This is a genomic window from Sulfurimonas gotlandica GD1 (assembly GCF_000242915.1).
In the GTDB taxonomy this organism is placed as follows: Bacteria; Campylobacterota; Campylobacteria; order Campylobacterales; family Sulfurimonadaceae; genus Sulfurimonas; species Sulfurimonas gotlandica.
Window position 1 is genome coordinate 2,533,589 of sequence record NZ_AFRZ01000001.1, and the last position, 230,686, is coordinate 2,764,274.

The 230,686-nt window shown below is 33.9% G+C and carries 210 protein-coding genes, 6 tRNA genes, 1 other RNA gene and 2 pseudogenes (2 of these 219 cut by a window edge); 136 read left to right on the forward strand and 83 right to left on the reverse strand.

The features are described from left to right. The 8 genes from SMGD1_RS12505 to SMGD1_RS12540 all read right to left on the reverse strand — a co-directional run. Nucleotides 1–804 carry the 5' portion of an aminotransferase class V-fold PLP-dependent enzyme gene (locus tag SMGD1_RS12505; RefSeq protein ID WP_008339871.1) on the reverse strand. The gene continues 528 nt to the left of window position 1, outside the view, so the window shows 804 of its 1,332 coding nt (coding positions 1–804); its start codon is at nt 802–804; its stop codon lies off the left edge, out of view. A 17-nt stretch (nt 805–821) separates the two neighbouring features. Beyond that, nucleotides 822–1,742, reverse strand: coding sequence for a cysteine synthase A (gene cysK, locus SMGD1_RS12510; RefSeq protein ID WP_008339750.1), 921 nt, complete (start codon nt 1,740–1,742; stop codon nt 822–824). A gap of 28 nt (nt 1,743–1,770) precedes the next feature. Beyond that, complete coding sequence (locus tag SMGD1_RS12515; protein WP_008339703.1) at nt 1,771–2,184, reverse strand: RrF2 family transcriptional regulator; 414 nt, start codon at nt 2,182–2,184, stop codon at nt 1,771–1,773. A 91-nt stretch (nt 2,185–2,275) separates the two neighbouring features. Beyond that, the gene (locus tag SMGD1_RS12520; RefSeq protein ID WP_008341478.1) at nt 2,276–3,865 is read right to left on the reverse strand and encodes a nitrite/sulfite reductase; all 1,590 of its coding nucleotides are present in this window, start codon (nt 3,863–3,865) and stop codon (nt 2,276–2,278) included. Between the two features lie 8 nt (nt 3,866–3,873). Next, nucleotides 3,874–5,286 carry a sulfate adenylyltransferase subunit CysN gene (gene cysN, locus SMGD1_RS12525; protein ID WP_008341480.1) on the reverse strand — a complete coding sequence of 471 codons (1,413 nt, stop codon included), beginning with the start codon at nt 5,284–5,286 and terminating at the stop codon, nt 3,874–3,876. Nucleotide 5,287: 1 nt separating this feature from the next. Beyond that, on the reverse strand, nt 5,288–6,199 hold the full coding sequence (cysD, locus tag SMGD1_RS12530) for a sulfate adenylyltransferase subunit CysD (protein WP_008341483.1): 912 nt from the start codon (nt 6,197–6,199) through the stop codon (nt 5,288–5,290). Between the two features lie 9 nt (nt 6,200–6,208). Next, complete coding sequence (locus tag SMGD1_RS12535; protein WP_008339777.1) at nt 6,209–6,916, reverse strand: phosphoadenylyl-sulfate reductase; 708 nt, start codon at nt 6,914–6,916, stop codon at nt 6,209–6,211. Between the two features lie 9 nt (nt 6,917–6,925). Beyond that, nucleotides 6,926–7,150, reverse strand: a complete 225-nt coding sequence (locus tag SMGD1_RS12540) for a DUF2061 domain-containing protein (RefSeq protein ID WP_008339696.1) — start codon at nt 7,148–7,150, stop codon at nt 6,926–6,928. A 312-nt stretch (nt 7,151–7,462) separates the two neighbouring features. On the opposite strand from SMGD1_RS12540, the gene SMGD1_RS12545 reads away from it, so the two are divergent. The 4 genes and pseudogenes from SMGD1_RS12545 to SMGD1_RS14940 all read left to right on the forward strand — a co-directional run bounded on the left by SMGD1_RS12545 (nt 7,463) and on the right by SMGD1_RS14940 (nt 11,121). Further along, a complete protein-coding gene (locus tag SMGD1_RS12545) occupies nt 7,463–9,442 on the forward strand; it encodes a methyl-accepting chemotaxis protein (protein ID WP_008339681.1) in 1,980 nt (659 codons plus the stop codon). Between the two features lie 83 nt (nt 9,443–9,525). Further along, nucleotides 9,526–9,657 carry a hypothetical protein gene (locus SMGD1_RS15075; protein ID WP_008339721.1) on the forward strand — a complete coding sequence of 44 codons (132 nt, stop codon included), beginning with the start codon at nt 9,526–9,528 and terminating at the stop codon, nt 9,655–9,657. Between the two features lie 288 nt (nt 9,658–9,945). Next, nucleotides 9,946–10,387 (forward strand): annotated as a pseudogene (locus SMGD1_RS14935) (flagellin N-terminal helical domain-containing protein); the annotation flags it as partial. A 398-nt stretch (nt 10,388–10,785) separates the two neighbouring features. Next, nucleotides 10,786–11,121: a flagellin gene (locus SMGD1_RS14940; protein WP_241761522.1), complete on the forward strand. Its 336-nt coding sequence runs from the start codon at nt 10,786–10,788 to the stop codon at nt 11,119–11,121. A 148-nt stretch (nt 11,122–11,269) separates the two neighbouring features. Here the strand turns inward: SMGD1_RS14940 and SMGD1_RS12565 are convergent, their stop codons facing one another. Continuing rightward, the gene (locus tag SMGD1_RS12565; RefSeq protein ID WP_008339621.1) at nt 11,270–12,340 is read right to left on the reverse strand and encodes an alkene reductase; all 1,071 of its coding nucleotides are present in this window, start codon (nt 12,338–12,340) and stop codon (nt 11,270–11,272) included. 260 nt (nt 12,341–12,600) lie between these two features. Between SMGD1_RS12565 and adk the strand changes: the two genes are divergently transcribed. Then, nucleotides 12,601–13,248 carry an adenylate kinase gene (gene adk / locus SMGD1_RS12570; RefSeq protein WP_008339615.1) on the forward strand — a complete coding sequence of 216 codons (648 nt, stop codon included), beginning with the start codon at nt 12,601–12,603 and terminating at the stop codon, nt 13,246–13,248. A gap of 44 nt (nt 13,249–13,292) precedes the next feature. Here the strand turns inward: adk and SMGD1_RS12575 are convergent, their stop codons facing one another. Beyond that, nucleotides 13,293–14,591 carry a M16 family metallopeptidase gene (locus SMGD1_RS12575; RefSeq protein WP_171801009.1) on the reverse strand — a complete coding sequence of 433 codons (1,299 nt, stop codon included), beginning with the start codon at nt 14,589–14,591 and terminating at the stop codon, nt 13,293–13,295. Further along, the gene (locus tag SMGD1_RS12580) at nt 14,588–15,646 is read right to left on the reverse strand and encodes a quinone-dependent dihydroorotate dehydrogenase (RefSeq protein ID WP_008339745.1); all 1,059 of its coding nucleotides are present in this window, start codon (nt 15,644–15,646) and stop codon (nt 14,588–14,590) included. Before SMGD1_RS12580 ends, SMGD1_RS12575 begins: the two co-directional genes overlap by 4 nt. Before the next feature lie 73 nt (nt 15,647–15,719). Between SMGD1_RS12580 and SMGD1_RS12585 the strand changes: the two genes are divergently transcribed. Continuing rightward, on the forward strand, nt 15,720–16,289 hold the full coding sequence (locus SMGD1_RS12585; RefSeq protein WP_008339828.1) for a DJ-1 family glyoxalase III: 570 nt from the start codon (nt 15,720–15,722) through the stop codon (nt 16,287–16,289). Next, entirely contained in the window at nt 16,286–16,807 is a 522-nt protein-coding gene (locus tag SMGD1_RS12590) for a DUF4136 domain-containing protein (RefSeq protein ID WP_008339660.1), read from the forward strand. The genes SMGD1_RS12585 and SMGD1_RS12590 overlap by 4 nt, the downstream gene beginning before the upstream one ends. Nucleotide 16,808: 1 nt before the next feature. On the opposite strand, the gene SMGD1_RS12595 is transcribed toward SMGD1_RS12590, so the two are convergent. From SMGD1_RS12595 to SMGD1_RS12610, 4 genes are all read right to left on the reverse strand, one after another. Continuing rightward, nucleotides 16,809–19,091: a putative bifunctional diguanylate cyclase/phosphodiesterase gene (locus SMGD1_RS12595; protein ID WP_008339717.1), complete on the reverse strand. Its 2,283-nt coding sequence runs from the start codon at nt 19,089–19,091 to the stop codon at nt 16,809–16,811. Between the two features lie 37 nt (nt 19,092–19,128). After that, entirely contained in the window at nt 19,129–20,049 is a 921-nt protein-coding gene (locus tag SMGD1_RS12600) for a class I SAM-dependent methyltransferase (RefSeq protein WP_008341489.1), read from the reverse strand. Further along, nucleotides 20,050–21,450, reverse strand: a complete 1,401-nt coding sequence (cysS, locus tag SMGD1_RS12605; protein ID WP_008339635.1) for a cysteine--tRNA ligase — start codon at nt 21,448–21,450, stop codon at nt 20,050–20,052. An 87-nt stretch (nt 21,451–21,537) separates the two neighbouring features. Continuing rightward, on the reverse strand, nt 21,538–22,269 hold the full coding sequence (locus SMGD1_RS12610) for a methyltransferase family protein (protein ID WP_008339862.1): 732 nt from the start codon (nt 22,267–22,269) through the stop codon (nt 21,538–21,540). Nucleotides 22,270–22,444: 175 nt separating this feature from the next. Here SMGD1_RS12610 and SMGD1_RS12615 point away from each other — a divergent pair, with 175 nt between their 5' ends. Further along, nucleotides 22,445–22,720 (forward strand): DUF3144 domain-containing protein, encoded by a 276-nt coding sequence (locus SMGD1_RS12615; RefSeq protein ID WP_008339802.1) that lies wholly within the window; start codon nt 22,445–22,447, stop codon nt 22,718–22,720. A 9-nt stretch (nt 22,721–22,729) separates the two neighbouring features. Here SMGD1_RS12615 and SMGD1_RS12620 read toward each other — a convergent pair whose 3' ends face one another. From SMGD1_RS12620 to SMGD1_RS12640, 5 genes are all read right to left on the reverse strand, one after another. Further along, nucleotides 22,730–23,941 (reverse strand): TIGR03862 family flavoprotein, encoded by a 1,212-nt coding sequence (locus SMGD1_RS12620; protein ID WP_008339783.1) that lies wholly within the window; start codon nt 23,939–23,941, stop codon nt 22,730–22,732. 48 nt (nt 23,942–23,989) lie between these two features. Further along, complete coding sequence (locus SMGD1_RS12625) at nt 23,990–25,483, reverse strand: ATP-binding cassette domain-containing protein (RefSeq protein ID WP_008341492.1); 1,494 nt, start codon at nt 25,481–25,483, stop codon at nt 23,990–23,992. A gap of 51 nt (nt 25,484–25,534) precedes the next feature. Then, on the reverse strand, nt 25,535–26,164 hold the full coding sequence (locus tag SMGD1_RS12630; protein WP_008339742.1) for a tetratricopeptide repeat protein: 630 nt from the start codon (nt 26,162–26,164) through the stop codon (nt 25,535–25,537). A gap of 2 nt (nt 26,165–26,166) precedes the next feature. Continuing rightward, on the reverse strand, nt 26,167–26,325 hold the full coding sequence (locus SMGD1_RS15100) for a YqaE/Pmp3 family membrane protein (protein WP_039920261.1): 159 nt from the start codon (nt 26,323–26,325) through the stop codon (nt 26,167–26,169). 180 nt (nt 26,326–26,505) lie between these two features. Continuing rightward, nucleotides 26,506–26,790, reverse strand: a complete 285-nt coding sequence (locus tag SMGD1_RS12640; protein ID WP_008341496.1) for a hypothetical protein — start codon at nt 26,788–26,790, stop codon at nt 26,506–26,508. Between the two features lie 391 nt (nt 26,791–27,181). Between SMGD1_RS12640 and SMGD1_RS12645 the strand changes: the two genes are divergently transcribed. From SMGD1_RS12645 to SMGD1_RS12700, 11 genes are all read left to right on the forward strand, one after another. Further along, nucleotides 27,182–27,559 carry a hypothetical protein gene (locus SMGD1_RS12645; RefSeq protein ID WP_008339822.1) on the forward strand — a complete coding sequence of 126 codons (378 nt, stop codon included), beginning with the start codon at nt 27,182–27,184 and terminating at the stop codon, nt 27,557–27,559. Between the two features lie 8 nt (nt 27,560–27,567). Next, on the forward strand, nt 27,568–28,362 hold the full coding sequence (locus tag SMGD1_RS12650) for a hypothetical protein (RefSeq protein ID WP_008339848.1): 795 nt from the start codon (nt 27,568–27,570) through the stop codon (nt 28,360–28,362). 23 nt (nt 28,363–28,385) lie between these two features. Next, a complete protein-coding gene (locus SMGD1_RS12655; RefSeq protein ID WP_008339665.1) occupies nt 28,386–28,874 on the forward strand; it encodes a hypothetical protein in 489 nt (162 codons plus the stop codon). Between the two features lie 52 nt (nt 28,875–28,926). Then, on the forward strand, nt 28,927–30,042 hold the full coding sequence (locus tag SMGD1_RS12660) for a hypothetical protein (protein ID WP_008339651.1): 1,116 nt from the start codon (nt 28,927–28,929) through the stop codon (nt 30,040–30,042). A gap of 135 nt (nt 30,043–30,177) precedes the next feature. Next, nucleotides 30,178–30,438, forward strand: coding sequence for a hypothetical protein (locus SMGD1_RS12665; RefSeq protein ID WP_008339743.1), 261 nt, complete (start codon nt 30,178–30,180; stop codon nt 30,436–30,438). 289 nt (nt 30,439–30,727) lie between these two features. Next, on the forward strand, nt 30,728–31,009 hold the full coding sequence (locus tag SMGD1_RS12675) for a hypothetical protein (protein WP_008339692.1): 282 nt from the start codon (nt 30,728–30,730) through the stop codon (nt 31,007–31,009). Nucleotides 31,010–31,152: 143 nt separating this feature from the next. Continuing rightward, entirely contained in the window at nt 31,153–32,694 is a 1,542-nt protein-coding gene (gene istA / locus SMGD1_RS12680; RefSeq protein ID WP_008340375.1) for an IS21 family transposase, read from the forward strand. A 16-nt stretch (nt 32,695–32,710) separates the two neighbouring features. Beyond that, nucleotides 32,711–33,469 carry an IS21-like element helper ATPase IstB gene (gene istB, locus SMGD1_RS12685; RefSeq protein ID WP_008338275.1) on the forward strand — a complete coding sequence of 253 codons (759 nt, stop codon included), beginning with the start codon at nt 32,711–32,713 and terminating at the stop codon, nt 33,467–33,469. A 94-nt stretch (nt 33,470–33,563) separates the two neighbouring features. After that, nucleotides 33,564–34,673, forward strand: coding sequence for a hypothetical protein (locus tag SMGD1_RS12690; protein WP_008339879.1), 1,110 nt, complete (start codon nt 33,564–33,566; stop codon nt 34,671–34,673). Between the two features lie 81 nt (nt 34,674–34,754). After that, a complete protein-coding gene (locus SMGD1_RS12695; RefSeq protein ID WP_008339627.1) occupies nt 34,755–35,075 on the forward strand; it encodes a helix-turn-helix domain-containing protein in 321 nt (106 codons plus the stop codon). Then, nucleotides 35,020–36,090: a tyrosine-type recombinase/integrase gene (locus SMGD1_RS12700; RefSeq protein WP_241761489.1), complete on the forward strand. Its 1,071-nt coding sequence runs from the start codon at nt 35,020–35,022 to the stop codon at nt 36,088–36,090. Before SMGD1_RS12695 ends, SMGD1_RS12700 begins: the two co-directional genes overlap by 56 nt. A gap of 321 nt (nt 36,091–36,411) precedes the next feature. Here the strand turns inward: SMGD1_RS12700 and murJ are convergent, their stop codons facing one another. Next, nucleotides 36,412–37,821: a murein biosynthesis integral membrane protein MurJ gene (gene murJ, locus SMGD1_RS12705; RefSeq protein ID WP_008339727.1), complete on the reverse strand. Its 1,410-nt coding sequence runs from the start codon at nt 37,819–37,821 to the stop codon at nt 36,412–36,414. Nucleotides 37,822–37,989: 168 nt separating this feature from the next. Here murJ and SMGD1_RS12710 point away from each other — a divergent pair, with 168 nt between their 5' ends. The 14 genes from SMGD1_RS12710 to SMGD1_RS12775 all read left to right on the forward strand — a co-directional run bounded on the left by SMGD1_RS12710 (nt 37,990) and on the right by SMGD1_RS12775 (nt 53,773). Further along, nucleotides 37,990–38,607 (forward strand): transglutaminase-like cysteine peptidase, encoded by a 618-nt coding sequence (locus tag SMGD1_RS12710; RefSeq protein ID WP_008339694.1) that lies wholly within the window; start codon nt 37,990–37,992, stop codon nt 38,605–38,607. Then, nucleotides 38,604–40,526: a LapD/MoxY N-terminal periplasmic domain-containing protein gene (locus SMGD1_RS12715; protein WP_008339617.1), complete on the forward strand. Its 1,923-nt coding sequence runs from the start codon at nt 38,604–38,606 to the stop codon at nt 40,524–40,526. Before SMGD1_RS12710 ends, SMGD1_RS12715 begins: the two co-directional genes overlap by 4 nt. Before the next feature lie 112 nt (nt 40,527–40,638). Next, nucleotides 40,639–42,543 (forward strand): flagellar assembly protein A, encoded by a 1,905-nt coding sequence (locus tag SMGD1_RS12720; protein WP_241761490.1) that lies wholly within the window; start codon nt 40,639–40,641, stop codon nt 42,541–42,543. Next, a complete protein-coding gene (gene ruvA / locus SMGD1_RS12725) occupies nt 42,544–43,110 on the forward strand; it encodes a Holliday junction branch migration protein RuvA (protein WP_008341499.1) in 567 nt (188 codons plus the stop codon). A gap of 9 nt (nt 43,111–43,119) precedes the next feature. Then, nucleotides 43,120–45,990 carry a caspase family protein gene (locus tag SMGD1_RS12730; protein WP_008339638.1) on the forward strand — a complete coding sequence of 957 codons (2,871 nt, stop codon included), beginning with the start codon at nt 43,120–43,122 and terminating at the stop codon, nt 45,988–45,990. A gap of 68 nt (nt 45,991–46,058) precedes the next feature. Then, a complete protein-coding gene (locus SMGD1_RS12735; RefSeq protein WP_008339757.1) occupies nt 46,059–46,400 on the forward strand; it encodes an arsenate reductase family protein in 342 nt (113 codons plus the stop codon). A 10-nt stretch (nt 46,401–46,410) separates the two neighbouring features. Next, nucleotides 46,411–47,448, forward strand: a complete 1,038-nt coding sequence (locus SMGD1_RS12740) for a D-alanine--D-alanine ligase (RefSeq protein WP_008339612.1) — start codon at nt 46,411–46,413, stop codon at nt 47,446–47,448. Continuing rightward, nucleotides 47,448–48,185 (forward strand): EstV family lipase, encoded by a 738-nt coding sequence (locus SMGD1_RS12745; RefSeq protein ID WP_008339619.1) that lies wholly within the window; start codon nt 47,448–47,450, stop codon nt 48,183–48,185. Before SMGD1_RS12740 ends, SMGD1_RS12745 begins: the two co-directional genes overlap by 1 nt. Continuing rightward, a complete protein-coding gene (locus SMGD1_RS12750) occupies nt 48,185–49,630 on the forward strand; it encodes a Mur ligase family protein (RefSeq protein ID WP_008339810.1) in 1,446 nt (481 codons plus the stop codon). Before SMGD1_RS12745 ends, SMGD1_RS12750 begins: the two co-directional genes overlap by 1 nt. Nucleotides 49,631–49,632: 2 nt before the next feature. Beyond that, the gene (locus tag SMGD1_RS12755) at nt 49,633–50,112 is read left to right on the forward strand and encodes a TRAP transporter small permease subunit (protein ID WP_008339648.1); all 480 of its coding nucleotides are present in this window, start codon (nt 49,633–49,635) and stop codon (nt 50,110–50,112) included. After that, the gene (locus SMGD1_RS12760; protein WP_008339826.1) at nt 50,109–51,392 is read left to right on the forward strand and encodes a TRAP transporter large permease; all 1,284 of its coding nucleotides are present in this window, start codon (nt 50,109–50,111) and stop codon (nt 51,390–51,392) included. Before SMGD1_RS12755 ends, SMGD1_RS12760 begins: the two co-directional genes overlap by 4 nt. A 44-nt stretch (nt 51,393–51,436) precedes the next feature. Next, on the forward strand, nt 51,437–51,937 hold the full coding sequence (locus SMGD1_RS12765) for an HIT family protein (RefSeq protein ID WP_008339832.1): 501 nt from the start codon (nt 51,437–51,439) through the stop codon (nt 51,935–51,937). After that, on the forward strand, nt 51,927–53,219 hold the full coding sequence (locus tag SMGD1_RS12770; protein WP_277812890.1) for a M23 family metallopeptidase: 1,293 nt from the start codon (nt 51,927–51,929) through the stop codon (nt 53,217–53,219). The genes SMGD1_RS12765 and SMGD1_RS12770 overlap by 11 nt, the downstream gene beginning before the upstream one ends. Nucleotides 53,220–53,338: 119 nt before the next feature. Further along, nucleotides 53,339–53,773: a globin domain-containing protein gene (locus tag SMGD1_RS12775; RefSeq protein WP_008339885.1), complete on the forward strand. Its 435-nt coding sequence runs from the start codon at nt 53,339–53,341 to the stop codon at nt 53,771–53,773. Nucleotides 53,774–53,941: 168 nt separating this feature from the next. Here the strand turns inward: SMGD1_RS12775 and SMGD1_RS12780 are convergent. Next, nucleotides 53,942–54,016 (reverse strand) — tRNA-Gln (locus SMGD1_RS12780). Nucleotides 54,017–54,190: 174 nt separating this feature from the next. Between SMGD1_RS12780 and SMGD1_RS12785 the strand changes: the two genes are divergently transcribed. From SMGD1_RS12785 to SMGD1_RS12795, 3 genes are read left to right on the forward strand one after another with little or no spacing between them, the layout of a single operon-like run. Continuing rightward, nucleotides 54,191–54,799 (forward strand): hypothetical protein, encoded by a 609-nt coding sequence (locus tag SMGD1_RS12785; RefSeq protein WP_008339814.1) that lies wholly within the window; start codon nt 54,191–54,193, stop codon nt 54,797–54,799. Nucleotides 54,800–54,822: 23 nt separating this feature from the next. Then, complete coding sequence (locus SMGD1_RS12790) at nt 54,823–55,485, forward strand: response regulator transcription factor (protein ID WP_008339691.1); 663 nt, start codon at nt 54,823–54,825, stop codon at nt 55,483–55,485. Next, entirely contained in the window at nt 55,482–56,561 is a 1,080-nt protein-coding gene (locus SMGD1_RS12795; protein WP_008339869.1) for an ArsS family sensor histidine kinase, read from the forward strand. The genes SMGD1_RS12790 and SMGD1_RS12795 overlap by 4 nt, the downstream gene beginning before the upstream one ends. Here the strand turns inward: SMGD1_RS12795 and SMGD1_RS12800 are convergent. The 4 genes from SMGD1_RS12800 to SMGD1_RS12815 all read right to left on the reverse strand — a co-directional run bounded on the left by SMGD1_RS12800 (nt 56,548) and on the right by SMGD1_RS12815 (nt 57,803). Next, complete coding sequence (locus SMGD1_RS12800; RefSeq protein ID WP_008339739.1) at nt 56,548–57,450, reverse strand: hypothetical protein; 903 nt, start codon at nt 57,448–57,450, stop codon at nt 56,548–56,550. The two genes, SMGD1_RS12795 and SMGD1_RS12800, sit on opposite strands and share 14 nt — an antisense overlap. Before the next feature lie 96 nt (nt 57,451–57,546). Further along, nucleotides 57,547–57,623, reverse strand: a tRNA-Met gene (locus SMGD1_RS12805). Between the two features lie 12 nt (nt 57,624–57,635). Beyond that, nucleotides 57,636–57,710: transfer RNA gene (locus SMGD1_RS12810), tRNA-Gln, on the reverse strand. A gap of 16 nt (nt 57,711–57,726) precedes the next feature. Continuing rightward, nucleotides 57,727–57,803: transfer RNA gene (locus SMGD1_RS12815), tRNA-Met, on the reverse strand. A 238-nt stretch (nt 57,804–58,041) separates the two neighbouring features. Between SMGD1_RS12815 and SMGD1_RS12820 the strand changes: the two genes are divergently transcribed. The 3 genes from SMGD1_RS12820 to SMGD1_RS12830 all read left to right on the forward strand — a co-directional run bounded on the left by SMGD1_RS12820 (nt 58,042) and on the right by SMGD1_RS12830 (nt 61,794). Further along, on the forward strand, nt 58,042–59,070 hold the full coding sequence (locus tag SMGD1_RS12820) for a bifunctional 3,4-dihydroxy-2-butanone 4-phosphate synthase/GTP cyclohydrolase II (protein ID WP_008339773.1): 1,029 nt from the start codon (nt 58,042–58,044) through the stop codon (nt 59,068–59,070). Between the two features lie 96 nt (nt 59,071–59,166). Further along, nucleotides 59,167–60,837: a response regulator gene (locus SMGD1_RS12825; RefSeq protein ID WP_008339851.1), complete on the forward strand. Its 1,671-nt coding sequence runs from the start codon at nt 59,167–59,169 to the stop codon at nt 60,835–60,837. A gap of 90 nt (nt 60,838–60,927) precedes the next feature. After that, nucleotides 60,928–61,794: an FAD:protein FMN transferase gene (locus tag SMGD1_RS12830; protein ID WP_008339838.1), complete on the forward strand. Its 867-nt coding sequence runs from the start codon at nt 60,928–60,930 to the stop codon at nt 61,792–61,794. Here the strand turns inward: SMGD1_RS12830 and SMGD1_RS12835 are convergent. From SMGD1_RS12835 to SMGD1_RS12850, 4 genes are all read right to left on the reverse strand, one after another. Continuing rightward, nucleotides 61,765–62,211: a hypothetical protein gene (locus SMGD1_RS12835; protein ID WP_008341507.1), complete on the reverse strand. Its 447-nt coding sequence runs from the start codon at nt 62,209–62,211 to the stop codon at nt 61,765–61,767. The two genes, SMGD1_RS12830 and SMGD1_RS12835, sit on opposite strands and share 30 nt — an antisense overlap. Then, nucleotides 62,195–62,668: a hypothetical protein gene (locus SMGD1_RS12840; protein WP_008341509.1), complete on the reverse strand. Its 474-nt coding sequence runs from the start codon at nt 62,666–62,668 to the stop codon at nt 62,195–62,197. The genes SMGD1_RS12835 and SMGD1_RS12840 overlap by 17 nt, the downstream gene beginning before the upstream one ends. Then, the gene (locus tag SMGD1_RS12845; RefSeq protein WP_008341510.1) at nt 62,668–63,195 is read right to left on the reverse strand and encodes an FMN-binding protein; all 528 of its coding nucleotides are present in this window, start codon (nt 63,193–63,195) and stop codon (nt 62,668–62,670) included. The genes SMGD1_RS12840 and SMGD1_RS12845 overlap by 1 nt, the downstream gene beginning before the upstream one ends. Before the next feature lie 135 nt (nt 63,196–63,330). Then, the gene (locus SMGD1_RS12850) at nt 63,331–64,575 is read right to left on the reverse strand and encodes a porin (RefSeq protein ID WP_008341512.1); all 1,245 of its coding nucleotides are present in this window, start codon (nt 64,573–64,575) and stop codon (nt 63,331–63,333) included. A 169-nt stretch (nt 64,576–64,744) separates the two neighbouring features. Here SMGD1_RS12850 and SMGD1_RS12855 point away from each other — a divergent pair, with 169 nt between their 5' ends. The 9 genes from SMGD1_RS12855 to SMGD1_RS12895 are packed head-to-tail and all read left to right on the forward strand — an operon-like array spanning nt 64,745 to nt 75,874. After that, a complete protein-coding gene (locus SMGD1_RS12855; RefSeq protein ID WP_008337217.1) occupies nt 64,745–65,479 on the forward strand; it encodes a DUF695 domain-containing protein in 735 nt (244 codons plus the stop codon). Beyond that, nucleotides 65,476–67,302 (forward strand): MFS transporter, encoded by a 1,827-nt coding sequence (locus SMGD1_RS12860; protein WP_008337477.1) that lies wholly within the window; start codon nt 65,476–65,478, stop codon nt 67,300–67,302. The genes SMGD1_RS12855 and SMGD1_RS12860 overlap by 4 nt, the downstream gene beginning before the upstream one ends. Then, nucleotides 67,283–67,654, forward strand: coding sequence for a diacylglycerol kinase (locus SMGD1_RS12865; RefSeq protein WP_008337518.1), 372 nt, complete (start codon nt 67,283–67,285; stop codon nt 67,652–67,654). Before SMGD1_RS12860 ends, SMGD1_RS12865 begins: the two co-directional genes overlap by 20 nt. Nucleotides 67,655–67,661: 7 nt before the next feature. After that, nucleotides 67,662–69,857, forward strand: a complete 2,196-nt coding sequence (locus SMGD1_RS12870; protein WP_008337589.1) for a patatin-like phospholipase family protein — start codon at nt 67,662–67,664, stop codon at nt 69,855–69,857. Continuing rightward, nucleotides 69,857–71,041, forward strand: a complete 1,185-nt coding sequence (locus SMGD1_RS12875; protein ID WP_008337499.1) for a saccharopine dehydrogenase family protein — start codon at nt 69,857–69,859, stop codon at nt 71,039–71,041. Before SMGD1_RS12870 ends, SMGD1_RS12875 begins: the two co-directional genes overlap by 1 nt. Before the next feature lies 1 nt (nt 71,042). Next, a complete protein-coding gene (locus tag SMGD1_RS12880; RefSeq protein WP_008337345.1) occupies nt 71,043–71,870 on the forward strand; it encodes an HDOD domain-containing protein in 828 nt (275 codons plus the stop codon). Then, nucleotides 71,857–72,990 carry a carboxynorspermidine decarboxylase gene (gene nspC / locus SMGD1_RS12885; protein ID WP_008337490.1) on the forward strand — a complete coding sequence of 378 codons (1,134 nt, stop codon included), beginning with the start codon at nt 71,857–71,859 and terminating at the stop codon, nt 72,988–72,990. Before SMGD1_RS12880 ends, nspC begins: the two co-directional genes overlap by 14 nt. A gap of 50 nt (nt 72,991–73,040) precedes the next feature. After that, on the forward strand, nt 73,041–75,323 hold the full coding sequence (locus tag SMGD1_RS12890) for a bifunctional diguanylate cyclase/phosphodiesterase (RefSeq protein ID WP_008337523.1): 2,283 nt from the start codon (nt 73,041–73,043) through the stop codon (nt 75,321–75,323). After that, nucleotides 75,320–75,874 (forward strand): class I SAM-dependent methyltransferase, encoded by a 555-nt coding sequence (locus SMGD1_RS12895; protein WP_040766603.1) that lies wholly within the window; start codon nt 75,320–75,322, stop codon nt 75,872–75,874. Before SMGD1_RS12890 ends, SMGD1_RS12895 begins: the two co-directional genes overlap by 4 nt. Before the next feature lie 3 nt (nt 75,875–75,877). On the opposite strand, the gene recO is transcribed toward SMGD1_RS12895, so the two are convergent. Next, nucleotides 75,878–76,498, reverse strand: a complete 621-nt coding sequence (gene recO / locus SMGD1_RS12900) for a recombination protein RecO (RefSeq protein ID WP_008337554.1) — start codon at nt 76,496–76,498, stop codon at nt 75,878–75,880. A 178-nt stretch (nt 76,499–76,676) separates the two neighbouring features. On the opposite strand from recO, the pseudogene gltB reads away from it, so the two are divergent. After that, nucleotides 76,677–81,115: pseudogene (gene gltB, locus SMGD1_RS12905) on the forward strand (glutamate synthase large subunit). 2 nt (nt 81,116–81,117) lie between these two features. Beyond that, the gene (locus SMGD1_RS12915) at nt 81,118–82,503 is read left to right on the forward strand and encodes a glutamate synthase subunit beta (protein WP_008337401.1); all 1,386 of its coding nucleotides are present in this window, start codon (nt 81,118–81,120) and stop codon (nt 82,501–82,503) included. Nucleotides 82,504–82,714: 211 nt separating this feature from the next. On the opposite strand, the gene SMGD1_RS12920 is transcribed toward SMGD1_RS12915, so the two are convergent. Together SMGD1_RS12920 and SMGD1_RS12925 are read right to left on the reverse strand one after the other, a co-directional pair. Then, nucleotides 82,715–83,380: a DUF302 domain-containing protein gene (locus SMGD1_RS12920; RefSeq protein WP_008337502.1), complete on the reverse strand. Its 666-nt coding sequence runs from the start codon at nt 83,378–83,380 to the stop codon at nt 82,715–82,717. A gap of 146 nt (nt 83,381–83,526) precedes the next feature. After that, nucleotides 83,527–84,921: a sensor domain-containing diguanylate cyclase gene (locus SMGD1_RS12925; RefSeq protein ID WP_008337331.1), complete on the reverse strand. Its 1,395-nt coding sequence runs from the start codon at nt 84,919–84,921 to the stop codon at nt 83,527–83,529. A 169-nt stretch (nt 84,922–85,090) separates the two neighbouring features. Between SMGD1_RS12925 and SMGD1_RS12930 the strand changes: the two genes are divergently transcribed. From SMGD1_RS12930 to SMGD1_RS12965, 8 genes are read left to right on the forward strand one after another with little or no spacing between them, the layout of a single operon-like run. Continuing rightward, nucleotides 85,091–85,906, forward strand: coding sequence for a hypothetical protein (locus SMGD1_RS12930; RefSeq protein WP_008337411.1), 816 nt, complete (start codon nt 85,091–85,093; stop codon nt 85,904–85,906). A gap of 51 nt (nt 85,907–85,957) precedes the next feature. Continuing rightward, nucleotides 85,958–86,809 (forward strand): acetyl-CoA carboxylase, carboxyltransferase subunit beta, encoded by an 852-nt coding sequence (gene accD / locus SMGD1_RS12935; protein ID WP_008337235.1) that lies wholly within the window; start codon nt 85,958–85,960, stop codon nt 86,807–86,809. After that, a complete protein-coding gene (locus SMGD1_RS12940) occupies nt 86,809–87,372 on the forward strand; it encodes a thiamine phosphate synthase (protein ID WP_008337570.1) in 564 nt (187 codons plus the stop codon). Before accD ends, SMGD1_RS12940 begins: the two co-directional genes overlap by 1 nt. Further along, the gene (locus SMGD1_RS12945; RefSeq protein ID WP_008337524.1) at nt 87,369–87,827 is read left to right on the forward strand and encodes a 23S rRNA (pseudouridine(1915)-N(3))-methyltransferase RlmH; all 459 of its coding nucleotides are present in this window, start codon (nt 87,369–87,371) and stop codon (nt 87,825–87,827) included. Before SMGD1_RS12940 ends, SMGD1_RS12945 begins: the two co-directional genes overlap by 4 nt. Nucleotides 87,828–87,836: 9 nt before the next feature. Next, on the forward strand, nt 87,837–88,187 hold the full coding sequence (gene dksA / locus SMGD1_RS12950) for an RNA polymerase-binding protein DksA (protein ID WP_008337568.1): 351 nt from the start codon (nt 87,837–87,839) through the stop codon (nt 88,185–88,187). Between the two features lie 16 nt (nt 88,188–88,203). Beyond that, nucleotides 88,204–89,220, forward strand: a complete 1,017-nt coding sequence (locus tag SMGD1_RS12955; protein WP_008337503.1) for a hypothetical protein — start codon at nt 88,204–88,206, stop codon at nt 89,218–89,220. Next, nucleotides 89,220–90,173: a tRNA dihydrouridine synthase DusB gene (dusB, locus tag SMGD1_RS12960; RefSeq protein WP_008337528.1), complete on the forward strand. Its 954-nt coding sequence runs from the start codon at nt 89,220–89,222 to the stop codon at nt 90,171–90,173. Before SMGD1_RS12955 ends, dusB begins: the two co-directional genes overlap by 1 nt. 10 nt (nt 90,174–90,183) lie before the next feature. Beyond that, complete coding sequence (locus SMGD1_RS12965) at nt 90,184–91,332, forward strand: hypothetical protein (RefSeq protein ID WP_008337225.1); 1,149 nt, start codon at nt 90,184–90,186, stop codon at nt 91,330–91,332. Here SMGD1_RS12965 and SMGD1_RS12970 read toward each other — a convergent pair. From SMGD1_RS12970 to SMGD1_RS12980, 3 genes are read right to left on the reverse strand one after another with little or no spacing between them, the layout of a single operon-like run. Further along, complete coding sequence (locus tag SMGD1_RS12970) at nt 91,329–92,201, reverse strand: hypothetical protein (RefSeq protein WP_008337400.1); 873 nt, start codon at nt 92,199–92,201, stop codon at nt 91,329–91,331. The genes SMGD1_RS12965 and SMGD1_RS12970 overlap by 4 nt on opposite strands. After that, on the reverse strand, nt 92,198–92,539 hold the full coding sequence (fliN, locus tag SMGD1_RS12975; protein WP_008341524.1) for a flagellar motor switch protein FliN: 342 nt from the start codon (nt 92,537–92,539) through the stop codon (nt 92,198–92,200). Before fliN ends, SMGD1_RS12970 begins: the two co-directional genes overlap by 4 nt. Beyond that, nucleotides 92,540–92,962, reverse strand: a complete 423-nt coding sequence (locus SMGD1_RS12980; RefSeq protein WP_008337116.1) for a chemotaxis protein CheX — start codon at nt 92,960–92,962, stop codon at nt 92,540–92,542. 125 nt (nt 92,963–93,087) lie between these two features. Here SMGD1_RS12980 and SMGD1_RS12985 point away from each other — a divergent pair, with 125 nt between their 5' ends. Genes SMGD1_RS12985 through SMGD1_RS13000 form a run of 4 tightly spaced genes read left to right on the forward strand, consistent with a single transcriptional unit; the run spans nt 93,088 to nt 100,075 of the window. Further along, complete coding sequence (locus tag SMGD1_RS12985; protein ID WP_008337385.1) at nt 93,088–93,819, forward strand: sulfite exporter TauE/SafE family protein; 732 nt, start codon at nt 93,088–93,090, stop codon at nt 93,817–93,819. Between the two features lie 8 nt (nt 93,820–93,827). Next, complete coding sequence (uvrA, locus tag SMGD1_RS12990) at nt 93,828–96,659, forward strand: excinuclease ABC subunit UvrA (protein ID WP_008337236.1); 2,832 nt, start codon at nt 93,828–93,830, stop codon at nt 96,657–96,659. 33 nt (nt 96,660–96,692) lie between these two features. Then, the gene (locus tag SMGD1_RS12995; RefSeq protein WP_008337429.1) at nt 96,693–98,084 is read left to right on the forward strand and encodes a multiheme c-type cytochrome; all 1,392 of its coding nucleotides are present in this window, start codon (nt 96,693–96,695) and stop codon (nt 98,082–98,084) included. Continuing rightward, a complete protein-coding gene (locus SMGD1_RS13000; protein ID WP_008337109.1) occupies nt 98,084–100,075 on the forward strand; it encodes a sensor domain-containing diguanylate cyclase in 1,992 nt (663 codons plus the stop codon). Before SMGD1_RS12995 ends, SMGD1_RS13000 begins: the two co-directional genes overlap by 1 nt. Here the strand turns inward: SMGD1_RS13000 and SMGD1_RS13005 are convergent. Together SMGD1_RS13005 and SMGD1_RS13010 are read right to left on the reverse strand one after the other, a co-directional pair. Further along, a complete protein-coding gene (locus SMGD1_RS13005) occupies nt 100,062–100,964 on the reverse strand; it encodes an AEC family transporter (RefSeq protein ID WP_008337376.1) in 903 nt (300 codons plus the stop codon). The genes SMGD1_RS13000 and SMGD1_RS13005 overlap by 14 nt on opposite strands. Further along, the gene (locus SMGD1_RS13010) at nt 100,964–101,338 is read right to left on the reverse strand and encodes a winged helix-turn-helix transcriptional regulator (protein WP_008337418.1); all 375 of its coding nucleotides are present in this window, start codon (nt 101,336–101,338) and stop codon (nt 100,964–100,966) included. The genes SMGD1_RS13005 and SMGD1_RS13010 overlap by 1 nt, the downstream gene beginning before the upstream one ends. A gap of 131 nt (nt 101,339–101,469) precedes the next feature. On the opposite strand from SMGD1_RS13010, the gene SMGD1_RS13015 reads away from it, so the two are divergent. The 8 genes from SMGD1_RS13015 (at nt 101,470) to SMGD1_RS13050 (ending at nt 110,466) form a co-directional block, all read left to right on the forward strand. Beyond that, entirely contained in the window at nt 101,470–102,615 is a 1,146-nt protein-coding gene (locus tag SMGD1_RS13015; protein WP_008337227.1) for an iron-containing alcohol dehydrogenase, read from the forward strand. Between the two features lie 11 nt (nt 102,616–102,626). Beyond that, nucleotides 102,627–103,226, forward strand: coding sequence for an NAD(P)H-dependent oxidoreductase (locus tag SMGD1_RS13020; protein ID WP_008337454.1), 600 nt, complete (start codon nt 102,627–102,629; stop codon nt 103,224–103,226). 31 nt (nt 103,227–103,257) lie between these two features. Next, nucleotides 103,258–104,130: a radical SAM/SPASM domain-containing protein gene (locus tag SMGD1_RS13025; RefSeq protein WP_008337114.1), complete on the forward strand. Its 873-nt coding sequence runs from the start codon at nt 103,258–103,260 to the stop codon at nt 104,128–104,130. Nucleotides 104,131–104,155: 25 nt separating this feature from the next. After that, nucleotides 104,156–104,785, forward strand: a complete 630-nt coding sequence (locus tag SMGD1_RS13030) for an NAD(P)H-dependent oxidoreductase (protein ID WP_008337525.1) — start codon at nt 104,156–104,158, stop codon at nt 104,783–104,785. 26 nt (nt 104,786–104,811) lie between these two features. Continuing rightward, nucleotides 104,812–105,249, forward strand: a complete 438-nt coding sequence (locus SMGD1_RS13035; RefSeq protein ID WP_008337095.1) for an outer membrane lipoprotein — start codon at nt 104,812–104,814, stop codon at nt 105,247–105,249. A 79-nt stretch (nt 105,250–105,328) separates the two neighbouring features. Next, nucleotides 105,329–106,375, forward strand: a complete 1,047-nt coding sequence (locus tag SMGD1_RS13040; RefSeq protein ID WP_008337577.1) for a response regulator — start codon at nt 105,329–105,331, stop codon at nt 106,373–106,375. Between the two features lies 1 nt (nt 106,376). Further along, a complete protein-coding gene (locus SMGD1_RS13045; RefSeq protein ID WP_008337392.1) occupies nt 106,377–109,499 on the forward strand; it encodes a transporter substrate-binding domain-containing protein in 3,123 nt (1,040 codons plus the stop codon). Between the two features lie 49 nt (nt 109,500–109,548). After that, nucleotides 109,549–110,466 carry a manganese-dependent inorganic pyrophosphatase gene (locus SMGD1_RS13050; protein WP_008337121.1) on the forward strand — a complete coding sequence of 306 codons (918 nt, stop codon included), beginning with the start codon at nt 109,549–109,551 and terminating at the stop codon, nt 110,464–110,466. A 2-nt stretch (nt 110,467–110,468) separates the two neighbouring features. Here the strand turns inward: SMGD1_RS13050 and SMGD1_RS13055 are convergent, their stop codons facing one another. Continuing rightward, nucleotides 110,469–110,999, reverse strand: coding sequence for a flagellar basal body-associated FliL family protein (locus SMGD1_RS13055; RefSeq protein ID WP_008337214.1), 531 nt, complete (start codon nt 110,997–110,999; stop codon nt 110,469–110,471). 9 nt (nt 111,000–111,008) lie between these two features. Then, complete coding sequence (locus SMGD1_RS13060; protein ID WP_008337107.1) at nt 111,009–112,682, reverse strand: AMP-binding protein; 1,674 nt, start codon at nt 112,680–112,682, stop codon at nt 111,009–111,011. 153 nt (nt 112,683–112,835) lie between these two features. On the opposite strand from SMGD1_RS13060, the gene SMGD1_RS13065 reads away from it, so the two are divergent. Beyond that, entirely contained in the window at nt 112,836–114,524 is a 1,689-nt protein-coding gene (locus SMGD1_RS13065) for a YgiQ family radical SAM protein (protein ID WP_008337142.1), read from the forward strand. 6 nt (nt 114,525–114,530) lie between these two features. Here the strand turns inward: SMGD1_RS13065 and SMGD1_RS13070 are convergent, their stop codons facing one another. Beyond that, a complete protein-coding gene (locus SMGD1_RS13070) occupies nt 114,531–115,100 on the reverse strand; it encodes a PAS domain-containing protein (protein WP_008337513.1) in 570 nt (189 codons plus the stop codon). A 216-nt stretch (nt 115,101–115,316) separates the two neighbouring features. Here SMGD1_RS13070 and SMGD1_RS13075 point away from each other — a divergent pair, with 216 nt between their 5' ends. From SMGD1_RS13075 to SMGD1_RS13170, 20 genes are all read left to right on the forward strand, one after another. Beyond that, on the forward strand, nt 115,317–115,562 hold the full coding sequence (locus SMGD1_RS13075; RefSeq protein WP_008337547.1) for a S4 domain-containing protein: 246 nt from the start codon (nt 115,317–115,319) through the stop codon (nt 115,560–115,562). Then, nucleotides 115,562–116,548 carry an anthranilate phosphoribosyltransferase gene (gene trpD / locus SMGD1_RS13080; RefSeq protein WP_008337323.1) on the forward strand — a complete coding sequence of 329 codons (987 nt, stop codon included), beginning with the start codon at nt 115,562–115,564 and terminating at the stop codon, nt 116,546–116,548. Before SMGD1_RS13075 ends, trpD begins: the two co-directional genes overlap by 1 nt. Then, entirely contained in the window at nt 116,545–116,964 is a 420-nt protein-coding gene (gene tsaE, locus SMGD1_RS13085; RefSeq protein WP_008337472.1) for a tRNA (adenosine(37)-N6)-threonylcarbamoyltransferase complex ATPase subunit type 1 TsaE, read from the forward strand. The genes trpD and tsaE overlap by 4 nt, the downstream gene beginning before the upstream one ends. Further along, entirely contained in the window at nt 116,951–117,673 is a 723-nt protein-coding gene (gene lptB / locus SMGD1_RS13090) for an LPS export ABC transporter ATP-binding protein (RefSeq protein WP_008337308.1), read from the forward strand. The genes tsaE and lptB overlap by 14 nt, the downstream gene beginning before the upstream one ends. Nucleotides 117,674–117,688: 15 nt before the next feature. Continuing rightward, nucleotides 117,689–118,957, forward strand: coding sequence for an RNA polymerase factor sigma-54 (locus tag SMGD1_RS13095; protein ID WP_008337257.1), 1,269 nt, complete (start codon nt 117,689–117,691; stop codon nt 118,955–118,957). Then, nucleotides 118,926–119,690 (forward strand): TIGR02757 family protein, encoded by a 765-nt coding sequence (locus SMGD1_RS13100; RefSeq protein WP_008337131.1) that lies wholly within the window; start codon nt 118,926–118,928, stop codon nt 119,688–119,690. Before SMGD1_RS13095 ends, SMGD1_RS13100 begins: the two co-directional genes overlap by 32 nt. Nucleotides 119,691–119,763: 73 nt before the next feature. After that, nucleotides 119,764–120,672, forward strand: coding sequence for a hypothetical protein (locus SMGD1_RS13105; protein WP_008337562.1), 909 nt, complete (start codon nt 119,764–119,766; stop codon nt 120,670–120,672). 1 nt (nt 120,673) lies between these two features. Beyond that, nucleotides 120,674–124,180, forward strand: a complete 3,507-nt coding sequence (locus SMGD1_RS13110) for an ATP-binding protein (RefSeq protein ID WP_008337571.1) — start codon at nt 120,674–120,676, stop codon at nt 124,178–124,180. Further along, nucleotides 124,181–125,851, forward strand: a complete 1,671-nt coding sequence (locus SMGD1_RS14495) for a CheR family methyltransferase (protein WP_008341531.1) — start codon at nt 124,181–124,183, stop codon at nt 125,849–125,851. Continuing rightward, nucleotides 125,851–127,122 carry a diguanylate cyclase domain-containing protein gene (locus tag SMGD1_RS13120; protein ID WP_008337384.1) on the forward strand — a complete coding sequence of 424 codons (1,272 nt, stop codon included), beginning with the start codon at nt 125,851–125,853 and terminating at the stop codon, nt 127,120–127,122. Before SMGD1_RS14495 ends, SMGD1_RS13120 begins: the two co-directional genes overlap by 1 nt. Continuing rightward, a complete protein-coding gene (locus SMGD1_RS13125; protein WP_008337469.1) occupies nt 127,107–128,942 on the forward strand; it encodes an HD domain-containing phosphohydrolase in 1,836 nt (611 codons plus the stop codon). The genes SMGD1_RS13120 and SMGD1_RS13125 overlap by 16 nt, the downstream gene beginning before the upstream one ends. A 19-nt stretch (nt 128,943–128,961) precedes the next feature. Continuing rightward, the gene (locus tag SMGD1_RS13130) at nt 128,962–129,516 is read left to right on the forward strand and encodes a YqiA/YcfP family alpha/beta fold hydrolase (protein ID WP_008337404.1); all 555 of its coding nucleotides are present in this window, start codon (nt 128,962–128,964) and stop codon (nt 129,514–129,516) included. 100 nt (nt 129,517–129,616) lie between these two features. Beyond that, nucleotides 129,617–130,048: a CoA-binding protein gene (locus SMGD1_RS13135; RefSeq protein WP_008337153.1), complete on the forward strand. Its 432-nt coding sequence runs from the start codon at nt 129,617–129,619 to the stop codon at nt 130,046–130,048. A 5-nt stretch (nt 130,049–130,053) separates the two neighbouring features. Then, nucleotides 130,054–131,259 (forward strand): threonine ammonia-lyase, encoded by a 1,206-nt coding sequence (gene ilvA / locus SMGD1_RS13140; protein WP_008337342.1) that lies wholly within the window; start codon nt 130,054–130,056, stop codon nt 131,257–131,259. A 2-nt stretch (nt 131,260–131,261) separates the two neighbouring features. Further along, on the forward strand, nt 131,262–133,388 hold the full coding sequence (locus SMGD1_RS13145) for a WD40 repeat domain-containing protein (protein ID WP_008337173.1): 2,127 nt from the start codon (nt 131,262–131,264) through the stop codon (nt 133,386–133,388). An 89-nt stretch (nt 133,389–133,477) separates the two neighbouring features. After that, nucleotides 133,478–135,175: an acetolactate synthase large subunit gene (locus tag SMGD1_RS13150; protein WP_008337422.1), complete on the forward strand. Its 1,698-nt coding sequence runs from the start codon at nt 133,478–133,480 to the stop codon at nt 135,173–135,175. Continuing rightward, on the forward strand, nt 135,172–135,648 hold the full coding sequence (ilvN, locus tag SMGD1_RS13155) for an acetolactate synthase small subunit (protein WP_008337239.1): 477 nt from the start codon (nt 135,172–135,174) through the stop codon (nt 135,646–135,648). Before SMGD1_RS13150 ends, ilvN begins: the two co-directional genes overlap by 4 nt. 3 nt (nt 135,649–135,651) lie before the next feature. Beyond that, nucleotides 135,652–136,602, forward strand: a complete 951-nt coding sequence (gene lpxD, locus SMGD1_RS13160) for a UDP-3-O-(3-hydroxymyristoyl)glucosamine N-acyltransferase (protein WP_008337312.1) — start codon at nt 135,652–135,654, stop codon at nt 136,600–136,602. A 19-nt stretch (nt 136,603–136,621) separates the two neighbouring features. Continuing rightward, on the forward strand, nt 136,622–136,825 hold the full coding sequence (locus SMGD1_RS13165; RefSeq protein WP_008337362.1) for a hypothetical protein: 204 nt from the start codon (nt 136,622–136,624) through the stop codon (nt 136,823–136,825). 1 nt (nt 136,826) lies between these two features. Then, entirely contained in the window at nt 136,827–137,033 is a 207-nt protein-coding gene (locus SMGD1_RS13170) for a DUF3185 family protein (RefSeq protein WP_008337453.1), read from the forward strand. 33 nt (nt 137,034–137,066) lie between these two features. On the opposite strand, the gene SMGD1_RS13175 is transcribed toward SMGD1_RS13170, so the two are convergent. The 5 genes from SMGD1_RS13175 to hisS all read right to left on the reverse strand — a co-directional run bounded on the left by SMGD1_RS13175 (nt 137,067) and on the right by hisS (nt 143,804). Then, complete coding sequence (locus tag SMGD1_RS13175) at nt 137,067–138,236, reverse strand: pyridoxal phosphate-dependent aminotransferase (protein ID WP_008337612.1); 1,170 nt, start codon at nt 138,234–138,236, stop codon at nt 137,067–137,069. A gap of 80 nt (nt 138,237–138,316) precedes the next feature. Then, on the reverse strand, nt 138,317–139,018 hold the full coding sequence (gene cysE / locus SMGD1_RS13180; RefSeq protein ID WP_008337355.1) for a serine O-acetyltransferase: 702 nt from the start codon (nt 139,016–139,018) through the stop codon (nt 138,317–138,319). Nucleotides 139,019–139,026: 8 nt separating this feature from the next. Then, nucleotides 139,027–140,856, reverse strand: a complete 1,830-nt coding sequence (gene speA, locus SMGD1_RS13185; RefSeq protein ID WP_008337546.1) for a biosynthetic arginine decarboxylase — start codon at nt 140,854–140,856, stop codon at nt 139,027–139,029. Nucleotides 140,857–140,864: 8 nt separating this feature from the next. Next, nucleotides 140,865–142,592 (reverse strand): FMN-binding glutamate synthase family protein, encoded by a 1,728-nt coding sequence (locus SMGD1_RS13190; RefSeq protein ID WP_008337181.1) that lies wholly within the window; start codon nt 142,590–142,592, stop codon nt 140,865–140,867. After that, nucleotides 142,593–143,804 carry a histidine--tRNA ligase gene (gene hisS / locus SMGD1_RS13195; protein WP_008341535.1) on the reverse strand — a complete coding sequence of 404 codons (1,212 nt, stop codon included), beginning with the start codon at nt 143,802–143,804 and terminating at the stop codon, nt 142,593–142,595. A gap of 235 nt (nt 143,805–144,039) precedes the next feature. Here hisS and SMGD1_RS13200 point away from each other — a divergent pair, with 235 nt between their 5' ends. Next, nucleotides 144,040–144,717, forward strand: a complete 678-nt coding sequence (locus SMGD1_RS13200) for a superoxide dismutase (RefSeq protein ID WP_008337237.1) — start codon at nt 144,040–144,042, stop codon at nt 144,715–144,717. A 9-nt stretch (nt 144,718–144,726) separates the two neighbouring features. Here the strand turns inward: SMGD1_RS13200 and tmk are convergent, their stop codons facing one another. The 5 genes from tmk to SMGD1_RS13225 form a co-directional block, all read right to left on the reverse strand. After that, nucleotides 144,727–145,299 carry a dTMP kinase gene (tmk, locus tag SMGD1_RS13205; RefSeq protein ID WP_008337158.1) on the reverse strand — a complete coding sequence of 191 codons (573 nt, stop codon included), beginning with the start codon at nt 145,297–145,299 and terminating at the stop codon, nt 144,727–144,729. After that, nucleotides 145,284–145,775 (reverse strand): pantetheine-phosphate adenylyltransferase, encoded by a 492-nt coding sequence (gene coaD / locus SMGD1_RS13210; protein WP_008337193.1) that lies wholly within the window; start codon nt 145,773–145,775, stop codon nt 145,284–145,286. The genes tmk and coaD overlap by 16 nt, the downstream gene beginning before the upstream one ends. A gap of 2 nt (nt 145,776–145,777) precedes the next feature. Continuing rightward, nucleotides 145,778–146,302 (reverse strand): UbiX family flavin prenyltransferase, encoded by a 525-nt coding sequence (locus tag SMGD1_RS13215; RefSeq protein ID WP_008337143.1) that lies wholly within the window; start codon nt 146,300–146,302, stop codon nt 145,778–145,780. Next, nucleotides 146,299–147,168 carry a flagellar basal body P-ring formation chaperone FlgA gene (gene flgA, locus SMGD1_RS13220; protein ID WP_008337226.1) on the reverse strand — a complete coding sequence of 290 codons (870 nt, stop codon included), beginning with the start codon at nt 147,166–147,168 and terminating at the stop codon, nt 146,299–146,301. Before flgA ends, SMGD1_RS13215 begins: the two co-directional genes overlap by 4 nt. Nucleotides 147,169–147,212: 44 nt before the next feature. Further along, nucleotides 147,213–147,296 (reverse strand) — tRNA-Leu (locus SMGD1_RS13225). 125 nt (nt 147,297–147,421) lie between these two features. Between SMGD1_RS13225 and SMGD1_RS13230 the strand changes: the two genes are divergently transcribed. The 3 genes from SMGD1_RS13230 (at nt 147,422) to SMGD1_RS13240 (ending at nt 152,220) form a co-directional block, all read left to right on the forward strand. Beyond that, nucleotides 147,422–149,512: a flagellin N-terminal helical domain-containing protein gene (locus tag SMGD1_RS13230; protein ID WP_008341537.1), complete on the forward strand. Its 2,091-nt coding sequence runs from the start codon at nt 147,422–147,424 to the stop codon at nt 149,510–149,512. Between the two features lie 111 nt (nt 149,513–149,623). After that, nucleotides 149,624–151,828: a DNA translocase FtsK gene (locus SMGD1_RS13235; RefSeq protein ID WP_008337221.1), complete on the forward strand. Its 2,205-nt coding sequence runs from the start codon at nt 149,624–149,626 to the stop codon at nt 151,826–151,828. Then, nucleotides 151,828–152,220, forward strand: coding sequence for a hypothetical protein (locus SMGD1_RS13240; protein ID WP_039920038.1), 393 nt, complete (start codon nt 151,828–151,830; stop codon nt 152,218–152,220). Before SMGD1_RS13235 ends, SMGD1_RS13240 begins: the two co-directional genes overlap by 1 nt. Here SMGD1_RS13240 and fumC read toward each other — a convergent pair. After that, the gene (gene fumC / locus SMGD1_RS13245; protein ID WP_008337541.1) at nt 152,215–153,612 is read right to left on the reverse strand and encodes a class II fumarate hydratase; all 1,398 of its coding nucleotides are present in this window, start codon (nt 153,610–153,612) and stop codon (nt 152,215–152,217) included. The two genes, SMGD1_RS13240 and fumC, sit on opposite strands and share 6 nt — an antisense overlap. 211 nt (nt 153,613–153,823) lie before the next feature. Between fumC and acnB the strand changes: the two genes are divergently transcribed. Continuing rightward, nucleotides 153,824–156,409, forward strand: coding sequence for a bifunctional aconitate hydratase 2/2-methylisocitrate dehydratase (gene acnB / locus SMGD1_RS13250; protein ID WP_008337218.1), 2,586 nt, complete (start codon nt 153,824–153,826; stop codon nt 156,407–156,409). A 49-nt stretch (nt 156,410–156,458) separates the two neighbouring features. Here the strand turns inward: acnB and lolA are convergent, their stop codons facing one another. Continuing rightward, on the reverse strand, nt 156,459–156,974 hold the full coding sequence (gene lolA, locus SMGD1_RS13255; protein ID WP_008337515.1) for a LolA-like outer membrane lipoprotein chaperone: 516 nt from the start codon (nt 156,972–156,974) through the stop codon (nt 156,459–156,461). A 178-nt stretch (nt 156,975–157,152) separates the two neighbouring features. On the opposite strand from lolA, the gene secA reads away from it, so the two are divergent. Next, complete coding sequence (gene secA, locus SMGD1_RS13260) at nt 157,153–159,726, forward strand: preprotein translocase subunit SecA (protein WP_008337594.1); 2,574 nt, start codon at nt 157,153–157,155, stop codon at nt 159,724–159,726. Beyond that, nucleotides 159,723–160,925: an ABC transporter permease gene (locus SMGD1_RS13265; protein WP_008337452.1), complete on the forward strand. Its 1,203-nt coding sequence runs from the start codon at nt 159,723–159,725 to the stop codon at nt 160,923–160,925. Before secA ends, SMGD1_RS13265 begins: the two co-directional genes overlap by 4 nt. A 14-nt stretch (nt 160,926–160,939) precedes the next feature. Here the strand turns inward: SMGD1_RS13265 and SMGD1_RS13270 are convergent, their stop codons facing one another. Further along, the gene (locus SMGD1_RS13270; protein WP_008337394.1) at nt 160,940–164,098 is read right to left on the reverse strand and encodes a YhdP family protein; all 3,159 of its coding nucleotides are present in this window, start codon (nt 164,096–164,098) and stop codon (nt 160,940–160,942) included. Between SMGD1_RS13270 and mltG the strand changes: the two genes are divergently transcribed. From mltG to SMGD1_RS13340, 14 genes are all read left to right on the forward strand, one after another. Then, nucleotides 164,028–164,972 (forward strand): endolytic transglycosylase MltG, encoded by a 945-nt coding sequence (gene mltG, locus SMGD1_RS13275; RefSeq protein WP_050752156.1) that lies wholly within the window; start codon nt 164,028–164,030, stop codon nt 164,970–164,972. The two genes, SMGD1_RS13270 and mltG, sit on opposite strands and share 71 nt — an antisense overlap. A gap of 132 nt (nt 164,973–165,104) precedes the next feature. Further along, the gene (locus SMGD1_RS13280; RefSeq protein WP_008337496.1) at nt 165,105–167,279 is read left to right on the forward strand and encodes an NADP-dependent isocitrate dehydrogenase; all 2,175 of its coding nucleotides are present in this window, start codon (nt 165,105–165,107) and stop codon (nt 167,277–167,279) included. Between the two features lie 115 nt (nt 167,280–167,394). Beyond that, nucleotides 167,395–168,345 (forward strand): malate dehydrogenase, encoded by a 951-nt coding sequence (locus SMGD1_RS13285; protein ID WP_008337516.1) that lies wholly within the window; start codon nt 167,395–167,397, stop codon nt 168,343–168,345. A gap of 221 nt (nt 168,346–168,566) precedes the next feature. After that, entirely contained in the window at nt 168,567–170,225 is a 1,659-nt protein-coding gene (locus SMGD1_RS13290) for an electron transfer flavoprotein-ubiquinone oxidoreductase (RefSeq protein ID WP_008337275.1), read from the forward strand. 18 nt (nt 170,226–170,243) lie between these two features. After that, the gene (locus tag SMGD1_RS13295) at nt 170,244–172,181 is read left to right on the forward strand and encodes an FAD-binding protein (RefSeq protein ID WP_008337415.1); all 1,938 of its coding nucleotides are present in this window, start codon (nt 170,244–170,246) and stop codon (nt 172,179–172,181) included. 17 nt (nt 172,182–172,198) lie between these two features. Next, on the forward strand, nt 172,199–173,143 hold the full coding sequence (locus SMGD1_RS13300; protein ID WP_008337263.1) for a malate dehydrogenase: 945 nt from the start codon (nt 172,199–172,201) through the stop codon (nt 173,141–173,143). A 165-nt stretch (nt 173,144–173,308) separates the two neighbouring features. Beyond that, nucleotides 173,309–174,160 (forward strand): fumarate hydratase, encoded by an 852-nt coding sequence (locus SMGD1_RS13305; RefSeq protein WP_008337341.1) that lies wholly within the window; start codon nt 173,309–173,311, stop codon nt 174,158–174,160. A gap of 9 nt (nt 174,161–174,169) precedes the next feature. Further along, on the forward strand, nt 174,170–174,727 hold the full coding sequence (locus SMGD1_RS13310) for a Fe-S-containing hydro-lyase (protein WP_008337521.1): 558 nt from the start codon (nt 174,170–174,172) through the stop codon (nt 174,725–174,727). 27 nt (nt 174,728–174,754) lie between these two features. Then, on the forward strand, nt 174,755–175,927 hold the full coding sequence (sucC, locus tag SMGD1_RS13315) for an ADP-forming succinate--CoA ligase subunit beta (RefSeq protein ID WP_008337152.1): 1,173 nt from the start codon (nt 174,755–174,757) through the stop codon (nt 175,925–175,927). Nucleotides 175,928–175,932: 5 nt separating this feature from the next. After that, entirely contained in the window at nt 175,933–176,805 is an 873-nt protein-coding gene (gene sucD, locus SMGD1_RS13320) for a succinate--CoA ligase subunit alpha (protein ID WP_008337356.1), read from the forward strand. Between the two features lie 193 nt (nt 176,806–176,998). After that, on the forward strand, nt 176,999–177,304 hold the full coding sequence (locus SMGD1_RS13325) for a 4Fe-4S dicluster domain-containing protein (protein ID WP_008341548.1): 306 nt from the start codon (nt 176,999–177,001) through the stop codon (nt 177,302–177,304). Then, nucleotides 177,304–178,437, forward strand: a complete 1,134-nt coding sequence (locus SMGD1_RS13330) for a 2-oxoglutarate synthase subunit alpha (RefSeq protein ID WP_008337557.1) — start codon at nt 177,304–177,306, stop codon at nt 178,435–178,437. Before SMGD1_RS13325 ends, SMGD1_RS13330 begins: the two co-directional genes overlap by 1 nt. 1 nt (nt 178,438) lies before the next feature. After that, on the forward strand, nt 178,439–179,296 hold the full coding sequence (locus tag SMGD1_RS13335) for a 2-oxoglutarate ferredoxin oxidoreductase subunit beta (protein WP_008337183.1): 858 nt from the start codon (nt 178,439–178,441) through the stop codon (nt 179,294–179,296). Nucleotides 179,297–179,305: 9 nt separating this feature from the next. Next, on the forward strand, nt 179,306–179,860 hold the full coding sequence (locus SMGD1_RS13340) for a 2-oxoglutarate:acceptor oxidoreductase subunit OorC (RefSeq protein WP_008337347.1): 555 nt from the start codon (nt 179,306–179,308) through the stop codon (nt 179,858–179,860). Nucleotides 179,861–179,930: 70 nt separating this feature from the next. On the opposite strand, the gene SMGD1_RS13345 is transcribed toward SMGD1_RS13340, so the two are convergent. Next, nucleotides 179,931–180,548, reverse strand: coding sequence for a TetR/AcrR family transcriptional regulator (locus SMGD1_RS13345; protein ID WP_008337223.1), 618 nt, complete (start codon nt 180,546–180,548; stop codon nt 179,931–179,933). Nucleotides 180,549–180,723: 175 nt separating this feature from the next. On the opposite strand from SMGD1_RS13345, the gene rnpB reads away from it, so the two are divergent. The 5 genes from rnpB (at nt 180,724) to SMGD1_RS13365 (ending at nt 183,042) form a co-directional block, all read left to right on the forward strand. Next, nucleotides 180,724–181,048, forward strand: an RNA gene (rnpB, locus tag SMGD1_RS14505) — RNase P RNA component class A. Nucleotides 181,049–181,156: 108 nt separating this feature from the next. After that, nucleotides 181,157–181,939: a glucosaminidase domain-containing protein gene (locus SMGD1_RS13350; protein ID WP_008337507.1), complete on the forward strand. Its 783-nt coding sequence runs from the start codon at nt 181,157–181,159 to the stop codon at nt 181,937–181,939. Beyond that, the gene (locus SMGD1_RS13355) at nt 181,936–182,148 is read left to right on the forward strand and encodes a hypothetical protein (protein WP_008341551.1); all 213 of its coding nucleotides are present in this window, start codon (nt 181,936–181,938) and stop codon (nt 182,146–182,148) included. The genes SMGD1_RS13350 and SMGD1_RS13355 overlap by 4 nt, the downstream gene beginning before the upstream one ends. A 180-nt stretch (nt 182,149–182,328) precedes the next feature. After that, nucleotides 182,329–182,874, forward strand: coding sequence for a response regulator transcription factor (locus tag SMGD1_RS13360; RefSeq protein ID WP_008337543.1), 546 nt, complete (start codon nt 182,329–182,331; stop codon nt 182,872–182,874). A 93-nt stretch (nt 182,875–182,967) separates the two neighbouring features. Continuing rightward, nucleotides 182,968–183,042: transfer RNA gene (locus tag SMGD1_RS13365), tRNA-Glu, on the forward strand. A 13-nt stretch (nt 183,043–183,055) separates the two neighbouring features. On the opposite strand, the gene SMGD1_RS13370 is transcribed toward SMGD1_RS13365, so the two are convergent. Continuing rightward, entirely contained in the window at nt 183,056–185,002 is a 1,947-nt protein-coding gene (locus SMGD1_RS13370; RefSeq protein WP_008337470.1) for a diguanylate cyclase, read from the reverse strand. Between the two features lie 165 nt (nt 185,003–185,167). After that, nucleotides 185,168–187,456, reverse strand: a complete 2,289-nt coding sequence (locus tag SMGD1_RS13375) for a glutamine--tRNA ligase/YqeY domain fusion protein (RefSeq protein ID WP_008337144.1) — start codon at nt 187,454–187,456, stop codon at nt 185,168–185,170. A gap of 132 nt (nt 187,457–187,588) precedes the next feature. Between SMGD1_RS13375 and gltX the strand changes: the two genes are divergently transcribed. The 3 genes from gltX to SMGD1_RS13390 are packed head-to-tail and all read left to right on the forward strand — an operon-like array spanning nt 187,589 to nt 190,793. Continuing rightward, nucleotides 187,589–188,887 (forward strand): glutamate--tRNA ligase, encoded by a 1,299-nt coding sequence (gltX, locus tag SMGD1_RS13380; RefSeq protein ID WP_008337339.1) that lies wholly within the window; start codon nt 187,589–187,591, stop codon nt 188,885–188,887. Next, nucleotides 188,884–189,168 carry a YggT family protein gene (locus SMGD1_RS13385; RefSeq protein ID WP_008337258.1) on the forward strand — a complete coding sequence of 95 codons (285 nt, stop codon included), beginning with the start codon at nt 188,884–188,886 and terminating at the stop codon, nt 189,166–189,168. The genes gltX and SMGD1_RS13385 overlap by 4 nt, the downstream gene beginning before the upstream one ends. Before the next feature lie 2 nt (nt 189,169–189,170). Then, nucleotides 189,171–190,793 (forward strand): lytic transglycosylase domain-containing protein, encoded by a 1,623-nt coding sequence (locus SMGD1_RS13390; RefSeq protein ID WP_008337598.1) that lies wholly within the window; start codon nt 189,171–189,173, stop codon nt 190,791–190,793. On the opposite strand, the gene SMGD1_RS13395 is transcribed toward SMGD1_RS13390, so the two are convergent. Next, nucleotides 190,726–191,220 carry a hypothetical protein gene (locus SMGD1_RS13395; RefSeq protein WP_039920042.1) on the reverse strand — a complete coding sequence of 165 codons (495 nt, stop codon included), beginning with the start codon at nt 191,218–191,220 and terminating at the stop codon, nt 190,726–190,728. The genes SMGD1_RS13390 and SMGD1_RS13395 overlap by 68 nt on opposite strands. Before the next feature lie 107 nt (nt 191,221–191,327). Between SMGD1_RS13395 and mobB the strand changes: the two genes are divergently transcribed. The 5 genes from mobB to SMGD1_RS13420 are packed head-to-tail and all read left to right on the forward strand — an operon-like array spanning nt 191,328 to nt 195,828. Continuing rightward, nucleotides 191,328–191,831, forward strand: coding sequence for a molybdopterin-guanine dinucleotide biosynthesis protein B (gene mobB, locus SMGD1_RS13400; protein ID WP_008337159.1), 504 nt, complete (start codon nt 191,328–191,330; stop codon nt 191,829–191,831). A gap of 4 nt (nt 191,832–191,835) precedes the next feature. After that, a complete protein-coding gene (locus tag SMGD1_RS13405; protein ID WP_008337268.1) occupies nt 191,836–192,678 on the forward strand; it encodes a class 1 fructose-bisphosphatase in 843 nt (280 codons plus the stop codon). Then, complete coding sequence (locus SMGD1_RS13410) at nt 192,662–192,868, forward strand: hypothetical protein (RefSeq protein ID WP_008341553.1); 207 nt, start codon at nt 192,662–192,664, stop codon at nt 192,866–192,868. Before SMGD1_RS13405 ends, SMGD1_RS13410 begins: the two co-directional genes overlap by 17 nt. 12 nt (nt 192,869–192,880) lie before the next feature. Then, nucleotides 192,881–194,839 carry a methionine--tRNA ligase gene (metG, locus tag SMGD1_RS13415; protein ID WP_008337145.1) on the forward strand — a complete coding sequence of 653 codons (1,959 nt, stop codon included), beginning with the start codon at nt 192,881–192,883 and terminating at the stop codon, nt 194,837–194,839. Beyond that, a complete protein-coding gene (locus tag SMGD1_RS13420; protein WP_008337097.1) occupies nt 194,836–195,828 on the forward strand; it encodes a hypothetical protein in 993 nt (330 codons plus the stop codon). Before metG ends, SMGD1_RS13420 begins: the two co-directional genes overlap by 4 nt. Before the next feature lie 18 nt (nt 195,829–195,846). Here SMGD1_RS13420 and pgaD read toward each other — a convergent pair whose 3' ends face one another. From pgaD to glmS, 7 genes are all read right to left on the reverse strand, one after another. Then, on the reverse strand, nt 195,847–196,275 hold the full coding sequence (gene pgaD, locus SMGD1_RS14600; RefSeq protein ID WP_081444048.1) for a poly-beta-1,6-N-acetyl-D-glucosamine biosynthesis protein PgaD: 429 nt from the start codon (nt 196,273–196,275) through the stop codon (nt 195,847–195,849). 7 nt (nt 196,276–196,282) lie between these two features. Next, a complete protein-coding gene (gene pgaC, locus SMGD1_RS13430) occupies nt 196,283–197,572 on the reverse strand; it encodes a poly-beta-1,6-N-acetyl-D-glucosamine synthase (protein WP_008337184.1) in 1,290 nt (429 codons plus the stop codon). 5 nt (nt 197,573–197,577) lie between these two features. Next, on the reverse strand, nt 197,578–199,545 hold the full coding sequence (pgaB, locus tag SMGD1_RS13435) for a poly-beta-1,6-N-acetyl-D-glucosamine N-deacetylase PgaB (protein ID WP_241761492.1): 1,968 nt from the start codon (nt 199,543–199,545) through the stop codon (nt 197,578–197,580). Between the two features lie 284 nt (nt 199,546–199,829). Next, complete coding sequence (locus SMGD1_RS13440) at nt 199,830–201,401, reverse strand: AMP-binding protein (RefSeq protein ID WP_008337089.1); 1,572 nt, start codon at nt 201,399–201,401, stop codon at nt 199,830–199,832. Nucleotide 201,402: 1 nt separating this feature from the next. Then, nucleotides 201,403–202,593 carry a glutamate mutase L gene (locus tag SMGD1_RS13445; RefSeq protein ID WP_008337357.1) on the reverse strand — a complete coding sequence of 397 codons (1,191 nt, stop codon included), beginning with the start codon at nt 202,591–202,593 and terminating at the stop codon, nt 201,403–201,405. Then, on the reverse strand, nt 202,590–203,954 hold the full coding sequence (locus SMGD1_RS13450; RefSeq protein WP_008341567.1) for a methylaspartate mutase: 1,365 nt from the start codon (nt 203,952–203,954) through the stop codon (nt 202,590–202,592). The genes SMGD1_RS13445 and SMGD1_RS13450 overlap by 4 nt, the downstream gene beginning before the upstream one ends. Next, on the reverse strand, nt 203,954–204,364 hold the full coding sequence (gene glmS / locus SMGD1_RS13455) for a methylaspartate mutase subunit S (protein ID WP_008337597.1): 411 nt from the start codon (nt 204,362–204,364) through the stop codon (nt 203,954–203,956). Before glmS ends, SMGD1_RS13450 begins: the two co-directional genes overlap by 1 nt. A gap of 109 nt (nt 204,365–204,473) precedes the next feature. On the opposite strand from glmS, the gene rraA reads away from it, so the two are divergent. The 4 genes from rraA to SMGD1_RS13475 all read left to right on the forward strand — a co-directional run bounded on the left by rraA (nt 204,474) and on the right by SMGD1_RS13475 (nt 207,752). Beyond that, nucleotides 204,474–204,953, forward strand: a complete 480-nt coding sequence (rraA, locus tag SMGD1_RS13460; protein WP_008337542.1) for a ribonuclease E activity regulator RraA — start codon at nt 204,474–204,476, stop codon at nt 204,951–204,953. Between the two features lie 17 nt (nt 204,954–204,970). Then, nucleotides 204,971–205,315 (forward strand): hypothetical protein, encoded by a 345-nt coding sequence (locus SMGD1_RS13465; RefSeq protein WP_008337414.1) that lies wholly within the window; start codon nt 204,971–204,973, stop codon nt 205,313–205,315. A gap of 2 nt (nt 205,316–205,317) precedes the next feature. Continuing rightward, nucleotides 205,318–206,451 carry a TRAP transporter substrate-binding protein gene (locus SMGD1_RS13470; RefSeq protein ID WP_008337474.1) on the forward strand — a complete coding sequence of 378 codons (1,134 nt, stop codon included), beginning with the start codon at nt 205,318–205,320 and terminating at the stop codon, nt 206,449–206,451. A gap of 71 nt (nt 206,452–206,522) precedes the next feature. After that, on the forward strand, nt 206,523–207,752 hold the full coding sequence (locus SMGD1_RS13475) for a putative glycoside hydrolase (RefSeq protein WP_008341570.1): 1,230 nt from the start codon (nt 206,523–206,525) through the stop codon (nt 207,750–207,752). Here SMGD1_RS13475 and SMGD1_RS13480 read toward each other — a convergent pair. Together SMGD1_RS13480 and queC are read right to left on the reverse strand one after the other, a co-directional pair. Beyond that, the gene (locus SMGD1_RS13480; protein ID WP_262823912.1) at nt 207,742–208,419 is read right to left on the reverse strand and encodes a M48 family metallopeptidase; all 678 of its coding nucleotides are present in this window, start codon (nt 208,417–208,419) and stop codon (nt 207,742–207,744) included. The two genes, SMGD1_RS13475 and SMGD1_RS13480, sit on opposite strands and share 11 nt — an antisense overlap. After that, complete coding sequence (gene queC, locus SMGD1_RS13485) at nt 208,397–209,071, reverse strand: 7-cyano-7-deazaguanine synthase QueC (protein ID WP_008337297.1); 675 nt, start codon at nt 209,069–209,071, stop codon at nt 208,397–208,399. The genes SMGD1_RS13480 and queC overlap by 23 nt, the downstream gene beginning before the upstream one ends. An 83-nt stretch (nt 209,072–209,154) precedes the next feature. On the opposite strand from queC, the gene SMGD1_RS13490 reads away from it, so the two are divergent. The 3 genes from SMGD1_RS13490 (at nt 209,155) to SMGD1_RS13500 (ending at nt 210,765) form a co-directional block, all read left to right on the forward strand. Further along, nucleotides 209,155–209,334 carry a hypothetical protein gene (locus tag SMGD1_RS13490; protein ID WP_008337494.1) on the forward strand — a complete coding sequence of 60 codons (180 nt, stop codon included), beginning with the start codon at nt 209,155–209,157 and terminating at the stop codon, nt 209,332–209,334. A 79-nt stretch (nt 209,335–209,413) separates the two neighbouring features. Next, complete coding sequence (ybeY, locus tag SMGD1_RS13495; protein ID WP_008337475.1) at nt 209,414–209,833, forward strand: rRNA maturation RNase YbeY; 420 nt, start codon at nt 209,414–209,416, stop codon at nt 209,831–209,833. Between the two features lie 2 nt (nt 209,834–209,835). Then, nucleotides 209,836–210,765: a calcium/sodium antiporter gene (locus SMGD1_RS13500; RefSeq protein WP_008337329.1), complete on the forward strand. Its 930-nt coding sequence runs from the start codon at nt 209,836–209,838 to the stop codon at nt 210,763–210,765. A gap of 59 nt (nt 210,766–210,824) precedes the next feature. Here the strand turns inward: SMGD1_RS13500 and mrdA are convergent, their stop codons facing one another. The 12 genes from mrdA to SMGD1_RS13565 all read right to left on the reverse strand — a co-directional run bounded on the left by mrdA (nt 210,825) and on the right by SMGD1_RS13565 (nt 221,428). After that, nucleotides 210,825–212,606 carry a penicillin-binding protein 2 gene (gene mrdA / locus SMGD1_RS13505; RefSeq protein WP_008337488.1) on the reverse strand — a complete coding sequence of 594 codons (1,782 nt, stop codon included), beginning with the start codon at nt 212,604–212,606 and terminating at the stop codon, nt 210,825–210,827. A 415-nt stretch (nt 212,607–213,021) separates the two neighbouring features. Continuing rightward, nucleotides 213,022–213,480 (reverse strand): N-acetyltransferase, encoded by a 459-nt coding sequence (locus SMGD1_RS13515; RefSeq protein WP_008337449.1) that lies wholly within the window; start codon nt 213,478–213,480, stop codon nt 213,022–213,024. Next, nucleotides 213,473–214,105, reverse strand: a complete 633-nt coding sequence (gene yihA / locus SMGD1_RS13520; protein ID WP_008337491.1) for a ribosome biogenesis GTP-binding protein YihA/YsxC — start codon at nt 214,103–214,105, stop codon at nt 213,473–213,475. Before yihA ends, SMGD1_RS13515 begins: the two co-directional genes overlap by 8 nt. Nucleotide 214,106: 1 nt before the next feature. After that, a complete protein-coding gene (lptA, locus tag SMGD1_RS13525) occupies nt 214,107–214,574 on the reverse strand; it encodes a lipopolysaccharide transport periplasmic protein LptA (protein ID WP_008337389.1) in 468 nt (155 codons plus the stop codon). A gap of 2 nt (nt 214,575–214,576) precedes the next feature. Next, the gene (gene lptC, locus SMGD1_RS13530) at nt 214,577–215,143 is read right to left on the reverse strand and encodes an LPS export ABC transporter periplasmic protein LptC (protein ID WP_262823913.1); all 567 of its coding nucleotides are present in this window, start codon (nt 215,141–215,143) and stop codon (nt 214,577–214,579) included. Next, nucleotides 215,100–215,594: a KdsC family phosphatase gene (locus SMGD1_RS13535; RefSeq protein WP_008337322.1), complete on the reverse strand. Its 495-nt coding sequence runs from the start codon at nt 215,592–215,594 to the stop codon at nt 215,100–215,102. Before SMGD1_RS13535 ends, lptC begins: the two co-directional genes overlap by 44 nt. Beyond that, nucleotides 215,591–216,163, reverse strand: a complete 573-nt coding sequence (hisB, locus tag SMGD1_RS13540; protein ID WP_008337505.1) for an imidazoleglycerol-phosphate dehydratase HisB — start codon at nt 216,161–216,163, stop codon at nt 215,591–215,593. Before hisB ends, SMGD1_RS13535 begins: the two co-directional genes overlap by 4 nt. Before the next feature lie 2 nt (nt 216,164–216,165). Beyond that, a complete protein-coding gene (locus SMGD1_RS13545) occupies nt 216,166–216,984 on the reverse strand; it encodes a septal ring lytic transglycosylase RlpA family protein (RefSeq protein WP_241761493.1) in 819 nt (272 codons plus the stop codon). Further along, a complete protein-coding gene (locus tag SMGD1_RS13550; RefSeq protein WP_241761494.1) occupies nt 216,977–218,206 on the reverse strand; it encodes a lytic transglycosylase domain-containing protein in 1,230 nt (409 codons plus the stop codon). The genes SMGD1_RS13545 and SMGD1_RS13550 overlap by 8 nt, the downstream gene beginning before the upstream one ends. Nucleotides 218,207–218,262: 56 nt before the next feature. Continuing rightward, complete coding sequence (locus SMGD1_RS13555) at nt 218,263–219,039, reverse strand: TatD family hydrolase (RefSeq protein WP_008337445.1); 777 nt, start codon at nt 219,037–219,039, stop codon at nt 218,263–218,265. Continuing rightward, a complete protein-coding gene (locus SMGD1_RS13560; protein ID WP_008337093.1) occupies nt 219,036–220,571 on the reverse strand; it encodes an AAA family ATPase in 1,536 nt (511 codons plus the stop codon). The genes SMGD1_RS13555 and SMGD1_RS13560 overlap by 4 nt, the downstream gene beginning before the upstream one ends. A gap of 2 nt (nt 220,572–220,573) precedes the next feature. Beyond that, nucleotides 220,574–221,428: an NAD(+)/NADH kinase gene (locus tag SMGD1_RS13565; protein WP_008337085.1), complete on the reverse strand. Its 855-nt coding sequence runs from the start codon at nt 221,426–221,428 to the stop codon at nt 220,574–220,576. A gap of 165 nt (nt 221,429–221,593) precedes the next feature. Between SMGD1_RS13565 and aspS the strand changes: the two genes are divergently transcribed. Then, entirely contained in the window at nt 221,594–223,351 is a 1,758-nt protein-coding gene (gene aspS / locus SMGD1_RS13570) for an aspartate--tRNA ligase (protein ID WP_008337129.1), read from the forward strand. An 8-nt stretch (nt 223,352–223,359) separates the two neighbouring features. Further along, on the forward strand, nt 223,360–223,932 hold the full coding sequence (locus tag SMGD1_RS13575; RefSeq protein WP_008337336.1) for an adenylate kinase: 573 nt from the start codon (nt 223,360–223,362) through the stop codon (nt 223,930–223,932). A 65-nt stretch (nt 223,933–223,997) separates the two neighbouring features. Here the strand turns inward: SMGD1_RS13575 and SMGD1_RS13580 are convergent, their stop codons facing one another. Beyond that, on the reverse strand, nt 223,998–226,574 hold the full coding sequence (locus SMGD1_RS13580) for a PAS domain-containing hybrid sensor histidine kinase/response regulator (protein WP_241761496.1): 2,577 nt from the start codon (nt 226,572–226,574) through the stop codon (nt 223,998–224,000). Nucleotides 226,575–226,729: 155 nt separating this feature from the next. Between SMGD1_RS13580 and SMGD1_RS13585 the strand changes: the two genes are divergently transcribed. Both SMGD1_RS13585 and SMGD1_RS13590 read left to right on the forward strand, forming a co-directional pair. After that, nucleotides 226,730–227,383 (forward strand): response regulator transcription factor, encoded by a 654-nt coding sequence (locus SMGD1_RS13585; protein WP_008337338.1) that lies wholly within the window; start codon nt 226,730–226,732, stop codon nt 227,381–227,383. Continuing rightward, on the forward strand, nt 227,370–228,437 hold the full coding sequence (locus tag SMGD1_RS13590; protein WP_008337224.1) for a sensor histidine kinase: 1,068 nt from the start codon (nt 227,370–227,372) through the stop codon (nt 228,435–228,437). The genes SMGD1_RS13585 and SMGD1_RS13590 overlap by 14 nt, the downstream gene beginning before the upstream one ends. Here SMGD1_RS13590 and SMGD1_RS13595 read toward each other — a convergent pair. The 3 genes in view from SMGD1_RS13595 to SMGD1_RS13605 are tightly spaced (at most 3 nt apart) and all read right to left on the reverse strand, a layout consistent with a single transcriptional unit that may run on beyond the window. Next, on the reverse strand, nt 228,434–229,876 hold the full coding sequence (locus tag SMGD1_RS13595; protein WP_008337573.1) for a DUF1302 family protein: 1,443 nt from the start codon (nt 229,874–229,876) through the stop codon (nt 228,434–228,436). The two genes, SMGD1_RS13590 and SMGD1_RS13595, sit on opposite strands and share 4 nt — an antisense overlap. A gap of 3 nt (nt 229,877–229,879) precedes the next feature. Beyond that, nucleotides 229,880–230,662, reverse strand: coding sequence for an outer membrane lipoprotein-sorting protein (locus SMGD1_RS13600; RefSeq protein ID WP_008337409.1), 783 nt, complete (start codon nt 230,660–230,662; stop codon nt 229,880–229,882). Further along, nucleotides 230,659–230,686 carry the 3' portion of an efflux RND transporter permease subunit gene (locus tag SMGD1_RS13605; RefSeq protein WP_008337450.1) on the reverse strand. 2,357 nt of this gene lie beyond the right edge of the window, so the window shows 28 of its 2,385 coding nt (coding positions 2,358–2,385); its start codon lies off the right edge, out of view; the stop codon is at nt 230,659–230,661. The genes SMGD1_RS13600 and SMGD1_RS13605 overlap by 4 nt, the downstream gene beginning before the upstream one ends.

The window sequence follows — 230,686 nt, forward strand, 5'->3', positions numbered from 1 at the left end:
AGTAGGGGACTCTTTTTCATTTATGAGACTCTTTCTTATTGCCAACAATCCACAAGTTCCTGGACCGCCCAGAAGTTTGTGAGGTGAAAGAAATAGAGCATCAAACAACTTAGAGTCAACGTTCAAACACGGTGATGAAGCAGCACTGTCAAATGCTATAACAGCCTTATACTTTCTCAGTAGTTTTGAAATCTTCACATACGGAGGGATGATTCCAGTAACATTTGAAGCAGTTGAAAATGCTCCGATAATCTGACGAGACTTATTTTTTTCTAGTACTTCTTCTAAAAACTCTACGTCAACATTACCACTCTTATCCAGAGGAATTCTCTGTGTGTCACAGATAGCTTCTCTATAGCTTATCTCATTTGAGTGATGCTCAAAAGGTCCTATGACTATAAGAGGTTTTTGTAGACTTTCAAAGTCGATGTTAAATCTGGCTTTTGTAGCTGGAGGAATGTATAGACCAAGAAGTTCTTGAAACTTTTTTATAGCACCTGTAGCACCTGTTCCACAAGGAAGAAGAACAAAATCTTTTTCCAGCTCTAGATGCTCTTTTAGATTTTCTCTTGCTATATCGTAGTAAAAAGATGTAGTTCTTGCGTCACTTGCAAACTCTGAGTGAGTGTTTGCATATGTTGTGAGTACTTCTTGTATCCTTTGCTCTATAGGCTCGTAAGCCAATCCAGATGCTGTGTAGTCAAAGTAGTTCTCTTTGTTTACACCGATAATACCATCAGATATCTGTTTAAAAGTGACCTCTTCTTCAATAAAAGGTCTAAAAATATCTTTTCTATTTAGCATAACTTACCTTTAAATTTTTATGAATAAAGGCTAGTACTTAGATATCTCTCCCCTGTATCACACAGGATTGTAACTATTGTCTTACCTTTATTTTCAGGCCTTGCGGCTATCTGTCTTGCTATAAAAACGTTTGCACCTGATGAGATGCCAACCAGTAGACCTTCTGTTTTTGCCAACTCTTTAGATGTTGCAAAAGCATCTTCGTCAGTTACTTTGATTACTTCATCGAAGATCTTAGTGTTTAGCACTCCAGGGATTATTCCTGCACCGATACCTTGTATCTTGTGTGGACCTGGTTTACCTCCAGAAATTACTGGAGAGTTTGAAGGCTCAACTGCAATTACTTTGATGTTAGGATTTACCTCTTTTAGAACTTCTCCGATTCCTGTCAGTGAACCGCCTGTTCCAACTGCAGCAACTAAAAAATCTATCTTACCGTCTGTATCTCTTAAAATCTCAAGAGCTGTCGTTTTTCGGTGCATCCTTGGATTTGCCGGGTTATTAAACTGTTGGGGCATAAAACTGTTTGGCATCTCTGCATCTAGTTCAGCCGCTCTGTCAATCGCACCCTTCATCCCTGTTGCAGCGGGAGTCAGTACTATGTTTGCACCTAGTGCTGTTAGTAGCTGTCTTCGTTCCATACTCATTGACTCTGGCATAGTAAGAGTTAGGTTAAGCCCTTTTGCCGCACAAACCATCGCTAGGCCGATTCCAGTGTTTCCACTTGTAGGCTCAACGATTATAGTTCCTTCATTTATTTTCCCATCTTCAAGAGCTGCATCTATCATCGCTAGAGCAATTCTGTCTTTAACAGAACTAGAAGGATTCATAAATTCACATTTGCCTAAAATAGTAGTCTTTGTCTCGTTAGAGAATTTATTTATTCTCACCAATGGAGTATTCCCGATTAACTCAGTTACATCTTTTGCAATGTTCATCTTATATTCCTTAATTTTATTTCATAATTTATATATGATATGTTATGTTCTTAGAGTCTTTTTCTAAAAACTCTTCCAGTTCCTTTATTGAGAGTTGGAAGATCTCTTTTACTTTTTCTTGAGTATCTTCCCAAAACGCTTGTAACATGTTGTCGTTACTTTTGTTGTCAGTTTGTGCCATACAACACTCCAAAGAGTTTAGTACTTCATATACACTTATATTGTTTTTATCTCTTGATAGTTTGTATCCACCATTTGCACCCCTAACACTCTCAACCAGACCACTTTTCTTTAAAAGAACAAGTATCTGCTCAAGATAGTTTTGAGGAATATCACCTTTTGCCGCGATATCTTTAATCTGTAACAACTTTGCATTGTCTTCTTTTGCCAATATAATTATGGCTGTTAAGCCGTAAGCACCTTTAGTTGATATAATTGCCATTGTTTAATACCTTTATCTTAAATACTGTACAATGATAACGAGTTTTATAGATAATGTCAAGTAAATCTATTGATTTACTAGGGAATGAATTTTATTTCAAATCATAGATAGTAAACTCATCACCATCTATCAAATCTTTTAAAAACAAACCAATGTACTTCTTAGAACTTTTTATATATGAAGCAATTATTTTTTCAACTGTGTTATTAACTTCATCTGCTTTAATATTGAGTTTCATTTTTTCTCCAAATCTTGATTTATCACCCTCTAGGGTTCCGCCTAAGACTAACTCAAAACCAGAGACTGTCTCACCATTTTCATCTTTAAACTTCTTTCCAAGCAGACCAATATCTACTATATGCGGATGCGCACATGAGTTTGGACATCCATTTAAAGAGATGCTAACAGTCTCTTTAAAGTCTGGAAATTTCGCATGCAGATGCTCTGCCAAATCAATAGCTGCATCTTTAGTCTCACTTATTGCGAACTTACAAAACTTGATTCCAGTACAAGATATTGTTCTTGCTTTAAATGGATTAGGATTGGCATCTATGCCTATCGCGTCCAAATCTTCAACCAAGTTATTAACAGCATCTGAAGGAACATCAATAGCAACAAAGTTTTGCGTTGTTGTCGCTTTTATAGTTGTTGCTCCATGTTTTTCTAATATATCTGCTAAGTCTTCTAAACCTTTTGCCCCAATATTTCCGCCATTAACCGCACAGCCAACAAATGATTTGCCATTACTTTTAGACTTATGGATGCCAAAATGCTCTCTTTTTGCATAAGGAGTGTATTCCTGTGCTGCACCTTTTTCAAAAATAAAACCAAGACTTGCTTCAACTTCTTCTTTGAACTTTTTAAGACCCCATGCATCAATTAGATGACCTAATCTGGCTTTTTTTCTGTTATCTCTGAGACCATAAATTCTATATATAATAGATACGGCTTTTACAACTTCTAAAATCTTATAAGCCTCAACAAATCCCAGATGTAAAGCAAACTGTTTGTTAGATGCTAGACCGCCACCGGCACTGACATCAAATAGAACTCTGCCATCTTCAAACTCAACTGCAGAAAATGAGAGATCTTGTATCTCATGTCCCATACAGTGTTTAGAACATCCAGAGATTCCTACTTTGTATTTTCTAGGTAGATTTGCTAAGTCTTTGTTTCCATCAAAGTAGTCATTTACCTGAGCTACTACTTTAGTTACATCATATATTTCATGTTCATCGACACCAGCTACAGGACATGTGACTATATTTCTTGGAACATCACCCGCTGCAAAAACAGTGCTTAGTCCTACACTCTTTAGTCTATAGAAAATCTCTGGCAAATCACGCACTCTAATAAAGTGAAACTGTATAGCCTGTCTTGTTGTAAAGTTTGCAGTTCCTCTTGCAAACTCTTTAGAGATGCTAGATAAAACTCTCAATTGCTCTAAGTTTATAGCGCCTTGAACCAACTTTACTCTTAACATGAAGTATAGAGTCTCATCGCTAGATGCCTGCAGGTTTGTGTTTTGAGTATACAAACCGTACCATTTAAATCTGTCTATATCTTCAGGATGCGGTTCTTCATCATGAATAGCATAATGATGTATATCTCTTAACACATCTAAGCCGCTTTTTTCGGTCTTGATACGTTCAACCCTCTGCGCTGCTGTTTCCTTTGGCATAATATTTCCTATAAAATTTCTTTAGCTTCCCAATGAGGAAAGTGTTTTCTAACAAGAGCGTTAAACTCAACCTCAAACTCTGAGTGTTCGTTTATCACCTTTTTTGATGTTTGCTCGGACTTCTTTACAATCATTCCTGCACCAACCGTGTTGTTTGTAATTCTATCTATGATGATAAAACTTCCCATCGCTTTAATGTGATCGTATGGATCAAATGCAATGCTTTGATTTAATGATAATCTTGCAAATCCAATCTCATTTAAGTCGAGTTTACTAACACTTTGCTCTTCTAAAGTGTTTACATCAGTTTTATGATAAAAACTATCAATAGAACCAGTTACTACTGTTGAAGCACGTTTAAAAAAGTACTGTTTGCCTTTTGTAAGAGGCTCTTCATCCATCCAAACGATATTTACATCTAAATCACTTGCTTGGTCTGGCTGTTCATCACTCTTAACTAAGATATCTCCACGTGAAATATCTATCTCATCATTTAGAGTGAGAGTAATGGCTTGCTGTGCATAAGCACTTTGCAAATTGCCATCATAAGTAACAATCTCTTTGACTGTTGAGCTTTTACCCGATGGTAAAACAGTTACTGAATCGCCGACATTAATAATTCCAGATGAAATAGTCCCACAAAAACCTCTAAAGTCTAAGTTGGGTCTATTTACATACTGCACAGGCAGTCTAAAGTGAGTCAAATCTCTATCAGATGAAATCTCAATCGTCTCCAATGTATCCATTAGTGTTTTGCCCTTGTACCAAGGAGACTTCTCACTAATATTTACAACGTTGTCACCCTTTAAAGCAGACATAGGAATAAGCGTTAAGTCAGATGTTAATCCCAACTCCTTAGCAAATTCCAAATAATCTTTTTTAATCTCTTCATATCTCTCCTCTCTAAAGTCAACCAAGTCCATTTTATTTATCGCAATAACTAGATGCTTAATACCTAGTAGTTTTGTAATGAACGAGTGACGTCTAGTTTGAGTTTGAACACCATATCTTGCATCTATTAAGATGATTGCTAAGTCTGCTGTTGAAGCACCTGTCGCCATGTTTCTAGTGTACTGCTCATGACCTGGAGTATCTGCAATTATAAACTTTCTCTTATCAGTTGCGAAATATCTATAGGCAACATCGATAGTAATACCTTGTTCTCTCTCACTTGCAAGCCCATCAACTAAAAGTGCCAAGTCAAACTCTTCACCAGTAGTTCCAGACTTTTTAGTGTCGTTTTTTATAGCAGCTAACTGATCTTCAAAAATCATTTTAGAGTCATGTAACAGTCTGCCTATTAGCGTACTTTTACCGTCATCAACACTACCACAAGTAATGAATCTCAACAGTTGTTTGTTTTCATGTTCTCTTAAATAACTCTCAATATCGTTAGCTATTTTTGTTTCTTGTTTTGACATCTTAAAAGTACCCCTCTATTTTCTTTTTCTCCATTGATCCCGCACTGTCGTTATCAATAACTCGACCCTGTCTCTCACTTGTTTTAGTAAGTAGCATCTCCTGAATAATCTCAGGAAGTGTCGTTGCAGTTGACTCAACTGCTCCCGTTAGAGGGTAACATCCAAGTGTTCTAAATCTAACACTCTCCAGACTTGGAACTTCACCAACTTCTAGAGGTAATCTGTCATCATCAACTAATATCTTCACTCCGTCTCTTACAACAACAGGTCTTTTCTGTGCTAGGTAAAGAGGAACAATAGGAATACCCTCAAGGTAAATGTATTGCCAAATATCAAGCTCAGTCCAGTTTGAAAGAGGGAATACTCTGATTGATTCACCTTTCTTTACTTTAGAGTTATATACATTCCAAAGCTCAGGTCTCTGATTTTTAGGATCCCATCTGTGCTTCTCATCTCTAAAAGAGTAGATTCTCTCTTTTGCACGAGTCTTCTCTTCATCACGTCTCGCACCGCCAAAAACAGCGTCGAACTTATAATGATTAAGGGCCTGCTTTAGACCTTGGGTTTTCATAATATCTGTATGAACAGCTGAACCATGAGAAAACGGTCCAATATCTTGAGCTATTCCATCTGGGTTTGTATGAACTAAAAGCTCAAATCCTAGATTTTTAGCCATTTCATCACGAAACTCAATCATCTCTTTAAACTTCCATCTCGTATCTACATGAAGTAGGGGAAATGGTAACTTCGCAGGGAAAAAAGCTTTCTGCGCTAGATGCAACATAACAGCAGAGTCTTTACCTACAGAGTAAAGCATAGCAGGGTTCTCAAACTCAGATATAACTTCTCTCATTATGTGAATTGACTCGGCTTCTAGTTGTTTTAAATGTGTTAATTTTTCTTTATCAATCATCTTTGTCTCCTACGCAGATCTTAAGTGCAGTCCACACTCTTTATGTTCTGGGTTTTCCCACCACCATCTACCGCTTCTTATATCTCCGCCTTCTCTTACCGGTCTCGTACATGGCGCACAGCCTATACTTGGGTAACCTAGTTTGTGAAGTTTGTTATATGGAACTCTGTAGCTTTTTATATATGCCCATACATCTTCCTCAGACCAATCTTTTAAAGGAGAGACTTTGATAACATTGTTTGTCTCATCAAACTCGAATAGTTTCATATCTTCTCTTGTCACACTTTGAGCAGATCTAAGACCTGTTACCCAGAAGTCAACATTTTTCAGTGCTCTTTTTAGAGGAGCTATCTTTCTGGCAAAACAACAGCTCTTTCTATTTTCTATAGATTCATAAAAACCGTTTGCTCCTTGCTTTTGATATAAATCTTCTATATCTTTAGCTTTTGGAAAAAAGACTTTTATCTTGATTTGATACCTTAAATTTGTCTCATTCATTACAGCATATGTCTCATCAGGAAGTCTTCCTGTGTCAAGTGTGAAAATATTTGCTCTTTCATCAATTCTTAACATCATGTCTGTAAGTACCTGATCTTCTGCTCCAAAACTAGAAGATAGAGATATATTTTTATCTCTAAGTTTTAATAGATATTCCAACACTTCTAATGTAGAAGAGTTTTTGAATGCTTCGTTTAATTGGTTAACTATATCTTTCATCTTTATTTCCTATATATGATAATCTGGGCTTTGAACTTTCCCTAGTTGTACTCTATTCCATCCTCTTTCATGAAAATAGTAGAGAATCATTTTTGTTACAACCTCAATGGATCCAATAGATGCAGCCATTGCTAAATTGCCGGTAATAAAATATGAAATTACAATAGTGTCTATCGTTCCAACTGTTCTCCAAGAGATCGTTTTAACAACTGAGCGATAAGCCTTTTCTTTCATTTTATTTCCTCTTAATTGATATCTAATATCAAGTGCATGGAGAAATTGTAACCGAATAATTATTCATTGTCAAGTAAGTCTATAAGTTTACTAGGGTATTGCCAAGTAATGTAGTAGGGTATGTTTGAGAAAAATGTCTTTTAAGCCATATATTTAGGGCTTTGTTCAATCTATGTATTATTGTGTGAAATTTGCAAAAATATATAAAATTTAAAAAAGGTAAAAAATATCTTACCATTATATGGTATAATTTCTTAAATACTCTAGTAAATCTATAGAATTACTGTTGTTATAAAAATATCAGGAGCTTACATGTTTAATTCTATTGCAAAAAAAGTTACGTATATACAGGTTGTTGTAATTGTTGTCTCAATGGTTGCCTTTATAGGCTATATAAATGACTATTTAAACAGTTATATAAATAAAGAAACTCATCTAAAATTAGATTCGAGTGTTGAGCGAATGGTTCAAACTATGGATACTTATAATGGAGCATTGGAAGAGAGTGCAACTAAGTTATATAATGTATTTAAAAGTAACTTCAGTGATTTTTCTATTACTCCAAATGAAAGAGTGGATGTGTATGGTGTCTCTACTCCAGTCTTAGTAAGTGATGGTGCAGTTATAAATAATAACTTTGCAAAAATTGAAGAATTTACAAAACTTACAGGTGCAGTAGCTACAGTTTTTGCTAAAGATGGGGATGATTTTGTGCGTGTATCTACATCTTTGTTAAAGATAGATGGAAAAAGAGCAATGGGTACATACCTTGGAGGATCAAAAAGTCCGGCATTTAAACCCATAATGGACAAACAAACATACATAGGTAATGCAAGACTATTTGGAAAAGATTATGTAACTGTCTACTCTCCAATATTGAGTATAAGTGGAGATGTGATTGGTATTTTATTTATAGGTTACGATTTTACAGATGGACTCAAATCTCTCTCTCAAAAGATCAACCAAATGAAGATAGGTGAAAATGGTCATTTCTATGCGATAAACTTAAAAACAAAAAAATATGATATTCATAATACATCAATAGGTACTGACGCAAACTCAGATGTGGCAAAACAGATAATAGAAAAAAAAGATGGCTATATCGCTTATAATGAAGATGAGTTAAGTAAAGCTGTAAGATTTAAAGCTTTTACAAAATGGAACTGGATAGTTGTAGGAGAAGTTAACTTAGCAGATTTTGAAAAAACAAATACAGAGCTAAGAGAGAACTTGATTATAGCTGCTACTATTATGACTTTTATAATTACGCTTATCACGTGGTTAGTAGTAAAAAGAGTAGTCTCTAGTCCTCTAAATAATCTTATATTTTGTACAAAAAACCTTTCAAGTGGAGATGGTGACCTTACCAGAAAACTAGATATTAAGGGACGTGATGAAGTTGCAGAAGCTAGTAAAGGGATAAATGATTTTATAGAAAAAGTAAGAATTCTTATTGCAGATGCTAAGAATCTATCAACTGAAAACTCATCAATATCTCATCAACTCTCAACAACATCAAATGAGGTTGGTAAACTATTAGAAGAATCAACAACAGTAGTAAAGAATACAACCGAGCAGGCAGTTACTATCAAAGATGAGATGGGGAATAGTATAGAAGAGGCAAAAATATCTAAAGATGATTTGGAAAAAGCGAATGGATTTTTAACACAAGCAAATCAAGCAATTTTAGAACTTACAAAAGATATAAAAATAAGTGCCTCAGTTGAAATAGAATTAGCTCATAGTATAAAACAACTAAGCGAAGATGCTAAACAGGTAAAAGATGTACTTTTAGTTATAGGTGATATAGCCGATCAAACAAACTTACTCGCATTAAATGCAGCAATTGAAGCGGCTCGTGCAGGTGAACATGGCCGTGGATTTGCTGTTGTTGCTGATGAAGTTAGAAAACTAGCTGAGAGAACACAAAAAAGCTTAATAGAAATAAATGCCACTATTGGTGTAATTGTTCAATCTATTATGGATTCCAGTGAGCAGATGACACAAAATTCTATGAAAGTAGAAAAATTGAGTGAAACCGCTATAGGAGTTGAAAATAAGATAAATGATCTTTCAGAGGTGATGGGTGAAGCGATTATAATGGCAGATAAAACAGTAGAAAGTTATATTCAAACAGGAAAAGACACTGAGAATATAATTAACAGCATTAGTAAAATAAATGAGCTCTCTGGCAAAAATGCAAGAAGCATTGAAGAGATTGCAAGTGCAGCCGAACATATGAATGCAATGACTGAAACACTTAACACTAAACTATCTGAATTTAAAACTTAATAATATATTTGAGAAAGGCTATCCGGAAGTGTTCAAAACTTTGTGTCAGACCGATAGAATATTAAATTCTAAAGGAATGACTTATGAAACAACAGTTCAATATGGACGAGGCATTTGAACTCATAAAACAAGGTGCCAGAATTGATGGTAAAGATGGAGTACTCGCTCCACTGATTAAACAACTTACTGAATTGGATGAAGCTTTAAATATATGATTTAAAAGCTCACTTTTTTATGTTCCATAATCACTTAGGGTTTGTGAAACTTTGCAGTTTTTACTTTTTGAACACTTTGTGGAACACGGAAAACTAATATGAGTGCTTCGTGTTCCAAAAATAAGGAAAACTGGAACACTTTTTTTACACCAACACAACCTAATACCCACCAAAATCTAACAACTATAGAAATATATAGGTTATCTTTAAAGATTATATAAAAAGATGTCGATTTAGTAGGCGTGAATAAATAGCAAGGACGCTGTTTAGTAATTAAAAGGATTTATTATGGGATTTATAATAAACACAAACATAGGTGCAATGAACGCACACAGAAACGCTACAATGAACAACGTTGGACTTGAAAAAAGTCTTAACTCGTTGAGTTCAGGTTTACGTATCAATAAATCAGCAGATGATTCAGCAGGCATGGCAATATCAAGTAAACTTACAGCACAATCTCAAGCGCTTGGTCAAGCAATAAGAAATGCAAATGATTGAATTGGTCTAGTTCAAACAGCTGATGGAGCCCTGGAAGAGTATACAAATATTTTAAAAAGAGTAAGAGTGCTTTCAGTTCAATCAGCAAATGACACACAAGATGCAACTTCTCGATCATATATACAAAAAGAAGTTACTGCGCTTTTAGCAGAAGCTAATGATATTGCTACTACTACAAAATTTAATGGGCAAGTACTTTTGGATGGGACAGTAGGTGGCACACCAAATACCCTTACTGCGACACAAATAGCTCAAGGTGAAGCAGTTGATTATATGACATCTCAACTACCTTCATACTTTGTTGCAAATGATGTAACTTTAACGTATATGAGCGTAGGTCAGAACTTTGACGGTATAGTAGGAGGAACAGTCACTAATCAAGCTATAGCAAATTATCCAGCAGCAGAAGCTACTATTCGGGCTTTCGGAGACGCACTTGCAAGTAGTGTTTGGTCTTCATGGATTAACGGAGATACTTATGCTCAACAAATTGCTGATGTAAATGCTATTACGACCACTTATAATAATAACTTTCCGGCAACAAATGCAGTAGGTGGGGGTGGAAGTAGTTTCACTCTCCACACTGGTGCATATGCAGGCAACACACAATCTATTAGTATAGGCAATATGAAAGTTGCAAATGCAGTGGGAACTATAGATGTAACCAGTCAAGCAGCAGCTGAAAATTCGATAGGAACAATAGATACAGCATTAAAAACAGTAGTAGAACAAAGAGCAACATTAGGTGCTGCACAAAATAAACTAGAATCTACTATAAGAAATATATCTGTAACACAGGTGAACGTTGAGAGTGCAAAAAGTCAGATAGAAGATGTAGACTTTGCAGCAGAAAGTGCTAAGTTTGCTAAGTTTAATATCATCGCTCAGTCTGGTTCATATAGCATGAGCCAAGCAAATGCACAGCCACAAAGTGTAATGAGACTACTTGATTCTGCGGGGTAAAGATAGTAGCTAATATTTACGGCAAAATAATTTAAGTTAATCATACTGTAGTTTTTGGAACTTTTTTTAAGTTTCAAACTAAATTGTTTAACTATAATATAATTTTAATGACTATCGGTTACTGACACAAAACTCTGAGTGGTCTCGGCTATCCTAGAGTAGGGTAGTCTGTGTAACCTTTTTCATCTTGAGTATAAAAAGTATCTGTGTCTGCATCTACTAACTTGGCATTTGTTTTAAAAGATTCAGGTAGATTAGGATTTGAGATATATAGTGCTCCAAAAGCTACAGCATCTGCTAGAGAGTTTTGTATAGTCTGATTTCCTCTCTCTTTATCGTAAGCCCCATTTGTAATAAGAATACCTTTATATGCTTCTCTTAAAGTAGATAGCTCTACGACATTAGCACCATGACGTATATCACCTTCTAGTGCATCTATTATATGAAGATAGGCAAGTTTGTATTTATTTAGTTCATTGCATATATAAGTAAAGTGCTCTTTAGGGTTAGAGTCTGTCATATCATTAAAAGTTCCACTTGGAGATAGTCTAAGTCCGACTTTGTCTGCTCCAATCTCTTTAATAATATCTTCTATAATATCAAATAAAAAACGACTTCTGTTCTCTATGCTTGAGCCATACTCATCTTCTCTTTTGTTAGTTGAATCTCTTAAGAACTGATCTATTAAGTATCCGTTTGCTCCATGAATCTCAACTCCGTCAAATCCTGCTTCTATTGCATTTTTTGCTCCGATTACATACTTTGTGACAAGCTCTTTTATCTCATCAACACTAAGTTCTCGTGGTGTCTCATACTCTTTCATACCCTCAAGAGTATAGACTTCACCGGTTGGCTTTATAGCTGATGGTGCTACAGGAAGTTCCCCATCATGATATGCAGAGTGAGAGATTCTGCCTACATGCCATAGCTGCAAAAATATTTTACCGCCCTTATCATGTACAGCCTCTGTTGTTTTTTTCCACCCCTGTATCTGTTTTAATGTATGGATGCCTGGAGTACATGGATATCCAATACCTTGAGTTGAAATCTGAGTAGCTTCACTAATGATGAGTCCAGCAGAAGCTCTCTGAGCATAATATGTAGCCATAAGATCGTTTGGTATATGATCCTCTACACTTCTGCATCTTGTCATAGGTGCCATGAAGATTCTGTTTTTTAAAGTATGGTTTCCGATTAGAATAGGTGAGAAGAGATTCATAATAAACTCCTTAAAATAATTAATACTATTATCTCATAGTATAAATTTTATTTATATAAAGAAAACTTATTAATAGGTTTTATATTATGAAATAAGAAGATGATAATTATTGATAAATATTAATAAGATGAAATAAGAAATAGAAAATAATTGGAGATTCTCTTTAAAATTTGAAATAAAATAAACTTTTTGTCTAAAACAGAGCTTATTTTAAACTCATTATTATATAGTTTCATTAACAAAATATATAGGAAGACACAATGAGAATTATATTATTAGGAGCACCGGGTGCTGGTAAAGGTACTCAAGCTCAATTTTTAACAAAGAAGTTTAACATTCCTCAGATCTCAACTGGTGATATGTTAAGAGCAGCTATCAAAGCTGGTACAGATATGGGTAAAATGGCTAAAGCAGCTATGGATGCCGGTCAACTTGTTACTGATGAGATTATTATTGGTCTTGTAAAAGATCGTATTGCAGAAGATGATTGTAAAAATGGTTACTTACTAGATGGTTTTCCTCGTACACTTCCTCAAGCAGACGCTGTAACTCAAGCTGGAATCGTTATTGATGCAGTTATCGAGATTGATGTTCCAGATTCAGAGATTGTAAATCGTATGTCAGGTCGCCGTGCTCACTTAGCATCTGGACGTACTTATCATGTTACTTTTAATCCTCCAAAAGTTGAAGGTAAAGATGATGAGACTGGTGAAGATTTAGTTCAACGTGATGATGATAAAGCAGAAGTAGTTGCTGACCGTCTTAAAGTTTACCACGAACTTACTCAGCCACTTATCGGTTACTATAAAGATCAATCAACTACGATTGATACACTGACTTATATTACAGTTGATGGAACAGCTCATATTTCTGAAGTTGAAGCTGCGATTACTGCCGAGCTAGGTTAATCTAAAACGTAGGTTTTAAAACCTACGTTCCTCTTCATAACTTTTTACTCAGCTTTTTTCAGAATAAGAGTAGTTGACTTGTTGAAGTTAAAATACTTTTTAGCAGCATCTTGAACTTTCTTAGCAGTCACTTTTTTTACATCTTCTTCATAGGTTAAAAGTGGGGTTAAATCACCTCTTACCAAGTAGCTTCCAAATAGGTTTGCAACAGATGTTGAACTCTCAAGTGAGTAGATGAAATCGGCTTTTGTATTAATTTTTACTTTGTCAAGTTCAGCTTTAGTAACTTGAGTAGTCTTCATAAGTTCTATCTGCTCTATAAGCTCTTTTTCTACATCTTCAGCTTTTACACCAGGGTTACAAGATGCCAGAAATATGAAAAGACCGGGATCAATATTTTCCATGTTGTAAGCATAAACTTGGTTCACAAGACGTTTTTTGTCTATTAGCTCTTTATATAGTCTTGAACTTTTTCCAGAGTATAAAATTTCAGACATTACACTAAGTGTAACTTGATCTTTGCTTTTAAAGTCAGGGATATGAAAAGTGATAGCCAGCATCTCTACTTCACTTTCTTTATGGATAGTTACTCTTTTAGCTCCATCTTGCTCAGGTTCTACAAATTTAAACTCAGGAATTTTAGCAGTGTTCTTAATGTCGCCAAACTCTTTTTTAGCCTTTTTAAACACTTCTTTAGGGTCTACGTCACCTGTTACCATCAAGATGGCATTGTTTGGCTGATAGTAAGTCTTATGAAAGTCTTTTATATCTTTGATAGTCCAAGTTTGGATATCATTCATAAAACCAATCGGAGTCCAGTGATACGGATGGTATACATAAGCGTTGTTAAACATTGCAAAGTAAAGGTAACCTAGTGGAGAGTTCTCTGTTCTCCAACGTCTCTCTTCTGCTACAACATCACGCTCAGGTTGGAACTCTTTATCTTTTAGGTTTAGGTTTTGCATAAGTTCTGCATAAAGACTAAGTGATTTAGAAAGATTATTAGTGCTTGACTTGATGTAGTAGTGAGTATAGTCAAAACTTGTTGATGCGTTGTTTACTCCACCTATGCTTTTGACTTCTTTGTCAAACTCTCCAGCTGGAAGGTTCTTTGTAGACTTGAAGTTCATATGCTCTAGCATGTGAGCTATACCAGTCTTACCCATAACTTCGTTTCTACTACCAACCTTGTAAAAGATATCAGTAGAGATTACATTTGTAGAATTTTCAAGTGGGATTACAACGATTTGTAATCCATTTTTTAGTGTTTTAGTCTCATATTTCGGTAATGAAGATGCCATTAGTGTCCCTAAGATTAGTATGAGTGCTAAGAAATGTTTCATTTTCTGTCTGCACCGATAGCCTCTGTGATATTTGTATATCCATCAGCTTTGATAAGCTTTATAAGCTCTTTGTTTATATTCATAACCATGTCAGGACCATGAAATACGATTCCGCTTAGTATCTGCACTAGTGAAGCTCCTGCTTTAATTCTTCTGTATGCTTCTTCGGCCGAGTCGATTCCACCCACAGATATTAGTGTAGTTTTACCGTAAAGCTCTTTTGCTACAGCTTCAAAAATTTTAAAACTTTTTTCTTTTAAGACTGCGCCGCTAAGTCCACCTACATCATGAGGCTTTTTTACAAGCGAATAGTCTATCGTAGTATTTGTAGCGATAATACCGTCTGCACCTTTTTCAACTGCCATCTTAGTAAGTGCTACTGCATCTTCTTCTGTCATGTCAGGTGCTATTTTTAAAAGGATAGGCATGTCTGTCAGTGCCTTAGCTTCACTAAAAAGTTTGCTGATAAACTCTTCATTTTGTAAGTCTCTAAGCCCTGGAGTGTTTGGAGAAGAGATGTTAATAACAAAGTAATCGCCAAGACCGTTAAACGCTTTTATAAGATGCGTATAGTCATTGATAGCTTCACTATCTGGAGTTAATTTGTTCTTACCGATATTTACACCAATAGGAGTTGTATATGGAAATATCTTTTTAAGCCTTCCCTGAACTTTTAGTGCTCCATCGTTGTTAAAGCCCATAGCGTTTTGAACAGACTTTTCTTCTACGTGACGCCACATTCTAGGTTTTGGGTTTCCGGCTTGTGGTTTAGGCGTAACAGTCCCGATTTCAGTGAAACCAAAACCTAAGATTTGCATACCGCGAATCATCGTAGCATTTTTATCAAATCCTGCACCAAGTCCTACAGGGTTTAAAAACTCTCTACCAAATAGTTCTTGTTTTAAAACATCATCAGTGATGAAGTGAGACTCTAAAAAAGAGTTAAATGGGATTTGGCATATATTTGCAGTTCTAATCGCTGTTTCAGCTAAGTGGTGTGCATTCTCTGGCTGTAGTTTAAATAGCCAAGGTTTTATACTTTCATAATTAATCATATTCGCAAATTTACCTTTTAATATTTTAGAGATTATACTAAAATAAAGGTAACGTTTTGATAAAGGATATATTATGAGTAGAGTTTTAGTACCTATAGCAGGTGGGTTTGAAGAGATAGAAGCTGTGTCGATAATAGATGTTTTAAGAAGAGCAGATGTAGAAGTATTGGTAGCTTCTTTAGATGATAAAAGTGCTGTAAAAGGTGCAAACGGTATCACAATAGTGTGTGATATGGATATAAAAGATGTAGATGCAGAGACTCTTGACATGATAATCCTTCCTGGTGGTTGGGATGGCACATATGCTCTTGCAGATGATGAAAATGTTCAAAGAATTTTAAAAGACATGGACGCAAAGGGCAAAAACATTGCCGCTATTTGTGCAGCACCTTTTGCACTACACAAAGCTGGTGTACTGAAACAAAACTATACTTGTTACCCCTCGGTAGAGGAACAGATAAGACTTGATGGATATCAGGGTGATAAAGCAATGGTCGTAGAAGATTCAAATGTTATGACATCTCGCGGGCCTGGTACTGCTATATGTTTTGCTTTAGCAATTGTTAAAAAGCTAAAAGGTGAAGAGACATATAAAATGATTCGTGCCGGAGTCTTAGCAAATTTTTGTGAGGAGGTAGTATGAAATATTTTTCATTCTTAATCACTACACTACTACTATTCGTAGGCTGTTCTACTCTACAAGTCACAACAGACTATGATGATACTTTTAACTTTTCTAAACAGAAAAGTTTTGCTGTTAAACATGAAAACAAAGAGGGTGAAGACACTCTTTCAAATGATAGAATCATAGACTCTTTAGAAGCAGACTTAAAACTTAAGGGTTATAAAAAAGTATCTCAAGAAGAAGCTGATCTGATTTTTGTTTTTCATGTAGATGTTGAGAAAAGAAGTGACATACAAACAGATTATCAAATGATGGGCTACGGTAGATATAGATATGGTGGGGCAATGGTTGCAACAACTAGCACATATAACTATACAGAGGGAACTTTAATAGTAGATGCATTAAATCCAAAAAATGAGAAGATAGTTTGGAGAGCGATTGGTGTAGCTGAACTTAAAGAGCAAAAGACTCCTCAAAAGAGAAAAGAATATATAGAGGGTATCATCAAAAAAATGATGAGTAGTTTTCCTAAGTAGATTAGGAAGCTTGCTCGTTATTTAAGAATTTTTCAAACTCGTTAACAGGAAGTGCTTTTGATACTACAAATCCTTGGTAGTACTCACAATCCAAATCCTTTAAAAACTCAACATGTTCTTTTTCCTCAACACCTTCTGCAATGACTTCAAATTTAAACTGTTTAGAAATCGTTAAAATAGTTTTTACTAAAGAAGCATCATCTTCATTGTCGAGAACATGCTGTATAAAACTACGGTCGATTTTTAGAAAATCAAACGGCAGGTTTTTAAGGTATGAAAGCGAAGAATAACCAGTACCAAAATCATCCATAGCAATAGTAAAACCGTGAGATTTCAAGAGGTTCATTTTATCTGTAGTTGCTAGAAGATTGTCAAGTGCTACTGACTCTGTAAGTTCAAGTTTTAAAGCACTTGGGTTTACGCTGTACTCTTGTGTAGCCTTTAAAATCTTAGTGACAAAATCATCCTGATTAAACTGTTTAGAGCTTATGTTAATAGATATATTTTTTATTTTATGATTGATTTTTTTATAGTCTATACATGCTCTTTGAATTACCCAATCACCAATAGAGATAATCAATCCACTCTCTTCAGCATAAGGAATGAAATCATCTGGATAGATAAGACCGCGTGTAGGATGATTCCATCTAATGAGTGCTTCACAAGAGGTTATGATTGAGCTTTTAGTCTCAACTATAGGCTGATAGTATAGTTCAAACTGATTGTGTTTTAATGCTTCTCGTAGTTCACTTCCGAGTATGAGTTGATCTTCTATCTTTTTGCTCATCCCTTGTTCAAAAAAGCATGTAGTATTTCTGCCTTGTTGTTTTGCTTTATACATGGCAATATCAGCATGTTTTAAAATTACATTGATATCTTCTTCTTCCTCAGATATAGTAGTAATACCTATACTTAGTGTTACATACAGACTATGTTCTTCAACTTCAATAGGTTCTTTCATAAGTTTATGTAGTTTTCTTGCTACATTGTGTGAGTACTCTAGCGCGTGGTTTTTATTATCACTCAGGTCTGATAAGAGTATGACAAACTCATCACCGCCTAATCTTGCTACAGTATCTTCTTTTCTCATGATACTAGAGGCTCTCTGCGCAAAAGTTTTAAGAAGTGTATCTCCGATATGATGACCAAGTGAATCATTGATAGTCTTAAAGTTGTCAATATCTATAAAAAGTATAGCTCCAAAACGATTATGTCTTGCAAGTCTTGCTATTTGCTGCTCAAGACGATCATTAAGAGTTAAGCGGTTTGCTAAACCTGTAAGATGGTCATAAAAAGCCTGTTGACGAATCTTTTTATCTGCCTGAATACGACCTGTGATATCCTCAACAATCCCAAGACCGCCTTTAATTTGGTTGTCAATATCATACATCGGAACGGCTTGCATCTTTATCCAGATCTCCTCATCCGATATCAGATTGTGATATTCTCCTTCATAGTAGCCTCTTTCTCCACTTAGTGTAGCATCAAGCTGTGGTCTGATGGACTGATCCCTAAGCAGTTTCATGTCCATATTTACGAGCTTATGTATAGGGGCGTTTAGTAATTCAGAGATTGATCTGTTTGCTTCTGTAATTATAAGGTTTTTGTCGTATGTAAATACACCGATAGGAACCTCTTTAAAAATAGAACTGAAATTACTCTCTGATAGTTTTAGTTCTTTTTCTGAGTCTTGCACTAGCATGTTTGATGTTATAAGCTCTATGATTTTTTCATGATGTTTTTTTGAGAATGTTATCAGCAGCATTAAAAATAGGGTGATTAGAAGAGACATCAGTATATGCATCTCAGTGCCAAATTTGTACATGGCAATTGCAAATGGTGCTAAGAGTATTATGAGGTAGTTTCTAGCCAGGTCTTTATATATTGACAGACTCATTACTGTTCCTGCTGAGAGGCCAGCCACTATCATAGTTAAAAATGCTTGATAAAATGGTTTGTTCTCTGGTAGTAGAACAAAGATACCAACACTGATGATGAGAGAAGTAGCAAGAGCATGGAGTTTAAAGCTTTTCTCAAGAGAATGAAGAGAAGCTTTTTGATTATGATTTAAAAATGATTTTGCTTTTATATGGCGTATAAGAAGAATAGTAGTAAGTGAAAGTAGCCAGATAGATAAAAATATTTTATCAGCAATATTCCAGAATACTATAGTAACTATAATAGAATTGACAATGACAGCAAGAGACGACGTGAGTAGATTTGAAGAAGCTAAGTGAAGAAGCTCATTTCTGATATTTATATTATTTTCAGTAATCTTAATCATTGTTCATACTTAACGGATCCTGTTTATTTGTGGAGTATTATACTATAATTTTCGACCTTTGGAAGACAAGATTTTTTAAACTTCTTTCTTCATCTTCACTTTGAAATTCTTCTACGTTTTCTAAACGCTTTATAAACATGAAACTTGGAGCCAACTCTTTTATAAGCTCTTTTATAAACTCAGCTTCTAAGTCAGGTGAGTTCAAACAAGCTAAAAGTGTACAATCCTCAGATGCTATCTGTTCTAGCTTATTGATTAATTTTCTATAGTCCTTAGTCGCTTCAAAACTTCCTTTTTGAAAGGTAGGCGGGTCGATAATAATCAAATCATACGGACCTTTTCTCTTTATGCTTGAGAATGATTTTAAGATGTTGTAAGAGAAAAAACTAACACTTTTTGTATCAATGTCGTTTAGATGATGATTTGTGCGTCCTGTGCTTAGAGCACTTTTGCTCATGTCGATATTAAAAACTTTATATGCACCGCCAAGCATAGCCGCCACACTAAAAGCACAAGTATAAGAGAAAAGATTTAAAACGCTTTTGTCTTTTGAGTTTGCTTTTACGAACTCTCTTCCATTTTTCATGTCAGGAAAGTATCCGCTGTTAAGGTTAGAGAGTAAGTTTAGCTTTATCTTCATGCCGTTTTCAACTACAAACAGATCATCTGCCAACTCACCGACTATAAGTTCACTCGGAGAACCTTTGATGTAACGGCGTTGTAAAACTATGGTCTTGTGCCTGCTAGATGCTACAAACGACTTTAGCATCTCTATCAGTTCAACTTCATTTTCTTCTTCAAAGTAAAGAGCAACGCTTAAGATGTCATCTATAGAGTCAACGCTCAGATGCTTCCAACCTTTGTAAAGCTCACCACGACCATGAAAAAGTCTCTTAAACTCTGTAGATAAATCTTTTGAGTTTTCTTCTAGGTGTTTTTGTATATCTGAGATGGTCATTTAAACCTTTTCCCAAAAAGTACCTTGTGGCGTGTCCATGATGTTTACGCCAAAGGCTAATATCTCATCACGAAGTTTGTCTGACTCTTGGAAGTTTTTCTCTTTTTTAGCTTCGTCACGTTTTACGATTAGGTCAAATATTTGCAGTTTTGTATGAGCATCTACACCGAATTGAAAGTACTCATAGGCATTTTTACTGCCAAAGCCTAAAATCTTTTCTATGTAAGCTAAGTTTGAAATAGTCTCTCTCTTTAACTCTTTATGTTTTCCTGCCGTGTCTAAAACTTCGTTCGTGCTTGAAATAAACGCTTCTATTAATGCAAGAGCAGAAGATACATTCATATCATCACTAAGAGCTTTTAAAAGTGATTCTTTAAACGGTGTAGCATCTGTACAATCAGCCAGTCCAAAAAGTCTCTTTTTAAGTCTGTATATCTTGTCAAGTCTCTTTTTAGAAGTCGCCAAGTCTTGGGTGTTAAAGTTGAAGTTACTTCTGTAGTGTGTGCTTAAAAGGTAGAAACGCAGAACCTCTCCATCATACTCTTTTAGTGCATCTTTTAAGAAGAAACTGTTTCCTAAACTCTTAGACATTTTCTCGCCGTCAATGTTTACAAAACCATTATGCATCCAGTAGTTTGCCAGTGCATGGTTAGTTGCACATCTAGTCTGTGCAGCTTCATTTTCATGGTGAGGAAAAAGTAGGTCAGCCCCACCACCGTGGATATCTACTGCAAACTCTGCACCCTCGTGAGCAAGATGTTTTTCTATCATCGCAGAACACTCTAGATGCCAACCGGGACGACCTTCACCAAACGGAGAATTAAAAGTGATGGTGTTATCTTTTACGCTCTTCCACAGAGCAAAGTCGGCAGGATTTCTTTTTTGCAAAGAGTTTTCAACTCTTTGCAGTTTGTCATCTTCATCTTGGACTCTTGAAGAGAGAGATAGATACTCGCCATCACTCGAAGTATCAAAGTAAATATCACCCTCAGAAGTTTTATAAGCATGTCCTGAGTCTATAAGTTTTTGGATAAGTTCGTACATTGCATCAAGAGATTCTGTAGCTTTTGGCTCGATATCTGGGCGAGATACACCGATGGCATCCATCTCTTTGTGAAATGCATCTGTATAGAAGTCTGTAATCTCTTTGATGTCTTTACCTGATTCTGCTGCTTTTTTGATGATTTTATCATCGATGTCTGTAATGTTTCTAGCATAAGTCACATCGTAGCCGTTTGCTTTAAGCACACGTGAAAGCAGGTCAAATACTAAAGCACTCTTAGCATGACCTAGATGCGAGTCATCATAAACAGTAGGACCGCATACATACAGAGAAGCTTTTCCCTCTACAAGTGGAGTAAACTCACGTTTTGTTTTTTGCACTGAATCGTATATATACATATATTGATTTCCTATGATTGTAATTATTTGTTGAAGTTTTTATATTTGTTATATTTATGAATTATATACGTGATTATAGCATATCAACTATCTCTCTCCAAATGGAATCAACATTGGAGTGGTTTTAATATAATCTTTGTACTCTTTACCGAAAGTCTTTATTAAGCTTTTTTCTTCATAATAAAGACCTACTAAAACATAAATTGTCATACCAACACTTAAAAGTAGATGAGTATAGCTCATAGATGGTGTTGCCCATAATCCAATAAGTGTTCCTGCCTGAATAGGATGTCTTATATATTTATAAAAATACCTTACCTGAAACTTCACTTCTGGTTCAGGGATGTTTTTTAGGGCTCTATAGCCTTGATGTAAGCCAAAAAGCTCAAAATGATCTATAATAAAAGTGGCAACAAATGCACTAAGCCATCCAATAATATATATGAGGGTAATGCTTAAAAACAGTATGTCATTTTGGATATTCCAGATATAACCTTCTATGGGTTGCCAAAAATAAAATATCAATATCAAACAGATTGATGAAGCAAAAGAGTAAGTAGCAGATTTTACTGAACTTGAAACATCTTTTAGCAAGCCATCTTTAAAAAAACTCCTTGCCATAAGGGAGTGTTGCAAGCCAAAAAACAACAATAAACCTGTGTTTATTAAAATAGGATTTATATCTAAACTAATAATAGAATTATCAATATTAAATTTCATAAACTCCCATGGATAAACCCATAAAATCAAAAAACTCAAAGTGATAATAGAAAGTATGTAACCAACTAAAGAGTATAAAAATATTAAATATTTTTTCATTGTTTATTTTCCTGTAGATTGTTGTAACTTTTAATTATTTATTAAAATACATTATATGTAAAATAATCTTAATAAACATAAACTACTGAGTTTGAAATGGTAAAAATAAATTTACTATTTCAGTTCATATTAATATAGTTTAAGTTAAACTTTTTTCATAATAGAGGAAATAACAATGGATACAAAAAATAATGGTTTTTTAAAAAGAGCAGATGCACTTATAGCTATTGCAAATGAACAGCTAGGCGAAGAAGTAACTCAAGGAGAGGTAAGTGCTTCATTTATGTATGGAGCTGCTAGATTTAATGCATGGATGGCTGCTTCTTCATTTGAATCAGCGAAAGATTTAGATGATGAAAAAGAAAAAATTGTAGAGTATTTTATGGGCGAATATAAATTAGCACTAGAAGAGCATCTAAAAAATCATATAGAAAATTTTAATTTTAGCTAAAGTGGAGATTTATTCACGTTGTAACAATTTCAAAAGACCTTGTGCTGCCTGTTTACCTTGTCCCATCACACCCGTTAACAGATAGCCTCCTGTTGGTGCTTCCCAGTTTAGCATCTCTCCAACACAGAATACTCTAGGAAAATCTTTTAGCATCAGATGCTCGTCTAAATTTTCAAATGCTAAACCACCAGCTGTACTAATCGCCTCTTCAATCGGTCGATAAGATTCTAATGATAAAGGAAACTTTTTAAGCGTCTTTGCTACTAACTCAGGCTCACTTAACAACTCCTTTGCTAATACCTCTCTTAACAAAGAAGCCTTTACGCCATCCAATCCTAAGCGCTTCCAAAAGGCACTCAAACTCTGCTTACCTTGTTTTGCACTCAACTGTTGCTTTAACTGACTTTCACTACGATGTGGAAAGAGGTCTAAATAGACTCTAAACGGAGATTTCTGCTCTATTTGCTCTCTTAGATATTTAGAATGAGTATAGATTAAACTGCCCTCAACCCCATACTCATTGACTAAGAGCTCACCGAGTTTGGATTGAAGATTTTCGTTAATATCTCTGAAGCTTAGTTCTACATTTTTTAGCGGTGTGCCTGAAAACTTCTCTTTAAATACCTTCGACCAGTTGACATTAAAACCCATATTTGCAGGTTTAAGTGGGGCGATTTCTAGCCCTTTATCTTTGAGAATTGTTGTCCAAGCGCCTGTTGAACCTAAGTGTGGCAAAGATGCACCACCTAAAGCCAAAATAACTGCATCAAATGAATAATCTTTTAGCCCATCAGGAGTTTCAAACTGCCAAACATCATTAGACCAACCCACCCAACGATGTTTCATTTTGAACTGAGTACCGTTTGCTTTGAGTTTATGTATCCAAGTGCGTAGCAATGGTGCGGCTTTTTTATCCAAGGGATAGACTTTGCCAGAGGAGCCAACAAAAGTTTCAAACCCAAGGCTCTCTGCCCACAAGCGCATGTCATTTGGGCTAAAGGTTTCTAAAGCAGGTTGTAAAAAAGCTTGGGCTTCAAAATAGCGACTCGCAAAGAGGTCAAAGTCTTCAGCATGTGTTAGGTTTAAACCACCTCGTCCTGCTATTAAAAACTTACGTGCCGCAGATGGCATCGCGTCAAACACTGTTGGTGCATAACCCGCTTCAGATAAAACTTGTGCCGCCATCAGACCAGCAGGGCCAGCCCCAATAATAGCAATCATAAATCTAATCCTTTGAGAGTTGAAATAATTTCTGAATTATATCTAAAATCACAAAATCTCTTGAACCGTATAAGCTCTATCTTGACTCTTGTCAAACACCCATCGCTTCGTACTTAAGTTCTCTAAAAAAGTCTCGTCATGAGTAATGAACAACAGCACCCCTTCATACTCTTTTAAAGAAGCTTCCAAAGATTCTATAGAATCAAGATCCATATGGTTTGTCGGCTCATCTAGGATAATCAAAGAAGGTCGCTTTAACAAGCCTTGAGCGATTAGCAGTTTTCTTACTTCACCCGGACTTGGTATGCTACTATTTAGCAGTGCTTTGGCATCAGAGCCTAGTCTTTGAACTAGGGTGAAAAGTTCACCTTTTTCATCACTGTTTAAGTTGCTGATATCAGTAAAGAGTTGCTCTGCTTCTTTGTCTGTAATCTCTTGAGGTATGTAAAGATAGTCATGTTGAAAATCAATCTTTTCTATAAAATAGCTTATAAATGTGCTCTTACCAGCACCATTCTCACCACTGACACCTACTTTGTCTCCAATATCTACGGACAATCTTGGAAAACAGAGTTGTGTTGACTCAAAAAGAGTAATACAGTTTTTCTCAAGTGCTATGGGAAAATTGTGTCTGGCAATTTCTCCTTCAAAGCTGATGCCTGTTGCATATTCTTTTGAGAGTTTATTCATATTTTCACTTAAGTGACGTTGTTTAGTAACGGTACGCTGTAGCATCTGCCCATCATGTTTATCTTTACCAGTCAAAATAGCGCCGTTTATTTTCTCTTTCATAGAGCTGTCAGATTTACCAACACCTTTTTTAGAGAACCGCTTTTTAGAAAGGGAGACTTTTTCTCTTTGAACCTGAACAACTCTGTTGATTTTTTTTAGCTCATTTTCCTGCTCAGTGATTACTTTTTTCTTGTGAGAGAGTGTCTGTCCATAGGCAAGGTGAGCCAAAGAAAATTTTGATCTGTATTTTAAGACTTCTCCTGCTTTTATCATGATAGTCTGTTGCGTTAATGCATCTAGTAGTGTTCTATCATGACTCACCAAGATGCCGATTCCTTTGTAGCTTCTAAGTGCCTCAATAACTATTGCCTGAGAACGAGAGTCAAGATGGTTGGTCGGCTCATCGACCATTAGTACATCACTCTCACTAGAAAGCGCAACTGCGAGTTGTAGTCGTTTACGTTCACCATGACTCAGAGTTTTCCAAGTGCCTAACCATTCGTCCTTGACCTGCAAAAGGTCTCTGAGCTTATACGCCTCTTTTGTATAAGTCATCATAAACTTTTCAAGCTGTTGCGGGGGAAACTCTGTACTTTGTGCGCAATAAACTACAAGATCATTACCAAGAATCATCCCTTTTTCGGTTTTGAGCTCTTTTGATATTAGTTTTAAAAGTGTACTTTTACCAGAACCGTTAATCCCAGCCACAGCACTCCATCCCTCTTCAAAGTCTAAATTTAGGGCACTAAAAATGGGTTCTGCTGCGCTGGGATATTTGTACGATAAGTCTCTGATTTTTAAACTATTCATAACTTCCTGTCTGTTTTCTTTGAGTGGATTTATCTTAAGATGTTTAGGAAATTACTTTTTACCCTCATCAACTAATCTTCTATAGCGACTACAGGCGGTGCTACTTCCCATATTGCAAGCTCTTTTATAAAGCCTTTTTGCCTTATCTTGACTTCCTGGTAGATCATCAGCATCTCTATAGAGTTCAGCTAGGTAAAAACACCCGGCAACAAGTCCCTTTTCGCATGTGTCAGCATAAAGTTCACTAGCTATTTTGTAACTTCTATTAACGCCTCGTCCTTTCTCATAAGCAACTCCAAGATTGTAACATCCTTCGATGTTTCCAGCATTACAAGATTTTGCATAGAGTCGACTAGATTTGAAAAAATCTTGTCTTACTTTACCAACACCATTTTCATATAAATTTCCTAAGTTGGAACATCCTGCACTATCTCCTGCATCACAAGTTATAGTATAAAGCTCAACAGCTTTTAGTTCATTATATCTTGTGCCTCTTCCATTCGCATACATATATGCCAGATTGTAACAACCATCAATATTTCCACTGTTACATGATTGAGTCCAAAGTTTAATGGACTCTTTGTAGTTACCATTTTTATATTCTGCTGAACCTTGAGCTACTAAATCAGCGTACAGGTTCAGACTAAAGATTAAACAAAGCCCTAATATTAATCTATTCATTATTACTTTGTAACACGCCAAACTGCATGAACTACGCCGGGAATGAAAAATATTAAACATAATACGATGTTGATAAGAAGATCCTTTCCAATGCCATTTTTAAAAAATACTGCAACTGGTGGTAAGAATATTGCCAAGACTATTAATATTATTTTATTCATTATAAATTTTCTCCATTATTATGGTTATTTAGCATAGATTATATATAAATCTTTTTGATATGTCAAAGTGGGTATTCAAGCCCTGAGATGTAAGTTTATTTAATGTCTAACGGTTGTCGTGAGCAATAATTTTCCCGTTAGTGTAAATTATTGGTCTCCTCGTATTTGTTAGACTTGTTACTACTTAAAAAATTGAATTGCTTCAATTATATTATTTATTTTTTCTTCATCTTGATTAATTGTAGCTTGATGTAATAACCCAGATAACATAGAATTTCTTGTATCTTTTGGAATTACACAAGGACTTAAAATACCTCGTGATTGTGGGTAGTCTCCCCAATGTACACCTAACGCTTTTTCTCCACCATTATATTCATTTTTATGGTCGTAATTTCCAATAATTAAAACTAAGCCATTATCATTATAAAACTCTTTTGGATTTTTCCAATATGAAATCATTTGCATTTTTACTCCTGTAGTCTAACTATTTATTACAGTAATATAGCAATAAATAACTAAAGATACCCATAGAATCATACTTTTGCAACTCTTATCAAATTTAATATTTAATATTTCTAGTTATATATAGGCACATTATGGACACAAATCTTATAAAACGTATACTGATTTAATGGCTCCGAATACTGAAAAATCTAAAATACACTGAAATGCCATGAAATAGCCACTTTAAACTCTCTCTCTTCTATCAAAGAAAGTCACTTAAAGATATTACTTTAGCTATCAAGCAGCTATAAATATCAATCATATTCTAACTGTAATAATTATAAAACATTATTATGGTATAGTACTTGTAAAATAAATAATTATACAAAAAAAGCAAAGGGTTTTCTAAATAATGAGTTTCAAAATAATCACAGAATCTCCTGCATGGAAAACATTCTTCTCATCTGTTTTACCAATAATCACGGGTATATTGTCTGGAATATTTGTTATAGAGATTACAATTGACGGTGTCATAGCGTGGAGTTCATTTTTTAAAGCAACTAGCTTTTATGTACTAGTTTTTGTTGCTATATGCATGTACTTTTACAATAAGGCTATTTACTTATTTGAAAATGAAATTTCAAAATTTTCCGATGATGAATATTGTACTGCTTATATAAGAAGTAAATGTCTTCCTGAAGCAGCAGAAAAATATAAAACTTTGATACGTAATGGAAATGGTGGAGAGTTAAAACAAGCTATGGATGAAATGAAGAAGGTACTAAAATGAAAACGTTAATGAGTCCAGAATTTAAAAACAAGTTAGCTATATTGGATCAGGCTACTGTTATTAATATAGTTTCTTTTATAACTAAGGTAGTAGACCTTGATAAAAATGACTTGTTATCGACTGAAAATTTGAATGTTTCTGCTTTAGAGGGTGGCATATATAGCACAACTTTACCATCAGGTAGACTATTCTTTACATTAGGTGATGAAAATGATGAAGATTACATCATACTTATGGATGTTACATCTATTCAAAATAATGTAGCTGATATGAAAAATAACTATTATACTTCTAATAATCCACGTACAAATAATACGCTAAATCCAACTTTCAATAGAACAATAAATCCAACTTTCAATAGAACAATAAATCCAATTTTCAATAGAACAATAAATCCAACTTTCAATAGAACAATAAATCCAACTTTCAATAGAACAATAAATCCAATTTTCAATAGAACAATAAATCCAACTTTCAATAGAACAATAAATCCAACTTTCAATAGAACAATAAATCCAATTTTCAATAGAACGCTCAACCCTAAATTAAATAGAAGTTATGATGGACCATTTCTATATGATATAAGTTTGGAACAGCAATCATTTATAGTAAGAGCAAATGAGCAAGTTGAACTTATTTTTACATTAAATCTAGAATTAATTGGACTTATAGTTGATGTAAATAATCAAACCAAAGTTGAGTTTGATATAAATAATCAGTTGATAGGTTATTTTGTAAAAGCAAATGAACAGGTATGGTTAAGATATTCTAAAGATAACAATTGGATAGGTTTATTAATATAAAATAGTTTTTATAAGGTGAATGCATGATAGATGGTATTTGGGATGATGGTGAGTGGATAAGTTGGGATATTATTAATCATCAACTGTATGAAATTGAATTAAGACAACTGTATCCTAATGCGGATATCATGTTAATTAAAGTATTTGAAGAATTAGTTGAAGTCGCTAGACAGTATCATGATATCACAGGAAGATATCTTCCTGTATTTGGGGAACTTGGAGAGATATTCGCTGAAATTACATTTGGAATAGATAGGCATAAACCAAGGGCACAAGGCTCTGATGGTCGTTTAGGGAATGATTTTATAGAAATAAAAACAATATCTCCAGAAAAAAATTCTACAAAAGTTGAAGTAAAAAGACAAGGTAATTTTAATAAGTTACTTGTAGTAAAAATTAGTGAACACTTTGAATTTGAAGCAAAAATAATAGATAGAAAAGACATGTCAAAAGGTATTGGAAAATATGCTACTGTCTCATGGTCATCTATGAAACATGTAACAAAAAATTAGAGCACACTAAAGTATGAAACTATTTTTAAGTTTCAAGATATAGGAATAATATTTGAATAAAATCTTAAAAATAATTATTAAACTTTTTAATGTATCACTTAGATTTATAGTTTTTCTTCCAATAATTATAATAATTTCTATTATATCTACTTCCCTGTTTAATATTTTCTTCCAAAACAAACACTATAAACTAAAAGAAGATATAAATGAAGAAGATACCAAAGAAATAAAAGATAAATGGCTATCTTCTGCGAATAAATATAATGTTATTGAAGAATATAAAAACACATACTTAGAAACACTAGAATACTTTAGTAGATTTGAAAAAGAAGTTATTTTTGATAAAGAAAAGAATAATCCGCAATACAAAAACATTCAATACATATTTCACATAATATCTCTTGCAAAAGAAGCAATCAAACACTTAGAAGAAGTCACAGCAGATGATAAAAAAGTTGCTTATTTTGAATCAAATAAAAATTCCTCAATAGATGATTTAATACAACATTATATAAATAAACTAGAAGCTAAAAATGAAGATAAAATTTCAACTAAAGCAGCTAGAAATGAGATACGATTACGAAAATTTATTATTAAACTAAAAAAACACAACACCTTGTTTATGAATTTTTATCTAATGCTTTTTACAATTTATCCTATCTCTAATTTAAATATTAAAAAAGAAGATAAAGATTATATAGAAGCACTAGAAGATATATATGAATTTGTTCGTATTGGACATGCTACAAGAAGTCAAATCCATAAAAGTGTTGCAATACAAATATATAAATTATATGAAGATAATATATCAAAAATAAACCTACCTGAATATACAACAGATACAGAATTAAAAAATCAAATTGGTAAGCTTATTGATTTCATATTTCAAACAGAAAAACCTTACAAAAATTTCAATAATATAGAGCAAGAAGGATATGTAAAAAACATTGTTTATACCTTCCCTGTATTTGAATGTGATAATTATTTATCTAAGAGGCAAGTAAGACGATTTAAGTTTTACTTTAGTACTAAAAATAGCCTTGTTCCAAAGTATATACCAAAATTTATTCGTAAAGTTGCTTTAGATAAAACATTAAAAGAACCCCTCTCCTTTTACCAGAAAAGCGTGTTTGTAACTTTATTCGGTTTATTTCGGAAAAAAATATAAACTTCTTTTTTAACCCGTAAAATAACTCTTCACTTCTCTTTCCAACTTATGTCAATCTTCCAATATCAAATTTGAAATTCGTTAATTCGAAACGTACTTAACTAGTTGAGTTTAACTCAATATAAAGGCTTTATTATGGCAACATATAAAAAAGCAAAACTACTGCATATATTTACAAGTGCAGACTATACAAATAAAGAGACACAAGAAGTGACTCTAGGTAAGGTAAAACTACAACTATTGGAAGTAATAACTTTACGCAATGGTGAGATTAAAAACGAGTTGATAGATATCTCTATCCCAAAAGAAAAACTCAGTCTATACAAAGACAAGATTGGTTCAACGGTAGAAGTTGAAGTAGGTGTAATCGGAAAGTGTAGTTACTACGGTATCTAAATAAATAACTCGTAGTGAGAGGAACTTATCATCTATTTGTGAGGCACGAACAAAAGATGAAAAGTGACTCGAACCACGAGCTAAATTTCCGAGTTCTTGGTAACACTCGGTTCTTAACATATTTAATACTAAAAATTACTATGTTAACAATTGAAAAAACACTAAAAGATTCTCTCGGAGATGAGGACGGAAAGGAAGAACGCCTGAGTGATGACTCCCCGCCCGCAATCGTAGTGGGAGGTTACTTAGTAGCCTCCCTTTTAACAACTAACATTTAAAGGTATAAAAAATGGAAAATGAAAACAACATATCCTCTAACTTACCAAATGTAATTAGTGGGATAGATACACTCTACTACTTTTATGAGTCTAACGATTTATATGATGATTTTTTCTTAGAGATATTAGACCAGTTAGAAGATAGCAAAGGAAGATTTGATAAGCGTGAAATATCTTATTCAAATAAAGATTTAAAAGTATCTATAAACAATCAAGTTTTTGAGTTCAACTGCAAAAAACGGAGCAAATCGGACACCAATGCCGATTCAGTTCGGACACTAATGCCGTTTTAAATCGGACAGTGATGCCGGAAATGATTCGGACACTTTAGGTTAAAAAACGGCATCTAAATAATATTTAAGAAAGAGATATTTTCTAAATTTAAATACACTAATTGTAAATTACTTTACAAGGGTGTTGAATGAGGATTATATCGATGAAACAAGTTCGTGATGTACTGCAACTTCATAGTGTTATGAATTTGTCGCTGCGGAGAATACAAGGTGCTACTAATGTAGCTAAAAGTACAATATCTGATTACATCAAACGATTTAAACATTCTGGTCTAAAGATTGAGCAAATCAATATTTTAGATGATGACTCACTAAGACTAAAATTATTTCCTGAACACTCCTCTGTTGTAGTCTCTCGTAGAGCAATGCCCGACATGAACTATCTCCATAAAGAGATGAAACTCCGCAAAAAAACTAAGGTGACACTCCAACTTCTCTGGGAAGAGTATAAAAGAGACAATCCAGATGGATATGAATATACACAGTTTCGTTTATACTACAGCAGATTTAAACAAGCGCTCAATCCCTCCATGCGTCAAACACATCTCGCAGGAGAAAAGGTCTTTGTAGATTACAGTGGTCTTACTATGCCAATTTATAATCAAAGAACTGGTGAAGTTGAAAAAGCTCAGATATTTGTAGCAGTGTTAGGTGCTAGTGGATATACATTTGTACATGCAACTCCAAGTCAAACACAAGAGGATTTTATTTATTCTCATGTAATGTGTTATAGCTTTTTTGCTGGAGTACCAAGGGTTGTTGTACCAGACAACCTCAAATCAGCCATCATCTCCAACAATAAAAATGGAATTGTTGTAAATGAAAGTTATGCAGACTTAAATAGACACTATTCAATTGCAGTAGAACCAGCAAGACCAAGGAAACCTAAAGACAAGCCTAAAGCAGAACAAGGTGTTCAAGCGATACAGCGGTATATATTAGCAAGATTTCGTCATCACAAATTCTTTAGTGTAGATGAATTAAATGATGCTATTGCTTCCCTCTTGGATAGATACAACACTAAAATTATAAAACATCTGCAAAAAAGCCGTACTGAGCTGTTTGAAGAGATTGATAAGCCATACCTTAACCCACTACCAATGAATAGCTATGTTTATAAGCAATTTAAAATTGCTCGTGTCAATCAGGACTATCATATTACACTTCAAATGTGTAACTACTCAGTTCCATTTAAATACATCAAAGAAGAGGTTGAAATAAGATACTCAACTCAGAGTGTATATGTTTACCATAAGCACAAACTCATAGCTACACATCCAAGACTACGAAGAGTTGGCGAAACATCTACACTCCATGAACATATGCCAAATGATCATCAATATATAAATGAAAAGATGAATCCAGATAGACTTCGTTCATGGGCTAAAAACATTGGAGAATATTCAAGTGTGTTTGTAGAAGACGCGTTTGACGAAGTTCAACACAATCCTCAAGCATACAGAAAAATATCTGCTGTGCTCTCATTGGCAAAACTCTACGGCAACACAGAGTTGGAACTAGCACTTATGTACGCAACAAAAATGAGAACTATTACAACAAAGTCTATCAAGTCTATACTTGATAAAAAACTCTATCTTGCAAGAAGTGCCAATAACACAAATACTCCTAAACAATCACTCTTTGATACACACACTAATATCCGCGGTGCGGATGAATACAAATAAACAAAGGAATAACACAATGGATCACACAATAATAATAAATAAACTTGCTGAGTTAAGCTACAAAGGTTTTAAAGATGCATATATGCATCAGATAGAAGATGTTAACTACAACACGCTAAGTTTCGAAGATAGACTTTATCAACTTCTTGATGCTCAGGATATATTCCTCAGAAATAAGCGCATTACGATGGCATTTAGACTTTCAAAAATAAAAGACAAGCAAGCGGCTATTGATGCTATAGATTTCTCTCCAAGAAGAAAAATAAATAAGACGCAGATACATTCGCTTGCTGCATTAAATTTTATACATGCTAAGCAAAATGTCATCATTACTGGCAAGACAGGAACAGGTAAAAGTTACATTGCTCAAGCAATGGCTAATCGCGCAATTATTGATGGATACAGAGCATATTATATAAGAACACCCACCTTGCTTGAGGAGATACGAATATCAAGAATAGATGGGACATATACAAATTTACTAAAAAAATATTCAAGATTTCAGCTTCTGATTCTTGATGACTTTGGAGTCGCGCCAATAGTTGAAGATGACGCTACGAATCTGTTTGAAATCATAGAAGATAGAACTGAGATTAACTCTACGATTATCACTTCGCAACTTCCAGTTAGCGAGTGGTACAACTATCTTAACAACAACACTATTGCTGACGCAATTTTAGATAGGATTGTTCACTCTTCTCACAGGGTAGAATTAAGCGGACCATCTATGCGAAAAATGAAATCTACGATAGAAAATAAGGAAATCCTAGAGTAGCATCCGGACACTTATGCTAAAATGTTGTTACAGAAAATATCTCTTCTTAAACTGTCCGAACTGAAACGACAACAGTGTCCGGATACTCCGTCATATGCAGTTCAACGGTAAGTCACAAGGCTTTTACTGGTTCACTCATTTAGATAACTTTGTAACTATTGGATTTAAAGATAACTATACAAACAGAGGCTTAAATGATATACAAGTACAGTTCACAGCAGTTGGTATATATACACTAGGACTAAAAGCACTACTAAGATATGTTGATGATATATTTAAAGAAGTAACTACAGACTATAAACCTATCACTAGAGTTGATTTAAACATGTTTATACAGTCTGATATGTCTTGGTTAACTAAAGATATGTTTGTAAGTAGAAAACGCAAATACACTACTCATTTAAAAGAAGTTAGTTCTAAGTATAGACTTCAAACTCTCTACATTGGTAAAGAGCCTTTTTTACTTCGTCTATATGATAAAAAAGAGGAACTAAAGAACTCTAAGAAAAGTGAACTTATGTATGAATACTTTTTAAATAATGGTTTCACTAGAGAGGATGATATGTTTAATCTAGAGTTTGAAATGCACCGTAAGTATCTAAAGACTTATAACATTGATACAGTAGAAGACTTACTAGGTCATGCAGAGAAGCTTTTTAAAGAGTCTATGAACGCTATCAGATTAGTTGATTTATCTACCATATCAGAGAATGCTGTAAATACTATGAATAGATACAAAGCAGAGACTCATCCACTATGGCAGCACATAAGTGACTCTTACAAGCTAAAAGATTTTTTAGAAGTTGATATGCCTTTAGAGAGATTAAAGCGTAAAAACTACTCTTACACTATTGAAGAATCTATGAAAGAACATATAGCTCTAGCTAGAAAATATTATGTACATGGTGGCATAGTAGATGAACAGTTTTATGATGAGATACAAGAAGCTTTTGAAAAAAGTATAGAGCCTAAATATGATGATATTAAAAAGCCTATTAAACTACAAACAGTTTATGAAAACATAGATGAACCAATAAATCTAAAAGAGCTTGATGATATAGAACTAGAGAAGTATGTAAAAACTTTAGAGTCTTATATGACAAAGCCTGACTTAGATTTGCATGTGCTAATTAAAAAACATCAACTGGCATTTATAGAGTTGGAACATAGGGGAAAACCTATTCAACAAGTGTTTCCTTTTTAGGTGGTGTGATATGTGTACTAAATATAGAGGACTTTATTTTTCAAATAAAGGTCTAGCAAACGATAGTGCGGTAGGTGTATTATGAATGTTGAATTTGAAAACCTAAACCTAATAAAGCAGATGGCTTACGATATGCAACTTCTAAAAAAGTTACTACAAGATAGCAGTTCTAAAAGATGGTTAAGTGTCAAAGAACTAGCTATTTATCTTAGTTATTCAAAGGATAGAATTTATAAAATAAAAGATACAATTTTTATTGAGGGCATACATTTTTATAAAAAGAGTGGTAAAATACTCTTTGATAGAGTTGCAATTGATGAATGGGTTATCTCCAAGGAGAAAACAAATGAAATTAATCAATCGCAAAGGCAAGTTGTGGATAACATTTTATCATCAATCTAAGAGATACAGACGCTCTTTAAAACTTGATGATACAAAAGCTAACCGTAAACTAGCCGAATCAAAACTAATTCCTGAAATAGTACATAAGCTAAATCAAGATAAGTTCCTTGAAAATACTAATGTTAAAAAAGTACCAACAGTTGATGAGTTTATGCAAATTAGCTTTGAGATACATGAGGCTTACAGAAGACCATTAAGCCAAAAAGATTATAAGTTTATCTATGAGAGACATATAAAGCCAATCTTTGGCAAAAGAATCATAGATGAGATAAAACCATCTGAAATAGCTACTTGGCAGAGTAAACTACTTAAAAAACTCTCTACTAAATCACTCACAATGATACTAGCTGTTTTTAATGTTATGTTTAATGACGCTTTGGCTGATGAGCTTATTGCAAGAAACCCAATGAGCCTCATAAAAAAGCCTAAAAATATTTCAGTTAATGAGATACTTCCATTTAAACAAGATGAAATATTTAAGCTCTTAGGACATATCCAAGAAAGAATGAGGGCAGTATTTGCAATAGGTTTTTTTACTGGGATGAGAACAGGCGAACTAGTAGCTTTAAAATGGAGTGATATAGACTTTGAAAATAATATCATTAAAGTAAGAAGAGCCAAAAGACAGAATGTCGAATCTCTTCCTAAAACAAAATCAAGTATTAGGGATATTGATATTATTGATATTTTACTCCCATACTTACAAAATCATTTGAAGTTTAAACTTGATGATAGTGAGTATATGTTTAATAGTTTACATAAAAGACCTTTCACATGCTTCCATAGTATATCTAGAACTTATTGGAGACCAATATTTGAGAAAATAGATATAGCTTATAGAAACCCTTATCAGATGAGACATACATTCGCAAGTATGATGATAAGTAATGGAGAAGATATATTATGGGTTAGTAAAATGCTAGGTCATACAAACTCTGCAATAACTCTCACTATGTATGCTAGATACATAGAAAATAAAGACAAAAAACGAGGTGCTTTTTTAATAGCTTCATAGTTTGTATCCTGACACAAAAGGGCACAAACTTGGGCACACTTCAAAAAGTAAGCATGGTTAAGCCCCTAAAACAAGGCTTTATACACCATTGTTCTTATTACTATTTATTCAACATCATTATATAGATTAACCTTAAATCAATTAATTAACTATCATGGTGAATGATTGTTAATTAAGAGTATTTCTATAAAAAAATTTAACCTATTATTAAAAAAATCATGATTGTTAATTGTCCTACGGACAAATAACAGCCTCAAATGAGTGTTACATAATGATACTTAAGCCAAAGGTTGAAATATTGAAGTTAAAAAAGCTATTAATTTATAAAACATAAGAACTAATAAAGTCTTTAAAAACCAAAAGCAACCCAGTAAAAACAACAGCCCCAAGCAGAAGATAAATAGTGTTTTTAGAACGAAGCATCTCAAAGAAGTTTTTCACTCCAAAAACCTTTATAGTTAGAATAAAACTTACAAAACCACCTACTGTAGATGCAAGGGCTAGACCGCTTACTCCCATAGGAGATATTAGAGATAGTGCAAAGATTATGTATGTAGCTAGAGAGTAGGTTGCTATTTTGGCTGCTTTCATTTGCATTTCTTTAGCGTATAGCCATAGGACAAATAGTTTTTGCAGACCAAACGGAAGTAAGCCTATCATGTACATCTGTAGAACAAGAGTAGTGTTTTGAGTATCCTCAGCGTTAAAAGCACCTCTCTCAAAAAGAAGCCAAGTTATCTCACGAGATAGTACAAGTCCTCCGATGGCACTTGCAGTTAGTAAAAATGCTAAAAACCAAAATGCTTTTTGCAAAAAGAGCAGGGCTTTTTCTTCATCTTTGTTCTTTATGTATCTGGCAACTCTTGGAAAAAGAGCTATAGAAGTAGCGATGGCAAAAAGAGCAAGAGGGAGTTGGAAGATGCGGTTAGCGTAGTAAAGGTATGAGATAGAACCTGTGATGAGAAAAGAGGCTAAAAATGTATCTAAAAATGCACTTACTTGTGCAGTTGAGTTTCCCCACATTGCAGGAAAGAATTGTCTTCTAAACTCTCTTGTATCTTTTTTGATGATTTTAGACTTTACTCTTAGGTGTCTGAATCCGCCTATTAGAAGTTTAGAGAGTCCCATTTTATATATGGCGATAACATGAACCCCAAGTTGCATAAGCCCACCGATAACTACACCCCAACTTAGGTAGTAGACTATATCTGCTTGGCTTTTGTCTTGTGATAGAAGTAGAGCAAAAATAAGCGATAAGTTTAAAAGAGCAGTTGAGAAAGCTGATGTTGCAAAGTGGTGTTTATACTGTAGCATAGTACTTAAAAATGTAACTGCAAAGATAAGTGGTAGATACCAGAAGTTTATAGCTACAAAGGGAGATGCTATCTCTATAGTCTTTTCATCAAAACCGACGGCTATAGCTTGAGTTGCTAATGCTGGTAGTAGGTTTACAAGTAGAGTGATTACGAGTATGATAGAGACGAAGACTATAAAGATATTTGCTGAGAATACACCCTTGTGTTTAGACTTGGCAAATGCCGGAATGAAAACCTGTGTAAATGCGCCTTCTGCAAAGATACGACGGAAAAGGTTTGGTAGTTTAAAAGCTATGAAAAAGATGTCACTATATATGTTTGCACCAAGCACTGATGCTGTCAGTAAATCTCTAATAAATCCTAAGATTCTTGAAAATAAAATTCCAAAACTGTTCGTGAAAATTGCTTTAAACATGGGCTTCTTTGTGTCTGTTTTATAGGTTTTACGAAAGTTTAACAAAACAATGTGTAAAACTATATTATTTATTATCTCTTTAAAAAGAAGTTTTGATTATAATCTTTTTATTTTAATAAAATTTAAATACAATACTCAAGCAATATTATCATCTATAAGGCAGAAAGATTGAAGTTTATAAGACTTTGTATATTAATATCGATTCTTTATGTAACTCTATTCTCTTCAGAAAAAACCTATATTGAAAACGAACTTCTTGAAAAAATTACAAAAAAATATGGCAAATTTGCAAAAAACAGATTTTATACTCTTCAAAAAACTATAGATGCAAATAAAAAACTAAATGAGTTAGAGCAGTTAAAAGAAATAAATGACTTTTATAACGGAGTGAGATATGCAACCGATAAAAATCTTTATAGTGAAGATGATTATTGGGCTACTCCCGGGGAATTTTTAGGTAAAGACAGAGGTGATTGTGAAGATTATGTAATCTCAAAATACTTTGCCCTAAAGCACCTTGGAATAGATACCAGAAAATTATATTTCACTTATGTAAAATCTACAAAATTTAAAGAAACACACATGGTCTTAACTTATTTCAAAACTCCAAAAACTGAACCGCTAGTGCTAGATAATATTAATCATAGAATATTTAAAGCATCACAAAGGAAAGACTTGATTCCAATTTACAACTTTAATCCGACTTTATTAAAAACAGATAAAAAGAAAAAATCTCACAAAAAATGGGATAAACTAAAATACAATATGGAAATGGGGAAAATATGACACTTTTTAGACAAATAGCAATACTGCTATCAATATTTTTGATAATTTTACTTTCAACTGTTTTATTTTTAAACTTTAAAAATGCAAGTAAATCAGTTAGCCAAAGACTATATGAGGATGCGAAAAATACGGCAACTTCTCTTAGCTTATCATTGGCTAGTGCTAATGGTGATATCTCTATGATGTCTATCATGATAGATGCGAATTTTGATAGTGGGCATTATGGGTATATATCTTTAGTAGATGTAGATGATGAACTACTTCATGAGAGAAAAACTCAGAATGATATGCCAAATGTTCCCGCATGGTTTTTAAATGCTATTGATTTACAAGCGCCTATAGCCTTGGCAAATGTTTCAGCAGGTTGGAATCCCATTGGAATTTTAAATGTTCAGAGCAATGTATCATATGCTTATACTCAATTATATACTATTTTAATAAGTCTGTTTGTATCCTTTTCAATTCTATCAACTATAGGTCTTGTTGTATTAAACTCTGTTTTAATTATAATATTGAAACCACTTAAAAAGGTTCAACTACAGGCTGAAGCTGTTGTGAGAAATGAATTTGTTGTTGAAGATACAGATATCTTCACAAAAGAGTTTAGAGATGTAGTTGTTGGAATGAATACTATGGTTCTAAAATCTAAAGCTATGTTTGATAAAGGAAATATAGCTCTAAAAAAACAAAAAGAGTTAGAATACACTGATAAAGTTACAAAACTTAAAAATCGTAAATACTTTATGCATAAATTACCAGAGTATTTAAAAGCAGATTCCTCATCAAACGGAGGAATAAATTTAATCATAGAAATAAGTGGTTTAATAGAAGCAAATGATGAAATAGGTCATGATAGTGTTAATAAACTACTGTGTGATATAGCTGATGTACTCAGAGATTATTCAAGTCAACATCGACATGCAATACTAGCAAGAATGAATCCGACAGAGTTCTTTATATTGATACCAGACTTGTCGTATGAAGACGGAGTAATAGTAGTTGATGGTATTGATTGTTTTATTCAAGATATTGTGGACGAATATGACCTTGACTCTTCTGAAGTATATGCATCGATTGGACTAAGTGAGTATAGTTATAAAGATAAAGTTGGTGTACTCTTAGCCCGTGCAGATAGTGCACTAACACATTCAAAATATTTAAGAAATAATAAATATCTACAAAAAGTTGAAAATATTTCTGAGATTATGAGTAATGATGAATGGAAAAGTGTTATAGGTAAAGCTATAAAGAAAAACAGTTTCTTCTTGAAAACACATAGTATACTAGACACCAAAAATAAAAAAGAGATTTATAAGTCTATATATTTTATATTAAAAACAGATGATGATACTACGTACGATTATGATCAGTTTATGTTACATGCTAATCAACTAAAACTAAGTAATGGTATTTACAAAAATATATTAAATATGATATTTAAAAACCATGATACAAAACTATACGCAACTGCATGTTCATTTAAGCTATCTTATGACTTTATTATGCATGATGAGACATATAAATTTATGGAAAATCTTTTCACTTATTATGCTGCAAATTTACAGTTTAAATTGATTATTGAGTTGCCAGATAAGTTGGTTCGTACAAATTCTCAAGAGGTTAAACAATATAAAACTTTATTTGATAAATACTCAATTGACATTGGAATAGGAGAGTTTATTGGTGAAAGTACAGATTATCAATATTTACAAGATTTGAGACCTGTATATATTAAAGCAGATAAAAATTATTTTATAGATCAAAATGAACATATGTTGAGTGCTCTTAGACTTATTACAGATTCGGCTGGTATCTCTCTTATAGCTACAAGTGTAAATAATGATGGAGCTTTTCACAGTTTAAGTGAAAAAGATATCTATGTAATAGAAGGAGAGCTTACAAAGACGATTAAACTTTAGTGCCAGAACTGCCAATGGTGCTGTTTTTTTTAAAGGTCTTTAACATACTATTAACAAATATTTGATTAAAATAAATGGTTTTATTTTTTAAATTTTATTTTATCGGGAAAAAATGTCACTATTTGGCTCAAGCAAAACTAGCACATCATCATTAAAAAAGATTCGACCGACCGTTGTACGTACGCAGAACGTTGCAAAAGAGTTGATGTCAATCGCAAAATCTAACGATGTAAATGTAAATACTATAGATTTCAATATTCTAGAAGTTCAAACATATACAAGATTAAATAAGGGTGATAAAGAGGCAGACTGGGAAGAGGCGGCTGCTGAAGACCTTACAGAGCTAGAAGACAAGGGTGCCATACTAGATAAAAATTTTCAAATTAAACAGATGTATGAGATAGAGATTTTTTCAAAAATAGAAAACGATCCATACGGTGACTTTCACTTGGCAGTTGGTGCAAATGCTACTAAGTGTAAAGTATACCTAAGCATAAGAGAGGGTTCGAAAGTATCTTATAACCCAAGGTTTGAGCAAGAACTTTTAATACTCATAAATAAGAGTAAAGTCCGTGCAAATATTCTTATTAATATTTTTGATGAGATGCTTCCAGATATTGTCTCAAAGATTGCTGCTCATGTTAGAGTAGAAGAGAAAGCTGTTTATGACAAGAATGAAGCACACTTAATAGCTGAAGCTTATGAACCAACTCCTACTACAAACGATGCTCTGATTTTTCACTATGATAAAAAAGATACAGTAAATGACAAAGAGAAAGTAGACTATGCAAATAGAGGTTTTATTAAGAGTGTACATAAGGATGAACTTCTTATAGAATATGTAAAGATAAAAGAGGGTAAACCTGGTAGAAACTGTCGTGGTGAGTTTATGGAACCAAAAGAGCCAATAGAAGCAAATGTCCCAACTTTTACTACTGATGACACAATAAAAGTTGTAGAGAGTGAGAAAAATATTGAGTATCGTGCAGTTGAAAATGGATATATTGCTCTTGAAGGAAGTGTTTATACTATACAGTCTGATGTAGATATAGGTGAAATTAGTTTTAAAACAACAGGCTCCATTACAGCTGGTGTTGACTCAGATGTGAATATAAGTGTAAAAGAGACAGACGCCGTAAAAGATGCCATAGGTGCCGGTATGTCAGTTGAAGTCAGTGAAATTGACATTGAAGGTAATGTCGGTTCAAATGCTAAAGTTATAGCTTTAAAAGCTAACATAGGCGGACAGACTCATAAAACTGCAACAATAAGAGCAGACAACTTAAGTATAAATGTTCATAAAGGAAAAGCGTATGGAAAAAATATTCATATAACTAGACTTGAACATGGAGAGGTAGATGGAGATATTGTTGAAGTTTCTCAGGCAATGGGTGGACATATACGAGCAAAAGAAATATCTATAGAATTGTGCGGGTCTTATGTAAATGCAACAGCTTCAAGACTTATAGAGATAAAAAAACTTCAAGGAAGTGAAAATATCTTTACTATAGATCCGGTTCTAAAAAAATCTGCTCAAGAGGGACTTAACGAGAACCAAGAAAGTATAATGGAGCTAGAGAATTCAGTTAAAAATATTAAAAAAGAGATAGACACATATACAAATCTTGTTAAAGATAATCAAGCAACTTTTAATGATGTGAAAAAACGTCTAATCCACTACAAAAAGAATGGAGTGAAGATGCCTACGTCTTTTGTAAAGCAGTATAAGCAGTTTCAAAAAGTTCAAGAGCACTTAGTGAATATTAAAAAAGAGTTTAATATTAAGAATGATCAGCTAAATTTATTGACCACTAAGACAGCTTCATTTCAAGATAATATCTTCGATGCAAGAATTATTAACAGAGATAAATGGACAGGATATAATGAGATAATCTTTAAACTTGTAGATCCACCAATAGAAGTGTCAATGAAGCCGCCGGAAGGCTCACCAGATAAAATTTTCGCGATTGTAGAACTTGAAGATGGTACGTATGAGATAGAGGCGGTTAAAGAGTAGATGATAGTTGGAATAAACGGTAATGTAATATATAAAGAGCCAGCATTTGTGCATGTTGATGTAAGTGGAGTAGTTTATGAAGTTTTTATCTCTTTACATACTTTCTCGACTTTAGGAAATGCTGAGGTAAAACTCTTAACAACGCAGATAATTCGTGAAGATGCTCAGTTGCTTTTTGGATTTTTAGATATGGCAGAGAAAAAAATGTTTGAGCGACTCATAAAGATAAGCGGAGTTGGTCCAAAAGTGGCAATGGCAATTTGCTCAACTTACACACCAAATCAGTTTGCAACAGTCATAAATAACAAAGATATGAACGGTGTAAAAAAAGTACCTGGAATCGGACCTAAAAGTGCAGGACGAATTTTAGTTGAGCTAAGTGGTTTTGATGTTGAACTTGTATCATCTGGCGATGCCCCTAAGAGTTTAGCATTTAACCAAGCAAGTGAAGCACTTGAATCACTTGGATTTAAGAAAGATAAAATTTCTAAAGTTCTAAGTTTATGTAAAGGTGAAGATACTGCTTCACTGGTAAAAGAGGCTCTAAAACTACTTCAAACTATCTAAGGCAATATTATGAAGAATCAGATTTTTATACTGCTTATACTCAATATGTTGGCTTCAAGCCTGATTAGTGCAGGTGAGACCACTTTAAAGCTTGATACAAAAGGTCACACAGGCCTCATAAGAGATATTGTCATAACCAAAGATAAAGACATACTAACTGCCGGAGACGACAAGACTATAAGGATTTGGGACAGAAGTGGTGTTGAGAAACGAAAGATATTAGGACAGATTGATATCGGAGCAGCTGGTTCTATATATACTATTGCCTTAAGTGAAGATGAGAAATATCTAGCTGTTGGCGGATACTTGGGAAAATATACAGGTACTAAGGCTAGGGTAGACGAAGAATCTCACTGGATCAGAATACATGACTACTCAACAGGTAAACTACATAAAGTCTTAAAATCCCATACAAATATTATTAATGATCTCTCATTTAGCGATGATGGAAAATATATGATCTCAGCATCAGCAGATGACAGTGTAAAAATTTGGAATGTAAATGATGATTTTAGTTTAGAAGATACTATAACATTTCATTCAAAAGATGCGTATGGTGGAAGAGTCATAAAAAAGAATGGCAAGTACTATGTTGTAACTGTAAGTTATGACAATAAAATAGCTCTGTACGATATGCAAAATAGAAAAGTAATAAAAAGTCAAAGTAGTGACTATCAACTAAAAAGTCTAGCCGTCTCAAATCCTTTTGGAGATCAAATAGCAACTTGTGGTAAGGGTAAAGAGATACTAATATATGACTCTGATCTGAACTTTGTAAAAAAGATAAAATCAGAGACAATACCAGAAGGTTTGGCTTTTAGTAAAGATGAGAAGATGCTAATATCAGGAACCAGTAATTCTCCTAACATTGTAAATATATATAATGTTAATGATAATTACAGTTTAAAGAGTACTTTTAAAGAGCATAAAAATGTATCTATTGCTGTTGGTTTTTTAGATAATAATACAGCAGTAAGTACAGGCGGCATAAAGAGTGAAGTTGTAATATGGGATGTAAACACTCTAAAGGTTAATAAAAAAGTTTATGGAGTAGGTGGTAAAATATGGGGAGTTGGCATCAGTGGAGACAACATTGCATGGACTCATAAATGGACAAGATCCAATGGACTAAGTGAACTGCAAAAATCAATCAATTTAAAAACATTTAATATCTCAAACGTTAAACAAACATCTTACTTTAGTAGAATCTCCACTATCAACGGTAACTACACGCTTATGACTTCAGCAGGTGGAGACTATGGAAAAAATGATGCAATACTAAACATACAAAAAGATGGGCAGACAAAAGCAAAAATAACAAGAATGTCATACGATGGCTATCATCATAGTTGCTATGGCTGGTATAAAGACTATGTCATCAGTGCTGGCAGTGGCGGGCATATAAAAGTATATAGTAAAAGTGGGACTGAAATAGCCTCATTAGTAGGTCATAGCGGAGAAGTCTGGTCTATTGCAGTTGATGGTGACAGACTGGTAAGTGGCAACGATGATCAGACTATAAAAGTATGGGATCTAAGTCGTCTTAGTAATCTTGATTCATCAAAAGTTATATCTCCAATGCTTAGTATATTTGCAGGGACTGATGATGAGTGGGTGGTCTGGTCTAAGAGCGGTTACTTTAACTCATCTGTCGGCGGTGATAAATATGTTGGTTATCATATAAATCAAGGACCAAATAATCAAGCTAGATACGTTGGAAGTGACAAGTACTTCGATACACTTTTTAGACCAGATATTATCGCATCTATCTGGCAGACAGGTAGTGAAGAAAAAGCCATAGCCTTTGCAAGTAGAACAAAAAAGGTAAAGAGTGTTAATGTAGCCAAATCTCTTCCTCCTGTTGTAAACTTGCTTAGCAGTTCAAATATTAAGACTTCGAAAAATTCAATAGAAGTGAAGTTTAGTGTTAGTTCTAAAGAAGATATAAAAGAGATAATTATTATTCATAACGGTGAGCGAATAAACGCTAGGGGACTTAAAAAGAAAGATAATAAAGATTTTAAAAGTGTAATAATAGAGCTAGATTCAGGTGAAAATATAGTGAGTATAAAAGCCACAAATAAGTTTGCCATGAGTGATGAAGTGCTTGTTTATGCTACAAAAACAACACAAGCTAAAAGCATATATAAACCAACCCTTTATATGCTCAGCATTGGAGTAAGTAAGTATAAAAATTCTGAGTATAACTTGGGTGTTGCAGATAAAGATGCTGAGTCTATGGTTAAAATATTTAAAGCTCAAAAGGGCAAAATATATAAAGATGTAGTAGCAAAGATCCTTGTTAACTCAGATGCAAGCAGTGATAACATACTTGATGGATTAGACTGGATAGATAAAGAGGCTACTAGCAAAGATGTTGTAATAGTTTTTATCGCAGGACATGGAGTAAATGACGATAAAGGAACTTACTACTTCTTAAGCCATGATGCAAATCTAGAGAGCCTTAGGCGCTCAGCAGTAAAATGGACAGAGATACAAGATACTATGAGTAATCTACCATCAAAAGTAATACTCATTGCAGATACCTGCCACAGTGGAAATATCACAGGCACAAGACGTGACATAACAAGCGCTATCAAAAGCATAGTGAACTCTGGTAGCGGTAGTGTTATTATGACAGCGACTACTGGTAGTGGTTATTCTTATGAGAAAACAGAATGGGGACATGGAGCTTTTACTAAGAGTTTTATAGATGGACTTGGTGACATGAAAGCGGACTATGACAGTGATGGAACTGTAACGATAAAAGAGATTGATTTGTATGTAACTTCTAGAGTTAAAGAACTAACTAAAGGCAAGCAAAAACCTACAACAATTATACCTTCTTCGGTACCTGATTTTGCTATTGGAGTCAGGTAGTTTAGATTCTAAGTAGCTAAAGGTAAAAATGCTATAATGGCGAGTTTTAATTTAAGGAGAAATATTTTATGAAACTGTACGGCATACCAACTTGTGGTAGTGTAAGAAATGCAAGAAAATTTTTTAAAGATAATGATATTGATTTAGAATTTGTTGATTTTAAAAAAACTTCTGTTGATTGTGAGAAAGTTGATGAGTGGTTAGAGCAGATGGATATGGATGTTCTTTTTAACAACCGCGGAACTAAGTACAAAACTTTGATGTTAAAAGAGTTGAACCTTGATGATAGTGGTAAAAGAGAGTGGCTTTGTAAAGAAAATATGCTTTTTAAAAGACCGATCATAGAGTTTAATGGCAAAGTAGTAGTTGGCTGGGATGAAGAAAAATACAAAGAAATATTTATAAAGTAAGGGACAATATTTGAAATTAACAATTTTATTTGGTGGTGCAAGTTTTGAACATGAGATAAGTATCGTAAGTGCTATAACTCTCAAGGGAAAATTATCTGGGTTTGATCTGAGTTTTGTCTTCTGTGATCAAGATCATAAGTTTTATCTGATAGAAGCTTCAAAGATGAAAGCTACTACTTTTAGTAGAGGTGAACATAAAAAGATGCCACAACTTAGCATCACAAACGGTTCATTTTCTCAAAAGACTATGTTTAGTTCAGTTGAACATACTGGGACAGTTTTAAATCTTATTCATGGAGCTGATGGAGAAGATGGAACTATAGCATCTCTGCTAGACTTTTTTTCTATAAAATACATAGGTCCAAGAACAGATGCTAGTGTATTCTCGTATGACAAAAGATACACAAAGTGGCTTTGCGTGGCAAAAAATATAAAAAGTGTAGAGTATGAAGTTCTCTCTTCAAAAGAGCATACAAACATAAATATTCCATATCCAATCATCATAAAACCTGCACGTCTTGGAAGCTCTATCGGGGTTAGTATCGTAAGAAATGAAAGCGAACTTGATTATGCTCTTGATGTTGCTTTTGAGTTTGACAAAACTGTTATAGTAGAGCCATTTATAGAAGGTGTAAAAGAGTATAACTTAGCTGGTTTCATGGCGAAGGGTGAGGTATATTTTTCTATAGTTGAAGAGCCTCAAAAAGAAGAGTTTTTAGATTTTGAGAAAAAATATATGGACTTTTCACGTTCTGAGAAAGTTTTAAAAGCAGGTATTAGTCCTGAATTAGAAGTTAAGTTAAAACGTGCTTTTGAGAAGGTCTATAAAAATCTTTTTGAAGGTGCGCTTATCAGATGTGATTTCTTTGTAGTTGACGGAAAAGTTCTTCTGAACGAAATAAATCCAATCCCAGGTTCTATGGCGAACTACCTTTTTGATGATTTTAAAAGTTCAATAGAACTACTTAGTAATTCACTTCCAAGTAATAAAAGAGTAAAAGTAAACTATGAATATATTCACTCTATTAGTCAGGCGAAAGGTAAATAATGGCTATAAAATCTATACAGTACAATCAGCACACTTTAGATGTAAGTTATGAAATACTTAATCCTGAGGCTCCAGTAGATTTAATCATTTTACATGGCTGGGGAAGTAACAAAAATTTGATGAAAAAGTCATTTTCTTCTTATATGGATACTTTTCGCCATATATATATAGACTTGCCAGGTTTTGGAGGAAGCACATGCAATGTAGCTCTTGAGACTAAGGACTATGCAAGAATAGTTGAACTACTAATGATTCATATAAATGCATCTAAAGATATTATACTTGGTCATTCATTTGGTGGTAAAGTGGCTGTTTTACTAGAGCCTAAGGTCCTTGTTTTAGTTGCTAGTGCAGGTATTTATGTACCAAAATCTTTTAAAGTAAAAGCTAAGATATATATATTTAAAATGTTTAAAATATTTGGACTTGCAAAACTCCGCTCTATGTTTGTAGCAGACGACGCAAAATATCTAAGTGAACCAATGTATCAGACATTTAAAAATGTCGTAGATGAAGATTTCTCTGATGATTTTGCAGCTTACAATGGTAAAGCACTTTTATGTTGGGGAGTGGGAGATACTGCAACACCGCTAAGTTCTGCCCAGAAAATTGATGCTCTTATAAATGATTCCACTCTTAAAGTTTATGATGGAGACCACTATTTCTTCATGACACATGCTGAGCAGGTATCTAAAGAGATTCAAGCTACATTTCTAAAAACTCTGGAACATGTATAATGTTAGATATTGAGATTTTAACTGCTTTTGTAACAAATGTTTTGTTTGTAACGGTACTTGGATGGTATCTTATTACAAATCTTCAATGGTATGATTATAAACTCTCTCGTGTTATTTTAAAACATCATAAGCCACATTGGCATCTGCTGTACTTTTTTATCCCGTTTATGGCTTATTACACAACTGGACAATACTTTAGTATTTTCTTTTATTTCGCTGTTGCTCCTGCTATTTTTGTTTGGCACAAAAAGCTGGATAAGAAACTTGTTCTTACTTGGAGAGTTAAAAGATTTCTAATCCTTCTAGTCTCTTTGGTTCTTTTTCAAGATGTACTTTGTACACTAAAAGAAGCTTGTGGAACTTATGGTGTGTTTATGCCTCTGGCTATGGCTTACATCGGTAGCTTTATGATAGAAAAGTTTCTATTTATGGCATTTAAAAAAGAAGCAAAAAAGAAGCTAAGCTCAATCAAAGATATGCAAATAGTTGCTATTACCGGAAGTTATGGGAAAACAAGTATAAAAAACTTTGTAACTGAAATATTAAGCACTAAGTATAGAGTTTATTCAACTCCGAGAAGCGTAAATACTATCGGTGGAATCATGCGCGATATAAATGAGTCATTGCCAAGTGATACTGAGATATATATCTGTGAGGCAGGTGCTAGGGAGAGTGGTGACATTTATGAGATCACTACCTTTTTAGAGCCTCAAATTGTAGTTGTCGGAAAAGTTGGAGAGGCTCACTTAGAGTACTTTAAATCTTTAAAAAACATCATAGCAACTAAGCTTGAGATTATGCAGTCACCAAGACTTATGAAAGCTTTTATACACTCTTCTGTGACTGATGAACCACATGATAAAGTTACTTTCTTTGGCGATAATATTCAAAATATGGATGCAACTATTGATGGAACAAACTTTGAGTTAAAACTGGGTAGTGATATTTTGACACTTCATACAAATATACTGGGCTCTTTTCAAACTATGAATATTGAAGCTGCGGTAAATGTAGCTAAAAGTTTTGGTATGAGTAACTCAGAGATAACTAAAGCAGTAGCTAAACTGACTCCAGTAGAGCATAGACTTCAAAAAATAGTAGCCGGTGGAAAAATCATCTTAGATGACGGATATAACGGAAATATAGATGGAATGCTAGAGGGCATAAGACTATGTTCATTACATGAAGGCAGAAAAGTCATAGTAACTCCTGGACTTGTTGAGAGTAGTGATGAGCTTAACCTAAAACTTATAGATGCAATAAACGAAGTCTTTGACATAGTAATAGTGACGGGTGCTTTAAACGCAACACTCTTTGAAAAGAACATAAAAGTTACAAACAAAACTATACTGCATGATAAGTCAAAAATTCAAGATGTTTTAGCTTCTCAGACAAAAGCAGGAGATATTATTCTCTTTGCAAACGACGCACCGAACTTTATATAGATATGATAGATAATGGCATAAAGTATTTAGGGTATTTTACAGCTCTTATCTTAGCTCTGCTGGTCTTGTTAGTTGTTTATGACGCAACTGCAAGATATCTCTTCTCAACAGGCTCTATTGCTCTTCAAGAGCTAGAGTGGCATCTCTTTGATGTGATTATCCTCTTTGGTATCGCTTACACTCTAAAAGAGAATGCTCATGTAAGAGTAGATATATTTTATGCAACTTATAGTGAGAAAACAAAGGTAATAGTCAACATAATCTCTTCACTATTTTTTATACTTCCTTTTTCATTTCTTATTATCTACATAGGCATCGATTTTGTGGCTCTTAGTTTTTCTCAAAACGAAGCTTCTTCAAATCCTGGTGGCTTAGAATACAGGTTCTTGGTTAAAGCTCTTTTGCCACTATCCTTTGCTTTTTTAGCGCTTGTAGCTTTTAAAGATCTCAAATCAAACTACATTAAATGGAAGTCGCTGTGATAGCTCTGTTTATGTTTATAGTAGTTTTAGCACTGCTTCTTGTAGGAATACCGGTAGCTTTCGTTTTTGGAAGTGTAGCTATCGCTTTTGCATTTCTAATTCCGGGACTTGGATTTGAAGTTTTTGATATCCTGCCCTTTAGAATCTACGGAATCATGTCCAATACAACTCTTATGGCAGTTCCTCTTTTTATAACAATGGGTCTAGTTTTAGAGAAATCAAAAATGGCTGAGAGACTTCTAGTATCTATGAGTGCAATGTTTCGTGATGTTCGTGGAGGACTTGCTGTAAGCGTAGTCCTAGTTGGAGCAATGCTTGCAGCATCTACAGGTATAGTATCAGCATCTGTTGTTATGATGAGTGTTATAGCGCTTCCTCTGATGTTAAAAGCAGGGTACGACAAAGGTCTTGCATCTGGTACTGTAGCAGCATCTGGAACTCTAGGACAGATTATACCCCCATCTATCATACTTATCATTCTTGGTGATGTTATGAGTGTAAGTGTCGGTGAGCTTTTTATGGGTGCTGTTTTGCCTGGGCTTGTTCTTGTAGGTCTCTATATAGCTTACATACTTATCCGTTCTTACTTCTCTCCTGAGATTGCACCAATCCCAAAGAATATAAAAGAAGTCTCAACAAAAGAGATAATTATCTCAATAGTTCCTCCTCTACTTTTGATGGTTTCTGTTTTAGGAAGTATATTTGCGGGTATAGCATCTCCTACCGAATCAGCTGCTTTTGGTGTAGTGGGCGCTCTTGTTCTTAGTTACATAAATAAATCACTTAATATGGAGATGCTAAAGTACGCATCTTTAGAGAGTGTAAAACTAAGCGGTATGATATTTATGATTCTAATCGGAGCTACAGCCTTTTCTCTAGTATTTAATGAGCTTGGCGGTACAGACCTTATAGTAGATTTTTTTCATGAAGACATAGGTGATGTATGGGTTTTTATAGCTATTGCAATGATAAGCATCTTTATACTGGGCTTTTTTATAGACTTCATAGAAATATCGTTTATCATAGTACCGATACTTGTTCCTGTTATGGAAGGTTTTGGCATCGACCCTGTCTGGTTTGCAGTTCTTATAGCACTAAATCTTCAAGCCTCATTTTTAACACCGCCTTTTGGACTCTCTCTCTTTTTTCTAAAAGGTGCAGCAGGTGATACAATAAAGACCATGGAAATATACAAGGGAATCATCCCTTTTATACTTTTACAACTTTTAGGGTTAGGTTTAGTTATACTTTTCCCAGATTTAGTTTTTGCATTTCTTTAATTAGTCCCGTAAAGGAAATTACTTTTCAAAAAAGGAGAAATAGTATGCAGGATATTTTATACGCACCATGGCGAGATGAATACATAACTGGAAAAAGAATTGATGGTTGCGTCTTTTGTCATATCAGATCTCATGCAGATGACGACAATGATTTACACGTTCTTTACAGAGATGAACACTGCTTTATAGTTATGAATGTTTATCCATATACCCCAGGTCATTTTATGATTATTCCTCACATGCATACTGATAAACTTGAAGATCTTCCTGCTGAGACTTGGCTACATATGAGTGCTTTAGCTCAAAAAGGTGTGAGGCTTTTAAAAGAGGGTCTAAAGTCTCAGGGCGTAAATATAGGTATGAATCTTGGAAAAGCTGGTGGAGCAGGAATAGCTGAACATGTTCATATGCATCTAGTTCCTAGGTGGGAGAGAGATACTAACTTTATCACTTCTGTTGCTCAGACAAGGGTCTACTCAACTGACTTTGACAAGATATATCAAAAGATTAAAAGTCTCATTCCAAAATATATAGATGCTAACTAAGTTTGTATACCTTTTATTAATCTTACAACTCTCCCTAAGTGCTACGGAGTATCCAAAAAGCTTTGCAAAGATGGGAACTCCACTTTTTAAATCAACTCAGACAATAAATAAGTTATCAAATATAGAATTTTCAAAAGAGTATCTGAAATCTGTAAACAAGGCTATAGAAAGTGGATTCGCAGTAGATAAATCAAACAATGATAAAGATAAAAAGAAATATCTCTTTGAGTTAAGAGAACTACAAAAACAATACAACAAATTTTTACATCAACTACACAAAAACATAGAAGCTTCTATAAAAGACAAAGATTACGATACATTTTATGAACTTATATCTTATGAGTTAGATGGACTTTTAAATAGTAGGGCTTTACTAAAGAGATCTATAGAATTTTATAAAGCTAACAAAAATAAAAAAAGAAGTGAGTACTTAGACAAAAAGATAAACTATAAAAAGATGATAAAAGCATCAAGCAGTGTCGTTTATACAAAAGTAACTAAAGCTACTTATAACCCATCTAATAAGGGTGTGAAAAATAGAAGTGTTGATCTCTTTGTTAAAAAATCATCAAAATATATAGCTGTTTTTGCACGTAACAAAAATCCATACAGTATTACAATAAATGTAAAAGGAGAGTATAAAAATTTAGGTTATGCTGATGTAGCTCATACTTTTTCACTAAAACCTGACTCTACAAAAGAGTATATAAAACTATATAAAAGAAATGGTTCCTACACATATAGTTTTAGTTATAGCTGGATTAAAGGCTCAATGGATGCCAAACATGATGACAGTTACCAGTATAGACTTCCATTCGCTAGAGGTACATCAAAAGTAGTCTCACAAGGTTACAATGGAAGTAGTACACATAAAGGTGCAAGTAGTTATGCAGTAGATTTTATTATGGACATCGGTACAAAAATATATGCTGCAAGAGGTGGTGTTGTAGTCGATGTAAAAGAGGATTCAAATAAAGTAGGTTACAGTGAATCTTTTGCAAAACATGGAAACTTTGTAACTATAGAGCATGACGATGCAACATTTGCTACATACTATCATCTGAAAAAATTTGGTGCATATGTAAAGGTCGGAGAGAGTGTAAATAGAGGAGATCTTATAGGTTATTCAGGAAACACAGGCTACTCAAGTGGACCTCACTTACACTTTCAAGTATACAAAACAACAGATGCTAGAAGCACAGAGTCTATTCCTGTTAAGTTTTTAACAGATGATGGTGTTATTATAAAACCTAAGAATGGAAGTCTGTATACAGCTAAGTAGATGTGATATATTGAAACTACTATATATCACAAATAACTAAAAAAAATATCTTTAGTTTGCATTGTACGTTTAATGTGATATAATCATTTGTTATTTACATATATTTAGGAAAGTCTTTGATGCAAGAACTCTCGCAAAAACATATAGACATAATAAAAGAATCCGCTGAGTTAATCACAGCTAACGATTTAAAGATTACAAATAAAATGTATGAAATTCTATTTTATAAATACCCACACTTAGAGATGCTTTTTGAAAATGCTCCTGATAATCAGTTTATGAAGCTTGCTGAAGCGCTCTCTTTATATGCTGTAAATATAGACAAGATAGAAAAGCTGATTCCAGCCTTAGAGTTGATAGCTATAAAGCATGTAGAAGTAAATATTCGTCCAGGACACTACTCTATGGTAGGTATGGCTCTGATTGAAGCAATAGAAGAAGTTCTAGGTAAAATGGCTCCTATAGGTTTTATAGATGCATGGAGAGAAGTTTATAAATATGTTTCAGATATATTAATTGAGATGGAAAATAAGCTATATAAAGAGTTAAAATAGTTACTTTTTGTCTTCTTTTTTTCTAGTTAGAATAAAACCAAATATTCCTATAATCACTAAAAATACAAGAGTTCTTATTACGATAGTTAAACCATCTGTCTCAGCCATAGTATGCCTTTAAATGTATAGTATATGTATAGTATATGTATTATTGATTTTTTATGTCGGTGGATGGGGTAGAGGGATTCGAACCCCCGAATGCCAGTACCAAAAACTAGTGCCTTACCGCTTGGCGATACCCCAACATTGAAAAATGTGACGAAATTTTATCATATAAAACTTAGAATTCTATAAAATTATAGATATTTTTTTATCTGATTCGTGGAGAAGCTTCGGTTTACTTTTGTTTACTTTGGATTGAATATCGATTTAAATCTCTGTTATAAACTTATATAAATAAAATAATGGAGTTTAATTATGAGTATCAATTCAATAGGTTCAACACAAGCGTATCAACCACAAATGAATAGTTCTGCTAGATCTAGTAGTTTATCCTCTGATCAAAAAGCATTTATCGAAGAACTTCTTTCTCAGTATGATTCAGAATCATTATCTGCAGATGATGCAAAAGAAATAGTGAAAGCGATGCAAGAAGCAGGAATAGAACCTTCTCAAGCAATGGCAAGTGCTATGGCAACTTCTGGATTTGAGGCAAAAGAGATTGGCGACTTAGCAGGTGTAGGCAAGGGCGGTGGAGAAAGACCTATGGGACCACCACCTCCAAAAGAAGAGGAGATGTCTAGCATTTCTGATTTACTGGAGAGTTTATTGAGTTCTGAAGAAGAAGATGAGTATGATGTTACAACAACTAGCGTATCTTCATCATTTGATACTGTTTTGGATTATACAAGTAAAATTGTTAGCCTTAAAGATGACGCTAAAGCACAAGTAATGGATTTGCTAAATAAGTACAATTCACAAGATAATAAACTTTCTCAGGAAGATACACAAAAATTTATAGTAAATTCTTTAAGTCAAATATTGAAGGAGTCTGATAATTATAATACAATGTCATTTTACGCATAATTATTATGAAAAGGTAGCATGTTATGATTAATATTTTAATGATTGAAGATGACCCAGAGTTTTCTCTGTTTCTGGGAGAATATCTTGAAAAATACAATATTAATATTACAAACTATCAAGACCCATTTTTGGGTCTGAGTTCTGGTATTGACAAGTATGATTTACTTATATTAGATTTAACTCTTCCAGGAATAGATGGCTTGGAAGTTTGTAGTGAAGTAACAAAAAAATATAATATTCCAATCATTATCTCAAGTGCAAGAAGTGACTCTACAGATAAAATAATGGGCTTACAAATGGGAGCTGATTATTATCTGCCAAAGCCCTATGATCCAAAAGAAATGTATGCTGTCATTCAAAGTCTCTTAAGACGGATAAAAAAGAATAATAATCCCATCACTCAAAGTGATTTCACATACGATAGGTCCAACTTTAAAATTACGTTCAAAGAAGAAGATTTGGCACTTACCCGTGCAGAGTGTGAGGTAATGCTTTGCTTATTGAAAAACAAAAACTCAGTTGTCTCTAGAGAGCAGATAGTTGAGAGTTGCGATAGTTTGAGTGATAGTTATTCAAAAAGTTTGGATGTGATTATCGGCAGACTTCGTACAAAGCTAGGTGATGACTCAAAAAATCCAAGTTACCTGCACTCAGTTAGAGGCTTAGGATATAAGATTTCACAATGACACTATCATTAAAAGCTAAGATAACAATTGTATTTATTTTTTTATTTATACTACTAGTATTAGTAGCTTTACCATTTCACCGCATGCAAGAAAGCAAAGCAAATGAAAATGTGATTAATGACTATGAAAGATTGATGCATCATATTAAGCGAGAGAGATTAGATAGAGAGAGTGTTGCAAAATATCTGAAAAATCTAAATTTTACACAAGTTGAAAATCCAAAACATATTTTTGATAACCTAGATAAACTAATAATTAGAAGAGGCGGATTTGAGACCTTTATGGTAGAAGACAGATACTATTTACATATATTAGCTCCCCATTTTAGAATCCTTTTCAAAGATGAATCAAATAAGTTTGAGAGAAGTTTCATAGATGTTTACATTTTTCTTTTTGTTGGACTGCTCTTTATTTTTATCTACTATCTTATTATAAAAAATATAAATGATACACAGCATCAACTAAAATCTAGACAACTATTTTTGAGAACGGTTATGCATGAGTTAAAAACTCCTATTGCAAAAGGTAGAATTGTAAGTGAACTTATAGACGATGAGAAACAAAAAAATAGAATAATTACTATTTTTGAAAAGCTTAATTTTCTTATTGATGATTTTGCAAAAGTTGAGCAGATAGTTTCAAATAATTATGAGTTAAATATGTATCCTTGTGGAATTGATACTATTGTTCAAAAATCTATTGAGATGCTGATGCTTGATAAAGAAGACGATATCTCACTTGAGAATATTTCCACTAATAAGATAAAAGTAGATTTGGATTTATTCTCTTTAGCTCTTAAAAACCTTATAGATAATGGACTAAAATACTCAACTGATACAAAGATTGTAATTAGACAAGAGTCAAATAGATTATTGTTTATATCAAATGCTAAAGTGCTGAATAAACCATTAGAAGAGTATTTTAAACCATTTCATAATGATACAAAACTAAAAAATCATGGTATGGGACTAGGTCTTTACATTACACACTCAATTGTTCAAATGCACGGTATGAAATTAGATTATGAACATAAAGGTAATCAGAATATTTTCAAGGTAGTATTTAATAGTTTATAGTAAATCCTACCCCTATATTGTATCCATCCAATCCATCCGCTTTAATTAGATTTACTTCAAGAAAATAACGTTTTATCCAAGAAGGAACATTTGAGTAAAGATAACTTATCGCTCCAAGACTTGCATAATTGTTAAACTTCACAGTGTTGGCTATATCTCCGTTTAAGTAGTTGGCATTAAAATATGACTCTAGCGTTATATAGTTTTTATCAAAACTAATCAATTCATTGCTTTGTGCTCCTATGGTAAATGTAGCTACACTGGAGTCTGTGTTATATGATATTAGCTCATCAAAGCTAAAAGAAGATTTTGTTTGATATGTTTTGTATGAAAATATGACATAAGGGTTAAGCTCTTTAAATTTTGTTTTATACTCAACATCGGTAAAAAACTTATAACTTATGTTGTCATTGAAGTTTTTATTGAAAAAGCCCTCAATTGCATCTCCAATAGCATCGTCTGGTTGAGTTAATTTAGCACCAGAACGTGAATAAATCAACTCAATTCCGCCAGAAGCAGAGAATTCTTTTGTGAATTTATATCTAATGCCTCCACCAATTCCAGCAGTGTAAGTTGAAATATGATTTTCGTAGTTAAGACGAGAATTTGGAGGTATTATCACATCTTTGCTTATATTTACTGTGCTGTAACCAAGATTACCAACTATAAAATACTCTATACCTTTGTCAGTTTGTTTTAAAGTGTAGGAAAATGGCAAGTGATAAACGTGCATATCAACCCCCACTTTTGTAAAGTGATAAAGACCAGAGTTTAAAGAGTCTTGAGATGTAAAAATTAAAAGTGTATTTATGCTTGCTAAGTGAGCTTTTTTTGCTATATCTTCAATAGTGTCTGCATTGGCTAATTGTACATAAAATAATGAAAGCAATAATGCTTTATATATAATTCTAATCATTATTTGTTATAAGCAATTAAAGTTCCTGCTTTTATTTAACACTTAATGATAAATATATTTGAAAGTAATTGGTTGCGGAAACAGGATTTGAACCTATGACCTTCGGGTTATGAGCCCGACGAGCTACCGAACTGCTCTATTCCGCGTCATTAAAAAGGTGGATGGGGTAGAGGGATTCGAACCCCCGAATACCAGTACCAAAAACTAGTGCCTTACCGCTTGGCGATACCCCAACATTGAAAATTGAATTGGTTGCGGAAACAGGATTTGAACCTGTGACCTTCGGGTTATGAGCCCGACGAGCTACCGAACTGCTCTATTCCGCGGTGTTTAACAAACCTGATTACCATGTTTGTTGGAGCGAAATTATAGGCAAAACAATTTTCTTTGTCAAGTATTTCAGAGGCAAATTTAGAAAAAATATTTAGTTGTGAAAATATAGTCTTGATTAGAAGGTTAAATACTGAAATATAATTAAATTATTTGGATAATAAAGCCAAAATAGTGGTTCAGATTAAACTACATATTGTATAATTCTCTCAATAAAATACATAAAGAGAATATATGACACCTATACAAAGAGTACTTGAAGCTATCCAAGAGATTAAAAAAGGTAATATGGTCATTATGGTAGATGATGAAGATAGAGAAAATGAAGGTGATTTAGTATATGCCTCTGCTTTCTCAACCCCTAAACATGTTAACTTTATGGCTATGCATGCAAGAGGTTTAATCTGTGTTGCCCTTAGTAAGTCTATAGCTACTAGACTTGAGCTTAACCCAATGGTTAGCTCAAACACATCTTCTTATGAAACAGCGTTTACTGTATCTGTAGATGCTAAAAATGCTCTTACAGGTATTTCTGCAGGTGAGAGAGATGACACTATTAAAATTCTTGCAAATCCTATCTCTCATGCAGATGAGTTAGTAAAACCAGGACATATTTTTCCTCTTATTGCTAAAGATGGTGGCACGCTAGTTAGAACTGGGCACACTGAGGGTTCAGTAGATCTGTGTCGTTTAGCCGGTCTTAGTGAGTCTGCAGTTATTTGTGAGATTATAAAAGAAGATGGAACAATGGCAAGACGTGATGACCTTGATATCTTTGGAGAGAAAAACAATCTTAAAACTGTTTTTATTTCTGATATTGTTGAGTATCGTTTAGCAAATGAAAGACTTGTAAATGAAACGAAGGTTGAAGAGATAGACTTTTTTGGTGTAAAAGTTAAGCAACATACTTTTGTAGATCATGACAATGTTGAGCATACTGCGATTGTATTTTACAATGCCGGTGAAGTGTCAAATGTAAGAGTTCACAATGTTATACCTGACATCGAACTTCTTTTAAATCAGAAAAAATATAATAACCTTGTAAGCTCAATAGACTATTTAAAGAAAAACAGCGGTGTTTTAGTTTTTATCAACAAAACAAACCATCAAGATAATGCAGCTATGAAAGAGATTGGAACTGGTGCTCAGATCCTAAAATCTCTTGGTATTTCTAAAATGAATCTTCTAACATCTCTTAAGCAAACAGAATTTGTTGGTCTAGGTGGCTTTGGGTTAGAAGTCAACGAAATAATAAATATTTAGATTAATAAGATTTTTTAATTGATATGTGTCAACTTGCTTTATCTAGAACTTTTGTATAATCGTTGTTAATACTAAAGAAGATAATATGATGACTAAATGGTAGCAACCCCGGCACTAATTGTCGATGACAGTCCTATGATTGTCAAAATAATTAAAAAAGCTTTATTAACTAATACTATTGATGGATATCTGTTTGATGAGCATAACATATATACCGCTTCAGATGGTATGGAAGCTTTTGGAGTAATGGGTGAAGGCCATAACATAAAGCTAATCGTTAGCGATATTAACATGCCTTACTTAAACGGTGATGAGTTTATAGAAATCTTACAAGATACAGGCAAACTAGAAGAACTAGAAGTTGTCTTTGTAACTGCTTCTTCAACAAAACTAACTCTCTCCCGCTCTATAAAAGAAAATACTCTTGGTGTTATTTACAAGCCTTTTAGATTTGATGGATTTATAGAAAAACTAAAACATCTACAAGCTAATCAATCTATAAAAGACAGAGAAATTGAGCGTATTAAAGAGCGACAAATTGAGAAAAAGAAGTTTATAGAGAAAATTTGTCTTATATATTTAGATGATTTGGATCTGGAGTGGATTACTGATACCCTAGATTCTCTCATAAACGAGACTTTTAGCAATGCTGAGATATCTGAAGATGATTATCCTGAGATGATATACTCAATTATCTCAACATATCTGTTTGAAGAGGAAATAACACATAAGACAGATGCTAAAAAAATTTCTTGTATCATTAAAAATAATGGCAAACAAGTTGAGTTGAGTGAAAATCGTTTTGCTCTTATAGATGATTTTAAATCACAGATAAAAATGATAAATTCTAAAGAGTTAGAACCAAAAGCAATACTTGAAGCCATAATGACACCTTCTCTTGATAAGATATCTATGGCTACGAGTCAAGTGAGAAAATTTCATAAGATTAAGACTAAACTCTACGCTCCTCATTTTAAATACATCATAGAAGAGTTGACAAAACTAGATTGTGATTTTCCAGATATACAATTGAGAAAATTGGTTTTAGAACAAAAAGAGATAGCTGACTTTTCTCAATTTATATATGATTTTTTAGATAAGAACGAAATAAGCAAAAGCATTAAGGCAGTTTCCTCATCTGAAGCTCTTGGGATTGAACTTGCAAGACGTCTAAATAAAATGCTTAAACTTATTTCTGCACTCTCTCGTCACTACTGTGGTAATATAGAATTCTATATATGGAAAAGAGCCAGAGAATCTTCAGAAATATATGAATATCTTAAAAGAAACATGCCTAAATCTATGCCAAGTAGTTCGAGGTTTTTACTTCATAAAAACAAGATAACTAGTAAAGAACTTCAATTTTATTTGCCGTACGAAAAACAAAAAGTCCTTGTTCTATCAAATTCTTTACAAACACTTGGCGTATTTAAGGGTGAAGTAAATGAATCACTTGATAAATGGAACTTCTTTTGTTTTACAAAAATATCTCTTTTGGATGCTTGGGTGCATAGTAATATACCTGATAAAATAATCATTGATTACAAGTTTAGAAGCTCTGTATTTGATGATGGTATTGAGTTTTTAAAATTAGCTCTTAAACAGTATCCTATTATGAAAGATGCTGTTACTATGGATCAGCTCTATTTTATTGCAAATAAAAATGATTATGAAAAACTAAGGAAATATAAAAGTACTCATAACTTCTCAATAATTGAAGAACCTTTAACTTTAAATGGGATTTATGAGACTCTTGTATACGACTAAGGCTAGAAAATCAAATTTTTAATTATAAGTTTATTAATCTTTTTTGGGCTAATTTTAGATGCTAAAACACTATCTAGAACTCAGGTCATTATGTCAACATTTATAACTATATCTGTTGATGAAAAAGATACACATCTAGTTGAACATGGTTTTAAAATCATGAAAGACATAGAAGCATCTCTTTCTTCTTATAAAAAAAGTGCTGTGATTTACATGTTAAACAGAGATAAGAAAGTAAAGCTGGACAACTACTCATATCAAGCTTTGAAGCAAAGCAGAGAACTATATAAAAATAGTGATGGCTACTTTGATATAACTGTTGGATCTATTACTAAAGATTTGTATCATTTTGGAGAGGAAGAACGTCTTGCATCTATCAAAGAGTTAAACGATGCAAAGGTAAACTTTAGAGGAATTCATTTCTCTAAAAATGAAGCCTCTTTAGATGATGGTATAAAAATTGATCTTGGTGGAATAGGTAAAGGTTTTGGGGTTGATAAGGTAGCAGGCTATTTTAGAGCAAATAGTGTAGAAGCTCGCATCTCTGCAAGTGGAGATATACGCTGTTTGGATGTCTGCTCTATAGATGTGCAAGATCCATTTTCTGATGCTAAACTGCTCTCTTTTAAAACATCTAAAAAAGATTTAGGCATTACTACGAGCGGAAACTACAACAGATATGTAAAGAGTATAAAGAACAACCATCTAATCAATCCAAAACTAAAAAGATCACAGACCAAATTTGTATCGATAACTTTAATAGGAAGTATTAGTAGTAGTTTTCTTGACGCTTATGCAACTGCAGCTAGTGTAATGCCACCTAAAAAAGCTTATGAGTTTTTAGACTCACAAGAGCTTGCATACATAGTTTTACAAAGTGACGGAGATATGAAAATAAGCTCAAATATTGGCGAATATACAAACTCTTTAGTCATAAACAATGCTGTGAAGAAGTAGCCAAGATACATAAAGAATAAGAGCTAAAAAAACAAAAAACGATAAGAGTTTTAAAAATGCTGCAAACTCAAAACCGTTTACTATGAGCATCGGTGTAAAAATCTCCAGTATTGCAGTTAAAAAAGTAAGGTAGATAACTGTTAAAGTGCTTTTTTTATATCTGAGTTTTGTAAAGACTAAAAAGTGCAAAAGCACCATAGAGATAAGTCCAAATGAAAATATATGCGGCAAGGCAGTTTTGAGTATACCGCTTGTACTCTTTGTAGGTATAAATTTGTCCTCATTACCTAGATAATAATCAACTACTTCCCCGTAGCTAAAGCCTATCTTATACTCAAAAAGCATAACTGCACTAGATATTAGGAGTAGTGAAAAAACAAGATAGTAGATGATAGAGAGTTTATACGCCTTTTGCATAAAGCTTCCAAAATGAATATAAAATCATATAAACAGCACTTAGATGCCAGATGAAAAAAGTAATAATGTATAGGTAAATAAATATTGCAGATACAAAGTAGGCAAGGGCGATAGCTGTCAGAGAAGTTATAGCACTAATCATAAGAGTATTAGTCATAAAAGTTCTGCTTCTATTAGCTAGACGGATAAAAACTGCACTAAGAGTAAGAAGTACCATCATCATAAAAAATATCTCTACATGCCAGAACTCTAAAAATGAAGCTTTTGTAATAGGGTCTATAAAATTTTCTTCACTTCCAAATAGTGTGATATTTATTGTCTCTACAGATATGCCAAAACCAAAAGATTTAACTAGAACATCTGAGATAATATATAGAAGTATAAAGCTTAGAAAACCAGTGAGAATAAGTCTCATGGCATTATCTTTTTTTATGTTGTTTATGAGAGTAAACTTCACTACTTAGCCTTTAGCATCTCATTATAAAAAGCAAATGCAAGTCGTGAAGAGTCTGTTATGCTTCTAGCACTAAGTGTTGCGCCTGTTATTGTAGGTATTTCTCTACCCACGTTTAGTTGTTTGTCTGTAGGTACATTTTCAAACTGAGAAGTCCATTTCTTTGATGGTATATATTCCATTGGTTCATTAAAGGCAATAATCTCTATGCTTAAAAGAGTTGAGTTTGTTGAGATAAGATACATAACAACAGCATTTTTAGAGCGGACTTTTTTGTTGATAATAACTCCAAAACCTAGTGTTTTATCACCTTGTATAGCTTTAAAAGTTTTGAATATCTTGCTGTCTAGTTTTACTTTCGCGTTATTTTGAATAATTTTTGCTTGTTCATTGTTTAGTAAAATATTGTTTTTAACTATAGTCGCATTAGTTCCGAAACTCTGTTTCATCGCATCTATAGGAGAAATCAACATATTTGCACTTAGTTCAATCGATATAAGTATAAAAAGCGTAAGGTATATTTTTTTCATATTAGTTTTCTTTATTTAAAGTTTTTAGGATTGTATATGATTCTTTTTCAATTGTCAATTATGAATATCAATAAAAAGAGGTTTGCATGGTCTCGGATGCAAACCTCTGTGTTAAACAGGAGAATGTTTTACGTTTTAGAAAATAAATCCCATAGAGATACTTGTAGTATCTGAATCAACTGCACCTTGGCTTGCCATTGCATAGTCAAGTTTTAGTACAACTTGCTCATGAGGAAAGTAGTTTATACCGACTGTAGTTGTATCAAGTCTGTCTCCAGAAGTTCCATCAGCTCTCTCTTCTTCAGGATTGATACTCTCATATTGAACAAAGATAGGAAGTTGTTTTTTTATAGAAGTTAGAGATAAAACATCAAAACTTGCATTTACAAAACCACCTTGAGCTTTTTCTACAGCATTTGCTGCTATATCTGCAGCATCTGATCTATCTGTTTGAGTATAAACACCATATACTCTAGCACCGCTGTTTTTATAGTCTAAATGCACATCATACATATTAGTAGTAGAGCTTTTTCCGTTTACTGATGGTGCAGTGTATGCAGAAGCACCAACTAAAAGACCGTTGATGCCGGTGTAGTCAACTCTTGCAACGAAAGCCATGTTCGCATCTGTCTGTTTAAATGAGCCGCCACGACCGCTTCTTAACCATGAAGACCCAGTAACACCTGTTTGTAAAGCACTTACTGCTGCAAATTTATATGATAAGTTATCGATAATATCACCATAAACCATAGCACCACTCTCATGCCAAGTAGAAGGTATTAGGTTTTTTGACGTATTTGGTCTTTGAACAGTAGTAAATAGTGTCGGCTCATGTCTCTCATTTATAAGACCCATAGGCATTAGCATATTACCAACTCTGATGTTCGCATGTTTGTTTATAAGAAAGTCAAGATACATAAACTCAACTATAACTTCACCACCCTCAGCAGTACCTCCGTTGTTTGCTACACCACCGTGTTCAAACTCGATTTCTGTATTTAAGATGATGTTATCACTAAACTTATAACCTATATATGGAACAAATCTATATACATCTAAAGTCGTTTTATCTGCATTATTATTTGTTTTTGCATCTGAGTAATACATCTCTCCGTAACCACCAATACTTAAAGGAGATTTTGAGTAGTAAACTTTAGAAGCTGCAGCTCCAAGACCACTATGAGATTTTTCACTGTTAACTGTAGTATAGTTAAATCCTGTTTTTAAGTCACTTGTCTCATCAACTAAAGTTTGCGTCATTTCACGAAGTTCTTTAACTTCTTGCTTAAGAGCTTTAATATCCGCTGATTCACTTGCGTATGCAGTGCTGCCTAGTAGTAAAAATGCACTTAGTGCTAATGTTGTGTTTATCGTTTTCATTTGTTTTCCTTTTGGTAATGATATTTGTTATCATTAAGTTATAACTGAATTGTAACTCAATTATTCTTAAATGAATATAAAAATGATAATTATTATTAATAAGAATTAGTGAGAATAAAAAGGCTTAATAATAAATTAGCTATAATAAGTAAAAAAATATAGAGAGAATATGAGAGAAATATTTAATAGATTAGAAGACGACGTTAAAGTGATAACTGAAGTGAATATCGAGGCTACAGACTCTAAAGAGATGAATCCATGGTTATTTAGTGTATTTATAAAGTATGATGATTTAGAAGCCAATGAAGAAAGCTATGAAGAATTCTTAGAGACTAAAGAGTCTCTTATCATAGCATTAGAACATCAGGATAGAGCAGTTTATGTTGGAAGCAGAGTGCTTGATGGCTGGAATGAGCTTTACTTCTATGCTTATGATTCTAAAAAACTAGATGCAATTGCTAGTAAAATACTGACTCCTTCAAACTATGTTTATGAAAGTAATGTAGTTAGAGACACTAAATGGGGCTTTTATGAGACTCAGCTTTTTCCAACAGAGTTAGAGTTTTGTCATATTCAAAGTGCAAAGATTATCTTTTTACTAGAAGAAGAGGATGAAGACTTAACTATAGAGAGAGATGTTGAGCATTATGTGTCATTTGAGACACCTACTCAGAAAAATAGATTTATTAATACACTAGATCTTGATGGTTTTAGTTTCAAGGATGAGATAAGCTCTGAAGAGTTTGAACATGGTGTAGCTCTCGTGAAAACTCATGCCGTAACTGAAGATGTTGTAACAAAAGTTGTTGAAGAGCTTTTTGCAAAGGTTAAAGAGGACCATGGTTACTACGAAAGTTGGAGTACAACTTTAGTTTCGCAAGAACTAGAAGAGAGATCTAAATGAAAGAATGTTCAAATCGTAGAGTAGTAAACTACTTAATAGTTGTTTTTTTAAATGCTTTTACAGATTTGGGACATAAAATAATCATACAAAATACTATTTTCAAAGTCTATGATGGTGAGATGCAGATAGTACTTACGGCAATCGTAAATGCTCTTATTCTACTTCCATTTATCCTAGTCTTTTCACCTTCTGGGTTTTTAGCTGATAAGTTTGCTAAGAACCTTATCATGAAACATGCATCTGCACTTGCAGTTGTTTTGACACTTCTAATTACTTTTTCATACTATCAAGGCTGGTTTTTTACTGCATTTGCTATGACATTCATGCTCGCTCTTCAAAGTGCTATCTACGGTCCTGCTAAGTATGGGTATATTAAAGAGCTTGTAGGTGTAAAGTTTATCAGCTTCGGTAATGGTGCAGTTCAAGCAGTTACAACAGTAGCTATTCTTAGTGGTATTATCTTTTATACAGTTTTATTTGAAATAGCTTTAGCGGATAATTTTACAACCAAAGAGGATGTTCTTCAGGTCATAGCTCCTATAGGATGGTTGTTGGTCTTAGGTTCTACTATTGAGTGGTTTTTAGCTTCAAAACTACCAAACAAGATGATAGAAGCGAGTCAGAAAAAGTTTATCTTTAAGAGATATATTCAGGGTAAATACCTGCAAAAAAATCTTAAAACAGTTACAAGAAAAAAAGAGATATTTGAGGCTATCTTGGGACTTAGCCTTTTTTGGTCTATCTCTCAGGTAGTGCTGGCTATTTTTGGAGAGTATGCAAAGAGTGAGCTTGGCATCACAAATGCTATCTATGTTCAAGGTGCTATGGCTATGGCAGGTTTTGGTATTGTTACTGGATCTATTATGGCAGCTTCATATTCCAAGTACTATGTAAATAGTGGTGTGGCTACTGTAGGTGCTATTGGTATGACAATAATTGTTTTTATTATTCCTACAAGTGAGTCAATGATAACACTTACAGTTCTCTTTGCTTTTTTTGGAATCTTCTCAGGTTTTATTATGGTTCCTCTAAACTCTCTTATACAACTTCGTGCTCCAAGAGTACACCTTGGAGTTATACTCGCAGGAAACAACTTTATACAAAATATTTTTATGGTCTCATTTTTAGTTCTTACAACTATATTTGCTTACTTTGGAACAAATGCAGTCGCTCTGTTTTATCTTATGGGACTTGTTGGGATATATCTGAGTTTCATCCTCTTTAAGAGATATTTTGTTCTATCTTTTTGGGCATTTGTAGAGATGATACTCAAAATGAGATATAACTTTCACTATGTGGGACTTGAATATATCCCTGCATCTGAAGGTGTTCTGCTTCTAGGGAATCATGTAAGCTGGGTAGACTGGGCAATAATTCAGATACCTATAAAAAGACGTCTTAACTTTATGGTTGATAAAGATATTTATAACTGGAAATTATTTAACAAAGCGCTTAAAAAAGGCGAGGCAATTCCAATCTCTAAAAAAGCTTCAAAAGATGCTTTCGCAGAAGCTTCACAACGACTAAAAAATGGTAAAATTGTGGCTTTATTTCCAGAGGGGCAAATTAGCCCTGATGGAGAGACTGGAAAGTTTTACAAGGGATATGAACTTATCTCAAGTGACTATGACGGAAAGATAGCTACTTTTTTCATAGATGGGATGAATGGAAGTATGTTTTCTAAGACTAGAGATTTTAATCTTTTTAGCAGAAGAGATGTAACAGTATACTTCTCAAAGCCAGTACATAGGGAAACAAAAACTCAAGAAATAAGAGAAATTATTACAAATTTAAAGGGTAAACATGAAACTAAACAAGCCTAAGCATTCACTTTTTAGAAATGGGATGTATGCTGTAGAAGGTTTTATAGATATAACAAAAAATGAGACATCATTTAAGTGGCAGCTACTTATGCTAAGTGTTATGGGAATAGTAGCATGGAACTTGCCTATTGACTTTGGGCATGCTAGCATCTTGTTTATATCTCTATTTATACCTGTTTTAGCAGAAGTAACAAACAGTTCAATAGAAAGAGTCGTTGATTTAGTGACTAGTGACTATCATATTCTGGCAAAACAGGCAAAAGATGCAGGTGCGACTTTAGTTCTTTTAAGTCTTATAGTAACATCTCTAATTTGGATCTCTGTTTTAGCAGTGGCATTTAACTTAGTATAGGCAAACCATGAAAATATTACTCATCCTAGCTCTTATTTTTGGTGTTGTTCTTGGACAAGATAGACCAAAAATAGCACTTGTACTTAGTGGTGGTGGAGCTAGAGGTGGAGCACATGTTGGTGTTTTAAAAGTTTTAGAAGAGAATAAGATACCGGTAGATATCATTGTTGGAACAAGTATGGGCTCATTTGTTGGTGGACTCTATGCATCTGGCAGATCAGCTGATGATATAGAGCAGATGCTGGTATCTAGTGATTGGAAAAACTACATTAGAACAGACTTTGACCGTGCTGACACTCCAATGAGAGTTAAAGAAGTTGAATATATATATCAAGGTAGACTTGGACTCGGTATAGACTCGAAAAACAGTATAGTTCTGCCTACTGGTGTATTAAAAAGACAACCTCTGCTTTTAAAGTTTATGGCTGAAACACAACATGCTCAAAATATCATAGATTTTGATGACTTGGCAATTCCTTTTCGTGCAGTGGCGACTAATATAGCCAATGGTGACCCTGTTGTCTTAAAGTCAGGATCTCTTGCAAAAGCAATCTACGCTTCTAGCTCTATTCCAGGTGGACTTCAGCCAATAAATATAGATGGCATAGACCTTGTAGATGGTGGAGTTAGTGATAACTTACCTGTGCAGTTAGCTAAAGATATGGGTGCAGATATCATCATAGCTGTAGATGTTAGTGAAAACTTTGATGAAAAAATAGATGTTAATTCTTACTTCGTTGTTTTAGGACAGATGGTAAATATACTCATGAGAAAAAATGCCAATGAATCAATTCTAAAACTTAGTGATAAAGATATCTTACTTACTCCTGATTTAACAGACTTTTCAGGGCTTGATGCCGATAAATATGCTTCTATCATACAAAAGGGCGCTGATGTTACTCGAAATGCGTATGATTCTAAGCTAAAGCATCTATCTATAAGTAATGCAGATTATGAGGAGTATAAAAAGAAGTATAGAGTTTTAAAAGAGTTTAGCGCACCTATCATTGACGCAATTGAAATAGATAATCCAACATACATTAGCAATGAGTCAATTCTCAGAAGAATTAAAATCAAGGTTGGGGATAGATTAGATGAAAATGTATTAAGAGCAAATCTTATGCATATTTATAATATGACAATCTTTGATAGCGTTGAGTATACTCTTAAAAAAGTTGAGGGAAAAAATATACTTGTTATCACTACTACACCTAGTTGGAATAATCATGGTGAAATGAGGTTTGCTATAGGCGTAGAAGATGATTTTAAAGGGCATTCGTCTTACTCATTAAAAGCTGGATACACTATGTTTGGCTTAAACAGCTATGGTGGAGAGTGGAAGAATGATATTGAAATAGGAAGACGTCAACGTGCATATACTGAGATCTTTCAGCCATTGGATACAATGCAGAGATACTATCTAAGACCATCTCTTGTTTATGATAATGTTATTGAATTTGTTCCTTATGGCAGTGGTACTGTAGAGCTTGAGACTAAAAGATATGGAACTTCACTTGGCATTGGCGCACATGTAACAACAGACTATGAGTTTGAAGTAGGCGCTGGTGCTTTTAAAGATTCACTAGAAGTTTCTATCGTTAGTGGTTCTTATGCAAAATACCAAGCTAGACCTATTTATGCTTCTTTTTTAGTGGATAATCTAGATAATCTGAATTTCCCAAACACTGGTCTAAAGTCTATGCTAAAATGGACAAAGGAAATGAAAGAGTTAGGTAGTGATTATGAGCATGAGAAAATCTATTTTGACATAGAAAAACCTATCACTTTTAACAGTCACAATATTACTACTTATCTGCAATTTGGTACAACTTACAATAACAACAATGATAAGAGCACTCTTAACTTAAATGACAAGTTTATTCTTGGCGGACTCTTTAATATGTCTGCCTATAAACCATACTCAATAGTTGGAAATCATATGGCACTAGGAGTTGTAAAGTATAGATATCAGTTAAAAGATGGAGGATTTTTTGGGACACTGGATGCCCCATTATATACAGGATTTAGTTTAGAAATAGGAGACGCGTGGGATGATGGTATTCATAGGAATATCAATGATCTTAAAAAGTCGGTTAGTGTTTATGTAGCAGCAGACACTTTTTTAGGGCCATTTTATTTGGCCTACGCATCTTCAGAAGATGGCGAAAACTCATTTTATTTATATTTAGGAGAAAAATTTTAATGAAAACAACTTTAATTATTGGTGCAGGCGGTGTTAGCCGCGTAGTAGTGCATAAATGTGTACAAAACGTAGATGTATTTGGAAAAATAGTACTGGCAAGCAGAAGTATTGGTAGATGTGAAGTTATCAAAAGTGATTTACCAGATGCTGATATTGAGATAACAACAGTAGATGCTGATGTAACTGATGAAGTGATAAAGCTGATTAAATCATGTAATGCAGATATCGTTATAAATGTTGCTCTTCCATACCAAGACTTAACGATTATGGATGCTTGTATTGCTACAAAGACACCGTATTTAGATACTGCGAACTATGAGCATCCTGATGAAGCAAAGTTTGAATACAAGCTTCAGTGGGAGAGAGATGCTAAGTTCAAAGAAGCTGGAATTATGGGACTTCTTGGAAGTGGTTTTGACCCGGGTGCTACAAATGTATTTTGTGCGTATGCACAAAAACACTACTTTGATGAAATTCATACAATTGACATTTTGGATTGTAATGCCGGTGATCACGGTTACGCATTTGCAACAAACTTTAACCCTGAGATCAATCTCCGTGAAGTATCTGCAAAAGGTCGTTACTGGGAAAATGGTGTATGGATAGAAACTGAGCCAATGGAGATTATGCAAGTTTGGGATTACCCAGAAGTAGGGCCTAAAGACTCATACCTTCTTTACCATGAAGAGATGGAATCACTTGTAAAACACATCAAAGGTCTAAAGCGTATTAGATTTTTTATGACATTTGGTCAGAGTTACCTGACTCACATGAAGTGTTTAGAAAATGTTGGAATGCTAGGGATTGAACCGGTTGAACACAAGGGAATGAAAATTATTCCAATGGAGTTTTTAAAGACTCTTCTTCCAGACCCAGCATCTCTAGGACCTAGAACTACTGGTAAAACAAATATCGGAATTGTTGCTGAGGGTATCAAAGACGGTGTTAAAAAGAAAATCTACATCTACCAAGTAAAAGACCATGAAGATTGTTACGCAGAGACTAACTCACAAGGTGTTTCTTACTCTACAGGTGTCCCTGCAATGATAGGTGCTAAACTTATGTTACAAGGTAAGTGGAGTGGTACTGGCGTGTTTAACATGGAACAAATGGATCCAGATGCATTTATGGATGAGATGAATACTCAAGGTCTTCCTTGGGAGATAAAAGAGCTAGAAGTATAAGATGAACTTCAAGGCCATAGTGCAGAGAGTAGAATCACTTCCTCCACTCTCAAATGCTACTGTTTTTGTTCAACAGCTATATAAAGAAGGTGCAGAGAATGTTGATATCATAAAATTGGTTCGCATTATTGAATCAGACGCATTGCTGACATTAAATATTTTAAAAATGATAAATGCACCGATTTACGGATTTTCTCGAAAGATAGCATCTGTAGCTCAGGCTGTTACGCTCTTTGGCACAGAGATAATCTATGGTCTTGTGATGAACTACTCAATTATGGAAGCTTTAAAAGCAAATACATCTTCTTATGGCGTAACAAGTGCTGAGTTTAATGATGTTTGTCATCTTCAAAGTGCTTTGATGCTTCAGTGGTACTCAAAAGTAGACCTTAGACATTCTCAGTTCTTAGCTCCGTTAGCACTTGTTATGGAAGCTGGAAAACTGATACTTGTTCGTGAGATTGAAGCTAGTGACTATGTAAAAGATTTTAAAAATGGTCTTAAAGAGTGCAGTAGTATAGAAGTGTATGAACACTCTATGTTTGATACTACCTCATACTACATTACAGCTCTGCTGTTTGAGCACTGGAACCTTGAACCATTATATGTAGATATGTTAAAAGGGCTTGACTTTGACAATAATGAAGGCTTTAAAATGGAATACTACATAAATACTCTTCATGTAGTTAGAACGGCGGTTAATGTTAAAGAAGTACTAACAGATGCATCTATAGAGAAAGCATGTTTGTTGGTTGAAGATATGGACTTAGATAGTGATTATTTTAGACATGTCGCAAAAAGAATAAGAGCAGCTTATGAAAAATTTTGAAAATATTAAAACACCTTGTTATATATGTGAAGAAGAACTTTTAGAAAAAAATCTCAAACTGTTGGATCATGTACAAAAAGAGAGTGGGGCTAAGATAATACTTGCTCTTAAGGGTTTTGCTATGTGGAGTACATTTCCACAAGTTAAAGAGTATCTGCATGGTTGTACAGCGAGTGGGCTTCATGAAGCAAAACTCGCTTTCGAGAAGTTCGGCAAAGAAGTTCATACTTACTCTCCTGCATACAAAGATGAAGATATTGATGAGATTGCACAAATCTCTGATCATGTAGTTTTTAATTCACCAAGCCAGCTATTTAAATATAGCGATAGAGTGAAAAAAATCAATCCAGATGTTAGCATCTCGCTTAGAATAAACCCTGAACAATCAGCATCTCCAAAAGATATATACAATCCTTGTGGCATCTATAGCCGTTTAGGAACTACTCTCGCGAACTTCGATGAAGAAGTCTTAAAGCATATAAACGGACTTAACTTTCATGCTCTTTGTGAACAGGGTGCAGATGAGTTAGAAGATGTTTTAGTTGCTTTTGAGGAGAAGTTTTCTAAGTATTTTAAGGGTCTTAAATACATTAACTTTGGTGGTGGGCACCATATAACTAAAAAGGGTTATGATGTTGAGAAGCTAATAAAAATAATAAAAGATTTTAAATCAAAATACAATGTTGAAGTCTATCTTGAACCTGGTGAAGCTATAGGCTGGGAAACTGGAGTCTTAGTCAGCTCAGTTTTAGATATAGTTCATAACGGTATGGATATTGCCATCTTAGATACTTCAGCAGAAGCACATATGCCCGATACTCTAGCTATGCCTTATCGTGCAGATGTAAGAGACTCTGGTGAAGCGCTTGAGAAAGAATTTACTTACAGATTTGGCGGAAATACATGTCTAGCAGGTGATATTATGGGAGATTATTCCTTTGATAAAGTCTTAAAAATTGGAGATAAAGTTATATTTGAAGACCAGATTCACTATACTTTTGTTAAAAATACTACATTCAATGGAATAAAACTTCCATCCTTAGCTATATATAGAAAAGATGGAACTTTAGAGGTAGTAAAAGAATTTGGTTATGAAGACTATAGAAATAGGCTTTCATGATACTAAATAACTAAATAGCTACTAAACTCTGGTATGATAGGTTTATGATAATGCATAATAATATTTGGAAAGTCTTTTACTTAATGCTTTTGGGAGCTTTACTGCTCCTCATAGCACTTTTATATCTTAGTTATACTAATGTAAAAGACAGACATCTTACATCAGCTGAACATCATACAGAAATTATCTCACGTTCAGTTAATGCAGATTTTTTACAAGAAGATATTATCTTAGGTATAGTTGGAGAACAACTTTTTAAAGATGAAAACTACAAAAATGAAAAAAAAACAAAAGAGATATTAGATACTTTATTGAAACAAAATCAATACTTAGTAAGTTTCGGTCTTGCAGATGTAAATGGAAATATTCTTATCTCAAACTCACAAGTAAAACTCAAGCATAAAAAAAACCTCCTAACAGATAAAATAACAAGTTATGACTTTAAAAGATCTCTTACTAGCAATAATATGGTTGTTGCAAGAACATACTACTTTAAAACCATAAAAGAGTGGATAATCCCTTTACGAAAAGCAATTAGAGATAAAAATGGAAATGTAATAGGTGTTGTAATAGCCGGTATAAAAAACAATAAAAACAGCAATTATCTTGATGGTCTAAAGTTGTCAAAAGATAATGTAGTTCTTATTATAAAAGACTTTGATGATGAAAATAATGTCTATAGACTTTATAGTGGCGGAGGAAGTAATGTCTCAAATGAAACATTATATGACTTCCCGATAGCAAGTGATGTTGCTGCTCTAGTAAATAAAAGAGTTAAAGAAAAATATAAATATTCCTTAAATGAACTAAGAACAAATGGACAAACTGTTAGTATTTATATGACAGACGGTTTTAAAGAAGAAAAAATCGCTGGTCTAAAATATGATGAAAAATACAACCTATGGATTTCAGTTGAAGGCAATGCCTCTGAAGTGTGGCATGAGTTTTTAAATATTTTATTGGCTCATGTGATTATGTTTACTCTTAGTTTTATAGTGTTTTTTCTATTGTTTAGAAATATTGCCACCTCTGAAGAGAGAAAAAATAGAGAACTTATTTATCAAGTACAGCATGACACTTTAACGGGTTTGCCAAATAGAACATATATGTATGAAAATATAAAAAAATACAAAACAAAACATAGAGAAATATATCACGTTCTTTATATTGATTTAGATAATTTTAAAAATATTAATGACAAGTTTGGACATACTGTTGGAGACAAAATTTTAGTTGAAGTCGCTCATAGACTCAACTCTTTTTTTGATGAAGAAGATATGCTTATTCGTCAAGGTGGTGATGAGTTTATAGTTTTAAGAGAGTGTATTGATGAAACTAAAATAGAAGAAAATTTAGAAACTTTAATAACTTTAATATCTAAAGTTTATCATGTTGATAGTAAAGAATTTAGAATTGGTGCTAGTGTCGGAATAGCTCAGTATCCAGTAGATGCTCTAACAATTGAAGAGTTGTTAAGTCTTGCAGATACTGCAATGTATGAAGCAAAAAAACGTAAAAATTCATACTGTCTATTTTCAGAAAAAATGCGTCACAATAATATTGTAAAAAGTGACATAGAATATGAACTTCGCGGGGCGATAGAAAACAACGAACTATGGATGGCTTATCAGCCACAAATAAATGCAGATGGAACTCTTTACGGGGTTGAAGCACTCATAAGATGGGAAAATAAAAAGCTTGGTTTTGTAGGGCCTGATAAGTTTATATCAATTGCTGAAGAGACAGGACTTATGCGGGAGTTGGGTGATTTTATAATCTCAACCTCATTAAGAGAGATAGAAAAGATTCAAACAAAACTGGACATGAGATTTTACCTCTCAATAAATATTTCTGTTGTTCAACTCATAGAAGCAGATTTTTTAGCCAACCTTTTAAGAGAAGTTGAAAATGCAAAATTTGATAGAGCTTCACTAACTTTAGAGATTACAGAGAGTCTCTCAATAGAGAGTTTAGATGATGTACTTCCTCTTCTTTATGAGATACAAGAACATAATATTAAGATATCGTTAGATGACTTTGGTACGGGATACTCTTCACTTAGTATGTTAAGAGAATTACCTATTAATGAACTTAAAATTGATAAAAGCTTTATAGATAAGATTTTATATGATGAAAATGAAAAAGCACTGGTTCAAAGTATTATTAATATAGGAAAAAACTTTAATATGAAGACTCTAGCTGAAGGTGTAGAAAGTAATGATCAGGTTAAAGTATTAAAAGCACTTAATTGTGATATATTTCAAGGTTATTATTATTCTAAACCACTCTCTAAAGAGAATTTAATTGAATTTTTAAAAAAGGAAAAAATATGATAGAAGATAAACAAAGATGGAATGAGAAGTATCTGGAAAAGCCAAAGCAGGAAAATGTTTCGGCTCTTGTAGAAAAATACATAAATCATGCAAATGTTGGTCATGCAATAGATTTAGCATGTGGAACAGGTAGGAATACTCATTTTTTAGCTTTAAAAGGTTTTGAAGTAGATGCTGTAGATATTTCAGATGTAGCATTAAAAGAGGTTAAAAAAACTTCATCAATAAATAAGATAGATGCTGACTTGGACAAGTACAACATAGCTCCAAATAAGTATGATCTTATAGTAAATGTGAACTACTTAAACCGCCGTTTAGTTTCTCAAATGAAAGAAGCACTAAAACCAGGTGGAGTAGTGATATTTGAAACATTTTTAATTGCTCATGGTGACTTTAAACTGCCTACTATGAACCTTGACTACCTTTTACGCAAAAATGAGCTTCTGCACTATTTTATAGGCTTAGATGTTATCTACTACGAAGAGCGTATAGATACAAACCTCAAAGGTGAGAGAGTTAAAGTTGCATCTATAGTTGCTAAGAAGGCTTAATTACTACAAGCCCTCAAGCAAAATATACCAGAGTCTATCTACTTCTTTATCACTTAAAAAAAGAGATGACTTGTTTTGGAAAAGTTCTACAAGGGCTTCTCTGTTCATACTAAGTGTGTGAGAGCATGCTTTGTGTGTAGGTAAAAATGCTCGTACTAATGATATTTCCTTCTCTTCTATAGGAAGTGAACATAAGAAACAGTTCAGCTCTTTATGAAGTCTACCTTCATTCTCCAGTAGTCTTACATATGACTCAATAGCTACTCTTTTTGGATTTTGCTTATTCCACTGTTGTGAGGCATGGTCTAAAAGTTCAAAGTAAAAATCATCAAGTTCTTGGGCATCTATCAGGTGTTTGTAAAAGAGAGATAAAAAGTCTTGCCAAAGCCTTAGAAGCTTATGGTCATTTATCCATTTAAAACCTATATGTACTACATCTTTTAGTCTTCCTATCGTTGACTTTGCACTATCTTCTATCTCATAGTCTATCTTAAAGCCTATATTTATAGTTCCATGTCTTGCTCCATAGAATCTATAAAGAGTCTCTAAGCTGCCCTTTGATATTATAGTTACTATTAAATCTTCATCTTTTACTTTATTAAGATTGATGATATAACCTTGCATCTTTTGCTTCTTTTATACACATATTTGAAATTTATTTTAAAAATCTTCCTGATATTATACTTCTTTAAACCTTTAAATAGTACAATTCATGACTTTGTCTCTAAATAGACTAAGTTTCTTTAAAAAGAGATTAAATTTATATAAATTTAGTAGCGAATTTACAAATTTGGGAGTGATTATGACAAAACATCATGATTTATTAAGATCATTTAAGGATAACTGTGGTTTTGGACTTGTAGCCAATATCAAAAACAGAGCATCTCACAAGGTTCTAAATGATGCAGTAACTGCATTAGAGAGAATGATGCACCGTGGTGCAGTTGCAGCAGATGGTAAAACAGGTGACGGTAGTGGTCTATTACTATCTATGCCAGAAGAGTTTCTTCGTAACGAAGCTTCTAAAAATGGTGTTGAACTACCTAAGCAATTTGCAGTAGCTTCTGTATTTACAAAAAATAGAGATCATTTAAAAATTATAGAAGAGATATGTGCAAATAATGACTTAAAAATAGTTCTTACTCGTGATGTACCGATTGATATAAATGCACTTGGAGATCAAGCTATAGCTTCATTACCTAGCATAGTTCAGTTATTTATTACTCCTAACTCTATTATGGCTACAAATAGATTTGATGCACTTTTATATCTTTCCCGTAAAGAATCAGAGCACAAGCTAGTCGAAGATAGAGACTTCTACATCTCTTCTATGAGTTCAAAGGTTCTTTCATATAAAGGTCTTGTTATGCCTACGCATATTAAAGAGTTTTATAGAGACCTTCAAAGTGAAGACTTCAAAATCTCATTTTCACTTTTCCACCAAAGATTTTCAACTAATACTCTTCCTGAGTGGAGATTGGCTCAGCCGTTTCGTGCAGTAGCGCACAATGGTGAAATCAACTCAGTTGAAGGTAATCGTATAAATGTAGAGATCAAATCTGAGTCTATAAAGAGTGAAGTTTTTACAGATGAAGAGATTCAAAGAATACTTCCTATCTTACAACTCAACTCTTCTGATAGTGCATCTGCGGATAACTTTTTTGAGTTTCTTATCGTTAACGGCATGGATTTTTTCAAAGCTGTTCGTGGTGTTATCCCTTCAGCTTGGCAAAATGCTCCACACATGGATCCTGAACTTCGTGCATTTTATGAGTATCACTCTACTGTATTTGAAGCTTGGGATGGTCCGGCAGCATTCTCTGTAACAGACGGTCGTTATATCGGTTGTGTTCTTGACAGAAATGGTCTTCGCCCTTCAAAATACATCGTTACTAAAGATGATAATCTTCTTATTGCTAGTGAGTATGGTGTTGTGGATATTGCAGAAGAGGACATCAAAGAGAGAGGTCGTCTTCAATCTGGTGAGATGATAGGTCTTGACCTTAAATTTGGAAAACTTCTTAAAAATGAGCAGATTAATGACTATCTAAAGAGTTCAAACCCTTATATGAAGTGGTTAAATGAACACATGATATATCTTCAAGAGCATGTAGAAATTCAATATACTGATAAATGTGACTTTGAGAGAGAAGACTTTATTAAAAGACAGAGATTCTTTAATATTACTCAAGAAGTTGTTGAACAAGTTATTGAGCCGATGATTATGGAAGGTAAAGAAGCTGTTGGTTCAATGGGTGATGATACACCTCTTGCGGCATTTTCAAACAAACAAAGAAATTTTACTGATTATTTCAAGCAAAAATTTGCTCAAGTAACAAACCCACCGATTGATCCAATCCGTGAAAAAGTTGTTATGAGTCTAAATACTGGTTTTGGTGAAGTTCACAATATTCTTAATGAAATTCCAAGTCATGCACATCGTCTTAAATCTATCTCACCTATCATAACTCGTGAGAAATTAGATGTATTAAAATCATTTGGAGATAAAAGCTCACCTCGTTACCAGGCTTTTTATCACAACACAACATTTTCAACTGCATATAAAGGTTCTTTAAAAGAAGCTCTAGATGCTTTAGTAGTTAAAGTTATTGATTCAATTAACAATGAAGGTACTAGAATAATCATCTTAGATGATTATGAGTTTAACCTAAACAACAAAATTATGCCAATGGCTATGGTTGTTGGTCGCATTAATTTTGCACTTCTTAAAGCTAAGATTCGTCATCTTGCATCTATCATCTGTATTACTGGTGAAGTTGTGGATTCTCACAGTGCTGCTGTGCTTATTGGTTATGGTGCAAGTGCTATCTATCCTAACCTTCTTTTCTCAACAGTAATTGAAAAGATTGAAACATCAAAAATGATGACAATGGATTGCAACGAAGGCATCAAAGCGGTACATAGTTCACTAAATGCTGGTCTTCTTAAAATTATGTCTAAAATGGGAATAGCTACTATCGCTTCATATCGTAACGCTGGTCTATTTGACGTTCTTGGTCTTAATGATGAGATAGTTAAAGATTGTTTCGAGAGTTCAAACTCAGAACTTGGTGGTCTTAACTATAATGACATAGATGAAAGAATTTCTAAGTATCACAAAGAAGCATTTGTAGAAGATGGTTTCAAGAAAATCTTTCCACTGAATATTGGTGGTTACTACAAATTCTATAGCGGACAAGAACACCATGACTTTGGTCCTGCAGTTATTCATGCTATACACGCAATGGCTGATAGCGGTAAAACTGAAGATTATAATAAACTAAGAGATTTAGTAAATAAAAGAGGCTTGAAGTTTATTCGTGATTTCTTTGATCTTAAATCAGATAGAAAAGCTATTGATATTTCTGAGGTAGAGCCAAAAGAGAAAATCTTTAAAAGATTTGCATCTGCTGCTATGAGTCTTGGTTCAATATCTCCTGAGGCACATGAGACTATTGCAATTGCGATGAATAGAATCGGTTCTCAGTCAAATTCAGGAGAGGGTGGAGAAGATGTTGCACGTTTTGGTACTGAGCGCAATTCTAAAATCAAACAAGTTGCATCTGGAAGATTTGGTGTAACTCCTGCTTATCTTCGTTCTGCTGAAGAGATTCAGATTAAAGTTGCCCAAGGTGCAAAACCTGGTGAGGGTGGTCAACTTTCAGGTCATAAAGTTTCACCACTTATTGGTAAACTTCGTCACACAGTTCCAGGTGTTACACTTATTTCACCTCCTCCACACCATGATATTTACTCTATTGAGGATTTATCACAGCTTATTTTTGACATCAAGCAGGTTAATCCTAAGTCAAGAGTAGCCGTTAAACTGGTTTCAACTCTGGGTGTTGGTACTATTGCAGCTGGTGTTGCAAAAGCATACGCTGATAAAATCATCATCTCTGGTGGTGACGGTGGTACAGGTGCTGCTCCACTTACTTCTATTAAATTTGCTGGTAACCCTTGGGAAATAGGTCTTAGTGAAGCTCACAATGCTCTTAAAGCAAATAACCTTCGTGGTCTTGTTGAACTTCAAACAGACGGTGGTCTTAAATCAGGTTTAGATGTTGTCAAAGCTGCACTTTTGGGTGCTGAGTCTTACGCATTTGGTACTGGTGTTCTTACTATTGTTGGTGTAAAATGCTTCGTATTTGTCACGTAAACAAATGTTCTGTCGGTATTGCAACTCAAAATGAGAAACTTCGTCAAGAGTTTTTTAAAGGGCATGTTGATCAAGTTATCAATTACTTTACACTTTTAGCTGAAGATGTTCGTTCTATTATGGCTGAACTTGGATATGCAACTATGGAAGAGATGATAGGTCGTGTAGATCTACTTAAAGTTTCAAATGATCCTTTTGCTCAGAAATTTGACTTTTCTTCTATTCTTCATGAAGAAGAGGGAGTAAACACTCATCAGCAAAAATTCAATCATCCGTTTGATGATAATGCATTTGAACATGGTGTTTTAAAAGAAGCTATGAGTGCAATCAAGCATCCAGAACATCCAATTCGTATTACTAGAGATATAAAAAATATTCACAGAAGTTTCGGTGCATTAGTTTCCGGTGAAATTGCTCAGTACTATGGGGATGCAGGTTTAAAAGCTGACACTATTAAAATCAAACTGCGCGGTATTGCGGGTCAAGCATTTGGTGCATTCTTAATTCCTGGTGTATCAATTTACCTAAATGGTGTAGCGAATGATTACATCGGTAAAGGTATGCATGGTGGTAAAATCATCATTACTTCTGAAAATGAGGGTGAAGAGTTTAGTGCAGGTGGTAACACTTGTCTATATGGTGCTACTGGCGGTAAGCTTTATATCACTGGCTCGGTTGGTGAGAGATTTGCTGTTCGTAACTCTGGTGCTTTAGCTATCGTTGAAGGTTCTGGAGATAATGCTTGTGAGTATATGACTGGTGGTGTTGTAGTTATCATTGGCCGTACAGGTATCAACTTCGGTGCCGGTATGACTGGTGGAGTTAGTTTTGTTTATGATGAAGATCACAGCTTTGTTGAAAATGTTAATCGTGAGCTGGTTGAAGCTATACGTATTGATACTGATGAGGGTGCAGATGCTAGACACTTACTTAAAAAATTACTAAGTGATTATGTAGTTGAGACACAAAGTGCAAAAGCCAAAGAGTTACTTGATAACTTTAGAGTAGAGGTAAGAAACTTCTGGTTGGTAAAACCTAAAAACTTAACCAAACTACCTCTTAACCTAGAGAATGGAGACTAATTATGAAAGAATATTTAACAACTGAAAGAATAGACCCTGCTAAGAGATTAGTAGTTGAGAGAACAAAAGATTTTGGTGAGATTTATGAGGTTTTTGACCGTAGTGATGCAGCTACTCAGAGTGATAGATGTATCCAATGTGGTGACCCATTTTGTTTAAATAAATGTCCACTTCATAACTATATCCCTCAATGGTTAAAATCTGTAGCTGAGAAGGACTTGGAGTTTGCATTTAAACTATCAAATGAGCCTTCACCTTTCCCTGAGGTTATGGGTAGAGTTTGCCCACACGACAGACTGTGTGAAGGTGACTGTACTCTAAATGACGGACATGGTGCTATCACTATCGGCTCTATTGAGACTCACATTACTGAAGAGGGATTTAAAGCTGGTTATAAACCTGAATTTCCAGGAATCACTACTAATAAAAGCGTTGCTGTTATAGGTAGTGGTCCTGCCGGTTTATCCGCTGCTACATACCTTCTTCGTTCAGGAATTGCCGTAACTATGTATGAGAGAAGTGACCGTGCAGGTGGACTTCTTACTTATGGTATTCCAAACTTTAAACTTGACAAGAAAATAGTTGAGCGTCGTGTAAAACTACTTGTAGAAGCTGGTCTTAAACTGGTACTAAACTGTGAAGTTGGTAAAAGTATTACTTTTGAAGAAATTGCTGATTCTCACGATGCTATGTTTATAGGTGTTGGTGCTACTAAAGCAAAAAGAGCTTCACTTGCAGGTGAGCAAGCTCATAATGTTTATGATGCAATGGAATACTTAACTGCTATGCAGAGAAAAAACTTCAAACTTCCATACGATAAAAAGTTTGACTTCAGAGACCTGAATGTTGTAGTAATCGGTGGTGGAGATACTGCCATGGATTGTCTAAGAACAGCTAAGCGTGAAGAGGCTAGAAGTGTAAACTGTCTTTACAGAAGAGATGCACTTAATATGCCTGGAAGTAAAAAAGAGTACAAAAATGCTATGGAAGAGGGTGTAGACTTTACGTTTAACGCTTCTCCAAAAGAGATAATTTTAAATGAAGCTTCACATGCGGTAGCTGTGAAAATCATTAAAACTAATCTTGGTGCAAAAGATGAGAGCGGTCGTCAAAGAATGGAAGAGGTTAAAGGAAGTGAGACAAGAGTTAACGCTGATGTAGTTATCATGTCTCTAGGTTTTGACCCTGAAGTTCCATCGTTTTTAGCAGAAAACGGCATTGAGACAAACAGCTGGGGTGGAATCGTTATAAACGAAGAAACTTATGAGACAACTACTTCTGGCATCTACTCTGGTGGTGACTGTTTCAGAGGTGCTGACCTTGTTGTAACAGCAGCACTTGACGGTCGTGAAGCGGCTAGAAGCATCGCTAAGTCTCTACTTAAATAAACTAACTTTTTTTATCTTAGTCCCACTCTTTTGAGTGGGACTTTCCCCTTAATGCACTTCCTATAAATTAACACTTTCAATAAACAACTCTTTTGAATTTTTACTATGTATTTTCTATTTAAAGAAGTTTTTTTAATGTGAGAAGTGGAGTGGGGTATAATTGATGAAATGCATTCCCACTTAGAAAGTGGGAATGAGTGAAAGAATTAAATTATTTTTTGATAACAGGTAGTCTTTCTTTGATACCCTTCTCAGTATAATATTTAATCATTGCTTTATCAGCATCTGCTTGAGTGTCATAACCAGCAGCTTTTAAAGGAATCTTTTCCATTGCTGTTTTAACATTTTCCATATCAGCCATGAGTCCTGGATCAATTGGTTTTACATCAGTTCCACCATAAAGTGCAAGAGTCATATCCATAGATACTAAGTATCTTCTACCATCACCGTACTCAACATAGATAATACGACATGGCATGAAACCACCGTAAAAACGAGAGTGATCTAACATTTTCTTAGCAACACCTAGAGAACAAAACTCACCAATTCTAGCACGTGATACTTGGTTTGGCTTAGGATCTTTGATTCTAAACATTGGTTTTTCACCAACAAATCTCATGTTGTGATCACCAGCTAGTGATTTCATCTCATCGAAGATATCTTCTTCGCTTAAGCTATCATCAGTAATTAACCATTCTTTCATCATGGCTTGAGCCGGATCACCTGTTTCATCAACTACATCCATCATTGCAGCATAAGATTCCTGTGTTTTTTCATCAAAGCCCATAAACTTAACACCTAAGTTCATCGCAGTACAACCGCTCATTGTAAATGCAGCAAATACTGTTGCTACCATCATTACTATTTTTCTTTTCATTTTGTCTCCTAGTTAATGTTATCACTATCTTATCATAATAAATAGTAATATATCAAAAAAAAGAGATATATAAGTGATAGGAATGTAACAAAATTACACTTTATGGATTCTGTATCTATTTTTCTATCTTAGAGCATAATTATTTATCACTCTACTTCAACCCTGTTTCGTCCTTTTCCTTTTGCCATATAAAGTGCAGTATCAGCACGTGCAAAAGCAGAGTCACTGTTAGCATCATCAGATGCTATAGCTGTTAAACCTATGCTGACTGTAAAGTTTATAGAATTTCCATCAATTATTGTTTTTTTATTTGAGACTTCTTCTCGAATCCTATTTGCTAAAACTTTTGCTTCTCTTATATTGGTACTTGGAAGTATCATTGCAAACTCTTCTCCGCCGATTCTTCCTGCAATATCTGATTTACGTAAATTTTTTTTCAAAATATCAGCAAATATTTTTAGTACAACATCTCCCATTAGATGCCCTAAAGTATCATTTATCAGTTTGAATTTATCCAAATCAAACATCAATAAAGAGCTTGTTACTTTTTTATCTCGCTTTATTCTCGCTACTTCTTCTTCTAGTCTGCTTGTAAAATATCTTCTATTATGAAGCTCAGTCAAATAATCTGTTGTAGCTTGTGTTTCAAGCTGCTCTTGTAAATTTTTTTTGGCTGTTATGTCCAAAATATTCCAGATTATATTTGTAGTGTCTTCTGTTATTTTTATTGGTGAACCAAAAAATTCACACCATATATTTTTATTGTCTTTAGTCTTAAGTTTATACTCAAGTTTCATGTAAGAACTATCTTTAGTCTTTGAAAAATTTTCTTTTCTTATCTTATCAGATGTATCATCTGTGTGAAAAATCCTTGAACTCTGTCCAATAAGTTCATCTTTTGAAAAACCTATGATGTCACAAAATTGTTTGTTCACCATATTTATTTTACAATTTTCATCAACAAGTAATATACCAGAAGCATTGTTCTCAAAAATCATCTCAAATCGTTTTTTTGTAAGGGAGAGCTCATCATGAGCAAACTGTCTTTCTAAAAATGATCCAGCCCATCGAGCCAAAAGCTTCATAAACTCATCATCAATTTTGTCATACTCCAACTGTCTTGCACTTGGTGAAGAGAAATTGATAGTGCCATATACTTTAGAGTTTACTTTAACAGGAGCACCTATGTATGATACAAGCTCATAGTCTCTGTGACATGGATGACCAACATATTTTGACTTTGTTACATCTGTAATAGCAAGAACATCATCTAGCTCCAAAGTAGTTTTACAGTATGTTGAACCAAATACAAACTCTTGCCCGTCAAACAGGGTTTCAGGAGGAGAAGCCTGAACATCAACTGTGTAAGTTTCATCTACAATATGACTAACGATTCCAAACTCTAAACCAAAATAATCTTTTCCAATACTCAAAGCTTTTCTTAGTGTTTCTTTAGGACTTATGTCTGATATTGCTGCAATTTCATTTAGTTTATTAAGTACACTATTCTGTCGTTCTATTATTTTTAGTTTATCTTTCAAGAAGCACCTTTTTAATAATGTAAGCGTATTTTTTACTTGTATCTAAATTATATCTCTTTTAAAATTTAAAAGTAATATGATTAGTGATAGCTACAAAACTACAACATCATAAAAGAGACAACTTATAATATATTTGCTAATATAATTCAAACCATTTAAGAGAAATAAAATGAAAATTAATAAATCAAACACTAAAATTATTTTATATATAGGTCTGCTTCTTAGTTTTACCATAAGTAACATCTCTGCAAAAGAGTCCTATATGACAGCTTCAGTTGCTATGGTGGGGATGAGTATGGACTATAGAGAGTATAACAAAGCTGGAGCTATACTAGACAGTGAAGAGTCGCCATACACAGACATAACAGGTGCTGAGATGAGTTTTGGATATGTGTTTGATAAAGATATATCAGCATACTCTTATATAAAGTTAAATCTACTGTTACTAAGTGGTGAGACAAAGTATGTAGGTTCATATCTTGGTAGTGGTCAACCATACGGTAGTGTAGTTTCTAAGACACAAAATACCATATTAGATACAGATGTTTCATTTGTACACACAAATATTTTAAAAAATAACTTCGAGTTTAGTTATGGTTTTGGGCTTGGTTATCGTGAGTGGGAGAGGGCACTTTCAGCATCACAGATAGAAGTATATAAGTGGTACTATTTAAAGCCGATTGTTGGTGTGAGTGTTATGGTTTCAGATAGAGTTAAAGTAGGTGCAAACATAGAATATCAGCATGGTTTTGATACTATTATGACATCATCAAATCCTAAACTTGACTTTACACTTGGCGGGGCAAATATCTGGGAACTTTCTGTTCCAATTTCTTATGTTTACAACAAAAATATGGATATATTTTTTGAAGCAACTTTTTCAAAACAGACCATAATTGAGTCAAATGTAAACAGTGGATATTACGAACCAGACAGCACAGCATATAACAATTATCTAAAATTTGGTGTCGCATTTAAGTTTTAAAGTATAAATACGCTATAATCGCGGATAATTTTCACATAAAAAGGATACTTTTTGAACCTCTTAAGCATTTTTTCTTTTAACTCTGACAAAAAACAGGCGACTAAAAACGAGTCATCTTCTCACTGGGTGAAGTGTAAGTCATGTCACTCTCTTATGTACTACAAAGAAGTTGAAAATCAAAACTATGTATGTCCTAAGTGTGGTTTTCACCTTCGTATAGGTGTGAAAGAGAGAATTGAACTATTAGAAGATGAAGGAACATTTGTTGAATTTGATGCAAATCTTTATCCAATTGATCCTTTAAAGTTTGTAGATTCTAAACCATATACAAAAAGAATAGAAGAAGGTTTTGCAAAAACTGGAAGAAAATCATCAGTAGTTAGTGGTGAAATCGTGATGAACGGTGTATCTGCTCAGATTGTAATATTTGACTTTGGTTTTATGGGTGGATCACTTGGTTCAGTTGAAGGCGAAAAGATAGTTAGAGCTGTAAAGCGTGCTATAGAGAAAAAAGAGGGACTAATCATTCTGAGTGCAAGTGGTGGTGCCAGAATGCAGGAGAGTACTTTCTCTCTTCTTCAAATGAGTAAGACTTCGGCTGCACTTGCAAAACTTGCAAATCACAATCTTCCATATATTTCTGTACTTACTGACCCTACTATGGGCGGTGTTAGTGCTTCTTTTGCAACACTTGGTGATATCATTATAGCAGAACCTGGTGCTCTTATCGGGTTTGCTGGACAGAGAGTTATAGAGCAAACTATTGGTTCAGCTCTTCCTGATGGTTTTCAAAGGGCAGAGTTCTTGCTTGAAAAGGGTTCTGTTGATATGATAGTAAATAGAAACGAACTTAAAAAGACACTTTCAGATTTATTAATACTTTTAAATAATAAAGCTGCTTAATGCGTCTATATGCATTGTGTGACCAAGAGCTTCTTGATAAAAGAGGGCTCTCTTTAGAAGAGTTTATACAGATAGCTAAAGATCACAATGCAGAAATTATTCAGTATAGGAACAAGAATGCTGATGTTGCTTTCATAAAACAGCAACTTATCTTCATACGAAAAAATTATGATGGTTTTTTAATAGTAAATGATGCTTATGAATTGATAGAGTTTTGTGATGGTGTTCATGTTGGACAAGAAGATTTAAAAGCCATAGATGAAGATGTTTTTAAAGCAGTAAAAATTCTCAGAAGTGTGATAAAAAAAGAGAAACTTTTAGGGATTTCTACTCATAATGAGCAAGAGGTTCTTCAAGCAAATGATATGGACTTAAACTATATAGGTCTAGGTGCGTACAGAGAGACAAGTACAAAAAAAGATATCTCTGGTGTTCTAGGTTCAAGTCTGGATGAAATAGCCTTAAAATCAAAGCATCTTGTAGCTGCCATTGGCGGTGTGAAATTAGATGATAATTTTTCAAATGTAACTTATAAAGTTATAGGAAGTGGGCTGATAAAGTGAATATAGATATCATCTCAATAGCTAAAAAAGAGCGTTCAACTTATGACCCTCTCTATAAAGAACTAACAAAAATGATTTCTCGCTTCGCAAAAGTGGAAGACATTGAGCTTTTTCCTAAAGATGTAGCAAAATCACACACTATTTCACCAGAAGCCTCAAAAGAGGCATATACGCGTGCTTTTGAGCCATACGCAAAGAACAGTTTTTGCATAAGTTTACACCCTGATGGAAAATTAATCGACAGTTTTGAATTTAGTAAGCTTTTAAATGATAAAATGTCCGTTAAATTTTTCGTAGGCGGTGCTTATGGCTTCGAAGACAGCTTTTTAAAACAAAGTGATGCTGTCATAAGTCTAGGTAATATTACAATGAGTCACAAGATAGCAAAAGCAGTTTTGCTAGAGCAGATTTATAGAGGTTTCTCAATTTTGAGTAACCATCCATATCATAAGTAAGGAAAGTCAGTGCAAGAGAGCGAGTTAAACTACTTTAAAGAGATCTTAGAAAGTAGAAAAGTACAAATAATAAAAAATATTACAGGTGTTAATGATGAGCTGGCACAGCTGAGTTCTTTGGAGTTAAATGATGAAGGTGATCATGCATCTGTTAATAACAATTCTATGGTTGAAAGTGCGATAGTCAATCAACAAGAAAGAGAACTTAGAGAGATTCAAGTTACTTTAGGAAAAATAGTTCATGGTGATTATGGAATATGTGAAATGTGTGAAGACCCTATAGGTTTTCAACGTCTAAAAGTGAAACCTCATGCAATATACTGCATTGACTGTAGAGAAATTGTAGAAAAATCTAGTTAATTTAAGGAGCAAATTTATGTATATAAAAAGATATACAATAGCATCACTAATCCTGATTGCTTTAGTGGGATGGTATGTGTTCGCATACGTGTCTCAAGATACAACTGCTATAGAAGTATTTGGTATAGCATTACCAGCTTTCCCTGTTGCAGTCTGGGTTATTGTTCCTCTTGTAATTCTATATATTGCTAGTGTCTTTCATATGTCATTATATTCTATGTTATCAAGTTTCAAACTTCGTAAATATGATAAAGACTATGAAAAAGTAATAGATGCAATAGCTGACGCTTACCTGGCAAAAGATGAAAGAAATCATATATATAAAACTCCTAGATATCAACTTTTAGGTTCTATAATTGACAATACGACTCTGTTCCCAAGTGCAACTCTAAACGAGGGCACTCAAAATGATAAACTGGATGCTGTATTGAAAATTATTCAAGATATTAAAGATGGTGAAGTTGTAGAACTTAAAAAGTACTCACTTAAGCCTCAGAATGCTTTAGTAATTCAAAATGATAGAAATCGTTATAAAAAAGGTGATATCACTGCTGATAATATCTTAAGTAATGCCCAAAACTACAATGAGAGTTTAGTAAAAGAAGCATATGCTGACTTAATCGTAACTGCTCCACTTAGTAAAATCGAGCAATACAAGTCTTATTTAACTAAAGAATCACTGTTTGTAGTTCTATCAAGAATTAATGCAGATGAAAATACTTTAGAAATCTCAAATGAAGCACTAATATCACTTATTAGTGTTTTAGATTTAGATACAAAAGATCTTATTAAAATCTCTAGCGCTTTGTCAACTGGCATGATTCCGGAGCAGAGAATGAAGCTGTTTGATACCTTAAGTGATAAAAGGGAAGACGCTGTAGAAGCTTATCTTTTTACTCTTTTTGATTTAGAGATGATAGCTCCTGCTGATGAGTTACTGCATAACACACAAAGTGATGAATATCTTAATTTCAAAGCATATAGCGCACTAAAAGAGTGTGGTAAAAATTTCAATATAAACATGTTTGTTTAATGATTGAAAAACTCTCTTTTGACAAACCTATCTATGTCCTAGCCCCTTTGGCTGGGTTTACAGACCTCCCATTTAGAAGCGTTGTTAAAAAGTTTGGAGCTGATCTTACAGTAAGTGAGATGCTAAGCTCAAACGCTCTTGCCCATGGCTCTGTTAAAACACTCCATATGTTGCAAAAAGCATCTATTGAAGATCCTTACTCCGTTCAAATATCAGGCTCCCAGAGTGACATGATAAGACGTGCAGTGGAAGTTCTTAATGAACATGATGGTATAGATATTATTGATTTAAACTGTGGATGCCCTGTTCCTAAGGTCGTTGGGCATGGAAGTGGAAGTTCTCTTCTTTTAAATCTTCCTCTTATGGGTGAGATAATAAGAACTATCAAAGATACTTCAAATAAAAGTCTGACAAGTGTAAAAATTAGACTAGGCTTTGAGAAAAAAAATCATATAGAGATTGCAAAAATGGTAGAAGATAGTGGAGCTGATTTTTTAGCTGTTCATGGTAGAACGCGCGCTGGAAAATTTAAAGCTGCAGTTGATTATGATGCAATTAAAGAGATAAAAGAGGCTGTATCTATACCTGTAATAGCAAATGGAGATATAGACTCTTATGAGAAAGCAAAGTGGGTTTTAGAACATACAGGCGCTGATGGGGTTATGATTGGAAGAGGTGCAGTTGGCGCTCCTTGGATATTTCATCAACTTCGAACAGGCACTCAAGAGATTGACAATAATATTAAGCATGATATAATCATGGAGCACTTTGACAAAATGATAGAGTTTTATGGCGCACATGGCGTTGCTATGTTTAGAAAACATACTCATACCTACTCTAAAGGTTATAAGGGTGCTTCAGCACTTAGAAACAGCGTAAATAGTATATCTGACATTAGTGAGTATCGCGCTGTAATAGATGACTTCTTTAAATATAGTGAACAGGTGAATTAATGGCTAATACATGCTAGAAATAAGTAAATCAATTCAGACATTAGATGATAGTGATATTGGTGATAATATTTTTCACTATGAGTATAATGTTAAGCATTTACTTTCTCTAATAAAAAAAGGTGTAGACGAAGAAGATACTCTTTTTTTAAGCTCATACCGTTCTTTTGAGGGTGAAGTATACGAAAACTTCATCTATGAAAAACTTTTAAGATATGCCGAAGAAAATGATAATATTGAGAAGTTTATTCTTAAAGGTTTCCATCAAGGCAGACAAAAAGCACACGCGAACACACTCTCAATAAGTGAAAAACAGCAGATAGTATATAGAACTAAGAGTAGAGAGATTAGCGAATTTGACGCTATGCTTATTACTAAAGATAAAGAACTTTATTTTGTTGAGATGACTCTAGTAAAGTCTGTTTTAAAATTAAGAAAGAGACTTAGAAAGAAAAGAGCACTTCTGGAAACAATATTTCCAGACTACGATATTAAAGCACTTATTATACTGAATGAAGGTGCTACTGGAACAAGACAGTTTCCATCTTTTTGTAAAGTATGGTTCACAGATGAGTTTTCTGCTAAAAATGTATTAGATTACATAAAAGACCCAGATGCAAGAGAACTAGCTCCTATTTCTAGGGTCAAATCTCCTAAAATGATTGAAGCTCACTCTCTAAAACTTTATCAGTTTAGATATTACAACACAATGTCATGGATAACAAAAACTATAAGATCAAACAAGCAACATATACTAGATATGAGCTTTTTAATGAAAGATACAATTCAAAGGTATCATGATTTATACAATAAATTCTATATTGGTTATTTGAGTGTTGAAAATGCTAAAAATTTATTGAATCTTAATGAAGAATATGAAGAAAATCAAAGAGTTGTAGTAGCTTTAGAGAAAAAATATACTGATGAGATAGTTCTAACTTACTACATACAAAAGGGCCGTAAGAATTTATATTTATACTCTTTTGATGATGGAAAAATAATTAAAGAGAAAAAAGATCCATACGGGATTACTGTAACTGAAGTTTTTCATATGAATAAGATGATGGATAATAGCTATGAGCTAAATATTTCAAATATTAAGATTATTAAAAAACTACTCAAAGAGAGATTTGAGAGAGACTTAAATAGTAATAAGTCTTAAGCTTCGTAAGCGATAGATGCTGCCCTCTCTTTATATGCCTGAAGAGGTTCTTTCGTCTTATCTTTTAAAGCTAAAAATTCATCTAGCTCTTGATGTCTATTTTGTAAAATCGTTTCAAAATCTTCTTGTGTTACAGGTTTATTATCCGTAAATTTATCAAGTAGAATATTACTCGTACCCATGAGTACCAAATAACTTTGTTCTCCAAAATCAAGCATAACTACGCTATTTGAATTGTCTATATTTTTTTGAAATCTAATAGATACATTGTTATTATTTGATTCTGCAGGCGTCTGATTATTTGTCTGATTTTCTTTAAATAGCCAAGAACTTTGTTGCTCTTTATTCGCTTTTGGTGCCGCTTTTCTTTTTATAAAAAGTAATATTAAAATACCTATGATTAATATTGCAACTACTATATAATAACTCTGAGTCATTTCACCATCTTTTTTCGTAGGAAGAGAAGATAGAATATTATTGTTTGCTGTAGCAGAAGCTTTGGCTGGAATAGGAGACGATGAGCTAAATCTTAATCTTAATCCATAAGCATCTGATGTCTTAGAAGCTATTAATTTCACAGAATCTGAAACAGAAGCAACTATTTGAGTATAGCCTGCCATAGGAGTTATGCTAAGAGAGTGCAAAAACTTAGAAGATAACTTCTTAAGCTTTGCAGATTCTATCTGAGCATCTGTAAGTTTTATGATGATTTTAGATTGTGAAATACTTTGTTTAATTACACCTTCGTATGGAGTATCAAAAGTAATCATCACATCTGCTCTATCTGTTCTGTCATAAATATTGTAACTTAAAATTTTTGATGCATTAAGGGCTAGTGGAAGAAGAAAAATAAGTAAAAGTCTAATCATAGTCTCTCTTTTGAAAGATGGTATAAAACAGCACTAGAGTCTAGTACTTCATTGATACGAATAGCAAGATTTTTTTCATAAACCATTACTTCGCCTTTGCCGAGTATACGACCATTTACATACGACTCTACACTTTCACCGGCTGGTTTTTTAAGATCTATAATTGAGCCTTTTTCTAGTTTTAATATTTCAGCAATTGTAAGTTCGGTTTCACCAAGGTCAGATACAAACTCTACTTCCATGTCCAAAAGCCCACTGTAGTTCATCCATGATAATTCTTTATCTTCATTAAATGGAAGAGCCTGTTCTCCATAACTATGTTTTTTTTTCTTAGCCACTCACAGTTCCTTGATTGCAATTATCATTTCATCGTTCTCTATCTTTAGAATTTTTGCTTCGTCATACTCAAAGTCAAAGTGGTCTATCTTTTCAAAGTGAGGCGTATTGATAGTGTACGGGTTTTCATCTGCTTCTTCTGCGATTACTTTTGCACTTCCAACAATCATATTTGTAGTTTCTAGCGTCATATCTATTAAAGTTTCCTCATCGCTCTCATCTTCTTCTAGAAAAAGCTTTGAAATTCTCTGCATAAATTTTTCATCAGATGCTATATATACTCTATGTTTTTTTCCATTTTTAGCTTCTATGTCTATATAAGCAATAAGTGTTCTCTTCTTGTTTATACCATCGCTGATAACATGAGGTTCACGGATTTGATGGATACAAAAATTTTCTGAGGCTTGAATTATAGTTTTTAACATTTAAACACCCTTTATTGAACTTGATTATACTTCATTCAATCTCAAAGCAAAATTAAAGTATGAATAATAAATCAACTATAAAGCCTACTAGGGGTATAATTCGCGAAAAGTTTTAGTGGTGATTGATGATTGAATTGATGTTTCTTGGTGTAATTGTTGGAATAGTCTCCGGCTTCTTTGGTATTGGCGGGGGGACAATCTTAGTTCCTCTCCTTTTACTACTAGGATATGAAACTAAAATAGCAATTGGTATTGCTGTTGTACAGATGGTTTTCAGCTCTGTATTTGGGAGTTACCTTAACAATAAAAAAGGCACATTAGACATTTCAATGATAAGCACCATAGGTATTGGTGGCTTTATCGGAGCACTGTTAAGCGGAACCATAGCATCTAGCTTCAATGATGAAACACTTGAAATGATTTTTTTAGCTTTTGCAATATTTGCATTGCTAAGACTCTTCTTTAAGACAAAAGAAGAGAAGTCACAAAGAGAAGTAAACAAGATAGCACTTTTTATTATAGGCTTCTTTTTAGGAGCACTTAGTATGACTATTGGCGTTGGTGGAAGTATTATATTAGTTCCTATTTTAGTAGGTTTCTTACATGTACCACTAAAAAAAGCCATATCAGCAGGTCTATTTTTTGTAGTCTTTTCTTCAATCGCAGGTTTTATATCACATGCCAGACTTGGGCATATTGATTTTGAGAGTGGTCTGATCATAGGATTAGCTTCTTTAGTTGGAGTTTATTTTGGAATCCATTTAAAAGATATTGTAAATACAGTTTTACAAAAGAGACTGCTGCTGAGTTTTTACTTTTTAGTGGTTATATATTTAGTTCAAAGAATATTTATTTAGAGGTTTATATGAAAAAAAAAGATGTAATAACAATAACTGGTGCAAGAGAAAATAATTTAAAAAATATAAATTTAACTATTCCTAAAAATGAGCTGGTTGTTATGACTGGTATTAGCGGTAGCGGTAAATCAACATTGGCATTTGGCACACTGTATGCAGAGGGACAGAGACGATATATGGAGTCTCTCTCTTCATACGCCAGACAGTTTCTTGATCGTGTAGGCAAGCCTGATGTAGATAAGATAGAGGGACTTACTCCCGCTATTGCAATAGATCAAAAGACAACTTCAAAAAATCCACGTTCAACTGTTGGAACTATTACTGAAATATATGACTACTTTAGACTTCTGTATGCTCGTGTAGGTGTTCAGCACTGTCACAAATGTAAAAAAGTAATCTCGCAAATGTCAGCATCTGACATTATCGGTGAAGTTGCTAAACTACCTGAAGGTGCAAAACTTGTACTTTTAGCTCCCCTTGTTCGTGAGAAAAAAGGTTCTTATGCCGATATGTTAGAGTCTCTTGTTCATAAGGGATATGTGAGAGCTATGATAGATGGTGTGATGGTTAGACTTGATGAAGAGATTGAGCTTTCTAAGACTAAAAAACATACTATTAAAGTTGTTATAGACAGAGTTGTTGTTAAGGCTGAAAATAAAGAGCGTATCGCAGCTGATGTTGAAAAAGCTCTTAAAGAGAGTTATGGCGAACTAGAGATAGATATTTTAAATCACAAAGAACTTGGTTTAAATGTGTCTCAGATGCATTACAGTGAGCATAACGCTTGTTTTGACTGTAAGATAAGTTTTGATCCGCTTGAACCTCTTTCATTTTCTTTTAACTCACCTAAGGGTGCTTGTAGTGAGTGTGATGGTCTTGGTCTTAGGTATGCACTTGATCAAGATAAGATTATAGATATAGATTTATCAGTAGAAAAGGGTGCAGTTAAGATTGTTTACGGCTTTAACAAAGGTTACTACTTTACATTTTTAAAAGGCTTCTGTGCTCATAATGATATAGATATAACAGTTCCTTACTCTGAACTACCTGAGTACCAGAAGAAAGCAATTTTACACGGTGGCATAGAAGAAGTCAGTTTTCTATGGAAGAGTCATGAAGTAAAAAGAATGTGGCCAGGGATAGTGAAAATAGCATACGATATGTTCAAAGATGAAAAAGAATTAGCTGATTATATGAGTGAGAAAGTTTGTAATGTTTGTAATTCAAATAGACTTCGTCTTGAATCTTTAGCTGTTAGAGTAGGGCAAAAAGGTATATCTGACCTTCTAGAGATGCCAATAGCCAAATCATATGAGTGGTTTGCAAATGAAGACAATTTTAAATATCTTGATGCTCAAGACACGCAAGTAGCACAGCCTATTTTAAATGAAATCAGAGAGAGACTTTACTTTTTGTTTGATGTTGGACTTGGTTATATAACCCTAGGGCGTGATGCAAGAAGCATAAGTGGTGGTGAAGCTCAGAGAATCCGTATAGCATCTCAGATAGGAAGCGGTCTTACTGGTGTTTTATATGTTTTAGATGAGCCTAGTATCGGCCTACATGAGAGAGATACTTTAAAATTAATCCGTACTCTAAGAAATCTTCAAGAAAAAGGGAACAGCGTTATTGTTGTTGAGCATGATAAAGAGACCATAGAAAATGCTGACTTTATTGTAGATATCGGTAGCGGAGCCGGTAAATTTGGTGGAGAAGTTGTTTTTAGCGGAACCTTAGATAAGCTAAAAAAGGCTAAAACACTAACTGCTGATTATCTTTATGGAAGAAAAAAGATAGAGTATTTTTACAGACGTTCACAAGATAAATATATAGAGATAAAAAACGTAACTATAAATAATATTGCTGACTTAAGTGCTAAAATACCTTTAAATAATTTTGTATGTATCACAGGTGTAAGTGGAAGCGGAAAAAGTTCTTTGATGCTTCAAACTCTTCTGCCAACTGCAAGAGAGTTACTAAATCGTGCAAGAAAAGTCAATAAAGTAGCTGGTGTTGAGATAACAGGACTAGAACATGTTGATAAAGTAATCTACCTTGACCAAAGCCCGATAGGTAGAACTCCAAGAAGTAATCCAGCAACTTACACAGGTGTAATGGATGAAATAAGAAATTTATTTTCTCAAACAAAAGAGTCTCAGATAAGAGGTTATACAACTTCTAGATTTAGCTTTAACGTTAAGGGTGGACGTTGTGAAAAGTGTCAAGGTGAGGGTGAAATCAAGATAGAGATGCACTTTCTTCCTGATATCATGGTTAAGTGTGATACTTGTCTTGGAAGTAGATATAACAAACAGACTTTAGAAGTTTTTTACAAAGGTAAAACGATATCTGATGTTTTAAACATGAGTGTAGACGAGGCATTTGAGTTTTTTAAACCTATTCCAAAAATACACCAAATAATGAAAACACTTGTGGATGTCGGACTTGGTTATATTACATTAGGTCAAAATGCTGTAACACTCTCTGGTGGTGAGGCTCAAAGAATAAAACTAAGTAAAGAATTGAGTCGTAAAGATACTGGAAAAACTCTCTATATTTTAGATGAGCCAACAACAGGACTTCACTTTGCAGATGTAGATAGGCTTACAAAAGTTCTTCACCACTTTGTAGAACTTGGAAACTCAGTTCTTATCATTGAGCATAATTTAGATATGATTAAAAATGCTGACTGGGTTATAGATATGGGTCCAGAAGGTGGCTCTGGTGGTGGTCTTATCATCGCTGAAGGCTCACCTGAAGACTTGGCAAGCAATCATGGAAAAACAGGCTCTTATACTGGTGAATATTTAGAAAAAGAGTTAGCTTTACATAAGAAATAGTTAGATATATAGAATAAAGAATAAAGAAATATTATGAATAAACGTACGATAGCCATTATTACCATTCTTCCTTTGATTGCCTTTTTGGCATATAGATTTAACTATGTACACTCTGATGTAGATGAATCACCTTCTTATGTTGGTTCTGATAATTGTAAATCTTGTCACCAAACACACTATGAGAGTTGGAAGCATAATACTTTGCACCCATTAATCTTTCTCCCTATAACTGATCTATCTCAGATTGTAGGTGATTTTGAACAAAACAATCCTCTTGTAACTTTTAAAAAAGAAGAGATAACTCATGTTGTTGGTTCAAAATGGGAGCAAGTATATATGAGAGTTATAGATGGAGAGTATTACCCATTTACAGCAAAGTGGATGATTACTGCTCAAAAATGGGTTCCATATAAAGTACATAAATGGAAAGAAACACCTGCATCTACTAAGTGTAACGGTTGTCATACAACCGGTTACGATGCAAAAACTTATAATTTTTCTGAGTTTGGTGTAGCTTGTGAAGCTTGTCATGGTGGTGGAAGTTTGCATGTAAAGCATCAGAACATGGTTGTAGACACTGAGTGTGTGGCTTGTCATCGTAAACCTCACGTTGGAGAGGCAGATATAGTTGTATCTACTAAATCAACAGTATGTGGTCAGTGTCATAGTCGTGGTCAAAGCGTGAGAAAAGACTTAGATGGAAAAACAACATCATTTAATTTTCCTTTGGAGTATAAACCAGGAAATAATATTAGTGATACTTTTGTTGCATCTACAATCAACAATGATAAAAAAGGCAAAAATTGGTGGTGTAATGGTGTTTCTAAAAACCGTCATCAAGAGTTTGCAGATTTTTCGTTTTCAAAACATGCTAACTCTTTGGACGATTTAAGACAGAAAAAGAACCCTCATGGTGGAGAGAAAAATGATGACTGTCTGAAGTGTCACTCTCAAGATTATCGTTCAGCAAAAAAAGATGAAAAACCAACCCTCAAAACAGCTAAACATGGGCTTACTTGTGTGACATGTCATGAGCCACATGGAATAGATAGAAATATTAAAGGAAATGCAGGGCCTAATAAGTGTGGCGAATGTCACCTTAATACATATGCGACACTTGATCATAAAAATAATAACAAAAGAGCTGAGATACACTTCCCATGTCCGGTAGATAAAGTAAGCTGTGCTGATTGTCATATGCCGCGTATCGTTAAGACAGGTGGTGATTTCACGATTAGGAGTCATGCTTTTAGAATTATCCCGCCTTCAGCATCTATCAAATATGAGATGCCTAATTCTTGCCAAAATAGTGGCTGTCATGCTGATAAATCTCACGAAGAAATGAGTAGAATTTTTCATAAAAGTTATCCAAATTATCAACTAAAATCAATTAAAGAAGTCCTAAAAGAGGGCAAGAAAAAGTAATGAAAAAACGCTTTTTATTCCCTATTGCTCTTAAAATATCCATATTTTTTATGGTTGTTTTATTAGTAATACTTTTTGGGAGTGCTTACTACGTTAGTAAAGAGAGTGATAGTACTGTAAATAATATGATTAATGGACAGTTTAAGCAGGCCTTGAATATGGCAGAAAATCATATTGAACTAATCGAGCAGATGAATAAAACACTTGTAAATAATTTAGCTGAAGATCATGAATTAATTAATTATATTGTTACAAAAAACACAGATAAACTAAAAGATTTAATAGTTGACAAACGCTATGATATACAGTGTGACCAGATAATTTTACTTGATAACAAAGCAAATGTAATAACACAATCAGGAAGTGCACCTTTTGATGGAGAAAAGCTACAAAATCTCGAAATTGTAGAAAAAACGTTAAATCAACATACTTCATTTACAACTATTATAAGACAGTTTGATATCTTTGTTCTTTATGCTTCTGCACCTATTGTGATTGCTAATAAACAGAATGGAATGGTTCTTATTGGTTTTAGCATTAATAATAATATGATGAAAAATATTAAAAAAGATACAGTTATGGATTTTACTGTAATTGGTGATAGAACAGTAGCTGCCACATCGCTAAAAGTTGCTAATGAACTTATGAAAACTTTGCCAATCCCTTATATGGATTATCTCTGGCTTTTGAAATATCCTGATAGGTTTTATGAGGCGAAGATAGGAAATAAAGACTACTATTTAACTGCTCGTCCTCTAAAAAACATGGATGTAACCTCTACAGCTTCTTTTATGATGGCATATCCTTCTGCTGAGATTAAAAAACATGAAGAGCATCTTTTTAATTCAATCTTATTAGCAACATTTTCCGCACTTGGTTTTTCTATCATAGTTGTATTTGTATTTGCCAGAAAAATCCGAAGTATATTCAAAATGATGATTTCGCAAACTCAAAAAATTAAAGATGGAGATTATGAACAGGGTTTAGAACTTCACACTAATGATGAGTTTGAGCTTCTCTCACGAAACTTTAATTCTATGAGTAAATCATTGCAAAAACAACGTAAAACAATTATGGACTACACAAACTCTTTAGAAAGTAAAGTAGAAAAAAGAACAGAAGAATTAAATAAACAAAAAGAATCATTGGAGCATATATTGGATCTTCATAGCAGTATGATTTTGAGAATAGAAGGAGATAGAGTTATCTATGCAAATAGAGCTTTTCTGGATTTTTTCAATATAGATTCTGTCGGTTTTGTAAAGAACAAGAAATATTTATGTGAATTGTTTGGAGCAAAACTAGAAAATTGTGATGAATATAAATCTATAAAAACCTTTATTACATCTTTTTTTGATGAGACAAAAAATACTATTTATTTACACACTAAAGATAATAAACGCAAAATATTTGAAATAAATTTTATATCAATGCTTGGTAAAGAAGATAATGAGGTTGTTGTCTTTAATGATGTAACACGTTTAAGCAGCGAAAACGAGCGTTTAGAGATACAAGCTACTCGCGATGTATTAACCGGACAGTATAATCGAGTGAAATTTAATCAAGAGTTGGATAAAGCACTTTATGCAGTAGATCGCTATAAAGAAGTTTATTCTTTAGTGCTTTGTGACATAGATAATTTTAAGAAGATTAACGATACTTACGGGCATGTCGTTGGTGATTATGCATTAGTTACATTAGCGAATATATTTTCTAAACGTATCCGTCCAACAGATATTTTTGCACGATGGGGTGGTGAGGAATTTGTTCTTTTACTGCCTTCTACTGAGGCAAATGAAGCAGAGAGTTTTTCTAACTCTCTGCGTGAAGCATTAAGTGCATTTTCTTTTGAGCATTTTGGGCAACTAAGCTGTAGTTTTGGAGTAACAAAAATATTAGAAGATGATAGTGCTAAAAGTTTACTTGAGCGAGCTGATAAAGGTCTTTACTTCTCAAAAGCTCATGGTAGAAATATGGTTAAAGTTGTATAAGTTTAAATAAAATCCATGTTGTTAAAAATGACAACAGTACTCCATATCCAACTATCGCAGAACTTAGCCTTGGTGCTAAACCTGCCATAGATGCTACAGCTCCTGCAGTTATCATAGGCCCCATCCCGGCTTCCATTATAGAGACCATAGAAGCTTGATTATCCCATGAAAATATAAAAGATATAAGAATTGCTATGATTGGTGATAAAAGTAGTTTTACACCTAATGCACTAAAAAAAGGTTTTACATCTTCAGATGGCAATTTGAATTTTAGTTGCAGACCTACTGCAACGAGAGCAAGTGGGACTATTGTCCCTGCCAGTGAAGATAGAACACTAGTTATGACAGGATGAAAAGTTGTGCCGATAAAAAATAGTGCAACAAGTAGAGATAAAAATGGTGGGAATGTAATAATTTTAATCGCTATTGCTTTTACATCTACATCTTTGGCACTTGAATAGTAGACTGAGATAAATGTTCCATAGGTAGATAGCATTATAAATGATCCAAGTTGGTCATACATTAAAACGTAAGGCAGTGCAGAATCACCAAAATATGCTTGAATAACTGGAATACCTACAAATGAAGTGTTTCCCAAAACACCAACAAGCATCAAAGCTCCGGTGATTTCTTTAGAAAATTTTAAAATCTTTGAGATATAAAAAATAACAAGAGCACTGATGCCCATAACTAGCCATGCTATGATAATAGGTATAAGAACTTCAAAAGAAAAACTTAGTTTTGGTATCTGCAGCAGAGCCATTGCCGGTAGTGAGATGTACAAAATAAATTGATTTAATATGATGGGAGTATCTTTAGGGAAGATATCTCGTTTATTAATGATATAGCCGATAATGAGCGCTACAAAGATAAGTGCAAAATTTTCCATTATCTTTTAAATAGCTTCACTTCACATGCATTGTCACCTGAGATAGTACCATGCTCTTGAACATAATCTATACCCCAGTTAAACATACTTTCTAAAACAGGTCTTAGTTTTTTGCCAATAGGAGTAAGAGAATAGACTACTTTAGGTGGAACTTCCGGAAAAACTTCTCTATGGATTATCTTTTTACTTTCTAGTTCTTTTAGTTTTACTGTTAAAGTTTTTTGAGTTATCTCAGATATCTCTTCGTGTAGGTCTTTAAATCTTTTATCATTCTCAAGTAGATGCCAAATAATGCTCATCTTCCATTTGTCATTAAAAATATCTAGAGTTACTCCCACAGAGCACTTAAACTCTTTATCATTTACATAGTACATAATATTCCTTGTTGTGTAATTATATCATAAAGTAAATTTAACTCCATTACTTACCTAAAGTATCGTAAGCAACAATTAAGTTCATAAGCTATATAATTTTCAAAAGTTAATAAAAATAAGGACACTCCAAGATGAATGATTTTATGTATCACAATCCTACTACAATAGAATTTGGTAGAGCAAAAGAGAATAGTATAGGTCAATATATTAAAGAAGCAAATATCGAGAGTGTTTTACTTGTATATGGAACTGGTAGTATCAAGAAAAATGGACTTTATGAGAGAGTTATAGCATCTCTAAAGAGTAATGGCATCTCGTATGAAGAGCTAGATGAAGTTGTTAGTAATCCTCTTCTGAGTAGGGTAAATGATGGTATAAAAATAGTAAAAGATAAAAATATTCAGGCTGTTCTTGGTGTTGGTGGTGGTTCTGTTGCAGACTCAGCTAAAGCTATAGCTGCTGGTGCGAAGTATGATGGTGATGTATGGGACTTTTTTATTAATAAAGCACAGATAAGTGAAGCTCTTCCAGTATTTACGGTAATGACATTAGCTGCAACAGCTAGTGAGATGAATGGTAACTCTGTTATTATTAATGATGAGACTTCTCAGAAATACTCTATTAGCTCTGTCCTTGTTAATCCTGTTGTATCAGTAGTAAATCCAGAACTTATGGCTACAGTATCAAAAGAGTATTTGGCTTATTCAGCAGTTGATATTATTGCTCACTCTATCGAGGTCTATTTTACAGCTTCACTGCACCCAAACTTTAACTCTAGAATAGTTGAGTCAATTATAAAGACAGTTATAGAGACCACGGAAGTTCTGATAGAAAATCCAGATGATTACGATGCAAGAGCGGAGTTTGCATGGGTAGCTATTCAAGCTCTTAATGGACTTACACCTGCAGGAACAGAGGGTGGAAACTTTCCAAACCATATGATAGAACACTCTTTATCTGCTATATATAACGTAGCTCACGGTGCTGGTTTATCTGTTGTAATACCGGCTTGGATGAAATGGTATGAAAATCAAAATCCAGAGCAATTTAAAAGATTTGCTAAAGAGATTTTCAGTGAAGAAGAATCAAGTAAAGGTATAGAAAAACTTGAAGAGTGGTTCGCTAAAATAGGAGCACCAACAACACTTGAAGCTGCAGGTATTCCTAGAAGTGGGATCCAAGCCTTAGCTCAAAATGCAAATGCTTTAGCATCTGTATGGGGAATTGGTGATATTTACTCTAGTGATACAATTGCAGAGATTTTAGAAAAAGCATAAAAGGAATACTTATGAAAAATGTATTAATTATAAATGGACATCAAAGATATGATGAAGTTGCCGAAGGTAACCTGACAAGAATGTATATTGACTCTGCATCTGAGTTTTTTGAAAAGAATGGATTTAATCTAAAATATAGTGTGGTTGAGAGTGATTATGATGTTAAAGAAGAAGTTGAAAAGTTTGTTTGGGCTGATTATATCTTCTTGCAATATCCTATTTACTGGATGGGTGTTCCCTGGATTACTAAAAAGTATATAGATGAAGTTTTTTCTGCCGGTGATCATAATGGTTTGTATATAAATGATGGTAGAAGTAGAAGTGATCCAACAAAACGTTATGGCAGTGGTGGTTTGATGCAAGGTACAAAGTATATGATTTCACTTACATACAACTGCCCGACAAGTGAATTTTCTGCTAAAGACGGTTTCTTTGATGGTCTATCTTTGGATGAAGCAAATATTGCTACTCATAAAACATTTCAGTTTTGTGGTGCAGAACCACTAAAGACATACTCAGTTCATGATATATTTAAAGGTGACTTGGATATGATAACTGAATTAAAAAATTTTAATAATGTACTAGAGAAAAATTTTATAGATGCTAAATAAAAAGTTACTATAAAGAAAACAAAGAGGATAGATGGCTAAAAGAAAAATGCAAAAAGTCTACATAGAACTAACATCAAAATGTGGACTCTCTTGTGATTTTTGCCCATCTTCTAACAGATCATTTTCTACGATGGACATAGACTTATTTAAAAAGTTGAACTTAGAAGTAAAAGCCTTTACTGATGATATAGCATATCATGTAGTCGGAGACCCGCTTTTAGTTGATAATATCAAAGAATATCTGGATATTAGTGAAAATTGCGGTTTAAATGTACATATTACTACTGCAGGGTATTATCTAAAGCCTTGGCATCTAGATGCTTTGAATCATAAGGCGATTAAGCAGATAAATTTTTCACTAAATAGTTATCGTGGAAATAGTTTACCTATCTCCTTGGAAGAATATCTTGAAAAAATAGCTAGTTTTACTTTGGCTTTTCGAGAGATTAATTCAAAATCTTTTATAAACTATAGACTTTGGAATGAAGAGAAAAACAACTCTCATGAAGATTATAATAAAGAAGTTATATCTATAATGTTTAATAAACTAGGTGTTGAATTATCAAAAGTTGAAGCTGATACAAAAAAAAGCTTACGAGTAATATCAAAAGTACTTTTTAACTTTGATTCTCTTTTTACTTGGCCATCTTTAGAAGCACCTTTTGTTAGTGATAAGGGCTATTGTCATGGGCTTAGTTCACAAATGGCAATTTTGAGTAGTGGTGAAGTTGTTCCATGTTGCTTTGATTATGAAGCAGTTGTCAATCTTGGTAATATTAAAGATGAATCTTTGGAAAAAATAGTTGCCAGCTCTCGCTCTTATGATATGATAGAGGGCTTTAAATCTGGAAACATCCTAGAAGAGTTGTGCAAACATTGTGCATATAGAACTAAATTTGAGTAAACATTAATATTAAAAAGGAAAAATGATGGAAAAAACATTTGAAGAATCATTGGGATTTAGACATGCCTGTAAGGTATTTGACGATGAAAAAAAGATATCTGATGAAGATATAAAGTATATACTTGAAGCTGGAAGAAGATCTCCTTCATCGTTTGGGATGGAAGCTTGGAAGTTTTTGGTTATAACAAATGAAGAGTTGAAATTAAAACTTAGACCAGCGTGTTGGAGCCAAGCTCAGATTACTACTTGTTCGCATCTGGTGATTATTTTAGCCGGTATTGAGTCTGTAAAACCTGAATCTGGAATTCCTAAGAAGAGATTTGCTAGACGTAATATGCCTCAAGAGAGTTTAGACTTTTATTTAAAACTATATGCAGAACATTTAGCGGATACTCTAAGCAGTGATGAAAATATCTATGCTTGGACAGCTAAGCAGACTGCATTCGCAGGCGCAAATATGATGAGTGCAGCTGCAGTAAGAGGAATAGACTCTTGCCCGATAGAAGGTTTTGATAGAGATCAGGTTGAAGATATTTTAAACATAGATAAAAGTAAGTTTAGACTATCTATGGCAATTCCATTTGGATATAGATTAAATGAGCAGTCCTCACAGGTAAGACTTGATTTTGATGAAGTGGTAGAATTTATAAATTAAAAGAAACTATTTTAAGGGTGGATTATATGAAAAAGTTTTTATATATATTAATAGCTATTACACTTATGATTAGCGGCTGTGCAACAAATGAAGGTCCTGAGTATGATGGTAGAAATTATAATCAAATAAAAAGATATGAAATTGGCACTGTAATTACATCTAAACCAGTCGTTATAAAAGATGATGGTTCCGGTAAATTTTTCGGTGCTTTAATTGGTACAGTTTTAGGTTCTTTAGTTGGCAGTGGAGCTGGAAAGACTTTAGCAACACTTGGTGGTGGACTTGGTGGTTATTATGCTGGAAGTGAAGTTGGAAAAGCCAATGGAGAAGAACTCAGTGTTGAGCTAGACAGCGGTGAACAAGTTGTAATAGTAATAAAAGGAAATCGCTTTGTTGCAGGTGATCGTGTGAAAATCATTAAAGATGGAAATAAAGTAGCACAAGTGGACAAGATAAATAAATGAGCGTATCGTATATGTTGTACTAATACTATAATATTTAATATGTTATAATTAATTCAGTTAAGAATATTAGGATTAATTAATGGATTTATCGTACAATATTTTGATTGTTGATGATGTTAGTGATAACATAAAAGTCGCTATGAATATTTTAAAAGAAAATAACTATAATTTTTCATTTGCCATAAATGGAAACCAAGCACTAGATATTGTTAAAACTAAAGATTTTGATCTTATTCTTCTTGATATTATGATGCCTGATTTAAATGGTTTTGATGTCATAAAAGCTCTGAAAAATAATTCTTCTACCAAAAATATTCCTATAATTTTTTTAACTGCAAAAGCTGATATAGACTCTATTACAGAAGGCTTTGAGCTTGGTGCAGTTGATTACATTACAAAACCTTTTCATCCATCAGAACTTATCTCAAGAGTCTCTACGCACCTAGAGCTCTACAGATCTAGAAAGGTGTTGGAGCAGAATAATCTAAACTTGAATGTAAAGATTAAACATAATGAAAATAGACTTTTATCAGAGTTAGAAGCAACACAAAGAGAAATTATATACATACTCACAGAAGTCATGGAATCTTCTTCAGATGAGACAGGTAGACATATTAAAAGAGTAGCACATCTCTCAGAGTTCTTAGCAGAATTGCATGAATCAATAAGTGATGATGAAGCCTTAATAATCAAACATGCTTCTGCTCTTCATGACATCGGTAAAATAACAATAGATCAAAATATTTTAAATAAACCGGATAAATTGAGCGAAGAAGAGTTCTGTGCGATGAAAGAACATACGATAAATGCACATACTCTACTAAAAAATTCCAAGAGAAAACTTATTCAAGCTAGTGATATTATTGCTTATCAACATCATGAAAAATACAATGGTAAAGGTTATCCTCAAGGTCTCAAAGGTGAGGAAATTCATATCTATGGACGGATAGTGGCACTTGCAGATGTTTTAGACGCATTAATGCATAAAAGAGCATATAAAGATTCATGGACTTTTGAAGAGGCAGCGAAATATATCATAGAGCATAAAGGTACACAATTTGATCCATATTTGGTTGAACTTTTTGAAAATAATTTAGACGACTTTAGAGATATTGTAGAAGAATAGAGTGAAGCCTCTCTTAGTATATTTAGCATCTTTTGTTTTATTTGTAACTTCGTTGTTCTCATCAGAACTTAACTTATCAAAAGATGAGATTGAGTGGATTAAAAATAACCCTGTAGTAAAATTTGGTGCTGATAAAGGATGGCCGCCTTTTGATTTTCTTGATAAAAATGGAAATTATGCAGGTCTTTCATCTGAGTATATAAAAATCATTGAGAAAAAAAGTGGTTTAAAAATCAAAGTTTATCCTGTTGTATGGGCGGATGCTTTGAAATCTGCAAAAAGTAAAGAGTATGACGGTCTTACTTGTGTGGTTGAAACTGAAGATAGAAAAAAATATCTAAGATTCTCAGATGCTTACCTTAACGTTCCAATGGTGATTATAAATAGGTCAAAAAACAGTGATATAAAGTCTATGGAAGATCTTGTCGGTAAAAGTGTTTCTATCAATAAAGATTCATATGTACACGAATGGTTAAAGTCTAATCACCCTAAAATAAAGCTGCATCTGACAAAGTCAAATGAAGAGTCTCTCGAAGCAGTTTCAGTTGGTAAGGCTGAAGCCTATATTGGTAATTTAGCGGTTGCTACATATATTATAAATAAATATCTAATTAACAATTTAAAGGTAATTACTAAAGTTAAAGGCTTTAACACATCTATTGGTATGGCAGTAGATAAAGATAACGAGATACTCTTTAGCATTATTCAAAAGAGTCTTAAAAGCATCACTACGCAAGAAGATCAAGAGATAAAAAGCAGATGGAGAAGAGTTTTTAGCCTTGAAGAAAAAAGCCAACTATTGGAATTTTCAAAAAAACAGCAAGATTGGATAAGCAGACATCAAGTCATAGAATATACAGGTGATCCGGATTGGCTTCCTTTTGAAGCTGCTGATAAAGATAAGCAACATATAGGAATAGCAGCAGAGTATGTTAAAGAGATTCAAAAGTATACAGGTATTACATTTAAATATGTTGCCTCTTCAACGTGGCAAGAAGCAATTAGCAAAGTAAAAGACGCTAGTGTCTCTATGATAGTTGAAACTATAGACTCTAAGTTAGATTTACAGTATACGCAAGCATTTATATCCAACTCAATAATTATTGTAATGAATGATGATTCTAGCTATGTAGAAAATTTAAATATGATAGCTGACAAAAAGATAGCGGTTATAAAAGAGTATGGATATGTTCCAAAACTAAGACAAGAATATAAAAATATTGTTTTTTATGAAGTTAATAATATACAAGAAGGTTTAAGTGCTATCTCAACCGGTAAGTATGATGCTTTGTTATGTACATTCACATTAGGCAGCTATATGATTTCTGAGATGGGACTGCATAATGTTCAAATTGTTGGTAAAACAATGGTGTCTGCAGATGTTGGTTTTGGGGTTGTAAAAGAGTATTCACCATTAGTTGAGATAATAAATAAAGTTCTAAATAGCATTGATAAAAAACAAAAACACGATATTTTAACTAAATGGACAAATCAAAAATATGTAGAAAAAGTTGATTACACGCTTGTTTGGCAATTAGTCGGTATATTTATATTCTTTATTTTTGGAACACTATATTGGAATAGAAAACTATCTGTTGAGATAGCTAAAAGAAAGCAGGCTCAAGAGGAGTTGTTTGAAGTAAATAAAAAGCTTGAAGAGGCAAAAGACATAGCTGTAAATGCCAACAAAGCAAAGAGTGACTTTTTGTCCAATATGAGTCATGAGATACGAACGCCGATGAATGCAATTTTAGGTTTTGCTGAACTTCTTGATAAAAGAGTAGAAGATAAAAAATCAAAATCATTTATTAAAACTATTCGCTCTTCAGGACAAACACTTCTATATTTAATCAATGATATTTTAAACCTCTCAAAAATAGAATCAGGAAAACTTGAATTAGTAAAAAGTAGAGTAAATATACAAAATATATGTGAAGAAACTATAAATATTTTTAAATTGCAAGCTAAACAAAAAGGTCTGCAATTACAACTAGACATTAATAAAGAGATGCCAAAAGCTATATTGATTGATTCAATAAGATTGAGCGAAATACTAATAAACTTAATAGGAAATGCGATTAAGTTTACAGAAGAAGGCTATGTAAAATTAGTTGTAAATGTTGATGAAGTATATGAACATACCAGTAAAGTTGATCTAACTATAAGAGTTGAGGACAGTGGTATAGGAATAGAAAAAATTAATCAAGATAAAATTTTTAATATATTTGAGCAGACAGAAAATCAAGACGTTAAAAAGTATGGTGGCACTGGACTCGGTCTTGCTATTAGTAGAAAATTATCAAAACTAATGGGTGGATCACTTGAAGTTGAGAGTGTGCTGGGTAAAGGGTCTAGTTTTATTATTGAATTTAAGAGTATTGATATAGCTTCTGTAAGTGATGAAGAACACGTTAGAGAGAGTGAAGAAATTGAAGAGAATATAAAATTTGAAAAATCAGTTGTTTTAGTTGTAGATGATGTTCAGGAGAATCGAGACTTGGTTAGAGAGAGTCTAGTCGAAGCAGGTGTAGAAATATTAGAAGCAGTTAATGGAAAAGAAGCAATAGAAGTTTTCAATCGTAAAGATATTGATTTGATATTAATGGATATTAGAATGCCGATTATGGATGGATATACGGCAACTAAGCTTATTAAAGCATCTAGTTCAGTCCCAATTGTTGCATTAACAGCATCTATAATGCAAGATGAACTTAAAAAACTAGAGGATGAAAGGTTTGATGGATACTTAAGAAAACCAGTTTCAAAAAAAGCCTTATACAAAGAAATATCAAAGTTCTTAGATTTTAAAAGCACTCCTTCTTCTTCTGAAAAAAGTATAGATGACATCAGTGTTGATAATACTGAGAATTTAATAATATTTTTAAATCGTGTAGAAAAAGAAATAGAAGAATTATATGTAGAAGCTTTACAAACAAATGATATAAACAAAATAGAAAATTTTGCTTTAATATTAAAAGAAATAGCTTCTGAGTATATGATAAACTATATCATAAAATATTCTGAAGAACTTTTAGAAAAAGTTGACTCGTTTGACATAACTGGGATAAGTCTAATGTTAGACAAATATGAAAATATAATTAAAGATTTAAAATCTAAATTATAGTTTTGAAAACTACAGTATAATTACGAAAAAATTTACAAAGGTCAATTAAATGTCAACATATATTTTTGGACATACAAATCCTGATTCTGATTCTATCGTTGGGGCTATCTCTCTTGCATATCTTAAAAATCACCTTGGTGAAGAGTGTATACCGACACGTCAAGGTGAAATATCTCCTGAGACTGAGTTTATACTAAATAAGTTTGGAGCAGATGTACCTGAGCTTAAGACTTCTTATGCTGGTGAAAAAGTTTATATAGTTGATTTTTCTGATTTAGGACAAGCTCCTAAAGATATTATGGAAGCTACTATTTTAGGAATATATGATCATCATAAACTTGGTGACTTAACTACTTCTACTCCGCTAGAGTGCTGGATCAGACCTATTGGTTGTTCAAACACTGTAATTAAAGAAGCTTATGATTATCACGGTGTAGAGATTCCAAAAGATATTGCAGGAATGATGCTATGTGCAATCCTAAGTGATACTGTAATCTTTAAATCTCCAACATGTACTAAAATAGATACTAAAGCAGTTAAAGAACTAGCAGCTATAGCTGGAGTTGAAGACTACAAAGCTCTTGGTATGGAGATGTTCATTGTTAAATCTGCAGTAGAGGGCGCAACTGCTCGTGCATTAAATACTCGTGATTACAAAGAGTTTGCAATGGGTAACGAGAAGTTAGGTGTTGGACAACTTGAAGTAGTTGATTTAAGTGTGTTTGATAAGATGAAAGATGATCTTTTTGCAGATATGAAAAAGTTAAAAGAAGAGGGTGGTTTACACTCAGTAATCATTCTTTTAACAGACATCATGAAAGAAGGGTCTCAACTTCTTGTAGTTAGTGATGATGAGAGTAAAATAGAGAGTGCTTTTGATTGTAAACTAGAAGACTCTCAAGTTTGGCTAGACGGTGTTCTTAGCCGTAAGAAACAAGTTATTCCTTTCTTACAACCTCAATTTTAATTCTACTGAATTATAAACCTATTAAAATAAACTTCTTCTACCTCTCCATCTGAGAGGTGGTTATTTATATTATTAACCAACTCTTTTTTCATTAGATTATTTGCTACGGTAGCGTTTTTACTACCAGAAATCGTATGTATAACAGCACTTCTTAAAATATCACCTTTAGCGATAATTTCTTCTTCAACACTATCCCCGCTTAACCAGCTATTACTTTTTTTCTCTTTGAATTTTAAAGATATATTTGCAGTTAGTTTTCTGTTTCCAGAGATATTTACAGTAAAATCACCAAGACTAGCCATACTGCCTTCTTTAATTTTTACTTTTGTAGTGTAGTAACGCTCTTTAGCTATTTTTTCTTTTTGTTCAGATGGACCTTTCATTCTGCTTCTTACATCACTGATACTATTGTCTTTTTCATCATATTTTTGTATCTTGCTAAAATCTGACTTAGAGACACCATATACAAGTAGCATCCCTACAATAAGTGTTACAATGATGCCTATAAGTATTTTTACAACTTTTTGAAACATTAATATCTCCTACTCAACATAGAGGTAGCGTTTAATTTTTTTAGTTGGAGTTTTTATAAACGGTTCTATCTGTTCAACAAATTTATTTACTTTAGAAAAAGATGCAACTTGAGTGTTTACATCAACTCTTAACTCTTCTAAAAAGTTTGCTATATCTTCTTTAACCTTAGCATCTGAAGCTCTATCTGCTTTAAACATCTCATCAATCATCTCATAGTCTAAATGTACTCTTGCTATTAGTTTAGAATCCTGCTCCATTACAAGTGAATCAAGAACAGCTTCGTTTTGGTTAATAACAGCTTCTATCTGTTCTGGATAGATGTTTTCCCCACCTGAGCCGATTATTACATTTTTGCTTCGTCCACTGATAAATAAAAATCCGTCTTCATCCATATAGCCTAAGTCTCCGGTTAAAAACCATCCATCTTCCATGACTTCTTTTGTTTTTTCTTCATCTTTGTAGTAACCAAGCATCACGCTGGGAGATTTAACTATGATTTCTCCTTCACCTGTTTTTGGATCTTTGTCTTTTATCTTAACTGTTACACCATAAAAAGGAGTTCCTGTTGATTTTACTTTAACAATGCCATCTATAATCGAGCCACCGGCAATAAGAGGAGATGTCTCTGTTAAGCCGTAACCAATAATATAAGGAAACTCTGCTTCCATTAGAAACTGCTCTACAAAAGGAGATAGAGCTGCTCCTCCTATACCGAAGAATCTTACTCTTCCACCAAATGTTTCTATCAGCTTTTTTCCAGCAGCTTTGTTTAGTATTTTTCTGAAAAATGGTATTTTATATAGATGCTTTAGAATAAATGAACTGTTAAATTTAGCTAGAACTTTGTTCTTGTAGATTTTTTCTATGATTAAAGGAACGCTTAACATCATAGTCGGTCGTACAACACTAAATGCTTTTAAAAGTACACTAGGAGTTGGTACCTTATCTATGTAATGAACACTACTGCCATGAAGTATGGGAACTATTAAACCAACTGTACACTCTAGAGTATGTGCCAAAGGAAGTATAGATAAGAAAATATCACTCTTATGTATTGTAATTTTAGAAAATGATGAAAGAGCATTTGTAACAAGATTTTTATGAGAGAGCATTACTCCTTTAGAATGTCCTGTTGTGCCAGAAGTGTATATGATTGCCGCTAAGTCATCTTCTTTTGGCTCTGTAATCTTAATAGAAGATTTAGAGATTTTTTGCTTTAGTTGAGATATATAACTTTGATTGCTTATCTCTTCAATTATCTCAAGTTTTTCCAAGTTTATTACCAGTTGTATATTTAAATCGTTGGCATCTTCAATCGTTGGTAAAAATTTATCTGATACAAAAACAGCTTTAGCTTCTGAGTGTCTAATGATATGGTGAACATCAGAAGGATGAAAATCTGGAAGAATAGGAACAATAACAGCATTAAAATAAGTAACAGAAAAGTAAGCTACTGCCCAGTTAGGCATATTTTCACTTAAAAGTACAACTTTATCACCTTTTGAGATACCGCTTTTTTGAAGTAGTTGTACTGTTGCTTTAACTTTTTCGTTTAGTTGATTATAGCTCATAGGCTCTTCGCCTACCTTCGCCAGTGAGGGCTCCTCTCCATATCTATTTACAGATCTGTCGAATAGTCTTGGAAGTGTAAAGTTTTCTAAATTTTCATATGGGTAGTTCATCTATAATCTCTTATTTTAAATTGATTTAGTATTATTATACATAAATATTAGAAAAATTGGATTAGCTTGAGCAGAAGAAGTAAAACACAACAACCAGCGCGAAACACCGTAACATTTAGTGAAAAAGATTTCCTGCCTACGACTAGAGCAGAGATGGATGCCTTAGGCTGGGATCAGTGTGATGTGATTTTAGTTAGTGGAGATGCATATATTGATTCTCCATTTATCGGTGTAGCTATGGTTGGTCGCATGCTGGAGCGTCTTGGTTATAAAGTAGGTATGATAGGTCAGCCTGATATCAAAAGTGATGTTGATATTAAGAGACTTGGTGAGCCTAGACTCTACTGGGGTGTAAGTGGCGGCAGTGTTGATAGTATGGTTTCAAACTATACCGCTACAAAGAAGTTTAGAAACTCTGATGACTATACTCCTGGCGGGAAAAATGACAAAAGGCCAGATCGTGCTCTTAGTGTTTACTGTAATCTTATCCGCCAACACTTTAAAGGTACAGTTCCGTTAGTCCTTGGCGGTATTGAAGCAAGTTTGCGAAGAGTTACTCACTATGATTATTGGGTTGACAAGCTCAAAAAACCGGTTATCTTTGATGCTAAAGCCGATATACTTATCTATGGTATGGGTGAAATAGCACTAGAACAAGTAACAGCTGCTCTGGCATCTGGAGATGATTATAGAGATATACGAGGTGTTTGTTATATTTCAAAAGAGCCTGTTCATGAATATATACAACTCCCATCACATCAAGAGTGTTTAGATGATAAAGAGAAGTATATAGACCTCTTTGATGATTTCTATGATAACAATGACCCCATAAGTGCAAAAGGACTTTGTCAGCCTGTAGATAGCCGTTACCTTATTCAAAATCCTCCATGTGATTACTTGGATGAAAGAGAGATGGATGCTAACTCTAATTTGCCATTTACAAGAGAGTTGCATCCTTACTATGCAAAGATGGGCAAGGTAAAGTGTTTAGAGACAATAAAGTTCTCTATCATGACTCACCATGGATGCTGGGGAGAGTGTAACTTCTGTGCTATTGGTGTTCACCAAGGTAGAACAATCCGTACTCGCACAGAGGGAAACATACTTGAAGAAGCAAAAGAGTTCAACAAGTACAAAGACTACAAAGGCATCATAAGTGATGTTGGAGGTCCAACTGCTAACATGTACGGATATGAGTGTGGGAAGAAGCTTAAAAAGGGTACATGTGATGATATTCGTTGTGTAGATGCTGATCGTCTATGTAAGGTTATGCATGTTGACCATGGAAGAAATATAAACCTGCTTAGAAAAATAAGAGAAGTGGACGGTGTCAGAAAAGCCTTTGTAGCATCTGGTGTTAGATATGACCTAATTACTGCAGATAAAAAGCATGGATACTCTTACTTAAAAGAGATGGTTGACCATCACATATCAGGACAGATGAAAGTTGCCCCTGAACATACACAACAACATGTTCTTGAACTTATGGGTAAACCTGGCAAAGAGACACTGGTTGACTTTAAAAAGATGTATGATAAGTTAAATAAAGAGTCCGGAAAACCACAGTTTTTAACTTACTATCTTATTGCAGCGCATCCGGGATGTGAAGAAAAAGATATGCATGAGTTAAAGAGATTTACAACAGACGAGTTAAAGATGAATCCAGAACAGGCTCAGGTATTTACTCCTACTCCTGGAACTTACTCGGCTGTTATGTATTATACAGAGTTAGATCCAAAAACTCGTAAGAAAATCTTTGTAGAAAAAGATACAAAAAGAAAAGAAAAACAGAAGCAGATTGTAGTTAAAAAAGATAGCTTTTGTAGTGGATTTGCTTCTTAAATATTGTTACGAAGTCAGTTTATTTATAGTTTTAAAAAACTCAGAGACTAAGTTTTTTTGTTGAGTCAACTCTGCGACATATTGATCGTATGTTTTACCTTCTTTCATAAGATATTTGATAAGATAATCTTGTGAAGCATGGATTCCATATTTTGCTTCTATATTTCTGAGTCTTTTGTACAGAGGCTCTATGGCTCTTATTGCATTTTTTGGAGCAGCGTGTAAAATTGCTAAATATCCATCACTCTCTTTAGTTACTGGATGATACTTTTTTTCAAAGAAAGTTGTAACCCAATAGTATTTTCCATCTTTAGCTCTGTTTTTTACAATCATTGATACATTGTTATCATCTTTGATTCGATCCCACATAAGTTTAAACATTACTTTTGGCATATCAGGATGACGAATTATATTGTGTGGAGAGCCAAGAAGCTCCTTTTTTGAATATCCACTAACCTCACTAAAATAAGGATTTGTATATTTAATTGTTCCCTTGAGATCTGTTGTACTTAATATACATTTTACATCGTCTAATACAATTTCATGAGATAAGTTATGATTTTTTTGCAGTGTCATAAGAACTCCTATAATGGGATATACAGCCATAAATTATTTCAATTTTAATATAAGTTTTCTTAATTAAACTTAATGAAAATAATTAAATAAGAGCATTGAAATTTGGATAAAAAATACACTTTTGAATAAATTAATGCAAAAATTGTTCCAACTCTTACATTGCTCTCAGTTTTAATATTCTACAATACACCAATAAATAACTAGAAAGTATGAAAAATGAGAATTGATAAATTTTTAAATTCAGTAAATATAACTAAACGTCGCTCCGTCGCTCAAGACATGATAAGTAATAAAGTTGTTTTGATAAATGAAATAGTAGCAAAAGCTAGTAAAAACGTTGACGTAGGCAGTATTATAAGTATTATCTATCTTAATGAAACAAAAAAATATGAAGTACTTCAAATCCCTACAACAAAATCAACACCAAAATCACTGCAAGATCAATATATAAAGGAAGTGTAATGACTTATAAAGAAGCAAAAGAGCAATTTACTTCACTTTTTAATGATGAGATGAGTGATGATGAGATGCGAGAGTTCTTAGTTAGCATGAAACTTGATGAAAATACATCTGTAGAAGCAATAGCTGCTGCTGCTGAAGTGATGAGAAGTAATGCAATCCCTTTGCCTATATCTGGAGAACTTCGTCGTAAGGCAATAGATATAGTTGGTACTGGAGGAGATAAAATCGGAAGTTTTAATATCTCTTCTACTGTTGCACTTTTAGTTGCTGCATCTGGAAGTTATGTTGCAAAGCATGGAAGTCGCTCTGTTACTTCAAAATCAGGTAGTGCAGATATGTTCGAAAAGCTTGGAGTCAGACTTGATCTGAGTATTGAAAACAGTGCCAGACTTTTAGAGGAATCAGGCTTTACTTTTATGTTTGCACAAAATCATCATCCTGCAATGGAATTTATTATGCCTGTTAGAAAAAGCATCCCTGACAAGACTATATTTAACATACTTGGACCTTTAACAAATCCTGCCGGTGTCGAGAAGTCATTGCTTGGTGTATTTGATAAAGCGTTTGTACCAAAAATGGCAGAAGCACTAAAAATAAACGGTGCAAAATCTACCATGGTCGTAAGTTCAAAAGAGGGTATGGATGAGATCAGCATCTCTAATATCACATATGCATCAAGACTTCACAAGGGGCAAGTTCATGAGTTTAAAATAGATCCCCAAGAGTATGGAATAAAACGAGCTCCCCTTAGTGCTATTGTTGGTGGAGATGCATCTTTTAATGCTGGAATTTTGCACAATATTTTTAATTCAGTGGCTACGGATGCACAGAGAGATATTGTACTTATTAATGCAGCATCTGCGCTTATGGTCGATGGAATGGCTAGGGATATTCAAGATGGGCTTGAAATTGCACGTGAAGTGATAAAAAAAGGAAAAGCCAAAGAGAAATTGAAACAAATCATAGAGATTTCAAACAAATTATGATAGATTATCAACTAAAATTAGATGAACTTCACACTTTAGTGAAGGAAATTAGCGAAAAATTTCAAAATGGAGTCATTATTTTAAAAGGTGACTTAGCATCTGGTAAGACAACATTTGTAAAAGCTTTAGCTTTGCATCTAGGTGTAGATGATGATGTGACTTCTCCTACATTTTCTCTGCAGCAATGCTATGGAAATAGAATTTTTCACTATGATATTTATAATCATGGTATAGAACATTTTATATCTTTAGGTATGTTAGAAGAGTTAGACAGAGATGGACTTCATTTAGTAGAGTGGGGTGATGACAGACTTGTTGATATCTTAGAGTCTGCAGGTATAAAAACATTAACGATTACAATTGGAAAACTAGATAATAATAGTAGAAATTATAAGGTAGATTATGCACACGCTTAAAGCAGTTGACTTAAAGAAAAGAATAAAAGATTTAGAAATAGTAAAAGGGATGAGTCTTGAGGTGAGTAGTGGAGAAGTTGTTGGACTTCTTGGACCAAATGGTGCCGGGAAGACTACTACTTTTTACATGATTTGTGGGCTTGTTGAAGCTAGCGGTGGTGAAGTATTTTTTGATGGTGAGAACCTATCAAATATGCCACTTCATCAAAGAGCAATCAAAGGTATTGGTTATCTTCCTCAAGAAGCTTCTATATTTAAAGACTTAACAGTTGAAGATAATCTTATGGTAGCTGCACAAGTTGGCATTGAAGGCAAAGAAGCACAAGAAGCGAGAATCTTAGAACTTTTGGATATGTTTAATATTGAACCGATTCGTTACCGTAAGGGTATTAGCCTTAGTGGTGGTGAAAGACGTCGTGTAGAAATAGCAAGAGCTCTTGTTAATAAACCAAAGTTTTTACTTCTTGATGAGCCATTTGCAGGTGTTGACCCTATTGCTGTTATGGATATTCAAAAGGTAATACATCAGCTTGTATCTTATGATATAGGTGTGCTTATAACAGACCATAATGTTCGTGAGACTTTAGCTGTATGTGATAGAGCCTATGTTATTAAAGCAGGAGAGCTTCTGGCTTCTGGAACTAGTGATGAAATAGGACAAAATGCAGATGTGCGTACACACTACTTAGGTGAGGGATTCAAACTCTAAGGAGTTTATCATAATATGGCAGGATTAAGACAAAATACCAGCGTAGAGACAAAGCATAAACTTTCGAATACTCTACGTAACTGGCTGCCTATTTTGCACTCCAGTCTGGGTGATCTTAGTGATGCTATGGCCCCTTTTATAGAGTCTAACCCTGTTGTAGAAATAGAGTCCGGTTATGAAGATGATTTTGAGAAAAGAATCCCTAAAAAAATCATAAGCGGACAAGTAAGCAACTCACGTACTGAGCAGATAGAAGCTTTAACAATACAGAAAAAATCTCTTTATGAAGTTTTGGATGAGCAGATAGGCAAACCACTTTTCCCAACTCCAGTCTCTCAGGAAGTGGCATTTTTTGTTGTGGAAAATTTAGATGAAAATGGTTACTACGAGGGTGATAGTGAGTCATTTTGCAGTAAAAACGGCATCTCAATAGATGAATTTGAAAAAATTCGACTTAGATTCGCTCATTTAGAACCTGTTGGAATTGCCGCAAAAGATTTAGCAGAATCTTTTTTATTTCAATTAGATTCTTCAGATATAAGTGATGAAGCTTATCCACTATGTGTGGAAATTATAAAAGATATACAGGCTATACATAACTTTTCAGACAAAGAACATTTTAGTGAAGTTATGCGAGTACTTGGGACATTTAAAAACCCTCCGGCAATTGAGTATCAAGAAGAGTCTGCTCATGTAGTTCCTGATCTTATGATATTTTTTAATGACGAAAACTCTATAGAGATAAAGCTAAACGATGCATATTATCCGACTATAAAAATAGATAGTAACTATGCTGTTGAGCATGAGTTTATTACCCAAAAGATAAAAGAGGCTAAAAGCTTGGTAGATGCACTAGACATGAGACGTGCAACACTCTACAAAGTCGGTCTTATGATAGTTGAATACCAGTATGAGTTTTTTACGGGTGGGCAGGTTATGCCACTTACATTAAAGACTCTTGCTGATGAATTTGGACATAACCCATCAACTATATCACGTGCAATTGCTAACAAGTACATTGCCTGTGACAGAGGAGTATTTGCCATGAAAGAATTCTTTACAACTGCAATAGATGAAGATGTATCAAATGCAGCTATTAAAGAGTTCCTTGTTGGTTTAGTAAAACAAGAAAGTCGTGAAAAACCTCTTAGTGATATGAAACTCCTAGATTTGATTCAAGATAAATTCAAAGTAAAAATGGTTAGACGTACTATTGCTAAGTATAGAAAACAGCTAAATATAGCCGGCTCAAGTGAAAGGAAAAAACTCTATCATTTACATTAAAAAAAGACTGGACGAAGAAGCAAAAAAGCGTAACAACGCAGATGAAGTCTCCGTCGATAAATTGGACCCAATTTTAGTAGCGCATCGCTACAGAGATCCTACTATTTCACTTATCTGTGCACTCTTTGCATACGGTAATGTTAAGCAGATAGTTAAGTTTTTAGATTCTTTGGATTTTTCGTTGCTAACAAAAAGTGATGATGAAATAAAAGAAGCTCTGAAAAACCACTATTACAGGTTCCAAAAGAGTGAAGATGTTATAGCTCTCTTTATTGCCCTAAAGCGCCTAAATGAGACTACAACTCTTGAAGAAGTTTTTGTAGATGCTTATAACACAAGCTCTAACGTTATAGATGGAATAAATGCTCTTATAGAGATGCTAATATCTCTCTACCCTCATAATACACAAGGGTATAATTTTTTGACCTCAAAAATCACAACAAAGACAAAAGGGGCCGGTGCCCTAAAGAGATGGATGATGTTTCTTCGATGGATGGTTAGAGAAGACAATATCGATATGGGTTTATGGAGTGGTGTTAGTAAAAAAGATCTGATTATGCCTCTTGATACTCATACTTTTAATGTCTCCAAAAAACTTGGATTACTACAGAGAAAAACATATGATCTTCAAGCTGCCATAGAACTTACAGAGACACTGCGAAGTTTCGATAAAGATGACCCTTTAAAGTATGATTTTGCACTCTATCGCATAGGACAAGAGAAGATTCTATAATATAAATGAGACTTTTTAGCTACTTTTATTAATTGTTAATTAATAAATGTGTATATTAAGTCAAAGGACATTTATGCGACAGATTATTTTAATCTTTTTACTTACTCTTGGCCTGTTCGCCAAAACAATAACTCCAAATGAAGTTTACACTCAGGCAATGCTTATTTCAGATGAAACACATTACTTACTTAAACATTATGGCATCAAGCATGATCATGATGGCATTGTAAGTCGTACTGCTATAAAAACACAACTCAAGCCACGCAATGTTTGGCAGATGACTTATGAGATAGCTATTAAGATGAATATTCTTAGAACTGCCCATAAGCTACCTATCATAGAACCGGTTAATATGTCTCCTGTACTTAACTTAAACCCTGATCTAGTGTATGAACAGACACAAAGAATATTGACTGAGATAAAGATATTTAAATATAGAATGGGCATAAAAAACAGAGAGTTAAAGGAAAAGATATATACAAATAAAACACCATTGGATGTTTTTAATCTTCTTCGAAAAATCAGCGCTTCTTTTGATGAACTAAATCAAGCAGAATTTACACCATCTTATGTATTTGGTGAAACAATGCGCGTGTATGATGATCTAACCGAAATTCTGGCGCATCTAAAAATAAAAGATAATACTATTCCGACAGCCAGAAATGATAAAGCTACGCCAAAAGACACATTTAAAGTATCTATGAATATTTTAACAAAGATAAAACAGATACAGTTTTCTATGGGGGTAGAGAGCGTTGATTTTTCAGTATTTAAGAAAGATGAGCTAACACCAAGTGATGTCTTTACTATGAGTCAAATGATTATAGCTGAACTTCAAACTATTAAGGCATATATAGGGTTGGAACACTATATAACACCTGCTGCTACAACTTACACAGGTAAAACACCTACTGATGTTGAGCAATTGATGAATTGGAACCTTAGAAAAGTATCATTGATTGATATAAAAGCAGGGGAATAATATGAATTTAAATATGTCACTGCAAAATAAGATATTTTCTATTTTTATTGTTGTGTTAACTCTTGGTATTGGCTTTGTTGGATGGTATGGATATAAAACTGCTTCTGAAGGTTATATTGAAAGTGCCTATAAGCTTAGTGAACGTGATACAAATAATCTTACTATTGAGATAGAAGGAAACTTGGGGCATGTTACAAAAGATGCACTCTATATAAAAGAGTTTTATGCCCTTAAAAGATATATGATCTGGAAATCAATGTCTGTAGATACAAAAGCACAAATGTGGAAAGATATATTCTCAGATGCACTGCTGGACTTTTTAAAAGCACAAAAAGACTACTATAAAATTAGAGTAGTTGATTTAGATGGAAAGGAACTGCTTGTAGTCAAGTATGATGAAAAGAGTAATAGCGCCTATTTGTTGGCAGATTCAGAGCTTCAAAATAATAGTGGAAGAAACTATTTAGAAGTGCCTAAGACACTAAAGAAAGATGAGTTCTTTATATCAGATATGAATCTAAATATTGAATATGGAAAGATTGAACAACCTTTTATTCCTGTTGTAAGATATTCTACACCTATCATCAGTGATAATGGAAATATGATAGGAGTTTTTGTAGTAAATATCTATGCGAATAATATACTTAATATTGTTAATCAAGCGTCTATTAATGGTGCTAAAAAAGGTTTTTCTTACTTTTTAATAGACAAAGAGGGAAATTACCTCTTTAATAAAGATGAGAGTAAGACATGGGGTTCTCAGATAAAAGGAAAGTCGAACTTTAATGATGATCATTTTAATCTAAAGAAGTTCATGAAAGACAAATCAAAAGGAACTTTTATACATAACAATAAGATTTACTCTTATCGCGCAGTTCATCCGCTGAAGCAAAACAGTGAGAACTATTGGTACGCAATTTCAAGTGTGGATACGAATATTGCACTTGAGAAGTTAGATGATTTTAAACAGTTATTTATCTTTATATTACTATTTGTAGTAATTATTAGTTTCTTTATTATTAAGTTTTATTTATTAAAAATAACAACGCCATTAGCTCAGGTAACTTCTCAACTAAAAGCACTCTCAAGGGGTGAAATTAAAAAAGAAGAGATCAACTATAGCGGTAATGATGAAATAAGTGAGATAGTAAATTCAACTCAAAAAGTTATAGATGCTATTGAGACAACAATATCTCAAGCTAATGCAGTTGCAGATGGTGATTTTTCTAAGGAGATAGAACTTCTTGGTAAGAATGATCAACTTGGTCTTGCAATTACAGATATGACAAAAAGACTCAAAGAGATAACTTCTTTAGCTAAAAAACTCTCTACTGGAAATTATGATACAAAAATCATTGCTAAAAGCAGTGAGGACAGACTTGGTATGGCGCTAATTGATATGATTAAATATCTTGAAGTAGTAGCAAGTGTCGCTGAGTCAATTGCTGAAGGTAATATTGATGTAGATTACAAAATCGTCGGTGAGGAGGATAGGTTAGGTATTGCAATGCTTAAAATGATTGCTTACCTAAGAGGAATAGTCTCTCAAGCTGATGCCATAACTAAAAATGATTTTTCTAAGAATATTGAAGTGAAATCAAAAAATGATGAGCTAGGTATTGCTCTTGGCATCATGACTAATATGCTACAAGAAAATGATATAAAAAATAAAAATGAAATCTACTTTAGCGATGGTATTGGTGAGTTTAGCGATAAACTTACAGGTATTAGTGACACTATGGAACTCTCTAAAAAAGCTATAACAATGGCAAGCAGATATGTAGATGCTTGTAGTGGTGTCGCATATATTTATGACAAAGAAAAAGGTGAACTTGGTCTTATCGCATCGTACTCGTTTAATCCAAAAGACAGTTCTTCAAACATATTTAAACTAGGAAATGGAGTAATCGGGCAAGTTGGATTAGAGAAGAAATCTATTCTTCTTAAAAACGTAGAAAACGAGCACTATGATGTGAAAACAGGCACAACCCTATCAAAGCCCAAGGAAGTATTTGTTCTTCCCCTCATCCATGAAGGGGAACTCTTTGGTGTTGCAGAGCTTATGACTTTTGAAAGTTTCAGCAAGGTGCAAAAAGATTATCTTAAAAAGGCCTCTGAAATCTTTACAACATCACTTTTCGCTGCTACTCAAAATATGCAGATAAAAGTATTACTTGAAGATTCTAAGCGAGCTTATGAAGAGCTGCAAGTGCAGAGTGAAGAACTTCAGGAATCAAACGTTCAGATGGAGGAGCAACAGCAGCAGCTCACTCTTCAAGCCAAAAGTATGAAAATTAAAAACGATGAATTGCTTCAGGCTAAAGAAGACCTTGATAAGAGAGCAGATGATTTAGAAAAAGCCAGTAAATATAAAAGCGAGTTCTTGGCAAATATGTCGCATGAACTTCGTACTCCGCTTAACTCGATTATATTACTCTCAAAACTCCTTACTCAAAACAAGAAAGAGACATTGAGTGATAGTGATGTATCAAAAACTTCGGTTATACATAAAGCAGGTAACGACTTACTACTTCTTATCAATGACATTTTGGACTTAAGCAAGATAGAATCTGGGAATATGGAATTAAATGAGAGTGAATTTGATACTAGCGAAATTAGAGAAGAGATTGAAGGTCTTTTCTCTGAAGTAGCAAAAGAAAAAAATCTAAATTTTGAGGTAAGAGATAGTTTTAACAGAAGTTTTATAGTTGATAAAACAAAACTGCTGCAAATTATTAAAAACCTTCTCTCTAATGCATTTAAGTTCACAAAATCAGGGGAAGTGTCTCTTTCTGTATTTAAGAAAAATAGAGATATAGTTTTTGAGGTGTCAGACACGGGTATAGGCATCCCAGAAGCTAAACTAGCTCTTATCTTTGAAGCGTTTAAGCAGGTTGATGGAAGTATAAGCAGAGAGTATGGCGGAACGGGGCTTGGTCTTTCTATAAGTAAAACATTCATAAACTTGATGGGTGGGCGTATAGAAGTAGATTCAAAAGAGGGTATAGGCTCCAGCTTTTTGGTAATTCTTCCAATTGAAAAAGATGACTATGAGAAAGAAACTTCAAGCAAGATAGAAGTCACAGATATTATTCTTGCAGATGATGAGATAGAACTATTTGACAAAGAACTTTTAAAGTCTAAGAACATCCTAATAGTAGATGATGACAGTAGAAATATTTTTACTCTCTCTTCAGTAGTTCAAGAACTTGGAGCGGATACATACAGTGCCTTAAACGGTGAAGATGCATTTAAACTTCTAGAAGAGGAAGAAGCAAATATGGATGTTATTCTTATGGATATTATGATGCCTATTATGGACGGATTAAAAACCATTGAGAAGATTAAAGCAGATGAAAGATTTAAACATATTCCTATCATCGCAGTAACTGCAAAAGTCATGAAAGAAGATAAGAGAATGTGCTATGAAGCCGGTGCAAATGATTATCTTGCAAAGCCAATAGACCAAAATGCTCTTATCTCTATGTTAAAAGCGTGGAGCAAGTAGTTGTTAAAGTTTGTAAAGCAGGGTAGAGAGTGCAAGATAGAGATTTATGACAATGTAAGTAGTGAAGAAGTTCTTCAACTTAAAGAGCTTTTGGATGAAAGTTTTTATCTCTTTAGCATAAACTTTGCGCGTATATATAATATACCGGCTTCTCTTGTAGAATTGCTGTACGAATACATAGAAGTGCTACAAAAAAATATAAACATAGTGGTAAATAAAAGTAGGCTCTCTAGATACTTGAACTATGTAGGTCTAAAGGGTATATTTGTATCTAAGATAAAAGATAGACAGAGTACAAATCCAAATATAAATATAATAGCTATTGGCGGAAGTGCAAATAGCAGTGCAAAGATTATAGAGATACTCTCAAATATTGATACTACAAAATTTGCAATTTTTTTAATTCAGCATATCGATCCTCTAAAAGATGGCATCTTTGATGAGATATTAGAAAACTACGTAGATAGTAATATCTTCTATGCATCTGAAGGAATGGATGTAAAAGTAGGGCAGATATATTTGGCCTCTAAAGATAGACATATGACTGTTAAGAATTCTAAAATACATTTAGAAGATTCTGCTCTTAAAAATGGAGCAAGACCATCTATATCTGTTAGCTTTGAATCTTTGAGCCAAGAGTATAAAGATAATTTTTGTGGAATTATTACTTGCGGATATGCAACAGACGGTGTTGACTCTCTTGCAACTCTAAAAAGGAACAACTCCGTTGTCTTAGTTCAGAACCCTGATGATTGTGAGGCCAGCTCAATTCCTAAACAAGCAAAGAATCAAAAAATATATAACTTTATATTTGACACAAGAGATATAGCTTTTTATCTAAGATGTATGAGTCTACAATATGATACTCTTGATGAGTGGATAACTTTTCTTTTTGATGCAATATACACTAGATATGAGTACGATTTTAGGCTTTACCAAAGAGATTCTGTGAAGAGAAGAGTTGAGCAGTTTATGATAAAGCATAGAATAGTTGACGTAAAGACATTTGTTGTTTTAGTGATCTTTGACAAGTCTGCCTTTAAATCTCTTTTTTTAGACCTTTCCATAAATGTAACAGAGTTTTTTAGAGATGTAGAAGCTTCTAAAAAAATGATTGAAATCATCAAAAAAGAGCACAAAAACTGTTACAATATAAAAATATGGAGTGCAGGTTGCAGCAGTGGAGAAGAGGTTTATTCTACGGCTATTATCTTAAATGAGTTGGGGTTGCTGCATAAGAGCATACTGTATTCAACAGATTTTAATCCAATAGTAATTGAAGAAGCAAAAAATTCTATTTACTCAATAGAGCGCTTTAACAAGGCAAAAAAAGCTTACGAAGAGTTAGGCTTTAAGATGCCACTAGAGAACTACTTTGAGATAAATACAAAGTTTGTAAAAGTAAAAGAATATGTAAAACAGAATGTGCTGTTTTTTGTACATAATTTAGAAAAGGACAGTGTGTTTAATGAGTTTGATATGATTGAGTGTAAAAATGTAATGATTTATTTTAACGAAGAACTAAAGCAAAATATTTTTAAGATGTTTTACGATTCACTAAAGTTTGGTGGTCATCTACTTTTAGGACCAAGTGAGAAGCTCCCTGCAAACTTTGAAGACAGGTTTGAAGTATGTGATGATGTAAATAAGATATATAGGAAAGTGGCTTAATGAAGAGAGTTTTATGTGTTGATGATATAGAAACAAATCTTTTTACTTTAGAAGCTCTTTTTGAGACTCATCATAGTGATAAGTACGTTGTAGTTACAGCAATGTCTGGAAAAGAAGCACTAGAGATTTTACTTTGCCAAAAAATAGATATGATACTGCTTGATGTAATGATGCCAGAACTTGACGGCTATGAGACTGCAAAACTTATTCTTAGCAATAAAAAGACAAAAGATATCCCGATTATCTTTATAACAGCGAAAAAAGATCAGGACACAATCTCTAGATGCTACGATGTTGGTGGCGTTGACTATTTGAGTAAGCCATATAATGAGCAAGAGTTGTTTGTAAGAATAAAGTTTCATCTTGATATGGTTGAAAATAAAAGAGTTTTAGAAGTTGAGAAAAAATTTACTCAAGATATCTTAGACATGCAAGATAATTTAGTCGTTATTTCAGATGGGAAAAAGGTTGTAAAGATAAATAGAGCTGTAACAAAGCTTTTTTGTCTTAAAAGCATTGATGACTTTATAGCTCAACATACATGTATTTGTTTCACATTTGTACATGAAGATGGATATTTTCACTTAGGTTTAGTAAATGATGATGAGCTTTGGATAGATGTATTGCTAGAGCAACTAAAATCAAAAGATGTTCTCGTCTTAATAAATGATATAGAAAATTCACAATTAAACTCGTTTGATATAAAAGCAAAAGTTTTTGGAAAAGATTTTCTTGTTACATTGACAAATATAACATCATTTGATGCCGAATCAAAATATAATGAGCATGAAGCATCTTACGACAGTCTTACAAATATTTATAACAGAACTAAGTTAAATAACCTTTTTACTATACAGATAGAGACAGCAAAAGTAAATAATAACACTTTTGCTTTTGTTATGCTCGACATTGATTACTTTAAAGCTGTAAATGATAATTATGGGCACTTAATCGGAGATGCAGTTTTAATACAGATGACAGATCTGATTAAGAAGCATATACGTGATAGTGATATCTTCGCAAGATGGGGTGGAGAAGAGTTTGTACTTCTTCTTCCACATGTAGGTTTGAAAAAAGCTGAGGAAATAGCGAACTATTTAAGAACTAAAATAGAAGCAGATAAGTTTCCAGAAATAGATAGCATTACCTGTAGTTTTGGTGTTACGTGCTACAAAGATGGAGATAACATAGACAGTATTATAAAAAGGGCAGATTCAGCTCTTTATGATGCAAAAGATGCAGGAAGAAACATAGTATGCACAGTCAGTTAATAAATAACTACAACATCCTGTGTGTTGATGATAATCAGAATAACCTTTTTACACTAAGTGCACTGCTTGAAAATAGTGGCAATATTAATGTCATAGAGGCTTTGGGTGCAAAGGCAGGACTTGATAAGTTGCTTTTGGAAAAGATAGATCTTATTCTTCTTGATGTTCAGATGCCTGAGATGAACGGTTTTGAAGTAGCAAGGCTTGTAAAAGCAAATAGGAAAACAAAAGATATCCCTATTATCTTTGTAACAGCCGTCTTTAAAAGTGAAGAGTTCATAAAAGAGGGCTTTGAGATAGGGGCTGTTGATTATTTAACTAAGCCTATAGATGATAATCAACTACTAAATAAGATAATGCTTTATTTAGAGATATTTGAAAAAAATCATAAGATTATGCAGAGTGAGAAAAAGTTTGTTGACATAGCTCAAAGTATTGGTGATGGTATTTATACTCTAGACCTAAACAATAAAGCCACTTTTATAAATAATCAGGCACTTAATAAGCTTGGGTTTGACTACAGAGAACTTATGGGAAAAGAGATTCATGATTATATTCACTATAAAGACATTAATAATAGACCTATAAAATCCAGTGAGTGTAAAATTCATAAAGCGATGATAAGTGGTGAAGCTTATAAAGATGACAATGAATATTTTATAAAAAAAGACGGTAGCTTTTTATCTGTCTCAGTACTCGCTACACCACTGTATATAGACAGTGAAATTGTTGGATCAGTTACGGTCTTTAGAGATAACACAGAAAAAGAAAAGATTCTCACACTAGAAGAAGAGAAGATTAAAAATCAAGAGCAGATAATTCATTCTATGATTGATATGATTGAGTCTCGTGACTCCTATACAGCCGGTCATACAAAAAGAGTTGCACACTATTGTGAGCTTATTGCAACCGAGATGCAATACTCTAAAGATGATATAAATCTCTTAAAAAAAGCAGCTTGGTTACACGACATAGGAAAAATATCTACACCTGACAGTGTACTTCTTAAGCCAAACAGATTAAATAAAGTAGAATATAAACTTATTCAAGAACACTTATCAAGTGGTTATGAGATGCTAAGCAAGATAGATGACTATAGAGTTATTGCAGATATTATGAGGGAGCATCATGAAAAGTACGATGGAAGTGGATATCCAAGAGGTTTAAAGGCAAACGCTATTATGCCGCTAAGCCGGATTATGATAGTGGCAGATGCTTTTGATGCCATGACAACTAACAGAGTTTATAAGCCTAAGAAAAGTCTGTCAGTTGCACTTCAAGAACTTGAAGATTTAAGTGCTGAGCATTTTCATCCAGAAGTAGTTGAGGCTTCTTTAAAGGCACTGGCTAATGTAGATGTAAGTGATGATACTTCTCAACTTCCTAAGACATCTATGGAAGAGCATAGATTTTCTTACTTTTACAAAGACAGACTTACTGATCTTTTTATCATAGACTATCTCTCTTTGATTTTAAGATACCATTTAGATTCTGATTCTGTATATCTTTACAGTGTTAAGCTCAATAACTTTACTGAGTACAACAGAAAATTTGGCTGGTCAAATGGCGATAAATTTCTTATAGCTTTCGCAAGTTTTATAGATAATCTTTATGATAATACTGTTGTATTTAGAATAGAGGGTGATGACTTTATGATTTTGAGTGAGATCAAAAGAGCAACTTTAAAAGAAGATATTCTAAAAAGTAATATTTTAAAAGATACACAACTTGGTCTTGGTGTTAGTGAAAAATATATTGAAAATATTAGAGCAAAAGATGAGAAAACACTATCTGAAGAGTTTAAAAAAGACCTTAGTTAGTGGATGTCAGGAGTAGATAATGATTATTTATATTCATGGTTTTAGTGGAAGTGGAGAAGGTGTTAAAGCCAGAGCTTTTAGAGAGTATTTTAAAAATAAAGGTGATAGTTATATTGCTCCATCTTTGTCCTATGTTCCAGACTTGGCTATAAAAACTTTAGAAGAATTAATTGAGTCTTATGATGGAGATGTAAAGCTTATCGGCTCTTCTCTTGGTGGTTTCTACTCTATCTATTTAGCTAATAAGTATAACTTAAAAGCAGTTCTTATAAACCCTTCAATACACCCATATATAACACTTAAGCAAGTGCTCGGGAGTGCTCCTAGTTTTTATGATGAGAGCAGTTTTACGTGGATGGAGTCTCATATTGAGATGCTAGAAAAGTATGAAACAAAAGTACAAAACCAGAGTGACTTTATGCTTTTGGTTCAAAAAGGTGATGAGCTGCTTGACTATAAAGAAGCTGTAGATAAACTACCAGAAGCCAAGGTTCTTGTCGAAGATGGTGGAAGCCATGGATTTGACGGTATAGAGAAACATTTTGAGGGAGTAAGTGTCTTTTTCTCCTTTTGAATAGTGTTCTTTATAAATTACTTTAACTATTTTCGATATAATCGTTGATAAAAATATACTACTATTTTAATATATTAAAAATTATGATAAAGGATAAAATATGGAATGCGAATTTCCTTCAGTTAATTCAAACAAACAAGAGATAAAAGAAATTTTTCAAGAGGTTAAGACTATTGCTGTTTTAGGTTTATCACCAGATCCTGAAAAACCAAGTTATAGAGTTGCTAAATATTTACAAGGAGAGGGTTTTAGAATAGTTCCTGTATATCCTAAAGAAGATACTATCTTAGGTGAAAAAGTTTACAGATCACTTGCTGAAATCCCATTTCCAATAGATATGGTAGACATATTCAGAGCAGCTAAAGCACTGGATGCTGTTGCTGATGCCTGTATTGCGAGAGGTGATGTAAAGGTTTTTTGGGCTCAAAAAGAGATAGTTAACAATGTTGCAGCACAAAAAGCAAAAGATGCAGGAATGAAAGCCGTACAAAATATGTGTACAATGATAGAGCACGAAGCACTAAAAGGTTAAAAATATTGTTAGATATAAATAAAATTTACGAAGCACGAGAGCGTATAAAAGATGTCATAGTTAATACACCTTTCTCGTACGCACCATATTTAAGTGAAATGACATCTTGTGAGGTTTATCTTAAAAAAGAGAATCTTCAAATTACAGGTGCTTTTAAAATAAGAGGTGCATATAACAAAATAGCATCTCTAACAGATGCTCAAAGAGCTTGCGGTGTAGTAGCAGCAAGTGCCGGGAATCACGCTCAGGGAGTTGCTCTTTCTGCTTCAAAGTTCAAGATACGTGCAGTAATCGTAATGCCTGAGTCAACACCACTTACAAAAATTGATGGTGTTAAGTATTACGGTGCAGAAGTTATCTTAGCCGGTGCAAATTATGATGAAGCTTATGCTTATGCACTTACGTACGGAGAAGAAAACTCTTTAACTTTTGTTCATCCATTTGAAGATGAAGAAGTTATGGCAGGTCAGGGTACTTTAGCTCTTGATATTTTAGATAGTTGCCAAGATCTAGATGCTGTAGTTATTCCAGTAGGTGGCGGTGGTCTTATTGCCGGAATGGCAACAGCTATAAAAAGTATAAATCCCAGTATTGAGGTAATTGGTGTTAGTGCTAAAGGTGCACCTGCTTTTAAAAACTCTTATGAACTTAAAAAAGCAGTTGATAGTCTGAGTGTAAGAACAATTGCTGATGGTATTGCAGTCCGTGATACTTCTGAGATAACTCTAAAGTATGCCCTAGAGAGCGTAGATAATATTATTAGTGTTGATGATGAAGAGATAGCAAGCGCAATTTTATTTCTTTTAGAGAAACAAAAACTTGTTGTAGAGGGTGCTGGAGCAGCATCTGTAGCTGCAATACTTCATAATAAATTAGGTCATCTTAGAGGTAAAAAAGTTGCACTTGTCCTTAGTGGCGGGAATATGGATGTAACTCTGCTTTCTGTAATCATTGAAAAGGGTCTTTTAAAATCTGGTAGAAAAATGAAAGTAACAGTTACTTTAATAGATAAACCAGGTTCACTTATGAGATTTACAGAGCTACTTAAAGAGTTAAATGCAAATATAGTACACATTGCTTACGATAGAACTTCTATCTCTCTAGATTATGGTGATGCTAACGTGACTGTGCACATGGAAACAAAAGGTGAAGCGCATCAGCAAGAAATTAAAGATGTTCTTAAAAATGAAGGTTATTTGAGAGATAATTAACTATGAAAGCAATAAAAGAAGTAAATTTTAAAGACGCGATAATTAAGATTAAGATTCTTGATGATGGTAAGCTTTTAGTTGTTGATTCTAAAACAGTAGTTAGATTTTTAGATATCAACTCACTAAGTACTATCTCTGGATTTAAAGGTGGTATATCTCACTTAAGATTCAGAAATCATGTTGTAGATTTCAGCAGTGATGCCAGTTATTTTACAGTATTAAATGCTAGCTGTAGTGAAGCTCTTCTTTTCGATGCAAAAACCAAAAAAGTACTCACAAAGATTGATAGACACCATGGTGAGGTTACCTGTGTAGCTATTGAGCCTAAAAATAAATATATGTTTTCGTGCGGTGATGATGGAAAATCATATGGTATAGATATAGAAAATAAAAAAATTGCCTTTACTCTTCCAGTGCATGTTGATGCTGTTAATGATATAGCTTTTAGCGAAAATGGACAGTGGGTTGCAACTGCTAGTTATGATAAAAAAGTTCAAATATTCAACATGACAATGATGGCTAGAAAGCATAGACTGGTTGCGCATGGCGATCCTGTAATGAAAGTACATTTTTTAAGTGAACATAGACTTGTAAGTATAGATAAAAAAAGTAGTGCAATCATTTGGGATTATTACACTGGAAAAGTAATTACAAGACTTGAAGGTATCCATGATGATGTGTTACATATTACAACAAGTGCGGATGGTAAATTTCTATTTTTTGGTACTCAGCTTGGTTATATTCTAGTATATGAATTAGAGAGTTATAAGGTACTTTCAAAAAAATATATAAAACTAACTTCGTCTATTACAGCCCTTGGTTTTGATAAAAGCACTGATCAGTTAATGGTTGGAACTCAAAGTGGTGACTTGCTCTTTTATAGCATCTATGAAGGTGAAGAATATATAAAAGAACAACTGCAGGTTAAAGACTATGAAGCTATTCAAAGATTTGTTGAGAAAAATCCATTGTTAGCATATACAAAAATATATCAGCTTGTTATAAATTTGTGGGAAACAACACTCAAAAAAGCAAAGCTTTCTCTTGAAGCAGGTGACAAACAGAGTGCCATCAACCTTTTTAAACATTTTAAAAATATACCTTCTAAAAACTCTATTATGCAAAAAGTTATGCTTGAATATGAGGAATTTGAAAGATTTGCAATGCTTGCAAAACAGGGTAAATTAGCTCTTGCGTATTCTCTTGCTCTTAAGCATCCAATGTATCAAGACTCAAAAATTTACAGAAGCTTAGAAGCAGGTTGGAGAAAAGCATTTACAGCAGCCCAAAAACATGCTATTGATCCAAAGGGTGCTGATATAGCTCGTGATATCTTAGCTCCATATAGAGGAATAACACAAAAAACAAAACTAATACAAGAACTTTTAACAAAGAGTGAAGTGTATAAGCGTTTTCGTGTTGCTATTGGTCAAAAAGATTTTAGAGTTGCATTTGAACTTATCAAGCAACATTCATTTTTAAAAGAGTTCGCAGATTATGATGCATTGATGAACTATGCAGACTCACTATATATTAAAAGTCAAAAACTTCTTCAAGATGGTGATACTCACGCTGCTATAAAAGTTCTTAGAATATTGGTTGATTTTAGTGATTTTACTCTTGAAGTTAAAGAGTTGATGAGAGATATAGAGAATAAACAGAAGTTTTATAATGCTATGGAAGATGGTGATGCAGAATCTGCGTATAACCTTCTGTCAATAAATGATGAACTTCAAGATTCTGAAGATGGAAAGTTGCTGCAAGAAGAGTGGAATAATGATCTTTTAAAAGCAAATGAGTATGCACTTGAAGGCAATGTAAAACAATTAAATGAAGTGTTGAATAAATATATGAAGATCAGTTCTAAAAACAATGCTTTAGCAAACATATATGGTTGGTGCTACATGGCACAGCTTGAGAAAGCAGTGAAAAATAAAAAAGAGCAGGCTGTTATCGAAAATGGTATAAAAAACTATATTTTATACTTCGGATTACAAGATCAGATAGAGAGTTTTTTCCATATTTTTAAGAAAAATTATCCAGCTACTAAACTAAACTTAAATCTCCAGACAAAAGGCTCTATAAGCATGTGGAGAGCTTCTATGATTGTTAAGTCTATCTTAGATTAATTTTAATAGATAAAATTCTGTGGACACTTAACCTGAAATATAGCTCCTTTTAAATATAATAAGCGAATTTTTTATTAGAGGAGACTTTTATGCAGATTAGTGGCGCACAGATGGTCATTGAAGCTTTAATCGCAGAGGGTGTAGATACAGTATTTGGCTACCCTGGTGGAGCGATAATGAATGTCTACGACGAGATTTACAAACAAGACAACTTTCAACATATTTTGACAAGACATGAACAAGCTGCTGTACATGCTGCAGAGGGTTATTCAAAGGTTAGTGGCAAGGTCGGCGTTGCTTTGATTACTAGTGGACCAGGATTTACAAACGCTGTAACAGGTTTAGCAGATGCTTACATGGATTCTATTCCACTGGTTGTAATTAGTGGACAAGTTCCAATGAGTCTTATCGGTACAGATGCATTTCAAGAGATTGATGCTGTTGGAATAAGTCGTTCATGTACTAAGCATAATTACCTTGTAACACAGGCAAGTGATCTGCCTCGTATCTTAAAAGAAGCATTTTATATTGCAGCTTCTGGTCGTCCAGGTCCTGTTCATGTTGATATTCCTAAAGATGTTACGGCAGAAATAGCAGAATTTGATTACTCTGCTGAAATTGATTTAGAAACTTATAAACCTCATACAAAAGGTAATCCACGCCAAATTAAAAAAGCTATGGAAGCTATTGCTAAAGCTAAAAGACCAGTCTTTTATTTAGGTGGCGGTATCATCAATGCTAATGCTGCTGATGAAGTAAGAGAATTAGTTCATAAGACAGGGATTCCTGCAGTTGAGACATTTATGGCAAGAGGTGTTTTATCTCATGATGATGATCTTTTAATCGGTATGCTGGGTATGCATGGCTCATACGCTTCAAATATGGCTATGAGTGAAACAGACTTAGTTATTGGTTTAGGGGCTAGATTTGATGACCGTGTAACAGGTAAGCTTTCAGAGTTTGCTAAAAATGCAGGTGTTATCCATGTAGATATTGATCCAGCATCTATTTCTAAACTTGTTAATGCAGATTATCCAATAGTTGGTGATGTTAAAAATGTTGCAAAAGAGATGCTGGAACTTTCTTCACAGATCAATTCTGCTAAATATAAATCTTGGAGAGAAACTGTTGCAAACTTTGCAGAGCTTCATCCTCTTACTTATCATGAAGATACAGATAGAATCAAACCTCAGTGGGTTGTAGAGAGAGTTGGGCAGTTACTTGGTGCCGGTGCTAATATCTCTACAGATGTTGGACAGCACCAAATGTGGACAGCACAGTTCTATCCATTTAGCCGTCCAAGACAGTTCATTAGTTCTGGTGGACTTGGAACTATGGGATTTGGTTTTCCGGCAGCGATGGGTGTTAAAGCAGCCGCCCCTGATAAGGTAAGTATTAACTTTACTGGAGATGGTTCTATTTTGATGAACTGTCAAGAGTTAATGACTGCAGTTGAGAAAAAACTTCCAGTTATTAACATCATTCTGAATAATAATTATTTAGGTATGGTTCGTCAGTGGCAAACACTGTTCTATGACAAGCGTCATAGTGAAACAGATTTATCTGTTCAACCAGATTTTGTAAAGTTAGCAGAGGCTTTTGGCGGTATTGGATACAGAGTTACTACTAAAGAAGAGTTCGATGCAGCTCTTAAAGATGCGGTTGAGAAAAATATTGTTGCATTTATAGATGTTGTAGTTGAGAGACTTGAGAATGTTATGCCAATGGTGCCAGCAGGTGGAAGCCTGTTCAATATGATGTTACTAGAGAAGAAGGAGACAAAATGATAGAAGCTAGCGAAAGAAGAGTAATTTCTGTTATTGTTGTTAACGAATCAAGCGTTTTATCTCGTATTACTGACCTTTTCTCTGCCAGAGGTTATAATATTACATCTTTAACGGTTGCTCCTATTCCTGAGAGTAAGTATTCAAGATTAACTATTGTAACTTCAGGTTCTGTTAGGGTGATTGAGCAAATAACTAAGCAATTACATAAATTGATTCCAGTTTTGAGAGTTTATGAGCATGCAGATTTAGTTGAAAAAGAGATGGCAATGATTAAGTTCCCAGTATCTGAAAATATTACTGATATAAATACTCTTTGTGAAGCTTATAATGGAAAAATAGTAAATGTTGGTGAAAATGTAATTATTGCAATGGTTGCAGATGAGCCAAAACGTGTAGAGAACTTTTTAAGTATCATTAAAAGATATAACCCTAAAGAGATAGTTAGAAGCGGTGCTGTTGCACTAGAGAGATAAGTAATGACTCTTAGTTCTATAGCATCAGTTTTAGAGACAGGATTTGACTCTACTGATATAGAAATAACAGGTATGAATGCATTAAAAGATGCTACTTCTACAGAAGTCTCTTTTGTTGCTAACTCTAAATATATTAAAGATATTCAATCTACCAAAGCAGCTGCTGTAATTGTTTCTGCTTCTTTAGTAGAATATGTACCTCAAGGCTGTGTACCATTAATTGTTGAAAACTCTTACTGGTCTATGGCTATCCTTTCTAAATATTTTGCTCCTGTTATAGAAAATGATGAACTTCCGAAAGCTGAAATAGGCGAGGGAACTAAAGTGTCTGCTAAAGCCGAAATAGCAAATGGTGCAAAAATAGGTAAAAACTGTACAATCTTAGCCCATGTGTATATCGGTGCTGAAGCTGTTGTTGGTGATAACACAGTAATCTATCCAAATGTAACAATCTACAGAGACTGTATAGTTGGCAGTGACTGTATAATACACTCTAACAGTGCTATTGGTGCAGATGGCTTTGGTTTTGCAACAAACAATAGAGGTGAACATAAAAAAATCTACCAAAATGGAAATGTTGTCATAGAAGATGATGTTGAAATTGGTAGTAATGTTAGTGTAGATCGTGCAGTTTTTGGATCTACTCTTATTAAAAAAGGTGTTCGTATAGATAACCTTGTTCAAATTGGACATAATTGTGAAATAGGTGAATACTCAGTATTTGTGGCTCAATCTGGTAGTGCCGGTTCAACTAAACTAGGACGTAATGTCGTAGTTGGTGGACAGTCTGCATTTGCAGGGCATCTTGAAATTGCACCATTTTCTACATTTGCTGCAAGAAGTGGTGTTACAAAGAATATTACTGAGAGCGGCTTAACATTTGCTGGTTTCCCTCTAATGGATCACAAGTTATGGTTGAAACTTCAGGTTAAAATAGCTAGACTATTGAAATAACTAATAAAAGGAATATATAATGTCAACAACGATTGCATTAAGTGGAACTAAAAAAGGTGTTATTTCGATTGCTAAGCTAGAAGAGCCGTATGGAAAAGATAGTGGTACTGTAGCTAGTATCGGTATCTCTTTATCAGGAAATACGGATTCACCAGAGTGGAAAGTTCATCTTCCTCTTGATAATTTAGATGAAGTTATAGCAGCACTTCAGGCTCTTAAATAATATGGCAAAAAAGCCAAATGTTAAATTTCTTGGTATTGCATTAATAGTTCTAGGTGTAGGATTGGCATTTTATGGATATCAAATGTCTGGTTCTATGTCTTCTAAACTTAGTGTAGCAATCACGGGATCAGACACAGATAGAGTGATTGCTTTTTACGCTGCAGGTGCTATAAGTATACTTGCAGGTTTGTTTTTCATTCGCAAGTAAGAACTTACTTGTTTCCACACTAAGTGTGGAAATTTAGTTTTTTAACTCAGCTACAAACTCTGCAATTCTAGCAATACCTGTACGAATAGTCTCAATATCAGTAGCAAAACTCATTCTAAAATAACCTTCACTACCAAAAGCAACACCAGGAACTACAGCAACAAGTTTCTTATCTAATAACTCTTTTGCAAAGTCAAGTGAGTCAGAACTAACTTCTTTGATGTTTACAAATAGGTAAAAAGCTCCATCAGGTTTAACAACACTAAGTCCATCAATCGCATTGACTAGTTTAACAGCTTCATCTCTGCGCTCTATAAATGCTTTTCTCATCATTTCTATATCTGCATCTGCACTTCCATCTAGACCTGCGATTGCAGCTTTTTGAGTAATAGTATTGATGTTTGAAGTACTTTGGCTCTGTAGCTTTTTAGTTGCTTTAATAAGTTCAGTATCTGCAGCAGCCATATAGCCGAATCTCCAACCAGTCATTGCTACAGACTTACTTAGACCATTGATAGTAACTGTTCTTTTGTACATATCTTCGCTTACAGCAGCACATGATGTAAATGTACCATCGTAAGTTAGTTTCTCATACATCTCATCAGATGCTACAATGATATCAGTTCCTTCTAAAACTTTTCCAAGTTCTACTAGTTCATCTCTTGTATAGATAGAACCTGTCGGGTTTGATGGAGAAGTTAATATAAGCATTCTTGATTTTGGAGTTATGGCAGCTTTTAATTGCTCAGGCGTGATTTTAAATGAAGTCTCATCAGTAGTCTCAATTTCAACAACTTTACCACCACAGTAGTTCACTAACTCAGGATAAGTTACCCAATATGGAGAAGGGATGATTACTTCAGCACCTTTTTGAATAGTGGCAGAAATAAGATTAAACAGTGAATGCTTTGCACCATTGTTTGTTATGATTTGGTTTGGAGCATAAGTTAAACCATTGTCTTTTTTTAATTTTGCAGCAATAGCAACTCTTAGTTCAACAATCCCATCAACAGCAGTGTATTTTGTAAAACCTTCATTAATAGCTGCTATAGCAGCATCTTTAATAACTTGAGGTGTGTCAAAGTCTGGTTCACCTGCAGAAAAGCTAAGTATATCTTTGCCCTCTGCTTTTAATTCTTGTGCCAAAGTTGTAATAGCAATCGTAATAGATTCAGATAGTGTGTTAACGCGATCAGTTAGCATAAAAGCCTCCAATAAAATAATGGTGACATTATACTAAAATAATATTATATATTAGTTTTATAAGAGGAGGTTTAGCGTATTTAGCTTTTCATTGCTTTAATAAATGATTCGTAGATACTTTCTAGTTCTAAATCTTCTTCAAGTACATTTTTATTGTCTTCAACGAGTATGTGCTCTAAAACTGCAACCCTTTTTAGAAGATATTCAAACATCTCTTTGTTAATATCTGGAAGCATATTGTGCATAAATGGATCTTTACATCTTCCTTTTGCGATAACATGAGCAGGAATACCTATAGCAGTAGAGCAGTCAGGAACTTCTTTAACAACAACCGAGTTCGCACCAATCTTAGCATACTCACCAATAGTGATATTTCCTAAGACTTTAGCGCCAGCACCGATAACAGCACCTTGTTTTATAGTAGGGTGACGTTTTCCGTGTGTAAGAGATACCCCACCAAGAGTTACACCTTGATAGATTAATACATCATCTTCAATTATACATGTTTCACCAATAACAACACCAACCCCATGGTCTATAAATACTCTTCTGCCAATTTGTGCTGCTGGATGAATATCAATAGTTGTAACAATCTGATTTAAACCCATAACAATTCTTGCAAGTCTTTTAAAACCTGCATTATGGAATTTATGAGCTACCCTGTACCATGCAATAGCCCAAACTCCAGGGTAATTAAAAATAAAATCTATTCTCGAGTTTAGGGCAGGATCATTTTTATAAGCATTCGAAAAGTCTTCTTTTATGTCAGTATAAAGTCCCATATTAACCCTTAGTTAGTCGTTCGCAGATAGCCATTTTGCTCTACAAAAGTTTCAAGTTTTGCAAGTGTATCATTTTTTTCTTTTTCTGTGATAAAATCACTGATTTTCAAATCATGTTTAAGTTTGTTTAAAATATCACTTTTATTGTATCCAATAGAGTCTAGAATATCTAAAATATTTTTTGATTCAACTTCGTTTATAATATTATAAGAAGTGTCATCTATATTAACTGTATATTCATTTGGATGCGTGAAGAGATTGTGATTCATCCCCAGTGTCTCTTGATAAGCACCAACATTAAAGAATCCTAAAAAGTAGTCTTCTTCATCTAAATTTACATCATGCAAGTACAATGGTTTTTCTGGGTTAAAACCTATCTCTCCGTCGCTGTCGCATGTTATGTCCCAAAGAGAAGCTGCTCTTAGTGGAACTACATCTAAGTGATGAAGAGGCATAACAGGAAAATGTTGATCTAATCCCCAGTAATCCGGTAAACTCTGAAATATAGAAGCATTTATAAGATATCTTTCTTGAAGTCTTACTTGAAGCTGTACAAATTCATTTGTTGAATATGCATTAGTTAAATATAAAGCTTTCTTGATGATACTATGTACCAGAATCTCAGCATTTGATCTGTCTTGAAGGTCTATATATCCTAAGTCGAATAGGGTTAGTAAAGACTCCATGTGGTCTAGTGCATCGTGCAAATACTCAATAGAATTTTTATTATTTAGATTTTTAGACAGATATTTTAACTCTTCTAAAAGTGGAGGATTCACCACTTTAAAGTTTAAGAGTCTTTCTTGATAATCTTGAGTAAAGAGTTCAAGAACAGGAGTAATCAACACAGCATGTGAAGCAACTATGAATCTACCAGATTCCGTGTATATATCAGGATGTGATACATTCTTAGCATTCATGATTTCACCAATTAAGAATACAACAGAACTTGAAAACTCATCAACAGAGTAGTTACGAGATTTTGAATGTGTATGTTGATCATACTCGACTGCTAAGCCACCACCGATATTAATGCTGTTAAGCGAATTAGCACCCATCTTTTTAAGTTCAGCATAAATATTTCCAGCTTCACGAAGAGCTCGTTTTAGAGGAGCTATGTCTTCCATTTGTGAACCAATATGAAAATGAATCATTGTGAAATTATCCAGCATATTCTCATTCCTAAGAAGAGTTATCGCTTCTATTATTTCTGTTGATGTCAAGCCAAATTTAGCATCCATTCCACCACTTTTAGCCCAAATTCCAGTTCCTGCACTATGAAGTCTTACTCTAATGCCAATATTTGGAACTTTAAGATTACACTCATTTGCTACTTCTATAATTGTTTCAAGTTCGCCAAGACCTTCAATAGTAAGTGTGATGTTGTGTCCACTTTGAGCGGCTATAAACCCGAGAGTCATCATCTCCTTGTCTTTAAAGCCATTAACGGTTATAGGAGCTCCATGAGTTGTCTGACTCATAGCTAGTATAAGTTCAGCCTTACTACCAGCTTCAAGTCCATAACCAAACTCTCTACCTTGTTCTGCAATTGCTTTGACAGCGTGAGGATATTGATTTACCTTAAGAGGAAAAACAGCATGAAAATTACCTTGATAATTATTATATCTAATCGCTTTATCAAAATAAGAGTAAAGAGTTGTAATCTGTTTTTTAATCAGATGCGGAAACCTAAGTAAAATAGGGCCCTTAACATCGTTTGTACGGATTTCTTCTATTATTGATAATAGAGCTGGCATACTCTTGTAGTTTAATTTAATTTGACCATTTTCTATTAGAAAATTATTATTTGACCATATGTCTAAGCCATAGTTATTCATTTATTCACCTATATGTGTAATTTTTGATGAAAATATTTATCAATATCAAAGTATATTTCACCATTTTGATTTTTAAACGTAAGATGTGATTTATTTACATCATTTATGTTTTTAACACCCATAACAGAAGCAACCATTTTCATTCCTTTAATGAGGTTAGTATGGTAGTTACCTATCTCTTTACCTTCCTTTATTACTAAGTAGGAAGCTCTTTTTTTCTCATCTTGAGTTGCAAGCCCAACAGGGCAAACATGAGAGCCAAAACCAGAGCACATGCGAGCACGTATACATCCACCGCTCATCATAAAGCCTCTAGCAATACCAACAGCATCTGCCCCCATTGACATAGTTATTATTGCATCATCTGGAGTTAAAACCTTGCCGCTAGCAATAATCTTAATATCTTGACGAATTTCATGTTTTTTAAGCATTGTATCTAGGACGTATAGAGCATTATTAGTTGTTAAACCTACTGACTCCATAAGTTCTAGCGGAGCTGTAGCACTTCCACCTTCTCCACTATCTACAGTTATAAAGTCAGGGATACTTCTTCCTTGTGCTTTTCTTTTTGCTATTTCTTTAACCATTTCGTCAATTGCATTAGCATCTGAGATAACTATTTTAAAACCAACCGGTTTTTTTGATAAATTTTGCAGTCTCTCAACAAAGTCAAGCAGATGCGTTGTTGTATCTGCAAAGGGGAATCTATTAGGTGAAAATATATTTTGAGCCTCAGGAACACCTCTATAGTAGGCTATATCAGCAGTAACTTTAGCAGCTGAAAGTTTTCCACCAGTCTGTTTTGCACCTTGGGCAATCTTAATCTCTGTCATACGGCAGAATTTCATTACTTTTTGGTATCTTAATTCGTCAAATTTACCATTTTCATCCCTTACGCCATAAAGCCCGGAACTCATCTGAAAAATTGTATTTGGTATATCACTCGGAACTTCTTTTGGAAATGATTCTATAGGAGCATTCCAGTTAACACGAAACAGAACATGTGAAGTGGTATCATAAATGTATGTGTTTTGAGTTTTCTCGTTTAATAAAGCAGTTCTGTACCATTTAAGAGCTCTAGGTCTATTAAAAAGCATATCCCCCATTTTAAAAAGAAATTCTGCCCATGGAGTACTTTCTATAATTTCAAGATAATCAGCATTGTTAAGGTCAGGTTTGTGGGTAAAAAGGTGGTTCGAAGTTAAAGATCCCTCACCTGTATTTATAGTAAGGTTTGTATTAGCACCAGCAATAGAAAATGCTCTAATAGCTTCGGGACTAAGTGATCCATCACTCATGGCAGAACGAATAATAGGAGTGTGAGATACAAAAGGGATTTCTCTGTCTTTTCCAAACACCACAGATGTGTCATCATCAACTTCATCTTCATTTAGTACGTTTGTGGCGTGTTTAATAATAAATCTTGAACCAGAAAAAGGCTGAGCTACTGAGAAGGATTTATAGTTTGGTTTGTCTTTTGCTGCTGTATAAACCCAGTCAACTTTATCTTTTGAATCATAAAATGTTTCTTCTGCAAAGTATTGACGTAGTGGTTCTCTCAGTGCTTCAAAAAAGTATCTAAATCGCCCAATAACAGGATAGTTAATAAGTAAAGCATGCTTTCTTTGTATGTGCTTATCGTAGATGTAAAGCAGTATCAGTACAAATACGCCACCAAGTAAGAAAAATTCAATAAAATCTATAAATAAAGACCATAATACATGAAGTGTATCCATTTAAAAATCTCCTATATTTATTGTTTGTTCTATTTTGTCTTCTAAGTTTTTTACCCAGATAGTACCGTTTCTCAACTCTTCAGAACCTATTACACAACAGAATTTAGCATTGGCTTTATCTGCTGCTTTTAAGTGTTTTTGCAGATTCTTTGCTTTGTAGTCAACAGTTGCTTTGTCTGTTTTTCTTTTCTTTTGAGTAAGTTGAATTACCAAATCAACAGCTTCAGCGTCCATAGCACCAATAAAATAACCATCTCTAGAGATTTCAGGCATTACAATCAGTTCCATCAATCTCTCTATTCCCATTGCAAAACCTACAGCAGGAGTAGGGCGACCATCAAGAAACTCTACTAATCTGTCGTATCTACCACCACCTGCAATTGCACTTTGCGAACCGATATTGTCGCTTACAAACTCAAATGCAGTTTTAGAGTAGTAGTCTAGACCACGAACGAGGTTTGTGTCTATTTCATAATCAATACCATTTTCTTCTAATATCTTTTTTAAAGAGCTGAAATCATCTTCACAGTTTTGACATAAGCAGTTGATTAGCTTTGGTGCACCTTCATAAAGTGTTTGGCATGAATTATTTTTACAATCAAGTACTCTAATAGGGTTAGTTTCTAGTCGTCTAACACAATCTTCACAAATCTCATCTCCACACTCTTGTACAAATTTTACTAATTTATTTCGATAGTCAGGCATACAGTTGTTGTCACCAAGAGAGTTTAGCTGAAGTCTGTACCCAATTCCAAGAGCTTTTAGGATATCACTAACCATCATAATCATAGTAGCATCCTCATAAACGCTATCTACACCAAAGCTTTCAACACCAAACTGATGAAACTCTCTTAGTCTTCCCTTTTGAGGTCTCTCATAGCGAAACATTGGACCATGGTAAAAATATCTATGTGTTCCACCGGCTTTGTCTAATTTTTTTTGAATAAATGCACGAACAACACCAGCTGTTCCTTCTGGACGAAGACATACATCATTTTCACCCTTATCAATAAACTGATACATCTCTTTTCCAACAATATCGCTTGATTCCCCAACAGAGCGTTTAAAGAGAGCAGTTTCTTCTAATAATGGAGTTTCAATAAAGTGATACCCGTATTTTTGGGCTATATCTGTAGCAGTATTAATAAAGTGAGTAAATCTTTCGTAGTCTTCACTTAAAATATCGTTCATTCCTCTGAGTGATTGAATCATTTACATCCTTAATTACATCTATTGCAGTATGAGTTTAATATATGAAAGGATACCATTTTTTGCTTATATATGATTTATTTAAGCTATTTTTTTAAAAACAATGAACACAAGCAGTGATAAAAGATTATCATCATTAATTTATATCTAAATGTAAGTAATATTGTTAAATAAGCTTTAATAAAAAAATCTTATAATAGTTGAATAGTAATATATTATATACAAATAAGGATTTATTATGATTGATTTACAAAAACTGCCGTTTGCAGATAATGCCCTTGAGCCTTTTATCTCTGAAGAAACAATAAGATATCATTACTACAAACATCATACCGCTTATGCAAATAAGCTAAATGAGTTAATTCAAGGAACTGAGTTTGATAAGATGTCACTATCATCAATTATTCGTGATTCTGATGGAGCAATTTTTAATAATTCTGCACAAGTGTTTAATCATACTTTTTATTGGAATAGTCTTACTCATTTAAAGCTAAATCCAAGTGGAAAACTTTTAACAAAGATAAATAATGACTTTGGCTCTTTAGAAGCTCTAAAAGAAGAGTTTATAAAGGCGGGAACAACACTTTTTGGCTCAGGTTGGGTATGGCTAGTTAGAGAACCTAAAGGGCAGTTGATACTTAGAAAGACTGAAAATGCTCATACACCTCTAAGTTCAGGACTGGTACCATTATTTGTATGTGATGTTTGGGAACATGCTTATTATATTGATTACAGAAACTTACGTCCAAAATACTTGGAAGAGTTTTGGAATCATATTAATTGGGATTTTGCAGGAGAAGCATATGAAAAAACAGATAATGACGTTTTTATAGGGACAGAAGTGTGCAATGATATACACGATCCTTTTTGTCAAATACTTGATGATCTCCAAAATGGGGACAGAGTAACAAGCTAAATAAAAGAGTTACTCGATATTTTTGAGTATTTCTTTAGTTATGTCTTCAATGGAGTTTGTAGCATCTATGGTTACTAGTTCCAAGTTTAGAAGCTCAGTAGCTTTTATGATGGCATCTTGTATGCTTAAGAGATACTCTGAACCTCTTAGCTCGATGCCGTCTAACTCTTTTTGAGAAAGTCTGTACTCAAGTTCTTCTTTTGTAAGTTTAAGAAGAAAAACTTTTTGGGGATATATACCACCTGTCGCAAATCTATTTAAATGAACTATAGCTGTCTCACTTATTTCACCTTGAATTAAAGCGTATGCCACACCGCTTACTGCACTTCTGTCAGAGATAATCATTTTGTCTAAATTAGGCTCAACTACTTCTTTTATATGCTCGGCACGGTCTGCTAAAAAAAGTAAGAACTCAGCCTTTTTACTTTGGGCCTTTGCACTAAGAACTATCTCTCTTATCTCTTTGCCTATTGCAGTTGCACCTGGCTCTTTCGTGATTATAGCATCTGGAAAGTTCTCTTTGAGTTTTTGAATCTGTGTGCTCTTTCCTGCAGTATCTATGCCTTCTATTGCAATGTACATGAATCCATACTCCCTATAATCTCTTGAACTTCTTTTGGAAGTAGATGCTCAGTTTTAGCGTTAAATTTTAGTAAGTTTCTTACGCTTGATGAACTGATAAAAGCATGTTTTAGTTTTGGCATTAGATAAACGGTTTCTATTGAGTCATCTAATGAGTTATTTAGATATCCAAGTTGCAGCTCATATTCAAAATCACTTACTGCTCTAAGCCCACGTATAAGAATAGTCGCTCCGTGAGTTTTAGCAAGTTCTACTGTTAGATTGTCAAAACCGAGAACGCTTACATTATCTAGGTGCCCTATGGCTTTTTTTGTCATTTCTATACGTTCATTAAGTGTAAACATAGGTTTTTTGTCTGCCGAAATAGCAACTGCAATAATTACTTCATCGAATAGTCCTAAAGCTCTTTCTATAATATCATAGTGGCCATTTGTAATAGGGTCAAAAGTACCAGGATATAGTGCGATTCTTTTCAATTTTATTCCCATCTTTTATATAAGTTATTTTCAATGCCAAGTAGATCAAACCACTTGCCAATAATGAAGTTTTCCATCTCATCAAGAGTCTGTTGTTCTGAGTAATAAGCCATTACTGGTGGAGCTATTATAACTCCTAGCGTTGCAAGTTTTTGCATGTTTTCTAAAGCTATGGCAGAAAACGGCATCTCTCTGGGAGCAATGATTAGTTTCTTTTGCTCTTTTATCATTACGCTTGCACATCTTGTAACTAAGTTATCTGAGATTCCGCAAGCTATTTTAGCCAAAGTATTCATACTGCATGGTGCTATAATCATAGCATCCGTACCAAATGAGCCAGAAGCGATACTTGCTGAAATATCTTCATTGTCATGCATCGTTAAATTATTTTCTTTGTCTAGAACAATGCCAGAGTTTTTTGTCATTATAAAGTGCCTATCAATCTCTTTAGGTAGCAACTTAAGAGTTTTAATTCCCAGGTTAACTCCACTTGCTCCACTTGTAGCAATGATTATTTTTTTATTCATCTCATCTCCGCTCTATTTTTACCAGTAACTCTTACTTTAAGTCTTTTCCCACTGCTCTTTTGAACTGTTATGGTGTCTCCAAGCTTACCATCTTGGAGTGCTTTAGCACTAAAACTTATGGACATATTTTTGGAGTTTAAACTAACGTCTATGAAAGAGTCCCTCTTTACAACGCTTAAAATTTCAACATCTCTTGTTGTGATAACTTCATCTTTTTTTATATTATGCTTGCCTTGAAGAGCATTGGAATCTATGTTTTGTATAGGTTTTGCCATAAAATTATCTAAAAGTATACTCTTTTTTACAGTGTTTAATGGAGATAGTTCAGTATCTCTATTTATCTTTTTATTTGATAGATAAATCAAAATATTTGCATTTATAGTATAGTTAAAAAATATTTTCTTATTATCTGATGTTTTTATATTTACAATACCACTTTTAGAGAGGTAGTTTTTTTTTCTGATTTCAATGCTGTAGTTTTTTGGAAGAGTTGCTATATAACCTCTTGATTCTACTTTAATCTCTTTTATATCTATTTGATCGTAATTATTTAAATAATACTCTTTAATGTATAAGGCTATTTTTGAAGTGTCAATAGGGCTTTTCTTTATAAATTTAACATACATACTTTTAGCGCTAAAGTCTCTGTATCCATGTTTTTTTAATGTTTTAAGCAAGTCTTTTGATCTTACTCTTTTGGTGTATTTTCCAGGTTTTATTTTATATATTTGTTTGTTGCTAGGGGCATCTTTGATGATGTGAGAGAGATATATATCATTAGAATTTACATAGTAAGTGCTTTGTATAATATTGTTGGCGGATAGTATTGTAGAAAGTAGGATAAAAAAGATAAATTTAGTTAACATATCAACACTTTTTGCACAGTTTAGCATATTATTATAATAGTCAGTGGTACCAGAGAGGGGATTCGAACCCCTAAGCCTTGCGGCAGCGGATTTTGAATCCGCCGTGTATACCGTTCCACCACTCTGGCTTGATGATGTGGAATGATAGTGATTTATTACTTAAAAGTAAATAATATTAATAAGATGTTGCGACATGGAACTTTTATTGCTAGTAATTAAGTATTAAAGTTATAGCGGCAAACGGAGGTGCGTTATGAGAGTTACATCTAGTATGTATTACAATAGTTTGTATGGAGCAAATAACTCAAAATTGAGTCAAAATCTTTTTGATGTAAATAAACAGATAGCATCTGGACTGCAAATTCAGTATGCAAAAGATAATGTTAGAACATTCGCAGAGACTATGAGACTGGATAATGAGCTTGCTACATTAGGGCAAGTTAAGATGAGTACGCAAAGTGGTTATAAAGTTTCAAATCAAACAGATGTTATTTTGAATGAGTTTGAAACAACAATGAACCGTATGAGAACTTTACTCTTGCAGGCTGCGAATGGAACCAATGATGCAACTTCTTTAGATTCAGTTGCAAAAGAGCTAAGAGGAATAGAGAGTCATTTTAAAGGCTTAGCAAACTCATCTATAAATGGTCAATACCTTTTTTCTGGTACTGCGGTTGATATTAAACCTATAGCAGATGATGGAACATATATGGGTAATGATAAATCTATGAATTCTTTCACTGGATCAAAAACTCAGCAACAATATAATATCTCTGGTGGTGATCTGTTTCTAGGAGAAGAAGTACTTGTTAGAAGAGAAATAACATCAAACGTTCCTCAAGAAAATTTAATACGAAAATATCCAGCTTTAGGTTTGCCTACAGCAAATACAACACATATGAATCCAGATAATTCTATTCGTGATTTAATGGGTGATACAGATAATGTAATAGATACGGTAAATGCAAAACATCATTTTTATCTTAGAGGTACAAAAAGCGACGGAACCGCTTTTAATAAAAAAATATCTATGAGAGATGATGAAAAAGTTGATGAACTATTGATTCAGATTGGAAATGCTTACGGAAATACACCAGCTTTAAAACTTGTAAATGTTACTCTAAATCAGTCTGGGCAAATAGTGGTTGAAGATAAAATTAAAGGCTCAAGTCAGATAGATTTCCACATGGTTGGTGCAGTTGATTTTACAGGTGGTGCCGCAGCAAACGTTACTAATCTAGATGCACTTGGTGTTGGTGAGAGTGATTTTGATAGAATAATGCTCTCGACATCAACCGCTACAAATCCGAATCTTCATGTAAAAGAATTTATTAAATCGTCTTTAACATCTGCAGGTGATGTCGCCGGTACAAATATAATTGAAGGCACGGTTTATGATAGAACACAGTTTAGTAAAAATGGTTCTACATTATCATCAAGCGTTCCTCAAATAGTAAAAGCAGATAATAGCTTTGCGGCAGGATCAACAAAACTTTCAGAAGTGGCTGATATCTCTCAACTTCCAAATGTTGGTTCATTAGATGCGACACAGTTTAAGTTGACAGGCATAAATGTTATAGGAGTAGCTTATGATGTTCAAATAGACCTTGCAACTGCTGGCTCCACATTCACAGTAGGTGGAAACACTTATGATATTTTTAATATGGGAACACCAAGAGTAGCTGTAGCTGCTGATGATATGACATATCAACAGCTTATGGATGTAGTAAATATGGTTGTAACCAATAACCTCCCATCAACTACAAATGTAGCGACTGATTATGACAACGCTGTTAAAGCATCAAAATTTAATGGAAATACATTTTTAAGTTATGATGGAAAGCTTAAGTTTCAAGATATTGGCACTAGCTCTACTCAGGCAACAATGGCGTTACATGATACAAACAGTGGAGATATTTCAAATCCAGCTTCAGTTATGACGTTTAACGCAAACAATGGACTGACTGTTCGTGATCCTAAAACGGATTTCTTTAAAACACTAAATGAAATGATTATTGCTGTAGAAAATCATAAACTATATCCAGATTCATCTGGTGGTGTTATTAGAAATGTTGGTATTGAAAATGCGATAACAATGATGGATGATTTACAAGATCATGTTTTTAGAGCACACTCTTTAGTTGGTTCACAATCAAATGCATTAACAATGGCCCAAGAACGTACAGAACTGTTAGAGATTAGTACAAGCACTCTTCGTTCAGCCGTAATAGATACAGATTTAGCAAAAGCATCCCTTACTTTAACTCAGTTAACACTAAATTATGAGGCTATGTTATCTACTGTTGGTAAGGTTTCAAAGTTAAATCTAGTAAACTATTTATAAAACATTTTTTTTATGCCCTTGGGTGCAAATTGCCAAAAAAATTCCTTAGTGGAACATTTTTGGCTATACTTCAACTATAAAAACTTATCTATATTTTAAAGGCAACATGATTTGAAAGAGACCTTATTTATCGTAACATTTGGAGTTTTAATCTATCTAGGTTTTGCAACTATCTTTGGTGATAGTGGGCTTATAGGAAGCTATGGTGCTGTTTTTGCTTCATATAACCATGAATATTTCGGATATATATCTTACATATATTTAATATCTTTTTTAATACCTCTATATTTTCTTTACAGAAATACTTCATTTAATCTTAGAAAGCTAGAAGTAACTACAGCTTCATTTTTGTTGTTTTTCTCTTTTCTTTTAGCCCAGGCATTACTTGTTGATAATGAATTAAGAGGAAAGATAGGTGCTGATTTTGTTGACTTTTTGGTTCAATATATTGGACTTTTTGGACTTTGGACTTTTTGGTTTATAATTATTTCTGTTTCTACTTTGATTCTTTTAGATAAAAATATGGAAGAGTTAACATCTGCATTTGCAAAACTACTTAAAAGTGCTATGCCTACTCCAAAACCCCAAATAAATTTTCAAGAGGCAGATAGTCTTGATAGTGAATATGACAAGCCGGCATATTTGAGAAAAAGTGATGATACAGAGTTTTTAAAGGTACAAGAAGAAGATATTTGGAAAGTAGAAGATCTCCCGCAAACTAAAAAAGTTGTACCAGCAAAACCAGAAAAGCGTATTCAAGAGGAAATACTTGAAGAAAAAATAACAACCAATACATCACATACAATATTGGAAATAGCATCAAAAGTTAAAGAACAGAAAAACGCTCTTATCGTAGATGAATTAGAAGAAAATGCTAAACTTTTAGAGAGTATAGAAAAAGGTGAAGTTGAAAAACCAAAGAACTTTACTCTTCCCTCCGTAAATTTTTTACAAAAAGCGAGTTCAACATCTCATAGTGTTGACGAGAGTGAAGTAGATGACAAAATACGTTACTTGATAGAAAAACTAGCTCACTTCAAGATTGAAGGTGATGTTGTAAGAACGTATGCAGGCCCTGTTGTATCTACTTTTGAGTTTAAGCCGGCTGCAAATGTAAAAGTGTCAAGGATTTTAAACCTTCAAGATGATTTAGCAATGGCATTAAGTGCTGAAAGCATTAGAATACAAGCACCAATTCCAGGGAAAGATGTTGTAGGTATAGAGATACCAAATGCAACCGTTGATACTATTTACTTAAGAGATTTACTTGATTCTAAACTCTTTAAAGAATCCTCATCCCCGTTAACGATTGTTTTAGGTAAAGATATAGTTGGAAGACCATTTATAACTGATCTTAAAAAACTACCACATCTACTTATTGCCGGGACAACAGGAAGTGGCAAGAGTGTTGGTATAAACGCGATGATACTATCTTTACTTTATAAAAATTCACCTGATCAATTAAGATTATTGATGATTGATCCTAAGATGCTTGAATTCTCTATATATAATGATATTCCTCATCTTCTTACTCCTGTTATCACTAAGCCTAGGCAAGCTATAGTCGCTTTAAATAATATGGTTTCAGAGATGGAACGTCGTTATGAACTTATGAGTGAAAATAGAACTAAAAGTATAGAAAACTATAATGAAAAAGTGAAAAAAGAGGGTGGTGAACATTTTCCATATATAGTAGTTATTATTGATGAATTAGCTGATTTAATGATGACAAGCGGAAAAGATGTTGAACACTCAATCGCAAGACTGGCGCAGATGGCAAGAGCTTCAGGTATACATCTTGTTGTGGCTACACAAAGACCTTCAGTTGACGTTGTGACCGGGCTAATAAAAGCTAATTTGCCATCTCGAATCTCTTATAGAGTAGGGCAAAAAGTAGATAGTAAAATCATCTTGGACCAACAGGGGGCTGAGTCTCTTTTAGGCAAAGGAGATATGTTGTTTACTCCTCCGGGCTCTGTGGGATTAGTCCGTCTTCATGCGCCTTGGAGTACAGAAGAAGAGATAGAAAATATTGTAGAGTTTATAAAATCTCAAAGAGCACCAAACTACGATAAAAGCTTTTTACTTGAAGAAACAGAAGGTGAAAGTAGTTCTAAGAGTGAAACATATGAAGAACTTGACCAACTTTACGAAGAAGCTAAGAGTGTCATACTTTCAGATAGAAAGACATCTATTTCATATTTGCAGAGAAAGCTTCAAATAGGGTATAACCGATCGGCCAGAATAATTGAGCAGCTAGAGGGAGAGGGTATCTTATCTTCTCCAAATTCTAAAGGTATACGTGAAATACTCTAATGACTAAGGCACATTTAGTTTTTACAAAGTACCATAATTCTTACAGTGTGCATGTAAAAAACCTTGAAAAATTGACAGTACCTGAAATACAAATTTGGGAAAAATTTGTATATGATAGAAAAGGTATCTTTGATTTTAGCTCATATACATTTGTTATTCAAAAAAGATTAGAATTTAATGATTTTGTTGCTTTGCTTAAAAGTCTTAATATAGAAGCCAGATGCGAAGAATATATACGTGAAGTTAAATCTCAGCCAAGAGTTGGTTTTGGACAGTATAAAGGTATGCAATATAGTGATCTTGCTGATTCATATATGATCTGGTTAAAAACAAACTATAGAGGTTATGACAGAGAATTGATAGATGCAGAGTTAAAAAAAAGAAATTTATAACTCTTTAGGACTAATCATATTTTGTGGAACTACCCACTCTTTAAATTCTTCTTCTGTTAATAGTTCCAGAGATAGTGCAGCTTCTAGTAGGGTTGAACCATCCTTATGAGCTTTCTTAGCAATTTTTGTAGCATTGTCATAACCTATGTAAGGATTCAGTGCTGTTACGAGCATAAGTGATTCATCTCTTAGTTTTGCTATACGCTCTTCATTGGCAGTTATTCCTACTATACATCTATCTGTAAAGCTTTTGCATCCATCACTTAGTAGACGTATTGATTGAAGTAGATTGTAAATCATTACAGGTTTAAACACATTTAGCTCAAAATGGCCATTAGAACCTGCAACAGAAATAGTAGTATGGTTTCCCATTACTTGTGCAGATATCATTGTGAGAGCTTCACTTTGTGTAGGATTAACCTTTCCTGGCATAATAGACGAGCCTGGCTCATTTTCAGCCAGAGAAATCTCTCCGATGCCACATCTCGGCCCAGAAGCTAAAAAGCGAATATCATTAGCGATCTTCATTATACTAACAGCGGTTGTATTTAGTGCTCCACTAGCTTCAACTATAGCATCGTGAGCAGCGAGTGCTTCAAACTTATTTTCTGCAGTAATAAATGCAATCTTAGTAGTTTTTGCTACTTGGGTGGCAAAGGCAACATCAAATCCCTTAATAGAGTTAATCCCCGTACCAACAGCAGTACCGCCTTGAGCAAGTTGATAGAGAGCAGGAAGTATAGCTTCAACTCTACGTATAGAGTTGGCTACTTGTGCCGTATATCCTGAAAATTCTTGACCTAGTGTTATTGGAGTGGCATCTTGAGTATGAGTTCTACCGATTTTAACTATATGATTAAATGATTTTGATTTTTTATCTAGTTCAACGTACATATGCTTTAAAGATGGTAATAATTTATGTGTAATTTCTTCAACTGCCGCTATATGCATAGCTGTAGGAAATACATCATTGGAAGATTGCCCCATATTACAATGATCATTAGGATGTACAGGATCTTTTGAACCAATGACTCCACCGAGAATCTCTATGGCACGATTTGAAATCACTTCATTTGTATTCATGTTACTTTGAGTACCAGAACCAGTTTGCCAAATAGATAAAGGAAAATGCTCATAAAGTTTACCTTCCATAACTTCACTAGAAGCTTCCATGATAGCAGTTGCAATATCAGCATCTAGAACGCCAAAATCCATATTAACTTTTGCTGCAGAGTGTTTAACTATTGCTAAAGCTCGTATAAGAGGCTTTGGCATAGTTTCTATACCTATGGGAAAATTAATCAATGAGCGAGCAGACTGTGCTCCATAATACATATTTGATGAAACCTGTAGTTCACCAAATGAATCGCTTTCAAGTCTAAATGATTTCATTATAATTTCCTTGTTGAATATATAAAGTAAATAGTAGCATAAAAAAATACATCTAAAGTAGTTCTGTATATCTGCTTTGAGTCTAAACAGTGTTACTAAAGTAAACATATTGTATAGTTATGGCGATATTTTTGTGTAGAAACGTAACACTGTTTATTTTGACTTTATATATTTGGTTATAATCTTTTTAAATTAAAAAACAGGAATCACTATGTCATTTATTGAAGATTATAAAGCACATGTAACTGAGAGAGAAGCTCTTGGTGTACCACCACTTCCACTTACAGCTGAACAAACAGCAGAAGTAATTGAATTAATTAAAAGTAACTGTACAGATGAGTTACTAGATCTTATTACAAACCGCGTATCACCAGGTGTTGATGATGCTGCATATGTAAAAGCTGCTTTTTTAAATGATGTTGCATCTGAAAAAGTAACTGTTAATGGTATCGCTCCTGCTCATGCAGCTAAAATCATGGGCATGATGCTAGGTGGCTATAATGTTAAACCACTAGTAGACTGTTTAACTTCTGCAAACAGCGAAGTTGTTGAAGCTGCAAAAGAAGCATTAAAGCATACATTACTTGTATATGATGCATTCAATGATGTTGAAGAGTTACATAAATCTGGTAATGCTGCAGCTACTGAAGTAATGACTTCATGGGCAAACGCTGAGTGGTTTACTTCTAAACCAGAGTTAGCTGAGGAAATCACAATAACAGTTTACAAAGTCCCTGGTGAAACAAATACAGACGATCTTTCTCCAGCATCTGAAGCATTTACTCGCTCTGATATTCCAGTTCATGCAAACTCAATGCTTCAATCAAAAATGGAGAATCCACTTAATACAATAATGTCTCTTAAAGAAAAAGGTCATACAATTGCTTACGTTGGTGACGTAGTTGGTACAGGTTCATCTCGTAAATCTGGTGTTAACTCTGTTCAATGGCATATGGGTGATGATATCCCAGGTGTACCCAATAAGCGCACTGGTGGTGTTGTTATTGGTGGTATTATCGCTCCAATTTTCTTTGCAACTTGTGAAGATTCTGGTGCATTACCATTAGAGATGGATGTAACTGCTATGGAAACAGGTGACGTTGTTACTGTTTATCCTTATAAAGGTGAAGCACATAAAAATGGTTCTTGTGTAGCTACATTCAAACTAAACCCTAATACTATTACTGACGAAGTTCGTGCTGGTGGTCGTATTCCATTAATTATCGGTCGTGGTTTAACTGCAAAAGCTCGCGCTGTTCTTGGTCTTGGTGCATCTGATGCATTCTTAACAGCAGAGCAACCAGCTGATAGTGGCAAAGGTTATACTTTAGCTCAAAAAATGGTAGGAAAAGCTTGTGGAATGGAAGGTGTTCGTCCAGGTATGTATGTTGAGCCTGTTACAACTACAGTTGGTTCTCAAGATACTACTGGTCCTATGACTCGTGATGAGATTAAAGAGCTTGCAGCTCTAGGTTTCTCAGCTGATTTAGTTATGCAGTCTTTTTGTCATACAGCGGCTTATCCAAAACCGTCTGATGTTGTAATGCACCACACGCTTCCAGATTTTATCTCTAACCGTTCAGGTGTAGCTTTACGTCCAGGTGATGGTGTTATCCACTCTTGGTTAAATCGCTTGACTCTTCCAGATACTGTTGGAACAGGTGCGGATAGTCATACACGTTTCCCAATCGGTATCTCTTTCCCAGGTGGTTCAGGTATCGTTGCATTTGCTGGTGTTACTGGTTCTATGCCTCTTACTATGCCAGAATCAGTTCTTGTGCGTTTCAAAGGTGAATTACAACCTGGTATCACTCTTCGTGACCTTGTAAATGCTATTCCTTACTATGCAATCAAAGAAGGTCTTTTGACTGTTGAGAAAAAAGGTAAGAAAAACATATTCAACGGACGTATCTTAGAGATTGAAGGTCTTCCTGATCTTAAAGCTGAGCAAGCGTTTGAATTATCCGATGCTTCTGCTGAGCGTTCTGCTGCTGCATGTACTGTATTGTTAAATGATGCACCGGTAATAGAATACTTAAAATCTAATATTGTATTAATTGAGTCTATGATAGAAGATGGTTATTCAGATGCTCGTACACTACAACGTCGTGCAGACAGAATGAAAGAATGGGTAGCTAACCCGTCTTTAATGCAACCAGATGCTGATGCAGAGTATGCAGCAGTTATTGAAATAGATCTTAATGAAGTAACAGAGCCTATCTTAGCTTGTCCTAATGATCCGGATAATGTTAAGCTTTTAAGTGAAGTTGCTGGTGAAAAAATTGATGAAGTATTCTTAGGTTCTTGTATGACTAACATTGGTCACTATCGTGCAGCTGGTGAAGTTATGCGTGGAGAAGGTAAGCATGGTGTTGAGAAATTCTGGATTGTGCCACCAACTCGTATGGATGAGCAACAACTTATTAACGAAGGTTACTATGATGTATTTAATGCTATTGAAGCAACTACAGAGGTGCCAGGATGTTCTTTATGTATGGGTAACCAAGCAAGTGCTCGTGTTGACTCAACAGTATTTTCGACATCAACTCGTAACTTTGACAACCGTTTAGGTAAAGGTACTCAAGTTTATCTTGGTTCTGCAGAACTTGCAGCAGTATGTTCTAAGCTTGGTCGTATACCAACAGTTGAAGAGTATATGGACATTGTTCCTGCTAAGATTGCTGGAAAAGAAGCAGATATATATAAATATCTAAACTTTAATGAAATTAAAGATTATAAACTTGAAGAGCGTACAGTTGCTCAAGAAAAATATGGCGTAACTATCAAAGCTGTATAGTTAAAACTTTATAAACGACGCAGAGATTGCGTCGTTTATTTATTTTATTTTAATCCCTGATAATATCAAATTCTAAAGGATACTTTGGAACAAAAATCTCTTTATTGATTTCTTCATTTTGTTTTTGGTTGTTAAACACTATTTTTACTTTATTTTCAAACTCATCTATATAAGATATTGATTTTATAATTTTATTATTGGTAGTTATAGTAAATTTAGACTCTTTATAGTTTGCTTCATATTTATCTTTTTCTATCTCTTTCGCATTTTGTATCATGTTGAAAAAATCTAAACTAGCATCTATCTTTCTGATAATTACTTGCTCGATCTCCGGCTCTATTACCGTTACATTAAATCTATTTATATACACATCTTTTTTTATGGGTTGTATGTAGTTCCAAACAGCATTTTGTGGCTTAGATGCTATTATATGGCCCTTATAGACTAAAGATTTGTTCTTATCATCAGTAACGCTTTGTGTAAAATCAGCTTCAAATGAATTCAGATTGTCAAAAGAAGCAAAACTTAGTGAAAAAGATAGCAATAATGTAAAAATATGTTTCATTGTAGTTCCTTATATTGGAAATTATATCTAAGAGACTGTTTACATATTAATTAGTATTAATTTTTAATAGTTTCATTTTTAAATTTATGCAAATTATAACTATTACTATGCTAGAATAAGAGCAATTTCAGTGACTACTATATAGTAAGTTATATAGTGGTCTATAACAAGGTTGAGAATGCTACAGGCATTAATGGGTAAGATTTTTGGTACATCAAATGATCGCGAATTAAAAAAATATTCTAAAAGAGTTAGCAATATCAATGCTTTAGAAGCTAAGTATGAAGTTCTAAGTGATGATGAATTAAAAGAAGCGTTTTCAGAGCTAAAAAACAGTGTTTTAAATGAAGAGAAAACTTTAACAGATGTTTTAGAAGACTCTTTTGCTATTACAAGAGAAGTCGGTAAAAGAGTTCTGAATATGAGACACTTTGATGTTCAGCTCATCGGCGGTATGGCTTTACATGAAGGCAGAATTGCAGAGATGAAGACAGGTGAGGGTAAAACACTTGTAGCTACTCTTGCTATAGTTTTAAATGCTATGACAGGCAAAGGTGTGCATTTAGTAACAGTAAATGACTACCTAGCATCTAGAGATGCTTCTGAAATGGGAACTCTATATAACTTTTTAGGGTTTAGTGTTGGAACTGTACTAGAGAGTAACTCTGAGCCGCAACAAAAGATAGAAGCATATAATTGTGATATTACATATGGTACAAATAACGAGTTTGGATTTGATTACCTAAGAGATAATATGAGTTATTCAGCGGATCAAATGGCTCAAAGAAATCACAACTTTGTAATAGTAGATGAAGTTGATAGTATTTTAATTGATGAAGCTAGAACTCCACTTATTATCTCTGGACCGACCAATAGAACTATGCAAGACTACTCAGATGCTAATACTATTGCTATGCAATTGGTAAAAGATGAGCATTTTACGGTAGATGAAAAAGATAAAGTTGTTCTTATTACTGAGGATGGTATTACTAAAGCGGAAGAACTTTTTGGTGTTGAAAATCTTTACAGTGTAGAAAACTCTTCTCTTCCGCATGCACTTGATCAAGCTTTAAAAGCTAACTATCTTTTTGAAAAAGATGTTGATTATGTTATCAATAATGGTGAAGTTGTAATCGTTGATGAATTTACAGGTAGACTAAGTGAAGGTCGTCGTTTTAGTGAAGGGCTTCATCAAGCTCTTGAAGCAAAAGAAAAAGTACAAATAAAAGAAGAGACCCAGACTCTAGCAGACATCACTTTCCAAAACTACTTTAGAATGTATGATAAATTAGCAGGGATGACAGGTACTGCTGAGACTGAAGCGACTGAGTTTTCTCAGATTTATTCTCTTGATGTTGTGTCTATTCCAACAAATATTCCTGTTACGCGAGCTGACTTAAATGATCTTATCTATAAAACAGAAGGTGAAAAATTCAATGCAGTAATAGAAACTATTAAAAAACTATCAAAAACAGGTCAGCCAGTTTTAATCGGTACAGCATCTATTGAAAAGTCTGAAGTTTTACACGAAGTTCTTAAAAAAGAGAAGATAGCTCATACGGTCTTGAATGCTAAAAATCATGCTCAAGAGGGTGAAATAATAAAAAATGCCGGTTCTAAAGGTGCTGTTACAATCGCTACAAATATGGCTGGTCGTGGTGTTGATATTAAAGTAAATGAAGAAGTAAAAGCTCTTGGCGGGCTTTATATAATCGGTACAGAGAGACATGAGAATCGTCGTATTGATAATCAGCTTCGTGGTCGTTCTGGCCGTCAAGGTGATGCCGGTACTACACAATTTTACCTATCTTTAGAAGATAACTTACTCCGTATTTTTGGCTCTGACAAGATTAAATCTATTATGGAAAGACTTGGCGTTGAAGATGGTGAGTATATTGAATCTAAAATGGTTACTCGTGCAGTTGAAAAAGCTCAGATGAAAGTTGAAAATATGCACTACGAGGGTAGAAAGCAGATTGTTGAGTATGATGATGTCGCAAATGAGCAAAGAAAAATTGTATATAAGTTTAGAAATCAGCTTCTTGACAAAGAATTTGACATAATTTCAAAAATTGATGATATTAGAGTTGAGTATGTAGATAATATATTAAATACATGCGATATATTTGATGGTGGAGCAAAAGAAGATTTCAATCTTAAAAAACTATCGGAAATTTTAAAAGAAGAAATTAATCTTGATGTTAATGTTGATGATTATGCAAATTTAGAATTTGAAGAACTTCAATATAGTTTAACTGATGTAATTAAAAAATCATATGACAATAAGATGAGTGTTCTTGAAGAAGAGATTCAGAACGACATTGCAAGAGAGCTTTACTTAAAAGAGCTAGATAGTGCTTGGAGAGAGCATTTGTATGCTATGGATAACATGAAAACAGGTATTAGACTTCGTGCATATAATCAAAAAGATCCACTAGTAGAATATAAAAAAGAGAGCTTCAACCTTTTTACTGAGCTTATTAAAGATATTAAATTTAATACTATTAAAACTCTTCAAATAATCCAGTTTAGAATGGATTCTCCAGAAGAAGAAGCTGCTGAAGTTGCGCAGCAATTAGAGATGCAAAGAAGATTTGATGAAGCAGCTAGACAATTAAATCATAAACTACAAGAAGATGAGTCATCTGTAAAGAAAGTTGCTAGAAATGAGTCTTGTCCATGTGGAAGCGGTAAAAAATACAAACAATGCTGCGGTAAAAGTGGCCCTAAAAAAGGTATTTTTGCTTCTTGAAAACATCAATAGTACCTTATTTAGTCAAGCGTTTTTTACGCTTTGACAATGAACAGCCATTTATATTTCTCTCCGCGTTACTTGCCTTTTTAGGTATTACTCTTGGTGTTATGGTACTTCTTATTGCCATGGCACTTATGAATGGTTTCGATAAAGAGTTCAAGAAAAAGCTTACAATTATGAACTACCCATTAACTGTTATACCTAAATTTTATGGCGCAGTTAACGAAGATCTTCTGATAGATTTAGAAAGCAGATTCCCAGAATTAAAATTCAGTCCTTATGTTCAATCAGCTGTAATGGCTAGAAGTGGTACTAAACTAGAAGGTGGCTATATCTTTGGTATAAACTTTAAAGATGAGGCAAAAGTCAATAGTGTTTTGGGTGAAGCTATAGAAAAAAGCAGTTTTTCGAAATTTGATGTATTAATCGGTAAGAGCTTAAAAGATGAGTTCAACCTATATACCGATGATAAATTGATGTATATCTTTACTCATGTTGAACCTGGAGGATTGTCTATTACTCCAAAAATAAAAAGATTTAAAGTAAAAGGCATCTTTGATTCTGGACTTAGTGCTTATGATAAAGCATACAGTTACACAACACTATCTTCTATGCAATCGATGCTTGGTATACCTTCTAATCAATATGATGGAATCCATGTCTTTTCAAATGATCCTCACGCTGATATAGTAAAAATCAAAGAAATTCTTCCTGTTAGTGTAACAGTAAAAGGCTGGTGGGAAGATAATGTTAACTTTTTTGCAGCTCTTGAATTGGAAAAAGCTTCTCTTTTTATTGTTTTAATGCTTATTATTTTAATAGCAGCCATCAATATAATCTCTTCACTTTTGATGACAGTTATGAATAGAAGAAGTGAGATAGCTCTTCTGCTTTCTCTTGGTGCTACAACTGCAGAAATAAAAAAAGTGTTCTTATATCTTGGTATTGTGATTGGAGTTAGCGGCATCTTGGCAGGAATAGTTTTTGGCATGGGTGGTTTATGGATTTTAAGTACTTTTGACATAGTTTCTCTTCCAAAAGACGTTTATCCAACTACAACACTTCCTCTTGATCTTAGTATTAAAGATTTTATACTAATAGTCAGTGGAGCATTTGTAATTGTAATTGCTTCATCATTCTATCCTGCTAAAAAAGCAAGTGAAGTAGATATCTTAACTGTTTTAAGAAATGAGTAGAGAAGCTTACTCTTTCACTTCTTTTCTTCTTTTTCTTTTTCAAATAGATGAAAAGGTAGAAGGAGAGTTCTTTTAATAATATTCAGTGGAGCTACAACGATATCTTTTGCAATTAAACTCTTTACATCCGGATTATTTAACTTACCGCTTATTCTCATAGATGTTGATATGCTGTCTTCTCCTAAGAGTATGTAGCCAACAACAGGTATTTTTGAAATACTACTTCCTAAATCTGTTTTTAGGTTTAGTTTTATGTCTATGTTATTTTTAACAAAACTAGCGGTTCCTCTACCGACAATATCCATTTCTTTTGAATCAAGAGAAATGTCACTTATATCAAACACATCATCTTTAGAATGAAAGTTTATATATGCACTTTTAACTTCTAAGCCATTTTTACTATAGCCTGGTATGGAGAAAGTTACAAGAGATGGTATTGTATTTACAAATGCTAAAACATTATTTAAAACCTTATAGTCAATAATAGTAGTATTTTTTACATGCATTAAGCCGTTGTAGTCTTCTGTTGAGCCAGCCATGGAAAAAGATAGTTTTCCGCCTTTAAAGTCTGATAGAGCAAATAGTTTATCCATGAACTCATCATTGAAATCATCCCCATAAAGATAAAACTTACCATCTTTTAGCTCAAAACCTGCATTTCCATTTTTATGTTTTAATTGAGCACTTACTATATTTTTGAAATACTGCAGATGCATATTGTCTGATATAGCGTGTCTATCATTACTTATATATAGGTAGCAATCTTTTGAATTAAAGATGATGTTTTTGCCCTGCGATGAACTTGAGTTTCTATCCTTTACATAGTTTAGGATTTCATCTAAATTTATCCCTATTTTATTTGCTGTAACTTTAATCTCTTCGCTTACTTGAACATCTACAGAACTATTTATGTTTAAGAAGATATCTTTAGTTTTATTATCAATATATCCTCTGATTATATAATTTTCTATTGGCTTGTTCTGCAGAGTTAGAAGCTTATATGGATATTTTGTATTTGCTGAAAATTGGATGTTTTTATCTGTAGAGTTTTTATAAAGAGTAAAGTCACCATTAGTTACATTGTAATCTTGTAAAAGTTTTGATTTGACAGCTATATTTTTTAGTGAATTAAATTTTAATTTCCAGCCTCTGTCTTTTAGTGTGAATTGTGCATTGAAATTCTTAGCTTCTATCTCAGTTTTTTTTATATTCGACATCACATTAAGCTCTATAGCATCGCCAGAAGAAAATATTTCTCCTAAGTCTTTGTTTTTAAACTTTAGTTTTTTTAGTCTTATTGTTCCTGCTTCATCTTTAAATATGTATTTGGCACTGAATTTTGCATCTGCTAAGTCTTTAATTTTTACTGTAGAATTTATAACTCTAAACTCTTCTTGTCCAATCTCTATAACTGTGTCACCAAGTGCATAGTCTAAATTATTGGCATTGAGTCTAATTTTATCGTTTGAAGTAACTATAAGCTTTTCATCATATTTAACCTTTAGAGATGCACTTGACTGATCCATTTCTACATCATGAAGTGTAAATTTTAATAGGTCAACATCTAAGTCAGCTTTGATAGGATTAAGTGAAAAAGTACCTGAAGCGTAAGCAGAAGCAATATTTTCTACACTTAAAGGTGTAGTCGGTATCTGCGCTACAAGAGTTTTTAAGTCAAAAGGGATAGTAGCCCTGTCTACATTGACATCTTTGCCTTTAAATAGCCATGAAGAGTTCTCAACATCTATAGTATCTTGTTTGTTTGAAATTTCATAAGCTACTTTTAGTGGTGTTTTTCTTTTTTTCAGACTAAGACCTATCTCCTTAAAGTTTACATCTTGAACATCAAAGTCTATTGTTCCCTCATTTTTCTTTGCATTAAACCTTACATCAACATCCGCTGTTGCTATATTCTTATATTTTGAGTGCATCTTGTCTATCTTAACATCATAGTTGTGCAAAAATATACGTGCATTAAATATATCTATATCAAGCCCAAGGTAATTGAAATTTGCCTTTTTTGTAAAGAAATCACCTTTGGCGGTAACATCTATATTTCTAAGTCCTACTTCTATCTTGAGGTTTGTATCTACGTTGCCACTGTTTTGTAAAAAAGGAAGATCTATTTTGTATGTGTGCAATAGGTTTAGCAGGTCTTTGTTAACCTTGCCTTCGAAGAGTAAAAAGAGGGTTAATAGTTCTTCTTTTTTAGAAAAATCAATCTTTAACCAACTTTTATTCAAATAAAAACCATATTGATAAGCATCTTTTGGTCTAATAAACAGTATCCCATCTTTAAATTCAAGTTCAGTTTTTTTAGTAATGACTGCTTCTAGTTTTGGGTTGTATCTGTATTCTAGATTATTAGCAATTGCTAATACATGTAAATTTTTTAAAGCTTTAGCTAAATTGTCAAACTCAATCCAGCCGTAAGCACTTTTAAGTTCTATATCCGATATTTTTATTGCATCATAAACCCAATATTTAACCTCTTTTGGCATCCCCAGCATCTCAATGGTGTGTTTAATACTCTTTATATTCTCTTTTGAGTCTATTTTATAAGAGAGCTTTTCTTTATCAGCGAGCGCATATACTGTTAGATTTATATCGTTGTTTATATTTATATTTAGAGCAGACAGTATTTCCATATTGTAGTAACTGTCAAATATTATATTTCCATTTATTTTTATTTTTCGTTTGTAATCATGAAACTCTTCTATTTTTGCATTAAAGTAGTGAGATTCAAAAAATAGTGAGCTACGAAATGAAAAATCTTTCGATGAGGCACTTAAGAAGCCTTCTTGTCCATCTATATATTTAAATGAAGCATTGATATTATTAAAGATTATTTTATTTACTTCAATCCTTTCAAACCAGTTGTCAAACAGAAGAAGTGATTTAAAGAACTTATTTACCTGTTCTGTTCCAATTTTAGTATTGGTTTTTTTTGAATTTTTGATTATTTTAGCTTCTTGGATGCTAATGTTTAATTTTTCATTCCATTTAATGTATAATTTCTTAATTTGAAGATTTGGCAAAGAGATATTTTGTATATAAACGCCATTTTGTAACAATATAAATAAAAGAGAAAGTGTTAAAAAGATGAATGATAAAGCGCTAACTATAGTGAAGTGGAGTTTTGAAATAGTATTGATTATTATTTTATCGTTCATGTATTACCTAAATCAGCCTGTGAGAACCCAGAAAGTGGTATTTATACCAAGTGGTTCTATAAATCAGATTATAACACAATTGCGTGAGAGAAATTATAATGTAAGTAAATTAGACTCATTACTTTTGAGACTAATTGGTTCTCCTCAAAGTGGCTGGATAGACATGGGAGATAACTATAGCAGTAGAGGTGATTTTCTATATAAACTGACAACTGCAAAAGCAGCACTTCAAAAAGTAACACTTATTCCAGGTGAGACAACATATATGTTTTTAAATGAGTTGTCACAAAAGTTACTGTTGGATAGAGAAAAATTAGAAAGCGAATATCTAAGACAGACAAATCAACTAGAAGGTGCCTTGGTTCCGAATACCTATAAAATGCCAATAGGTATTACCGAAAGAGAGTTGATTAGAATTCTTCTATATAACTCACATAATCAAATGAAAGATTTGTCACTTAAGCTATTTGGAACGTATAATGAGAAGAAATGGTTTCATTTTGTAGCAATTGCATCTGTAATCCAGAAAGAATCTGCTAATATTGAGGAAATGCCACTGGTTAGTTCCGTTATTTACAACCGAATTAAAAAAGGCATGAAACTTCAGATGGATGGAACTCTAAACTATGGTGAATACTCTCATATAAAGATAACTCCTAAGAGAATAAGAGAAGATGATAGCATCTATAATACCTACAAAAACAGGGGTGTTCCAGAGATTCCAGTATGTAATGTTAGCTTTGATGCAATAAGAGCTGCTGTCTTTCCAGCAAATACAGACTACCTATATTTTATGAAATCTAAGAGTGGAGGGCATGATTTTTCATGTAACTATTCTACACATTTAAGCAATATAAAGCATGTTACGAAATGAAACAAAACAGAAATATAAGTGATTCTTTTGAGAAGCTAACCACATATTATTTATCTTAGTGTTATGATTGTCGTGTAAGTTTTAGTGGGCTTTAATCCATCATAAAACAAAATATTAACCTAAGGACAGAAAATGTCAAAAATAATTTGGTCAAAAATTGATGAAGCACCAGCTTTAGCAACATATTCGTTATTACCAATCGTAAATGCTTTCACAAAAGCAGCAGGCGTTGAAGTAGTTACTAGTGATATTTCACTAGCAGGTAGAGTTTTAGCTGCAATGGGTCTTGCAGAAGATGAACTTTCAAAACTAGGTGAAGTTGTTTTACAAGAAGATGGAAACATTATTAAGCTTCCAAATGTATCAGCATCTGTTGGTCAACTTAAAGATTGTATTGCAGAGCTTCAAGGACAAGGTTATGATATCCCTAACTTCCCTGAAAATCCAGCAAATGCCGATGAAGAAGCAACTAGAGCTAAATACAACACTTGCTTAGGTTCAGCTGTTAATCCAGTTTTACGTGAAGGAAATTCAGATAGACGTGCTGCAGTGGCTGTTAAAAAGTTTGCTCAGAAAAACCCTCATAAACTTAGAGCATTCCCAGAAAATCCAAAGTCTTATGTTGCACACATGGAAGGTAATGGAGATTTCTACGGAAATGAGCAGTCTATTACTATGGATAAAGACCAAAAAGTAACTATCGCTTTAAATGGTAAAGAGCTAGGAAGCATTAACGCAATTGACAAAGAAGTTTTAGACGGAACATTTATGTCTAAAGCTAAATTTAGAACATTTATCCAAAAAACAATTGATGATGCAAAAACAAATAATGTTTTATGGTCAATTCACTTAAAAGCAACAATGATGAAAATTTCTGACCCTATTATGTTCGGTCATGCTTTTGAAGTATTTTTTCAAGGTGTATTTACAAAATATGCAGATGTATTTGCATCATTAAATGTAAACCCTAACCAAGGTATGAGTGACTTAGAAAAGAAAATTGCTGGTCATGCTCAAGAAGCAGAGATTAAAGCAGCTTTCCAAGCGGTAGTTGAATCTGATAACCCAGAAATCGCAATGGTTGATTCTGATAAAGGTACAACTAACTTTAATGCTTCAAATGATGTAATTATTGATGCTTCTATGCCAGTTGTAGTAAGAGAAGGTGGTAAGCAGTGGAATAGAAATGGTGATGCTAAAGAGTGTGTTGCAGTTATTCCTGATTCTACTTATGGTATGTTTCATGCAGAAATGTTAGCTGATTGTGTTAAAAATGGTCAATATGATGTTGCTACTATGGGTTCTATGGCTAATGTTGGTCTTATGGCTCAAAAAGCAGAAGAGTATGGCTCTCACCCAACTACGTTTGAACTAGCAGAAGGTGGAAAAGTGACTGTTACTGCTGAAGATGGTACAGAGCTTATGACATTTGATGTTGAAGCTGGAGATATCTGGAGAATGAGTAGAGCTAAAGATATTCCTATTAAAGACTGGGTAAGACTAGCAGCTGAAAGAGGAAGACTTGAAGGTGTTCCAGTAATTTTCTGGTTAGATAAAAACAGAGCTCACGATGCCCAGATGATTAAAAAAGTAAACACTTACTTAGCAGATAATGACACAGCTGGTTTAGATATTCAAATTATGGATATAACTGCTGCGACTAGATTTACTAATGCAAGAGTAAGAGAAGGTAAAAATACTATTGCTGTAACAGGAAATGTATTAAGAGATCACCTAACAGACATGTACCCAATTTTAGAACTTGGAACATCTGCTAAAATGCTTTCAATCGTTCCATTATTAGCTGGTGGAGGACTGTATGAGACTGGTGCTGGTGGATCTGCTCCAAAACATGTTGACCAATTCTTGAGCGAAGGTCACCTTCGTTGGGATTCTTTAGGAGAATTTTTAGCACTTGCTGAATCTTTACGTTTCTTAGGTAACAAACACTCTGATTCAAAACTTGCTGCACTAACAGCAGCACTTGATGTTGCAAATGATAGTTATTTAGATAACAACAAAGAGCCTTCAAGAAAGTGTGGTGAGCCAGATAACAAAGCTTCTCACTTCTTTGTTGCTCAATATTGGGCTAAAGCACTTAGCACTGGTGACAATGCTGAGTTAGCTGCTAAATTTGCTCCAGTAGCAAAAGCACTTATAGAAAATGAAAATACTATTATTGCTGAGCTATTAGCTGCTGAAGGTAAAGCTCAAGATATTGGTGGTTACTTTCATCCAGATGATGCTAAAGCTGAAGCTGCGATGAGACCATCTGCTACTTTAAATGCTATAATTAACGCAATATAGTTTTAAGGCATGTTTATAGAGAGTTTTGAACTCTCTATAGCAAACACTCAAAGGTTAAAGCAAGATATAACCTTTAATTGTTTACTATAAAAATAATAAAGTAAAAAGGGGTACCATGAGAGGTAAAAGAGTAGGAATTGTAGGTGTAGGTAATGTCGGTTCATCAGTAGCATATTCTTTGGCGATGAGTGGCTCTTGTCATGAAGTTATTTTAAGAGCTCACGACGTTGATAAAGCAAGAGGAAAAGCCTTAGATTTATCACAAGCCGCACAAGCTGCTAGAAAGCATACAGTTATTACTGTAGCAGAGACACTTGAAGATGTAAAAGATTGTGATGTTGTTGTTATTACAGCCGGAAGTCCAAGACTTCCTGGTATGAGTAGAGATGATTTACTAATTAAAAATGCTCAAATCATGAAAGATGTAATGCATGTAATAAAAGTTTCATCGCCAAATGCTGTTATTATTCCTGTGTCAAATCCACTTGATGCTATGGTTTACGTTGCTTTAAAAGAGACAGGTTGGGACAGAAGTAGAGTTATTGGAATGGCAGGAATCTTAGACAGTGCAAGAATGGCTCACTTTGTATATGAGAAACTAGGCTATGGAGCAGGACAGATTAGATGTTCTGTTATGGGTGGTCATGGTGATGACATGGTTCCACTACCAAGATTTTCAACTGTTGCCGGTGTTCCTCTAACTGACCTTTTAACTTGGGATGAGATTAACGAAATAGTTGAGAAGACTAAAAAAGGCGGGGCAGAGATAGTTGGATTACTTAAAGATGGTAGTGCTTACTATGCACCAGCAAAAGCGACCGCACTTATGGTTGAAGCTGTACTTACTGATATGAAGCAAATTTATCCATGTGCTGTTATGCTTGATGGTGAATATGGCTATAGTGATGTTGTAAGTGGAGTTCCAGTTATGATAGGTGCTCGCGGTGTTGAAAAAGTTATTGAAGCTAACTTGAATGATGACCAAGATAGAAAATTTGCTAAATCAGTTGGAAGTGTAAAAGAACTAATCGACGCTCTATATGCAAATAACTTTTACGCTGAATAACCTATAGAGCTACTTTTAGTAGCTCTAACTCACTAAAATCTTCTTACATCCTTGTTTCATTATGTAACTATATAAATCACTAGTTTTGTTTCCATATGTAGCAGTATTAAACTGATTTAAGTTTAAGAAGAACTCTCAAACTTAAGTTTAACCTTACATCTGTTACTTTATCTTATTACTTAAGGTAATCTTTAAAATTAATCTAATTAATGGAGTGTTAAATGGATAATATTTCAACAGATGTGCTTATTGTTGGTGGAGGTCCTTCAGGCCTTGCAACAGCAATATCTTTAGCAGATAAGCTAAAGCAGCGAGGTGAAAATAAAAAAATAATGCTGATTGAAAAGGGTAGCTCAATTGGATCACATATACTTTCAGGTGCTGTAATAAGACCACAAGTATTTCAGCATCTATTAACAACTGGAGAGTTTGATGGCATACCATTTGATTCAATAGTTGGTGCAGATGAAGTTGCAAAATTAAATGATAATGACACACAAATAGTTCTCCCATTTCATCCACCATACATGTCAAATGAAGGTAATTACATAGCGTCTTTGGGGCAAGTATGTAAATATTTAGCTACTTTGGCCCAAGATAGAGGTGTTGAGATTTATACTGGTTTTGCTGTAGATTCAGTAGTGTATGATAGTAATAATAAGGTTATAGGCGTAAAAACAAAAGATACTGGTGTTGATCATCATGGTGTAAAGCAAAAAAACTTTCAAGAAGGTACAACTGTAAACGCCAGTATAACTGTATTTGCTGAGGGGACTAGAGGTTCTGCAGTTAAAACAGTAATCGAGAAACTGAACTTAGATGCTGGTAAAAACCCTCAAATCTATTCTTTGGGCGTAAAAGAGATATGGAGTATTCCAGAAGGCAATATAAAAGCCGGAGAAGTTAAGCATACTTTTGGTTATCCATTAAGAGATAAAGAAGAGTTTGGCGGTGGATTTATCTATGGAATGACAGAAAATAGAGTCGCAGTTGGGCTTGTAGTCGGACTTGATTATCAAGATCCGTCTTTTGACGTTCATGCAGCTATGCAGGTTTGGAAGACTCATCCATATGTTTCAAAGATTCTTGAAGGTGGCTCAGTCCTTGAAGCTGGTGCAAAAACACTACCTGAGGGTGGTTGGAACTCGGTACCAAAATATTACGCTGACAACATGATGATAGTCGGTGATAGTGCAGGTTTTTTAAGCACTGCAAGATTGAAAGGTGTTCATTTAGCTGTTAGATCTGGCATCTGTGCAGCTACTGCGGCTGCTGAAGCACTTGTAAAAAATGATACAAGTAAAGCCTCTTTATCCAGATATGAAGAACTGGTAAACAGCAGTTCTATATATACAGAGCTGTATCCAATTAGAAATATGAGAGCAGTAATGCAAGATGGAATGCTCTTGGGTGGACTGAAAATGGGTGTTCAGCTGATTACTGGCGGTGCTTGTTTAATGGTTCCAAAAGTTGAAGATGATTATATTACAACTAAAAAAATCAATGAATTTTCTATACAACCTTTTAATGAAAGATTTGCCGATAAGCTTGAGTACGATAAAAAACTTACATTTGATAAGGTTACAACAGTTTACTACTCAAAAGCGATGCACGATGAAATTCAACCAGTTCATTTAGTTGTAAATAACAAAGAACAGTTTAATTCCTCAAACATAAATGAGTATGGTTTAGCAGAAGCTTCTATGTGTCCTGCAGAGGTTTATGAACTTCATGTTGATAAGAAGAGTGGTAATAAATCACTTAGAATTCATGCTGAAAATTGTGTTCACTGTAAAACTTGCGATATTAAATCGCCTAACAGTGGAATTACTTGGACTACACCTTATGGTGGTGACGGTCCAGACTATAACTTTATGTAAAGTACAAAGGAATAAAACATGGCTTTAACAATAATCAGTTTAATGAAACAGGTACCACTACCCTCTGAGATGAGAATGGGTGACGATGGTTTAATGGATAGAACTAAAGCAAAATCTATTATAAATATAGATTGTGGATACGCTTTGGAAGCTGGGCTTCAAATGAAGGTTGACAATCCAGATGCCAAACTTATAGTGTGCTCAATGGGACCACCATCTTTTGACGTATCCCTTAAAAAAGCTATCTCTATGGGGTATGATGAAGCATATCTTTTAAGTGATAGAAGACTAGGCGGGTCAGATACTTATGCTACAGGTTTAGCAATTTCAACTATGCTTAAGCATTTGGGTTTTGGAAAAGGATTAAATGAAGACTTTATAATTGTTGCAGGACGTCAAACTAGTGATGGAGATACAGCACATGTCCCATCACAAGTTGCTGAAAATATGGGAATTCCTCAGGCTACATTTATAGAAGTTGCAAAATTAACGGACAGACATATAGAAGCAAAGAGAATTATTGAAGGTGGCTATCAGATGATGAGACTACCGCTTCCTTGTACTCTTTCTTTTACTCCAACTGGAATTAGCCCTAGACGGGTCTCTTTGAGTGGTGCTGTAAAAGCAAGAAATGTTAATGTAACAGTGTTCAATATAGATGATATCAATTTAAGTGATGAGAAGATTGGTCTTAGCGGATCTCCAACTATTGTTGCAAAAGTAGCAAATATTGTAAGCGAGAGAGCACCTATTAAAATGTGTGAAGGTCATAATGAAGCTGAGTTAGTGTCTAGCTTGATTGAAAATATGAAATCTGGAAAAAATACAATTGAAGTAAAAGAGAAGAAAACTGCTAAAGAGAAAAAAAGACCAGAAGGTTTCAAAGAAGTTGATTTTAGAAACGGGGCATCTGGTATATTAACTTGGGCGGAAGTTGTAAACGGAAAGATATCAAGACCTTCTTTGGAGCTTTTGACACCTGCTAGAAATCTGGCATCTGATCTTGGAGATAACACAAAAGTTATGACGCTTCTTATAGGCAAAGATATCTCAGAATTAGCAAAAGAGCTTATTGCTCATGGAGCGGATGAAGTTATAACTGTTGAAGATGAGAAACTTGAAGAGTATAGAATACTACCTTTTTCATCGATATTTGCCCAAGTAATTAAAGAAAAAAATCCAGAAATAGCACTCTTTGCAGCTACAACAGCCGGTCGTGAGTTAGCTCCTAGAATTGGCGTTAAAACTCAAGGCGGTGTTACAGCAGATTGTACAGCTCTTGAAATTGGAGAACATTATGATAGAAAAAATAAAATTATATATTCTCCAATCTTAGAATCAAGAAGACCAACTTACGGTGAGTCTAAGCTTGCAACGATTTTAGGATTTGTATGTCCTCAAATATCTACAGCTCGTGCTGGTACCTTTGAAGTGCCAACACCAGATGCAAGTAGAAAAGGATCTGTCCTAGAGTTTGTGCCACTATTAACAGACGATGATTTTGTAACTGAAATTATTGAGACAGTAAGAGGTGAGGGTGGATTGCAAAATCTATTTGAAGCTGATGTAATTATAGCTGGCGGTAGAGGTACAGTTGGGGATGATATGCAGCTTATTAAAGATTTAGCAGCTGCACTTACTGCAAAAGGTATTAACGCAGAATGGGCAGTAAGTCGTCCGGTTGTTGATGAAGGTTTAGCTGAGTATGCAAGACAGGTAGGTCAAACTGGTAAAACTGTAAGACCTAAGGTATATATTGCTATTGGTATCAGTGGTGCGGTTCAGCATATTGCAGGCATGAAAGAGGCTGAAACTATTGTAGCGATTAATCATCATCCAAAAGAAACAATATTTGCTAATGCTGATTTTGGAATCCTAGGTGAATATGAAGATTTATTACCGGAACTTATAGAAAAAGTTAATTCAGGTTTTACATTTGGGCTTGAAGTAAAATAAAAAATAAAGGAGACTGTATGGTAGGTAGAAGAGTAGGGATAGTTGGAGCTGGATTTGTTGGAGCTACGGCAGCATATAGTTTAACTATGACTGGTAGATGCCATGAAGTTGTACTATATGATATAAACAGTGATCTTGCAAAAGGAAAAGCTATTGATATTGGACAGTCTACAAGTTATTCTGTTCGTGGAACTATAGTAACTGCTGCAGAAGATGCAAAAGATTTAAAAGATTGTGACATCATCGTAGTTACAGCTGGTGTGCCTCGTAAAAGCGACATGACGAGAGCTGATTTACTAATGATAAATGCAAAAATAATGAAGGATGTTGTTGGAAATATCATGAAGTATTCTCCAAATGCAATTATCATTTGTGTTTCAAATCCACTAGATATCATGACTTATGTAATTCACAAGATGACTGGTTGGAATAGAAATAGAATTATTGGTATGGCCGGAGCACTTGACGGTGCAAGAATGGCATATCAAATAAATCAAAAAGTCGGCTACGGTTCTGGTCAAACAAGAGCAATGCTAATAGGTGATCATGGACAAAACATGATACCTCTTCCAGAAATTTCAGCTGTTGGTGGTGTTCCTTTGGATCAGATTGTAACAAAAGAAGATATGGAAGACATAATCGCAAGAACAAAAGATGGTGGAGCTGAAATAGTTAAGTATCTTGGAACTTCTGCTTATTATGCTCCAGGTCGTGCTATCTCAGTTATGGTTGAAGCTATTTTAGATGATAGCAGAATTGTAATGCCATCTTCTGTTATGCTTGATGGTGAGTATGGATACAGAGACATTACTGTCGGTGTACCAGTAGTTCTTGGTGCCAATGGAGTTGAGAAAATCATTGAGCTTGAGTTAGATGAAGAGACTAAGGCTAAGTTTAAAATTTCTGTTGATTCAATTCAAGATGGAATTGATATTTTGAAGGAAAATGATTTCTTTGTGTAGAATCTACACCTTTTGAGCTAAAATCAAAATTCTTAGTGTGTAAAATTTACACACTTTTCTATATGTTTAAAAATAAATATATATAATGTGCAGTATTATAAAAAGCGTGCTAAACTATGTTTCAAATATATTTTAGTGTAAATATTTAACAAAGAGGGATTGCATATGCGTGAGATAGCGTATCAAGAAATAGTAAAAAATGTTAGAGATATAATCGTATATTCTGCTTCAAATTTACCTGAAGATGCTTTAAATGCTATGAAAGAAGCTTACAAGAATGAAAAAAGTCCTGTAAGTAAAGAAGTTTTAAAGCAACTTTTAGAAAATGCTGATATTGCAAGTAGCGAAGCTCGTCCACTGTGTCAAGATACAGGACTGGCAGTTTTCTTTGTAAAAATTGGTGCTGATGTTAAAGTTGTTGGTGGTCTGTTAAAAGACGCTATCAACGAAGGTACTGAAAAAGGTTACATTGAGGGCTACTTAAGAGCTTCTACTTGTCACCCTTTTACTCGTGCTAACAACAAAGATACAGTAGGTTATAACTTGCCGGCAATTATTCATCTTGATATTGTTGAAGGTGACAAGATAGATATTGAGTACGCTGCAAAAGGTGGTGGTAGTGAAAATGTATCACGTGCGAGAGTTTTCCCACCGGCAGCTGGAAAGCAAGGTGTTATTGATTATGTAAGAGAGTGTATCTCAGATGCTGGCCCAAATCCATGTCCTCCACTTACTGTAGGTGTTGGAATTGGTGGAACTTTTGAAAAGGCTGTTATTAGTTCCAAGCATGCGCTATTTCGTAACATAGGTTCAGTAAATGAAGATCCTGAAATGGCTGAATTAGAAGACACCATAAAACTAGAGCTCAATAAACTTGGAATCGGTACTATGGGTATGGGCGGAACAGAGACTGTATTAGCTGTACATATTGAATCTAATCCATGTCACATTGCATCTTTACCTGTTTCAGTAAATGTTCAGTGTCATAGTTCACGTCATACACATATCACTATATAAAGGAAAACGATGAGTAAAACATATCATTTAACAACTCCACTGAGTGATGAAACTGTTTCAGAGTTACACAGTGGTGATATCGTCTACTTAAGTGGCACAGTTTATACTGCAAGAGATGCAGCACACAAAAGATTAGTTGATTTACTAGATGAAGGTAAAGAACTTCCTTTTGATATTAAAGGTGCCGTGATCTATTTTGTTGGACCTACTCCACCTAAACCTGGTGATCCAATTGGAAGTGCTGGTCCAACTACATCTTATCGTATGGATTCTTACTCTCCTCGTTTAATTGCTGAGGGCTTAAAAGGAATGATAGGCAAGGGTAAAAGAAATAAAGATGTAACAGATGCTTGTCAAGAACACAAGGCTGTATATTTTGGTGCTACTGGCGGTGCTGGTGCACTTTTGGGTAAACAAATTAAAAGTGCAGAAGTTATCGCTTATGAGGAATTGGGTCCTGAAGCAGTTAGAAAACTAGAAGTGGTTGACTTTCCGGTAACTGTAGTTAATGACACATATGGTGCAGATCTATATAAAATAGGTCGCGCTCAGTACGAAGTTAAATAGACTTCCATTTTAAAACAAGGAGAATAAATGAATATACATGAATATCAAGCAAAACAAATTTTTGCTAAATACAATATACCAACACCAAAAGGTATAATGGTTGAAAGTGTAAAGGCAGCTATTGAAGCTGCTGAAGTACTTGGTGGTCCTATTTGGGTTGTTAAAGCTCAAATACACGCAGGTGGTCGTGGTCTTGGCGGTGGTGTAAAACTTGCTAAATCTATTGATGAAGTGGAATCTTTAGCTACTGAAATTCTTGGTATGACTTTGGTTACTCACCAAACTACTGCTGAAGGAAAATTAGTTCAAAAACTTTACATCGAAGATGGAGCTGATATTAAAGACGAGTTATATCTTTCTGTTGTTCTTGATAGAAAATCAGAAATGCCTTTAATTATGGCATCTACTGAAGGTGGAATGGATATTGAAACTGTTGCTGAAAATACTCCAGAAAAAATAATTACTATTCCTGTTGACCCAGCTATTGGTTTCCAAGGTTTTCATGGTCGTCAACTTGCATTTGGTCTAGGTATTACTGATAAGATTGAGCAGAAGAACATTATTAAATTTGCAGAAAAACTTTTTAGATTATATATGGAAAATGATGCAGAGATGATTGAAATAAATCCTCTTGTTAAAACTGGTAAGGGCGTGTTTCTTGCACTTGACGGAAAGATGGGATTTGATAATTCTGCTCTTGGACGTCAACCAGAAATCGCAGCCATGAGAGATTTAACAGAAGAAGATGCTGATGAAATAGAAGCTGCTAAGTATGGTCTTTCTTATGTTGCTCTTGATGGTGAAATCGGTTGTATGGTAAATGGTGCCGGCCTTGCAATGGGTACTATGGATACAATCAATTATATGGGTGGAACTCCTGCTAACTTCTTAGACGTTGGTGGTTCTGCAAATGCTGAAACTGTTGCTAAAGGTTTTGAGATTATTCTTAAAAATCCTAGAGTTAAGGCAATTTTCGTAAATATATTTGGTGGAATTGTTCGTTGTGACCGTATCGCTAATGGTATTATTGAAGCTACTAAACTTACTGATGTTAATGTTCCGGTTATTGTTCGTCTTGATGGTACTAACGCTCCAGAAGCAGCAGAAATTCTTAAAAATGCGAATATTCCTAACCTTATTGTTGGTAATGATTTAGGCGATGGCGCTGCAAAAGCTGTAGCTGCTGCAAAAGGAGAATAGTTTATATGAGTATTTTAGTTAATAAAGACACAAAAGTTATCGTTCAAGGTTTTACAGGTAAAGAGGGAACTTTCCATGCTGAGCAGTGTTTAGCATACGGCACTAAAATTGTTGGTGGTGTTACTCCCAACAAAGGTGGTCAAGAGCATTTAGGCAAGCCTGTTTTCAATACAGTTAAAGATGCGGTAAGCTCTACTGGTGCTACAGTTTCTATGATTTTTGTTCCACCTGCATTTGTTGGTGACGCTGTAATGGAAGCTGCAGAAGCAGGAATTACTCTTGCAGTAATCATTACCGAAGGTGCTCCGGTTAAAGATATGCAAGCTGCTAAAGCTCACGCAACTAAGCATGGTATGATGACAATAGGGCCGAACTGTCCTGGTATTATCACTGCGGAAGAGTGTAAGATTGGTATCATGCCAGGTTCAATTTTCAAAAAAGGTAATGTTGGTCTGATTTCAAAATCAGGTACATTAACTTATGAAGGTGCAAATCAAGTATGTAATGAAGGTTTTGGAATAACTACTGCAGTTGGTATTGGTGGAGACCCGATTATTGGTCTTTCATATTTGCAAATATTACCAATGTTTGAAGCAGATCCAGATACTCATGCAATCGTTATGATTGGTGAAATTGGTGGAGATCTTGAGATTCAAGCTGCTAAACTGATTAAAGAGCAAATAACTAAGCCTGTTGTTGCTTTTATTGCTGGTCAAACTGCACCTAAAGGTAAAACAATGGGTCATGCAGGTGCGATCGTATCTGGTAGTGCAGGTACTGCAAAAGAAAAAATGGAAGCGCTTGAAGCTGCTGGAGTAAGAGTTGTTGTTTCACCAGCTGAAATTGGTAAGGCAATCGCAGAGGTCCTAGCTAAGTAATTTACTTTTGTGCGAGCCTCGTAATGTAACAAAAAGTTATATTACAAAGCGCTAACAGCACAATTTATAGTGAAATTATAAAAACTTAGCTACTCTTTGTTGATAAAGAGCAATGTGCAAATTAAATTTGTACTTTAATAATAGGAGAATAAATGGGAACTTTTAAAACTGAAAACCCAGGTAACCAACCTGTATGGGTAAATACAAGCACTGTAAAGCATGTGATATTTGTGTATCAGTATGTCGTTCAGGTGTACTTGGTATGAAGTATGAATCTACATCAACACTTGGTGCAATGATTTCAATTGATCATCCAGAAGCTTGTATAGGCTGTAATGAGTGCGAGTTAACTTGCCCGGACTTTGCTATTTATGTAGCAGATTCAAAAGAATACAAAGCTGCAGGATTTAGTTTTGCAAAACTTACTGACGAAGCAAAAGAGCGCCAAGCTGCTATTATTGCTAATAATTATATGTCACTAAACCAAGGAGCTAAATAATGGCAACTAGAGAAGTAATATCTACAGGGAATGAACTAGCGGCAATTGCAGCGGTTGATGCTGGCTGTATGTTTTTTGGTGGTTACCCACTAACACCGTCAAGTGAAGTAATGCATGTTGTTTCTGATCTTTTACCTGCTAAGGGTGGTGTAGCCATTCAAATGGAAGATGAAATCGGTGGTATCTGTGCAGTAATTGGTGCAGCAATGGTTGGACAACGTGCATTAACTGCTACATCTGGTCCTGGTATGTCACTTAAAGCTGAACAATTAGGTCTAGCTCAAATGGCAGAAGTACCTTTAGTTTGTGTAAATGTTATGCGTGGTGGTCCATCAACTGGTCTTCCAACTCGTGTATCTCAAGGTGATATACTCCAGTCTAAAAACCCATCACATGGTGATTACAAGTCGATTACTTTATGTGCTGGTTCTTTAGCTGAATGTTATACTGAAGTTGTAAGAGCTTTTAATATCGCTGATAGATTCATGCAGCCAGTAATTGTTTTACTTGATGAAACTATTGGTCACATGCATGGTAAAGCAAATATTCCAACTCTAGAAGAAGTTGAAGCTGGAATAGTTCCAAGAAAAAGATTTGATGGTGCTCCTGAGGATTATTTTCCATATCAGTGTGAGCATGATGAACCAGCGGTTCTTAACCCTATGTATGAAGGTTATAGATACCACTTTACAGGTCTTCACCATGATAAAAATGGTTTCCCAACTGAAGAAATTGAGACTTGTAGAAAGTTAATCCAAAGACTAGAAGATAAAGTTGCTCTTCATGAAGATGAAGTTGAGTCTTATGAAGAGTTTATGATGGATGATGCTGAAATTATGATTATCGCTTACGGTTCTGTTTCACTTGCTGCTAAAGAATCAATCAGACACCTTAGAAAAGAGGGTATTAAAGCTGGTTTATTTAGACCAATTACTATTTGGCCTTCCCCAGCTGCTAAAATAAAAGAGCACACTGATAAAATTGAAAAAGTTTTAGTAGTAGAGCTTAATATTGGTCAGTATCATAGTGAAATTCAGCGTGCAGCTGCAAGACTAGACATTAATGGTCTATTTAAAGTTAATGGTAGACCAATATCTCCTTATGAGATTGTAACTAAAGTAAAGGAATTATAAGATGGCATTCAATTATGAAAAATATTTAAGACTTTCAAAGATGCCAACACTATGGTGTTGGGGTTGTGGTGACGGTGTAATTCTAAAAGCATTCGTGAGAGCAATTGAGAAAATGGGCGTAAATCAGAATGATGTATGTGTTGTTTCAGGAATCGGATGTTCTGGAAGATTTTCATCATATGTTGACTTTAATACTGTTCATACAACCCACGGTAGAACTATAGCTTACGCAACAGGCATCAAATTGGCTAGACCAGACAAAATGGTTGTATGTGTTGCTGGTGATGGTGATGCACTTGCTATTGGTGGCAATCATACTATTCATGGCTGTAGAAGAAACATAGATATGACTATGATTGTTATCAATAACTTTATCTATGGTTTAACTAACTCACAAACTTCTCCAACTACCCCAAAAGGTATGTGGACAGTATCTCAAAAAGCTGGTAATATTGACCCAACTTTTGATACTTGTGATTTAGCAATAGCTGCTGGAGCTTCTTTTGTAGCTCGTGAGTCTATGCTTGACCCTAAAAAATTAGAAAAAGTACTTATTAAAGCTATGGAACATAAAGGTTTCTCAATGATGGAAGTTCTTTCTAACTGTCACATTAACCTTGGTAGAAAAAATAAAATGGTTTCTGCTATGGAAAACCTTGAGTGGATTGACAGTATCACTACTCCTAAGAAGAAGTATGATACTTTAACTCCTGAAGAGCAACTAAACTTACTTCCAACTGGTATTTTAAAGCAAGATCTAGAAGCTGACGAGTATTGTGATATGTATGCAGAAATTCAAAAAGTACATCAAGGTCTGAGAAAAACAATATCTCAAGATGACTTTGCGAAAAAAATATAAGGAGACACTATGAGTAAAACATTAATGAGATTTACGGGTGTTGGTGGACAAGGTGTTCTTCTTGCTGGAGAGATTTTTGCAGCTGCAAAAATTAAAACTGGTGGACATGGACTAAAAACTGCAACATATACATCACAAGTTCGTGGTGGACCAACTGTTGTTGATATTCAACTTGATGATGAAGAAATTTACTATCCATATGCAAATGATGGTGAAATTGGTTTCATGCTTTCTGTTGCGGATGTAAGTTATAATTCTTTTAAGAATGGTGTTATGCCAGGTGGAACAATAGTTGTTGATCCAAACCTAGTTCATCCAACTGATGCAGATCGTAAAATGTGGAAGATTCATGAGATTCCAATTATTACTATCGCCAAAGAAGAGGTTGGTAATGTTATTACTCAATCTGTTGTAGCATTAGCAATCGCTAATACAATGATGAATGCTATTGATAAAGATACCCTTATCGCAACAATGCTTTCAAAAGTACCTGCTAAAGTTCACGAAGTAAATAAAACTGCTTATGAGCTTGGTGAAAAATACGCTAAAGAAGCTATGGCTTAATTAGCTATGTTAAAGGACAGCCTGTAATGGGCTGTCCTTTTTTAAACTCTTTATGTAATATTAATTAGTATTAAATTCTTACACTTTCCCAAAAAAACTCAACATGCTTTTCAAACTGAGTTGATATTGCAGTTGTGGAGTCATTATCAAACCTCATAAGTGTTATCTGTAATCTCATATAGAATAGGGTGGATAAAAATTCATAAGACATCATCATAGGATCTTGTGATCGTATGAGTGAGTTTTGCATCATTATAAAGAATGCCTCAGAGAGTATCTTTACATTCTTATCGTGAAATTCACTCATAAACTGCTCTCTAAGCTCTTTGTTTTGGAAAAGCTCTATCATGAGTAGTCTAAACATGTTTTCGTTGCTCTTATCAAACGTGAGAAGCTTATACTGCATCGTAAAGTTTTGCAAAAAAGCTTTACCTTTCATAGCAGATTCTTTTATATCTGTATTTCCCTGAGAGAATGGCGAACTAAATATACCTTTTGCAACCTCTAGAAATATTTCCTCTTTATTCTTGTAGTGATTATAGATAGCACTCTCTCTAATACCTACTTCTTTTGCTATTTTTCTTACACTTGTACCTTTGTATCCAAGCTCAGAGAATAGGGCAGTTGATACTTTTAGTATCTTTTGTTTTGTACCGGTTCTTTTATGTGGTGTCGTATTTTCGGGCATTATAGACCTTTTTTATTTAGTGAACAAACGTTAACTTTAAAAGAATTATATATGAACACTTGTTAATTTAAGCTTATTTTATTAAGAACATTTGTTCATTTATATTCAGACTGATATGAACAAGTGTTCTTGTGTTGATAAAACTGATTTAAAGGAAGTTTTTTGTACTATTTCACAGGTACAGCAGATAGTGACTTGGCTTATTTCAAGAGGAAAGTCCGGGCTGCTATAAGACAGTGTTCCATTTAACTAATGGCCGTAGTAATGCGAGGGAAAGTGCAACAGAGAGTAGACTGCCGCAGCAATGCGGTAAAGGTGAAAGGGTGGAGTAAGAGCCCACCAGTCTTTATAGCAATATAGAGAGCTTGTAAACCCAACATGGCAGCAAGAAACAGATGGTCAGCGTCTTATAATGCTACTGTTTCGCTAGAGATACTATGTAAATAGTAAAGTAGATTAATGCTATCAAAACAAAACCCGGCTTACGCTGTACCTATTTTATAAACAATACTAATTAATATCAATACTCAACTAAAATGTGTAGAATTATTATTTCAAGAGAATTTACATTATGTTAACCAATGAAACTTATTATTAGGAATATAAAAATGTTATTTAAAAAACCAATTTTAATCCTCTCGTTACTACTTAGTGTTTCTACGCTTTATGCAAATGAATTTAGTTTTAGAAAATATGATCATGTTAAAGCGTTTTATAAAGCAAATTGTATAGAGGCTATAGAAGTAGCTAAAAAGCATAAACTGCCTCCTGCTGCCATATTAGCTATAGCAGGACTTGAATCTGGATATGGAAGAGGATATGTAGCTCAGATTACAGGAAATATTCTTAGTCTGGGTGCCTTTAAAGGAGATAAAGAACTTCCTAGATTGTATCTACCCTACTCTAAATCAAAACAGAGTGTTATATTTAACCCTAATGAAATAAAAAAACATGCCAAAGATGATTTAACATGGAAAAAAAGACCAAAAAGCTTAAAAAGAGACTATAGACCTTCCCCATATGCTGGAACAACAAAGAATCTTGAACTTTTGACTTATGATAAAAGACTAAAGTATAGTGCACATAAGGCCTGCTTTAATGATTTTGCAACTAGATGGATAATAGACAGTTCAAAAGTAAAAGTTTTTAAGGAAGCTCGTATTTGGTTAGATGAGTTAGTTGAAAAGCATGGCATAGAGATACTATTTACTAAAGATGTAAATGTTAAGTTTATATCAAAGATTGGTGGGCACCCTCACTCTTTTAATTATAGAGAAACTTGGCCAAAAAAAGCTAAGCACATTATGAAAAAAGTTGGACTTGTTAAGCTCACAAATGATATTCAATTTAAAGCTATGAAGTTTGATAGCGCCTGGAGTAATAATATATGAATTCAAGAAAACAACAATTAATAGAAGATATACAAAACCTTTTAAATTCATACGATAGTGAAAACACTACGTCTATAAATCCCGATCTATTAGAGTTTATGGATGACAATACATTGATTAATATTATAGATTCCTTGCTAAATCAAAAAGAAGAATCTAAAGAAACTGATATTGCATGGCTAGAACAATTTAAAAAATATGATATTTAGTTAGCTGTTATAAGGTTAACAAAAAGAAATTTAATATTTTACAACAATTCATTAACCCCATAAACCCCCCAAAAATACGAGCTTCTACTCTTTTTTTGTTTTTTTAAATTGTCACAGCACTTCATTTGTTACCGAAATATCTGTACAATAGTGTTAATATTAAACAAAAAAGGAATTAATATGGCAAATATTGATTTAGTTCAGTTAACTGGACAGACTAAAAAATTGACAGCAATGATAGTTGAAGATGAAAAGGTTACTAATGAGCTTTTAAGCTCTACTTTTAAAAACTTTTTCTCTGATGTTTATTCTTGCTTCAATGGTGATGAAGCATTGAGCACATATAACAGAGTTAAGCCAGATGTTGTTTTCGTTGATATAGTTATGGCCGGTATGGATGGTATAGAATTATCTCGTAGAATTCGTGAAATCAACCCTACTCAAATTATTATTGTTATTTCAGCAAGTAATGATATTGAGAAGATATCTGAATCTATTGAAGTTGGTGTAAACAGCTTTATTCAAAAACCGATTGATACTAAAAAGATTATTGAGCTTTTAACAAGCGTAGTTGCAATGATTACTAAAAAAAGAAAGATTGAGACAAAGACATTCTCTATCTCTCTTCCTTTAGATCTTTATGATTTAGTAAATGATAATGCAAAAGCTGAAAGCATCTCTAAAAATGCTGTTATCATTAGAGCACTTAGAGGTTTCTACGAATAATTAACAAAAAATTTACTGAGTTTAGATAATTTAAGGATCTATTAAGACATAGATCTATATAATTTCGGCTCAGTTAAACAAACTGACTTAAGTGGCCCCGTCGTCTAGCGGTTAGGATCCATGGTTTTCATCCATGTTACAGGAGTTCAATTCTCCTCGGGGTCACCACTTACACTTTTTCTTAAACTTCTTCAACCCTATTTCTTCCATTTTCTTTAGCTAAGTAAAGAGCTCTATCTGAACGTACATACAGTGTGTTTGCTGTGTCGTTATTCATTATGTTTGCTATTCCGATGCTTACAGTGATCTTTATAGACTTCTCATCGATAATTAACGGAACTGCCTCAATGCTTTTTCTAATGCGCTCTGAAATACTTTGTGGTGTATACGGCACTTTAGTCTCAATCAGAATAATTCCAAACTCTTCTCCTCCAAGACGACTAAATATATTTTCTTTACGTACATTTGAGTTTATGATATTAACTACATGTTTAATGGCTTTATCCCCTATGTCGTGACCCCAAGTATCATTTATATTTTTGAACAGATCAATATCTATCATTAAAAGTGACATGTTTATATCATAACGCTGAGAGCGGCTTATCTCTCTATCTAGCATTTCAAAGAAGTATCTCCTATTCCAGATGCCAGTCAGAGCATCTGTACGTGATATCTTTCTAAGCTCTTCCTCTACTGTTTTTCTTCTATTGATCTCTTTTTGTAACTTTGCAGTTCTCTCGTAAACTTTTTCTTCAAGCAGTTGTTGGTTAAACTTTACTTTTTCAACCATAATATTAAAAGTATCAAAGAGAGTTTTTAATAGATTCATATTTGAGTATTGAACTTTCACATCGGTATAGCCATCACCAAAGTGTTTAGAGGCCTTATTGATTATATCCAGCGGTGCTATTAGATGTCTCATTGTTAAAATACCGCTAAATATAAATAATGTTGTAATAAAAATAGATAATATTAATAGAGTTTGATAAAAAATTGATCTCGTTTCGTCAACAATACTCTCTTTAGGTACGCAGGAAACCAGTATCCACTCAGTTGCTGGAATCTGTGATACCATAAGCAACTTATCATGAAAAAAACCTATTGAACTGTTCCATAAAGCTGTATTTACATCTTTTACTGGCTTTATCGTAGAAACAATTTCGTCTCCAAGTTCGTTTAGATACTCATGAGTTGACACCGTAATATCGTTTAGTCCATTTTCTTTTGCATTTTTAATTGTTCTATAGTAAAAATTACCTTTATATTCTTGTTTATTTTGTTTTTGAATCTCTTGCATCTGGTCCGGATTTGTAGATGATATAACCTTGCCTTGCTTAGATATTAAAAAAGAGATACTTCCTTTATGCATAGTTGTTTCGTTCAAAATAGATTCTGCGACTTTATTAACAGTAATATCATGAGAGGCTACGCCTAAAAGCTTTTCGTTTTTATCATATATTGGGTATGAAGCGGTAATTAAAACCCCTGCTCCCGCTATATCATTGTATGGCTCTTCCCATCCTACGCTTTTTTGTGCAAAATTTGCTGCTTTGTAGAAGTGTTGCTGGGTCGGTTTATATATATCATTTGCATTTACATAAGGAACATAAGGGTATATAAGCATAAAATCATTGACTGTTGTTATGTAAACCCATGAAAAATGAAAAGAGTTATGTAGTGATTCAAGAGCCGGTGTAAGCTGATGGAAGATGTTGAGTTCTTTACCTATGGCTTCTTTATCTTGGCTTAGGTTTGAAAGTATCATAGATGCATGGTCTGATTGAAATGTAAAATCCTTTTTATCTGTAAAATCATTAAAGAAAGTTATTTGCTCATTTTTTAAGTGTTTATGTTTGTATATTGGTTTGTTTTTAATGTGTTCATACTTTTTTTCGTAAAGCTTTCTATAGCTATCACCGAGTGCTTTAACACTGTTAGATACATACTCTAGATGCGTGTTTACGCCTTTTGCGCTAAGTTTGTTAATAGCTAGAAGATTTTGATTTGCAGATTTTTCTTTTAGGTTTAGAAAAAGGTTGTGAGCATAGTATAGACTAAATGCAATACCGGAGAATAGAATGATATAATTTAATACAAAAATTGCTTTTATACTTTTATTATTTGACACTTTGAAGCCTTTCCTTTCGTTATGGTAATCGAATAAATATTAATTATAAATGAATTATTATTCGTAATTTGTGAGTATAACTATTGATTATGGCAAATAAGGTCATTTAGGGCGAAAAGGAGTTAGATAAAGGCTAGTTGAACACTAGCCTTTTTGGTTAGTTTATTATTTTAACCTCTCAGCTACAAGATGATTCACCACTGTTGGGTTTGCTTTGCCACCTGTGGCTTTTAGTACTTGCCCGACAAAGAAGCCTAAAAGTTTAGTATTCCCTGCTTTAAACTTAGCGACGTTATCTGGATTTTTTGCAATTATTTCGTCAACAATAGGTTGAATTTTATCTATGCTACTAATTTGCATAAGTCCTTTTGTATCTACTATTTTTTTTGGACTTTCTCCACTTTTAACCATCTCTTCAAATACTTCTTTGGCAATTTTATTTGAAATTATCATTCCATCAACCATTTTAGCAAGCTCTACTACTTGCCTTGGAGTGAATTTAAGTTCATCTAATTGTTTTTCTTTTAACTCTCTAGCTATTTCATTTGCCACAATATTAGCCAGACTTGCTGGAGCATAAATTTTATTAGAATCGGTTGCTGGATTATCAAAGTGAACTAGAGCTTCTTCATAAAAATGAGATAGTTTCTCATCACGTGCCAGTGTATTTGCAATTTCAATACTTATCGAACGAGCAGTATATTTATTAAATAGTGTTTGCTCAGCTTCAGTCATAGCCACAACTTCACCATCTACTTGCACTTTTTTAGCTTGAGGTTTAGATGCTGACTTAAGTGCGCTCTCACTTGCTTTTGTCTTTTTAGTCCAAGAGTCTTTAAGACCGACAATTTTATTAAACACAGGTGTTGTATCAGTGTAGTCAATAGGATCAGCATAAAAATACCCCTGTCTTTCAAACTGGAATCTTTCATCAGGTTTTTGGGATATAACAGCAGGTTCAATAAGAGCATTCTTGATAACCTGTAGAGAATCTGGATTTATATCTTCTACTCCCTCAGGTGCTTCATCTTTGAATAATCTGTCATAAAGTCTTACTTCTACCGTTTTAGCGTGCGAAGCGCTCACCCAGTGGATTGCACTTTTTACGTCGATACCGCTACTGTCTGAGCCGCTTTTAGACTCAGGGTAATACTCAGCTTTTATTTCTATAATATTTCCACTAGCATCTTTAACAACTTCTTTACAAGATATGATAAACCCGTGTTTAAGTCTCACTGGTTGCTCAGGCGTAAGACGAAAGTAATCTTTTGGAGGGTTTTCTTTAAAGTCATCACGCTCAATATAAATTTCCTTTGAAAAAGGCATCTTTCTTGAGCCCTCTTTAGGTACATCATGCGGGTAGTATGAAGCTTCTAATTCTTCAGTTCCTTCATAATTTTCAATTGTTACTTTTAATGGGTCAAGAACACACATAACACGTGGTACTTTTGTGTTTAAATCATCTCTTATACAAAATTCAAGTTGTGCAACATCAACCATTGAGTTTGCTTTTGCTATACCTATTTGATCACAAAAATTTAAAATAGCTTCAGGGGTATAACCTCTTCTTCTATATCCTGCAATTGTAGGCATGCGAGGATCGTCCCAGCCATTAACTTGGCCACCTTCAACCAATTCTAAAAGCTTTCTTTTGCTCATAACCGTATAGTTAATACCCAGTCGTGCAAACTCATGCTGATAAGGACGTGGCAACTCAAGCCCAAGCGTATCTAGTACCCAGTTATAAATATCACGATTGTTTTCAAACTCTAATGTACAAATAGAGTGAGAAACACCTTCAATATAGTCGGATAAACAATGAGCAAAGTCGTACATTGGGTAAATAGACCATTTGTCCCCTGCTCTAAAGTGATGCGAGTGTCTGATACGATATAAAAGTGGATCTCTCATTTTCATATTAGCAGCGCTCATATCAATTTTAGCTCTTAATACGTGCTCACCATCTTTAAACTCACCATTTTTCATTCTCTCAAAAAGGTCTAGATTTTCTTCAATACTACGATCAGCATATTTACTACGTTTTCCTGACTCTGTAACAGTTCCGCGAAGTTGGCGCATCTCTTCTTCATTTGTACTATCAACATATGCCTTACCCATTTTGATAAGCTCTATAGCATAATCGTATATCTTAGGAAAATAATCAGAAGTAAAATATACATCATCACCCCAGTCAAATCCAAGCCACTGTACAGCATCTTTAAGAGCCTCAACATATTTTGTGTCTTCTGTAGTTGGATTAGTATCATCCATTCTCAGGTTGCAGTGACCATTATAGTCACGAGCGATACCAAAATTTATAAAGATAGACTTAGCATGTCCAATATGTGGGAAGCCATTAGGCTCTGGTGGAAATCTTGTAATAACCTCTTTATACTTACCTGACCTTAAGTCCTCTTCAACTATTGTACGTAAAAAATCTTTGCTCTCACTCATTATTATTAAACCTTTTGATTTTGAAACTCTTATAAGAGTTGTATTTTATCTTATTTGTGCTTATATCACCATGCTTCTTATATTTAATCAAAAACTTGTTAGAATCACAAAAATATTATTTTAGGAATTTTAATGCTTAGATTTGCGACTAGTCCAACTGGTGATATGCAAATAGGTGACCTCAGAGTTGCCCTATTTAACTATATTATGTCAAAACAAAGAAACGAAGATTTAATCATTCGTATAGAAGACATAGATAAAGAGAAAAATATAGAGGGCAAAGATGAAGAGATTTTAGGGTTACTATCTCTTTTTGATATTGAATACTCACACGTTATCTATCAAAGCGAGAGAGTTCGTTTTCATACCGCGATGGCGCTACAACTTATTCATGATAAAAAAGCTTTTAGCTGCTTTTGTTCTGATGAATGGCTTGAAAAGAAACGTGAAGAAGCAAAAGAAAATAAAAAAGAGTATAGCTATGACGACGCTTGCAGAAATCTTCCAGATGAGCTTGTAATCGACAATATGAACCCCTTTACCATTAGACTAGGTAGACCAGATAAAACTGTTGTAACCAATGATTTAATAAAAGGTGAAATAAGCTTTGAGCCAGATGCTGTAGATAGTTTTATTGTAATGAACCAAGACAAGACGCCTACATATAACTTTGCATGCGCAGTTGATGATATGTTAAGTGATATCTCTCTAGTTATCCGTGATGAAGACCATATGAACGACACACCTAAGCAAGATTACATTAGAGCTTCTTTAGGTTATGAGAAAAAAGTACAATATGCTCACCTGCCTATCATCTTAAATGATAATGGTGAAGAAATTGGTAAAAGAGATGAAACAGCTAGTATTAAGTGGCTTTTAGAAGAAGGTTTTCTTCCAGAAGCTATTTCAAATTATTTAATATCAATAGGAAACAAGCCACCTCAAGAGATCTTTGATACTAAAGATGCAATAGAGTGGTTCACTTTAGACAGTCTATCTAAGTCCCCTGCTTGCTTTAGTTTTGAGCTATTAAAACACATAAACAAAGAACATCTTAAAAACATGGACGCTACGGAGCTTTCAAGATATGTAGGCTTTGCAGATGCTAACATAGGTGAACTTGCAAAAATTTATCTAGAAGAAGCAAGCACAACAAAAGAACTAAAATCTAAAGTAGCAACTATCTTCGCAACCAAAGAAATTACTGGAGAGTTTGCTGAAACCGCACAAATAATGGCTGAGACTATTAAGGGCGCACCGTATTTTGAAGAGTACGATGACTTTAAAAATTATATTATGAAAGAATCTGGACTAAATGACGAAAACTTCTTAAAAGCACTACGTTTTTTACTGACTGGTGCAGAACATGGCCCAGATGTTGCTTTAGTTTATAAGTATTTAAAAAATTATATAGGTGAGATTGTAAAATGAGTATATTATTAGAGATAATTCAAGGGCTTGGTTCGATTCTTCTAGGTCTTATAAATATCTATGTTTGGGTGATTATCATTACAGCACTTTTAAGCTTTGTAAATCCAGACCCACACAACCCTATTGTGCAGCTTCTTCATAGAGTTACACAACCAGCATATAGACTTGTTCGTAGGTTTATTAGAACAGATTTCAATGGTTTAGACTTAGCGCCACTTGTAATCATCGTTGCTCTACAGGTTATTTTAGTTCTATTGAGTGCCCTACTTCACTCTCTATAATTATGATTAAAATTTTTATACCGCTTTTAGTTATATTGGCATCTCTAGATGCTAATATAACGCTCCAAGACATTGATTCTAAACCACCAAGTCGTGCAAAAAACTTTATGATATGGCAGTATCTAAAACAAAATATTAGCCCGGAAGAAGCCGATAAAGCCTACTCTCAGGTTAAAGGCAATAGCAATAAACTCTTTAAGCTTTACGCTCAAAAAACAGATAACGAAGAGGTAAAAAAAGAAATTTCTTGTATGAAAGAGAAAGATTTACTTTCTATAAAAGATGCTAAATGTTTAGAGCTTGCATTCTCTCCATACAAAACTCTTGCCCTAAGCAAAGAACAAAGAGAAAAATTATCAAAAATGCTTACTACAAAAGCTAAAATAGAGCTTTTGAAAATACAAAATGAGCCATATTCTCAAAAAGCATATAGTCAGTATGACGCTAACACAGTACTCTCACTTTTTGTAAGTACAACATCCACTCACAGAAGAGAGAATTTAAACCTTCATCTAAGTGCTGAGTTTATAAATAAAATATCATCGTCTTGGAAAATATCCCAGCTTGTTAAGATAGTCATACACGACGATAAATTAAATAGACTGCAATTATCTCTTTTAAACCTAGAAGGAGAAAAGTTAAACTCTAAGACTAACTTTTACCTAGCACTAAATCATCTAAAACACTCAAATAATACAGAGGCATTACGTTACTTCAACCTTTCTCTACTCAATGCTAAACATAAAATAGACGTAGATAAGAACTACTTTTGGATGTATAAAATCACAGAGAATCGAAAATACCTAGATAAACTAATAAATAGCCAAGATATCAATATGTACACTCTCTATGCACATGAAATTCAAAATAAAAACTTTAACAACTACTTCAGTGCAGTAGAAATAAATGATGAAAAAGCCAAGAAAGATATTAAAAATCCATTTGAGTGGAGTCATATACTAGAAGATATAAATAGTGCTTCATCACAAGACAAACTCTATGAACTCTCAAAAAGCTATATGCAAAAAGATATGATTCCTGTTCAAACCATAATCCTTGAAAAAGCATATAAGTATGGGATGCATGGTTATATAATGCCATATGATAAATATTTAAGAGATATTACAAGAGATGAAAAAGCTCTAGTTTATGCGATTATGCGCCAGGAGAGTAAGCTTATTCCATCTGCTCTGTCTCGATCTTACGCTCTGGGTCTTATGCAACTGATGCCATTTGTCGCAGATGCGATAAGTAAACAAGTTGAAAATCCTGTAAAAAGTTATGATGAGATGTTTATCCCTAAAAACAATATCAACTACGCACTCAAGCATCTAGAATGGATGAAAAAATCTCTGTACCACCCTCTTTTCATGGCTTATGCTTATAATGGTGGAATGGGCTTTTTAAGAAGACACCTTAAAAAAGGAACTTTTAACAGCGGAAAGTATGAACCATTTTTAAGTATGGAACTCATGGCTAATTCTGAGAGTAGAGAGTATGGAAAGAAAGTTTTGGCAAACTATGTGATGTACAAAAAAGTAATGGGAGAAGAAGTATCTATTCTTCGTCTTTTTGATACGTTAACGCATCCGAAGAAGACTGATCGGTTTCGAGCACAAGGTTAATTTCACTCTTATCTTCTCTCTCAAATGCAACAAGAAAGTATCGTCTCCACTCACTATTTACAGATGCTAAATGAGAAAACTTATTTTTAGCGTCAAGCTTTTTGATTTTCACTGGTAATTTACCATTTAATCTCATGGTAAGTTTTATTTCATCAAGCGTGTTTGGATTATACATTTCTTTTTCATCTTTTAAGTAAAGATAAACATAGAAATATTCATTAACACTATAGACATTCGGATAGACTTTATTTAGGTATATAGCTGAGAAGATTCCCTCAACATTTTCACCAATTTTTATCTTACTTCCTTGTAAGCTGGCTGCGCTTAATTCTTGGTCTGGCTGCATCTTAAACTTGCTAAAAGCATTTTTGTCTGCACATCCTAAAAATAGTAATGAAAAAGTTAAAATTGTTAATATATATCTCATGATTATTCCTATAATTTGTGAAAGAATTATATCTTATTAAACAAGCTTTTAAAGACAATTTTGTATAATCACTTAAAATTTTAGACAAATAAATATAAAGACATAAAGTGAATAAAAGATTAGCAGTTGCATTTACAGGTCCATCAAATAGTGGAAAGACTACTCTTATATTAAAAGTAGCCAGAAAACTTATACATGAACACAGTAAAAGAGTCGCAATAATTAAACATGATCCAAGTGATAAGGCTCGTTTTGATGTTGAAGGTAAAGATAGTTACAAGTTTTCTGACACCGGTGCAGAGGTAATTGTAACCTCCCCTACCAGAACAACTTACTTCTCTAAACAAAATAAAGATTTAGATGAGATGATTAGACTCTTTAATGATTTTGACATTCTTCTTGTAGAAGGTTTAAAATATCTGCCACTGCCACGCATAAGCATATTTAGAGACACTTTAGATAGTGATTACTTTCCATATATGAATGCTTTGGCAATTGATGATAGTATAAACACGGCAGATTATGATGTGCCAAGTAATGTTGATATATTAGACCTAAATAACTGTGAAGATGTAATATCTTGGATACTTAAAAATGCGAAGGAAGTATAAATAAATGACTGACATATTTGACGCGATTCAGCGAACTGCAAAAAGAATTAAAAAAGCTATAGATGTTAAAGATATAGGCTACTCACAACAGGCCAACAGTTCTGGAGAGACTCAGCTACAGCTTGATATTCAGTGTGATATGATTATTGAAGAGGAGTTCTCTCAAGTACCTTCTATTCATACTATTGCCAGTGAAGAGAAAGAAAATGCAATGCTTTTAAACGAAAATGGAAAGTATTTCATCGCCTACGACCCACTTGACGGTTCATCCTTGGTAGATGTAAACTTGAGCGTAGGTTCTATTTTTGGTATCTATGAAAATGCATTTGGAGCTGACAAAATGGTTGCTTCATGCTATGTTGTTTTTGGACCACGTGTTGAGATGGTATTTGCTCATAACAAAGCGAAACTCCACCTTCTTCAAGGTGAGAATTTTGAGTTTGTTAAAGAGATTCGTCTAAAAGAAAAAGGTAATCTAAATGCTCCAGGTGGTACTCAGCAAAACTGGATGCCATACCACAAAGAGATGGTAGACAGCTTCTTTAAAGAAGGTTACCGTCTTAGATACTCTGGAGGAATGGTTCCTGACCTTCACCAGATACTTCTTAAAGGCGGTGGACTATTTTCTTACCCAGCTACTAGTGATAAACCTGATGGAAAACTTCGCAAACTTTTTGAAGTATTTCCTTTTGCGTTTATTTATAAAACTGCCGGTGGAGAAGCGATTGATGGTAAAGAAGACCTAATGAAACTTGACCATGCTCATATACATGACACTTCACCATGTTTCTTTGGTTCTAAGTACGAAATAGCGAGAGTAAAAGAAGTTTATGCAACCAACGCATAGCGAGAGCAAAGACAAATTTGAACTTCATCTTGATGAGATGATTGTAAAAGTACAAGTTTGCCAAAAAGAGAAAAACTTAGCATCTTGTAGTGTTTGCGAGCACTACATAGCTTGTGAGCTTAGAGCTGATTATGTTAAGTCAGTATACAACAGCATGTCCAAAGGTGAGACAGGCGGATTTGAATTTTAATGAGGGAAATGAATGAGTAAATATATAACAACACCTATCTACTATGTTAACGGAGAGGCTCACATTGGGCACGCCTATACAACTTTTATCGCTGATACTATGACTAGATATGAGAAATTAAAAGGTAACTATACGTACTTTTTAACTGGAACTGATGAGCATGGCCAAAAGATAGAAGAATCAGCACAAAAGCATGGCAAGCCGACTCAAGAGTTTGCAGATGAGATCAGCGCGACATTTAAAGACCTGTGGGATGAGTTTGAAATTGGTTATGATAAGTTCATCAGAACTACAGATGCAGACCATAAACTAGGTGTTCAAAAAGCTTTTGAAGTTATGTACGCTAAAGGTGACATATATAAAGACTTTTATGAGGGACACTACTGTGTAAGCTGTGAGACTTTTTTCCCAGAAACTCAGCTTATAGATGGTGAGTTCTGTCCTGATTGCGGCAGAACTACAAGTGTAGTTAAAGAAGAAAGCTACTTCTTTAAACTATCTAAATATGAAGATGCGCTTCTTAGACACTATGAGGACAACCCTGACTTTATACTTCCACGTTCTCGTGCAAATGAAGTTAAAAACTTTGTAAAAGGTGGGTTGAGAGACCTTTCTGTGACTCGTACATCTTTTACTTGGGGTGTTAAACTTCCTGAGTCTATGAATGATGATAAGCATGTTATGTATGTTTGGCTGGATGCTCTTATGAACTATATTACAGCTCTAGGTTATGGTAAAGATGATGCAAATATGGACTTTTGGCCTGCATCTATGCAACTTGTGGGTAAAGATATCCTTCGCTTTCATGCCATTTACTGGCCAGCATTTCTTATGAGTCTTGACTTACCTCTTCCTAAGCACATCGGTGCACACGGCTGGTGGACTAGAGACGGTGAGAAGATGAGTAAGTCAAAAGGTAATGTTATCTCTCCAAAAGAGGTTTCAGATGCTTATGGTGTTGAGAACCTTAGATATTTCATGCTTCGTGAAGTTCCATTTGGTCAAGACGGCGACTTTTCTCAAAGAGCATTTATAGATAGAATCAATTCGGAACTAAGCAATGATCTCGGTAACCTTCTTAATCGTATCATCGGTATGAGTGAAAAATACTCTGATTTCGAGATAGACAGTGTTGATGTTGAGAAATATCACGCTAAAGAGCTAGAAGCTATGAATGAAGCTCTTGGAAACCTTGATGGTTTTATGCAAAATATGCAGACGCACAGATACTTAGAAGAACTTTGGAAGCTGTTTGCTATTGGTAACAAAGCTATTGAAGAGCATGCTCCATGGGTAAAAATAAAAGAAGGTAAAAAAGATGAAGCTCTTGCTACTGTTGCACTTGTTGCGAACATCCTAGCTAAAGCTTCTATCATGTTAAGCCCAGTAATGCCTAGAACTACAGCGACTATTGCAGATGCGCTTAACTTTACTATAGACAACGCTAGCTTCAACGAGCTAGTTATAGATAAAAAGTTATTGAAATTATTTAATATCAAAAAAGTTCCACCTCTCTTTCCTCGTGTTGAAGAGCCTTTAATAGAAGAAGCACCAAAGTCTATGCCTGACGATAAGCCTAATGATGAGATGAAACAAGAGTTAGCAGCTAAAAAAGAGGCTAAATTAACAAAAAGTGAAGAAGATAACCTAATTGAGATTGGTCAGTTCTTTGAAACATCTCTAAAAATTGGTGTTGTTGTAGAAGCTGAAGAAGTTCCCAAGAGTAAAAAACTTCTAAAACTGCAAGTTGATTTAGGCGAAGGCAAAAATAGACAAGTTGTAGCCGGAATTAAAGAGTTTTATTCTGCTGAATCACTTATAAACACACAAGTATGTGTTGTAGCAAACTTAAAACCTGCAAAACTTATGGGAATGATATCAGAAGGTATGCTTCTTGCTGCTAAGGATGAAGATGGTCTATGTCTAGTTAGACCTGAAAAACCTAAAAAAGCAGGCACACCTATTGGATGAGACTTGAAAACTTTCTAGCACTTACGCATGCTAAGCTCACAAATGAACCTTGCGTAAACAGTTTTGAAAACACTGTCTTTGAGGCAAACAAAGTAAAAAGAGGTGACCTCTTCTTTGCTTATAATGAATCAGATATTGATTTAGCTGTCTCAAATGGTGCTTATGGGATAGTCTTTGACAAACCTACTCAGATAATAGATAATGAAATCGCTTGGATAAAAGTAGAAGATATAGATGACGCCTTAAAAAGACTTCTTCGTTTTAAGATGATTGAAAAAGAAGTAGTTGCTTATGAGTGCAATGAAATCATTTTAAAACTTGCTCTTCAGGTTATTACTCAAACAAACTTTGTAGTTGTTCATGGAGACATAAGAACTGTTTTCAAGTCCCTTTGGGAAGTTGAAGACAGAACTACAATACTTTTTTGCCCTGCTCTAAACTCCAAAGATATGTTTACTAACGTAAAAACACTTCCTAAGATAGCCATTGAGCCTATCGAGATTATGGAACAAACTCTTTTTGAGACATCGTTTATATATGACAATACTTTTTATGAGAGACAACTAATCTCTCCATTTTTCATTCCATATCTTGCAGAATTACTGCATCTGTACAAAAGTCTCAAGATAAGTTTTAGACTTAGAAAGTTCACTCCGATAGAACACTTTGAGGCGGTCTTTACAAACAAGAACTTCGAGATAAAAGACTTCGGTACTAGTGATAAAGTATTAATATTTGAGCAAAATACAAGCCTTATAGAAAGTGAGATAACATTTTTGCATCAGAGTGCTCCATGGGCGAAGATTATTATCATTATTCCCTCTTTTGTAGAGCAATTGCATAATAAAAATGTGTTTAGCTACGAACATGAAAAAGAGATACTGCCTTTACTAAAAGAAAACAGTTTTCACTTTGCTCTTGTTGTAGGAGTTGACAAATCAATACTTAACAGAACAATACCTTACCATACACAGTTGACTCTATTTTAAAATATTGATCCTAATCTCTCATGCTTTATTGTCAAGCTTAATTATATGACCATGCTCATCAAAGAAAACAGTAACAAGTTGGCTGTCTGTACATTGTTTTAAATTGGCATCGCTTAAGTTAAAATATTTCGCATAATCACTTGATGTATATATTAAATGTTCACTAGGGGCGATGTGTCTGTTAAGTCTAGACAATATAAATAATATTATAGGCGTTGCAGTCAACAAAAATACAGCCTTTGTAAATGTCACGCTATGAATATTGTCATAAATCCAATTTGATATTTCATTAGCAGGTACTTCTAAAGTAATTATTTTATAAAATATCAGAAGTAAAGGCTTCCATAAATAGACAAAACCAAACCAAAGTAAAATTGTTGCTATATCCCAAATCAATTTTTTGGTTCGAGGTAACTCATGGCGTTTATTAATTATTAAAGTTTCCATATCTGTCTTAACCTTTTTTCAACTGTTGATGTGCGCCTCTGTCTGGACTAATCCATCGAGCTCGACCTTTCTTGCTAAATAAAACTTTTGGTACAGCTACTACGGCTGTAAGCAAATTTAACAGCCAATATGCAAACGGATACCAAATCATCCAAAAATAATTTTTCCCTAAACCTTCGTCATAGCGACCATCAAGCCATCTACTTACGGCAAACTGAATCAAACATGCACCAATTAGAATAACACTGCTTTGATCAGGCAAAATAGGTGAATCAGCAGGCATTAAATACAAGACAGATTCAAAAAAACTAATTAACCAAACAACAAAAACTATCACCATACTGTATGCCCAAATCATACTTAGCATTTGTTCAACCATAAGCCCCCAAAGATGCGTTTGCTTGTGCATAAACAAAATTTTAAAGTTTTTAAGCATAACTTGAAAACCACCCATTGCCCAGCGTAAACGCTGTTTCCATAATCCTTTTATTGTCTCCGGCATCAAAATCCATACTAAAGCTCTAGGCTCAAAGCGAACATCCCAACCATTTCTTTGCAGTTTCCATGATATGTCAATATCTTCAGTTAACATATCAGGACTCCAATAACCAACCTCATGGACAGCTGTCTTTCTAAAGCCTGTAATGACTCCTGATACGGTAAATATTCTTCCGAAACTTCGTTGTGCACGCTTAATCATACCTACAATAGAAGAAAACTCACCAACTTGAATTTTACCTAGTAAAGTAGTGCGATTGCGAATTCTTGGATTACCAGTTACAGCAGCAACTTCCGGATAACGGATAAAATGCTTCATCATCCAATATACACAATGTTTGTCAATCAAAGCATCCCCGTCAATGCAAACTAAAAACTCATTCTTTGCCAATAAAGAACCTGCTTGAAGCCCTATAGCTTTACCTTGATTTTCTGCTAAATTAACAATTTTTAACTTTGGATTATTTTCTGCCAAACTTAGTAATATCTCTAAGGTGTCATCCTTACTTCCATCATTAATGGCAATAACTTCAAAATCTGGATACTCTACATTAAGCGCATAAGAAATTGTTTCAATTGCATTTTGACCTTCATTGTAACATGGAATCAAAATACTCACTCCAGCCCAGCTTTCTTTATCTTTAAGTGGTGGAATAATTTCTTTAAGGTATGGTCTTTCATTTTTAAAATAAAAAAATATTGCTCCAGCTATCCACAGACTAGACATAAATAATGGATAATAGAACACATAGCCTAAAACAATATGCCATATAGAGTGCCAAAATATATCTAGAGTCATCACAATTATTTTTCCTTGTTAGTTATGGAGTCACTTTGTCTTAAAGTGTGCATGCGTAATGATTTTTTTATAAAATCTTCTTTTATTTTATTGGCATCTGGATTGTTTGTAAATAAATTGTCGGGATAATATGCTATATGATGAACACCTAAATCATATAAATGATTTATGGTGTCACTCAATTCTTTAGATGAAATTGCTTCATTGTCTTTTCTCCAATTTACAGTTTGCAATTCAATCACTGTTCGTTCTACTCCACACTCCTCTTCTTTTACACGCTTAACAATTGCATCATAAAACTCAGTGTGATTGGTGGCTTGTTCCATATATGGCATCGCCATAATAGCTGTATAGTCATAATTCTTTATAGACTCAGCCAAGCTTTGTGCATACCACTCCTGCGCATTATTATTTAAAGCAACTTGTGCATATAGATTACGCGCTGTCTTTAGTCCAGGTTGCTCATTTCTTGCGATTTGAGCTAGTTGCATTGCAAATGAATCTAAATAGTTTGTTTTGAGTTGTGTCCACTTTTGAAATTCTTTTGAGTTTTTTCTTATTTGAGTTACACTTTCTGATAATCCCCATTTCTTATATTGTTCATGTGCGAATGTGCTGTCATCTTCAAAATCTGAGAGAGTTACATCATCATGAAATATTATCCCATCAATATAGGTAGATTTAGCCAAATCTTCATAAATTTCTTTTATAACTTTTTGTGCTTTATCAGAAAATGGGGATAATCTCGGATATCCCATATTAAGATGAGTAGGGTCAACTTGCAATGTCACTACTGTATCTTTAGCTGCCGCATTGTTTTTTGGTAATTGCCAAGCTAGCATCGGCATCCAAGCATAAATACGTTTCACTTGTGTGCGAGTTGCAATTTGCCAAGCAACTCGGTTAAATAAATCTGAAGTCATTGGTAGATGTCTGTTTGGAAAATAGACACTATCTGCTGCACCGTTAGCATCTTGGTCTGCAAAAGCCTGTAGATAAACAGTATTAACACCCAATTTTTCTATGCGCTCAAGTAAAGCACTCAAATTCCTTTCTAGTTGTTCTGCATTTGAATCATATATGTAATCTAAATCAATATGCGCTGCTTTAGTTACTCTGTCATCATCCGTAAAATTGGCATTTCGCACCCACATTTCTAGTTCTAAGTCTTTAAGTGTCATTTTTTGTTCAACCAAGATGCGTCGAAGTCCAGATAGAGGGGTAATCCGTGTATTACTGCCATCATCTAGTGTTAATCCCATAGGCATACCCAGCTGCTCTGCAATTTTACTAACTTTTGAGTTATAGCGCCCATATGGCCAAACTATTACACGGGGTTTTTGGCCTGTATATTTTTCTAAAAAAACATTATTTTGTAACAAGTCATTATGAACGCGTTGCTGATAACTTTTTTCATCTTCATACGCCTGCTTATCTGATAACCACTGGCGAGTTGTAATTGCAGGTTGCATATTCCCTTGTGGATTGCCTTGAATCCCTTCATGAGATAAATAACTATGGCTGGCAATCTCTACCAAACCACTGCTTAGCATTTCTTTGATCTCTTTTTGAGCTAAAAACTTGTTACGGGTAATTATATGTCCACTAAAATCTACTTTATCTTTAGACTCAAGCCACTTACCAACTAATGCAATGACAACTGGAATCTTATATTCTTTTATTATAGGAAAAGCATTTTTATAAATAGATTGGTAGCCATCATCAAAACTTATCAAAACTGCTTTTTTTGGCAATGGTTTGGAAGTTTTTCGATATGCTAAAATATCGTCTATGTCAATAAAATGATAACCGTTATCTCTTAACCATTCAATTTGTTCTTTAAAGTGCGATGGAGTGACTGCGTAGGTTGAATCTAGAGTCTGACTTTCATCTGCTATCTCGTGATAGCTCAGTATAGTAAACTCATTGACATTTTGATCTCGACTACATGAATGAGGCATGTCGCTTGCCACAAGACAGCTACTCATAAAACTTATTAATACTAAAATTAATTTCAGTAGACTATATCTATTCTTATGCATTTATTTCTCGTTGGTGTATGATATATCTGCACTTATTTTTAGTGCAACTTTTTCATAATAATACCAAATTTATCCTATTTTATATGCCTATACTTTTCAAGATATACAAATGATAAAATTATGAAAAATAACAAGAGGAAATGGTAGTGGTAAGATGTGGTAAGATTTTTTCATTCTCATCATTTAGATGAGAATGAAATGGAAGAGATTTTTCTTTAGTTTTGTGAAAGTTCTCTCTTCAACTCATCTTTATTGACCTGATTTTTATCACTCTGAACAAGCGGAAGAGATTTTTTGTAGATTACTCTGCTTGGTATCATGTAAGATGCCAGATGCTTTTTAAGCTCAAAAAGTATTTCTTTTGGTGCTATCTCGCTTGGTGCAGAGTAGACCATGATTATCTCTTCTTCTATAAGCTCGTTGTTTACTGAAAACACTGCACACTGCTCTATCTGAGGAAAACATCTAGATACTACAGACTCTATCTCATAAGGAGATACTCTAAAGCCTCTTGTCTTAATCATGTTGTCATGTCTTGAAACAAAGTAGAAATAGCCCTCTTCGTCTTTGTATACGTAGTCACCAGACGCTACAACTATCTCGTCTGTAAGTTGACCTTCTAAGTTGATAACGTCTTTTAGTATCTGTACAGATTTAAATCTCTCAGCGTTTTGTTCTGGAGCATTCCAGAAACCTTTGTAGATGTATCCGCCTCTGTGGATTAGCTCCCCTACTTCACGGACAGCACACTCTTTGCCGTCTTTGTTGATAACATATAGTTCAACATCAGGAATAGCTTTACCGATAGAATCAGGACGGATGCCAACTTGTGAAGGGTCTAAGTAAGTAGAACGAAATGCTTCTGTTAGGCCGTGCATCGAGTAGAAGTCTGCGTTTGTGAAGGTTTTTTTACACGCACTAATCATTCTTGCAGTCACATTACCGCCAGAAGAAGTTATAGTTTTTACGTTCTCAAATAGTTCAGAGCTTGGGATTCTGTGCATATCTTCATCAAACATCTGAGTAATGTTTATTGGCATAAGAGGTATAACCGTTACTTTATCGTTGATAAGGTGGTTGAAAAAATCTTCTGCAAGTATAAATCTGTGTATAGCAAGTGTAGCTCTTTTGTAAAGCGTACAGAAGATTTGGTTTAGTCCATAGTCAAGGTTGAAAATTAAAATAGCTGAGATAACATCATCTTCTTCCAGTTTTAAGTATTGAGATACAACACGAGCAGAGTCGATTAGATTTCTATGAGAAATCACGATTCCCTTTGGTGTCCCACTCATACCAAAAGAGTAAGTTATAAGAGCATTAGAGTGTCCGTTTATGTCACAAGCATAAGGTTTATTGTAGTATTTGAAGATTTCTTCAAAAGATGCTATTTCCTTACCTGCAGTTTCATACGAAATAATATGACCGTCAAAATTGATCTCTTCGATGCTCTCAAGCTTTAGTCTGTCAGTGATGATACATTTGATATCACAATCTTTGATTATATACTCAACCTGCTCGGATTTCAACAGTTTTGTAAGAGGTACGAGTATGTAGTCAGTAGATAAAATTGCTAAAATTGCAATAACCTGTTCTATCCCTTTGTTTGAATATATTCCTATTCTAGAATCTTTTGGAAGATCCAACTCTTTTAGATAGTAAGCCACCTGATTTACTTTCGTAAACAGTTCAGAGTAAGTTATGCTTTTTTCATTAAAAACTAATGCTGTTTTATCACTATGACTTTGAGCCGCATCTTCGATCAGTGTTCTTATACAGTTTATTGACATGTTAGTTTCCTTTTGCCCCAAGAGTCCATATATCGTAGTTGCTGTCGAGAACAGTAGCCGGATTGTGGTTTGAGTTTAGTATTTTTTTATAGAAAAATGAGATAATATCTTCTATCTCACCAGATGATAAAACTTTTGTAATTCCGCCTGTAAACACTATAGAGTTTATAGAGAGCAGTTTTAGATTGATATATGCTTGTTTATAATGAGACATCTTACAAAGAACAAGGAATATAGCCAGCTGCATTAGCACTTTTGTTGCTTTCTCACTTTGATCTTGAAAGATGTTCTCTGTAACTTTTAGATGCGTAAGCAATTCATAAACAAACTCGTTGTTCTGTGCAGCAAATATTAGAGATTCTCTTGACTTGTAAACACCAAGCTTTTTAAATACCAGTCTGTCATATTCATTCTCAGTAACGATATTGTCATCAACTAGGTCTTTTGAATAGTGAATATCTGTAGTAGCTCCACCGATATCTATAAGTATATAAGGATCAACAACAGAAAACTTCGTATTAATCATAGGAAGGGTCTTGTTGACTATATATGGAGTCGAGTATATCTGGTTAGATGTAATGTCATATAGATGTTTGATATCTTCTTTTCCTTCTATATCTTCTTGATAAAGATTTGTCAGATAAACTTTTAAGTTTTCTTCTACAATATGAAGTTTTTCATCAATGATATTAGGTAATATTACAAGATTTTCAATCCTCTCTTGTAACGCAGGAGCTTGACCCTCACTGCCTACATATACAACGTTTGAGTAGTTTAATTTATCTAGGTAGCTGTATAAATCTTCACCGAAGATATTCGAGTTAGAATTAATTCCGCCAACTATAATAACCACGTCAATAACGTCACTTGGAACAGAGTACTCTTCAATATTTTGATACATTACAGTCTCGATTATATTGATTCCAGAGTTAAAAGCGATGTTCTTAGCGTACTTTAATGAAAAAGAGTTTGTAAGACCTATGATAAGTGTGCTCAGACCGCCGTTTGCAGAAGAGCAGATATATACATCATCTTTCTCATAGTTCTTTATAGTGTTGCCGCATTTATGTGTTAAGTCGTCATAGATATCTTTGTTAAAGTCTCTTAGATGCTGCTCTATGCTTGTTGGGGTACTGACTTTGAAGTAAGTACTTCCTACGTCTATCAGTAGTTTGTCATTCATTTTACTCATTGCATAATCCCTATATCATGGATAATATCATTTACGATGCTTGTTGTGTCTTTTGTAAGATCGCACTGTGCTTTTTCATACTCAAAGCAACGATCTGGAATAGGTACATTTCCTCTTTTAATGATTCTGATATTTTTCTTTGCATCTCTGATTGTAATCATTTCATTGTGATTAATGATATGAGGAGAGAAAGGAACATCGATAATCCCGCTTTTAATGGAGTTAAATGCTTTTCTCCATAGAGTGTCAGCTGGGTCGTTAAGAACAGCTTCCATGATTGCATGAACTTCGAGTGTCAGTATCTCTTCTTCTTCCTTATCTACTATGTTTGGAAGACCGTTTAATATGCCAAGTGTGTACTGAGTATTTGCAACTGTTTTTGCGTTTGCTTCCTTAGTAGGAATACCAGAAGCCTCTTCCCTTGTTTTTGTGATGATTTTATCTGCGCCAACCATCGCCGCAATAACAGTTGACATGTTTATAAGCTGTTCAGCGTAGTCTTTGTTAGTAGGAAAAGCTCCCATCCACTGGTGATACACAAGATTTATTGTTGCATCTGCGCAGTTTATTTCTTGGGCGTAGTGACGTGCCAGTTTTTTAATAACAGCTCCCATTACGATGTCTTGATTCATTGAACCTGTTTGAGAAAAAGATACAGAAAATGACTTAACACCCTCTTCCAATGAAAGCATCATCTCTATAATCTGAATAACAATAGTAATAGCTGGTGGAACTAAAGTAGCTGTAAGAGGTCCAAAAGACTCTCTGTTTATAGGCTCATTTAGTTTTGAGTAGTTTGCACAAATTTTTTCCACATATTTCCAGTATAGAAATGCTTTGTCCAGTGGAAAGTTCTTTGAGTATGGTAGAAGGTAAGTAATAGGCCCGCCCTCAATCTCAAAGATACCAGATGCAATAGCCGTTTCTATAAGAAGTCTAGCATCTGGAGTACCATGACGTAGACTCACAGGCTTGTTAAAGTGTGTAATCATCTTTCTTGTAGTTCTATATCCGTGATTTACCAAAGGGTAGCCATTTAGCATGTCTATTTCGTTCTCTTCACTAAGACGCAGCATCTTTTTTGCAGTTGCATAGTCGTTGAGTCTCGTGTTTGAGTCAATAGTCAAAGGTAAGACATCAACATTTGCTTCTACAAAGAACTCATTTAGAGCAAATTGCTTTTTGTAAGTAGGAAATCCGCCACGAGGCTGAACCAGCATCTTCTTTTTGTTTTTAAAGTGGTGAGATATAAAGAGTTCTTTACTTGCATTTTTTACAAAATCTTCAACTTCTGCGAAGTCAAAGTTATCTACATACTCATTACTTAGAATTATTTCTCTCTCTTCTTGGAGCAAACTCATTATTTATTTCTCTCTTTTAAAAACTCTTCTAAAGTGTCAAGTCCTGTATTTAGGTCAACCTGATGAAAAACCAGATCAAATCCGTAGTTTTTATACTTAGGAATAATTGTCTCAGCATCGGCACTGCCAACAACCAAGTTACCACCAATCATCATTACGAGATTATCTAAGTTCTTGTATTTTGACTTCAGTAGTTTAATCTCTCTACTCCAACCCTCTGCTTCACCGTTTAGTGAAGATATAAGAAGTATATCTGCCCCTGTTTCCACTACAGCATCAAAGAATTCTTCCAAGTAAGTGTTTACACCTAAGTTGAACACTTCGAATCCTCTTGCATTTAGTGAAAGCTCTATCAATCTATTTGCTACAACATGAATGTCATTTCCGACTACGCCTGTTACTACTTTCATCTATTTAATACCTATTATATTTTATGGATGTAAAGATACCAAAGTTTATGTAAAAATAAGGTTATAAGGTGCTAGAATACATTTACAAATTAGCAAATAGGGAGCATCTATGGATTTTTTTACAGCAGATATCTGTGATGAACATATTGATAAAGTATTCGTTTTAGATCCAGAATATAAAAATTATGGTGGTATAGACAAATGCCAAGGTGAAGTAGTAACTATTAGATTAGACAAAAACAATTCAGAACTTGTTAAACTTCTTCGTGATGAAGATGGGACTGGAAAAGTTGTTGTTGTAGATGTAAGAGAAGAGTATTTCGCTGTTGTCGGCGAAAACTTGATGAAATTTGCACACAAAAATAATTACGCTGGTATAATCGTCAATGGCTATATTAGAGATACTTTCCAGATAAAAGATATCCCAGTAGCTCTATACGCACTAGGAACATGTCCTAGAAAATATATACCTGTTACAGAGGGTGAAAGAGACGTGCATCTATCTTTTGGCGGTATTGGCTTTAAAAATGGAGACTATCTCTATGCAGACACAGATGGTGTTATCGTTACACCTGAAAAAATAGTATAAAAACAAAGGGAATAAAATTGACAACTATTGAAGAAATGTACACAGATATTGACAACTTACTAAGCCAAACAAATGAAGACGCCATAGAAGAAGTAAAAGAAAAATACGAGCCGTTTGAAAAAAACATGAATTCACTTTTAGATGCTGAGACCCTAGAATCTTATTTAGACGTCTATGAAGAGATGAACAAAGAAGATAGTGCAGTTTTAAAATGTTATAACCTTGATACTACTGAAGAGCTAAAGGCTTATGTAGAAAAGAATGAAGTTGATTTTGATACTTTAAAAACTGAGACTGTTCACGCAGCTTGTCAGGCTCTGAAGTTTGTTATCTATGATAGTGAAGAAGATGACGATTACTAGACATGAATCGTAGAACTTTTTTAACAGCCGCTACAGCTTCTACTGCATCCCTCGCTCTTGGCGGGTGCAATGAGAGTAATCGTCAAGCCATAGACTACTCAAAGCATCCAAAAAAACATGACGATGACAAAAAACGCGTAAATATAAATAGAAATAAAAAGACTATTATAAAACTCGCTACAAGCTGGCCTGCTCATTTTCCTATCATGGGAATCGGCGTTGAAAAATTTGCTCAAAGAGTAAAAGATGTAAGCGGTGGTTCTTTAGAGATAAAACTCTACCCTAAAAATACTCTTGTCCCTGCCCTTGCTGTTTTTGATGCGTGCAGTAGCGGTCAGATAGATGCCTTTCACTCCGGACCATACTACTGGAAGGGTAAAAACTCTGCATTTTCACTTTACAGTGGTATTCCATTTGGTTTTACGGCAGAAGAGATAAACTCATGGATGCTATTTGGCGGTGGACTAGAACTTTGGCGTGAGCATTATGCGAAGTATAATCTTTACCCTTTTATGGGCGGAAATACTAACATCCAAATGGGTGGATGGTATAGAAAACCAATTAACTCACTTGAAGATATGCAAGGGCTTAAGATGCGTATGCCTGGTCTTGGCGGAGAAGTCTTCTCAAAGATGGGTGTTAACCCTGTTTTACTTCCTGCAGGAGAGATATATACATCTTTAGAACGTGGCGTTATAGATGCTACTGAATGGGTTGGACCTGCGCTTGACATAAAGATGGGCTTTTATAAAGTTGCTCCATACTATTACTCAGGGTGGCATGAGCCAGGTTCTATCTTAGAGCTTACTTTTAACAAACACTCTTGGGCTAAACTGGCATTTGAGCATAAATCTATCATAGAAGTAGCATCTAGTGAGATGAACTCAAACATGACTTATCACTTCCATGCTGAAAATATAAAAGCACTTGCAAAATTAAAAGAGTTAAATATAGATATTCACCAATATCCTGCCGATGTAATAGTAGCTGGTAAAAAAGCACTAAAAGAGGTTATAGCTGACCTTAGTTCTAAAAATGATGATTTTAAAAGAGTATATGCATCTATTGATAATCATCTAAAACTATCAAAAGAGTGGAGCGATGCGAGTCTTCGTTACTTTCTAAATGAGAGATGAAGTATAATCCGTTTTTAGATTAAAGGCATAATATTTGCTTTTAGTTGCAAACATTAATCACGGGAACATACTTGAAAAAACTTTTAGCTTTATCCGCTCTACTACAAACACTACTTTTTGCCTCATTTGAAGGCATAATAATTGACAAAAACACTCTAATACCTATAGACAAAGCGATAATAAGCGACTCTGCAAAAAGTGTTAAATCAGATGAAAATGGTTCTTTCTCTATCAAAAGTGAAGAAAAATACTATCATGTAAAAGCTTATGGCTATAGACCTTATACATTTTCATCAGATGCTAATATCACAACTATTAGCGTAGAACCAATAAAAGTAAAAGCACTATACCTTACTTTCTGGGGTGCAAACATATACTCTAAAACTACTGCAAGAATTTTAGATATCATTGAAAACACAGAGATAAATACTATTGTTGTTGATGTAAAAAATGAGTATGGGTCAACTTCATTTAAAACCTCATTTAAGCAAGCAAACGATTATGGTGCTTATAAAGATAGAACAATTGGTGATATAGAAAACTTTATGGAAGTTATGAAGTCTAAAAATATCTATATGGTTGCAAGATTGGCTGTGTTTAAAGATGAGCTTCAGGCTTCAAACAACGAAGATTATGCGATTAAAAAAGAGGATGGTACTATCTGGAGAAATCACGATGATATGGCATGGGTGGATCCTTTTGATGAAAGAAGCCACAAGTACACAATTGCTATCGCCCAAGAAGCTGCAAAAGTCGGGTTTGATGAGATTAACTTTGACTACATAAGGTTTCCTGCAAAGGCAGGATTAAAACTAAAAAAAGAGAGTACTCAAGAAAACCGCACAAAAGCGATAGAGAGCTTTTTATACTCAGCAAAAAACAGACTTAGAAAGTATGGAGTGTTTATCTCAGTAGATACTTATGGAAATATTTGTTGGGAAAAAGGTGACATAGGTATCGGACAGACCATAGAGTCTCTTTCAAAGCACAGCGACTATATTTCGCCGATGCTTTATCCTTCTGGATTTGCCAGCGGTTCATTTTACTTTGAACATCCAGCAGAACATCCTTATGAAGTTATACGCAGAAGTATTAAGAACATAGAACCAATCATAGATTCCAAACGTGTAAGACCTTGGTTGCAGTACTTTAAAGATTATGCACATACAAAAAAACATTATGAAAAGTTTGAAGTAAATGAGCAGATAAGGGCATCTGATGACACTAACACAAGTGGATGGATGCTATGGTCACCTTCGAGCAGGTATCATGAAGAGTATTTTGAGCCTTCTAAAAAGTAAAGTTTTGTCTACTTCTTATCTCTTTTCTGACTCTCATAGCATCTGGGAAGTAGTTTTTTACTAAATTATGAAAATCTTTTGAGTGGTTCATATGAACTAAGTGAGCCAACTCATGAACCACAACATAGTCTATCTGCTCTTTTTCGAGCTTTATAAGCTGAGTATTAAAAGTAATAACTCTATCTGAACTGCAACTTCCCCATCTGCTTCTCATCTTTTTAAGCTTCATCTCTTTGTAGTTTAAATCCATAATTTGTGAGTAATATTCTAGTCGTGAGCCTAGATGCGATTTTCCAAAGATTTTATAAAAATCATCGTAGCATCTGAGTATATTTTTTTGATTTGGCTTTCTTAGTCTATGCAGTAAATTGCGTAATTCTGTAGATTCATCAGCATCTACGCTATATACTTCTCCAAAAAGTAGGACTTCATCTTCTAGGTTGATTTGAATCGGAGGATTTTGTTCTCTTTTAAAGAGCTGTTTTCTTATCCAGCCCTCTTTTTCTATAAGTAGCTTTTCTATGTAGCTACGAGAGACCTTTGATGTTTTCAAGACTACTTTCAAGTCTTCTCTTATACTTATATAGCTGTTTTTTAAACTTGGCTTGCAGATATGAATAATGTTCAAATCTTTAAAGCTTATTTCACTCGTAGTCAATTGGATCACTAACTCCAGCTAGTTTAAAACCGTTTAGTCTAAGTCTACAGCTGTCACAGACTCCACAAGCTTTGTCTTCGTTCTTGTAGCAACTCCATGTAAGAGAAAGAGGAACATTTAATTCCAGTGATTTTTGAACTATCTGAGATTTTTTTAGATGCACCAAAGGCATTTTAATCTCTATATTTGTCTCATCTTTGGTACCTAGGTTTATAGACTGCTCCATACTATTTATGTATGATTCTCTACAATCAGGATAACCGCTGCTGTCCTCTTCAACTACACCGATGCTAATAACATTGGCACCCTCTTTTTCAGCTACAGCTGCAGCCATACTTAAAAATATACCATTTCTAAAAGGTACATAAGTTACAGGAACACCCTCTTCTATGCCGCCAATTGGGACTTCTATACTTTTATCCGTTAATGCAGAAGCTCCTATTTGAGCAAAAAAATCCAAATCTAAAATGTACTTCTCTTTTACATCTAAATCTTCACATATTTTATGAAAGCATTCAAGCTCTTTTTTTTGCGTTCTTTGATTGTAATTAAAATGCAGAGCTATTATCTCATAACCACTATTTTTCATCATATATGCACTAAGAGTTGAGTCCATACCTCCGCTCATAACACATAATGCTTTTTTGTTTTGTTCATTCATAAAAGAATTTTAGCATATCTTTTTAATAAAGATTAAATCAATTAAGGTATATAATGAGCACATAAGCATATAAAGGAGACATTATGGATGTATCATCTTCATCAGGAAGCGGGTCAGTTTCCGCACAAGTAGAAGTTATGAAAAAAGCTACAGAGGTACAAGAACAACAAGTTTTAAAAGTCCTTGAAAGCGCAAATGAGCAATCAAAAGAAGTTACAGCTCAAAAAACTGGTATGGGGAAAAACTTAAACATAACTGGTTAATCTCCTTAATAAACTTAAAGTAGGCACTTTTAGCGCCTGCTTTTACAAAATATAAGCCTCATTAGATATAATCCCATTCATGATTGAACTAGATAACAGAACCTCTCTTAATGTAGATGAAGCATTTTTAAATAAAATAGCATCAATATTCACAGATAAAGAGATAGAACTTATAATAACAAGTAAAGATGAGATAAAAGAGATCAACAAAGAGCACAGAAATATAGACGCTCCAACTGATGTCTTGAGTTTTCCTTATGTAGAGATGCCGATGAGCCCGTTGGGAAGTATAGTTATATCCTCTGCGCACGTTGAAGAACTCTCAAGAGAATTAGGTCACACACAAGACGACGAGCTTGCCCTACTCTTTATACACGGTCTTTTGCATCTACTTGGATTTGACCATGAAGTAGATACCGGAGAAATGAGAGAAGAAGAGGCAAGACTCATAAAAGAGTTTGACTTACCAAAAAGTTTAATAATAAGAACGCAAGGATAATAATGGATTTTATAATTTTTATAGCTGCTATGTCAGCGCTAATTTTTGGAGCTGATTTCATCATTAGAGAATCAGAAAGAATAGCTCTTCATTTTAATATATCTCACTTTGTTATTGGTGCTACACTTGTAGCATTTGGAACATCTCTGCCTGAGATGGCAGCATCTATGATGGCTGCAGGGCAAGGTAAAAGCGATATGGCAGTTGCAAATGTTGTAGGAAGTGTTATCTTTAACATCACCCTAGTTTTAGGTGCAGTATTTCTAATAAGTAAAAAGATGCTTCCAAAAAGAAACCTTTTTGCTCAAGATAGTGCCTGGGTAATCATTCCGCTAGTTCTATTCTTTATAATGGTCCAAGATGGTGTTATAGGAAGAGTTGACGGTCTTTTATATCTACTACTGATGGTTTCATATTTAGTGTTCCTTTTTACTGACTCGAAAGAGGATTTGGGTGGAGAGATAGATGAAGATCTTATAAAAGATAAGTTTAACTGGGGTAAAACAGTTCTATTGCTTACTATAGGGTTCGCTCTTACTATTGGTGGTGCAAACTTTGTTATTGATAGTGGTACGAATATAGCAAGAGTATTTGGCGTTAGTGAGTGGATTATAGGTATTTTCTTAATCTCACTTGGAACATCTCTCCCAGAGCTTGTAGTTTCAATTGTTGCCGTTAAAAAAGGTAATGCTGAGATGAGTATTGGAAACATTATCGGTTCAAACGTTGCAAATTTTTCTATGGTTTTAGGAGCAGCTTCTCTTGTAAATCCACTAACTGTTGATTTACTTGCAACAAAATTTGATATGTTAATAATGATAGCAGCATCTATTGCACTTGTTTTTATACTTGCGAACAGACTCTACAACAAAGCTGGAGCAATATTTTTATTAATTATTCTAGCTCTATTTATACAGAACTCTTTGGTATAAATTTTATTTTACTTTTGCTACAAGGTTAGCGTAGTCTAATGGGCTTTGCTCATTAGGCGTTATTTAATGTATTTTAACTCCAAGAGCTTATTGTATATTTTTGAAACAATCTCACCAGCTGCGGCACCACCATGCCCGCCATGCTCAACCATAGCTAAAACAACATACTGAGGGTTTTTGTATGGTCCATAAGAAGTAAACCAGGCATGAGAACGGTTGTAGTATGACATTTCATGTTCTAACACCCTGTCTTCAATATCTTGTAAAATTGTTACAACCTGAGCAGTTCCCGTCTTACCAGCAATACTTACCTTCGAGCTTAAATACTGTGTCGCTGTTCCTTTTGGATAATTACAAACTTCATACATCGCTTGTTGTATTAAAGGAAGTTTCTTCAACTCTTCTTCAGTAAGTACTTCTTGTACTAAAGGTTGATATGGTTTAGTGCCTATAGATTTCGCAAAGTGAGGAGTTGGCAGTTTAGACGTTGCCATAAGAGCAGTAAACTGAGCAATCTGCATAGGGGTAACAAGAAAATCACCCTGACCTATTGAAGTATTAACCGTTTCACCAATAAACCAAGGTCTGTTGTACCTTTTTCTTTTCCAATCTCTTGAAGGGACCACACCTATAAACTCATTAGGCAAATCAACTCCTGTTTTTTTGCCAAGACCATATCTCATAAGACCTTCGCTCATCTTCTTTATACCGACTTGAAGGCTTCCTTTATAGAAAAAATCATCACAACTCTCTCTTATAGCTTTCTTTATACCTGTTATTCTATGTCCATCTTTTTTCCAACATCTAAATACACGTTTACCAAGTGGCATAGAAGATCTACAATCAACGGTCCAAGTTTTATCAATATCGGTTGTTATATAGAGTAGTCCTAAACCGGTTTTAATGGTTGAGCCTGGAGGATAGAGACCGTTTACGAGCTTGTTCGTGAACGGTTTGTCCAAACTTTTTGAAAGTTTATTCCATACTTCATGAGAGATTCCTGATACAAACGTATTTAAATCATACTCTGGAAAGCTACTAGCAGCAAGAATAGCACCATCAACGCCCATCACAATAACTGCGCCGGCCTTTTTATCAAAAAGAGAGGATACATATTTTTGAAACTCTATATCGATGCTAAGGGTGAGCTTTCTATCTTCATTTGCGCCGACATAAGAAAGCTCTTCTATCTCCTGATTATTAGCATTTACTTTTATTTCCCTTTCTCCTGCTTCTCCTTGAAGATAAGTATTGTAATAATTTTCAATTCCTGTTTTACCCGTATAACCTATAAGTTCTAATAATTTATCATCTTTTATGTCTTTTTTGTTTGCACGGGACACATAGCCAATGGTATGTGAGCCAATATCTCCATATGGATAGTATCTCTTTGGAGCTGGAACAATATTTACGTTTTCTCTTAAACTAAGAACAGAATATACAGGCATAATATCTTCGTTAGAGATAAAATGAACTATATCTATATAGTTGTGATTATAGTAAGAGTCTTTTTTTATGTAGTCTGCAATCAACCTTTCTCTATTCAAATTAGGAAGTAGTTTAACTATATTGTCTATCTCTTCATTAAAAATCTTAATGTTTTTTTTCAAGCGCAGATGTGGACGAAGCTGTATCTTAAAACCTAGTTCGTTTATGGCTACAGGCCTGTTATTTCTATCTACAATTTCACCTCTAACTGGTGCTATTTTTTCACTTTTTATAGTATTTGAATGAGAAAGATTCTCGTAATACGTGTTTGATTCAACTGCAAGAAAAAACACTCTAACTATAAGAGTCAGCCAAGTTATAATAAATATAGCAAGGATAAATTTGATTTTCATAAAATACTCACTATAAAAAATTCAATTACTATATAGTAAATTATATAGTAATTAACATTTGGCATTGGAAGCAAAAAAATATTTGACAGCACTGATAAAAACAGGTAAAAGCCTACATAAGTAATTAAAACATATGATGCTTTAATACAAGAAGCGCAACCAAAATTCTTTTTTAACTTAGGTATTATAAACTTATAAATAAGTCCAAAATATATGATAGAGCTAAAAAGTGGATAACCCATTTGAGATTCTAAAATAACAAGACAAAAAGCAGTTAAAAATATGGCAATACTGTCTTCTCTTTTTAGCGCGTCTACAAAAAGTACAAATAAGACAGCAAAAAGTGGAGGCAAGAATAGATAGATACTACTTAGACTCTCATATACTGTAAATAACAGCACATATATGAGAGGCGCTAAAGAGTTTTGATTAGAGATACTTCGTTGCATACTGGAAAATGTTTACACTTTATACAATCAGCCCAAATCTTATGTTCAGGAAGCGACTCTTTTGGTATTTCAACGAAACCTAATCTCTCAAAGAAAGGTTGTCTATATGTAAGACATAGAACTTTTTGAAGTCCTAGGTTTTGAGCTTCAACAAGACAAGTTTTAACTAAATTTTCACCTGTTTTTTGCCCTCTAAAGCCTTCTTTGACAATTAGAGATCTGATTTCTGCAAGATATTCCGTATGAATATGCAGTGCGCAGAAACCAATTAGTTCTCCATCTTTAAAACACAGAGTATATGATCTGATATTTGTAGCAACTTCATCGTTACTTCTATTTAAAATAATTCCAGATTCAATTTCAGGTAAAACAAGCTCTTGCATATTTTTTATGTCGCTAAGCTTTGCCTTTTGATAATTAATCATCTATTTCCTCTCGCTCTTGTTCATTTTCATGTAAAATATCATATATAACCTGGATTGCTTTTTGCATCCCTCTTTTTTTAGAGCTAGATACCATCATAGCATTTGGAAACTTTGTTCTTAGTGCATTTTGCTCTTTTTGATTAAGTTTATCTACCTTGGTAAAAATTTGTAATATATATTGATTTTCTCTACAGTTATCAAATAAAAACTCACTCACCGAAGTGTCAATTTCAAGATCTGGATGCCTACAATCAATAAGATGAATAAAAAGTTTAATCTGTTCTCTTTGAGAGATATAATCAGTTAGATTTCTCTCCCAGTCGTACTTCATAGATTTTGAAACTTTTGCATAACCAAAACCTGGCAAATCCACAAATTTAGCAATACTTTTTTGAGAATTTTCTCTATCTATAAAAGTTACATCAAAATAGTTAATCAATCGTGTTTTACCAGGGGTTGATGATACTTTAGCAAGTCCTTTGTGATTCGTAAGTGCATTTAAAAGGGAGCTCTTACCTACGTTTGAGCGTGCCATAAAGACAACTTCATTTTGCTCATCGGTTTCAGGTGCACCACTTATATTTGCTGCGGAAGTAACAAACTTTGCTTCTACTATTTCAACCATATTATTCTTTCTCCTCAACCATTTTAAAAATCATTATAACAGGCTCTTTTTTAGCCCCTCTTGCGTACGCTTTGCCCTCTATAGTTTTGAGCACAACTTCGTCACCTATAATCTCTTTTTTCTCATCTATCTGTTTTAAATGAACATCCGTGAAAAAGTGATACTCTTTGATTGTAGGCATATAGATAACTTTTCCGGCTACACCCTGGTATAGAGATCCTTTTTTTGTTTCTATATTAAATGAAACCTCACCTTCTGCTATATACTTCGTAGGCTGATGCTTAGCATCTGTATGCACAGTTACTTTCGAAGCATTAAGCTCATCATTACCTTTAATGATATTAACTTTACCTTGAAATATAGATATACCTGTTTTTTCATCTGCGTCAAACTGATTTGCTTTTATCTTTAACTCTTGTGATATTAAAGATGATGCTAAAAAAATTGTCATAATTGTTAAAAGTTTCATAATTATTTCTCCTGTATTTGGTATTTTGCTACTACATTTTTAGATTTTACTCTATTTAAGCGATTATCGTAAGTAAGTGAAGTCCCAACAACCCTGTTTGAATCTCTATATATCACATAATCTTTATTTGTCTTGGCAATTGCACTTTTTTTGTTGTAAGTTGCCTCTTGTGATTCAAAAATCAGACCGTCTTCTCTGTTGTAAATCACGTTTCCAGTAAGATCTATAACATCATCTTTATCTCTATATAATCCATTATCAGCTCTCATATTAGCAATAAAATTTTTAGAGTTATCTGTATAGTCTATGTTAAAAACTTTATATCTATCATTATATCTAATAGCTTTAGAACCCTTCATAAGCGTTACTAACCCATCTTGAGAAAGTTCATGAAGCGTAAAAGCTTCAAGCTGAAAAAGTGGGACATCAACAAACTCTTGCTGTTTGATATTCATTGGTTTAAAACCAATAAATATCATTAACAATCCTATTGAAATTCCTATGAAAAATATATTTATATTCAATCTATATCCATACTGCCATAAATTCTTCTCTCTGGTCGTTTTCATCAACTAGAGTGTCAATCATCTCTCTTACGGCACCGTCACCGCCATTGCGAGTTAGAACTTTATTTACGATCTCTTTAATCTCTTTTACGCCATCATTTGGCGTAAAACTTTTACCAACTAGACTTAGCATGTTATAATCATTTAAATCATCACCAATAGCACCAACTTCGTAGAAGCTAAGTCCAAGTGAGCTAACTATCTCTTTTAAGACTCTATCTTTATCTCTTATGCCCTGATGAATGTGCTGAATGCCAAGCTCTTCAGCTCTTCTTTGAACTATTTTAGAGTTTCTTCCTGTTATGATAGCGACTTGATTACCCATTTTTATCCAAGTACTGATACCAAGACCATCTTTTACATTAAAGATTTTACTCTCTATCGCATCTGCTGAATATATAAGCCCGCCATTAGTTAAGCAGCCATCTACATCTAAAATAATCAACTTAATCATAAAACATCTTTAGTGCTTGGAATACCAACTCTTTCATTTTTTGTAGTTGCGCGACGAATAGCAACTGCGAGAGCTTTAAACGATGCTTCAATAATATGATGCTTATTTCTTCCTCTAAGAGTAATAATATGGGTGCTTATTCTTGCATTAAGCACCAATGCTCTAAAGAACTCTTCAACTAGCTCTGTGTCAAAATTGCCAACCTTGCCCGCAACATCAGATTCGTACACTAAAAATGGTCTATTACTTAGGTCTAAGTCACAAGAGACACATGCTTCATCCATTACGATGTTAGCACTACCAAATCTCTCTATATTTTCAACAGGATAGATAGCATCTGCAATTAAAGATCCAAGAACAATCCCAACATCTTCAACACTGTGATGGTCATCTATGTGAGTATCACCAACACACTTTATGTTCATGTCAATAAGTGAGTGCTTTGAAAAGCTTTCAAGCATGTGATCTAAAAAACCAACACCTGTATCTATGTTACTATTGCCTTTTCCGTATAGTTCTAATGAAATTGTAATATCTGTCTCTTTTGTTTTTCTGCTTTTACTAATCATGTTTAATCCTCTCTTACTATAAATGCATTTTCAAAATTACCTTGTGATTTGTAATCTCTTGCTTCTTGCTCACTTTTAAAGCCTTTTAGCCAAACTTTAAAAATTCTACCATCTTCATTTTCCATATCTTTTATAACAGTTCTGTATCCATCTGTATTATCATATAATTCTTGTGTCTTTAAAGCTCCCTCTGCTTTTGAAAAAGATGCTATCTGCAGAGCAAATTCGCTGATAGTAGCTTTTTGAGGTGATTTTTTTAACTCTGCTATCGTTGGGATCTTCTTTTTTCCTTTTGACTCAAAACCTAAAATTTCTATACTTACAGGAGCAGTTCCAGTAGCAATCATATTTATTTTACTAGCTGCTGATTTAGAAAGATCTATAATTCTAGTATCTACAAAAGGTCCTCTATCATTAATCCTTACTACCGTAGACATGCCATTATCATGATTTGTAACTTTTACAATTGTATTCATAGGCAACGTTTTGTGTGCTGCAGTCATATCATACATATTATATATTTCACCATTAGAAGTATGTTTTCCATGAAAATCAGGACCATACCAGCTAGCTCTACCGTCAAACTCATCACCAACACCCACAACTGTAGGATAATACTTAATACCTCTAATAACATAAGGTCTCATCGTGGGATGAGAATATGTCTTGTTGTCCATAACAGAGCTATGATCGCTTTTATTTGCTGAGTAAGATTTAGGTGCAGAATATTTATGGCTATTATATACCCTCTTGCCTCTTGTGCTACAGGCACTAAAAAACAATACAGATAAAATCAATAAAACAGATATTAGTTTATTCATTTATTTTTAGCCTGTCGCCTATTCTGATTGCACTTCCACTTAAATGGTTTTGAAGTTTAATATTTTGAACACTTACTTTGTGAGCTTTAGATATAGAATCTAGTGTGTCTCCTTTTTTTACCATGTAATAATGTCTTGTATCTATTTTTGTTGCTTTTATTCTGATGTCTATAGGGATTATAAGTCTCTGGTTTAATTTTAAGCGAAAACTTTTAAGTTTATTAAAGTCTTTGATAACATTGTATGAAACACCATATTTTTTTCCTATAAAAGATAAGTTATCACCTTTTGTTACCACATGGACTTTATAGATATTTTTCATTGGTTCTGGCTGATATTTACGTTTAAACTCATTTAACTTGATATATGGGATATAAACTTCATAAGAATCTGCATAAGGAGGTACAAAGTCATATTTAAGGTGTCTGTTTAATTTTTTCAACTCTCCCAAAGGTATACCAACCATTTTAGATAATCTAACAATTGAATCACCACTTGAGAGTTGCACAGTTGAAATCGAGTAAGCATTTGCACGATTTAATAGATGCTCATATTCACTGTGCATTAAAAATTGCTCATCTTGTCCTACCATAGCAAGGGCTACGATTTTTCTGATGTAGTATCTACTCTCTCTTGGAATATATTTCTTTTTAGGATCAAGTAAAACAGAAAGTTCATTACTGCCTGCTTTTTTAATGGCATGATTTAATCTTCCGCCACCACAGTTGTAAGCGATAGCAGCTAAATACCACTTGCCAAATCTTTTATGAAGAGATGATAGATATTTCGCTGCTGCTTCAGTTGACTTGATAAGATCACGTCTCTCATCTACATATTCATCAATCTTAAGCCCGTAAAGTTTTGCCGTACCTGGCATAAACTGCCAAAGTCCAGATGCTCTTTTTTTAGAATATGCTTTTGTTGAAAAGTTTGACTCTGCCATTGCAAGATACAAAAACTCCGGAGGAACGCCATGTTTAGCCAAAATACCTTTAATAGCAGGGATAAAGGTATATGCTTCATCCATAGCTTTGAAGAAATGTTTATTTTTCTGTATTGTTGACTTTTCAACCTTCATCTGATTCATAATCGGATCATAAAGGAAAGAAGCCTCAATATCAAATGACTCCAAAAGAGCCACTTCCTTGTTGTGGTTGAAAACATATGTTAAATTAGCACTCAGCAGGATCGGTAAAAGTAGTAGAAGAAAATATTTTATCATTTAGTAACTCTAATTTTAAATTTAAAGCTTAGATTCTACCCAAAAAAATATTAAAATCAGCGTAAAGCAAAGAGTTTTTGGGCATTTTGTGTTGTTATATCCTTGATATTTTTAAGTGGAATATCTAAAAGTTCAGACATTTTTTGCGCTACAAAAGTAGTATAAAAAGGCTCATTTCGTTCCCCTCTATGTGGTGCAGGAGTCAAATATGGTCCATCTGTTTCTATAAGAAGTTTCTCTTCTGGGATCTTTGGTAAAACATTAAGTAATTTCTTTGCATTTTTAAAGGTTAAAACACCGCCAATACCAAAATAAAAACCCTCTTTTGCTAAAGATAAAAGTTCTTCATCGGCATTGTAGCAATGTAAAACTCCACCAACTTCTTTAGCATCTGAGGCTAGTAGTATCTCCTTAGAGTCTCTAGAAGCATCTCTAATATGAATAATCAGAGGTTTTTTATACTTTTTCGCAAGCTCTATCTGCGCTCTAAAAACTTCTTTTTGGCGCTCTTTTTCTTTTAGTTTATCTTCATCACTACCTTCTAGTCTAAAGTAGTCTAGCCCGCATTCGCCGATTGCTACACACTTTTCGTGTTTAGCATACTTGTCAAAGTCAAGTGCATCAAAAGAGTCCATATCATAAGGATGAACACCAACAGCAAAATAAACGTCACTATTTGCTTCAACTATTTCTAAAGCTCTCTCTAGTGTATTTGGATGAGCTCCTGGAATAATAAACCTCTTTACTCCACCCTCTCTTGCTCTGTTGAGTACATCATCTATGTCGTCGTTATATCTTGGGTCATCCAAATGAATATGTGTATCAATTATCATCTACTCGCCTCTAAAAGTTCTTTTGCAAAACTTTTTGCTTCATTTGAAACGCTGTCTCCGCTGATGATTCTAGCAATTTCATCTACTCTGTCATCAAAGCTAAGTTCTTTGACCATAGACTCATCTCCACTTTTATGCACTAAGAAGTGTTGCTCACCCATAGAAGTAAGTTGAGGCTGATGTGAGATTACAAATATTTGGAAATGTTTTGAGAGTTGCCTTAAGACTTTCGCAACGCTCATAGACTCTTCACCGCTAAGATTAGCATCTATCTCATCAAGCATTAAAACACCGCCATTTTGGCTCATAAACTCTGATTTCATAGCCAGTATAGCAAGACGAAGCCTGTTAAATTCTCCAGTACTCACTTTTTGTAGTTCTGTGTTGTTTAGCTTCACTAGTATTTCATCCTTACCATAATCACACATCTCTGAATCTTGCATAGTAACTTTTGCATTTCTCAGATACAGTTCTTCTAGATATCTGTTTAAATCATCGTTAAATGACTTAAGTTCTTCTTCTCTAAGAGCAGTTAATAAATTTGAAAGTTTTTTAACTTCACTGCTTAATGCTGCTTCTCTTTTAACCAGTTCATCTTTTGTAATTTCAATATTTTCATACTTAGCTAGTTCGATTATTTTTTGCTCTTTATATGCAAGAGCTTCTTCTATGCTTCCATATCTTCTCTTAAGTCCACTAAGCTCTTCTATTCGATTTAAAACCTCTTCTATGTCTACATCTTCAAGAGCATTAAATTTTGCTTCTGCACTATCAAATAGAGCTCTTAACTCATTCATAGTGTCATCGAAGAAAGAACTGTCTGCATCTAGCGAGTCTAAAGCACTGTTAACTGAATGTTCATTATCAAAAATCGAGTTCGCTAAAGATATAGTTTCCAAGACTTTCTCTTTACGGGATAGCTCTTTTTTTATCTCCAATAATTCTTCATCTTCAGATACTTTTGGATCTATTTCTTGAATCTTATTTATCTCAAAAGTTGCAAATTCTTTAAGCTCTACTATCTTTCTCTCTTCTTCTTCGATTTGGTTTAGTTCTACCCTGACCTCTCTATGTTCAATAAATAATTTTTTATACTCATCTTTAATATTGTAGATATCTTTAGATTTGTTTTGAATTCTAGTATCTAATATAGAGATTAGGTTTTCATTTTCAAAATCACTAAAATCTTTCAGGCTCAGGTGTCTTAAATAGTTTGAAGAAAGGCCTGATATAGCTTTTTTGGAAACACTTTGGTTGTTTATGAAGTATCTTGATTTGTCTTTTTTAATGTGTTTAAAGATATTTATATCATCATTTTCTATACCAGTATCAGCAGAATTTATTTCCCATGTAACACTTGATTCACACAGAGACGCTTCACAAGATTCTGCACCTAAGGATGAAAGTATTGATTTCATAAGTATAGACTTACCGCTACCGCTTGGACCCGTAAAAACTACAAGTCCTGCAGTTGGGTTCAGTTCAATCTCTCTAAAACTAAGATAGTCTTTTAGATAAAATCTCTCTATCATCTTTACTCCCCCCATCTAAGTTTTTGTTTAAGTACATCAAAGTAGTTAAATTCTTCTCTATGAATCAATTTAGCTGTCCTTGTTGCTAGCTTAATATGAACACTTTGATTTTTATCTAGTTCATGCATATCTTGACCATCTATGATTACCAAAGCTCTAGGTTCTGGTGTTTTCATCTCAATAGAGAACTCACCGGGAAGCACAACCGGTCTTTGAGTTAGAGAGTGAGGACATATAGGAGTAAGCACAAAAACTTTAGAAAGAGGAAAGAGAACAGGACCTCCAGCAGAAACATTATAAGCAGTTGAACCTGTAGGAGTAGCAACAATAACACCGTCTCCATAGTAGGTATTAAAGGCTTTCCCATCTACTAACGTTTCGATATGTATCATATTTGAAACAGAAGGACGAGTTAGAACCATATCATTAAAAGCATACATTTTTCTCTCATCGTTCTCGCTTACTATTCTAACTTCTAAAACAGAACGTTCATCTACTCTACTTTTGCCCCTAACCATATTCTCTACAAATTCGTCAAGTTCATCCAGATTTACATCTGCTAAAAAACCCAAACTACCTGCGTAAACACCTAAAACAGGGATGTCGTATTTAAAAGACCTTCTAACAGCAGAGATAAGAGTTCCATCACCTCCGAGTGTTACAAGAGCATCTACATGCATACACAAAGCGTCAAATTCAGTTCCCATAATATCTATCATAGCACCACTAATACTGTCTAGATAAACATCAATACCATGATTCTTGAAAATCTTTTCAAGTTTAAAATAACTGCTCTTGAGTTCTGGGGTTGATGGTCTTAGAAGAACACCAATTTTTTTTATGTTACTTGCTTGCAAACTAATCTCTTTTATAAATATTTTTATCTTATTATACACTCTTGTGGTTTAAAAACTAAAAATATTGCAAATTGTCATGCAAACATTTTATTTAAGTAGCTCTCTTAGTCTTGGATAAGCCAACTTTTGATATAATCGCGAAAATTATATATAGGATTCTATATTTTGAGAAGTCATTACTGTACAGATTTAAATGAAACAAATGTAGGACAAGATGTTGTTCTAACAGGCTGGGCAAATAATCATCGTGACCACGGCGGAATTATCTTTATCGATTTAAGAGATAAAACAGGTCTTATTCAACTAACATGTGACCCTGAAGATGGTGCTCAGGCACATAAAGTTGCTGATGGTGTTCGTGATGAATACGTTTTAATTGCTAAAGGTAAAGTTCGTCTTCGTGGTGAAGGTTTAACAAATCCAAAGCTAAAAACTGGTGCTATAGAAATTATAGTTACTGAGCTTATTATTGAGAATAAAAGTGCTCCTGTTCCTTTTGTTATAGGTGATCCTAATGTTGGTGAAGAGACAAGACTCAAGTATCGTTACCTAGAGCTTCGTGATCCTGCAGTATACGAAACGTTTCGTCTTCGTTCTAAAGCAGCAATCGCTGCAAGAAATATTCTTGATGAAAATGGCTTCTTAGAGGTAGAGACTCCTATTTTAACTAAGTCAACTCCTGAGGGTGCTAGAGATTATCTAGTTCCGTCTCGTGTTCACAATGGAGAGTTTTACGCTCTTCCTCAATCACCACAGCTTTTTAAACAACTTCTGATGGTTGGCGGATTTGACCGTTACTTCCAGATAGCTAAATGTTTCCGTGATGAAGATTTACGTGCTGATAGACAGCCTGAGTTTACTCAGATAGATGTTGAGATGAGTTTTTGTGACCAAGAAGACGTAATCGTAGTGGCAGAAAAACTTCTTACTGCGATGTTTAAGGCTTGTAACATAAACGTTCAAGCTCCATTTAACCGCATTACTTACAACAACGCTATGGAATGGTATGGTTCTGATAAACCAGACTTAAGATACGATCTTAAAATGGTTGATGTTATTGATATCTTTGAGAGATGTGATAATGAAATCTTTACTAACATCGCTAAAAAGCCACATATTAACCGTATTAAAGCTCTTAAAGTTCCTGGTGCAGATCTAGTATTTTCTAAACGTGAGATGAAAAGCTTCGAAGACTTCGTAAGACAGTTCGGTGCTCATGGTCTTGGTTACTTCCAGATGAAAGAAGACGGTCTTAAAGGTCCACTTATCAAATTTTTCTCCGAAGATGATATCGCACTTCTAGTTGAAAGACTTGGTATGGAAGTTGGTGACGTTGTATTCTTCGGTGCAGGTGATAAGAAAACTGTATGGGATTACATGGGTAGACTTAGAATTTTCATAGCTGAACATGAAAAGATGAATATCTTAGATAGAGATGCTTTCGAATTTGTATGGGTAGTTGACTTCCCGATGTTCGAAGTAGAAGATGGAAGAGTAAAAGCACTTCACCATCCGTTTACACAGCCTAAAGACACTGATAAAGATGATGTAGAAGAGATAGAGTCTATCGCTTATGACATCGTTTTAAATGGTACTGAACTTGGTGGTGGTTCTATTCGTATACACAAAGAAGCAGTACAAAATGAAGTATTTAAACTTCTAGGAATCGAAGAAGAAGAAGCACAAGAAAAATTTGGCTTCTTACTAGATGCACTTAAGTTTGGAGCACCTCCACATGGTGGTTTTGCTTTGGGCTTTGACAGAATGATGATGCTTATCACTAAAAAATCAAGCATCCGTGACGTTATTGCATTCCCTAAAACGCAAAAAGCTTCTTGTATTCTTACAAAAGCACCTAGTGCAGTTGACAACACTCAACTTCGTGACCTACATATTCGTCTACGCGAACAAGTAAAAGCATAATTTCAATTATGAAAAAATTATTTCTTATTATCGGAGCCCCAGGCTCTGGTAAGACTACAGATGCAGAGCTAATAGCTGAGCAAAATGACAACATCACTCACTACTCTACTGGCGATATGCTTCGTGCTGAAGTTGCTAGTGGAAGTGAGCTTGGTTTAGAGATAGATAGTTTTATATCTAAAGGGCTTATTGTTCCCATTAAAATTGCTATAGAGACTATCGTAAACGCTATTAAAAATGCTCCTACTGATATCATCATCATAGATGGTTATCCTAGAAGCATGGAGCAGTTAAACGCTTTAGATGAGTACTTAAACGGTGATGATTCATCTTTAGATCTTTGCAGTGTTATAGAAGTTGAAGTCAGTGAAGAGACTGCAAGAGACAGAGTTCTTGGTCGTGCCCGCGGTGCTGATGACAACACAGAAGTCTTTGACAACCGCATGAAAGTCTATACCCAACCTCTAGAAGACATACAAGCTTTCTATAGTGCTAAAAATATTTTAAAAGTGATTTCTGGCGAAGGGACTATCGAAGAGATAGTTTCTGAGATGGGAACTTTTATAGAATCTAAAATATAATCTAATATCTTTCTTCTAGTTCCCAAGTAAAACTTGGGAACTAAATACACTCCCGTGAGAAAGCTTTACAAGAATTTTTTATTACAATATTTTCTAAGAATTTTCTCTAATTCATCTGTATCTATTGGTTTTGAAATATAATCATCCATTCCATTTTCTAAAAATTTCTCTCTATCACCTTTTAACGCATTAGCGGTTACAGCTATGATTACTATATCTTTGGTATGCTCAAGTTTCCTAATAGTACTACTAGCTTCAATACCATTCATATTTGGCATATTTTCATCCATAAGTATTAAATCGTATTTATTATTCTTAACCTTATCTACAGCTTCGAGTCCATCGTTTGCTACATCATAAGTTAATCCAAAATCTTCTAATAGTATTGATAATAGCATTTGATTTGTTTTATTGTCTTCAACAATTAAAGCATTTCCATGAAGCAATTCTTGATTAATTGTCGCTACATCATCTTTATCAATATCTTCTTTTGCTTCTATTATTGGCAGCGTAAAATAGAATGTACTTCCAACACCTAATTCACTATTGACACCAATTTTACCACCCATCAATTCAACTAATTGTTTAACGATTGACAATCCAAGGCCAGTACCACCATATTTTCTAGTTGTACTACTATCTTCTTGCTCAAAAGCTTCAAATATTGTATCAGTTTTACTTGGACTTATTCCAACTCCACTATCTAGAACTTCACAATATATCTCATTTGTATTGTCTAAATAATTTACATTTACTTTAACGTCGCTATCCTCATTCGAGAATTTTAAAGCATTACTAAGCAAATTTGAAAATACCTGTTTAGTTCGCGTAATATCACCCTCAATAAATTTTGGAATCTTATCATCGATTGATAATTTTATTGTTATATTTTTCTCTTTTGCTCTTTGTCTAAATAATAGGATAGTTTGAGAAATAGCATCCAAAATATTAAATGGAACTTTTTCAATTGACAACATACCACTCTCTATTTTAGAAAAATCCAGTATATCATTCACGATATCAATTAATGTATAACTTGAGTCTTTTATGATTTTTAATTTTTCTTGCTTCTTAATATCTTTTTCATCTTTATATAAAAGATTTACAAAGCCCATAATTCCATTTAAAGGAGTACGAATTTCATGTGACATATTTGCTAAAAATTCAGATTTTGACTTGTTAGCTTTTTCTGCTTCATATTTAGCTTTATTTAGCTCTAAATATGTCCTTTTTTGTTCAGTAATATCTTGTCCTGACGTTAAGAGACCTATTGTGTTCCCTTGATCATCAAACAGAGTAGAGTATTTCCATAAAATAAGTTTTAACTCGCCACTTTTTGTCAATACATAGTTTTCATAATTGGGATATTTCTCTTTTTCTTCAATGATGTCGGAAGCCAACTCATTAATTTCGAGTTGAATGTTTTTTGGCAAAAAGTTTTCTATCCAATTTTTACCAATAATCTCATCTTTTGAATACCCTAAAAGTTTCGCGCCTTCTGTATTAATCATTGTTACGTTTTTATTGTTGTCTAACACCATAATTAAAACTTGCGCGATATCCAAGTAGTCTTTAACTTCTTTATCTTTAACTTCTTTCTCTCTATAACGGTTTTTTATGGCCATGTATATCACTATATGCAATATCATCAATACCACAAAAGAGAGTGCATTTATTAAGATATGCTCCTTAATTAGATTTTTTAAATAATTATTTTCTTCATAGGAAACAAGATAAGCTATTGTTTTTTTATCTTTAATATTTTTAATTGGTAAAAAAGCAACAATTTGTCCAGAGTCTTCTAATGCAAAAGAGTTATTATGCTGTATGCTATTATAAATCTTTTTTTTCAATTTATTGTTTAAATTAGTTTCTATCTCACTAAGATTTTTATCTTTATTCTTATCCTGAAGAAAATCTTCATGTTCAATACTTTTATTATAGTTAACCATATCCTTCATTTTCCAAATATTTGTCATAAAAATATTTTTATTTATGATAAAGTGAGCTTCAGTTTTATATAAATTTTCCATATGTTTTTTTAAAACGCTTGAAGAAAAAGCAATATCTACACTTCCTAAATACTCACCTTTATAATAGATAGGGTAAATATTACGAAACGCATGCATTATCTTGCCCTCTTCAAGTCCTCTAATTATTTTTTTATTTTCATTTACGTATCTAAAGCTATATCGAACTTTTGATAGGTCATCATTAAACTTATTCGGTTTATGCACTCGTAAAAATGTTTTATTATTTTCAAATGAAAAAAGCGTAATGATAACACCAACTTTTTTTAAATTATCAAAATGTGGTTTTATTATTTTAAATAATTCATTACGAAGTGGTATTAAAGAATCATCATTACTTGCATGTTTTGCTCTATATAAAAGTTCTAGTACATTTTCTCTATTTATGACTGTACTATTAATACTATCAGCTACTACCTCAAACCTTTTCATACTAACTCTATATGTATTATTCAGATTAGTAAGCTGTTGCGACAAAACAGCCTCTATACGGACTTGCTTGTCTTTATTTGTCACAAAATACACAATGCCAACAAGTATTATAAACATTGTAGTAATAATTATTTTTAATGAAAATAACGAATATATAATTTTTGAATTTTCTGATTTCATACATGTATAGTACATAATTATGTATATTTAATAACTTAAAATTATAACTGCATATGCATTATAACAACAAAAAGAAATATATAAAAATCGATGAAGAATTAAGGTTAAGTTTGTAGATGCTTGGTATAATCTAATATATTTTTAAAAGGTTTACAGTGGCACGAATACTCTTGGTTGAAGATGACCAAATACTTTCCGAAACATTGCTAGAGTTACTTGAAGATGAGGGTTATGACCTGACTCTTGCTCAAACTGCTAACGAAGCCGTAGAAGCTACTTACTCAAATGAGTTTGAGCTTATGCTTCTAGATGTAAACATACCTGATCAAAATGGCTTCGAGCTACTGCAGATGCTAAGAAGCTCAGGAAACACAACTCCTTCTATATTTTTAACATCTTTAAATGACATAGCATCTCTGTCTCGCGGTTTTGAAGTCGGTGCAGATGACTATATTAAGAAGCCTTTTGATTTTGATGAGCTTATCATCCGGATACAGGCACTTCTTAGAAAGTCATTTAACGCTAAAAACAATGAAGTGAAGTACAACTCTTTGGTGTATAAAATCTCAACAAATGAATTACTAGATGCAGGAAAGCTTATCCAACTAGCTCCACAAGAGCAGAAGCTACTCTCCCTGCTCTTTAAACGCATAGATGAGACCATAACGAAGCAAGAACTTCTTCACGAGCTAGACAGCGTAAATGAATCTAGTGAAGGCGCTTTGAGAGTCTACATAACAAAACTAAGAAAAGTTGGTTTAGAGATTCAGACCATCAAGGGAACAGGATACAGACTTGTTAAAGCATGAGAAAAAAGCGTTTATAAAGTTCTTTGCCACATACTTTGGCAGTGTAGCCATCCTTATCTTGGCGTCAGGGTTCTTTTACTTTGAAGAACAGAAGCAGATGCTGATAAAAAAAGAGCATTTTTCTATGATAGATCATATTAGACAGTTTAAGATGAAACTTCCGATGCCAAAAAACAGCTCCATTACATATGAGATACTTGATATAAAAATACCCGACTTCAACATGAACAACTTTACCATCAAGGAGAGTTATTTTGAAAAGTATATGCCATATAAATGGGAAGGTGGTTATATACTTGTCAAAAAAGACAAAAGTGAGTTTTACAAGAATCTTTTTTCTGTTAAACTAAATATTATATCTGCTCAAATACTTTTACTTTTGCTCTTTGCAACACTCAGTTATTTTCTTGCTCTTCGCGCGCTCAGACCGATGCAAGAAGCAATCGTAAAACTTGATAATTTCTCAAAAGACCTCATTCATGACTTAAACACACCTCTGACTTCCATTCTTTTAAATATGAAACTCCTGGAGAAAAACAGCGATTTTGATGACAGCAAGCCACTTAGCAGAATCAAAAAGAATGTTGAAAACATCTCGGAGCTTCACAACAATCTAACTACCCTGCTTCAAGAAGATACGATGCTTGTCAGCGAGCAAAACATTGTCAAAATCATTGAAGATGTTGTTTTAACTCATCAAAAAATATATACGCATCTAGAGTATGAGATAGAGCTAAAAGAGTTTTATGCCTCTGTAAATCAAAATGCTTTTACCCAAGTTCTTATAAATCTCATCTCAAATGCGAGTAAGTACAACAAAGAAAATGGTTATATAAAAATCTACTCTATCAATAGGGTTTTATATATTGAAGATAATGGTGTCGGGATTAAAAATCCAAGTGAGATATTTAACCGCTCTTACACAGAACAAAAGAGCGGAACAGGCATAGGTCTGGATATTTCAAAACGTCTCTGTGAAGCTATGGATATAGAGATATATGCTACTTCAGAAACAGGAGTTGGTACTACTGTCAGTTTGAAGTTTAAAAACTAAAAACTGTAAGTAATATCCGCAAAGATTCTATCGTTATCTCTGATGGCTTTCATAAGTGGCTTATCGCCATCTATGTACTCAACTATCCCAGCATTTAAGCCTATAGCATTAGCTACTTCATACTCTATCCAGACTCTAGCAAAGCCGCCGTTTTGCCAGCTTGAACCAAAGATGCTAAGAAGTGCTGTAGCGTTCAGAGAATCATTGTAAAAGCTTCTTGTTGCACGCAGAGCCGTTTGCACCTCATCTTCATCAACGTAGTCAGGTCTTGGTACGACTTTTGACATCTGTGCTTCGTAGTCAAATATATGTCTATTTGCTACCTCAACAGAAAGTACAGTGTCTTTTATACCCATATAGTCAAAACCAATAAGTGCATCTAGGCGACTCTTGGCATCTCTAGTAGAGTTATATTTTACACCATCAAGAAGAGCTACTTCACTCTTTAAGAGCCAACTCCCAGATGCTATATTTATAGCAGAGCCCAGCATCTGAATTTTAGTGACTTTACGAGTCATAGTGTCAGGGTCTATATGCCATTTCTGATCAAGTACGTCAGCAGCGTAAAAAGAAAGATCCCATCCTGAAAAAACACCGTTTGCTCCAAAAGCATATTGCATATTATCCCATGATGTGTTTGGGGTCTCTAGTTCTAAAAATGGGTTTGGCGCTATAGGGAAAATAGCATCTACAGGAAAATATTCACTTCTAGCAGGTGCTTCTATCATGATACGGTTCTCAGGGATAATCATAGCGGAGAAGTTCCATACACCATAGTAATAGTCAAACTTAAACATTCCAACACTTAGTCTAAGATCTTCAATATCCGTCATAGCTGGTGTACGATTATCAAGAGGGTTAATTACATCTGTGATTCTAATGCTGTCTGACTTACCCCATACAACTATCTGTCGCCCTATCTTAGCATCTAGAGCTGATGTTATCTTTCCTTGTACATAAGTGTCGTCAAGTCTAAGTTGAGTTTTGTAAGCATCTAGTATGTCATCGCTATAGTTATTTGTAGAGTGTATGTCATATATAGCATCGTAGAAAGCATCACCGCTAACTTTTAGTTTCCAGTTATCTGATAGTTTTGCATCCAGCTCTAAAGATAGTGAACTCTGAGCTTGATTTATACCTGAATACTCTATGCCATCAACTTTGTGTTCTTTATAACCAACAGAAGCCTTAAAAGCTAAATCTCCGCTTATGGTTACTCTATTTTGTTCTTTTACCTTAGTCGTTTCTTTTTTAGTATTTGGCGCAGTTTGTACTTCATCATCAAAGCCTGCAAGGTCCGCATCTGAACCACTACTCTTTTTTACAACTACCTCACTGTCAAATCCACTTAGATCATCTTCTATGCTCTCCTTTGCATGTACAACACTAGATGCTAAACTAATAGAGATAAAAGAAGATAAAAGAACTTTGCCAAGCATCTGCTATAGTCCTTTCTCTAATGTGCGCGTAGTAAAAAATGATTCTTCTAAGTTTTGATTGTATTTAATATCTGAAAATTCAAAGATAGTCTTATGTAGAGTATTCTTACCCTTCTTGGTAACCATCTGCATCTTTTTAGTTGTCCAGATGCCATCAATCTCTTCTAAAGAAAGTATTTTCATATATTTTAGTTTTTCTCCTATCTTTATGTAGTTAAGAGCTTGGACTATTACGAAATTATCTTGACGTATAAACACTATAGATTTTGTATATCCTGTTTCATCTATGGTTTTTGTACTCTTTGGAGTTACTAGCATCTGCCAAGTTTTATGTCCATCTACCATAGGCTCTTTCATAACTTCATATGTATAATCCTCTACATTTCTAGATGTCATATCTGAGTATGTAAAATCACTGCCCATAAAAGATGAACTCTTATCACTAGATGCTATTCTTTTTACCTTTTTCAGCTCTGGAAGATACAACCACTGGTCATCGTCTTTGCTTGAGTTCTCATAATCATAAGTTAAAAAAGCAGTATTTCTAACATCAGCAGGAGCTAAAAAAAACATTATCTTTAACTTGTCCTCACCTTTGTCTTTTGTATAAGTTTTTAAATCCCGAACCCTTTCGTTATCGTTCTTATCAATAAGAATCATTTTCATGTTTGATGTAGAGTTGTCTCCATCATTTCTGTCATGTACTTTTTGTGCTATCTCTTGTCCTGTAATAGCCAATAGTGAACTTATAGTTAAACTAGCTATCAATAGTGTCTTTAAAATCATTTGTTATCCTTTGTTATTAGTGTA

What these genes read in the sequence shown, in the direction of transcription:
- istA (WP_008340375.1), top strand. Translation starts at nt 31,153, where the DNA reads ATGAAACAAGTTCGTGATGTACTGCAACTTCATAGTGTTATGAATTTG.
- SMGD1_RS12600 (WP_008341489.1), bottom strand. Translation starts at nt 20,049, where the DNA reads ATGACCATCTCAGATATACAAAAACACCTAGAAGAAAACTCAAAAGAT.
- SMGD1_RS13500 (WP_008337329.1), top strand. Translation starts at nt 209,836, where the DNA reads ATGGATTTTATAATTTTTATAGCTGCTATGTCAGCGCTAATTTTTGGA.
- SMGD1_RS13600 (WP_008337409.1), bottom strand. Translation starts at nt 230,662, where the DNA reads ATGATTTTAAAGACACTATTGATAGCTAGTTTAACTATAAGTTCACTA.
- SMGD1_RS13015 (WP_008337227.1), top strand. Translation starts at nt 101,470, where the DNA reads ATGAATGATTTTATGTATCACAATCCTACTACAATAGAATTTGGTAGA.
- SMGD1_RS13305 (WP_008337341.1), top strand. Translation starts at nt 173,309, where the DNA reads ATGCGTGAGATAGCGTATCAAGAAATAGTAAAAAATGTTAGAGATATA.
- SMGD1_RS12995 (WP_008337429.1), top strand. Translation starts at nt 96,693, where the DNA reads ATGAATAAACGTACGATAGCCATTATTACCATTCTTCCTTTGATTGCC.
- SMGD1_RS12615 (WP_008339802.1), top strand. Translation starts at nt 22,445, where the DNA reads ATGGATACAAAAAATAATGGTTTTTTAAAAAGAGCAGATGCACTTATA.
- SMGD1_RS12860 (WP_008337477.1), top strand. Translation starts at nt 65,476, where the DNA reads ATGAAAGAATGTTCAAATCGTAGAGTAGTAAACTACTTAATAGTTGTT.
- SMGD1_RS13330 (WP_008337557.1), top strand. Translation starts at nt 177,304, where the DNA reads ATGGCAACTAGAGAAGTAATATCTACAGGGAATGAACTAGCGGCAATT.
- SMGD1_RS12930 (WP_008337411.1), top strand. Translation starts at nt 85,091, where the DNA reads ATGAAAATTAATAAATCAAACACTAAAATTATTTTATATATAGGTCTG.
- SMGD1_RS13560 (WP_008337093.1), bottom strand. Translation starts at nt 220,571, where the DNA reads ATGATAGAGAGATTTTATCTAAAAGACTATCTTAGTTTTAGAGAGATT.
- ruvA (WP_008341499.1), top strand. Translation starts at nt 42,544, where the DNA reads ATGATAGTTGGAATAAACGGTAATGTAATATATAAAGAGCCAGCATTT.
- SMGD1_RS12655 (WP_008339665.1), top strand. Translation starts at nt 28,386, where the DNA reads ATGATAGATGGTATTTGGGATGATGGTGAGTGGATAAGTTGGGATATT.
- SMGD1_RS12830 (WP_008339838.1), top strand. Translation starts at nt 60,928, where the DNA reads ATGTCAACATTTATAACTATATCTGTTGATGAAAAAGATACACATCTA.
- SMGD1_RS12870 (WP_008337589.1), top strand. Translation starts at nt 67,662, where the DNA reads ATGAAAATATTACTCATCCTAGCTCTTATTTTTGGTGTTGTTCTTGGA.
- SMGD1_RS13270 (WP_008337394.1), bottom strand. Translation starts at nt 164,098, where the DNA reads ATGAACGATAAAATAATAATCAATACTATTTCAAAACTCCACTTCACT.
- SMGD1_RS13110 (WP_008337571.1), top strand. Translation starts at nt 120,674, where the DNA reads ATGAATTTAAATATGTCACTGCAAAATAAGATATTTTCTATTTTTATT.
- SMGD1_RS13355 (WP_008341551.1), top strand. Translation starts at nt 181,936, where the DNA reads ATGAATTCAAGAAAACAACAATTAATAGAAGATATACAAAACCTTTTA.
- SMGD1_RS13010 (WP_008337418.1), bottom strand. Translation starts at nt 101,338, where the DNA reads ATGTACTATGTAAATGATAAAGAGTTTAAGTGCTCTGTGGGAGTAACT.
- SMGD1_RS13390 (WP_008337598.1), top strand. Translation starts at nt 189,171, where the DNA reads ATGATTAAAATTTTTATACCGCTTTTAGTTATATTGGCATCTCTAGAT.
- SMGD1_RS13450 (WP_008341567.1), bottom strand. Translation starts at nt 203,954, where the DNA reads ATGAGTTTGCTCCAAGAAGAGAGAGAAATAATTCTAAGTAATGAGTAT.
- SMGD1_RS12715 (WP_008339617.1), top strand. Translation starts at nt 38,604, where the DNA reads ATGACACTTTTTAGACAAATAGCAATACTGCTATCAATATTTTTGATA.
- SMGD1_RS13075 (WP_008337547.1), top strand. Translation starts at nt 115,317, where the DNA reads ATGAGAATTGATAAATTTTTAAATTCAGTAAATATAACTAAACGTCGC.
- SMGD1_RS12825 (WP_008339851.1), top strand. Translation starts at nt 59,167, where the DNA reads ATGGTAGCAACCCCGGCACTAATTGTCGATGACAGTCCTATGATTGTC.
- SMGD1_RS13055 (WP_008337214.1), bottom strand. Translation starts at nt 110,999, where the DNA reads ATGTTTCAAAAAGTTGTAAAAATACTTATAGGCATCATTGTAACACTT.
- SMGD1_RS13580 (WP_241761496.1), bottom strand. Translation starts at nt 226,574, where the DNA reads ATGAAATCAGAAAATTCAAAAATTATATATTCGTTATTTTCATTAAAA.
- SMGD1_RS12675 (WP_008339692.1), top strand. Translation starts at nt 30,728, where the DNA reads ATGGAAAATGAAAACAACATATCCTCTAACTTACCAAATGTAATTAGT.
- SMGD1_RS15075 (WP_008339721.1), top strand. Translation starts at nt 9,526, where the DNA reads ATGAAACAACAGTTCAATATGGACGAGGCATTTGAACTCATAAAACAA.
- SMGD1_RS13095 (WP_008337257.1), top strand. Translation starts at nt 117,689, where the DNA reads ATGGCAGGATTAAGACAAAATACCAGCGTAGAGACAAAGCATAAACTT.
- SMGD1_RS12665 (WP_008339743.1), top strand. Translation starts at nt 30,178, where the DNA reads ATGGCAACATATAAAAAAGCAAAACTACTGCATATATTTACAAGTGCA.
- SMGD1_RS13325 (WP_008341548.1), top strand. Translation starts at nt 176,999, where the DNA reads ATGGGTAAATACAAGCACTGTAAAGCATGTGATATTTGTGTATCAGTA.
- SMGD1_RS13175 (WP_008337612.1), bottom strand. Translation starts at nt 138,236, where the DNA reads ATGCTAACTGATCGCGTTAACACACTATCTGAATCTATTACGATTGCT.
- SMGD1_RS13150 (WP_008337422.1), top strand. Translation starts at nt 133,478, where the DNA reads ATGCAGATTAGTGGCGCACAGATGGTCATTGAAGCTTTAATCGCAGAG.
- SMGD1_RS12770 (WP_277812890.1), top strand. Translation starts at nt 51,927, where the DNA reads ATGCTAACTAAGTTTGTATACCTTTTATTAATCTTACAACTCTCCCTA.
- SMGD1_RS13410 (WP_008341553.1), top strand. Translation starts at nt 192,662, where the DNA reads ATGCAACCAACGCATAGCGAGAGCAAAGACAAATTTGAACTTCATCTT.
- SMGD1_RS13350 (WP_008337507.1), top strand. Translation starts at nt 181,157, where the DNA reads ATGTTATTTAAAAAACCAATTTTAATCCTCTCGTTACTACTTAGTGTT.
- trpD (WP_008337323.1), top strand. Translation starts at nt 115,562, where the DNA reads ATGACTTATAAAGAAGCAAAAGAGCAATTTACTTCACTTTTTAATGAT.
- SMGD1_RS13385 (WP_008337258.1), top strand. Translation starts at nt 188,884, where the DNA reads ATGAGTATATTATTAGAGATAATTCAAGGGCTTGGTTCGATTCTTCTA.
- SMGD1_RS13555 (WP_008337445.1), bottom strand. Translation starts at nt 219,039, where the DNA reads ATGATAATTGATACACATATTCATTTGGATGACCCAAGATATAACGAC.
- SMGD1_RS13050 (WP_008337121.1), top strand. Translation starts at nt 109,549, where the DNA reads ATGTCAACATATATTTTTGGACATACAAATCCTGATTCTGATTCTATC.
- SMGD1_RS12915 (WP_008337401.1), top strand. Translation starts at nt 81,118, where the DNA reads ATGAAAGAATATTTAACAACTGAAAGAATAGACCCTGCTAAGAGATTA.
- pgaC (WP_008337184.1), bottom strand. Translation starts at nt 197,572, where the DNA reads ATGACTCTAGATATATTTTGGCACTCTATATGGCATATTGTTTTAGGC.
- SMGD1_RS12955 (WP_008337503.1), top strand. Translation starts at nt 88,204, where the DNA reads ATGTATATAAAAAGATATACAATAGCATCACTAATCCTGATTGCTTTA.
- SMGD1_RS13310 (WP_008337521.1), top strand. Translation starts at nt 174,170, where the DNA reads ATGAGTAAAACATATCATTTAACAACTCCACTGAGTGATGAAACTGTT.
- SMGD1_RS13070 (WP_008337513.1), bottom strand. Translation starts at nt 115,100, where the DNA reads ATGACACTGCAAAAAAATCATAACTTATCTCATGAAATTGTATTAGAC.
- ybeY (WP_008337475.1), top strand. Translation starts at nt 209,414, where the DNA reads ATGATTGAACTAGATAACAGAACCTCTCTTAATGTAGATGAAGCATTT.
- SMGD1_RS12920 (WP_008337502.1), bottom strand. Translation starts at nt 83,380, where the DNA reads ATGAAAAGAAAAATAGTAATGATGGTAGCAACAGTATTTGCTGCATTT.
- SMGD1_RS13575 (WP_008337336.1), top strand. Translation starts at nt 223,360, where the DNA reads ATGAAAAAATTATTTCTTATTATCGGAGCCCCAGGCTCTGGTAAGACT.
- uvrA (WP_008337236.1), top strand. Translation starts at nt 93,828, where the DNA reads ATGAAAAAAAAAGATGTAATAACAATAACTGGTGCAAGAGAAAATAAT.
- cysN (WP_008341480.1), bottom strand. Translation starts at nt 5,286, where the DNA reads ATGTCAAAACAAGAAACAAAAATAGCTAACGATATTGAGAGTTATTTA.
- SMGD1_RS12890 (WP_008337523.1), top strand. Translation starts at nt 73,041, where the DNA reads ATGCATAATAATATTTGGAAAGTCTTTTACTTAATGCTTTTGGGAGCT.
- SMGD1_RS12545 (WP_008339681.1), top strand. Translation starts at nt 7,463, where the DNA reads ATGTTTAATTCTATTGCAAAAAAAGTTACGTATATACAGGTTGTTGTA.
- SMGD1_RS13395 (WP_039920042.1), bottom strand. Translation starts at nt 191,220, where the DNA reads ATGAGATATATATTAACAATTTTAACTTTTTCATTACTATTTTTAGGA.
- SMGD1_RS12640 (WP_008341496.1), bottom strand. Translation starts at nt 26,790, where the DNA reads ATGCAAATGATTTCATATTGGAAAAATCCAAAAGAGTTTTATAATGAT.
- SMGD1_RS12645 (WP_008339822.1), top strand. Translation starts at nt 27,182, where the DNA reads ATGAGTTTCAAAATAATCACAGAATCTCCTGCATGGAAAACATTCTTC.
- SMGD1_RS12625 (WP_008341492.1), bottom strand. Translation starts at nt 25,483, where the DNA reads ATGAATAGTTTAAAAATCAGAGACTTATCGTACAAATATCCCAGCGCA.
- SMGD1_RS12895 (WP_040766603.1), top strand. Translation starts at nt 75,320, where the DNA reads ATGATAGAAGATAAACAAAGATGGAATGAGAAGTATCTGGAAAAGCCA.
- SMGD1_RS13375 (WP_008337144.1), bottom strand. Translation starts at nt 187,456, where the DNA reads ATGAGTGAGAGCAAAGATTTTTTACGTACAATAGTTGAAGAGGACTTA.
- mrdA (WP_008337488.1), bottom strand. Translation starts at nt 212,606, where the DNA reads ATGAAAATCAAATTTATCCTTGCTATATTTATTATAACTTGGCTGACT.
- cysD (WP_008341483.1), bottom strand. Translation starts at nt 6,199, where the DNA reads ATGATTGATAAAGAAAAATTAACACATTTAAAACAACTAGAAGCCGAG.
- SMGD1_RS12835 (WP_008341507.1), bottom strand. Translation starts at nt 62,211, where the DNA reads ATGCAAAAGGCGTATAAACTCTCTATCATCTACTATCTTGTTTTTTCA.
- SMGD1_RS12690 (WP_008339879.1), top strand. Translation starts at nt 33,564, where the DNA reads ATGCAGTTCAACGGTAAGTCACAAGGCTTTTACTGGTTCACTCATTTA.
- SMGD1_RS13125 (WP_008337469.1), top strand. Translation starts at nt 127,107, where the DNA reads ATGCACAGTCAGTTAATAAATAACTACAACATCCTGTGTGTTGATGAT.
- SMGD1_RS13135 (WP_008337153.1), top strand. Translation starts at nt 129,617, where the DNA reads ATGGAATGCGAATTTCCTTCAGTTAATTCAAACAAACAAGAGATAAAA.
- fumC (WP_008337541.1), bottom strand. Translation starts at nt 153,612, where the DNA reads ATGAAATCATTTAGACTTGAAAGCGATTCATTTGGTGAACTACAGGTT.
- SMGD1_RS13060 (WP_008337107.1), bottom strand. Translation starts at nt 112,682, where the DNA reads ATGAACTACCCATATGAAAATTTAGAAAACTTTACACTTCCAAGACTA.
- SMGD1_RS12620 (WP_008339783.1), bottom strand. Translation starts at nt 23,941, where the DNA reads ATGATTGCTATTATTGGGGCTGGCCCTGCTGGTCTGATGGCGGCACAA.
- lptC (WP_262823913.1), bottom strand. Translation starts at nt 215,143, where the DNA reads ATGAAAACGACCAGAGAGAAGAATTTATGGCAGTATGGATATAGATTG.
- yihA (WP_008337491.1), bottom strand. Translation starts at nt 214,105, where the DNA reads ATGGTTGAAATAGTAGAAGCAAAGTTTGTTACTTCCGCAGCAAATATA.
- SMGD1_RS13200 (WP_008337237.1), top strand. Translation starts at nt 144,040, where the DNA reads ATGATTGATTTACAAAAACTGCCGTTTGCAGATAATGCCCTTGAGCCT.
- SMGD1_RS12850 (WP_008341512.1), bottom strand. Translation starts at nt 64,575, where the DNA reads ATGAAAACGATAAACACAACATTAGCACTAAGTGCATTTTTACTACTA.
- SMGD1_RS13405 (WP_008337268.1), top strand. Translation starts at nt 191,836, where the DNA reads ATGACTGACATATTTGACGCGATTCAGCGAACTGCAAAAAGAATTAAA.
- SMGD1_RS13215 (WP_008337143.1), bottom strand. Translation starts at nt 146,302, where the DNA reads ATGAATAAAAAAATAATCATTGCTACAAGTGGAGCAAGTGGAGTTAAC.
- SMGD1_RS13005 (WP_008337376.1), bottom strand. Translation starts at nt 100,964, where the DNA reads ATGGAAAATTTTGCACTTATCTTTGTAGCGCTCATTATCGGCTATATC.
- gltX (WP_008337339.1), top strand. Translation starts at nt 187,589, where the DNA reads ATGCTTAGATTTGCGACTAGTCCAACTGGTGATATGCAAATAGGTGAC.
- SMGD1_RS13345 (WP_008337223.1), bottom strand. Translation starts at nt 180,548, where the DNA reads ATGCCCGAAAATACGACACCACATAAAAGAACCGGTACAAAACAAAAG.
- SMGD1_RS13000 (WP_008337109.1), top strand. Translation starts at nt 98,084, where the DNA reads ATGAAAAAACGCTTTTTATTCCCTATTGCTCTTAAAATATCCATATTT.
- nspC (WP_008337490.1), top strand. Translation starts at nt 71,857, where the DNA reads ATGAAAAATTTTGAAAATATTAAAACACCTTGTTATATATGTGAAGAA.
- SMGD1_RS13170 (WP_008337453.1), top strand. Translation starts at nt 136,827, where the DNA reads ATGGCAAAAAAGCCAAATGTTAAATTTCTTGGTATTGCATTAATAGTT.
- SMGD1_RS12875 (WP_008337499.1), top strand. Translation starts at nt 69,857, where the DNA reads ATGAAAACAACTTTAATTATTGGTGCAGGCGGTGTTAGCCGCGTAGTA.
- SMGD1_RS13040 (WP_008337577.1), top strand. Translation starts at nt 105,329, where the DNA reads ATGGATTTATCGTACAATATTTTGATTGTTGATGATGTTAGTGATAAC.
- lptA (WP_008337389.1), bottom strand. Translation starts at nt 214,574, where the DNA reads ATGAAACTTTTAACAATTATGACAATTTTTTTAGCATCATCTTTAATA.
- SMGD1_RS12700 (WP_241761489.1), top strand. Translation starts at nt 35,020, where the DNA reads ATGAAATTAATCAATCGCAAAGGCAAGTTGTGGATAACATTTTATCAT.
- SMGD1_RS12575 (WP_171801009.1), bottom strand. Translation starts at nt 14,591, where the DNA reads ATGAAACATTTCTTAGCACTCATACTAATCTTAGGGACACTAATGGCA.
- SMGD1_RS12880 (WP_008337345.1), top strand. Translation starts at nt 71,043, where the DNA reads ATGAACTTCAAGGCCATAGTGCAGAGAGTAGAATCACTTCCTCCACTC.
- SMGD1_RS13145 (WP_008337173.1), top strand. Translation starts at nt 131,262, where the DNA reads ATGAAAGCAATAAAAGAAGTAAATTTTAAAGACGCGATAATTAAGATT.
- dusB (WP_008337528.1), top strand. Translation starts at nt 89,220, where the DNA reads ATGATTGAAAAACTCTCTTTTGACAAACCTATCTATGTCCTAGCCCCT.
- SMGD1_RS12820 (WP_008339773.1), top strand. Translation starts at nt 58,042, where the DNA reads ATGACACCTATACAAAGAGTACTTGAAGCTATCCAAGAGATTAAAAAA.
- SMGD1_RS12750 (WP_008339810.1), top strand. Translation starts at nt 48,185, where the DNA reads ATGTTAGATATTGAGATTTTAACTGCTTTTGTAACAAATGTTTTGTTT.
- SMGD1_RS13230 (WP_008341537.1), top strand. Translation starts at nt 147,422, where the DNA reads ATGAGAGTTACATCTAGTATGTATTACAATAGTTTGTATGGAGCAAAT.
- speA (WP_008337546.1), bottom strand. Translation starts at nt 140,856, where the DNA reads ATGAATAACTATGGCTTAGACATATGGTCAAATAATAATTTTCTAATA.
- SMGD1_RS13550 (WP_241761494.1), bottom strand. Translation starts at nt 218,206, where the DNA reads ATGATAAAATATTTTCTTCTACTACTTTTACCGATCCTGCTGAGTGCT.
- ilvN (WP_008337239.1), top strand. Translation starts at nt 135,172, where the DNA reads ATGATAGAAGCTAGCGAAAGAAGAGTAATTTCTGTTATTGTTGTTAAC.
- SMGD1_RS15100 (WP_039920261.1), bottom strand. Translation starts at nt 26,325, where the DNA reads ATGAATAAAATAATATTAATAGTCTTGGCAATATTCTTACCACCAGTT.
- queC (WP_008337297.1), bottom strand. Translation starts at nt 209,071, where the DNA reads ATGAATGAACAAAACAAAAAAGCATTATGTGTTATGAGCGGAGGTATG.
- SMGD1_RS13515 (WP_008337449.1), bottom strand. Translation starts at nt 213,480, where the DNA reads ATGATTAATTATCAAAAGGCAAAGCTTAGCGACATAAAAAATATGCAA.
- hisB (WP_008337505.1), bottom strand. Translation starts at nt 216,163, where the DNA reads ATGATTAGTAAAAGCAGAAAAACAAAAGAGACAGATATTACAATTTCA.
- SMGD1_RS13295 (WP_008337415.1), top strand. Translation starts at nt 170,244, where the DNA reads ATGGCTTTAACAATAATCAGTTTAATGAAACAGGTACCACTACCCTCT.
- SMGD1_RS13470 (WP_008337474.1), top strand. Translation starts at nt 205,318, where the DNA reads ATGAATCGTAGAACTTTTTTAACAGCCGCTACAGCTTCTACTGCATCC.
- SMGD1_RS13030 (WP_008337525.1), top strand. Translation starts at nt 104,156, where the DNA reads ATGGAAAAAACATTTGAAGAATCATTGGGATTTAGACATGCCTGTAAG.
- SMGD1_RS12590 (WP_008339660.1), top strand. Translation starts at nt 16,286, where the DNA reads ATGAAATATTTTTCATTCTTAATCACTACACTACTACTATTCGTAGGC.
- SMGD1_RS13340 (WP_008337347.1), top strand. Translation starts at nt 179,306, where the DNA reads ATGAGTAAAACATTAATGAGATTTACGGGTGTTGGTGGACAAGGTGTT.
- murJ (WP_008339727.1), bottom strand. Translation starts at nt 37,821, where the DNA reads ATGTTTAAAGCAATTTTCACGAACAGTTTTGGAATTTTATTTTCAAGA.
- tmk (WP_008337158.1), bottom strand. Translation starts at nt 145,299, where the DNA reads ATGTACATTGCAATAGAAGGCATAGATACTGCAGGAAAGAGCACACAG.
- metG (WP_008337145.1), top strand. Translation starts at nt 192,881, where the DNA reads ATGAGTAAATATATAACAACACCTATCTACTATGTTAACGGAGAGGCT.
- SMGD1_RS13535 (WP_008337322.1), bottom strand. Translation starts at nt 215,594, where the DNA reads ATGATTAAGTTGATTATTTTAGATGTAGATGGCTGCTTAACTAATGGC.
- SMGD1_RS12535 (WP_008339777.1), bottom strand. Translation starts at nt 6,916, where the DNA reads ATGAAAGATATAGTTAACCAATTAAACGAAGCATTCAAAAACTCTTCT.
- SMGD1_RS13130 (WP_008337404.1), top strand. Translation starts at nt 128,962, where the DNA reads ATGATTATTTATATTCATGGTTTTAGTGGAAGTGGAGAAGGTGTTAAA.
- SMGD1_RS13280 (WP_008337496.1), top strand. Translation starts at nt 165,105, where the DNA reads ATGTCAAAAATAATTTGGTCAAAAATTGATGAAGCACCAGCTTTAGCA.
- SMGD1_RS12595 (WP_008339717.1), bottom strand. Translation starts at nt 19,091, where the DNA reads ATGATTAAGATTACTGAAAATAATATAAATATCAGAAATGAGCTTCTT.
- lolA (WP_008337515.1), bottom strand. Translation starts at nt 156,974, where the DNA reads ATGAAACATATTTTTACATTATTGCTATCTTTTTCACTAAGTTTTGCT.
- SMGD1_RS13440 (WP_008337089.1), bottom strand. Translation starts at nt 201,401, where the DNA reads ATGTCAATAAACTGTATAAGAACACTGATCGAAGATGCGGCTCAAAGT.
- SMGD1_RS12775 (WP_008339885.1), top strand. Translation starts at nt 53,339, where the DNA reads ATGCAAGAACTCTCGCAAAAACATATAGACATAATAAAAGAATCCGCT.
- SMGD1_RS13035 (WP_008337095.1), top strand. Translation starts at nt 104,812, where the DNA reads ATGAAAAAGTTTTTATATATATTAATAGCTATTACACTTATGATTAGC.
- mltG (WP_050752156.1), top strand. Translation starts at nt 164,028, where the DNA reads ATGAATGATAAAGCGCTAACTATAGTGAAGTGGAGTTTTGAAATAGTA.
- hisS (WP_008341535.1), bottom strand. Translation starts at nt 143,804, where the DNA reads ATGATTCAATCACTCAGAGGAATGAACGATATTTTAAGTGAAGACTAC.
- SMGD1_RS12735 (WP_008339757.1), top strand. Translation starts at nt 46,059, where the DNA reads ATGAAACTGTACGGCATACCAACTTGTGGTAGTGTAAGAAATGCAAGA.
- acnB (WP_008337218.1), top strand. Translation starts at nt 153,824, where the DNA reads ATGTCATTTATTGAAGATTATAAAGCACATGTAACTGAGAGAGAAGCT.
- SMGD1_RS13420 (WP_008337097.1), top strand. Translation starts at nt 194,836, where the DNA reads ATGAGACTTGAAAACTTTCTAGCACTTACGCATGCTAAGCTCACAAAT.
- SMGD1_RS13165 (WP_008337362.1), top strand. Translation starts at nt 136,622, where the DNA reads ATGTCAACAACGATTGCATTAAGTGGAACTAAAAAAGGTGTTATTTCG.
- sucD (WP_008337356.1), top strand. Translation starts at nt 175,933, where the DNA reads ATGAGTATTTTAGTTAATAAAGACACAAAAGTTATCGTTCAAGGTTTT.
- SMGD1_RS12565 (WP_008339621.1), bottom strand. Translation starts at nt 12,340, where the DNA reads ATGAATCTCTTCTCACCTATTCTAATCGGAAACCATACTTTAAAAAAC.
- secA (WP_008337594.1), top strand. Translation starts at nt 157,153, where the DNA reads ATGCTACAGGCATTAATGGGTAAGATTTTTGGTACATCAAATGATCGC.
- SMGD1_RS12765 (WP_008339832.1), top strand. Translation starts at nt 51,437, where the DNA reads ATGCAGGATATTTTATACGCACCATGGCGAGATGAATACATAACTGGA.
- SMGD1_RS13020 (WP_008337454.1), top strand. Translation starts at nt 102,627, where the DNA reads ATGAAAAATGTATTAATTATAAATGGACATCAAAGATATGATGAAGTT.
- SMGD1_RS13025 (WP_008337114.1), top strand. Translation starts at nt 103,258, where the DNA reads ATGGCTAAAAGAAAAATGCAAAAAGTCTACATAGAACTAACATCAAAA.
- SMGD1_RS13065 (WP_008337142.1), top strand. Translation starts at nt 112,836, where the DNA reads ATGGATGCCTTAGGCTGGGATCAGTGTGATGTGATTTTAGTTAGTGGA.
- flgA (WP_008337226.1), bottom strand. Translation starts at nt 147,168, where the DNA reads ATGTTAACTAAATTTATCTTTTTTATCCTACTTTCTACAATACTATCC.
- SMGD1_RS12795 (WP_008339869.1), top strand. Translation starts at nt 55,482, where the DNA reads ATGACACTATCATTAAAAGCTAAGATAACAATTGTATTTATTTTTTTA.
- SMGD1_RS12720 (WP_241761490.1), top strand. Translation starts at nt 40,639, where the DNA reads ATGTCACTATTTGGCTCAAGCAAAACTAGCACATCATCATTAAAAAAG.
- SMGD1_RS12610 (WP_008339862.1), bottom strand. Translation starts at nt 22,269, where the DNA reads ATGAAAAAATATTTAATATTTTTATACTCTTTAGTTGGTTACATACTT.
- SMGD1_RS12965 (WP_008337225.1), top strand. Translation starts at nt 90,184, where the DNA reads ATGCTAGAAATAAGTAAATCAATTCAGACATTAGATGATAGTGATATT.
- SMGD1_RS13300 (WP_008337263.1), top strand. Translation starts at nt 172,199, where the DNA reads ATGGTAGGTAGAAGAGTAGGGATAGTTGGAGCTGGATTTGTTGGAGCT.
- recO (WP_008337554.1), bottom strand. Translation starts at nt 76,498, where the DNA reads ATGCAAGGTTATATCATCAATCTTAATAAAGTAAAAGATGAAGATTTA.
- SMGD1_RS14940 (WP_241761522.1), top strand. Translation starts at nt 10,786, where the DNA reads ATGAAAGTTGCAAATGCAGTGGGAACTATAGATGTAACCAGTCAAGCA.
- SMGD1_RS13285 (WP_008337516.1), top strand. Translation starts at nt 167,395, where the DNA reads ATGAGAGGTAAAAGAGTAGGAATTGTAGGTGTAGGTAATGTCGGTTCA.
- cysE (WP_008337355.1), bottom strand. Translation starts at nt 139,018, where the DNA reads ATGGGACTTTATACTGACATAAAAGAAGACTTTTCGAATGCTTATAAA.
- SMGD1_RS12520 (WP_008341478.1), bottom strand. Translation starts at nt 3,865, where the DNA reads ATGCCAAAGGAAACAGCAGCGCAGAGGGTTGAACGTATCAAGACCGAA.
- SMGD1_RS13290 (WP_008337275.1), top strand. Translation starts at nt 168,567, where the DNA reads ATGGATAATATTTCAACAGATGTGCTTATTGTTGGTGGAGGTCCTTCA.
- SMGD1_RS12940 (WP_008337570.1), top strand. Translation starts at nt 86,809, where the DNA reads ATGCGTCTATATGCATTGTGTGACCAAGAGCTTCTTGATAAAAGAGGG.
- SMGD1_RS12540 (WP_008339696.1), bottom strand. Translation starts at nt 7,150, where the DNA reads ATGAAAGAAAAGGCTTATCGCTCAGTTGTTAAAACGATCTCTTGGAGA.
- SMGD1_RS12515 (WP_008339703.1), bottom strand. Translation starts at nt 2,184, where the DNA reads ATGGCAATTATATCAACTAAAGGTGCTTACGGCTTAACAGCCATAATT.
- SMGD1_RS13360 (WP_008337543.1), top strand. Translation starts at nt 182,329, where the DNA reads ATGGCAAATATTGATTTAGTTCAGTTAACTGGACAGACTAAAAAATTG.
- SMGD1_RS13490 (WP_008337494.1), top strand. Translation starts at nt 209,155, where the DNA reads ATGGATGTATCATCTTCATCAGGAAGCGGGTCAGTTTCCGCACAAGTA.
- SMGD1_RS12695 (WP_008339627.1), top strand. Translation starts at nt 34,755, where the DNA reads ATGAATGTTGAATTTGAAAACCTAAACCTAATAAAGCAGATGGCTTAC.
- SMGD1_RS12580 (WP_008339745.1), bottom strand. Translation starts at nt 15,646, where the DNA reads ATGATTAATTATGAAAGTATAAAACCTTGGCTATTTAAACTACAGCCA.
- SMGD1_RS12855 (WP_008337217.1), top strand. Translation starts at nt 64,745, where the DNA reads ATGAGAGAAATATTTAATAGATTAGAAGACGACGTTAAAGTGATAACT.
- SMGD1_RS12650 (WP_008339848.1), top strand. Translation starts at nt 27,568, where the DNA reads ATGAGTCCAGAATTTAAAAACAAGTTAGCTATATTGGATCAGGCTACT.
- tsaE (WP_008337472.1), top strand. Translation starts at nt 116,545, where the DNA reads ATGATAGATTATCAACTAAAATTAGATGAACTTCACACTTTAGTGAAG.
- SMGD1_RS13240 (WP_039920038.1), top strand. Translation starts at nt 151,828, where the DNA reads ATGACTAAGGCACATTTAGTTTTTACAAAGTACCATAATTCTTACAGT.
- SMGD1_RS12985 (WP_008337385.1), top strand. Translation starts at nt 93,088, where the DNA reads ATGATTGAATTGATGTTTCTTGGTGTAATTGTTGGAATAGTCTCCGGC.
- SMGD1_RS12790 (WP_008339691.1), top strand. Translation starts at nt 54,823, where the DNA reads ATGATTAATATTTTAATGATTGAAGATGACCCAGAGTTTTCTCTGTTT.
- istB (WP_008338275.1), top strand. Translation starts at nt 32,711, where the DNA reads ATGGATCACACAATAATAATAAATAAACTTGCTGAGTTAAGCTACAAA.
- SMGD1_RS13445 (WP_008337357.1), bottom strand. Translation starts at nt 202,593, where the DNA reads ATGAGTAAAATGAATGACAAACTACTGATAGACGTAGGAAGTACTTAC.
- pgaD (WP_081444048.1), bottom strand. Translation starts at nt 196,275, where the DNA reads ATGGAAACTTTAATAATTAATAAACGCCATGAGTTACCTCGAACCAAA.
- SMGD1_RS13105 (WP_008337562.1), top strand. Translation starts at nt 119,764, where the DNA reads ATGCGACAGATTATTTTAATCTTTTTACTTACTCTTGGCCTGTTCGCC.
- cysS (WP_008339635.1), bottom strand. Translation starts at nt 21,450, where the DNA reads ATGTATATATACGATTCAGTGCAAAAAACAAAACGTGAGTTTACTCCA.
- SMGD1_RS12845 (WP_008341510.1), bottom strand. Translation starts at nt 63,195, where the DNA reads ATGAAAAAAATATACCTTACGCTTTTTATACTTATATCGATTGAACTA.
- SMGD1_RS13595 (WP_008337573.1), bottom strand. Translation starts at nt 229,876, where the DNA reads ATGCTTGGCAAAGTTCTTTTATCTTCTTTTATCTCTATTAGTTTAGCA.
- SMGD1_RS12585 (WP_008339828.1), top strand. Translation starts at nt 15,720, where the DNA reads ATGAGTAGAGTTTTAGTACCTATAGCAGGTGGGTTTGAAGAGATAGAA.
- SMGD1_RS12745 (WP_008339619.1), top strand. Translation starts at nt 47,448, where the DNA reads ATGGCTATAAAATCTATACAGTACAATCAGCACACTTTAGATGTAAGT.
- SMGD1_RS12970 (WP_008337400.1), bottom strand. Translation starts at nt 92,201, where the DNA reads ATGATTAGACTTTTACTTATTTTTCTTCTTCCACTAGCCCTTAATGCA.
- SMGD1_RS13190 (WP_008337181.1), bottom strand. Translation starts at nt 142,592, where the DNA reads ATGGATACACTTCATGTATTATGGTCTTTATTTATAGATTTTATTGAA.
- SMGD1_RS13120 (WP_008337384.1), top strand. Translation starts at nt 125,851, where the DNA reads ATGAAGAGAGTTTTATGTGTTGATGATATAGAAACAAATCTTTTTACT.
- SMGD1_RS12755 (WP_008339648.1), top strand. Translation starts at nt 49,633, where the DNA reads ATGATAGATAATGGCATAAAGTATTTAGGGTATTTTACAGCTCTTATC.
- rraA (WP_008337542.1), top strand. Translation starts at nt 204,474, where the DNA reads ATGGATTTTTTTACAGCAGATATCTGTGATGAACATATTGATAAAGTA.
- adk (WP_008339615.1), top strand. Translation starts at nt 12,601, where the DNA reads ATGAGAATTATATTATTAGGAGCACCGGGTGCTGGTAAAGGTACTCAA.
- SMGD1_RS12730 (WP_008339638.1), top strand. Translation starts at nt 43,120, where the DNA reads ATGAAGAATCAGATTTTTATACTGCTTATACTCAATATGTTGGCTTCA.
- SMGD1_RS12865 (WP_008337518.1), top strand. Translation starts at nt 67,283, where the DNA reads ATGAAACTAAACAAGCCTAAGCATTCACTTTTTAGAAATGGGATGTAT.
- lpxD (WP_008337312.1), top strand. Translation starts at nt 135,652, where the DNA reads ATGACTCTTAGTTCTATAGCATCAGTTTTAGAGACAGGATTTGACTCT.
- SMGD1_RS12785 (WP_008339814.1), top strand. Translation starts at nt 54,191, where the DNA reads ATGAGTATCAATTCAATAGGTTCAACACAAGCGTATCAACCACAAATG.
- SMGD1_RS12630 (WP_008339742.1), bottom strand. Translation starts at nt 26,164, where the DNA reads ATGAATAGATTAATATTAGGGCTTTGTTTAATCTTTAGTCTGAACCTG.
- SMGD1_RS12980 (WP_008337116.1), bottom strand. Translation starts at nt 92,962, where the DNA reads ATGTTAAAAACTATAATTCAAGCCTCAGAAAATTTTTGTATCCATCAA.
- cysK (WP_008339750.1), bottom strand. Translation starts at nt 1,742, where the DNA reads ATGAACATTGCAAAAGATGTAACTGAGTTAATCGGGAATACTCCATTG.
- sucC (WP_008337152.1), top strand. Translation starts at nt 174,755, where the DNA reads ATGAATATACATGAATATCAAGCAAAACAAATTTTTGCTAAATACAAT.
- glmS (WP_008337597.1), bottom strand. Translation starts at nt 204,364, where the DNA reads ATGAAAGTAGTAACAGGCGTAGTCGGAAATGACATTCATGTTGTAGCA.
- SMGD1_RS13545 (WP_241761493.1), bottom strand. Translation starts at nt 216,984, where the DNA reads ATGAATAAACTAATATCTGTTTTATTGATTTTATCTGTATTGTTTTTT.
- SMGD1_RS13335 (WP_008337183.1), top strand. Translation starts at nt 178,439, where the DNA reads ATGGCATTCAATTATGAAAAATATTTAAGACTTTCAAAGATGCCAACA.
- lptB (WP_008337308.1), top strand. Translation starts at nt 116,951, where the DNA reads ATGCACACGCTTAAAGCAGTTGACTTAAAGAAAAGAATAAAAGATTTA.